189 protein-coding genes, 1 tRNA gene and 2 pseudogenes (2 of these 192 running past the window's edge) are annotated in these 230,686 nt (G+C 62.7%); 86 read left to right on the top strand and 106 right to left on the bottom strand.

Annotated features, from left to right (window positions below; translation table 11 throughout):
* The 4 genes from AC097L_RS01730 to AC097L_RS01715 all read left to right on the top strand — a co-directional run.
* Positions 1-977, top strand: partial view of a sugar ABC transporter ATP-binding protein gene (locus AC097L_RS01730; RefSeq protein WP_479584382.1) — the 3' portion only. The gene continues 523 nt to the left of window position 1, outside the view; 977 of the gene's 1,500 nt are visible here — the last part of the coding sequence; the start codon falls outside the window, past its left edge; the stop codon is at positions 975-977.
* Positions 958-1,953, top strand: coding sequence for an ABC transporter permease (locus AC097L_RS01725; RefSeq protein ID WP_479584381.1), 996 nt, complete (start codon positions 958-960; stop codon positions 1,951-1,953). Before AC097L_RS01730 ends, AC097L_RS01725 begins: the two co-directional genes overlap by 20 nt.
* Positions 1,954-2,008: 55 nt before the next feature.
* Entirely contained in the window at positions 2,009-2,971 is a 963-nt protein-coding gene (locus AC097L_RS01720; protein ID WP_479584380.1) for a substrate-binding domain-containing protein, read from the top strand.
* A 203-nt stretch (positions 2,972-3,174) separates the two neighbouring features.
* Positions 3,175-4,332: a Gfo/Idh/MocA family protein gene (locus AC097L_RS01715; RefSeq protein ID WP_479584379.1), complete on the top strand. Its 1,158-nt coding sequence runs from the start codon at positions 3,175-3,177 to the stop codon at positions 4,330-4,332.
* Positions 4,333-4,366: 34 nt separating this feature from the next.
* On the opposite strand, the gene AC097L_RS01710 is transcribed toward AC097L_RS01715, so the two are convergent.
* Complete coding sequence (locus tag AC097L_RS01710; protein ID WP_479584378.1) at positions 4,367-4,849, bottom strand: DUF2127 domain-containing protein; 483 nt, start codon at positions 4,847-4,849, stop codon at positions 4,367-4,369.
* The gene (locus AC097L_RS01705) at positions 4,849-6,084 is read right to left on the bottom strand and encodes a cystathionine gamma-synthase family protein (RefSeq protein WP_479584377.1); all 1,236 of its coding nucleotides are present in this window, start codon (positions 6,082-6,084) and stop codon (positions 4,849-4,851) included. Before AC097L_RS01705 ends, AC097L_RS01710 begins: the two co-directional genes overlap by 1 nt.
* Positions 6,085-6,227: 143 nt before the next feature.
* Between AC097L_RS01705 and AC097L_RS01700 the strand changes: the two genes are divergently transcribed.
* Positions 6,228-7,697, top strand: coding sequence for an aldehyde dehydrogenase (NADP(+)) (locus AC097L_RS01700; protein WP_479584376.1), 1,470 nt, complete (start codon positions 6,228-6,230; stop codon positions 7,695-7,697).
* Positions 7,698-7,993: 296 nt separating this feature from the next.
* On the opposite strand, the gene AC097L_RS01695 is transcribed toward AC097L_RS01700, so the two are convergent.
* The 7 genes from AC097L_RS01695 to AC097L_RS01665 are packed head-to-tail and all read right to left on the bottom strand — an operon-like array spanning position 7,994 to position 11,818.
* Complete coding sequence (locus AC097L_RS01695) at positions 7,994-8,506, bottom strand: DUF3299 domain-containing protein (RefSeq protein ID WP_479584375.1); 513 nt, start codon at positions 8,504-8,506, stop codon at positions 7,994-7,996.
* Positions 8,507-8,515: 9 nt separating this feature from the next.
* A complete protein-coding gene (locus tag AC097L_RS01690; RefSeq protein WP_479584374.1) occupies positions 8,516-8,911 on the bottom strand; it encodes a PIN domain-containing protein in 396 nt (131 codons plus the stop codon).
* Positions 8,908-9,150 carry an AbrB/MazE/SpoVT family DNA-binding domain-containing protein gene (locus tag AC097L_RS01685; protein WP_479584373.1) on the bottom strand — a complete coding sequence of 81 codons (243 nt, stop codon included), beginning with the start codon at positions 9,148-9,150 and terminating at the stop codon, positions 8,908-8,910. Before AC097L_RS01685 ends, AC097L_RS01690 begins: the two co-directional genes overlap by 4 nt.
* A 46-nt stretch (positions 9,151-9,196) precedes the next feature.
* Positions 9,197-9,439, bottom strand: a complete 243-nt coding sequence (locus AC097L_RS01680; RefSeq protein WP_479584372.1) for a hypothetical protein — start codon at positions 9,437-9,439, stop codon at positions 9,197-9,199.
* A gap of 14 nt (positions 9,440-9,453) precedes the next feature.
* Positions 9,454-10,656 (bottom strand): FtsX-like permease family protein, encoded by a 1,203-nt coding sequence (locus AC097L_RS01675; protein ID WP_479584371.1) that lies wholly within the window; start codon positions 10,654-10,656, stop codon positions 9,454-9,456.
* Positions 10,657-10,673: 17 nt separating this feature from the next.
* On the bottom strand, positions 10,674-11,321 hold the full coding sequence (locus AC097L_RS01670) for an ABC transporter ATP-binding protein (protein WP_479584370.1): 648 nt from the start codon (positions 11,319-11,321) through the stop codon (positions 10,674-10,676).
* Complete coding sequence (locus tag AC097L_RS01665) at positions 11,318-11,818, bottom strand: Fur family transcriptional regulator (RefSeq protein WP_479584369.1); 501 nt, start codon at positions 11,816-11,818, stop codon at positions 11,318-11,320. Before AC097L_RS01665 ends, AC097L_RS01670 begins: the two co-directional genes overlap by 4 nt.
* Before the next feature lie 202 nt (positions 11,819-12,020).
* Between AC097L_RS01665 and AC097L_RS01660 the strand changes: the two genes are divergently transcribed.
* The 3 genes from AC097L_RS01660 (at position 12,021) to AC097L_RS01650 (ending at position 14,691) form a co-directional block, all read left to right on the top strand.
* A complete protein-coding gene (locus tag AC097L_RS01660; protein WP_479584368.1) occupies positions 12,021-12,761 on the top strand; it encodes a metal ABC transporter ATP-binding protein in 741 nt (246 codons plus the stop codon).
* Positions 12,762-12,903: 142 nt separating this feature from the next.
* Complete coding sequence (locus AC097L_RS01655) at positions 12,904-13,779, top strand: metal ABC transporter permease (RefSeq protein WP_479584367.1); 876 nt, start codon at positions 12,904-12,906, stop codon at positions 13,777-13,779.
* A gap of 12 nt (positions 13,780-13,791) precedes the next feature.
* Positions 13,792-14,691, top strand: a complete 900-nt coding sequence (locus AC097L_RS01650) for a metal ABC transporter substrate-binding protein (RefSeq protein ID WP_479584366.1) — start codon at positions 13,792-13,794, stop codon at positions 14,689-14,691.
* On the opposite strand, the gene AC097L_RS01645 is transcribed toward AC097L_RS01650, so the two are convergent.
* Both AC097L_RS01645 and AC097L_RS01640 read right to left on the bottom strand, forming a co-directional pair.
* A complete protein-coding gene (locus AC097L_RS01645; RefSeq protein WP_479584365.1) occupies positions 14,657-15,277 on the bottom strand; it encodes a DUF938 domain-containing protein in 621 nt (206 codons plus the stop codon). The two genes, AC097L_RS01650 and AC097L_RS01645, sit on opposite strands and share 35 nt — an antisense overlap.
* A 4-nt stretch (positions 15,278-15,281) precedes the next feature.
* On the bottom strand, positions 15,282-15,584 hold the full coding sequence (locus tag AC097L_RS01640) for a DUF2007 domain-containing protein (RefSeq protein ID WP_479584458.1): 303 nt from the start codon (positions 15,582-15,584) through the stop codon (positions 15,282-15,284).
* 309 nt (positions 15,585-15,893) lie between these two features.
* Here AC097L_RS01640 and AC097L_RS01635 point away from each other — a divergent pair, with 309 nt between their 5' ends.
* The 7 genes from AC097L_RS01635 (at position 15,894) to AC097L_RS01605 (ending at position 42,013) form a co-directional block, all read left to right on the top strand.
* Positions 15,894-16,736, top strand: a complete 843-nt coding sequence (locus tag AC097L_RS01635) for an ABC transporter ATP-binding protein (RefSeq protein ID WP_479584364.1) — start codon at positions 15,894-15,896, stop codon at positions 16,734-16,736.
* Complete coding sequence (locus AC097L_RS01630) at positions 16,733-17,683, top strand: ABC transporter substrate-binding protein (RefSeq protein ID WP_479584363.1); 951 nt, start codon at positions 16,733-16,735, stop codon at positions 17,681-17,683. The genes AC097L_RS01635 and AC097L_RS01630 overlap by 4 nt, the downstream gene beginning before the upstream one ends.
* On the top strand, positions 17,680-18,705 hold the full coding sequence (locus AC097L_RS01625; protein WP_479584362.1) for a FecCD family ABC transporter permease: 1,026 nt from the start codon (positions 17,680-17,682) through the stop codon (positions 18,703-18,705). The genes AC097L_RS01630 and AC097L_RS01625 overlap by 4 nt, the downstream gene beginning before the upstream one ends.
* Positions 18,706-19,130: 425 nt before the next feature.
* Positions 19,131-37,622 carry a leukotoxin LktA family filamentous adhesin gene (locus AC097L_RS01620; protein ID WP_479584361.1) on the top strand — a complete coding sequence of 6,164 codons (18,492 nt, stop codon included), beginning with the start codon at positions 19,131-19,133 and terminating at the stop codon, positions 37,620-37,622.
* Positions 37,622-39,310 carry a ShlB/FhaC/HecB family hemolysin secretion/activation protein gene (locus AC097L_RS01615; protein WP_479584457.1) on the top strand — a complete coding sequence of 563 codons (1,689 nt, stop codon included), beginning with the start codon at positions 37,622-37,624 and terminating at the stop codon, positions 39,308-39,310. The genes AC097L_RS01620 and AC097L_RS01615 overlap by 1 nt, the downstream gene beginning before the upstream one ends.
* A gap of 103 nt (positions 39,311-39,413) precedes the next feature.
* Positions 39,414-40,097, top strand: a complete 684-nt coding sequence (locus AC097L_RS01610; protein ID WP_479584360.1) for a LuxR C-terminal-related transcriptional regulator — start codon at positions 39,414-39,416, stop codon at positions 40,095-40,097.
* Positions 40,097-42,013, top strand: coding sequence for a sensor histidine kinase (locus AC097L_RS01605; protein WP_479584456.1), 1,917 nt, complete (start codon positions 40,097-40,099; stop codon positions 42,011-42,013). The genes AC097L_RS01610 and AC097L_RS01605 overlap by 1 nt, the downstream gene beginning before the upstream one ends.
* A 3-nt stretch (positions 42,014-42,016) precedes the next feature.
* Here AC097L_RS01605 and msrA (AC097L_RS01600) read toward each other — a convergent pair whose 3' ends face one another.
* On the bottom strand, positions 42,017-42,616 hold the full coding sequence (msrA, locus tag AC097L_RS01600; protein ID WP_479584359.1) for a peptide-methionine (S)-S-oxide reductase MsrA: 600 nt from the start codon (positions 42,614-42,616) through the stop codon (positions 42,017-42,019).
* 151 nt (positions 42,617-42,767) lie between these two features.
* Here msrA (AC097L_RS01600) and AC097L_RS01595 point away from each other — a divergent pair, with 151 nt between their 5' ends.
* From AC097L_RS01595 to AC097L_RS01575, 5 genes are all read left to right on the top strand, one after another.
* Positions 42,768-43,547: a YdcF family protein gene (locus AC097L_RS01595; protein WP_479584358.1), complete on the top strand. Its 780-nt coding sequence runs from the start codon at positions 42,768-42,770 to the stop codon at positions 43,545-43,547.
* A 72-nt stretch (positions 43,548-43,619) separates the two neighbouring features.
* A complete protein-coding gene (locus AC097L_RS01590; RefSeq protein WP_479584357.1) occupies positions 43,620-44,282 on the top strand; it encodes a TetR/AcrR family transcriptional regulator in 663 nt (220 codons plus the stop codon).
* Positions 44,283-44,440: 158 nt separating this feature from the next.
* The gene (locus AC097L_RS01585; RefSeq protein WP_479584356.1) at positions 44,441-45,106 is read left to right on the top strand and encodes a protein-L-isoaspartate O-methyltransferase family protein; all 666 of its coding nucleotides are present in this window, start codon (positions 44,441-44,443) and stop codon (positions 45,104-45,106) included.
* A gap of 14 nt (positions 45,107-45,120) precedes the next feature.
* Positions 45,121-45,453: a rhodanese-like domain-containing protein gene (locus tag AC097L_RS01580; protein WP_479584355.1), complete on the top strand. Its 333-nt coding sequence runs from the start codon at positions 45,121-45,123 to the stop codon at positions 45,451-45,453.
* Positions 45,454-45,510: 57 nt separating this feature from the next.
* Positions 45,511-46,833 carry a TolC family outer membrane protein gene (locus AC097L_RS01575; protein WP_479584354.1) on the top strand — a complete coding sequence of 441 codons (1,323 nt, stop codon included), beginning with the start codon at positions 45,511-45,513 and terminating at the stop codon, positions 46,831-46,833.
* Positions 46,834-47,043: 210 nt separating this feature from the next.
* Here AC097L_RS01575 and AC097L_RS01570 read toward each other — a convergent pair whose 3' ends face one another.
* The 13 genes from AC097L_RS01570 to smc form a co-directional block, all read right to left on the bottom strand.
* On the bottom strand, positions 47,044-48,009 hold the full coding sequence (locus tag AC097L_RS01570) for a dipeptidase (RefSeq protein ID WP_479584353.1): 966 nt from the start codon (positions 48,007-48,009) through the stop codon (positions 47,044-47,046).
* The gene (locus AC097L_RS01565) at positions 48,006-48,794 is read right to left on the bottom strand and encodes an ABC transporter ATP-binding protein (RefSeq protein WP_479584352.1); all 789 of its coding nucleotides are present in this window, start codon (positions 48,792-48,794) and stop codon (positions 48,006-48,008) included. The genes AC097L_RS01570 and AC097L_RS01565 overlap by 4 nt, the downstream gene beginning before the upstream one ends.
* Positions 48,791-49,630, bottom strand: coding sequence for an ABC transporter ATP-binding protein (locus AC097L_RS01560; RefSeq protein ID WP_479584351.1), 840 nt, complete (start codon positions 49,628-49,630; stop codon positions 48,791-48,793). Before AC097L_RS01560 ends, AC097L_RS01565 begins: the two co-directional genes overlap by 4 nt.
* Entirely contained in the window at positions 49,627-50,535 is a 909-nt protein-coding gene (locus AC097L_RS01555) for an ABC transporter permease (protein ID WP_479584350.1), read from the bottom strand. Before AC097L_RS01555 ends, AC097L_RS01560 begins: the two co-directional genes overlap by 4 nt.
* 7 nt (positions 50,536-50,542) lie before the next feature.
* A complete protein-coding gene (locus AC097L_RS01550) occupies positions 50,543-51,574 on the bottom strand; it encodes an ABC transporter permease (RefSeq protein ID WP_479584349.1) in 1,032 nt (343 codons plus the stop codon).
* 5 nt (positions 51,575-51,579) lie between these two features.
* Complete coding sequence (locus tag AC097L_RS01545; RefSeq protein ID WP_479584348.1) at positions 51,580-53,193, bottom strand: ABC transporter substrate-binding protein; 1,614 nt, start codon at positions 53,191-53,193, stop codon at positions 51,580-51,582.
* Between the two features lie 91 nt (positions 53,194-53,284).
* Positions 53,285-55,198 carry a methyl-accepting chemotaxis protein gene (locus AC097L_RS01540; protein ID WP_479584347.1) on the bottom strand — a complete coding sequence of 638 codons (1,914 nt, stop codon included), beginning with the start codon at positions 55,196-55,198 and terminating at the stop codon, positions 53,285-53,287.
* A gap of 172 nt (positions 55,199-55,370) precedes the next feature.
* Positions 55,371-55,940 carry a D-alanyl-D-alanine dipeptidase gene (gene ddpX / locus AC097L_RS01535; RefSeq protein WP_479584346.1) on the bottom strand — a complete coding sequence of 190 codons (570 nt, stop codon included), beginning with the start codon at positions 55,938-55,940 and terminating at the stop codon, positions 55,371-55,373.
* An 86-nt stretch (positions 55,941-56,026) separates the two neighbouring features.
* Positions 56,027-56,503 carry a hypothetical protein gene (locus AC097L_RS01530; RefSeq protein ID WP_479584345.1) on the bottom strand — a complete coding sequence of 159 codons (477 nt, stop codon included), beginning with the start codon at positions 56,501-56,503 and terminating at the stop codon, positions 56,027-56,029.
* Positions 56,504-56,577: 74 nt separating this feature from the next.
* Entirely contained in the window at positions 56,578-57,117 is a 540-nt protein-coding gene (gene def, locus AC097L_RS01525) for a peptide deformylase (RefSeq protein WP_479584344.1), read from the bottom strand.
* Positions 57,114-59,204 carry an NAD-dependent DNA ligase LigA gene (gene ligA / locus AC097L_RS01520; RefSeq protein WP_479584343.1) on the bottom strand — a complete coding sequence of 697 codons (2,091 nt, stop codon included), beginning with the start codon at positions 59,202-59,204 and terminating at the stop codon, positions 57,114-57,116. The genes def and ligA overlap by 4 nt, the downstream gene beginning before the upstream one ends.
* A gap of 160 nt (positions 59,205-59,364) precedes the next feature.
* Positions 59,365-60,396 (bottom strand): cell division protein ZipA C-terminal FtsZ-binding domain-containing protein, encoded by a 1,032-nt coding sequence (locus AC097L_RS01515; RefSeq protein WP_479584342.1) that lies wholly within the window; start codon positions 60,394-60,396, stop codon positions 59,365-59,367.
* Positions 60,393-63,920 (bottom strand): chromosome segregation protein SMC, encoded by a 3,528-nt coding sequence (smc, locus tag AC097L_RS01510; protein WP_479584341.1) that lies wholly within the window; start codon positions 63,918-63,920, stop codon positions 60,393-60,395. The genes AC097L_RS01515 and smc overlap by 4 nt, the downstream gene beginning before the upstream one ends.
* Positions 63,921-64,210: 290 nt before the next feature.
* On the opposite strand from smc, the gene AC097L_RS01505 reads away from it, so the two are divergent.
* A complete protein-coding gene (locus AC097L_RS01505) occupies positions 64,211-65,365 on the top strand; it encodes a P-loop NTPase family protein (RefSeq protein WP_479584340.1) in 1,155 nt (384 codons plus the stop codon).
* A 78-nt stretch (positions 65,366-65,443) separates the two neighbouring features.
* Here the strand turns inward: AC097L_RS01505 and AC097L_RS01500 are convergent, their stop codons facing one another.
* Genes AC097L_RS01500 through AC097L_RS01480 form a run of 5 tightly spaced genes read right to left on the bottom strand, consistent with a single transcriptional unit; the run spans position 65,444 to position 69,960 of the window.
* Entirely contained in the window at positions 65,444-66,169 is a 726-nt protein-coding gene (locus tag AC097L_RS01500; protein WP_479584339.1) for an ABC transporter ATP-binding protein, read from the bottom strand.
* Positions 66,162-66,926 (bottom strand): ABC transporter ATP-binding protein, encoded by a 765-nt coding sequence (locus tag AC097L_RS01495; RefSeq protein ID WP_479584338.1) that lies wholly within the window; start codon positions 66,924-66,926, stop codon positions 66,162-66,164. The genes AC097L_RS01500 and AC097L_RS01495 overlap by 8 nt, the downstream gene beginning before the upstream one ends.
* Positions 66,923-67,897 (bottom strand): branched-chain amino acid ABC transporter permease, encoded by a 975-nt coding sequence (locus AC097L_RS01490; RefSeq protein ID WP_479584337.1) that lies wholly within the window; start codon positions 67,895-67,897, stop codon positions 66,923-66,925. The genes AC097L_RS01495 and AC097L_RS01490 overlap by 4 nt, the downstream gene beginning before the upstream one ends.
* Positions 67,897-68,769 carry a branched-chain amino acid ABC transporter permease gene (locus tag AC097L_RS01485; RefSeq protein ID WP_479584336.1) on the bottom strand — a complete coding sequence of 291 codons (873 nt, stop codon included), beginning with the start codon at positions 68,767-68,769 and terminating at the stop codon, positions 67,897-67,899. Before AC097L_RS01485 ends, AC097L_RS01490 begins: the two co-directional genes overlap by 1 nt.
* 18 nt (positions 68,770-68,787) lie before the next feature.
* Entirely contained in the window at positions 68,788-69,960 is a 1,173-nt protein-coding gene (locus AC097L_RS01480) for an ABC transporter substrate-binding protein (protein WP_479584335.1), read from the bottom strand.
* 229 nt (positions 69,961-70,189) lie between these two features.
* Here AC097L_RS01480 and AC097L_RS01475 point away from each other — a divergent pair, with 229 nt between their 5' ends.
* The 5 genes from AC097L_RS01475 (at position 70,190) to AC097L_RS01455 (ending at position 75,341) form a co-directional block, all read left to right on the top strand.
* Positions 70,190-70,411 (top strand): glycine zipper 2TM domain-containing protein, encoded by a 222-nt coding sequence (locus AC097L_RS01475; RefSeq protein WP_479584334.1) that lies wholly within the window; start codon positions 70,190-70,192, stop codon positions 70,409-70,411.
* A gap of 245 nt (positions 70,412-70,656) precedes the next feature.
* Positions 70,657-71,673 (top strand): taurine ABC transporter substrate-binding protein, encoded by a 1,017-nt coding sequence (tauA, locus tag AC097L_RS01470; RefSeq protein WP_479584333.1) that lies wholly within the window; start codon positions 70,657-70,659, stop codon positions 71,671-71,673.
* 88 nt (positions 71,674-71,761) lie between these two features.
* Positions 71,762-72,568 (top strand): taurine ABC transporter ATP-binding protein, encoded by an 807-nt coding sequence (locus AC097L_RS01465; RefSeq protein WP_479584332.1) that lies wholly within the window; start codon positions 71,762-71,764, stop codon positions 72,566-72,568.
* An 80-nt stretch (positions 72,569-72,648) separates the two neighbouring features.
* Positions 72,649-73,434, top strand: coding sequence for an ABC transporter permease subunit (locus AC097L_RS01460; protein WP_479584455.1), 786 nt, complete (start codon positions 72,649-72,651; stop codon positions 73,432-73,434).
* 347 nt (positions 73,435-73,781) lie between these two features.
* Positions 73,782-75,341, top strand: a complete 1,560-nt coding sequence (locus tag AC097L_RS01455) for a methyl-accepting chemotaxis protein (protein WP_479584331.1) — start codon at positions 73,782-73,784, stop codon at positions 75,339-75,341.
* Between the two features lie 19 nt (positions 75,342-75,360).
* On the opposite strand, the gene purL is transcribed toward AC097L_RS01455, so the two are convergent.
* Positions 75,361-79,431, bottom strand: a complete 4,071-nt coding sequence (purL, locus tag AC097L_RS01450) for a phosphoribosylformylglycinamidine synthase (protein WP_479584330.1) — start codon at positions 79,429-79,431, stop codon at positions 75,361-75,363.
* 161 nt (positions 79,432-79,592) lie between these two features.
* On the opposite strand from purL, the gene map (AC097L_RS01445) reads away from it, so the two are divergent.
* On the top strand, positions 79,593-80,456 hold the full coding sequence (gene map / locus AC097L_RS01445) for a type I methionyl aminopeptidase (RefSeq protein ID WP_479584329.1): 864 nt from the start codon (positions 79,593-79,595) through the stop codon (positions 80,454-80,456).
* A gap of 17 nt (positions 80,457-80,473) precedes the next feature.
* On the top strand, positions 80,474-83,092 hold the full coding sequence (locus tag AC097L_RS01440; RefSeq protein WP_479584454.1) for a [protein-PII] uridylyltransferase: 2,619 nt from the start codon (positions 80,474-80,476) through the stop codon (positions 83,090-83,092).
* On the opposite strand, the gene AC097L_RS01435 is transcribed toward AC097L_RS01440, so the two are convergent.
* Together AC097L_RS01435 and AC097L_RS01430 are read right to left on the bottom strand one after the other, a co-directional pair.
* Positions 83,089-85,500 carry a DUF3772 domain-containing protein gene (locus AC097L_RS01435; RefSeq protein WP_479584328.1) on the bottom strand — a complete coding sequence of 804 codons (2,412 nt, stop codon included), beginning with the start codon at positions 85,498-85,500 and terminating at the stop codon, positions 83,089-83,091. The two genes, AC097L_RS01440 and AC097L_RS01435, sit on opposite strands and share 4 nt — an antisense overlap.
* A 139-nt stretch (positions 85,501-85,639) precedes the next feature.
* Positions 85,640-85,716, bottom strand: a tRNA-Pro gene (locus AC097L_RS01430).
* Positions 85,717-85,828: 112 nt separating this feature from the next.
* Between AC097L_RS01430 and AC097L_RS01425 the strand changes: the two genes are divergently transcribed.
* Positions 85,829-86,461 (top strand): LysE family translocator, encoded by a 633-nt coding sequence (locus AC097L_RS01425; protein WP_479584327.1) that lies wholly within the window; start codon positions 85,829-85,831, stop codon positions 86,459-86,461.
* Between the two features lie 49 nt (positions 86,462-86,510).
* Here the strand turns inward: AC097L_RS01425 and AC097L_RS01420 are convergent, their stop codons facing one another.
* The 3 genes from AC097L_RS01420 to dinG all read right to left on the bottom strand — a co-directional run bounded on the left by AC097L_RS01420 (position 86,511) and on the right by dinG (position 90,747).
* The gene (locus AC097L_RS01420; protein ID WP_479584326.1) at positions 86,511-87,581 is read right to left on the bottom strand and encodes a S1C family serine protease; all 1,071 of its coding nucleotides are present in this window, start codon (positions 87,579-87,581) and stop codon (positions 86,511-86,513) included.
* A gap of 96 nt (positions 87,582-87,677) precedes the next feature.
* Positions 87,678-88,553, bottom strand: coding sequence for a methylglyoxal synthase (locus tag AC097L_RS01415; protein ID WP_479584325.1), 876 nt, complete (start codon positions 88,551-88,553; stop codon positions 87,678-87,680).
* Between the two features lie 28 nt (positions 88,554-88,581).
* A complete protein-coding gene (gene dinG / locus AC097L_RS01410) occupies positions 88,582-90,747 on the bottom strand; it encodes an ATP-dependent DNA helicase DinG (RefSeq protein ID WP_479584324.1) in 2,166 nt (721 codons plus the stop codon).
* Positions 90,748-91,229: 482 nt separating this feature from the next.
* Between dinG and AC097L_RS01405 the strand changes: the two genes are divergently transcribed.
* On the top strand, positions 91,230-92,663 hold the full coding sequence (locus AC097L_RS01405; protein WP_479584323.1) for a hypothetical protein: 1,434 nt from the start codon (positions 91,230-91,232) through the stop codon (positions 92,661-92,663).
* Positions 92,664-92,740: 77 nt separating this feature from the next.
* On the opposite strand, the gene AC097L_RS01400 is transcribed toward AC097L_RS01405, so the two are convergent.
* On the bottom strand, positions 92,741-93,517 hold the full coding sequence (locus AC097L_RS01400) for an IclR family transcriptional regulator domain-containing protein (protein ID WP_479584322.1): 777 nt from the start codon (positions 93,515-93,517) through the stop codon (positions 92,741-92,743).
* A 257-nt stretch (positions 93,518-93,774) separates the two neighbouring features.
* Here AC097L_RS01400 and pobA point away from each other — a divergent pair, with 257 nt between their 5' ends.
* The 3 genes from pobA to AC097L_RS01385 all read left to right on the top strand — a co-directional run bounded on the left by pobA (position 93,775) and on the right by AC097L_RS01385 (position 96,843).
* Entirely contained in the window at positions 93,775-94,962 is a 1,188-nt protein-coding gene (gene pobA, locus AC097L_RS01395) for a 4-hydroxybenzoate 3-monooxygenase (protein ID WP_479584321.1), read from the top strand.
* A gap of 75 nt (positions 94,963-95,037) precedes the next feature.
* Positions 95,038-95,658 (top strand): DUF1294 domain-containing protein, encoded by a 621-nt coding sequence (locus AC097L_RS01390; RefSeq protein WP_479584320.1) that lies wholly within the window; start codon positions 95,038-95,040, stop codon positions 95,656-95,658.
* Positions 95,659-96,312: 654 nt separating this feature from the next.
* A complete protein-coding gene (locus AC097L_RS01385) occupies positions 96,313-96,843 on the top strand; it encodes a hypothetical protein (RefSeq protein WP_479584319.1) in 531 nt (176 codons plus the stop codon).
* A gap of 55 nt (positions 96,844-96,898) precedes the next feature.
* On the opposite strand, the gene AC097L_RS01380 is transcribed toward AC097L_RS01385, so the two are convergent.
* The 3 genes from AC097L_RS01380 to AC097L_RS01370 are packed head-to-tail and all read right to left on the bottom strand — an operon-like array spanning position 96,899 to position 101,942.
* A complete protein-coding gene (locus tag AC097L_RS01380; protein ID WP_479584318.1) occupies positions 96,899-100,132 on the bottom strand; it encodes a UvrD-helicase domain-containing protein in 3,234 nt (1,077 codons plus the stop codon).
* Positions 100,129-101,322, bottom strand: a complete 1,194-nt coding sequence (locus tag AC097L_RS01375) for an MFS transporter (protein ID WP_479584317.1) — start codon at positions 101,320-101,322, stop codon at positions 100,129-100,131. The genes AC097L_RS01380 and AC097L_RS01375 overlap by 4 nt, the downstream gene beginning before the upstream one ends.
* Entirely contained in the window at positions 101,319-101,942 is a 624-nt protein-coding gene (locus tag AC097L_RS01370) for an HAD family hydrolase (RefSeq protein ID WP_479584316.1), read from the bottom strand. The genes AC097L_RS01375 and AC097L_RS01370 overlap by 4 nt, the downstream gene beginning before the upstream one ends.
* Positions 101,943-102,137: 195 nt before the next feature.
* Between AC097L_RS01370 and AC097L_RS01365 the strand changes: the two genes are divergently transcribed.
* Both AC097L_RS01365 and AC097L_RS01360 read left to right on the top strand, forming a co-directional pair.
* On the top strand, positions 102,138-103,109 hold the full coding sequence (locus AC097L_RS01365) for a LysR family transcriptional regulator (RefSeq protein WP_479584315.1): 972 nt from the start codon (positions 102,138-102,140) through the stop codon (positions 103,107-103,109).
* 108 nt (positions 103,110-103,217) lie between these two features.
* The gene (locus AC097L_RS01360) at positions 103,218-103,700 is read left to right on the top strand and encodes a cupin domain-containing protein (RefSeq protein WP_479584314.1); all 483 of its coding nucleotides are present in this window, start codon (positions 103,218-103,220) and stop codon (positions 103,698-103,700) included.
* A gap of 27 nt (positions 103,701-103,727) precedes the next feature.
* On the opposite strand, the gene AC097L_RS01355 is transcribed toward AC097L_RS01360, so the two are convergent.
* Positions 103,728-106,262, bottom strand: coding sequence for a PD-(D/E)XK nuclease family protein (locus tag AC097L_RS01355; RefSeq protein WP_479584313.1), 2,535 nt, complete (start codon positions 106,260-106,262; stop codon positions 103,728-103,730).
* A gap of 140 nt (positions 106,263-106,402) precedes the next feature.
* Here AC097L_RS01355 and trxA point away from each other — a divergent pair, with 140 nt between their 5' ends.
* The 4 genes from trxA (at position 106,403) to AC097L_RS01335 (ending at position 110,444) form a co-directional block, all read left to right on the top strand.
* A complete protein-coding gene (gene trxA, locus AC097L_RS01350) occupies positions 106,403-106,735 on the top strand; it encodes a thioredoxin TrxA (protein WP_479584312.1) in 333 nt (110 codons plus the stop codon).
* A 187-nt stretch (positions 106,736-106,922) separates the two neighbouring features.
* A complete protein-coding gene (rho, locus tag AC097L_RS01345; RefSeq protein ID WP_479584311.1) occupies positions 106,923-108,185 on the top strand; it encodes a transcription termination factor Rho in 1,263 nt (420 codons plus the stop codon).
* Positions 108,186-108,319: 134 nt separating this feature from the next.
* Positions 108,320-108,604 carry a type B 50S ribosomal protein L31 gene (locus AC097L_RS01340; RefSeq protein ID WP_295960510.1) on the top strand — a complete coding sequence of 95 codons (285 nt, stop codon included), beginning with the start codon at positions 108,320-108,322 and terminating at the stop codon, positions 108,602-108,604.
* 109 nt (positions 108,605-108,713) lie between these two features.
* On the top strand, positions 108,714-110,444 hold the full coding sequence (locus tag AC097L_RS01335; protein WP_479584310.1) for a hypothetical protein: 1,731 nt from the start codon (positions 108,714-108,716) through the stop codon (positions 110,442-110,444).
* Between the two features lie 55 nt (positions 110,445-110,499).
* Here AC097L_RS01335 and phoR read toward each other — a convergent pair whose 3' ends face one another.
* From phoR to pstS, 7 genes are all read right to left on the bottom strand, one after another.
* On the bottom strand, positions 110,500-111,843 hold the full coding sequence (phoR, locus tag AC097L_RS01330; protein ID WP_479584309.1) for a phosphate regulon sensor histidine kinase PhoR: 1,344 nt from the start codon (positions 111,841-111,843) through the stop codon (positions 110,500-110,502).
* Between the two features lie 45 nt (positions 111,844-111,888).
* On the bottom strand, positions 111,889-112,620 hold the full coding sequence (phoB, locus tag AC097L_RS01325) for a phosphate regulon transcriptional regulator PhoB (RefSeq protein ID WP_479584308.1): 732 nt from the start codon (positions 112,618-112,620) through the stop codon (positions 111,889-111,891).
* Positions 112,617-113,318: a phosphate signaling complex protein PhoU gene (phoU, locus tag AC097L_RS01320; protein WP_479584307.1), complete on the bottom strand. Its 702-nt coding sequence runs from the start codon at positions 113,316-113,318 to the stop codon at positions 112,617-112,619. The genes phoB and phoU overlap by 4 nt, the downstream gene beginning before the upstream one ends.
* 141 nt (positions 113,319-113,459) lie before the next feature.
* On the bottom strand, positions 113,460-114,233 hold the full coding sequence (pstB, locus tag AC097L_RS01315; RefSeq protein WP_479584306.1) for a phosphate ABC transporter ATP-binding protein PstB: 774 nt from the start codon (positions 114,231-114,233) through the stop codon (positions 113,460-113,462).
* Positions 114,234-114,247: 14 nt separating this feature from the next.
* Positions 114,248-115,135 carry a phosphate ABC transporter permease PstA gene (gene pstA, locus AC097L_RS01310; RefSeq protein WP_479584305.1) on the bottom strand — a complete coding sequence of 296 codons (888 nt, stop codon included), beginning with the start codon at positions 115,133-115,135 and terminating at the stop codon, positions 114,248-114,250.
* Positions 115,132-116,097 carry a phosphate ABC transporter permease subunit PstC gene (gene pstC / locus AC097L_RS01305; RefSeq protein ID WP_479584304.1) on the bottom strand — a complete coding sequence of 322 codons (966 nt, stop codon included), beginning with the start codon at positions 116,095-116,097 and terminating at the stop codon, positions 115,132-115,134. The genes pstA and pstC overlap by 4 nt, the downstream gene beginning before the upstream one ends.
* A gap of 220 nt (positions 116,098-116,317) precedes the next feature.
* Positions 116,318-117,361, bottom strand: a complete 1,044-nt coding sequence (pstS, locus tag AC097L_RS01300) for a phosphate ABC transporter substrate-binding protein PstS (protein WP_479584303.1) — start codon at positions 117,359-117,361, stop codon at positions 116,318-116,320.
* Between the two features lie 168 nt (positions 117,362-117,529).
* On the opposite strand from pstS, the gene AC097L_RS01295 reads away from it, so the two are divergent.
* From AC097L_RS01295 to AC097L_RS01250, 10 genes are all read left to right on the top strand, one after another.
* On the top strand, positions 117,530-119,035 hold the full coding sequence (locus tag AC097L_RS01295; protein WP_479584302.1) for a Ppx/GppA phosphatase family protein: 1,506 nt from the start codon (positions 117,530-117,532) through the stop codon (positions 119,033-119,035).
* Positions 119,036-119,136: 101 nt separating this feature from the next.
* On the top strand, positions 119,137-119,886 hold the full coding sequence (locus AC097L_RS01290) for a PEP-CTERM/exosortase system-associated acyltransferase (RefSeq protein ID WP_479584301.1): 750 nt from the start codon (positions 119,137-119,139) through the stop codon (positions 119,884-119,886).
* 97 nt (positions 119,887-119,983) lie between these two features.
* Complete coding sequence (locus AC097L_RS01285; RefSeq protein WP_479584300.1) at positions 119,984-120,775, top strand: sulfite exporter TauE/SafE family protein; 792 nt, start codon at positions 119,984-119,986, stop codon at positions 120,773-120,775.
* Between the two features lie 35 nt (positions 120,776-120,810).
* Positions 120,811-122,589: a nitrite/sulfite reductase gene (locus tag AC097L_RS01280; RefSeq protein ID WP_479584299.1), complete on the top strand. Its 1,779-nt coding sequence runs from the start codon at positions 120,811-120,813 to the stop codon at positions 122,587-122,589.
* 12 nt (positions 122,590-122,601) lie between these two features.
* The gene (locus AC097L_RS01275; protein ID WP_479584298.1) at positions 122,602-123,030 is read left to right on the top strand and encodes a DUF934 domain-containing protein; all 429 of its coding nucleotides are present in this window, start codon (positions 122,602-122,604) and stop codon (positions 123,028-123,030) included.
* Positions 123,031-123,044: 14 nt separating this feature from the next.
* Positions 123,045-123,668 (top strand): phosphoadenosine phosphosulfate reductase domain-containing protein, encoded by a 624-nt coding sequence (locus tag AC097L_RS01270; protein WP_479584297.1) that lies wholly within the window; start codon positions 123,045-123,047, stop codon positions 123,666-123,668.
* 11 nt (positions 123,669-123,679) lie between these two features.
* A complete protein-coding gene (gene cysD, locus AC097L_RS01265; RefSeq protein ID WP_479584296.1) occupies positions 123,680-124,624 on the top strand; it encodes a sulfate adenylyltransferase subunit CysD in 945 nt (314 codons plus the stop codon).
* Positions 124,624-125,937 (top strand): sulfate adenylyltransferase subunit 1, encoded by a 1,314-nt coding sequence (locus tag AC097L_RS01260; protein WP_479584295.1) that lies wholly within the window; start codon positions 124,624-124,626, stop codon positions 125,935-125,937. Before cysD ends, AC097L_RS01260 begins: the two co-directional genes overlap by 1 nt.
* A gap of 43 nt (positions 125,938-125,980) precedes the next feature.
* The gene (gene fdxA / locus AC097L_RS01255) at positions 125,981-126,310 is read left to right on the top strand and encodes a ferredoxin FdxA (protein ID WP_315183348.1); all 330 of its coding nucleotides are present in this window, start codon (positions 125,981-125,983) and stop codon (positions 126,308-126,310) included.
* 19 nt (positions 126,311-126,329) lie between these two features.
* Positions 126,330-127,367: an NAD(P)/FAD-dependent oxidoreductase gene (locus AC097L_RS01250; protein ID WP_479584294.1), complete on the top strand. Its 1,038-nt coding sequence runs from the start codon at positions 126,330-126,332 to the stop codon at positions 127,365-127,367.
* A gap of 90 nt (positions 127,368-127,457) precedes the next feature.
* Here the strand turns inward: AC097L_RS01250 and dnaE are convergent, their stop codons facing one another.
* On the bottom strand, positions 127,458-130,988 hold the full coding sequence (gene dnaE / locus AC097L_RS01245; RefSeq protein WP_479584293.1) for a DNA polymerase III subunit alpha: 3,531 nt from the start codon (positions 130,986-130,988) through the stop codon (positions 127,458-127,460).
* A 41-nt stretch (positions 130,989-131,029) separates the two neighbouring features.
* On the opposite strand from dnaE, the gene AC097L_RS01240 reads away from it, so the two are divergent.
* Positions 131,030-131,794 (top strand): sulfurtransferase, encoded by a 765-nt coding sequence (locus AC097L_RS01240; protein ID WP_479584292.1) that lies wholly within the window; start codon positions 131,030-131,032, stop codon positions 131,792-131,794.
* Positions 131,795-131,832: 38 nt separating this feature from the next.
* On the opposite strand, the gene AC097L_RS01235 is transcribed toward AC097L_RS01240, so the two are convergent.
* From AC097L_RS01235 to glgC, 6 genes are all read right to left on the bottom strand, one after another.
* Positions 131,833-133,131, bottom strand: coding sequence for a 3-deoxy-D-manno-octulosonic acid transferase (locus AC097L_RS01235; RefSeq protein WP_479584453.1), 1,299 nt, complete (start codon positions 133,129-133,131; stop codon positions 131,833-131,835).
* Entirely contained in the window at positions 133,131-134,171 is a 1,041-nt protein-coding gene (waaC, locus tag AC097L_RS01230) for a lipopolysaccharide heptosyltransferase I (protein ID WP_479584291.1), read from the bottom strand. The genes AC097L_RS01235 and waaC (AC097L_RS01230) overlap by 1 nt, the downstream gene beginning before the upstream one ends.
* Positions 134,168-135,196: a lipopolysaccharide heptosyltransferase I gene (gene waaC / locus AC097L_RS01225; RefSeq protein ID WP_479584290.1), complete on the bottom strand. Its 1,029-nt coding sequence runs from the start codon at positions 135,194-135,196 to the stop codon at positions 134,168-134,170. Before waaC (AC097L_RS01225) ends, waaC (AC097L_RS01230) begins: the two co-directional genes overlap by 4 nt.
* Positions 135,193-136,590, bottom strand: coding sequence for a phosphomannomutase/phosphoglucomutase (locus AC097L_RS01220; RefSeq protein ID WP_479584289.1), 1,398 nt, complete (start codon positions 136,588-136,590; stop codon positions 135,193-135,195). Before AC097L_RS01220 ends, waaC (AC097L_RS01225) begins: the two co-directional genes overlap by 4 nt.
* Before the next feature lie 134 nt (positions 136,591-136,724).
* Positions 136,725-138,203, bottom strand: coding sequence for a glycogen synthase GlgA (glgA, locus tag AC097L_RS01215; protein WP_479584288.1), 1,479 nt, complete (start codon positions 138,201-138,203; stop codon positions 136,725-136,727).
* Positions 138,200-139,468, bottom strand: a complete 1,269-nt coding sequence (glgC, locus tag AC097L_RS01210) for a glucose-1-phosphate adenylyltransferase (protein ID WP_479584287.1) — start codon at positions 139,466-139,468, stop codon at positions 138,200-138,202. Before glgC ends, glgA begins: the two co-directional genes overlap by 4 nt.
* Before the next feature lie 280 nt (positions 139,469-139,748).
* Here glgC and AC097L_RS01205 point away from each other — a divergent pair, with 280 nt between their 5' ends.
* From AC097L_RS01205 to glgX, 3 genes are all read left to right on the top strand, one after another.
* Positions 139,749-142,190 carry a glycogen/starch/alpha-glucan phosphorylase gene (locus AC097L_RS01205; RefSeq protein ID WP_479584286.1) on the top strand — a complete coding sequence of 814 codons (2,442 nt, stop codon included), beginning with the start codon at positions 139,749-139,751 and terminating at the stop codon, positions 142,188-142,190.
* 80 nt (positions 142,191-142,270) lie between these two features.
* Positions 142,271-144,451: a 1,4-alpha-glucan branching protein GlgB gene (gene glgB / locus AC097L_RS01200; RefSeq protein ID WP_479584285.1), complete on the top strand. Its 2,181-nt coding sequence runs from the start codon at positions 142,271-142,273 to the stop codon at positions 144,449-144,451.
* Positions 144,439-146,613 carry a glycogen debranching protein GlgX gene (glgX, locus tag AC097L_RS01195; RefSeq protein WP_479584284.1) on the top strand — a complete coding sequence of 725 codons (2,175 nt, stop codon included), beginning with the start codon at positions 144,439-144,441 and terminating at the stop codon, positions 146,611-146,613. The genes glgB and glgX overlap by 13 nt, the downstream gene beginning before the upstream one ends.
* Here the strand turns inward: glgX and AC097L_RS01190 are convergent.
* On the bottom strand, positions 146,610-147,491 hold the full coding sequence (locus AC097L_RS01190; RefSeq protein ID WP_479584283.1) for a Kdo hydroxylase family protein: 882 nt from the start codon (positions 147,489-147,491) through the stop codon (positions 146,610-146,612). The genes glgX and AC097L_RS01190 overlap by 4 nt on opposite strands.
* A gap of 184 nt (positions 147,492-147,675) precedes the next feature.
* Between AC097L_RS01190 and AC097L_RS01185 the strand changes: the two genes are divergently transcribed.
* The 8 genes from AC097L_RS01185 to AC097L_RS01150 all read left to right on the top strand — a co-directional run bounded on the left by AC097L_RS01185 (position 147,676) and on the right by AC097L_RS01150 (position 158,251).
* On the top strand, positions 147,676-147,939 hold the full coding sequence (locus tag AC097L_RS01185; protein WP_479584282.1) for an SMI1/KNR4 family protein: 264 nt from the start codon (positions 147,676-147,678) through the stop codon (positions 147,937-147,939).
* Positions 147,936-150,941: an ATP-binding protein gene (locus tag AC097L_RS01180; protein ID WP_479584281.1), complete on the top strand. Its 3,006-nt coding sequence runs from the start codon at positions 147,936-147,938 to the stop codon at positions 150,939-150,941. Before AC097L_RS01185 ends, AC097L_RS01180 begins: the two co-directional genes overlap by 4 nt.
* Positions 150,942-151,204: 263 nt before the next feature.
* Positions 151,205-152,758 (top strand): DNA-3-methyladenine glycosylase 2 family protein, encoded by a 1,554-nt coding sequence (locus AC097L_RS01175; RefSeq protein WP_479584280.1) that lies wholly within the window; start codon positions 151,205-151,207, stop codon positions 152,756-152,758.
* A gap of 27 nt (positions 152,759-152,785) precedes the next feature.
* Positions 152,786-153,352 (top strand): methylated-DNA--[protein]-cysteine S-methyltransferase, encoded by a 567-nt coding sequence (locus AC097L_RS01170; protein ID WP_479584279.1) that lies wholly within the window; start codon positions 152,786-152,788, stop codon positions 153,350-153,352.
* A complete protein-coding gene (locus tag AC097L_RS01165) occupies positions 153,349-154,245 on the top strand; it encodes a DMT family transporter (protein ID WP_479584278.1) in 897 nt (298 codons plus the stop codon). The genes AC097L_RS01170 and AC097L_RS01165 overlap by 4 nt, the downstream gene beginning before the upstream one ends.
* Before the next feature lie 79 nt (positions 154,246-154,324).
* Positions 154,325-156,031 carry an alpha-amylase family glycosyl hydrolase gene (locus AC097L_RS01160; protein WP_479584277.1) on the top strand — a complete coding sequence of 569 codons (1,707 nt, stop codon included), beginning with the start codon at positions 154,325-154,327 and terminating at the stop codon, positions 156,029-156,031.
* Positions 156,032-156,060: 29 nt separating this feature from the next.
* A complete protein-coding gene (malQ, locus tag AC097L_RS01155; RefSeq protein WP_479584276.1) occupies positions 156,061-157,605 on the top strand; it encodes a 4-alpha-glucanotransferase in 1,545 nt (514 codons plus the stop codon).
* Positions 157,606-157,738: 133 nt separating this feature from the next.
* Positions 157,739-158,251, top strand: coding sequence for a hypothetical protein (locus AC097L_RS01150; protein ID WP_479584275.1), 513 nt, complete (start codon positions 157,739-157,741; stop codon positions 158,249-158,251).
* A gap of 7 nt (positions 158,252-158,258) precedes the next feature.
* On the opposite strand, the gene AC097L_RS01145 is transcribed toward AC097L_RS01150, so the two are convergent.
* The 11 genes from AC097L_RS01145 to AC097L_RS01095 form a co-directional block, all read right to left on the bottom strand.
* The gene (locus AC097L_RS01145) at positions 158,259-159,152 is read right to left on the bottom strand and encodes a DMT family transporter (protein ID WP_479584274.1); all 894 of its coding nucleotides are present in this window, start codon (positions 159,150-159,152) and stop codon (positions 158,259-158,261) included.
* Between the two features lie 191 nt (positions 159,153-159,343).
* Entirely contained in the window at positions 159,344-161,167 is a 1,824-nt protein-coding gene (gene typA, locus AC097L_RS01140; RefSeq protein ID WP_479584273.1) for a translational GTPase TypA, read from the bottom strand.
* A gap of 6 nt (positions 161,168-161,173) precedes the next feature.
* Positions 161,174-162,160 carry a tRNA pseudouridine(55) synthase TruB gene (gene truB, locus AC097L_RS01135; protein WP_479584272.1) on the bottom strand — a complete coding sequence of 329 codons (987 nt, stop codon included), beginning with the start codon at positions 162,158-162,160 and terminating at the stop codon, positions 161,174-161,176.
* 4 nt (positions 162,161-162,164) lie between these two features.
* Entirely contained in the window at positions 162,165-162,536 is a 372-nt protein-coding gene (gene rbfA / locus AC097L_RS01130) for a 30S ribosome-binding factor RbfA (RefSeq protein WP_367846233.1), read from the bottom strand.
* Positions 162,536-165,487 (bottom strand): translation initiation factor IF-2, encoded by a 2,952-nt coding sequence (gene infB, locus AC097L_RS01125; RefSeq protein WP_479584271.1) that lies wholly within the window; start codon positions 165,485-165,487, stop codon positions 162,536-162,538. The genes rbfA and infB overlap by 1 nt, the downstream gene beginning before the upstream one ends.
* Positions 165,488-165,511: 24 nt before the next feature.
* Positions 165,512-167,017, bottom strand: coding sequence for a transcription termination factor NusA (nusA, locus tag AC097L_RS01120; protein ID WP_479584270.1), 1,506 nt, complete (start codon positions 167,015-167,017; stop codon positions 165,512-165,514).
* Positions 167,018-167,077: 60 nt separating this feature from the next.
* Positions 167,078-167,668 (bottom strand): ribosome maturation factor RimP, encoded by a 591-nt coding sequence (gene rimP / locus AC097L_RS01115; protein WP_479584269.1) that lies wholly within the window; start codon positions 167,666-167,668, stop codon positions 167,078-167,080.
* Between the two features lie 330 nt (positions 167,669-167,998).
* Entirely contained in the window at positions 167,999-169,576 is a 1,578-nt protein-coding gene (locus AC097L_RS01110) for an ABC transporter ATP-binding protein (protein ID WP_479584268.1), read from the bottom strand.
* On the bottom strand, positions 169,573-170,640 hold the full coding sequence (locus AC097L_RS01105) for an ABC transporter permease (RefSeq protein ID WP_479584267.1): 1,068 nt from the start codon (positions 170,638-170,640) through the stop codon (positions 169,573-169,575). Before AC097L_RS01105 ends, AC097L_RS01110 begins: the two co-directional genes overlap by 4 nt.
* Positions 170,633-171,667: a microcin C ABC transporter permease YejB gene (locus tag AC097L_RS01100; protein WP_479584266.1), complete on the bottom strand. Its 1,035-nt coding sequence runs from the start codon at positions 171,665-171,667 to the stop codon at positions 170,633-170,635. The genes AC097L_RS01105 and AC097L_RS01100 overlap by 8 nt, the downstream gene beginning before the upstream one ends.
* A gap of 6 nt (positions 171,668-171,673) precedes the next feature.
* Positions 171,674-173,473, bottom strand: coding sequence for an extracellular solute-binding protein (locus AC097L_RS01095; RefSeq protein ID WP_479584265.1), 1,800 nt, complete (start codon positions 173,471-173,473; stop codon positions 171,674-171,676).
* Positions 173,474-173,554: 81 nt separating this feature from the next.
* Here AC097L_RS01095 and fabI point away from each other — a divergent pair, with 81 nt between their 5' ends.
* From fabI to AC097L_RS01075, 4 genes are all read left to right on the top strand, one after another.
* Positions 173,555-174,340 carry an enoyl-ACP reductase FabI gene (gene fabI, locus AC097L_RS01090; RefSeq protein WP_479584264.1) on the top strand — a complete coding sequence of 262 codons (786 nt, stop codon included), beginning with the start codon at positions 173,555-173,557 and terminating at the stop codon, positions 174,338-174,340.
* 78 nt (positions 174,341-174,418) lie between these two features.
* Entirely contained in the window at positions 174,419-174,874 is a 456-nt protein-coding gene (locus AC097L_RS01085; RefSeq protein WP_479584263.1) for a GNAT family N-acetyltransferase, read from the top strand.
* 15 nt (positions 174,875-174,889) lie between these two features.
* Positions 174,890-175,309: a GNAT family N-acetyltransferase gene (locus tag AC097L_RS01080; RefSeq protein WP_479584262.1), complete on the top strand. Its 420-nt coding sequence runs from the start codon at positions 174,890-174,892 to the stop codon at positions 175,307-175,309.
* 5 nt (positions 175,310-175,314) lie between these two features.
* Positions 175,315-175,893 carry a histidine phosphatase family protein gene (locus tag AC097L_RS01075; protein ID WP_479584261.1) on the top strand — a complete coding sequence of 193 codons (579 nt, stop codon included), beginning with the start codon at positions 175,315-175,317 and terminating at the stop codon, positions 175,891-175,893.
* 59 nt (positions 175,894-175,952) lie between these two features.
* On the opposite strand, the gene ggt is transcribed toward AC097L_RS01075, so the two are convergent.
* Positions 175,953-177,674 carry a gamma-glutamyltransferase gene (gene ggt, locus AC097L_RS01070; RefSeq protein ID WP_479584260.1) on the bottom strand — a complete coding sequence of 574 codons (1,722 nt, stop codon included), beginning with the start codon at positions 177,672-177,674 and terminating at the stop codon, positions 175,953-175,955.
* Between the two features lie 167 nt (positions 177,675-177,841).
* Between ggt and AC097L_RS01065 the strand changes: the two genes are divergently transcribed.
* Positions 177,842-178,702: a DNA ligase gene (locus tag AC097L_RS01065; protein ID WP_479584259.1), complete on the top strand. Its 861-nt coding sequence runs from the start codon at positions 177,842-177,844 to the stop codon at positions 178,700-178,702.
* 87 nt (positions 178,703-178,789) lie between these two features.
* On the opposite strand, the gene AC097L_RS01060 is transcribed toward AC097L_RS01065, so the two are convergent.
* The 4 genes from AC097L_RS01060 to AC097L_RS01045 form a co-directional block, all read right to left on the bottom strand.
* Positions 178,790-179,356 (bottom strand): fasciclin domain-containing protein, encoded by a 567-nt coding sequence (locus AC097L_RS01060; protein ID WP_479584258.1) that lies wholly within the window; start codon positions 179,354-179,356, stop codon positions 178,790-178,792.
* A 142-nt stretch (positions 179,357-179,498) separates the two neighbouring features.
* Positions 179,499-179,945: a MarR family winged helix-turn-helix transcriptional regulator gene (locus AC097L_RS01055; RefSeq protein ID WP_479584257.1), complete on the bottom strand. Its 447-nt coding sequence runs from the start codon at positions 179,943-179,945 to the stop codon at positions 179,499-179,501.
* Between the two features lie 3 nt (positions 179,946-179,948).
* Positions 179,949-180,917 carry a PDR/VanB family oxidoreductase gene (locus AC097L_RS01050; RefSeq protein ID WP_479584256.1) on the bottom strand — a complete coding sequence of 323 codons (969 nt, stop codon included), beginning with the start codon at positions 180,915-180,917 and terminating at the stop codon, positions 179,949-179,951.
* Positions 180,914-181,957, bottom strand: a complete 1,044-nt coding sequence (locus AC097L_RS01045) for an aromatic ring-hydroxylating dioxygenase subunit alpha (protein WP_479584255.1) — start codon at positions 181,955-181,957, stop codon at positions 180,914-180,916. Before AC097L_RS01045 ends, AC097L_RS01050 begins: the two co-directional genes overlap by 4 nt.
* Before the next feature lie 297 nt (positions 181,958-182,254).
* On the opposite strand from AC097L_RS01045, the gene AC097L_RS01040 reads away from it, so the two are divergent.
* The 6 genes from AC097L_RS01040 (at position 182,255) to AC097L_RS01015 (ending at position 186,412) form a co-directional block, all read left to right on the top strand.
* The gene (locus AC097L_RS01040) at positions 182,255-182,503 is read left to right on the top strand and encodes a PepSY domain-containing protein (protein WP_479584254.1); all 249 of its coding nucleotides are present in this window, start codon (positions 182,255-182,257) and stop codon (positions 182,501-182,503) included.
* Positions 182,504-182,507: 4 nt separating this feature from the next.
* Positions 182,508-183,044, top strand: a complete 537-nt coding sequence (locus AC097L_RS01035) for a cytochrome b/b6 domain-containing protein (RefSeq protein ID WP_479584253.1) — start codon at positions 182,508-182,510, stop codon at positions 183,042-183,044.
* A 32-nt stretch (positions 183,045-183,076) separates the two neighbouring features.
* A complete protein-coding gene (locus tag AC097L_RS01030) occupies positions 183,077-184,021 on the top strand; it encodes a cation diffusion facilitator family transporter (protein ID WP_479584252.1) in 945 nt (314 codons plus the stop codon).
* Between the two features lie 91 nt (positions 184,022-184,112).
* Positions 184,113-184,952: an alpha/beta fold hydrolase gene (locus tag AC097L_RS01025; RefSeq protein ID WP_479584251.1), complete on the top strand. Its 840-nt coding sequence runs from the start codon at positions 184,113-184,115 to the stop codon at positions 184,950-184,952.
* A 14-nt stretch (positions 184,953-184,966) separates the two neighbouring features.
* Positions 184,967-185,605, top strand: coding sequence for a TetR/AcrR family transcriptional regulator (locus AC097L_RS01020; RefSeq protein ID WP_479584250.1), 639 nt, complete (start codon positions 184,967-184,969; stop codon positions 185,603-185,605).
* A gap of 36 nt (positions 185,606-185,641) precedes the next feature.
* Positions 185,642-186,412: a carbon-nitrogen hydrolase family protein gene (locus AC097L_RS01015; RefSeq protein ID WP_479584249.1), complete on the top strand. Its 771-nt coding sequence runs from the start codon at positions 185,642-185,644 to the stop codon at positions 186,410-186,412.
* A gap of 71 nt (positions 186,413-186,483) precedes the next feature.
* On the opposite strand, the gene AC097L_RS01010 is transcribed toward AC097L_RS01015, so the two are convergent.
* The gene (locus AC097L_RS01010; RefSeq protein WP_479584248.1) at positions 186,484-187,098 is read right to left on the bottom strand and encodes a response regulator; all 615 of its coding nucleotides are present in this window, start codon (positions 187,096-187,098) and stop codon (positions 186,484-186,486) included.
* A 294-nt stretch (positions 187,099-187,392) separates the two neighbouring features.
* On the opposite strand from AC097L_RS01010, the gene AC097L_RS01005 reads away from it, so the two are divergent.
* From AC097L_RS01005 to AC097L_RS00990, 4 genes are all read left to right on the top strand, one after another.
* On the top strand, positions 187,393-187,881 hold the full coding sequence (locus tag AC097L_RS01005) for a GNAT family N-acetyltransferase (protein WP_479584247.1): 489 nt from the start codon (positions 187,393-187,395) through the stop codon (positions 187,879-187,881).
* 77 nt (positions 187,882-187,958) lie between these two features.
* The gene (locus AC097L_RS01000) at positions 187,959-188,162 is read left to right on the top strand and encodes a hypothetical protein (RefSeq protein ID WP_479584246.1); all 204 of its coding nucleotides are present in this window, start codon (positions 187,959-187,961) and stop codon (positions 188,160-188,162) included.
* Between the two features lie 28 nt (positions 188,163-188,190).
* On the top strand, positions 188,191-188,325 hold the full coding sequence (locus AC097L_RS00995) for a hypothetical protein (protein WP_479584245.1): 135 nt from the start codon (positions 188,191-188,193) through the stop codon (positions 188,323-188,325).
* A gap of 168 nt (positions 188,326-188,493) precedes the next feature.
* Positions 188,494-189,156, top strand: a complete 663-nt coding sequence (locus AC097L_RS00990) for a hypothetical protein (RefSeq protein WP_479584244.1) — start codon at positions 188,494-188,496, stop codon at positions 189,154-189,156.
* 149 nt (positions 189,157-189,305) lie between these two features.
* On the opposite strand, the gene AC097L_RS00985 is transcribed toward AC097L_RS00990, so the two are convergent.
* Positions 189,306-191,543, bottom strand: coding sequence for an NADP-dependent isocitrate dehydrogenase (locus AC097L_RS00985; protein WP_479584243.1), 2,238 nt, complete (start codon positions 191,541-191,543; stop codon positions 189,306-189,308).
* 542 nt (positions 191,544-192,085) lie between these two features.
* Between AC097L_RS00985 and AC097L_RS00980 the strand changes: the two genes are divergently transcribed.
* Positions 192,086-192,559 carry a hypothetical protein gene (locus AC097L_RS00980; protein ID WP_479584242.1) on the top strand — a complete coding sequence of 158 codons (474 nt, stop codon included), beginning with the start codon at positions 192,086-192,088 and terminating at the stop codon, positions 192,557-192,559.
* Between the two features lie 22 nt (positions 192,560-192,581).
* Here the strand turns inward: AC097L_RS00980 and AC097L_RS00975 are convergent, their stop codons facing one another.
* The 6 genes and pseudogenes from AC097L_RS00975 to AC097L_RS00950 form a co-directional block, all read right to left on the bottom strand.
* Positions 192,582-193,190, bottom strand: a complete 609-nt coding sequence (locus AC097L_RS00975; RefSeq protein ID WP_479584241.1) for a GNAT family N-acetyltransferase — start codon at positions 193,188-193,190, stop codon at positions 192,582-192,584.
* Positions 193,177-193,683 carry a peptide-methionine (S)-S-oxide reductase MsrA gene (msrA, locus tag AC097L_RS00970; RefSeq protein ID WP_479584240.1) on the bottom strand — a complete coding sequence of 169 codons (507 nt, stop codon included), beginning with the start codon at positions 193,681-193,683 and terminating at the stop codon, positions 193,177-193,179. Before msrA (AC097L_RS00970) ends, AC097L_RS00975 begins: the two co-directional genes overlap by 14 nt.
* A 227-nt stretch (positions 193,684-193,910) precedes the next feature.
* Positions 193,911-195,326 (bottom strand): annotated as a pseudogene (locus AC097L_RS00965) (efflux transporter outer membrane subunit).
* Between the two features lie 24 nt (positions 195,327-195,350).
* On the bottom strand, positions 195,351-198,602 hold the full coding sequence (locus AC097L_RS00960) for an efflux RND transporter permease subunit (protein WP_479584239.1): 3,252 nt from the start codon (positions 198,600-198,602) through the stop codon (positions 195,351-195,353).
* Between the two features lie 24 nt (positions 198,603-198,626).
* Complete coding sequence (locus AC097L_RS00955) at positions 198,627-199,850, bottom strand: efflux RND transporter periplasmic adaptor subunit (RefSeq protein WP_479584238.1); 1,224 nt, start codon at positions 199,848-199,850, stop codon at positions 198,627-198,629.
* A 115-nt stretch (positions 199,851-199,965) separates the two neighbouring features.
* Positions 199,966-200,853 carry an alpha/beta hydrolase gene (locus AC097L_RS00950; protein WP_479584237.1) on the bottom strand — a complete coding sequence of 296 codons (888 nt, stop codon included), beginning with the start codon at positions 200,851-200,853 and terminating at the stop codon, positions 199,966-199,968.
* A gap of 304 nt (positions 200,854-201,157) precedes the next feature.
* On the opposite strand from AC097L_RS00950, the gene AC097L_RS00945 reads away from it, so the two are divergent.
* The gene (locus AC097L_RS00945) at positions 201,158-202,066 is read left to right on the top strand and encodes a LysR family transcriptional regulator (protein WP_479584236.1); all 909 of its coding nucleotides are present in this window, start codon (positions 201,158-201,160) and stop codon (positions 202,064-202,066) included.
* 84 nt (positions 202,067-202,150) lie between these two features.
* Here the strand turns inward: AC097L_RS00945 and AC097L_RS00940 are convergent, their stop codons facing one another.
* From AC097L_RS00940 to AC097L_RS00925, 4 genes are all read right to left on the bottom strand, one after another.
* A complete protein-coding gene (locus AC097L_RS00940; protein WP_479584235.1) occupies positions 202,151-203,878 on the bottom strand; it encodes a diguanylate cyclase domain-containing protein in 1,728 nt (575 codons plus the stop codon).
* 30 nt (positions 203,879-203,908) lie between these two features.
* Positions 203,909-204,964 carry an extracellular solute-binding protein gene (locus AC097L_RS00935; RefSeq protein ID WP_479584234.1) on the bottom strand — a complete coding sequence of 352 codons (1,056 nt, stop codon included), beginning with the start codon at positions 204,962-204,964 and terminating at the stop codon, positions 203,909-203,911.
* 250 nt (positions 204,965-205,214) lie between these two features.
* Positions 205,215-205,856, bottom strand: coding sequence for a glutathione S-transferase family protein (locus tag AC097L_RS00930; RefSeq protein WP_479584233.1), 642 nt, complete (start codon positions 205,854-205,856; stop codon positions 205,215-205,217).
* A gap of 170 nt (positions 205,857-206,026) precedes the next feature.
* Positions 206,027-206,467, bottom strand: coding sequence for an N-acetyltransferase family protein (locus AC097L_RS00925; protein ID WP_479584232.1), 441 nt, complete (start codon positions 206,465-206,467; stop codon positions 206,027-206,029).
* Positions 206,468-206,634: 167 nt separating this feature from the next.
* On the opposite strand from AC097L_RS00925, the gene AC097L_RS00920 reads away from it, so the two are divergent.
* A complete protein-coding gene (locus AC097L_RS00920; protein WP_479584231.1) occupies positions 206,635-206,925 on the top strand; it encodes a hypothetical protein in 291 nt (96 codons plus the stop codon).
* On the opposite strand, the gene AC097L_RS00915 is transcribed toward AC097L_RS00920, so the two are convergent.
* The 9 genes from AC097L_RS00915 to AC097L_RS00875 form a co-directional block, all read right to left on the bottom strand.
* Positions 206,915-207,124 (bottom strand): hypothetical protein, encoded by a 210-nt coding sequence (locus AC097L_RS00915; RefSeq protein WP_479584230.1) that lies wholly within the window; start codon positions 207,122-207,124, stop codon positions 206,915-206,917. The two genes, AC097L_RS00920 and AC097L_RS00915, sit on opposite strands and share 11 nt — an antisense overlap.
* Positions 207,125-207,144: 20 nt before the next feature.
* Positions 207,145-207,558 (bottom strand): hypothetical protein, encoded by a 414-nt coding sequence (locus AC097L_RS00910; protein ID WP_479584229.1) that lies wholly within the window; start codon positions 207,556-207,558, stop codon positions 207,145-207,147.
* 142 nt (positions 207,559-207,700) lie between these two features.
* Positions 207,701-208,108 (bottom strand): YchJ family protein, encoded by a 408-nt coding sequence (locus AC097L_RS00905; RefSeq protein ID WP_479584228.1) that lies wholly within the window; start codon positions 208,106-208,108, stop codon positions 207,701-207,703.
* Positions 208,109-208,119: 11 nt separating this feature from the next.
* The gene (locus AC097L_RS00900) at positions 208,120-209,151 is read right to left on the bottom strand and encodes a DctP family TRAP transporter solute-binding subunit (protein WP_479584227.1); all 1,032 of its coding nucleotides are present in this window, start codon (positions 209,149-209,151) and stop codon (positions 208,120-208,122) included.
* 19 nt (positions 209,152-209,170) lie between these two features.
* The gene (locus tag AC097L_RS00895) at positions 209,171-210,469 is read right to left on the bottom strand and encodes a TRAP transporter large permease (RefSeq protein ID WP_479584226.1); all 1,299 of its coding nucleotides are present in this window, start codon (positions 210,467-210,469) and stop codon (positions 209,171-209,173) included.
* Positions 210,466-210,975, bottom strand: a complete 510-nt coding sequence (locus AC097L_RS00890; RefSeq protein WP_479584225.1) for a TRAP transporter small permease — start codon at positions 210,973-210,975, stop codon at positions 210,466-210,468. The genes AC097L_RS00895 and AC097L_RS00890 overlap by 4 nt, the downstream gene beginning before the upstream one ends.
* A 244-nt stretch (positions 210,976-211,219) precedes the next feature.
* Positions 211,220-211,462: a DUF2789 domain-containing protein gene (locus AC097L_RS00885; RefSeq protein WP_479584224.1), complete on the bottom strand. Its 243-nt coding sequence runs from the start codon at positions 211,460-211,462 to the stop codon at positions 211,220-211,222.
* Between the two features lie 8 nt (positions 211,463-211,470).
* Positions 211,471-212,292, bottom strand: coding sequence for a class II glutamine amidotransferase (locus AC097L_RS00880; RefSeq protein ID WP_479584223.1), 822 nt, complete (start codon positions 212,290-212,292; stop codon positions 211,471-211,473).
* Between the two features lie 15 nt (positions 212,293-212,307).
* Positions 212,308-212,763 carry a GFA family protein gene (locus tag AC097L_RS00875; protein ID WP_479584222.1) on the bottom strand — a complete coding sequence of 152 codons (456 nt, stop codon included), beginning with the start codon at positions 212,761-212,763 and terminating at the stop codon, positions 212,308-212,310.
* A 261-nt stretch (positions 212,764-213,024) separates the two neighbouring features.
* On the opposite strand from AC097L_RS00875, the gene AC097L_RS00870 reads away from it, so the two are divergent.
* Positions 213,025-213,498 (top strand): hypothetical protein, encoded by a 474-nt coding sequence (locus AC097L_RS00870; protein ID WP_479584221.1) that lies wholly within the window; start codon positions 213,025-213,027, stop codon positions 213,496-213,498.
* 183 nt (positions 213,499-213,681) lie between these two features.
* On the opposite strand, the gene map (AC097L_RS00865) is transcribed toward AC097L_RS00870, so the two are convergent.
* The 3 genes from map (AC097L_RS00865) to AC097L_RS00855 all read right to left on the bottom strand — a co-directional run bounded on the left by map (AC097L_RS00865) (position 213,682) and on the right by AC097L_RS00855 (position 216,171).
* Positions 213,682-214,476: a type I methionyl aminopeptidase gene (gene map, locus AC097L_RS00865; RefSeq protein WP_479584220.1), complete on the bottom strand. Its 795-nt coding sequence runs from the start codon at positions 214,474-214,476 to the stop codon at positions 213,682-213,684.
* Complete coding sequence (locus AC097L_RS00860) at positions 214,473-214,697, bottom strand: ParD-like family protein (protein WP_479584219.1); 225 nt, start codon at positions 214,695-214,697, stop codon at positions 214,473-214,475. The genes map (AC097L_RS00865) and AC097L_RS00860 overlap by 4 nt, the downstream gene beginning before the upstream one ends.
* Positions 214,698-214,899: 202 nt before the next feature.
* The gene (locus tag AC097L_RS00855) at positions 214,900-216,171 is read right to left on the bottom strand and encodes an MFS transporter (RefSeq protein ID WP_479584218.1); all 1,272 of its coding nucleotides are present in this window, start codon (positions 216,169-216,171) and stop codon (positions 214,900-214,902) included.
* 125 nt (positions 216,172-216,296) lie between these two features.
* Here AC097L_RS00855 and AC097L_RS00850 point away from each other — a divergent pair, with 125 nt between their 5' ends.
* Positions 216,297-216,722 carry a MarR family winged helix-turn-helix transcriptional regulator gene (locus tag AC097L_RS00850; RefSeq protein ID WP_479584217.1) on the top strand — a complete coding sequence of 142 codons (426 nt, stop codon included), beginning with the start codon at positions 216,297-216,299 and terminating at the stop codon, positions 216,720-216,722.
* A 3-nt stretch (positions 216,723-216,725) separates the two neighbouring features.
* On the opposite strand, the gene AC097L_RS00845 is transcribed toward AC097L_RS00850, so the two are convergent.
* Entirely contained in the window at positions 216,726-217,295 is a 570-nt protein-coding gene (locus AC097L_RS00845) for a cytochrome b (protein WP_479584216.1), read from the bottom strand.
* Between the two features lie 282 nt (positions 217,296-217,577).
* On the opposite strand from AC097L_RS00845, the gene AC097L_RS00840 reads away from it, so the two are divergent.
* Positions 217,578-219,695, top strand: coding sequence for a diguanylate cyclase domain-containing protein (locus tag AC097L_RS00840; RefSeq protein WP_479584215.1), 2,118 nt, complete (start codon positions 217,578-217,580; stop codon positions 219,693-219,695).
* A 170-nt stretch (positions 219,696-219,865) separates the two neighbouring features.
* On the opposite strand, the gene AC097L_RS00835 is transcribed toward AC097L_RS00840, so the two are convergent.
* Positions 219,866-220,717, bottom strand: a complete 852-nt coding sequence (locus tag AC097L_RS00835; protein WP_479584214.1) for a substrate-binding periplasmic protein — start codon at positions 220,715-220,717, stop codon at positions 219,866-219,868.
* Positions 220,714-221,469, bottom strand: coding sequence for a substrate-binding periplasmic protein (locus AC097L_RS00830; protein WP_479584213.1), 756 nt, complete (start codon positions 221,467-221,469; stop codon positions 220,714-220,716). Before AC097L_RS00830 ends, AC097L_RS00835 begins: the two co-directional genes overlap by 4 nt.
* Before the next feature lie 214 nt (positions 221,470-221,683).
* Here AC097L_RS00830 and AC097L_RS00825 point away from each other — a divergent pair, with 214 nt between their 5' ends.
* On the top strand, positions 221,684-223,234 hold the full coding sequence (locus AC097L_RS00825) for a sensor histidine kinase (RefSeq protein WP_479584212.1): 1,551 nt from the start codon (positions 221,684-221,686) through the stop codon (positions 223,232-223,234).
* A 61-nt stretch (positions 223,235-223,295) separates the two neighbouring features.
* Here the strand turns inward: AC097L_RS00825 and AC097L_RS00820 are convergent.
* The 7 genes and pseudogenes from AC097L_RS00820 to AC097L_RS00790 form a co-directional block, all read right to left on the bottom strand.
* A pseudogene (locus AC097L_RS00820) lies at positions 223,296-223,535 on the bottom strand (cyanase); the annotation flags it as partial.
* 206 nt (positions 223,536-223,741) lie between these two features.
* Positions 223,742-224,311 carry a cytochrome b gene (locus AC097L_RS00815; RefSeq protein ID WP_479584211.1) on the bottom strand — a complete coding sequence of 190 codons (570 nt, stop codon included), beginning with the start codon at positions 224,309-224,311 and terminating at the stop codon, positions 223,742-223,744.
* Between the two features lie 72 nt (positions 224,312-224,383).
* Positions 224,384-225,487 (bottom strand): WD40/YVTN/BNR-like repeat-containing protein, encoded by a 1,104-nt coding sequence (locus AC097L_RS00810; protein ID WP_479584210.1) that lies wholly within the window; start codon positions 225,485-225,487, stop codon positions 224,384-224,386.
* Positions 225,488-225,538: 51 nt separating this feature from the next.
* Complete coding sequence (locus tag AC097L_RS00805) at positions 225,539-225,808, bottom strand: MoaD/ThiS family protein (RefSeq protein WP_479584209.1); 270 nt, start codon at positions 225,806-225,808, stop codon at positions 225,539-225,541.
* A 128-nt stretch (positions 225,809-225,936) separates the two neighbouring features.
* Positions 225,937-226,380, bottom strand: coding sequence for a cyanase (gene cynS / locus AC097L_RS00800; RefSeq protein ID WP_479584208.1), 444 nt, complete (start codon positions 226,378-226,380; stop codon positions 225,937-225,939).
* 94 nt (positions 226,381-226,474) lie between these two features.
* Positions 226,475-226,942, bottom strand: coding sequence for a nuclear transport factor 2 family protein (locus AC097L_RS00795; protein WP_479584207.1), 468 nt, complete (start codon positions 226,940-226,942; stop codon positions 226,475-226,477).
* 14 nt (positions 226,943-226,956) lie between these two features.
* Positions 226,957-228,363, bottom strand: coding sequence for an aminotransferase-like domain-containing protein (locus AC097L_RS00790; protein ID WP_479584206.1), 1,407 nt, complete (start codon positions 228,361-228,363; stop codon positions 226,957-226,959).
* Positions 228,364-228,707: 344 nt separating this feature from the next.
* Between AC097L_RS00790 and AC097L_RS00785 the strand changes: the two genes are divergently transcribed.
* The 3 genes in view from AC097L_RS00785 to AC097L_RS00775 are tightly spaced (at most 4 nt apart) and all read left to right on the top strand, a layout consistent with a single transcriptional unit that may run on beyond the window.
* Entirely contained in the window at positions 228,708-229,190 is a 483-nt protein-coding gene (locus AC097L_RS00785; RefSeq protein WP_479584205.1) for an MSMEG_0572/Sll0783 family nitrogen starvation response protein, read from the top strand.
* Positions 229,191-230,198: a Nit6803 family nitrilase gene (locus AC097L_RS00780; RefSeq protein WP_479584204.1), complete on the top strand. Its 1,008-nt coding sequence runs from the start codon at positions 229,191-229,193 to the stop codon at positions 230,196-230,198. It abuts the gene before it with no gap.
* A gap of 4 nt (positions 230,199-230,202) precedes the next feature.
* Positions 230,203-230,686, top strand: the beginning of a protein-coding gene (locus AC097L_RS00775) for an MSMEG_0568 family radical SAM protein (RefSeq protein ID WP_479584452.1). Its footprint extends 587 nt past the window's final position; only the first 484 of its 1,071 coding nucleotides appear in the window; it begins with the start codon at positions 230,203-230,205; the stop codon falls past the right edge of the window.

The raw sequence follows: 230,686 nt of genomic DNA, 5'->3' as shown, positions 1-230,686 counted from the left end.
AAACCAAGCGCCTGTTTACGCTGATGGCACAGCTCAAGGCCGACGGCGTGACCCTGGTCTACATCTCGCACAAGCTCGACGAGGTGGAACTGGTGACCGACGAGGTGTTAGTGATGCGCGATGGCCGCTTTGTGGCCCGCGAGGAAACCAAGAACCTGACCCGCCAGCAAATGGCCAGCCTGATGGTGGGCCGCGAGCTGACCGACCTGTACCCGCCTAAGTTTCCAATTTTTGCCCCGCACGCGCCCGCCGCTTCGCCCATGCTCAAAGTCACCGGGTTGACGGTGCCCGGCTGGACCACCGATGTGAGCTTCGAGGTACGCCCCGGCGAGATCCTGGGCTTTGCCGGGCTGGTAGGCGCGGGCCGCACCGAGCTGTTTGAAGGCCTGCTGGGTCTGCGCCAGCGCACGGCGGGCCGCATCGAGCTGCAAGGCTGCGTCACCGACATCAAAAGCCCCCGTGCCGCCGCCCAGCAGGGCCTGACGTATCTCAGCGAAGACCGCAAGGGTAAAGGCCTGCACGTGCACTTTGGCCTGCGCGAGAACCTGACATTGATGGCGCTGGAGCGCTACACCCACCCATTTCTGGACCCGCAGGCCGAAATGGCCGCACTGAAAACGGCCGTGATTGATTACGGCATCCGCACCGGCGACCTGCAAAGCAAAGCCGCCAGCCTGTCAGGCGGCAACCAGCAAAAGCTGGCCCTGGCCAAGGTGCTGCACCCGCAGCCCAAGGTAGTCGTGCTGGACGAGCCCACGCGCGGCGTGGACGTGGGGGCCAAGCGCGACATCTACTTTCTGGTGCAGCGGCTGGCCCGCGAGGGGCTGGCCGTGGTGGTCATCTCCAGCGAGCTGATGGAGCTGATAGGGCTGTGCCACCGCGTGGCGGTGATGCGCGGCGGCCAGTTGCAAACCGTTTTAGAAGAACACCAGTTAACCGAACAGGAACTCATCCGCCATGCCACAGGAAGCCATTAAATCCCCCCGCACCGCCACCCACTGGATCGGCCGTCTGCACGGCATGGGCCCGGTCATCGGCCTCGTCCTGCTGCTCATCGCGGGCACGCTGCTGAACAGCAACTTCGCCACGCTGGACAACGCCATGAACGTGCTGACCCGCACCGCCTTCATCGGCATCATCGCGGTGGGTATGTGCTTTGTGATCGTCTCCGGCGGTATCGATTTGTCGGTGGGGTCGATGGCGGCGCTGATCGCGGGCAGCGTGATCATGTGCATGAACACCCTGGGGCCGATGCTGGCCTCACCCGTGCTGGTGGTGGTGCTGGGTATGGCCCTGGCGCTGGTGCTGGGGGCGCTGTTTGGCCTGGCGCACGGCCTGCTGATCACCAAAGGCCGCATCGAGCCCTTCATCGTGACGCTGGGCACGCTGGGCATCTTTCGCGCCTACCTGACCTACTTTGCCAACGGCGGCGCGATCACCCTGGACAACGATTTATCGGACGTGTACAGCCCCGTCTACTACGCCAGCCTGCTGGGCGTGCCGATTCCGGTGTGGGTGTTTTTGGTAGTGGCGCTGCTGGGCGGCGTGATCCTGAACCGTACCGCGTTTGGCCGCTACGTGCAGGCGATTGGCTCCAACGAGCAGGTGGCCCGCTACGCCGCAGTGGACGTAGACCGCATCAAAATTTTGACTTACGTGCTGCTGGGCGTGTGCGTGGGCATTGCCACCCTGCTGTACGTGCCGCGGCTGGGCTCGGCTTCGCCCACCACCGGCCTGCTGTGGGAGCTGGAAGCCATTGCCGCGGTGATCGTGGGCGGCACGGCGCTCAAGGGCGGCGCAGGCAGCATCACCGGCACGGTGGTGGGTGCCATTTTGCTGTCGGTCATCAGCAACATCCTGAACCTGACCAGCATCATCAGCGTGTACCTGAACGCTGCCGTGCAGGGCTTTGTGATCATTAGCGTGGCATTCATGCAGCGCTCTAAACGTTAGATTTCCAACCCGGTAGCCGCAAGCTACTTTTTATCCACCTGTAGGAGACAAAACCATGAAAAAAATGACCCGTAGACTCGCCCTCACCGCCGTGGCCCTGGCCGCCCTGGCCACCGTGCCCAGCTTCGCGCAGGAAAAAGTCGTGCTGGGCGTGGCCATCCCCGCCGCCACCCACGGCTTCACCGGCGGCATCGTGTTCTGGGCCAACCAGGCCAAGAAAGACCTGGAAAAGGCCCACCCCGGCCTGCAGGTCATCGTCAAGACGGCCTCTGGTGCGCCCGAGCAGGCCAACCAGTTGCAGGATTTGCAGACGGTGAACAAGATCAATGCCCTGGTCATCTTTCCGTTTGAATCGGCATCGCTAACCAAGCCGGTGGCGCAGGTGAAAAGCAAGGGCGTGTACGTCACCGTGGTGGACCGTGGCCTGACCGACACCAGCGCGCAAGATGCCTACATCTCGGGCGACAACACCGCCTTTGGCAAGATCCCCGGCGACTACCTGGTCAAGGCCATGGGCGGCAAGGGCAACATCGTCGTCATGCGCGGCATTGCCACCACCCTGGACAACGAGCGCATGGATGCCTTCAACGCCGCCATCAAGGCCAGCCCCGACATCAAGCTGCTCGATGCCAAGTACGCCAACTGGAACCGCGACGATGCCTTCAAGGTGATGCAAGACTACCTGACGCGCTTCAAACAGATCGACGCGGTGTGGGCCGCCGACGACGACATGGCCGTTGGCGTGCTCAAGGCCATCGACCAGGCCAAACGCACCGACATCAAAATCGTCTTCGGTGGCGCGGGTGCCAAGGGCATGATCAAAACCCTGATGGACGGCAAAGACCCGCGCATCCAGGCCAACGTGTCGTACTCGCCCAAGTTCATTTACGACGCGATCAAGCTGACGGCCGAAGCGCGGCTCAAGGGCGAAAAGCTGCCAGCCACCTACATCATCCCGTCGGTGCTGATCACCAAAGAGAACGCCAGCCAGTTCTACTTCCCTGATTCGCCGTTTTAAATTGGGCGCACCCCCAGGCTTGCCCACTTTGTGTGGCAGCGCCCACCCCCTTGCAGGGGGCGATACCAGCGGCCCGGCAAAGCCGGTTCCGCGGTATCCCTGGCAGGAAGCGGGTTGCCCGCAATCTGCTCGTAAAATTTAAGCAAAAAAGGGCTATAGCGCACACAAAACCTACGCTAGTAGCTATAAAAATCATAGTGAACATGACTTCTACCCGCAAACTCCGCTACGCCATGGTTGGCGGCGGGCGCGATGCCTTTATTGGCGCAGTGCACCGCAAAGCCGCCGCACTCGACGGCCAGATCGAACTGGTCGCAGGCGCACTCTCCGCCAACCCCGACAAAGCCCGCGCCTCGGGCCGCGACCTGTTTTTAGCCGACGACCGCAACCACGGCAGCTGGCAAGATTTATTGGCCGATGAGCTGCAGCGCCCGGCGCACGAACGCATTGACTTCGTCAGCATCGTCACCCCCAACCACCTGCACTTCCCCGTGGCCCAGGCCTTTGTGGAAGCAGGTTTCCATGTCGTCTGCGACAAACCCCTGGTGCACACCAGCACCCAGGCGCAGGCGCTGGTAGATGCCGTCAAGCGCCAGGGCACGGTGTTCGGTGTCACCCACAACTACACCGGTTACCCGCTGGTACGGCAGATGCGCGAGATGTTGCGCAGCGGCGTGATCGGCACCGTGCGCAAGGTCATCGTGGAATACCACCAGGGCTGGCTGGCCACCGCCGTGGAAGACACCGGCAACAAACAAGCCGCCTGGCGCATGGACCCCGCCCTCAGTGGCCTGGCCGGGGCCATGGGCGACATCGGCTCGCATGCCGAAAATCTGATGACCACCGTGACTGGGCTGGAGGTAGAAGCCATCTGCGCCGACCTGGCCGCCACCGGCGCGGGCCGCGCGCTGGACGACGATGCGCAAATGCTGCTGCGCCTGCAAGGCGGAGTGCGTGCAGCCTTGCTGGCATCGCAAATCTGCATCGGTAATGAAAACGACCTGCGCCTGCGCGTGTTCGGCAGCAGCGGCACGCTGGACTGGAGCCAGGAGAACCCGAACCGGCTGGTCCATATCCCGCTGAACGACACCCCCCGCACCTTGACCCGCGGCGGCTCCGGCCTGTGCGAAGCAGCCACTAAAGCTTCACGCCTGCCCAGCGGCCACCCCGAGGGCTTCATCGAAGCCTTCGCCAACATTTACCTGGGTGTGGCCGCCGACATCCGCGCCCGGTTAGCCGGTGGTGTGGCCAACCCCATGGATGCCGACTACCCCCGCGTGGAAGACGGCGCACGCGGCGTGCGGTTTATCGAGAAAGTGCTGGAGTCGTCGCGCAGCACCCAGAAATGGACGCTGCTGTAAAAAATCAGCGCAAGTGCCTGCGTTTGCGCTGGCTTCAGCTCTTAGCTTTACGCTGGTTCCAAAGCCGCAACACCAGGTACACCACCAGCAGCAGATTGCCGACAAACACCAATGCGGCCATGGCCGACGGGCGATGGAGCAGGTGCTTCAATTCAAACGGAATGTACAAGCCGCCCGACAGCGCGGCCAGCATTTCGCCCCAGGTTTTATCAAACCACAAGCCGTAGGCCTCCACCAGCCGCAACACCACGTAGCAGGAGCCGAGCAGCACCAGTGAGCGGATGTCGGCACCCGGCAGCAGGTCGGCGTAATGCAGCAGCAAGGACGGGTAGCGCCCCTCCGGATTCAGACCAAAGCGCCCCACCAGCTCAATGGCCAGCTGGCGTACATCGTGGTGCATCAGGTCCAGCACGCCCACCAGACCAGCCAGCGCGGCAAAGCCCTTCAAGGCTTCAAACACCGCAATCGCATGGAGCGCCTTGCGTGGCCCGGGGCCCGTCGTGTCCGCCACGGGCATCAGGCCGCCAGGGCCTGCGCGAAGTCGGCCAGCAGGTCAGCGGCATCTTCCAGGCCCACCGACAGGCGGATCAGGCCGTCGGCAATGCCCATTTGCGCCCGCACTTCGGCCCCGGCTTCCCAAAAGATGGTGGGGGCCACGGGGATGATCAGCGTGCGGGTGTCCGCCAGGCCGGTGGCCTTGATGGGGATTTGCAGGCGGTTGATGAAGGCCAGGCAGGCATCGGTATCGGCCAGTTCAAACGACAGCAGCCACGACCCGGCGCTGAAATGCGCCTTTGCTCGCGCGTGCTGGGGGTGCGACTCCAGCATCGGGTAATGCACCTTGACGACCGCCGGATGGGCTTGCAGAAACTGCGCCAGAGCCATGGCAGTGGCGCTGCTGTGCCCCACGCGCAGCGCCAGGGTTTCGGCGCCCAGGGCGATCTGGTGGGCGTGCTCGCTCATCAGCGACGCACCCATGTCGCGCAGGCCTTTTTTGCGGATCTGCTGCAGGCCCCACTGGCGCGGGTCGCCCTTGCGGTAGTTGGCAAAAATGGCCGGGTAGCTGCTCCAGTCGAACAAGCCGGTGTCGGTGACTGCGCCGCCCATCGCGCTGCCGTGGCCCGCGATGGTCTTGGTCAGCGCGTTTACCACAAGGCTGGCACCCACGCTCTTGGGTTGGAACAGCACCGGCGAGGTGATGGTGTTGTCCACCACATAGACCAGGCCGTGCAGCTTGCACACCGCGTCAATGCCTACCAAGTCGGGGATCTGCGTGCCGGGGTTGGCGATGGTTTCCACAAACACCATGCGCGTATTCGGCTGCACCGCATCGGCCACGGCGGCGGCATCGGTGGCGTCCACCGTGGTCACCTCGATGCCCAGGCCGCGCAGCGTACCAAAAATGCTGTTGGTGTTGCCAAACACGTAGCGGCTGGCCACCAGGTGGTCGCCCGCGCGCAGCAGGGTCAAGAAGATGCCGCAGATCGCGCCCATGCCGGTGGCAAAGCAGATGCTGCCCAGGCCGTCTTCCATTTTGGTGATTTTGGCCTCTAACGCAGCCGTGGTGGGCGTGCCCTGGCGGGCGTAGTTGTAGGCACCCTTGAGCGTGCCCTGGAACACGCCGATCAAATCTTCGACCTTGTCAAACCCGTACTGCACCGAGGTGTGCACGGGCATGTGCACCGCACCGTTTTCGACCCCAAAGGCCTTATCGCCGTGGACGATGGTGGTGGTAAATCCTTGCGTAGCCATACTCTTCACTCTTCCCTTGGTTAACTTTGGCCCCAATTAGAGCATTCCATGCACACAGCAATCCGTAACCCCGGGATGTTACGATTTAGTGCTACTTCCGGCCTAAGTCGGCCCGGCATCCCTTTTCTAACCTGAGACACCCCATGCTGCAATCTATCGAAGCCCGTACCGGCACCGCCGTCGGTACGCAATGGTCCGAATCCACCCAGGCCGACATTGACCAGGCGGTCGCCGCTGCGGCCGCTGCCGCCGATGCCTTCGCCGCCACCTCGGCCACCCAGCGCGCCACCCTGCTGCGCGCCCTGTCCACCGCCCTGGAGGCCGAGCGCGCCACCCTGGTGGCCCTGGCCGACCGTGAAACCGGTCTGGGCCTGCCGCGCCTGAACGGCGAACTCGACCGCACCACCTTCCAGCTGCGCGGCTTTGCCGACGTACTGGATGCCGGCACAGTGCACGCCACCATGGACGATGCGGCTGTGGCCGGTGCGCCTCCCGTGGGCCGCCCCCGCCTGAGCAAAGTGCGCGTGCCGGTGGGTCCGGTGGCCATGTTCTCGGCCAGCAACTTCCCGTTTGCCTTCTCGGTACTCGGCGGCGACACGGCTGCGGCGCTGGCCGCCGGTTGCCCGGTGGTCGTCAAAGGCCACCCTGCGCACCCTGAACTGTCGCGCGTCACGGCCGCCCTGGCCCAGCGCGTTGTCGCAGAACTGGGCCTGGATGCGGGTGTGTTCGGCTTTGTGCAAGGTGGCTCCATCGAAGTGGGCGTGCAACTGGTGCAGGCTCCGGCCATCGCCGCTGTGGCCTTTACCGGATCGTTCAAGGGCGGCACCGCGCTGGCCAAAATCGCTGGCGACCGCCCCCGCCCCATCCCGTTCTACGGCGAACTCGGCTCGGTGAATCCGCTGGTGGTGCTGCCCGCCGCGGCTGCCAAAAACGGCACCGAGCTAGCCGCCACGCTGGCCGGGTCGATCTGCGTCGGTGCAGGCCAGTTCTGCACCAGCCCCGGCATCATTCTGGTGCAAAAAGATGCCGCCTCTGATGCGTTCATCACCGCCTTCGCCGCAGCCCTGCAGGCCTTGCAGCCGCACGCCATGCTGTCGGCCGCCATCCGCTCCACCTTCGACAAGGGTGTGGCCCGCTGGCGCGCCGACCCGGCCCTGACGCCGCTGGTCGCCGATGTGTCCGAAGAGGTCACACCCCGCCCCTTCCTGGCCGAAGTGCAGGCCGCCGACTTCATCGCCAGCCATGCGCTGCACGAAGAGGTGTTTGGCTCTGCCGCCCTGGTGGTGCGTGTGGCATCGGTCGATGAAACCATCGCCGTGCTGCGCGCCATCGGCGGCACGCTGACCGTCACCCTGTGGGGTGCCGAGGTGGAAGACGCGTCCACCCGCAACCTGGTCCGCGCCGCCACCCAGGTCGCGGGCCGCGTGCTGTTTGCCGGCGTGCCCACCGGCGTGGCCGTCACCGGCGCACAGCACCACGGTGGCCCCTTCCCCGCCTCCACCGAACCTTTCACCACTTCGGTGGGGTATGCGGCGGTAGACCGTTTCCTGCGGCCTGTGGCCTTGCAGGACGCACCGGCCTGGTTGGTGGAACGCAAGGGCGTACCCTGCTGAGCTCGCTGCTATGCAATAGATAGCTGCTAGCGCAGGTGCGATATGCGCTAGCGGCCTAAAAAGCTCTCAGATTCAACTACAAAGTGCACTGAAGCCATGGAGGCCACCAACGCGGGTGGCCACCAACAGCCACTGCCCCTGTAGACCAGCTACAACGGCATTTGCGTGGTACATACTGGCCGATTCGTTCTTTGCGCAAGTGCACATCGCGCTGATCGCACTTTTCACCGTGGTGCTGAAGAGAAAGGTGCTACAGCACGCCTTCACCAGGCTGGCACCGTACTTGGCGGTGGTGCTTACTTCACGCTCACGGCATCCACCATACGGTAATACAGCCCGTACTGGTCATCGTTCAGCACCGCAAACGTGCCTTCTACAATAACCGGCTCCAGGCTGTACTTGACCGGGGTTTTGGTCTTTACCTCGACCATGCTTTCTGGTCCACCGGGCAGGCAGAAGGCGCAGGTCAGGGGTACCGAGGTAAGCAGAAAGTGCTTCTGCTTTTCACCCGCGTCCAGCGGCACCATGAAGCCCTGGATGCGTTGGGTTTTCTGGTGCAGCGCGAGTTGAGGCAGGCCGAAATTGGGCAGGATGCGGTTCTTGATGGCCTTGGTTTTGACCGCCGTCAGCACCGACCATGGCACCACGTCGGCCCGCTCGGAAAGCGGTGCGAACGGGCTGTTCGGGCTGTGGAATCCGGGGCCGGAACCTGCGGGCAGGTCGATAGGCAGCGACTGGTTGGATTGGGCACAGGCCGCGCCAGTGGCAACTGCCAGACTGAGGAGCAAAAATTTCAATCGCATGGTCATCGCTTTCAATCAAGTCACCAGTGTCATACCGGCATGTTTGGCGGCACCCACATCGAAGGTCATGGTGCGCAGGCAACCCGCTTGGGCGGCGGAGCGTTCAATCAGGCAATCGGCAAAATCAGCCTTCCCGGTTTTGAAGACCCGCAATGCGCGCACCACTTGGTCGGCGGCTTCAATTTTAAGTTGTTTGGTGCGCACGAGCGCATCCAGGGCGGTGGACACCTGGGCACGGCTGAGGTCGTAGCTGAACGACAAAACCCAGACCAGCTCGACGATGGACACCAGCGTGATAAAGCCCGTGTCGGCAGCATCCAGTGCGTCGATCAGTGCGCTGGCTTTGGCCGACTGTTTGGGGTCGTCCTGCATGATGTAGCGCACCAGCACATTGGTATCGAGTCCAATCACCGGGCAGACGCTCCACGGGCCGCAATAGCCTGGTTCATCTCTTCAATCGACACAGTTTTGACGGCTTTGCCGAACATGCCCTTCAATTGGGTTACGGACCGGGTTGCCGCCACAAATTCATAACGCCCCGGCTCCAGTTCCACAAACTCCACCCGGTCACCGGTGTCGACCTGCATGGCTTGGCGCACATTGGCCGGGATGGTGATCTGGCCTTTGGACGAAATGGTGGCGGTGGTCATGTGGATCTCCTTATTCCTTACTCCATTGTAAGGCGACTAGCTGTTTTCAGTGCTCGTGCTTCATCCCGCAGTATTTGCCGATGGCAATGCCCTTGCAAGCGGCTTGCAGGGCTTTCAGGCAGATTTCTTCGTCTTTACCGGCTTCGCGGCATTTGGCGGCATCTTCGTGGGCGGCGGCGATGGCGCGGTGGCGGGCGACATCTTCTTTGGTATCCTGGGCGCTCTCGGCAGCGATGGCGCTGGCGGCGAACAGGCTGGAGAGGAGCAAGGCGGCGAGGGTTTTGGTCATCAAAAAAACTCCAGTTAACGGTGGTTGAGCAAGGTGGTTACGTCCAGGCGGTAGGCCTCCCAGGCGGGCAGCGCGGCGGCCAGGGTGGCGACTGCCGCGCCCAGCAGCAGCACCCACCATTCAGAGGGCAGCCAGATCCAGCCGGTCAGCGGCAGCGAGCGTTCGGCTTGCAGCCAACTGCCCACCAACTGCGCTAACAGATGGCCGCCCAGCAGGCCCAGGGCGGTGGCCATGGCGGCCAGCAGCAGGGCCTCCACCAGCACCAGCCCGGCTACTTTGAGGGGCGGCGCGCCCAGCATGCGCAGCATGGCCAGGTCGGCGCGGCGCTCGCGCACGGCATTCCACAGGGCGATGAAGACGCTCAGGGCTGCCGTGAGCAGCAGCACCGCGCCAAAGCCGCGCAGCACGTCGGTGCCCACGCCCACCATGCGCAGCAGGCGGGTGATCTCGACGGCGGGCGCGGCGGCCTGCATCTCGGTCGTGGTGTTGATGAAGCGCGGGAAAGTGACGGCGGCCAGCGGGCTTGTGTAGGTGATCAACGCCAGGGTGATTTCGCGCTCCTGCTCCAGGATTTTTTGGTCTTCTTCGTCCAGCGCGGTGGCTCTTTCGTGCACCTTCCAGACCGATTCGGTGGCGGTGAGCACCAGCCGGTCGAGCACGCAACCGCAGGGGGCCAGCACGCCGGTGACGGTGTAGGGAAAATCGCCGTGGATATGGCCGGTGCCGCCCAGGCCGTGCGAGCCGTAGAAGGTGTTGCCCACGGCCAGGCCGGTTTTTTTGGCCACCTGCGCGCCCACCAAGGTCTGCATGGCTTGGGTCCATAGCGCACCTTGGGCCAAGGTGGCACCGTAATGCGCAGCGTAGGCCGGGCTGGTGCCCACGATGCGAAAGCCCCTAAAGGTATCGCCCAGGCTGATGGGGATGAGCTGGGCCACGCGCGGGTCCTTTTGCAGCTCTTGCACGGCGGCCAAGGGGATGTTGCCCGGCGGCACGTCGATATGGAAAACGCCCGCCAGAATCAGCTGCATGGGGCTGCCTTTGGCACCCACCACCGCGTCGATACCGGCCAGGTCACGCTCAAAAGCCCGGTCCATCTGTTCGCTGGTGATCCACACAAAGGTGATGCTGGCCAGGCCCAACGCCAGGAGCAACACATTCAGCGCTGCAGCCAGCGGACGCGACCAGAGGTAGCGAAAAGCGATTGCTATTATTTTCATAGCTATATGCGTATGATTTATATACGCTGCATGCCGATTTGGCATGTAAATGCATTGGGCAGGGCTGCTGCCACCCGGGCATCGTGGGTGGCGATGACCAGCGTGGCGTTGCAGCGCTGGGCACTGGCTTGGAGCAGGGCCAGGGCGGATTGGGCCGTCTCGTCGTCCAGGCTGGCCGTGGGTTCGTCGGCCAGGATCACTTGGGGCTGCAGCAGTACGGCCCGGGCCAGGGCCACGCGCTGGGCCTGGCCGCCAGAGAGTTGGCGCGGCTTGCGCCCGGCGAGGTCTGCCAGACCCAGAGCTTCCAATGTGCGGCGCACCGCCAGCGGATCGTCGGGCACGCCCGCGGCCCACTGCGCCATGGCCAGGTTACCGGCCACGGTAAGCGCCTCGCTCAGATGGAGTTTTTGGGGCAAAAATCCGATGGCACTGGCACGCCATGCATCGGTAGCTATTTTTTGGATAGCAGACAGGTCTTGGCCCGCCACCGTAATCTGCCCGCTGGCGGGCCGGAGCAAACCCGCTGCCAGCGCCAGCCAGGTGGATTTACCCGCGCCCGACGGGCCGCGCAGCAGCAGCACGCCGCCTTGGGGAATGTCGGTATCGGGGAAGCCCAGCGGCGCGGCGCCCGGGTAGCGGTAAGCGAGTTGCGTGGTGCGGATCAACGCTGAAATCCCTTAGCCGGAGCGCAATCGCCGCAGATGCCGCGCAGGGCCAAGTCCACGCTGACGTGTTGCTGGCCCAGGGTTTTCAGGGCCTGGATGGCGGCAATGGCGGCTTGCGCCAGCTCGGCGTTGGTTTTGTCCATCTGGCCCGCCAAAGGCAGGTCACGGTGGCAGTTGTTGCACTCGAAATGCGGTGCGGCAGATACGTCTTCGATGATGGCCTGGTAGTGGCGCACACGCTCCGCATCCACCTTGCAGCGCAGCAGGCCGACTTCAGACAGGCGGTCCAGCAGGCGGTAGAGCGTGACGCGGTCCAGGGTGATGTTGGATTCACGGGCCAGGGCTTCTTGCAGCTGGGCGTGGGTCCAGCGGGTGTCGGCATGGGCGCGCAGCCAGTCCACCACCAAGCGGGCGGCATTGGTGCGGCGCAGACCGTGGGCGACCAGCAGGTCGTCGGAAGAGGTTGCCGATGAAGAGGAAGGTAAAGATGCAGCCATAAGGTTCTCGCAGCCATTTAACGCAACACTGTTGCGATATACTTTGATGCAATTGGGTTGCATTATCGCGCCAATTTTGCAACTGATACCGACTTTACCCAGGCCTTATGACTGTCCGTTCCCGTCCCCACCCCCATCCTAGATTCCTCGCCTTGTCCGCAGGGTCCCGATTGCTGCGCGTCGTCCCTGCCCTGCTGCTGCTATGGCTGGCCGTGGCCTGGGCATCCGGGCCATGGTGACGCTGGACGGCTTGACCGTCACCTACCGCGACCGCCCTACCCTGCACGGGGTCAGCGGCAGCTTTGCACCCGGCTCGCTAACGGCGGTGGTGGGACCCAACGGCGCGGGCAAAAGCACACTGCTGAAAAGCATTTTGTCGCTGCTGCCCATCGCCCAGGGCAGCCTGCAGGTGCACACCCCGCGCTCGCGCATCGCCTATTTGCCGCAGCAGTCGGCCATTGACCGCAGCTTTCCCATCACCGTGCATGACTGCGTGCTGCTGGGGGCCTGGCAGGCGGCGGGCGCACTGGGTGGCCTGGACAGTGCCGTGCTGGACGCAGCAGATGCCGCCTTGCACACCGTGGGCCTGTGCGGGTTTGCCGAGAGGCCCATCAGCGCCTTGTCGGCCGGGCAGTTCCAGCGGGTGCTGTTTGCGCGGCTGCTGCTGCAAGACGCAGATTTGATCCTGCTGGACGAGCCCTTCAACGCCATCGACAGCAAAACCACCGCCGAGTTGCTGGCCCTGGTGGCCGACTGGCATGCCCGCCAGCGCACGGTGATTGCCGTGCTGCACGACCATAGCCAGGTGCACCAGCACTTTCCACAGACCCTGCTGCTGGCGCGCGGGGTGGTGGCCTGGGGCGACACGGCCGAGGTCTTGACTCCGCAACACTTGGGACAAGCCCGGTTGCTGGGCGAAAGTTGGGACGACCATGCGCACTGACGCTCACCCCCAGGCTGCGCTGCGCTACGCCAACCCCATTGCAGGGGGCGAACCCAGTGGCCTGGCAAAGCCAGTTCCACGGGTCCTCTGCCGGTGCGACGCTCTAGTTGAAGCAGCCGTTAGCCAATGTTGAATGGAATACATGCACTTTCACGACCTGTACGACTTGGCGATCGGCCCCTTCGCCGACTTTCTGTTCATGCGCCGCGCCCTGGTCTCTGCCCTGGCGCTGGCCCTGGGCGCAGCCCCGCTGGGGGTGTTGCTCACACTGCGCCGCATGAGCCTGTTCGGCGAGGCACTCAGCCACGCCATCCTGCCCGGTGTGGCGCTGGGCTTCCTGTTTTTCGGCCTGTCGGCCATTGCCATGACGCTGGGCGGGCTGCTGGCGGGCATGCTGGTGGCGGCGGTGTCGGGCCTGGTGAGCCGCGCCACGGTGCTGCGCGAGGACGCGAGCCTGGCGGCGCTGTACCTGGTGTCGCTGGCACTGGGGGTGATGCTGGTGTCGCGCCGCGGCTCGCAGCTGGATCTGCTGCACATTTTATTTGGCAGCGCGTTGGGCGTGGATGCCAGTGGGCTGACGCTGGTGGCCGGTGTGGCCACGCTCACCGTGGGCGCTCTGGCGCTGTTTTACCGGGCATTTTTGCTGGAGAGTTTTGACCCGGCTTACCTGCAAAGCGCCAGTGGCCGCAAAGCCGCGGTGGTGCAGCAGGGCTTTTTGCTGCTGGTGGTGTTGAACCTGGTGGCGGGCTTTCAGACCCTGGGCACGCTGATGGCCGTCGGCATCATGATGCTGCCCGCCGTGTCGGCGCGCCTGTGGCACGACACCCTGCCCGCGCAGATGCTCAATGCCGTGGCGCAGGCAGCGGTGGCCAGCTATGTCGGCCTGCTGTTGTCCTACCACCTGGACACCGCCAGCGGCCCCACCGTGATCGTTTGCGCCGGGAGTCTGTACGCCCTATCGCTGCTGTGTGCGCCACGGGGCTGGCTGCCCAGTGTGCGCAAAACCCGATTTTCTTAAAGGAGTATTTCCATGTTGTTCAAACGCCTATCCCTCGTATTAGCAACGCTGGCAGTGGCCGCGTCGTTCGGGGCTTCGGCCCAGACCCCCATGCCCATCCCGGTCACCACCAGTTTCAGCATCCTGGGCGACTTGGTGCAGGTGGTGGGCGGCGACCGGGTGGCCGTGACGGCCCTGGTTGGCCCCAACGAAGATGCCCATGTGTTCGAGCCCAAACCGGCAGATGCCAAAGCCATCCTGCAGTCCAAGCTGGTGGTAGTTAACGGGCTGGGCTTTGAGCCCTGGATGGGCAAGCTGGTGAAATCCGCTGGCTACAAGGGTGCCAGCGTGATTGCCTCCACCGGCGTGCAGCCACGCAAGATGGAAGACGATGGCCGTGTCATCACCGACCCCCATGCCTGGCAAAACCCCGCCAACGTGGTGTTCTACGTCAACAATATCCGCAAGGCACTGGAACAGCTCGACCCCGCCGGAGCCGCCACTTACCAGGCCAACACCAGTGCCTATGTGGCCGAGCTGCAAGCACTGGATGCCTGGGCCGTAACCCAGTTTGCCGCCGTGCCCGCCGACAAGCGCAAGGTGATCACCTCGCACGACGCGTTTGGCTACTTTGCCGCCCACTACCAGCTGAAGTTTCTGGCCCCGCAAGGCGTGTCTACCGACGGTGAAGCCAGCGCCAAGCAGGTGGCCGGCCTGATCCGCCAGATCCAGCGCGAGAAGATCAAGGCGGTGTTCCTGGAGAACATGGCCAACCCCAAGCTGCTGGCGCAGTTGTCCAAAGAGGCCAACGTGGTGCCCGGTGACACCTTGTACGCCGACGCGCTGTCAGCCCCCGACCAGCCCGGTGCCAGCTATTTGCAGATGGCACGCCACAACATCACGGCGCTGGTGGCGGGTTTGCAGAAAAACTGAACACCAACAGCAGGTTGTTGGTGGGCATCGCCACCCGCTCCCGCAACGCCAAGCCCACCAGCGCCGCCTGCTGCACCACGTCATCTAGCTGGCGGATGCCCCAGGTGGGGTCGCGCTGGCGCAGGTCGACATCGAAATCGAGGTTGCCCGGTGACGTAGGCACACCGCGCTCCAAGTAGGGGCCGTAGGTGATGAGCACACCTTGCGGTGCCAGATGCTCGGCGGCACCTTGCATCAACGCCGCGCAGGTCGTCCAGGGAGAGATATGCAGCATGTTGGCGCAGTAGATGGCATCGAATTTGCCCACTGGGGGCCACGGAGCCAGTACATCCAGCTGCTGGGGCGGCAGCACATTGGCCACCGCAGCTTGCGCACACCAGGAGGCAATCGACCCGAAGCCATCGTCCTGCGCATCGCTGGGCTGCCAGGTCCAGCCGGGCAGGCCCTGGGCAAAACCGGCGACGTGCTGGCCGGTGCCGCTGGCGATTTCCAACGCTGTGCCATGGGCGGGCAAAACACGCTGCAAGACACTGAGGATAGGCGGCAGGTTGCGTTCGGCGGCGGGGCTGTGTTGGGGGGTGTTCATGGGTTCAAGCAGGCATCCAGGCCGCACAGTGCCAGCACTGTTCAAACCCACCCTCCACCAGCTCCCCGCAGGCGCACACCCAGCGGTACTGGGGCAGGTTTTGCAGGTGGTGCAAGAGGGTACGGGCGCGGACTTCCTGGTGGGGGTGGCGTATCCAGACTTCGGGCAGGCACTGGTCGGGCGGCAAATCTCCGGCGATACCGGCCAGGTACTGGCGCTGCACGCTGGCGGCAATGCCTTCAAACTGCAGCGCATCGACCCACAGCGTGGCGATGGCGAGGTTGGGGGCTTGGGTCAGGCGCAGCATGCGGTAGAGCATACGCGGCATCGGTCGCGTGCAGGGCCTACATGCTATTAAATACATAGCTATAGGCGCATTTAGAACATGCGCAATAAGCACTTTTTACACTAAAGTTTGGCAGATTGCTCTCGGAAGGCGGCCGGGCGCCACGCAGCGCACACAATAGGTGCAGCATGTTGAAATAGTGTCAATTTAAACGTTACTATTGCAACCAGATTGCATTAATACACCTTTTACCGTGGATAACTGTCTCCCCATTTCCGTTTTGTCTGGCTTTTTGCGCGCAGCTAACAGCACGGCCAAAGCCCGGCCTGCATGAGTGCGCCTGTCGCACTGGCCGTGCAGGCCGTGGGTTACCGCACCCCCCAGGGCCAAACGCTGCTGCAGCCCATGTCATGGCAGCTGGATGCGGGCCAGCACCTGGCCATCGTCGGCCCCAACGGGGCGGGCAAATCCACCTTGCTGCGCATGCTGGCGGGCAGCTTGTCGCCCACTACCGGGCAGGTCTGTTACGACGGCAAACCCCTGGCGCAGTACACGCCCCTGGAGCGCGCCCGGCTGGTCGCCTTGCTAGGCCAGTCCGACCAAGCCGATATGCGGCTGAAGGTGCTGGACTACGTGCGCCTGGGCTGCCTGCCGCACCGCCGGTCGGCCAGCCCCGCGCATCTGGAGGCGGTGGTAGCCGAGGCGCTGGAGCGCTGCAATCTGCCGCATTTGCGCGGCCGCAGCCTGGGCAGCCTGTCGGGCGGCGAACGCCAGCGTGCCCACCTGGCCCGCGCCCTGGCCCAGCAGCCCCGCCTGCTGCTGCTGGACGAGCCCACCAACCACCTCGACCCGCGTGCCACGCTGGACCTGCTGCAAGGCATCGCCAGCCTGGGCATTACCGTGGTGGCCGTGCTGCACGACCTGGCTTTAGTGCCGCAGTGGGCGCACCGCGTGGCGGTACTGCAAACCGGGGCACTGCAGGCCTTTGGCACGCCCGCCCAGGCGCTCACACCCCGAGTGGTACACCAGGTATTTGCCATGCATGCGTTTTACCTGCCGCACCCCACCACCGCCGAGCCGATGCTGGTGATGGACACCAGCCCGGTGCCCGCAAAAGCACCCAGAAAAAGTTTCTTCACCACTTACACCACTCACACCACTACTGCAACATGAAAAAATTATGGGCAACCCTGGGTTTGTCTTTGCTGGGCGCGGTCTGCGCGGCCCAAAGCTTTCCGGTCACGGTCGATAACTGCAGCGAGCCGCTGACCATTGCCGCGCCCCCCAAACGCGCCGTCATCCACGACTTGAACATGACCGAGATGGCGCTGGCCTTGCAGCTGCAAGACCGCATGGTCGGTGTGACCGGCATCACCGGCTGGTACAAAACCACACCTGCGTTCAAAGCTGCACTGGGCAACATCCCGGAGCTGGCCCCCAAATACCCCACGCTGGAGAACCTGCTGGCCGCCAATCCCGACTTCTTTTTTGCCGGCTGGAACTACGGCATGAAACCCGGCGGTGAAGTCACTCCAGCCACCCTGGCGCCGTACCACATCCAGACCCTGGTGTTGTCCGAAAGCTGCATCCACCTGCACAAGACGCGTCCCGCTGCGTCCATGGAGCTGCTGTACGGCGACTTCCGCAAGCTGGGCGCCATTTTTGGCAAGACCCGAGAAGCCAACGCCCTGGTGGCGCAGTGGAAGGCCCGCCTGGCCAAGCTCAACACCGCCGGTACGCCCAAAGACACCCGGGTGTTTTTATACGACTCGGGCGAAGACAAGCCGTTTACCGCCGGTAAATACGCCATCCCCACCGCCATGATTGAAGCCGCCGGGGGGCACAACACCATGGCCGACATGGAAACCAGCTGGGGCACCACCGACTGGGAAACCGTGGCCGCCCGCAACCCGCAGTTTTTGATTCTGCTGGACTACCAGGACGGCAACGGCACCACCAAGCTGATGCGTTTTCTGCAAGCCCACCCGGCCATGAAAGAAACCGATGTCGTCAAGCAAGGCCGCTTTGTCGCCCTGCGCTATGCCGAGCTGACCCCCGGCCCGGCCAATATCGAGGCGATTGAGAAAATCGCTGCGGCCCTGCACACCCTGCCGCCATGATGACGCAGCGCGCGTACCTGGGCCTGCTGCTCGGCGGGGTGCTGCTGGTGCTGGCTTTGGCGCTGGCTTCGGTGGCCAAAGGCAGCACGCCGCTGCCCATGCGCAGCGTGGTGTCGGCCGTAGCCGGGCCCCTGGCCCCGCGGCTGGGGCTGCCTGCGATAGCGCCTACTTTGCGCAGCATCGTGGTGGATTTGCGGCTGCCGCGCGTGCTGCTGGCCATGCTGGTGGGCGCGGGCCTGGCCATGGTAGGGGCGATGCTGCAAACTGCAACCCGCAACGACCTGGCCGACCCGTTTTTGTTTGGCCTGTCGTCCGGTGCCAGCGCCGGGGCTGTAGCGGTCATCACCACCACCGGCGACGTGCTGGGCCTGTGGACCCTGCCGCTGGCCGCCTTGGCGGGCGGGCTGCTGGCTGCTGCGGTGGTGCTGGCCCTGGTGCACAAAAGCCAGAGCAGCGGGCCCGAAAAACTGGTGCTGGCCGGGCTAGCGGCATCGTTTTTGTTCGGCGCCATCACGCACTACCTGGTGTTTGCGGGTGACCAGCGCGCGGTGCATTCGGTGCTGTTTTGGACACTGGGTGGGCTGGGGCTGGCACGCTGGGACAACCTGGGCCTGGCGCTGCTGGGTTTTGGGCTGCTGGCAGCCTTTGCGGTGTCGCGCCGCCATGCGCTGGACGGCTTGCTGGCGGGCGATGAAACCGCCAACAGCCTGGGCTTGTCGCCGTACCGCCTGCGGGCTGAAATATTTACCGTGTCGGCGCTGGCAACCGCCTGCTTTGTGGCGCTGACCGGGGTGATTGGCTTTGTTGGGCTGATGGTGCCGCACCTGGCGCGGGCACTGTGCGGGGCGCTGCATGGCCGCCTGCTGGTCACTTCAGGCGTACTGGGCGCAGTGCTGATGCTGGCCAGCGACATGGTGTGCCGCACCCTGCTGGCCCCGCAAGAGCTGCCGATTGGCATCGTCACGGCGGCGCTGGGGGCGGGTTTTGTGATCTTTATGGTGCTGCGCCAACCCAGGCACTGACTGCTGGGAACAGAAACATCGGCAAGCGCTGGATGCGGTAGTGACCCTGGTCGATGCCGTGAAGCGCCCAGCGGCAGACTACTGTTTTTTGTTACCAATTAGCCAACCAAGTCACTTCTCCGTGCAGTAAGAACGGGCTGGGCTGGGGCTGGTAGCGCAGGCAATGCTACAGCCTGCGCCGCCTATCTACTCCATTTTTCATAGCACTTTGGGCAATAGGAATATGCGCTAGAGGCTAAACAATACATCCATTTCTTGCACAGATGCCTCACGACATCGGGCTGCTCTGTATGTCCCTAAAACTGGGGACATACAAATTTACAAATTTTACTTAGTATACAAAATTATCTAAAAATCGCCCTACCTGCGCCGTCGCACCAGACCAGGTGCGCATGGCATCTGTGTGCCCCCAAGGAGTAAGCCCCATGACCCAAAATTCACGATTGCACGTTGGTGCCCATTGGCGTTGGGACGGTTCGCTGGCATTTTCGCTCGGCCTGGTCGTGGTGATGGTGCCCACCATGGTGGTGGCGCAGGCGATTCGCCCGGATGGGCGCACGGCCACCAGTGTCAGCGTGGCGGGGGCCGTCACGGATGTGCGCACCACCACCCTGCAGGGGGGCAATGCGTTCAACTCCTTTTCCACCTTCAATGTGCCAACGGCCAACACCACCAACCTGCATGTACCCACCGGGGCAACGTACCTGATCAACATGGTGCGGGACGAGCGCTCCAGCATTGACGGGGTGCTCAACGCGGTGAAGGACGGACGCATCGGCGGCAATGTCTGGTTTGTGAATCCACATGGGCTGATGGTGGGTGCGGGTGGCACGGTCAACGTGGGTAGCCTGAACGTGGTCACGCCGACGCAGAAGTTTGCCGACAACTTCTTCTTGTCGCCGGGCAGCGTCAACCCGGCATCGGTCAGCAGCCTGTTGTCGGGCACCGCGCCGATCAACCCGGCGGCGGAGGTGTCCATCCAGGGCACGGTCAACGCGGTGAACGGCATTGCTTTGGCGGCCGGCATGGTCAATGTGGGCGGCACGCTGTTCTCTGGAGCCCGGTTTCTGGGCACGGCCCCCAACTTCACCGATGTGGTGAACGCCAACGGCATCCACTCCGCAGACAACGTGCTGGTAGAAGCTGGCCGCATCCGTATCGTGGCCGAGGGCGATGTCAGCATCGGCGGCACGCTCGCCACGCCGGGAGCGGCTGGCACCCAGGCAGGCGACATCAGCATCCACGCGGGCGGCAACGTCACGCTACAGGCGGGTGCGCAATTGCTGGCCCAGGGCAACGGTGCCCATTCGGCGGGCGGCAGCATTAACAGTTGGGCAGATAACAACGCTGTGAACCGTGCGGGCTCGCTGCTGGATGCCAGCGCAGGCACCTCGGGCGACGGGGGGGCGGTGGAGTTCAGCGCCAAGCACACGGTCGAGCTGGCGGGCGGCGCGTTGCGTGCCGACGGCACCGGGGGCGGCGCGGCCGGAACCGTGCTGATCGACCCGGCGAACATCAACGTCACAGCCAATATATTACGGGGCGCATCAAGCTACACGACGGCGGGCGGCGTGACGGTCAGCGGGGCGAATCTGACGCTCAAGGCCGACGCATCCATCGACGTTGCCAGCAACATCGTCATCTCCAGCCGTTCGGTTGCCACGCCGACCGATGTGGCATCCCACCGGAGCGGAAATTCCACGGCCAACTCGGGCAATATCACGCTAGAGGCCCCCAGCATCGTCTTGCACAGCGGCAGCGCGCTGCTGGCACAGGCCACCAATGGTTTCACCGCTGGCGACATTACGCTGACGGCAGAGCAGCACGCCAGCTCCAACCTGATGGGCATCAAAGAGGCCACGACCAACATCCAGATTGGCGACACGGCAGGCGGTGCAACGCTGCGAGGCCGCAACGTCAAAGCGACGGCATCCACCACGGTGGACACCAAGTTCTACTACACCGGCGACGCACCGGTGGAAGGCAATATCGACCTCGGGGTTACCAGCCTTGACCAGACGGCGCTGGCCACCCAGGCCGTCGGTTTTGGCCTCAGCCTGCTGGGTATCAACGTGGTGCACTCCCAGTCCAAGGGCAGCTCCACCATCGTGGTCCAGGGCACGGCCGGCAGCAACAGCGTGATCGAGGGCACAGGGGCCGTCTCGCTGCTGGCGACCAACAACGTCACGTCCGGGGTCACCACTGCGGCGTCCATCACACCCGGTACACAGGTGGCCACCCCGCTGGGCTTGGGCGCGCTTTATGCCAGCACGGATGCGACGGCCAAGGTAGATGTGCAAAGCACCGCCACCATCAAGGGTGGCGACTTTTCTGCCGTAGCGCACAACGACGCGTTTGTGGAGGGCACGATCAAGGCGGGTACCACCAACAGCAGCAGCAACCAGCTCTCCATCGCCTTTGGCTACACCTCGGCCACCGTGGATGCCAACGCCACCATCGCCCGGGGTGCAAGCATCCAATCCACCGGCACGGTGAACCTGGACGCCACCAACTACAGCAAGCTCAGCAACACGGTCGAGTCCGTCACCGGCCCCAACGGCCAGGCCTCGGCAGCCGTTGCCTGGTCGAACCACAACACCAGCGCCAATGCCAGCCTGCTGGCCGATATAGCCGATGCCAAGCAAGTGCATGTGATCGCCGTGGACCACGTTCTGGCCGACCAGACCAGCGCCACTGCATCGGCAGGCGTGAGCGGCACCGGCCAAATCACCAACGCGATCAAACAGCAAACGGTGCAGGGCCTGGAGGACTTTTTCTGGAAACGCTTTGGCATGGAGACCCAGAAGATTGACCAAAATGCCAGCCCCTTGTCCGCGCCATTCCGCATTGGCGGGGCCATTGCCTACGTAGACAGCGTGCACAGTGCCACAGCACTGATTGGCGACGACGCAAAAATCCACGCCAGCGACACTGGCAACAGTGGTGCGGTGCTGGTGGCAGCCCGCACCATTGGCGAGAACACGGTGATTTCCGCAACGACCAGCACCTCGTCGCCTTCGGTCAAAGCTGCCGCCACCCCGTCTTCGGGCAGCCAGTCGCGCATCGGCGTTGCGGCAGGCCTGGCGATCGGCAATTACACCCACAAGGCCAGCGCCGTCGTCGGCAAAAACGCCGAGATTACGGCCGACAAAATCGCGGTCACCTCCGATGTGCATTTGCCCATCCGCCCTAGCCTCTTGTTCGGCAATGCGGAATGGAATTTCGACCGCTGGGACGGGCTGAGCACCCTGAGCGAGGCGGCTAATACGCTGAATTTTCTGGACGTGATGAACGGCAAGTCGTCGGCCAGCGTGTCGGGGAGTGCGGCGGCCGATTCCCTGGGTTTCTCGGGTTCGGCCAACATCCTGAATTTCACCCACACCAGCCAGGCCGAGGTGCGCGAGGGAGCCAAGCTGAATGTTCGCAGCGGTGCCACCGGGGGCTTCTCGTATGCGTTCACCCTGCGCGATGCGGCCGCTGATTACAGCAAGCTGGGTGTCCTGCTGCTGCGCGGCGCGGCGGCGGACGTGCAGTCGTGGACACTGGCCGCGCCCGTGACGGTGCAGGCCAGTACCGATGCGACGCTGCTCTTCCAAGCCGGTGCGCCCGCACTCGCCACCAATGGCAGCAACAAGGCGATTGGCTTTGCACTCAACCAGATCCACGTCACCAACACCAACGAAACACTGGTGCGCGAGAACGTAGCCATTCGCGGTGTAACCGACAGCGCCACAACGGACGCCGGCGGCCTGCGCAGCTGGGCTTTATCAGCCACCGATGGGATAGTGGACGATGTGCGCATCACCGCAACCAGCGCGGAGAAGGTGTTTTCCTTCGGTGCCAACGCCGGTAAGGCCGCCGAAGGGGGTAACTCCATTGCCATCAACGGCATTATTTCCCGGGTGGAGGTGGACAACCGGACCACGGCTTCGGTGGACAACGAGGCCAGCATCGCCGCCCGTAACCTCTCCATCAACAGCAGCGACGGCACGGTGGCATGGTCGATTGCGGGCGCGTTCAACCTCTCAAGCTCGACGGCGGTGGGCATTGGCCTAGCCATCAACGACATCACGACAGATACGCGGGCCGAAATAGCCGACAACGATAGCTACGCCCTCTCCGACACCGCGCGGGCCAGCCAAGGCAGCTACACCGGGGCCATCAAGGCCAGTGACCTGGATGTACAGGCGCGCACCAGCGGACGGGTGGAGGCCATCGGCATTGTCGGCGCAGTCTCGAACTCCGCGGACCCCGCATCGGGCCCAGGTTTCTTCGACAAAGCCGGCGCGGTCTACCGGACAGCCGTTGCGGACCTGAACGCCAACATACTGGGGCTGTCGCCCCAACAGCCGACGCGCAACCGCTCCAACGCCACGACCACCAAGCCAGCCGCACCCACGCCACCAACGTTCGGACTCTCGGGCGCAGGCAGCGGCGCAGTCAACCTGACCCACATGAACACCACCGCGCGCATTGAGGCCAGCGCGGTGGACATGGCGACCACCGCTGGCACGGCACATGCGCTGACCGTGCGGGCGGTATCAGATTCCGACATCACCACCGCCAGTGGGTCTGCGGCCCTGACCCGCGCCAATAACCCAAGCCAGAACCGGGCCGTGGGCATGTCGGGGGCAGTCGCAGTGAACATGGTCGGCAACGGTACCGAGGCTCTGATCAAGAATTCAAACATTACCGGAGCCAAAGATGTGAGCGTGCAGGCGCTCACCGGTGGCGAGCAGCTTTCGGTGGCGATTGCGGCGGCAGTGACCATGACACCCGTCACGCAGCCATCCCAGTCATCGCTGGCGGTGGCCGGGTCGGTGTCGATCACCCTGTCGCAGGTAGACGGCAATGGCGATACCCAAAATTTCGCCAAGGCGCGGATCGAGAACTCCAGCGTGTCTGGCGACAGCGCTACCGATGCCGACCTGCACGTGACGGCCTACAACCGCACGTTCATCGGTACCGGCGGCGGCTCGCTCTCAGCAGGGGGCAAGTCGGGTGTGGGGGCGGCAGTTACCTACTCTGACGTGCGCAGCAATGTGGATGCGACGATCACCGGATCAACCATCAACCAATTTCAAACCGCCACGGTAGAAGCCTACAACGCGACCGAAATCGGCGCGGGCGGTGCCACGCTCGGGTACTCAGACCGGCAGGATGCACAGGCGCTGGCAGGCGCGTTTGTGCTGACGCGGGTCCAGAACCAGACCACAGCGGCCATTACCGGCAACTCATCCGTCACCACAGCGGGGCAAATCGACGTGCTGGCCAAGGATTCGGGGGGGGACAACGCGCTAGAGACGCTGATCGACCCCAGCAATAAGCGCAGCAATGTTGCGCCCGGTTTGGACTATTGCGGCAGGCAGGCCGGCATCGGTGCCTCGCCCAGCGGCAGTTGCATTACCTCGGTGGCCGGGGTGGTGCAGGTGAATACCGGCGGCGGGTCTTCGAATGTGGGCATCTCGTTTGTGCAGAACCTGATTGGCAACACGCTGAGCGCCAAGGTCGAAAATTCGGTGCTCAACGCCACAGGCGCGGCCAGCACGGTGAATGTTGCGGCCGACTCGTCCACCCACATGCTAGGCCTGGCATTGGGGGCAGCCAGCGCCGACAAGTTCTCGGGTGCGGGCTCGGTGGTGGTGAGCCAAACAGAAAACAGTGCCAGTGCCAGCGTAACCGCCCCGGCGGCGGACGTTGGGCACCGCAGCATCACGGCTAACACCATCCACATCACGGCCCAGGACGGCTCCAGCATCGAGTCGGTGGCGGGCCAGGTGGTCAACAGCGCCGAGCAAACAGCGATTGGCGCGGCCATTACCTACAACGACATCAACAACCAAGTTGCCGCCAAAGCAGACGGCGTGGCGCTCAATGCCGCAAGTGCCTTGTTGATCGAGGCCGCAGAGAACAATGCCAGCATCCGCACGCTAGCGGTGGCGGGGGCGCTGGCAGGTGGGCAAGCGGCCGTAACGGCCTCTATTGCAGTAAACCAAATCACCAACCAAACCGAGGCCAGCTTGGTCAACGCCACCACCGCCGACGGAGCGGGAGGCACGAACACGGTTAAAGTCTGGGCGCACGATGACTCCACCATCCAGGCGCTGGCAGGCAGCGTGGCAGTCGGCAAGAAGGCGGGGGCCGGTGCGGCTTTTGCCTACAACGCGATCGACAACGAGACACTCAGCCAGGTCAGTGCCGCGCAGGTGACCGAAGCCTCCGCGCTGGACGTATGGGCCACCCAGAACGCAAGCATCCAGGCGCTGACGGCCGCCGTCGGCGGCAGTGGCAGTGGCAGTGCGCTGGCAGGATCGGTGTCGGTGAACCTCATCAGGAACCACACCACGGCCGAGCTGCTCTCGACCGGTATCACTGGCTCCACGGCAGATGTAACGGTAAAAGGCCATGACACCTCGACGATCAACGCCTTCTCTGGCGGTGCGGCGCTGGCGGGCGGCAGCGTGGGGGTGGGCGTTGCGGCTTCGATCAGCCGGATCGCGAACACCGCCGATGCCCATGTCTCCGACACGGCGGATGCCGATGTCCTCAGTCTGCTGGTGGATGCCAAGTCCGACGCCACCATCGACACGATAGCGGTAGCGCTGGGCGCGGGCGCTGACGTAGGGGTGGGGGGCTCCAACGCCACCAACCTGATGAACAACGCCACCCGCGCCTACATCGCAGGCGGCGCACACGTGCTGGCCGATAACAATGTGGGCGTTTTTGCCCAAAATGACGACCGGGTGAAGGTGATTGCCGGGGCGCTGGGGGCCAGCCCTGGCGCAGTCGGCGTGGGGGTGTCCGTGGTGGTGAACATGCTGGACGGCAGCACCGACGCGCACATCGATGGTGCCAGCACCCAGGTGGATGCCAAGGGGAGCGGTGCGGCTATCTTGACAGCCAACAGTGGCGAACTCGCCAACCCCGTGAACGTGAACGCGGTGCTCACACCAACCTACAACCATGCCAACCTGGCAGAAACCACGCTCACGCTCAAGGGGCTGGCGGTTACAGCCACCTCGCACCAATCGGTCATCACCAATGCCGCAACATTGGGAGTAGGCAGCACCGCAGGGATTAGCCTGACCCCGGTGGTGAACATCTTGGGCGGCACCACCGTGAGCCGCATCGAGAATGCGCAGATTGGCACGCGGCTCACAAGCTTCTACAGCCCCGAGGTCTACGTTAATGCCTCCAGCCATACTTACACCGGTGCTTTCGTTTTAGGCGCAGCCGGTGGAACCCTGGGTGCCACAGGTGCTGCGGCAACCAACTTGCTGGACCGCAAGACCTACGCCTTTATTACCAATGCGACCACCGGCAGCTTGGCGGTCAAGGAGCAGGTCAGCAGCGAAAGCCAGCGCGAACAAACTGTATCCACCGGAGTGGATGGGCAGCTCGGGGACTCCTCCACACCGGTGTTCAACGATACGACCACCACCACCCGGACCAAAACGCTGGCCCCCACCCTGGGTAAGGTGCGGGTCCAGGCCACTGCATCCCAGAGCGCGGCCAACGTGGTTGCCGGTTTTGCGGTGGGTGCCGGTGCGGTTGCAGGCACGGGGGTCGTGAACCGTTTCAGTGCGGATACGCAGGCCCATGTGGATGGTGGCAGCGTGTCTGCAAGCGGCCTGGCCGTGCAGGCCCAGACCACCAGTGGTTACAACGCGGTAGCTGGGGCCGGGGCGGTGGGTATTTTGGGTGGCGTTGCGGCCAGCTTTGTGGTGGGTATTGCCAATAACAGCACCAAGGCATGGGTGGGTAACCCCACCGCACAAAGCAACACCACGCTATTGAACCTGACCGGTAACCTGGACATTGCCGCCAACACCAGTAGCACGATGAACAGCCTGGTCGTCAGCGGCGCGGGCGGTGGCGTCGCAGGGGTCGCCGGTATGGCCGATGTCACTTTGTTAAACAACACCACCGTAGCGGGTCTGTACCGCACCACAGCGGGCGACACAGCAGCGGTTGCCCCCGTAGAAAGCCAAAATACCACCACCGCAGCCAACAGCACGGGCGGCACCACAACCACGACAACGTTGCTGCGCGACCGCACCGGCAGCGGCAAGCCCAGTGATGCGATGGGGGCGGTGTCCGTGCTTGCCACAGAAAACGTAGACATTGATGCCAAGGCCGGGGCACTTGCCGGGGGCGGGGCCACGGGTGCGGGCGCAGGTGCCAACATCGTCATCGTCAAGAGCCAGGTCACCGCCGAGGTGAAAAACAGCAGCATCAGCACACCCGATGCGGTGAGCGTGTCTGCGGGTTCATTGAAGGATATCGACATGCTGACTGCTGCGGCAGCGGCAGGCGGCACGACCGGCATAGGCGGTGCTGTGGGCCTGCTGCTGCTGGGCGACGGCACCGCCGCTGCGGCCAGCAGCGAGACCGACAATGGCGGCACGGGTACGGTCAGCAAGGTGAATGATTACAGCAGTAATACGCCCAACTTGGGTACCGGTACGGGCCTATCGGTATCCGAGACCGCTCGGCTTGGCAACACGCGCTACAACGTCGCCAGCGCAGTGGGCAGCGGTGCCAAAGATGCGGTTACCGCCAAGGTAGATGCATCCACTATCTATGCGGGCACGGTGAACATCAACGCGTCAGGCGCTATCAGCACCAGCAACACAGTGGGCGCAGGCGGGGCGGGTACGGTCGGCATTGGCAGTGCCGTGGGCTATACGCGGGTCTACGACAACATCATTGCGGCTGCCACCAACTCAACGCTGAATGCGCAGAAGGTCACGGTCAGTGCATTGGTGCATGACAACACCGATGCAGCCGTCCAGGTGAAGGCATATGTGGGTTCGGCTGGGATGTTCGGGGTGGGCGCGGGCGTAGCCGACGGCATCATCAACAACACCGTGATGGCCACCTTGGGCGGAACGGTGACCGGTGGCGCGGGTGCTGACAACAGCGTTACCGTCAGCGCACAGGATCTGAGCAGTGCCTCGGTCGAAGGCGTGGGCGCGTCTGTGGGTGCAGCCGCTGTCGGCGTGGTGGTGGCTATTGCAGATAAGTCCAGCAGTGTGAGCGCGCAAACGGCGGCCGGGGCCAATGTGACGCAGTACAAGACCGCGTCCATCATTGCGGCGGAAAGCGGTGCGGTGAGCAGCAAGGCGATTGCGGCTGCAGGTGGGCTGATTTCGGGTACCGGAGCGGGGGCAACGGCCTATGACCGTGCCAGCGTTATCGCCCAGGTCAACGGCACGCTGGCGGCCAGCAGCGCCGTCAACATTTCAGCAAAGGCCACGCCGACCGTGCGCGCCAGCGCCTTGGGCGTGTCTGTGGGCGGTTTTAGCGTGGGGGCCTCGGTGGCATTGGCCAAGTCGGCGGCTACAGTGACCGCCTCGGTGGGCAACGCTGCGGTGGTCAACGGCACGGGCTCGCTGACTGTTACGGCAGCGGTGCTGGTGCCGTCTGGCGACAACAGCGTTTATGCCGCATCGGTGGCAGGTGCGGGCGGCACACTGGTGGGCGCTAATGCCACGGTGTCCACCGCCAGCAGCGATGCCACGGTGCAGGCATCTGTGGGCGACGGTGCCACCCTGCCGGGCGGCGATTTGATGGTATCGGCCATCAACAACACCACGCAGTTCGCTACCACCACGGGTGTGGGCGTAGGCTACTTTGCGGTGGGTGCCAACGTGGCCGAAAGCACGTCCAGCGGCAGCACCCAGGCATGGCTGGGCTCTGGGGTAGTGATGGCCAGTACCCGCACGGGCGCGGTGTCGGTCATTGCCAGTGGCGTGGACGACAACACGGCCGAGGCCGTCTCGGGTGCAGGAGGCATGGTTGCGGGCAACGCGGCCACAGCCACCACTACGGACCACGCAAACACCAAGGCGTGGATTGCAGGCAGCAGCACCCGCAGCTCCCTGTACGGGAGCGATTTCGTGGTCAACGCATCGCACCAAGACCGCTCTGGCCGATCGGCCACGGCGGTAAATGCCTCAGCAATAGGTGCCAGCGGAGCCGTGGCGCTGCACACGGGCGACTCCACGGTGGAAACAAGTCTGGGCGATACCCTGCAGATAAAAGCGACCGGTGTGGTGGAAGTAGAGGCCCGCAATACCTTTACCGAAGACCGTGCGGGGGATACAGCGACGGGCGCAGCCGGTGGTGCGATCAGCGGCGCTGCGGTGATCAGCCGGTCTACCTTGACGGGTGCGACGTCGAGCAAGTTCGGCAATAACGTTATCGTCAGTTCGGGCACGGACCCGATGAACAACACCGGGGGCATCACGGTGACGGCATCCACCTGGGCCACGGCCAAAGACCAGGTGTCACTTGCCACGGGTGGCGCGATTACCGGTGCGGGTGTGGAGTCGACTTACACCGCCAACTTCGGCAACGATGTGGCGTTTGGCACGGGCAACCAGCTCACAAGCCAGGGCAACATCGGCGCGGGAACCTGGGTGGTGGGCAGCGTCGGCACATCGGCACAGGTCAGCACCTGGGGCTTGGCAGCGGTGGGTGCAGCCAGCGCCACAACCGACATTGCCGCCACCCAGCATGTAGACATTGGTGCGGGCACCAGCATGGCGGCTTTTGGCAACATCAACGTCACGGCAGGCAAGGACCCTCTTGGGTCATATGACACTGCCATGACCGGCGACTCCAATGCACAGGGCTATGTGCAGGGCCTTATCGCCGTGCCCGTTGCCAATGCCAGAACGCGTCTGGCCAACGATGCGTCGGTCTATGTTGCCTCTGGGGCGGCACTCGAAAGTGGGCAAAATGTGAGCCTGGGTGCCTACAACGGCACGCCTATGGCTACGTCGCAGGCCAAGGGCCGAGGCTACGAGTTGTACTTTATTCCGGTCACTTCGGGCAGTGGCAGCACCAGCACGCCCACCAGTTCTACCGTGGACTTCAATGGCACGATCACCGCAGGCGTGTACCACAAGCTCGACATTCGCATCGACGGCAACACACTAACGGCTAACCCGGATGCGGCACCGTTCCTGTATGCCTACGACAGCAATTTCAACGCGCCGGACTATATTGCGACCCACTTCAGCGGCACGCAGGCGCAGCTACTCAATAGCGGCGTTTCACAAACCAATGTGGGCGCTTTTACGCTGGGTACGCTGTATGCATCGGGTGGCACAGCGACCCTCAATGCCGACACGCTGTCGGGCCACGGCACGGTGACCTCGTATGGCGCACCGACCATCTCGGTGGTCAACAACAGTGAAAACTACCTGCTGCTGAACTCCGTCTATATCCCGGACTTGCCGGGGGGCAAGGTGATCTTTACCGGGGCGGCGGGCCGCACGCAGGCGCAGGCTGCGGGCCTGGCGATCAACGAGATTGGTGGCACCGGTTCGCCAGACATCAAAGTCACCAACACGTATGCCGGTATGGTAGGGGACGGCAGCAACGGCCCGGCCATGCTGTTGCTGGGCGCAATCGAAAACCTGGGAGGCGGCGTACTGGTGAACAATACCTCTGGTTCGCTAGGCCAGACGGGCACCATCTACGGCCAGCAGGTCAACGTCACCGTGCCCAACGGGGTCGCGGTGATTTCCCCCGCCAACGGCATGTTTTACGCCGGTAGCAACCCGTATTCGGAATGGCAAAACTTCATGCTCTGGCCCGGTGGTAATCCGGCACTCGGTGTGCCAAACGCAACGGAGGCGATGAACTACGTCATCAATGCGATTTACAACAGCAGTGGGCAGTACACCACGGCAGACGCACTCACCCAAGCTCTGATCGGACATGCAGGCACCACCAGCAACATCAGCACGGTGTATTTCGGCAACTGCGCTGCGTTCGCCATCGGAGACTGTAGCGGTGGCACGGCAGACCGGCTGAGTTCCCTGGGGCAGCATTACGACATTTCGGGCAGCGGCGGCTCGTATGCCAAGGTTCCTGTACGCAAGCTGAAAACTACCGGCAGCTATGCGCAGGCCGCTCTGAGTGGCAGCGCCAGCAGCAGCCAAATTTACGGTGGCCAAGTCAGCATTGTGGCCAATACGATTGATGTCAATGGCAAGATATCGGCAGGCCGTCCTACACAATGGTCGCTAGACCTGCCCGCCAGTCTGATGGCACCGGCGGTGTACGGGCCTGTCACGGTAGGCTACACGGTGAAGTACACGGGATGGTTTCCGAGCTTGGTTCCCGTGGTGGAGCAGCGCGTTATTGGTGGCGGCATACTGGCTCAGTACAAATACAAATACGACACCGGCCAGGTCAGTAATCCGATATTTACCATCCCTGGCGGAATTACCAGGGCAGGCGACTCAGCGATTGCAGCCACTTACAACGCGCAGACCAATGAAATTTCGGTCGAAGATGTGCGGGCCTCTTCAGGCGGCGGCTATGTGGGGCTCACGGGCCACATCATCAGCACCAATACCCTTGGCAACATCCATGTGAACGGTGGCCTGGGCGATGTGCAAATAACCAACAACACCGGCCTGGCGATCAATCTCAACAAGATCAATACCGGCAACACGGCGCTGGCCTCCGCGTTGGTCAGTGAAGTGGAGATCATTGACACCAACCGAGCCGCCTCTGCGAACCACTGGCTGTATTCGTATACGCCGGGAACCGGCATGCGCACCTACCAGGGCGCACAGTCGCAATCCAAGCAGGACTTACTCACCGCTGTTACCCCGATTGCGAGTAGCAGTGCGACCACTACCTTCGCCCCCGTTGCAGGCATGCGTTGGGAGTGGGCGCAAACCGCCAGCCTCAGCAGGCCGTTCAGCGGCGACCAATCCAATTGGACATACGGCAACTGGACCTTTACTGGCGACCAGAACAACCCGTGGCTGTACACCGACCAATATGGCAGCAATAAAACGACTACGCCGCAGGGCTATCTGCTCATGAACCAAACTGAGACCGCAGACTTCAGCCAGCGCATTACCGGGACCTCCCGTGTGGGATACAACCTTACCGTCCACTACCACGGCTGCGGGTCAGACTGCCACTACGGGTTCCATCAGGGCGCGACGCCATACGTCTCTCCGTATGCCGATTCCGATGCATTCGCGGCCTGGCTTTACAAATTTCCAACCGAGGCCACATTGAAAGTGACCAGTTCGGTGAAGGCAAGCAATCCCTTCGGTATCGACTTCTCTGGCAACGCGCAGGGGTCGGTTATGGTGCGCTCCAACGCAGCGGTAGTGATCAACAACGCCGTGGTCAATCCGAACGGCACAACCACCATTGCCACCACCAGCGGGGGGATCAAGGAATCGGCGACGGGCTCTGTGCTGACCAACGGCTTGAATTTGACTGCCCAGGCCGGCATTGGCAGCGCCGACCGCGCACTGGCGGCCACGTTGACCCCTAACGGGGAGCTGAGCGCCATCGGCGGCAGCCAGGGTATTTACCTCGACCTCAATTCCGCAGCCAACTTCAAAACTATCCGATCACAAACCGGATTGACCTATGGCGACGTGGTCATTACGGCGGCCAATTCCTTGCTACCCGTGGCCAATGGCTCGGCCAACATCACGGGCAAAAACATCACTCTACACAGCGCCCTGGGTAGCGTGGGCAGCGAAGCAGCGCCGATGCGGCTGAACGCACAGGCAAGCGCACTTGGTAACGGCCTGGTCAACGGCGGTGTGGTGAACGTATCGGCACTGAACGACATCGGCATCACACAGATCAGTGGCAACCTTTTGGTGGGCAGCATCGCTTCCACGGCGGGCGGCAATGTCTACGTCAACGTGCCCAACGGCACAATCTACGGCGCGGCAGGACAAACAGCGGCACAGGCTCTGTCAGACGACCAGGTGCAAAGCATCCGGCAGAACCTGCGGCTGACAGCTGCCTACGGGGCTGAGACCGGCTTGGCGACAGATGCCTCGGTGGTCCGGTTCCAGAACCAGGTCAACAGCAACTACCAGCAGTACTGGCGCTTGCTGGGCAATGGCTCGGCTAGCGGCGCTAGTTTCACCCTGGCAGCGGCCAGCCTGTCTCTGTACCGACCGCTAGCGGCAGCGGCACTGGGCATCAGCAATCCTAGCGATGCGCAAGTACAAAGCTATGTGAACGCCCAGTACCAGACGGTCACCGGCGCCCTCAGCGACCTGTTGGGGGCCAACAACTGGGCAAGCGCAATGGGCAGCGCCAAGGTGGCCAACTATGCTTATACAGCGACTCAGTCGCAGATAACGGCGCTCACGGCACGGGCGGTTTGGACAGAATCTGAGCTCAATGCGTCGATCAACGGCAGCGCCCTGCAGCCAGGCACGCCAGTGGGCATAGGTTCGCCGAATATCTCGGGGCGCGATATCAAGCTGGTGACCTCGGGAGCCATTGGTAAGCTCGCCCCCCCAGTAACCATCACTCTGGTCGACCTGAAGTCAGGCAACCTCACCCAGACCCAGGCTGCGGCGCTGGCATTGGCCACTACGCCAGGCACGGTCACGCCAGTGGATGCCAATGGTGTATCTGTTGGTAATGGCGTGGAGCCCTACGCGTTCCAGATCCAGCAAACCGCACCAGTGTTCATCAACGCGGCGGGTAAGTTCAGCTCTACCTCTGGCGGCTTGACCTTTGTGCAAAGTACAGCGCAAAACATTACGCTTGACCAGATCACAGCGGGTGGCAATGTCAGCGTGACGGCACCACAGAGCATTCTGAATGCAGGTACCTCAGCCACGCAGATCGTCACACCAGGCAACGTGACGCTGCTGGCGGGAAGCGGCAGCATTGGCAGCGCAAATACGCCACTGTCCATCCAGGCAGCTAGCCTGCTGGCAGCTTCGGCCGGGCAAGATGCTTACGTCAAGGGGGTGGGTGGTGACTTGGTGATTGGCCGGGTGGCGGCAGGCGGCAGGGCTTCACTCAATGCCGCTACGGGCAGCTTGGTGTCGTACCTGGATGGCGTGACCGTGAACGGCGGCAACATCACACTGGATGCGCTCAACAATGTGGGGACATCTTCGCGCTATTTCCGTGTGAATGTTGGTTCTGCAGGTACGGTTGACGGGAGCGCCGGTGGTGCCGCCTATATCGAGGGGCCGACTGCCTCGGACGCCTTGCATATGGGGACCTACGCAGCGGATGCTGGCCTCCATATCGTGGCGGCAGGAGACTTGACCGCGCAGCAACTGCAATCCTCCCATGGCACGGTCAGCGCATCCGCAGGCGGGAGCGCCAGCATTGACCATGTGAATACGGGCATTTCCACCGCCAACAGCGGTGATGTGAGCTTGACCACAGTGGGCGACCTGACAGTGGGAACCGTGGCCAATAGCAGCAGCACCATCACGCTGTTGGCGGGCAATGCCGTGGTGGTCAACGGATCGGTTTCTACGGGCGGCGGAGCCATTAGCGCCAGCGGGGCTACGGTCGATATCGCCATGGGCGGGGAACTGGTGAGTGATACCGGCAGCATTGGTGTCAGCGCTACGGGTAATGTGTATGTCAACCGCATCTCCAGCGGCAAGGTGAATGGTCAGGCCATCACAGTGACGAGTAATGCTGGACGAATTGTCGAAGCAGGCAACGATGCCGATGCCGACATTGTGGCCAATGGCACTGGCGCACGGGTCACCCTGAATGCCCGCGACGGCATCGGCGATGCCACGCGAACTGGCAACTCGACCACTGACACGACAACGCCCAACGCACTGGAGATCCAGGTTGCGAGTCTGGAGGCCACCAGTGCCCAGGGTGCCGTCCATCTCCATGAGGCAGATGACCTTGCCATAAGCAACATCACGGCGCACGGGACACTGGAGCTGGCAGTCGGTGGAACCCTGAACGGCACGCTGGTGCAGAGCGTGGCAGACAGCGTCCGTCTCAGCGCGACCACGGTGAATGTCTTGGCCGTATCGGCCGCCATGTCGGCCAACATCACGTCGACGATTGGGAACCTACAAGTTGGAAGCGCCAGCGCAGGTGGGCTGCTGAATCTGCGGGGCCAAACCGGCATCGCGGCAACGTCCCTAGCCGCATCTGGTTCAGGCGGCATCATTGCCACTGCAGTAACCGGAGACCTGCAACTCAGTTCAACCACATCAGCAAACGGCATCACGCTAACAGCCACCACTGGCAACGTGAATGTAGACACCGTGCAAGGTCAAGCTACTGTAAGCATCACGGCTGCGCACAACATCCTGGGCCGCAGCGCTGGCCGCTATGACCGCATCCAAAGTCAGTCCGGCTCGGTGAACTTGCTGGCGCAAGGCGGTGACATCGTAGGTAACAGCACATTAGGTGCAGGTGATGTGCAACTGACAGCCAGCCGAAACATCGATTTGACGACGCTGCAATCGACTGGCGGGTTGGTACAGGCGACTGCCCAGACGGGCAACATGGCGATAAGTACGGCCAGTGCGCAGGATGGCCTGGTGCTGACGGCGCAAACAGGGCTGGCAGCCAATGCATTGGTCACTACGGCGGGCAACCTGCAAGCCATAACGGCTACCGGTGACTTGCAACTCGGCTCAACCACGTCGGCAAATAAAGTCGCACTACTGGCGATCACTGGCAATGTCTTGGTGGATTCAGTTGACAGCCAAAGCGATGTGAATATAACGGCAGCGCAAAGCATCCTGGGCCGCAGCGCTGGCCGCTATGACCGCATCCAGAGCCAGTCCGGCTCGGTGAACTTGCTGGCGCAAGGCGGTGACATCGTAGGTAACAGCACATTAGGTGCAGGTGATGTGCAACTGACAGCCAGCCGGAATATCGACTTGACGACGGTGCAATCGACTGGCGGGTTACTGCAAGCGACTGCCCAGACAGGCAACATGGCGATAGGTACGGCCAGTGCGCAGGATGGCATGGTGCTGACTGCTAAAACAGGGCTGGCAGTAGATACATTGACCACTACGGTGGGCAACCTGCAAGCCGTAACGGCTACCGGTGACCTGCAACTCGGTTCTGCCACATCAGCAAACGGCATCACGCTAACAGCCACCGCTGGCAACGTGAATGTGGATACCGTCCAAGGCCAAGCTGCTGTAAGCATTACCGCAGCGCAAAGCATCCTGGGGCGGAACATCGGGCGTTACGACCGCATCCAAAGCCAGTCCGGCTCAGTGAACTTGCTGGCGCTAGGCGGCGATATCGTAGGTAACAACACATTAGGTGCAGGTGATGTGCAACTGACAGCTAGCCGAAACATCGATTTGACGACGCTGCAATCTACTGGCAGGTTGGTACAGGCGACTACTCAAGCAGGCAACATGGCGATAGGTACGGCCAGTGCGCAGGATAGCCTAGCGCTGACGGCGCAAGCAGGGCTGACGGCGAATGCATTGGTCACCACGGTAGGCGGTATCACCGCCACTGCTGTAATGGGTGACTTGCAAATCGGTTCGGCCACTTCTGGGAACGGCATCACGCTAACGGTCACCGCTGGCAATGTGCGGGCCGACTCCATTGAAGGCCAAGGCGATGTGAATATAACGGCAGCCCAAAGCATCCTGGGCCGCAGCGCTGGCCGCTATGACCGCATCCAGAGCCAGTCCGGCTCGGTGAACTTGCTGGCCCAAGGCGGCGATATTGTGGGTAACAGCACTTTGGCAGCAGGTGATGTGCAACTGACAGCCAGCCGGAATATCAACTTGACGACGCTGCAATCTACTGGCGGGTTAGTACAGGCAACTGCGCAGACAGGCAACATGGCGATAGGTACGGCCAGTGCGCAAGATGGCATGGCGCTGACGGCGCAAACAGGGCTAACGGCGGATGCATTGACCACTACGGTGGGCGGCATCACTGCCACAGCCTTAACAGGGGATCTGCAACTCGGTTCAACCATATCAGCAAACGGCATCACGCTAACAGCCACTGCTGGCAACGTGAATGTGGACACCGTCGAAGGTCAAGCTGCTGTAAGCATCACGGCTGCGCACAACATCCAGGGGCGCAGTACCGGGCGTTACGACCGCATCCAAAGCCAGTCCAGCTCGGTGAACTTACTCGCGCAAGGCGGTGACATCACGGGTAACCGCACTTTTGCAGCAGGTGATGTGCAACTGACGGCAAGCGGCATAGATGTCACCCTGCTATCAAGTACGGGCGGCAGCGTATCAGCGACCGCTACAACGGCTGATGTACGGATAGCGACGACGAACGCAAAGGTAAATGCCGATCTGCGCTCCGAGGGGTCAATCACTGTGGGCGATGTCGTGGCCGTTAGCGGCAACGCCGGCCTGAACGCCAAGGGCGACATCATGGGCAGCCTGTTGAGCGCGTTGGCGGGCGATGCCACGGCCGACTCCACAGGGGGACAAATCCACATCAACCATATCGAGGGCGACGGGGCCTTGCTATATGCCAATGACATGATCATCGGGGAGCAATTTAAAGTTGGGCGGCGCTTGGTGCTGGTCAGCAATAGCGTCGATGCGGCGGTGCAGCACACCAACAGCGCGTCTGTGCTGCAAGTCACCCTGACCGGTAGGAGCCAGCCGGTGATGGACCACGCAAACCTGACGTTAAACAGCCCGGTAGGCGTACGTTTTGGTCGGCTGTGGACCATGGATGCCAACTTGGATGTGCAAACCGGTACGCTGGAGTTGGCGGATGGCTACATCGGTAACCGCATGCGCATCACCAATCCACAGACCACTCTGCTGATGGATAACAATTCTCCACGTGTACAGAAACCGTTTGACTTGCAGCTATTCAGTAGAACCAAGGCATTCGATCTGCAATTGGATCGCAATATATTCAGTACGCATACGGCGGACATCATCCACCGTGACACGCTCAACCACACCGTACTGAGCGCGTCCACCGGACTGGATTCCAGCGTGGCAGAGCAAGCGATTCTCGAAAGCGTCCGTTCACTCCGACCCATGCAACCAAGCACGCCGCCGCCTATGCGTACGACCAACCAGTTGCTGAACTTTGGTAACAACCCCGTGCTGCTGAACGATACGGTACCGACCTCCAACGATGACCAGGAAGCCAATTGATGCGCGAGCTCTGTGCCTTATTACGCTGCCTGCCTCGGCTGCCAGCTTCTTTGCTCTTGGCCGGGGCTAGTTTCCAGCTGCATGCCCAGCTGCAAATTCCACCAGCGGCGGACCCTGGAGCCATACAGAATCGTGAATTCGAGCGGGAACAGCGCCAGCGCAAAGACGAGCAACGGCAAGAACGCGTCGACCAGCCCTTGAGGTCGGCCGTGCCACTGCCCGCACCAACGTCGCCACTGGGTAGCGATGGGGTGGAGTTTCTGGTCCGAGAGATCCGCTTCGAGCCGCGCCCAGAGCTACTCACAGCCGCCGAACTGGAGGTACTTTCAGCGAACTTACTTGGCAGAACGCTGAAGCTGTCGCAGCTACGCGAACTGGTTGCGCGCATCAATGCGCTATACCAGGCCAAGGGGGTGGTGACATCCCAAGCCAGCCTGCCTGCTCAGGATGTCACAGCCGGCATCATCCGCATCCGAATTATCGAGGGCCGAGTTGGCCGCATCGAGATCGATGGTGGTGCCTCAACCCGCGAAACCTATATCACCGACCGGCTGACGCTCCAGCCTGGCTCTCTAGTAGATTTATCTACCCTGGAAGCCGACTTGCGCAGCTTCAATCACAGTAACGATGCACAGCTGCGTGCCGACCTGAAGCCCGGCACAGAGCTTGGGCGAACCGACATCGGCATCACCGTCACCGAGCCCAACCGCGACGACTTTCGGCTATTCAGTGACAACGCTGGCTCCAGCGCGACGGGTATCGAGCGCTTGGGTGCGTCCTATACGCGCCGCAGCCTGACGGGCCGACGCGACGATCTCTACTTTTCCCTCGTGCGCTCCAAGGGAAACTCGGGGACATCCATCACCTACAGTCTGCCGGTTAGCCGAAGTGGCACGCGCGTCATTTTGGGATACTTCAACGACACCACCAAGATCATTGCCGGTCCCATCGCCGCGCTGGACATCACCGGCAAAGCAACGGCCTGGTCGCTGGGGATCCGCCAACCTCTGAAGGTATCGGCCAGCCTCCAAGTCGATGGGCTTGCCACCTGGAAGCAGCGCCGCACCATCAACTGGATTGAGTCCACCGAGCTAACGGCGGCTGCGCTCCAGGTTGGCTCCGTGGGGCTGGATGCGCAGCTCTTCGATGCCAAAGGGTTTTGGAACATCACCGGTGAAATCGGCACCGGAACCAATCGTCCGAATGACGGCGATGCAAGCAGTTACACAGTTGCACGCGGCACGGCCCTGCGCAGCTATGCCCTGGATCCGGAGTTCACACTCAACGGTTCATTCAATTGGCAATACGCGAAATTGCAACTACTAGCGGCGAGCGAGCAAATCCAGCTTGGCGGCGAGGGGTCGATACGCGGCTACAAACCGGGTATTTTTGCCGGTGACAAAGGCTGGCTGGTGAACCTGGAGTTACAGCGTCGGCTCAAGTTCTCGGACGACTCGGGCTGGACGGGTTCCTTGCTGGCCTTCATAGACCACGGCGAGGTACAGCCCTACCGTCCACCGAATAACACCCAAGGCATTGATCAACTGACTTCGACCGGTCTGGGGGCTAGCTTCGCATGGCGTGACAAGTTCCAGGCACGTGTTGTCGTTGGCAAACCCATCAAGCCGCCGCCAGAGGTATCTGCGGGCTCCCAGGTGCACATCCGTCTGGTCTGGCCGTTACTCTGAGAGTGCGCACACCTCCCGCCTCTATCTACAGGTGGTTGGATTGCATGGGTACAACCGTATGCTGATAGAGGTCGCCCATAATCCTTCCAATCTATCGAATGCTATGCCCGCCAATAAACTCTCTACCATGATCAAAGTGGCGCTTGTCGAGGATGACGTGGAGGTACAGAACACCATTGCTGCAGCCATCCGCTCCGCGCCGGATGTGTACATGGCGTGCATTGCCAGCACCCGTGCTGCCGGTTTGCTGGCGCTACAACAGCCACCCGCGAATGTGCTGCTGGTAGACCTTGGACTACCCGATGGCTCGGGGATTGATGTGATTCGGGCTGCCAGCGCCTTGTGGCCCAGTTGCGCGGTGATGGTGTGCACCACGTTTGCGGATGAAGCACATGTATTGCAGTCGATTGAGGCAGGTGCGTCGGGCTATTTGCTCAAAGACGGCGCAGCGGGCGACATGCTGAATGAAATCCGCAGTCTGCACGGCGGCGGCAGCCCGATCAGCCCGCTGATTGCCCGGCAGATTCTGACGCGCTTTCGCGCTGCCCCCACGGTTGTACCTGACGCGGTAGCGGCGCGCCACGGTGATGCCCCCGCAACCTTGTCGGCCCGCGAAAAACAGGTTTTAGAACTCATCACCAAAGGATTTACGGCGGATGAAATTGCCAAATTAATGCTGGTGTCGCAGCACACGGTGCAAACCTATGTGCGTCGCATCTACAGCAAGCTCAAAGTCAGTTCCAAGGCCGAAGCTATTTTTGAGGCCAGAAACCAGGGTTTGCTGTGATGCAGCGGAACTGCTGGCACAGTTGCTGGCAATTTTTAGGGCTTTGGCTGCTACTTTTTGCGGGCTGCGCGCAGGTACCGGACGGCGATGTGGCGGTGCATCTGCAAGACGCGCAGTTGCTGTCTTTGGTGGGCAGTGGCTACACCCCCCCACCGGGCCATGCGGATGCCACATCGCTGCCGCACCCTGGCTGGCACACCGTCACGCTACCCCATATTGCCGAGCGCGAATTAGTACCCCATGCGCAGGGGGAGGTGCGTACTGTCACAGACTGGTATCGGCTGGATCTGCATGGCCTGCCCAGCACCGCTGCCCCCCGCTACCTGTACATGCCCCGCTGGAAAACCATCGGCCAGATAGCGGTCTATGCAGACGGCCAGTTGCTATATGCCTCCGAAGGCAGTAAGACGCACAACGGCTACAACCACCCGCTGCTACTGCGACTCAATCCGGGGGCGGGTGCAATGTCTCCGTCCACGGTGCTGCTGCGCATTGACCGTTTGCAAAGCAGCGGCAGTGCGCTGTCAACAGTATGGGTGGGGGCCGCACAGCCGCTGGTGTGGCGCTACCAAGTGCGCCAGCTGTTGCAGACACAGCTGCCTTTTATTGGCGGAGCGGCCTTTTTATCGGTGGGATTTTTCTCCCTGGCAGTATGGATACGGTTGCGGCGCGATTCACTGTATTTGCTGTTTTTTGCAGCCTCTGCCATGTCGTTTTTGCGCATGCTGCATTACCACGTGGGTGGCAGCTATCTGCCCATAGATGACCAGTGGTTTGAATGGATCACCGTGGCATCGTTGATGTGGCTTGTAGCGCTGTGCCACTGCTTTATGGAACGACTGCACGAGCACCCGATGCGGGGGCTGACACCGTTGCTGATCGGTGTCACCGTACTGTGCAATCTGGTGAGCATGCCTGGCGCCGTGGTGTTGCTGCCCAGCCTGACATTGTGGACACCGTTGTTGTACGTGCTAATGCTACCGTTCGCCATACTGATTTTTTTCGATGCCTTGCGCAATGGATTTCGCACCCAGTCGCGGGAGGTGTGGTTAATGGCGGGCTGGCTCTTCGCCACCACGCTGTTCTGTATTTACGACCTGGCTTTGCAAAACAACTGGGTTGGCCCCGAGGGCATTTACACCAACCCTCTCACCATCATTGGGCTATTCGTGATGTTTGTGTACATCATGTTTCGCCGCTATGTAGGGGCCGTGGCTGAGGTTGAGCGGGCCAACAGCCACCTAGCACAGCGCTTACAGATACGCGAGCTGGAGCTAGCGACCAGCTACGCACGTTTAAGTGAGGCAGAGCACCACCAAACATTGACCGATGAGCGCCTGCGTCTGACGCAAGACATGCACGATGGGCTGGGCTCGTCGCTGGTGACGGCGCTGCGCGTGGTGGAGAGTGGGCGCATGACGGATGGCGCGCTGGGCGAGATTTTGAAGGGCTGCATCGACGACCTGAAGCTGACAATTGACTCGATGGAGCCGATAGAAGCCGACTTGCTGCTACTACTGGCCACGCTGCGCTTTCGGCTCGGGCCACGACTCAAGGCAGCCGGTGTACGCCTGCTCTGGGAAGTGCAGGACTTACCCAAGCTGGACTGGCTGAATCCCCGCACCGCACTGCATATTTTGCGGATTTTTCAAGAAGCCTTTGCCAACATTCTGAAGCACACCCGGGCCACCGAAATCCGTGTGCGTACCGCTGTGCAAGGCGATGGCGTCGAGGTCACCATTGAAGACAACGGCCAGGGCTTTGACCTCGATGTAACGCTGCTCCAGCCGATGGGGCAGGGGCTTAACAACCAGCAACGCCGGGCGCAGGCGATGGCAGGCAGCGTCCACTGGACATCCGGGAGCGCAGGAACCTGCTTTGCGCTGTGGTTACCGCTCCGCCCACAGCAGGAGTGAGCCTTATGTGAGGTGCACTGGCCGGGTTGATGGATGTTTGACCAAATTGGCAAACGTCTTGCGAAACTTCTCTACCTTGGGTGCGGCCACCATCAGGCAGTAGCCCTGGTGGGGATGCTTCTCAAAATAGTCCTGGTGGTGGGCCTCGGCGGGCCAATAATTGGCCAATGGCAGCACCTCGGTGACCACCGGCTTGCGGTAGCTGCCACTGACCGCAATCTCGGCCAGCACAGTGTCGATCACCGGCAACTGCTCGGGCGTGCTGGTGTAGATACCGCTGCGGTACTGTGTGCCCACGTCATGGCCTTGCTGGTTCAGCGTGGTCGGGTCGTGGACCACAAAGAAGACTTCCAGAATCTCGCGCAGGCTGATTTGCGCCGGGTCAAACTCTAGCCGCACAACTTCGTTATGTCCGGTCTCGCCGCTGCATACCTCTTCGTAGCTGGGATTCTGGGCTTGGCCGTTGCAGTAGCCGCTTTCTACGTCGGTAATCCCCAGCACCTTCACAAATACCGCTTCGGTGCACCAAAAACAGCCGCCGCCTAGGGTAATTACTTGACGTGGGATGGACGAAGTGGGAGTAAAGGGAGGCTGGTTTTGCATAGCTTGCTTTGTACTCCTATTTAAGGAGCATGGACTTGTACACTCCCTTTGGCGGTAACTTTACTTGCGACACCAAACCCTTTAAATTTTAAGCAAAAAGCGGCTCTAGCGCATATAACCTCTACACACTTAGCTATTAAAAAGTGAGCTTATGGTTTTTGGTGAATTCAAACCTTTATTGACGGCACTGGTGTTGCCGCCCGCCGCCCCCTTGCTGATGGCATTTTTGGGGCTGTTATTGGTACGGCGTAAAAAAGTGTGGGGTGGCGTGCTCTGCGTAGCAGCACTGGGCGGGCTGTGGCTGCTGAGTTGCCACGCGGTAGCCGTCTGGCTGGCACTGCACATCCTGCCGCAAGTACCCGCCCTGCCGTCGGCCACGGCCGCTGCCGTCTTGCAAGCACGCCAAGTACAGGCGGTGGTGGTGCTGGGCGGCGGCGTACAAACGTTTGCACCCGAATACGGTGTGGCCCAACCCAGCGCAGATACTGCAAGCCGGCTGCGCTACGGTGTGCGGCTAGCCCGCCAGTCCCAATTGCCGCTGGCCTTTTCCGGTGGCGTGGGCTGGGCCAACAGCGGTACCTCCGCGCCATCTGAAGGTGCCGTGGCCCGCGCCATGGTGGCCCAAGATTACGGCTTGGCCCTGCGTTGGGTAGACGACCAGTCGCGCGACACGGCAGAAAACGCCACCCAATTGCACGCCCTGCTGGAGCGCGACGGCGTGCAGCGCATCGCCCTGGTTACCCATGCCTGGCATATGCCGCGAGCGCAGCAGGCGTTCGAGCGGGCCGGTTTTACCGTCACCCCCGCACCCACCGGCTTTACCTTGCAGCAACAACGCAGCCTGCTGGAATGGATGCCTACCGCCAGCGGCCTGCAATCTTCGCGCGAGATATTGCGCGAGTGGCTGGGCTTGCGGGTGGCAAAGCCATGACCGGCCCATACCCCCATATTGACGCGGCCCCAGCGCACGGGCTATATTAATAACCCGCCAGTCAGTAACCTTATGCCTAACCCGTCTTCCTCCACCCCGGCAGAACCCCCGGCCAAACGTGCGCGGCGCAAGCAAGCGCGGCCGGGCGAGCTATTGGCGGCGGCACTGGACCTGTTTGTAGAAAAAGGTTTTGCCGCCACCCGGGTGGAAGAAGTGGCCCAGCGGGCCGGCGTGTCCAAAGGCACCCTGTTCTTGTACTTTCCCAGCAAGCAAGAGCTGTTCAAAGCCGTGGTGCGGCAAAGCCTGTCGGGCCGCCTGCATGAGTGGCACGCAGAGGTCGAGAGCTTTGTCGGCAGCAGCGCCGACCTGCTGCGCCACGGCATGCTGAGCTGGTGGGAGCGGGTGGGTGACACCCAGGCATCGGGTATGACCAAACTGATGCTGACCGAGGCGCACAACTTTCCCGAAATGGCGGCGTTCTACCAGACCGAGGTCGTGCAGCCTTACCAAAGCCTGGTGCGGCGCATCTTGCAACGCGGCGTGGACAGTGGTGAATTTGCCGTTCTGGACATCGACCTGGCCAGTTACAGCGTCACCGGTCCGCTGATGTTTATGGCCCTGTGGAAACACGCCATGGGCCTCCCTTGCGCCCCCACCACGCTGGACCCGCTGCGCTACATCGAATCCCAGCTCCACATCCTGCTCCATGGACTGCGTGCACGGCCCTGCGCATGAGACCCTCTATGCAGTGCGCCTCCATGGCCGAAAGCGCGGCAAGCTTGGCAAACTTGGAAATTGGGCTGCCAGGTAAATGGGGCGCAAAACGCCCGGTCATGCCGCTTTCCCCCCCTAAAATCTAACGTTAACCTCGCACACAGATCCAAAGACCCACCATGACCACCACCGCCCAGCTTGAACAGACCCGCTTCAACATGATCGAACAGCAAATCCGCCCCTGGGATGTGCTGGAGCCTTCGGTGCTGGAGCTGCTTAACACCGTTAAACGCGAGAAGTTTTTGCCTACTGAGAGCCAGGCTTTTGCCTTTGTGGACATGGAAGCTCCGCTGCCCGGCGACCAGTGCATGCTGTCACCCAAGGTGGAAGCCCGCGCGCTGCAAGACCTGAAGATCCAAAAGCATGAAAAAGTGCTGGAAATCGGCACCGGCTCGGGCTACATGGCCGCTCTGCTCGCCGCCAGCGCCCACAGCGTGCTGTCGCTCGAAATACTGCCCGAGCTGGCCACCCTCGCGCGCAGCAACCTGCGCAATGCCGGTGTGCGAAACGTCGAAGTCCGCCAGGCCGACGGTGCCCTGGGCGCTGCGGCCGACGGTCCGTTTGATGTCATCGTGCTCAGCGGCTCGGTGGCGGCAGTGCCTGAAGCCATCAAGGCCCAGCTCAAGGTGGGTGGCCGCCTGTTTGCCGTGGTTGGCCAGGAGCCCATGATGCGCGCCAATTTCGTCACCCGCACCGGCGACACCAGCTATGCCACCACCCAACCCTGGGACACCGTGGCCCCGCGCCTGGTGCACTTTGCCGAGCCTTCCAAGTTCTCGTTTTAATCCACTCCTCATCCATGATTTCCCAAATCACCCCGACCGACCTGCCCCGGTGGCTGCAAAGCCAAGCCGCCCCCGTGGTGCTGGATGTGCGCGAACCCGGTGAATGGCAGGCCGCCAGCGTGCAGGCCGAGGGCTTTACCTTGGTGCAGCTCTCCATGGGCGACATCCCCGCCCGCCTGGCCGAACTGGACCCACACCAGCCTATCGCCTGCCTGTGCCACCATGGCGCCCGCAGCCAGCGCGTGGCGCAGTTTTTGGTGCAAAACGGTTTTGAGAATGTGGTCAATATCGCTGGTGGCATCGATGCCTGGTCGCTGCAACGCGATGCCAGCGTGCCCCGGTATTGAATACCTGAAATGAATGCCTGAAGTGAACGCCTGAAATTGGAAATGACAAGGATGACCATGCACCGCTTCCCGCTCGCCACCTGCTCTTTGGCCCTGTTGGCCGCTTTCTCTGGCACTGCCCACGCGCAAAGCCTGGTGGAGCTGTTTGATGCGGCACGGGCCACCGACGCAACCTACCAGTCGGCCAAAGCACAATATGACGCGAATCTGGCCAAGGCCGACCAGGCCAAGGCCTACATCCTGCCCACCGTCGGTGCGTCTGCGGGACTCACCCGCAGCATGGTGGACGGTAGCAACCCTAGCGTAGACAGCCACTACACCACCCAGACTGCCTCTCTCAGTGCCTCCCAGCCCCTGTACCGCCCGGCCAACCGCATCAACTACCAACAAGGCCTGAAGCTGGTCGATGTGGCCCAAGCGCAGCTGACTGCGGCCGAACAGGACCTGGTGGTGCGCGTCGCCCAGGCCTATTTCGACGTGTTAGGCGCGGGCGACAGCCTGGCCTTTGTGCGGGCGCAAAAAACCGCCGTGGCCGAGCAACTGGCCTCGGCCAAGCGCAACTTTGAAGTCGGCACCGCCACCATCACCGACACCCGCGAAGCCCAGGCCCGGTTTGACTTGGTACTAGCCCAAGAAATTGCCGCTGAAAACGACTTGCTGGTGAAAAAACTGGCGCTGGACACCCTGGTCAGCAAGGTCAACGCCCAGCCGACCCCGCTGGCGCTGCCGGTGGTCTTGCCGTCCGTGCAAGCTGCGGACATTGGCACCTGGGTACAGCAAGCCGAAAGCCTGCAGCCCAACGTGGTGCAAGCCGTGGTGGCCTTGGACGTGGCTCGGCTAGAAACCCTAAAAGCCAAGGCCGGCAACCTGCCCACGCTGGACCTGACTGCGGGCTACAACGTCAACCGCTACCCCAACGGCACCACCAGCCTGCCCAACAATTCGCGCAACAACGGTGCCAGCGTCGGCCTGAGCCTGAATATCCCGCTGTTTGCAGGCTTCTCCATCCAGAACCGCATCCGCGAAACCCTGTCGCTGGAAGACCAAGCACAGGCGGACCTGGATGCCGCCCGCCGCGCCGTTACCCAGGCCACCCGTGCCGCGTTTTATGGCGTGCTGTCGGGCGTGGGCCAGGTCAGCGCACTGGAAGCCGCCGAAGCCTCCAGCCAGATTGCGCTGGATGCCAACAAGCTGGGCTACCAGGTCGGTGTGCGCATCAATATCGACGTGCTGAATTCGCAAAGCCAGTTGTTCCAGACCAAGCGCGACCTGGCCCAGGCCCGCTACAACGTGCTGCTAGGCGGACTCAAGCTGCGCCAGGCGAGCGGAAGTTTAAAGCCCGAAGACCTGCAGGCGGTGAACGCGCTGCTGGTGCGTTGATTGCTATTTAAATAATAGCTAGTAGCGAATATGGAATATACGCTAAAGGCTTTTTTTATTAGAAAACAGTAACGACTCAGCTCCCTCTTAAGGTAATGAACAAGCATTCCAGAAACACCGCAGAACTGGCTTTGCCAGGCTGCTGGTGTTGCCCCCTGCAAGGGGGTTGGCGCAAAGCGCTTGCGCTGTAGCCTGGGGGTGAACTCTACATCAGCCCCACACCTTTTGTGCCACCCGCAGCATGTTGCCGCCCATCACCTGCGTAGCATCTTCGGCGATCATCCCTACATCCTGCAAAGCCTGGCCCAACACCTGCCAGGTTTCTACCGGGGTATAGGTGGCCCGCGCAATGGCTCCGTTGTAGCCCACCGACGCAGGCCACCAGTAACCGGGGTCATAGTCCCCCGGCGGGTTGTCATTCAGCTCCGGCTGGCGGAAGCTGATATCCAGCCCAATGCCCACATGCTGCACGCCCACCAAGTCGGCCACGTACGCCACATGGCGGGCGACATCAGCAGCGGTGGGAGCAGCATTGCCCAAAAAGAACGACACGCCCGACACGCACACCACCCCGCCGGTGGCAGCGCAGGCGCGGATTTGTGCGTCGGTGATGTTGCGGCCATGGTCCACCAGCGCCAACGGATTGGCGTGGCTGAAGATTACAGGGGCGGTGGATGCGGCCATGATGTCCAGGCTGCACTTTCGCCCGGTGTGCGAGCAGTCCATCAACATGCCTGCGGCGTTCACCGCCTGCACCATGCGCACACCCAGCGGGGTCAGGCCGCGCTCGGTGTCATGGCAGCCGTCGGCCACGCTGTTGTTGCGGTTGTAGGCAAAGTGGATCTGGCGCACGCCTAAAGCCGCGTACAACGCCACCATCTCGGGCTGCTCCAGCAGCGGGATGGCTCCTTCCAGGTCAAAGCCGATAGCGATCTGGCCACCTGCTTTGGCCAGCGCAATATCGGCCACGCTGCTCGCCAGCCGGTAGCGGTCGGGGTGGGCGGCAATGGTGGCGCGGAACCCGGCGATCACGGCCATCACCTGCTGCACTGGGTTCATGTCCATACCGACGTTGATCGACACGTAGTCCACCCCGGCGGCATGCAGCCGGTCTATCGGTGCGAAGCTGGCCTGCGGGTGCAGCGGCAGGCAGGCGTGGGATTCCCAGTGGATCATGGCAAGGCTTCTTTTCTACGGAAGCCGACAGCGGCTTCCATCAATTGGCGGGTGTAGGGCTGGGTGACGCGGCTGGCGGCCAGGTCGGCGGAGGCCAGCATTTCCACTGTCTGGCCGCGCTGCATGACCATCAGGCGCTGGCACAGGTGCGTGACCACGGCCAAATCATGGCTGACCATGATGAAGGTCAGGCCGCGGCGGGCGCGCAGGGTTTCCAGCAGGTTCAACACCTCGGCCTGCACCGAAGCATCCAGGGCCGAGGTGGGCTCGTCCAGCAGCAGTATCTGCGGCTCCAGAATCAGGGCACGGGCGATGGCGATACGCTGGCGCTGCCCGCCCGAGAGCTGGTGCGGGTATCGAAAGCGAAAGCCCAGGCCCAGGCCCACCTCGTCCAGCGCGCGTTCGATGCGCTCTTGCTCTTCTCCCAGGCCGTGGATGGCTAGCGGCTCGGCCAGCAGGCGGTCCACCGTGTGGCGCGGATGCAGCGAGCCGTAAGGATCCTGGAACACCATTTGCACCAATCTACGAAATGGTTTGCTACCGGGGGATGGCAAAGGCTCGCTGCGCGGCGTGGGCTGCCGTGCCGGTAAGAGTTGCACGGTGCCGGATTCACGTTTCGCCAGCCCGCAGATGGCACGCAGCACGGTGGATTTGCCCGAACCCGATTCGCCCACAATACCAAAGCTTTCGCCCGCTTGAACGGTGAAAGATGTGTCGGCCACGGCCACAAAGCCGTCGAAGCTGACACGCAGGTTTTGCACGTCCAGACCCACAGACCCGTTCATAGCGCCCACTCCGGCTGCCGGTTGAGTGTGGGCAGCGGGTGCCGGTTGTCGCCGAGCTGCGGCAAGCAGTTCAGCAGACCCAGGGTGTAAGGATGCTTGGCCTGCGCCAGCCCGCCCGCAGGCAGCTCTTCCACCACCCGCCCGGCGTACATCACAAGAATGCGGTCGCAAAAGGTGGAGACCAGGCGCAGGTCGTGCGATACAAAAATCAGGCCCATGCCGCGCTGCACCACCAGCGCGTCCAGAATCGCCAGCACCTGGAGCTGTACGGTCACGTCCAGGGCCGAGGTGGGCTCATCGGCAATCAGCAAATCCGGGTTGGCGATCAGCATCATGGCGATCATGGCGCGCTGGCCCATGCCGCCCGACACCTCGTGCGGGTAAAGCTTGTACACGCGGGCCGGGTCGTCAATCTGCACCTGCTCCAGCGCCGACAGGGCCTGCTTTTTAGCCTGGGCGTTCGACACTTTGCTGTGCGCCTGCAGCGTCTCGACGATCTGGTCGCCGATGCGCATCACCGGGTTCAGCGAAAACTTCGGGTCTTGCAGCACCATGGCGATGCGGCCACCGCGCAAGGCACGCCGCTCCTGCGGGCCGCAGTGCAGTAGATCGGTGCCCTTGAACGCCAGGCGCTTGGCGGTGACCCGGCCCTCGGGGGCCGTCAGGCCCAGAATCGCCCGGCCCGTCTGCGACTTGCCCGAACCCGATTCACCCACGATGCCCAGGCGCTCTTTGCCCAGCGTGAACGACACGCCGCGCACCACTTCCACCCAACCACCGTCGCGGTTGGGAAAGGCGACCCGCAGGTCATCGACCACCAACAGAGGTTCCGTCATTTCACGCCTTTCGGGTCCAAGGCATCGCGCAAGCCATCACCCACCAGATTGAAGGCCAGGCTGACCAGGAAAATCGCCGCCCCCGGTGCCGCCGCCACCCACCACTGGTCCAGCACATACTGGCGGCCATTGGCGATCATGGCGCCCCATTCGGGTGTAGGTGGCTGCGCGCCCAGGCCTAGAAAGCCCAGCCCGGCAGCCGTCAGAATAATGCCCGCCATGTCCAGTGTGACCCGCACGATCACGGACGAGAGGCATAGCGGCATGATGTGGTGCAGCACGATGCGCCAGGGCGACGCGCCGATGAGCTGCACGGCGGCAATGTAATCGGTCTGGCGGATGGTCAGCGTCTCGGCCCGGGCCATGCGTGCATACGGCGGCCAGGCGGTGATGGCAATCGCGATCACGGCGTTTTCAATGCCCGGACCCAGCGCGGCCACAAAAGCCAACGCCAAAATCAGCCGGGGAAAAGCCAGAAAAATATCGGTGATGCGCATCAGCGCCGCATCCACCATTCCACCCGCATAACCCGCCACGGTGCCCACCAGCAGCCCGATGGGCGCGGCCAGCACAGCCACCAGCACGACGACCATCAGGGTGATGCGCGAACCATGGATGAGGCGAGACAGGATGTCCCGGCCCTGGTCGTCCGTGCCCAGCCAGAAAAGGTGCGAGGGCGGCAGCAGGCGCGTGGTGCGCAAATCGCCCACGGTGGGCGAGTATGGGGCGATCCACGGCGCCAGCAAGGCCACCAGCACCAGCGCCAGCACGATGCCCAGGCCCAGCACCGCCAGCCGGTTGCGCAGAAAGATGCGCCACGCGCCATAGGCCCGGCCCCAGGCGGCTTGGCGGCGCGAGGCGGGCCGGTCGCTCATCAGCCAGTCGTGCAAGTTAGTTGTGCTCATCGTGAAGTTATCGGGTCCTGGTACGGGGGTCCAGCGTCTTGTAAAGCAAGTCCGACAGCAGATTCAGGCCAATGAAGATCGAGCCCACCACGATCGTGCCGCCCAGCACCGCATTCATGTCGGCGTTTTGCAGCGAATTGGTGATGTAAAGGCCCAGGCCTGGCCAGGCGAATACGGTTTCAGTCAACACCGAGCCCTCGAGCAGACCGGCGTACGACAGGCTGATCACGGTGACCAGCGGCACCATGGCATTGCGCAGTGCGTGCCGCCAGATGATGCGCGCCTCGCTCAGGCCCTTGGCCCGCGCGGCCACGATATATTCCTGTGCCAGTTCGTTGAGCATGAAAGAGCGCGTCATGCGGCTGATGTAGGCCAACGAAAAATAGCCCAGCAGAGACGCGGGCAGGATCAGGTGCGACAGCACATTGCCGAACGCATCCCACTGCCCGGCCATGGCCGCGTCCAGCAGAAGCAGACCGGTCACGGGGGCCAGGGTGTACTCGTAGACCACGTCCATTCGCCCTGGCCCACCGACCCAGCCCAGCTTGGCGTAGAACAGCACCAAGCCCATCAGCCCGAGCCAGAAGATGGGTACCGAATAGCCCACCAGCCCCATCACCCGCACGATCTGGTCCACCACGCCGCCCCGGCGCACGGCAGCCCACACACCCAGCGGCACACCCAAGCCCACGCCAATCAGGATGCCTAGCGTGGCCAGCTCGAAAGTGGCGGGAAATGCACGGCGGATATCGTCCATTACCGGGTGCGAGCTCAGCACCGAGGTGCCAAAGTCGCCGCGCAACACCTTGCCGATGTAGATGTAAAACTGCTCCCACAGCGGCTTGTTGAAGCCCATTTCTTCGCGCACCCTGGCAACCAGTTCACCCGAAGCCCGGTCGCCCACGATGGCCAGCACCGGGTCGATGGGCATCACCCGGCCAATGAAGAAGGTGACGGCCAGCAGGCCCAGGTAGGTCAGGACAATAACGACCGCAAACCGGCCCACGGCCTTCAGCCTACGCATCCAGCGAACCCGCATCCGGTTTATTTCTTACTGGCGGTGAACATATAGTCCGAGCCGAACGTGGGGCCGAGCTTGAAGCCGTCCACATTGCTGCGCACGGCCGCCACTTCCACCTGCTGGTACAGCATGATGAAGGGGCTGGTCTTGCGGAATTCGGCCTGCATATCTTCGTAGATCTTCTTGCGCTTGCCGGTGTCACGCTCCAGCACGGCGGCATCGGCCATTTTGTCAAGTTCGGGGGCTACCCAGGCATTGCGCCAAGCCAAGGGTTTGGCCTTGGCATCGTCGCTGTTGTCAGGGTTTTGCACAAAGGTGGCATTGCTGTGCGGGTCCCAGTAGTCGGCGCCCCATTGGCCGATATACATGTCGTGGGTGCGGGCGCGGAACTTGGTCAGCACCTGCTTGCCGTCGCCAGGGATGATTTCGATGTCGATGCCCGCGCGCTTGGCGGTTTGCTGGAAGGCCTCGGTGATGCCCTGCACTGGCTGGATGGTGCGCATGTCGATGGTCACTTTGAAGCCGTTGGGAAGCCCGGCCTTGACCAGCAGGGCCTTGGCCTTGTCCACGTCCAGCTTATAGGGGTTGACTGTGCTGGCTCCCAGCAGGCCGACGGGCAGAAAGTTTTGGTCTACCGTGCCGATGTTCTTGATCAGCGTGTCGCCGATGGCAGCATAGTCCACCAACCATTTCAGGGCTTCGCGCACCTCGGGCTTGGCCAGGTTGGGGTTCTTCTGGTTCAGGCTGATGTAGTAGACCGTGCCTTTGGGAGCCGATTCGATCTTGATGTCTTTGTTGTTGGCCATGGCGGCCAGGTCTTGCGGGGCCAGGTTACGGGCCATGTCGATGTCGCCCTTTTCCAGCAGCAGGCGCTGGGTGCTGGACTCCTTGATGTGGCGGTACAACACGCGGGCTAGCGGGGCTTTTTTGCCGTAGTAGCTGTCGTTGCGCTCCAGCGCCACCACTTCGTTGGCCCGCCATTCGCGCAGCTTCAAGGGGCCGGAACCGGCGTAGTGGGTTTTAAGCCAGGCATAGCCCAGATCGCCCGCCACCTCGTTAGCCAGCACCAGCTTCTTGTCCACCACCGCGCCCACGTCGGCGGTCAGGCAGTTCATGACGAACGACGGGGCATAGGCCTTGTCGGTTTCCAGCGTCATGGTCAGCGCTCCGGTGGCCTTGATCTTGTCTTTGACGTTGGTTTTGCTGAACCCGAACTGGGTGAGGATGAAAGCCGGAGATTTATCGAGCAGCACCGCACGCTGCAGCGAGAAAGCCACGTCATCGGCTGTGAGCGGGTTGCCGGAGGCAAACTTCAGGCCGGGCTTGAGCTCGAAGCTGAAGGTCTTGCCGTCGGCCGACACGGTCCAGGACTTGGCGATGTCGTTGACGAGTTTGGACGGGTCGCTGACATCCAGCCGCACCAGCCGGTCGTAAGTATTGCCCATCACCTCGCTGGCCGAGATTTCAAACACCTCGGCCGGGTCCATGGTGATGATGTCGTCAAACGCAAACGCCACCACCAGCGTGTCTTTGGGCGTGGCGGCCATGGCGGGGTGGATACCCGCAGCCCATACAAGGGTGGACGCAACCGCCACGACCAGCGCACGACGGTTCAACACAGGGCTCGGATAAGGCATGAAAGAAATCCTTTGGTTGTAAAGTGTTCAATAGCTTGCAAGAACCATGCTCAAACAGACGGCATGGTCCTGGTTGCCCAGCGCTCAGCCCTTAAACCTTGAAGGCGCCCACCACTTCGCGCAGCAGAGCGGTCTGGTCGTGCATCGAGCGGGCAGCAGCCGACACCTCTTCCACCAGCGCGGCATTCTGCTGGGTGGTGGTGTCGAGTTGCGCAATCGCTTGGTTGACGTCTTCGATGCCACGGCTTTGCTCGACGCTGGCCGACATGATCTCCGACATGATCGTGGCCACACTGGTGTTGCCGGTGATGATCTCGTTCATGGTAGAGCCCGCCTGCGCCACCAGCGCACTGCCTGATTCGACCTTGGTGACCGAGTCGGCGATCAGGCCCTTGATGTCTTTTGCCGCAGCGGCGGAGCGCTGCGCCAGGCTGCGCACCTCGCTGGCCACCACCGCAAAGCCGCGGCCCTGCTCGCCGGCGCGGGCCGCTTCCACCGCGGCGTTCAGCGCCAGGATGTTGGTCTGGAAGGCGATGCCGTCGATCACGCCGATGATGTCCACAATCTTCTTGGACGAATCGCTGATCGAGTTCATGGTGTCCACCACGTCGCCGATCACCTTGCCGCCTTTGGACGCGACCTGGAAGGCGTCGGTGGCCAGGCGGTTGGCCTGGTTGGCGTTGTCCACGTTCTGTTTCACGGTGGCGGTGATCTGCCCCATGGAAACCGCGGTTTGCTGCAAGAACGCGGCCTGCTCTTCGGTACGAACCGACAGGTCTTCGTTGCCACTGGAGATTTCGCTAGAGGCGGCGGCAATCGAGGAGGAACCCGTCACCACCTGGTGCACCACACCTTGCAGGCGGGCAATGAAGGCATTAAAGCTGCGCGACACCTCGCTGAACTCCTTGCCGCCAGTCTCCGGCAGGCGCCGGGTCAGGTCGGCCTCGCCAGCGGACAACGCATCGATGTTTTCCTGCAGGCCGGTCAGCCGCTTCATGAACATGCGGATACCGCTGACCATCAGTACCAGCAGCACGATGGCCATGGGGATCTGCACAGAGGCCAGCTTGGTCAGGATGCGGTTGCTGTTGCTGGCCAGTAAAGCGGTCGGAATACCCGTGGCGATAAACCAGGGGCTGCCCGGAATAGGCTTGAGGAACAGCATTTGCGCACCCTTGTCGCTGGTGTAGGCGCCTTCTGTCGCTGTGCCGTCCTGCGCCTTCGGCAACAGGCGCTGGATCTCGGCCGCCATCGGTGAAGTCTGGGCCAGGTCGGACACATTCTTCAGCACGATATTGCCCTGGATCCGGGTGCTGTTGCTGACGATTTTGCCGTCGCCTTCGACGATCAGGATCTGGCCCTGGACCTTGTCTTCCATGTCGGCCACCAGGCGGTTGAAGAAGCCCAGCGTCACGTCGATGGTAGACACGCCGTACAGTTCGTCACCCTTGTAGATCGGCATGGCGCAGTTGGTGCGCGGCTGCGGACTGGCATCGTCCTGATAGGCCTTGGCCCATTTGCAACGGCCTTTAGCCGCGGTCTTGCCGTTTTCGTACCAGGGTTGCTCCCAATACTTCAGCGATGCCTCAGAGTTCCAGTGGGTATTGACAACCAGCTTGTTGGATGCGTCGCGGGCGAAAAAGGTGCTGAACTTGTCGCGGCCCTGTTCGCGTTTGTTGGGCAAGGGCCAGATGCCGCCGCCGAAGACGTTGGGGTCACCGTTCTGGTCGACCAGGCCGGGTTGCAGCTTGTCGATCTGGTCGCTTTCGAGCAGCGCCACGGTTTGGGTGATGCTGCGCGATTGCGCCTCCACCTGCCGCAGCTGTTCGCTAATGCGCACCGAAATCTGGTCCACATTGGCACCCACCACCTTGCCCTCCAGAGTGGCCAAATCCGGCGTAACGGACAGCCGTATCACGGCAAAGGTTCCGATCAGCAGCAATGCAAAAAATGCGCAAATCAGAACGGTGAACCGTGTTTGCGTTGAGGTGGTGGATGCTTTCATTTTGTAACTTGGGTAAGTTGATCGACGGCCAAGGGCGGATGGTTCCGGGACGGGATTGAATGATAGTACTTGAAACATTTCGCAACAATCTGTTTTTTTCAAGGTGCCACGCCCAGCACGTTTCAGAACCTGTCCATGCTCTTGGAACGTCCATACGTTCTTACACAAGCGTCTAGGCCAATCGCATCGGGCTCAGGTCGCCAAGCAAGCTGCTGTCAATCAGTGGATAGGTGGCATGCTCGGGCAAGGCGTAATGCCACCACTCATGCGGCAGGTGCTCAAACCCCGCATCTTCCATCACAGTCAGCAGCAGCAGGCGATTGGCCAGGGCTTCGGGCCCTACCTGCCCACTGAAATGGTGCGAGGCTGCGGTCATGTCATCGAAACCGGTACCCATGTCCAGCTCGGTACCCTGCGCGTCCACCAGGGTCAGGTCCACCGCCGTGCCGCGCGTGTGGTTGGAGCCGACGGCGGGGTCGGCCACGTAGGCTTGGTCGGGTGCGGTTTGCCACAGCAGCACCTGCGCCTCTTGGGGGCGGAACGCATCAAATATCTTCAGCCGCAATCCCGACTGTGCCGCCAGCAGCACGGCCTTGCGCAAGCAGGCTTCGGCATCGCGGTGCAGCAGGCAGTGGGCGCGGTCGTAAATGGGGCGGCCCGCAATATTGTTGGCCGTGGCGTAGGCCAGATCAAGCACGATGCCATGGGTTTCCGGATGGACCTGGACAAGAGGATGGGGCATGTGAATCGGTAATTTATAAAAAATAGGGCTAAAGCGCAGGTTTACCCTGCGCTTGTAGCTACCAATTTTATAGCCCCGGCCGTTTTTTAAAGCGCGGCGCTGGCGGCAGGCTGGGCTGGCACCGGCATGGCCACGGGTGCATCGGCCATGGCGGGCGCTACCGGCAGCCGCAGGTAGGCAGCGGCGTTGGCAGCCGACATGCCCCAGGCTACAGCCGACACACCATGGGCGCTGCTGCCGTAGCCAAAGCCGCTGGTGTCGCTGGTGGTTCGAAAGTCCAGCGCTGCCTCCATGCCGCCCCTGCAGCGCAGCACCAGAACACCGGCAGCGGTGGCGGTGTAGCGCAGCTCGCCAATGCACACCTGGCCGGGTGATTGGCCTGAACTAAGCTGCACCGTACCCGTGCGGTCAGTAAACAGAGTGGCCGTGCCCTCAAACAGCACGCCATCCACCGCAGCGTATGCAGGCACCTTGCTGGACAGCCAACTGCGGGTCTGGACATCCATCTTGGCGCAGCCCACCAAGGCCAGGGCAAACGCAGCAGCAGATAAAAGAGCTTTCATAAAGGTATCGTAGTGCGGCCTGCCAGAAGGCATAAGGGTATTAAAGCCGCGAAATACCCTCTTTTAACCGCCTTTTAATCGTCATCCGCCGGGTCCAGCGCGGGAAACAGCACCTCGGTGTAGCCCAGTTGCGTCAGGTCCCGCATGCGCGTGGGGTACAACCTGCCGATCAGGTGGTCGCACTCGTGCTGCACCACCCGGGCATGGAAGCCGTCTACCGTGCGGTCGATGGCATCGCCGTACTGGTCGAAACCGGTGTAGCGGATGCGCGACCAGCGCGGCACCAGTCCACGCAGACCCGGTACCGACAGGCAACCTTCCCAATCGTTTTCTTCCGCATCGCCGATAGGCGTGATCACCGGATTGATCAGCACCGTGGGCGGCACAATAGGCCGGTCCGGGTAGCGCGGATTCACGTCCGCCGTGCCAAACACTACCAGCTGCACATCCACCCCGATCTGCGGAGCCGCCAGCCCCGCGCCGTTGACCGAGCGCATGGTGTCCAGCATGTCGGAGATCAAGAGGTGGAGCGCGTCGGTGTCGAATTCAGTCATCGGCTGGGCCGTGCGCAGCAGGCGCGGGTCGCCCATTTTGAGAATGGTGTGGAGGGTCATGTGTCTGCTTTCGGTGATAACAACGCCAACATCCCCGCCTCGTCCAGCACCGCAATGCCCAGCGCCTGGGCTTTGTCCAGCTTGCTGCCCGCCTCCTCGCCCGCAACCACGTAACTGGTTTTCTTGCTCACCGAACCGGCGACTTTGGCTCCGGCGGCTTCGAGCAGGTCTTTGGCTTCGTCGCGGCTGAGGGTGGGGAATGTGCCGGTGAGGACGAAGGTTTGGCCTGCCAATGGCTTGGAGGCTTGCGGGGCGGGCTCGCCCTCCTCCCAGTGGATACCGCAGGCGCGCAGTTGCTCGACCACTTCGCGGTTGTGGGGTTGGTCAAAGAAGGTGCGGATAGCCAGGGCGACGATGGGGCCGACATCGGCAACTTCCAGCAATTGCTCAGGCGTGGCATCCATCACGGCATCGAGCTTGCCGAAATGCCGGGCCAGCGCCTTGGCCGTGGCCTCGCCCACGTGGCGGATGCCTAGACCGAACAGAAAGCGCGGCAAGGTGGTGTTTTTGGACTTTTCCAGTGCGTCCAGGATGTTCTGCGCCGACTTGTCGGCCATGCGGTCCAGGGCGTACAAGGCGGTAAAGCCCAGCTTGTACAGGTCGGGCAAGGTGCGGATCACGCCGGTGTCTACCAGTTGCTCTACCAGCTTGTCGCCCAGGCCTTCCACCTCCACCGCACGGCGGTGGGCGAAGTGCAGGATGGCCTCTTTGCGCTGCGCGGGGCAGAACAGGCCGCCGCTGCAGCGGTGGTTCATCTCGGTCTTTTCGCGCACCACCTTGCTTCCGCAAATGGGGCAAGCACGCGGCATGCGGAAGTTGGGCACGTACTGGACACGCGGCTTGGCGATGATGCCCACCACCTCGGGAATTACATCGCCCGCCCGCCGCACGATGGCGGTGTCGCCCACCCGCACACGCTTGCGGCGCAGCTCGAACAGGTTGTGCAGCGTGGCGTTGGTCACCGTGACACCGCCCACAAAGATGGGGGCCAGCCGCGCCACGGGCGTGAGCTTGCCGGTGCGGCCCACCTGCACGTCGATGGCGGTGATGGTGGTGAGCTGCTCTTGCGCCGGGTATTTGTGCGCCACGGCCCAGCGCGGCTCGCGCGACACAAAGCCCAGCTGGCGCTGCAGGGCCAAGGCATTGAGCTTGTAGACCACACCGTCGATGTCATACGGCAGGCTGTCGCGGGCCGCACCTATGCGCTGGTGGTACGCTACTAATTCCGCAGCACCATGCGCAATCGCTACCTGGGCCGCGACCGGAAAACCCCATGATTTCAGGGTTTGCAGCAGGGCGTAGTGCGTCTCGAACACCGGGCCGCCCTGCTCCGGCGCAGTCACCTCGCCCAGGCCGTAGGCGAAGAAGCTCAGAGGGCGCTGGGCGGCGATACCGGGGTCGAGCTGGCGCACGGCTCCGGCAGCGGCGTTGCGCGGATTGACAAAGGTTTTGTCACCCTTTTCGCGCTGGCGCTCGTTGAGCGCATCGAAGTCAGCCCGGCGCATGTAGACCTCGCCGCGCACTTCCAGCACCGGCGGGGCATCCCCGATCAAACGCAGCGGGATCTGCCGCATCGTGCGGATGTTTTGCGTCACGTCTTCGCCGTACTCGCCGTCGCCCCGGGTGGCAGCCTGCACCAGCACGCCGTGCTCGAAGCGCAGGCTCATGGCCAGGCCGTCGAATTTGGGTTCGGCCACGTATTCGACCGGCGGGTCGGTCTCCAGCAGCGCCAGCTCCTTGCGGATACGGATGTCGAAATTTTGTGCGCCACTGGGCTCGGTGTCGGTCTCGGTGCGGATGCTGAGCATGGGCACGGCGTGGCGCACCGAGGTGAACTCGGGCAGCGGCTTGCCGCCGACACGCTGGGTGGGCGAATCTGCGGTCAACAGTGTGGGGTGGGCGGCTTCCAGCGCTTGCAAGGCGCGGAACACGCGGTCGTATTCGGCATCCGGCACGGTGGGCACATCCAGCACGTAGTAGCTGTGGCCCCAGGCATTCAGCTGGGTGCGCAGCGCTTCTATTTCTATAGCATCCTGCGTAGGTGGAATCTGCGCTGGAGGGCTAAAAAGGTCAAAATTTTCAGGCATGTCTTAGATCCAATGGGCGTCCAAACACCTGCAACCGATGAGACGAGGCGAGTCAAGAATACCGCGGAACCGGCTTTGCCGGGCCGCTGGTATTGCCCCCTGCAAGGGGGTTGGCGCTGCGACACGAAGTGCGCAAGCCTGGGGGTGAGCTTTTTTTAGCTCAACTGAACAACCTTCGCGCCAAAACAGAGCCCGCCGCCAGCTCGCGCGAGTCCAGCGTGTCGTACAACTGCTCCAGCGAGGCTCCGATGCCGTCCAGCGCATCCCGCTGCAGCGGGTAGCCCCGGTCGTCGGTGAGGCTGCCGTCCATGGCTTCGGCCAGGGCGGCGGCGGTGTCGCGCAGGCGCACAAAAGGCTGCTCGGCGCGGTCTACCTGCGGCACATCCAGGCTCAGGGTGACTTCGCGCAGGGCCGACTGGTCGGGGTCTTCGGCCAGGGCGGCTTGCGTGTCGAAGGCCAGGCCCAGGATGGGTGGCATGCCGGGCGTACTGCTGGGCAACAGCATGCGGCCGGGGATCAGGCTGGGCACGAAGCCTAAGCGGGCCGCGTGCTGCTGCACGTAGCCGGGGCTCCAGGCGGCGTGCACGGCGCGCAGGGTGAAGCCGAGCTGGGCATCGTGGTCGTTGGCGAACTGGTCTAGCTCGCGGCCCCGGGCCACTTCTTCGCGCATCTCGGGAAATTCGGGCAGGCCGCTTACGGTGTCGGCGTAGGCCTGGGTTTTGATGACGAATTCAGAATATTCGATCTCATTGAGCGCCCCTGTGCGGTTGGCCAATTGCACGCCAGCCTGCAATTGGCTGTAGCGCTGGCCGGCCACCGGGGTTTCCCACTGCTGGCTGCCGATGTTCAGGCCTTCGATGGCAAAGGGTTTGCTGCCGACACGACGGGTCGGCGGCATCGCCGCCAGGGCGGCATCGCCCGACACCGGGTGCTCCAGCGCGATGGGTGCCAGCACATCGATCAGCGCGTCCATGCCGGGCTTGCGCTCGGGCGTGGGCAGCGGGGGTAGATCGCCGCCGTCGAAAGCAGGGTCGCGGCGCTCGCCCTCGTCTTCGGTCTGCAAGGTGCTGGGGGGCGGAGGGTCGGGCTGCTTGGGGGCGTTTTTACGGGCCGACCAGGTGTTATAAGCGACGACGGTGACGAGCACAAGCCCGCCGCCGATGGCCAGGCCGAGTTGTAGGGTGGTGGTCATGTTGTTTCGGCCATGGATAAGGCCGACTCCATATCGACTGCCACGATGCGTGAAACGCCCTGCTCCTGCATGGTCACACCAATCAGTTGCTGGGCCATTTCCATGGCGATCTTGTTGTGGCTGATGAAAAGAAACTGGGTTTCGCGACCCATGCTGGCCACCAGTTTGGCATAGCGCTCGGTGTTGGCGTCGTCCAGCGGCGCGTCCACTTCGTCGAGCAGGCAAAACGGTGCCGGGTTCAGCATGAAAATTGCGAACACCAGGGCGATGGCGGTCAGGGCTTTTTCTCCGCCCGACAGCAGGTGGATGGTCTGGTTCTTCTTGCCTGGCGGTTGGGCGATCACCTGCACGCCGGAGTCCAGAATTTCGTCCCCGGTGATGACCAGGCGCGCATTGCCGCCGCCAAACAGCTCGGGGAACATCTTGCCGAAATGGCCATTGACGATGTTGAAGGTGCCCGACAACAGCTCGCGGGTTTCGCCGTCGATCTTCTTGATGGCATCTTCCAACGTGGTCATGGCTTCGACCAGGTCGGCGGTCTGGGCATCCAGGAATTGCTTGCGCTCGCGGGCCACACTCAGTTCGTCCAGCGCGGCCAGATTCACGGCTCCCAGGGCGGTGATTTCGCGGTTCAGGCGGTCGATTTCGCTCTGCATGCCGGGGATGCGCACATTGCCCTGGACTATGGACGTGGCGATGGCTTCCAGGTCGGCGTTGGCTTCGTTGAGCAACTGGCTGAACTGCTCGGAGCCCAGGCGTGCCGCCTGTTCCTTGAGCTGGAATTCGGTAATGCGCTGGCGCAGCGGGTCCAGGGCACGCTCGTTCTGCATGCGGGCCTCGTCGCTGGCGCGCAGGCGGGCGGTCAGGTCGTCGTACTGGCTGCGCTGGGCGGCCATTTCGGCCTCGCGCTCCAGCTTCTGCGCCAAGGCGGTTTGCAGGCCGCCCTGGGCGGCAGCGTCGTTCAGGCGGGCCAACTCGTCTACCGCGCGCTGCTGCTCATTCATCAGGGCCACGGTTTGCTGCTGCGCCATGTCCAGCGAACGGGTCAGTTCTGCCCGACGCGCGCCCAGGCTGCGCTGGGCGAAAGTGGCTTCTTGCGCTTGCCGCTCCAGGCTGCGCTGCTGCTCGCGGCATTCGGCCAGCTTACGCTGCACTTCGATAACGCGCTCGTCCAGCTGGGCGTGGCGCTCCTGGCTATCGGCGAGCTGCATGTCCAGTTCTTCAAACCGACCCTCGGCGTTGACGCGGCGCTCTTGCAGCTCGTCCAGCTGGGCTTCGACCTCGGCCAGATCGCCTTCCAGCTGCTGGCTGCGCACCCGGGCCTGCTCGGCCAACTGGCCCAGTCTCAGGGTTTCGACCTGCAGGGCGTGGGCCTGGGTTTGCGCCTCGGTGGCTTCGCGCCGGGCGCTGACCAAGCGGCTGGAGGACTCGTTGTAGGCGGCTTCGGCCCGCACCAGGGCGTAGCGGGTTTCCTCATTGATGAGGCTCTGGGCGCGCAATTGTTTTTCTAAATTCTCAATCTCTTGCGCCCGCGCCAGCAGCCCGGCCTGCTCGGAATCGGGCGCGTAGAACGACACGCTGTGCAGGCCCACGGCGTGGCCGCTTTGCACGTAGATGACCTCGCCCGGCTGCAGCTGGCTGCGCTGGTGCAGGGCATCTTCAAAACTGGGCGCGGTGTAGCAGCCGTGCAGCCAATCGGCCAGCAAGGCAGCCAACCCGGCATCGTTGAGGCGCAGCAGATCGGCCAAGCGAGGCAGGCTGTTGGATGGCAGCGACGGGCCAGCGGGCGGCGGGCTGTAGAAGGCCAGCTTGGCGGGCGGCACATCCCGGCCATCCAGCCCGGCAAAGGCGCGCACCATCTCCAGCCGCGACACGGCCAGTGCGCCCATGCGTTCGCGCAGCGCGCCTTCCAGCGCGTTTTCCCAGCCCTGCTCGATATGCAGCTGGGTCCAGATGCCTTGCAGGCCGTCCAGGCCGTGGCGGGTCAGCCAGGGCTTGAGCTTGCCGTCGGTTTTGACCTTTTCCTGCAGCGCCTTCAGGGCTTCCATGCGCGCCGACACATCGGCCTGGCGGGCGGATTCGGTATTGACGGCGGCCTGTTTGGCACGGCGGTCTTCATCCAGTTGGGGCAGAAATTCTTGCAGGTCGTGCAGCCGTGCGTCGGCGACGCTGGCGGCTTCAGTGGCCTCCTCCAACTGGGCTTGCAGCTGCGATAAGCGCGCTTCGTCAGGGGCCGCCAGGGCTTTTTTGTCGGCCAGTAGGCGCTCGCGGCGCTGGTCGAACTGGCGGCTTTGCTCTTCGATGCTGCGCTGGTCGGCGGCCAGCACCTGGATCTGCTGCTGCACCTGCACCACGCCCGTGCGCTGCTCGTTGGCGGCGCGGCTGGCCGACTGCAGGGCGTCTTCCAGGTCGGGGATTTGCCCGGCCTGCTCTTCCACCTGGGCGGCCAGCAGCTCGGCTTTTTCTTCGGCCTCGATGCCGGTGGCCTCTAAATTTTCCAGCTCGTACTGCGCGTCTTCCTGGCGCGTGGCCCACTGCTGGATTTGCTCTTTCAGGGTGGCCATGCGCAGCTCGACGCGCTGGCGGCCTTCCACCACGAAACGGATTTCTCCTTCCAGCCGCCCGACTTCGGCGCTGGCCTCGTAGAGCTTGCCCTGGGCGCGGTTGACGGCATCGCCCGCGTCGTAGTGCGCCTGGCGGATGGTTTCCAGCTCGGCTTCCACGTGGCGCAGGTCGGCGATGCGCGACTCCAGGTCGTTCAGCGCCTGGGCGGCATCGGCTTGGACCTTGCTTTGGTCGGATTCGCTATCGACCTTCTTTAGAAACCACAGCTGGTGCTGCTTGAGCGTGGCGCTGGCGTGCAAGGTGTTGTACTTGTGCGCCACCTCGGCCTGCTTTTCCAGCCGCTCCAGGTTCGCGTTGAGCTCGCGCAGGATGTCTTCCACCCGGGTCAGGTTCTCGCGGGTGTCGCTGAGGCGGTTTTCGGTTTCGCGGCGACGCTCCTTGTATTTGGAGACCCCGGCGGCTTCTTCGAGGAACAGGCGCAGCTCTTCCGGGCGCGACTCGATGATGCGGCTGATGGTGCCCTGGCCAATGATGGCGTAGGCACGCGGTCCCAGGCCGGTGCCCAGGAACACATCCTGCACGTCGCGGCGGCGTACCGGCTGGTTGTTGATGTAATAGCTGCTGGTGCCATCGCGGGTGAGCACCCGCTTGACGGCGATTTCGGCAAACTGGCCCCACTGGCCACCTGCGCGGTGGTCGTTGTTCTCGAACACCAGCTCCACGCTGGCGCGGCTGGCCGGTTTGCGGGTGGTGGTGCCGTTGAAGATCACGTCCTGCATGGACTCACCGCGCAGCTCGCTGGCCTTGCTCTCGCCCAGCACCCAGCGCACCGCGTCCATGATGTTGGACTTGCCGCAGCCGTTCGGCCCCACCACGCCGACCAACTGCCCGGGCAGGTGAAAGGTGGTGGGTTCGGCAAAGGACTTGAAGCCCGCGAGCTTAATGGATTGGAGGCGCACCGGTAAGTGGGGCTTTTGGCGTGGTCTGGAAGTGGGTTTACGTGCGCCCGCAGGCGACACAAAGAAAAGTCAGTTTACCCGAGGCCTCCTAGGCACTGGCGCTGGCCTGGGGAAAACAGCTATATTTTACGTAGCTGCGCGCATTGGTTTTATAAGCACAAGACACCTATTTTATGCACCATCTTGACCACCAACTCTACCCGGCGGTTACGGCTTTTATGGTTTTATTATTTCGACAGGCATAAAATTACTCCATCACGGATAATTTATCCCTAAAACCCGGGATCCCCATGGCCAACATCTTCACCTACCGCCGTACCGCCCTGGCCGCCAGCTACTGCGATGCGCTGGAAGGTCGCGGCATTCTGGACGCGACTTCGGGCCTGTTTCTGGCCGCGCCCCGGCGCACTGGCAAGTCCACCTTCTTGCGCGAAGACATGGTGCCCGAAATGCGCGCGCGCGGATGGCAAACCCTGTATGTCGATTTATGGTCTGACCGCAGCCGGGACCCGGCAGAGCTGATCATCGCCGTGGTGCGCGACACCCTGGCCCAGCTGGACGGCCCGGTGCTCAAGGCGGCCAAAAGCGTGGGCCTGGACAAGCTCAACGTGCTGGGCGCGCTGAGCCTGGACCTGTCCAAAATCGGCCAGCCTGGTGGTGCCACCCTGTCCGACGCGCTGGAGCGGCTGCACACCAAAAGCGGCAAACCGCTGGTACTGCTAGTGGACGAAGCCCAGCACGCCCTGTCTACCGAGGCGGGCACACAGGCCATGTTTGCGCTCAAGGCGGCACGCGACCGGCTCAACCAGGGCCGGACTGTCCGCGGCCTGCACCTGGTGATGACCGGCTCCAACCGCGACAAACTCACCCACCTGGTGCTGCGCCGCAGCGAGCCGTTTTACGGTGCGGGGGTGACGCGCTTTCCGCTGCTGGACCGAGGCTTTGTGGAGGCCTACGCCGAATGGCTGCGGCCCCAGTTTGCCGATGGCAAGGCCTTCAGCGCCGACACGCTGGAGCGGGCTTTCACCCTGGTGGGACGCCGCCCCGAAATGCTCAAGCGCGTGGTGGGCGAGGCCGTGGCCGACTGGGGCGGAGCGCAGGCGCTGGACGCGCTGATCGAGCGCAATGCCCAACTGATACAGCACCGGGCCTGGCAGGAATTTGCCTCGACCTACAACGCCCTGCCCGACGCGCAAAAAGCCGTGCTGGACGCGATTGCCCGCCTGTCGCCCGACTACACCCCGTTTGCCGAAGCCGCGCTGGCCGCCTACCAGGCGGTGGTGGGCAAGCCACTAAACAACTCGGCTATCCAGGGCGCGCTGGATGCCTTGCGCGACAAGGAGCTGATTTGGCGTGCGGGACGCGGCGACTACGCATTTGAAGACGATGGCCTGCGCGCTTGGTACCTGGAGCAGCACCCGCAGCCGCAGCTGCTGGGGGCTTGAGCGGCACGGGTTTGCTATTGATTCAGTAGCTGCCTGCGCAGGTAGTATCTGCGCAAGCGGCTCTTTTTCTTTAAATTTTTACCGCGCCACGCCCAGCAGCCTGTCCAGCAGCTCCGGCTGCTCTTGCAGGCTGCGCGCCGTGCCGGTGTAGACCACGGTGCCGCGGTCCAGCACGGCAGCGGTGTCAGAGATGGCCAGAATCGCCTGCGGATGCTGCTCCACCAAAATGGCCGACAGGCCTTCTTCGCGGGTGATGCGGCGGATGGCGCGAAGCAGTTCTTGCACGATGATGGGGGCCAGGCCCTCGCAGGGTTCGTCCAGCAGCAGCAGCGTGGGGTTGAGCACCAGGGCGCGGCCCATGGCCAGCATCTGCTGCTCGCCGCCCGAGAGCTGGGTGCCCAGGTTGGTCTTGCGCTCGGCCAGCCGGGGAAACAGGCTGTAGACCCGATCCGGTGTCCAGGGGCTGGCGCTGCGCCCGGCGCGCGCGGGCCGGGCCACAGCCGTCAGGTTCTCGTGCACCGTCAGCGACTTGAAGATGTTGCGCTCTTGCGGCACCCAGCCAATGCCGGCGGCGGCGCGCTCGTGCGAGGGCAGGCGGTGCAGCGCCACCCCGCCTAGAACAATGCTGCCCGCGTGCTGGCGTGTGGCCCCGGCCAGGGTGTTGATGAGCGTAGTCTTGCCGGTGCCGTTGCGGCCCAGCAAGGCCAGGGTCTGGCCGGCCTGCAGGGTCAGAGACACGCCGTGCAGCACCACCGCCTCGCCGTACCCAGCGCTCAGGCCTTCAATGTTCAATAGTTCAGCCATGGGCATCCTCACTGTGTCCCAGATACACCGCCTTGACCTGTGGGTCGTTGGCGATGGTCTGCGGATCACCCTCGGTTAGCACCGTGCCGTTGACCAGCACCGTCATGCGCTTGGCAAAGCTGAACACCAGGTCCATATCGTGCTCAATCAGCAGAATCGACACCTCCGGCGGCAGCGCGGCCACGGTGTGCAGCAGTTCTTCACGCTCGCCTGCGGGCACACCGGCCACCGGCTCGTCCAGCAGCAGCACCCGGGGTTCGCAGGCCAGGGCGATGGCGATTTCCAGCAGGCGGCGCTTACCGTAAGCCAGCACCCGGGTTTCCTGGGCCATCACGGCGGTCAGGTGGAATTGCTCCAGCAGTTGCTCGCAGCGCAGGGTGACATCCCGGCGCGCCCCCAGCGCCTGCCACCAGGAGCCGCCCAGGCCCCGGTGCTGCGACACCACCATGGCCAGGGTTTCCAGCGGGGTCAGGGAGTCAAACAACTGGTTGATCTGGAAGGTGCGGACCAGGCCACGGCGCACGCGCTGGTGCGGCGGCAACTGGGTGATGTCCTGCCCTTCGAGCACGATGCGGCCCGCCGTGGGCTGCAGCACGCCGGTCAGCAGGTTGATCAGCGTGGTCTTGCCCGCACCGTTGGGGCCAATCAGCGCGTGGCGCGCGCCCTGCTGCAGGTCCAGCGTGACGTTGTTGGTGGCGGTGATGCCGCCAAACTGCATCACCAGGCCTTGGGCCGAAAGTACGGTGTTGGCAGTCATGGCGCGCTCCGATGCTTGCGCGGCAAGCGCCAGGTCCAGGGACGCAGCAGGCGCTCGCGGCCCACCAGCACCAGCACCACCAGGAACAGGCCGATCCAGAAGGTCCAGTACTGCGGCGTGATGCTGGACAGCGCGTCTTGCATCAGCTTGAACACAATTGCGCCCAGCACGCCGCCGTACAGCCAGCCCACACCGCCCACCACCAAAATCAGCATCACATCGGCCGAGCGGTGGAACTCAAAAAGGTCCAGCGAGGCAAAGCCCGAGGTCTGCGCCAGCAAGGCCCCCGCCGCGCCCGCCATGCCTGCTGCCAGGGTGTACACCACCACCAGGCGGCGGTACACCGGGATGCCGATGGCCATGGCCCGCAGGCGGTTGTCGCGAATAGCCTTGAGCGTGGCCCCAAACGGCGAGTGCACCAGTCGCCGCGCCAGCACAAACAGCACTAGCAACACCGCCAGCGAATAGCAGGCAGCCGTCTGCCCGGCCAGATCAAATTCAAACCGGCCCAGCACCGGCCCCAGCACCACGCCTTGCAGGCCGTCGGCACCGCCGGTCAGCCAGTCCAGCTTATTGGCCAGCTCCATCAGGATGAGGCCCACGCCCAGGGTGACCATCAGCCGCGTCAGGTCGGTGCCACGCAAAATCGTCACACTGCAGGCAGCGCCCAGCAGCGTGGCCGTGGCGATACCCACCGCCAAACCGACCAGCGGGTCGGGCATGACCAGCTTGGCAAACAGCGCGGCCGAATAGGCCCCCATGCCAAAAAACGCCGCGTGCCCCAGCGAGACGATGCCGGTGTAGCCCAGAATTAAATCCAGCGACAAGGCAAACAGCGCCACGATGGCGATCTCGTTGACGATCAGCGCATGCCGCGGCAGCACCCAGGGCGCGGCCAGGGCCAGCAGCCACAGGGCGAACTCCCAAGACTTCCAACGGCCCGCTTTGAGCAACAGGTTTTGCGTCTCCATCACTTACCCCCCTGGCGCACAAACAGGCCCTGGGGCCGCCAGATCAGAATCGCGATCATCAGGCTGTAGACGATGAAAGCACCCAGCTTGGGGATGTAATACTTGCCCGCCACGTCGGCAATGCCCAGCAGCAGGGCCGCCAGCAACGGCCCGGTGATGCTGGAGGTGCCGCCCACGGCCACCACAATCAAAAAGTACACCATGAACTTGAGCGGAAAGGTCGGGTCCAGGCCCAGCACCTCGGCCCCCAGCGCGCCGCCCAGCCCGGCCAGGCCGGAGCCCACGGCAAAGGTGCCCAAAAACACCACGTTTACATTGATGCCTAGGCCCGCCGCCACCCGCTGGTCGTCCACCGAGGCACGCAAACGCGTACCAAACCGGGTGCGGGCCAGCACGTACTGCAAGGCCACCGTCAGTGCCGCGCATACCGCGATGATGAACAAACGGTAGTGCCCCATACCGAGCATGAAAGCGCCCTCGCCCAGCTCGGTGCGGCCCTTGAGCCAGGCGGGCAACTGGATGATTTGCGGGCTGGAGCCGATAAAGTAATCGGCACTGGCCACGGCCATGAAGGTCAGGCCGATGGAAAACAGCACCTGGTCCAGGTGCGGCTTGCGGTACAGCGGCCGGTACAGCGTGCGCTCCAGCACTGCGCCCAGCAGGGCCGAAATGGCAAATGCCAGCGGCAGGCACAGCAGAAACGGCACGTTTGCGCGCTGCATCAGCAGCACCGTGGCGTAGCCGCCCACCATGGCAAACGCGCCATGGGCCAGGTTGATGAAGTTCATCAGCCCCATGGTCACGGCCAAGCCCACGGCCAGGATAAACAGCAGCATGCCGTAGGCGATGCCATCAAAAAGAATCGTCAACATGCGCTGTCGCCTTGGGGGTTACTTAGTCTTGCCTGGGTCTTTGACGTCTTTGATAACGGCGAATTCCACGTTGTAGAGCTGGCCGTTCTTGCGCTCCACCTTGCGCAGGTAGATGTTTTGCACAATGTCCCGGGTTTGCGCGTCGATAAAGATTGGACCGCGCGGACTCTCGAAAATCTGGCCCTTCATGGCCGCCAGCAGTGCATCACCGCCGCCCTGCCCTTTGCTGACCCGCAGCGCTTCGTAAATCACCCGCATACCGTCATAACCGCCCACGGCCATGAAATTGGGGCGCAGGCCCTTGTTAGCCTTGCCGAAGGCCTCGACAAATTTGGTGTTCAGCGGCGACGGGTGGTCCGCCGAATAGTGGTGCGAGGTGACCACGCCCAAAGCGCCGTCGCCCATGTCGTTGAGCTGGTCGTCGTCGGTCACGTCGCCAGTGCCGATGAGCTTGATGCCGGCCTTGTCCATGCCGCGCTCCAAGAACTGCTTCATTACCGCCGCGCCCGCGCCCGAAGGCACAAACACAAACAGCGCGTCGGGCTTCATATCGCGCACTTTCTGCAGAAACGGCGCAAAGTCCGGGCCGCGCAAGGGCACGCGCAACGACTCGGGAACTTGGCCACCGTTGAACAAAAAGCGCTCACGGAAATACTTTTCTGCATCCAGGCCAGGGCCGTAGTCGCTGACCAGGGTGACCACGGTTTTGATGCCGTTCTTGGGCGCCCAGTCGGCCATGCTGACCGCCACCTGCGGCAGCGTGAAACTGGTGCGCACGACGTAAGGTGATGCCTGGGTGATGCTGCTGGTAGCGGCAGCCATCACCACCAAAGGGGTTTTGGACTGGGTGGCAATGGGCGCGGTGGCCAGGGCCGAAGGCGTGATGCCAAAGCCTGCCAGCACGTTCACCTTGTCGTTGACCACCAGCTCCTGGGCCAGGCGCTTGGTCACGTCGGGCACGCTGGTGTCGTCTTTCACGATCAGCTGGATTTTCTTGCCCGCCACGGTGTCGCCGTTTTGCGCCATGTACAGCCGGGCCGCTGCCTCAATCTGCCTCCCGGTCGAGGCCTGCTGGCCGGTCATGGGCAGAATCAGACCAATTTTGAAAGTGTTGTCTTGCGCTATGGAATAAGTAGCTACTAACGCAGTAACGGCAAGCGCAGAAGCCCGTAGAAAGTATCTTTTTTGCATGTTTTGTCTCCAGGTTTAATTATGGCGTTGGCCTGCCCAAGCACCACACTGCCGCAGACCATAGCCACTTATTTACACAAGTGTAAGTCGATGAAACAGCTAGCTGTTAGTGCAAAAAACCATACCGCACGTAGGACGGCAACTACATGCAGTTGCGGCCTCGTCTGCTAGGTGTTGCGCAGCGCGTTTTCCATACTAAGGGCACTCGTCACACCACAAGGAAACCACCATGAACTCCCTTCGCCACTATGCAAGTACTGCAACCATTGCCACCATTGCTGCTGCCGTGCTCACCCTCAGCGGCTGCGCTGGCATGACTCGCCAAGAAAAAGGCACCGCCACCGGTGCGGTGATCGGCGGCGTTGCCGGCAATGTCCTGGGCGGCGGCGTGCTGGGCACCGCCGCCGGTGCTGCCGTAGGCGGTGTCATCGGCCACGAAAGCACCAAGTAAGTTTGCCACCCTGCGGCCAAGCCTCTGGTCTTGTCCGCAGGGATTTGCTGCTTTTTCCATAGCTACAAGCGCAGCGTGCGCATGCGCTAACTGCTCATTTCGATGGCTTTCCGAAAAGCTAACAAAGCCGCATTATTCGAATATCGTATGTTGGTATCGTTCTATATTCACATACCCATCTAACTCTAAGATTCCGTTCAAGGTCGCCAGTTGCTGCGGCCGAACTGTTTCAAGGAGTTGGATACATGGTTTTCGTTAAGAAATTACTTATCACCGCAGCGGTCGGCGCGATGGCTTTGGCTGCCGCCAGCATCGGCTATGCAGCTGACAAAAAGGTGGTGGTGGGTTACCAGACAGATGCACTGCCCTCGTCGGTTGGCATCGCCAATGGCGACTATGCCCGCGCCACAGGTTTTGAGATCGACTTTCGCCGCTTCAACTCAGGCGCCGACATCTTTGCAGCCATCGCTTCGGGTGACGTGCAGATCGGCTACGTGGGCTCCAGCCCCTACGCTGCCGCTACTTCGCGGGGGCTGGACGTGAAAGCCTTTTACGTGGCCACCATCTCCGGCACCGACGAGGCACTGGTGGTGCGCAATGGCTCGGGTATTAATAGCTTAGCGGACCTGAAAGGCAAAAAGCTGGCCGCAGCGCCCGTGTCGACCGACCACTACCAGTTGCTGGCCTTGATCAAAAGCCAGGGCCTGACCGAAAAAGACGTGCAGGTCTTCGCCATTCCGCAGCCCGAAATTGTGGCGGCATTCAACCGGGGCGATATCGACGGCGGCTTTGTCTGGGACCCCGCGTTGACCGAGCTGAAAAAGACCGGCAAGGTGCTGGTCACTTCCAAGGACGTGGCCGACAAGGGCGCACCGACCTTCTCCGCCTGGGTAGCCACCGCTGCGTTTGCCAAGGACCACCCTGAATTCCTCAAGTCCTTCTCGGGTGTGATCGACAAGTACTCCAGCTCGTTTGCCAACAACAAGGCGGCCTGGACGGCGGACAGCGACAACACCAAGGTGTTAGCCAAACTGCTGGGCGGCACCTCGTCCGACCAGGCGGCTGCGCTACAAAACTTGTCGCTCCTGAGCCTGAACACCCAGGCATCCGACGCCTGGCTGGGCGGTGGCGAAAAATCCGGCGTGGCCCGCATCCTGAAGGAAACCTCGGTGTTTCTAAAGGAGCAAAAGAAGATCTCCGAAGTGCTGCCCAGCTACGCATCCTTTGTGACCCCCACGGCCGTGGTTGCGCTGAAGAAATAAGCCACACGCCCCTTCACACCCTAGCAAAGCCGTGCCAACCGGGACACCCGGTGGCGCGGCATCGCTGTATCCCGATAGAAAGCTTTCCATGCTGCGAGTTGACAATGCCAGCGTATTTTTTGCAGCCCGCGATGGCCGGGCCGTGCAGGCCCTGGACCGCGTTTCGCTGGATATTCCCCAAGGTGGTTTTGTTGTGGCGCTGGGCACGTCCGGCTGCGGCAAGTCCACGTTATTGAACGCCATGGCCGGTTTTTTGCCAGTGTCCAGCGGCTCCATCACCCTGGACGGCCGCCCGGTGGAAGGTCCCGGTGCCGACCGCGGCGTGGTGTTCCAGAAAGATACCTTGCTGCCCTGGAAGTCGGTAATCGACAACGTGGCCCTGGGCCTGAAATTTGCGGGCATAGGCCGCAGCGAACGACGCGAACGCGCCCAGGAGCTGCTGCGCCTGGTGGGCCTGCAGAACTTTGCCGATGCCGCACCTTACGAGCTGTCGGGCGGTATGCGCCAGCGCGTGGGTCTGGCCCGGGCACTGGCACCTGACCCCGATATTTTGCTGATGGACGAGCCTTTTGGCGCGCTCGACAGCATGACCCGCGAGCAGATGCAGGAGCTGCTGGTGTCGGTGTGGTCGCGCACCGGCAAGCGGGTGTTTTTCATCACCCATTCGATCGAAGAGGCGCTGTTTTTGGGCACCGAGCTGATCGTGATGTCGCCCCGGCCCGGCCGCATCGTCGCCCGCTTCGACCTGGACTTTGTGCGCACCTATGCCGGCGATGGCGATGCGCGGGCCATCAAGACATCCCCCAGATTTGCGCACCTGCGCGAAGAGATCCGCGCCATCGTGCACCAATCTGAAACGCTGGAAGAAGCCACCCTGGAAAACAGCACCGCATGACTGAACTCACCGCCTCTTCCCTTGGCGCTACGCCACAGACCACAGCCCCACCGCATCCAGCTGCGCCACGCCTGGTGCACATGCGCAGCTTCGGCCTCGGCACGCATTCCACCGTGCCCACCAGCCTGGCTACCGGTGCCGTAATTCTGCTGCTGTGGTGGGCGGTGGCACAGACCGGCGTAGTGCCACACCTGTTCCTGCCCACCCCGGCCGAGGTACTGTCGGTGGCGCAGTCCATCTGGGCCGACGGCTATGCCAACGCCACGCTGTGGGAGCATGTGTCGGCCAGCCTGCTGCGCATTTTGTCGGCGGCGGCCATCGCGGTGGTGCTGGGCATCCCCACCGGGCTGGCCATGGGGCTGAACCGCTGGGCCAAGGGCATTCTGGACACGCCCATCGAGTTCTACTGGCCGTTGCCGCCGCTGGCTTACCTGCCGCTGATGGTGATCTGGCTGGGGATTGGCGAAACCTCGAAGATCGTGCTGCTGACGCTGGCCATGTTTGCGCCCATCGTGCTGTCGGCCCAGGCGGGTGTGCGGGCGCTGCCGCAGGAGCGGGTGAATGCCGCGCTATCACTGGGTGCCAGCCGATGGCAATTGTTCAGCGAAGTCGTGCTGCCGTCGGCCCTGCCCGAGATTTTGACCGGCATCCGCATTGCGCTGGGCGTGGGCTGGGGCACGCTGGTGGCCGCCGAGCTGATCGCCTCGACGCGCGGCATTGGCTTCATGGTGATGTCGGCTTCGCATTTCTTGGCGACCGATGCGGTGTTTGTCGGTATTGCCGTTATCGCCGCCTGCGCCTTCGGGTTCTCGATCGCCATGCGCCTGCTGGAGGGCTGGCTGGTGCCCTGGAAGGGCAAACACTGAGACCGGTAAGCTCTCTGTATTTGCTATTAAAAAAATAGCTAACACCGCATATATGACATGCGCTAAAGGCCTTTTTCTTTTAAAAATTACACCGCCCCGCGCCACGGCGGTGTGCACCATCCCCTGCCAGTAGTAGCGCAGGGGATGTCCGGCGCATTCTTCTAATACTGCATCAAAATGTAACCATTGCTACCCATTCGGGAGAGCGTGAGGGCTATAACCTGCCAGGGAAAATATTTACCCTACCGTGTGAAGATTCCCACAGATTGGCACGGTTATTGTTATGGTTGCTTACTGAAAAGCCTGAGCCTTTGCCCTTTGACCTCTCGTGTAACCAAGACCCCCTTATGAACCCGCTCAACCGCTTCTCGATCCGCTTTCGCTTGTATTTCAGCACTGCATTTTCATTGCTGTTGCTGGTCACTATTGGTCTTTTGGGCTACTGGGCGCTGGACTCCACCCGGGGCACGGTGAAGGTGCTGGTCGAGCAGAAGGTGCAGACCCTGACCGACATGAACGAGCTGCGCATCACCCTGGCCCAGGTGCGCCGTAATGAAAAAGACATCATCATCAGCTTCAACAATGCCGTGGAAGTGGCCGTATTGCGCGAATCCTGGCAAAAGTCGCTGCAAAAATTTGGCAAGGGGCTGGTCGATTTACGCACCAGCCAGGGCAGCGACACCACTTACCTGAAGCTGCTTGACACCTCGCAGGCCGAAATCAAGGCCTACACCGAGGGTATGTCCCCGGTACTGGCGCAGATCGAAGCGGCGCAGATCGACGGCTCGGTCGGCGGGGCCTATGCCGAAAAGCAAAAATCCCACGTGGATGCCATCGACAGCTTGCTGCAGCAGGCCGCCACTACCTCGCGTGAAGACATGCAGGCATCGCAGGCCGGCATTGACCACCGCGCCCTGGTGTTGTCTGGCATCCAGCTGGGCATTCTGGTGCTGGCCTTGCTGGTGCTGATTCCGCTCACCTTTTTCAGCGTGCGCAGCCTGACCCGGTCGCTGGCCCAGGCTTGCAATATCGCCGAAGAAATCGCCCAGGGCCATTTGTTTGTGCCGGTACAGGCACAGCAGAACGACGAAATTGGCCAACTGGTCAATGCCATGGGACGCATGCAGGTGTTTTTGCGTGAACTGGTGTCGCAGGTACAACTGGCGGCCCGCACCATCCACGCGTCCAGCACCGAAATCGCTGCAGGCAACCAGGACCTGAGCCACCGCACCGAGCACACCGCCGCCAACCTGGAAGAAACCGTAGCCGCCATGGCAGAACTCACCGGCAATGTCCAAGAGAGCGCCAGCGCCGCCGCCCAGGCCAACCAGATGGCCCAGTCGGCCGCCGAAGTGGCCACGCGCGGTGGCGAAGTGGTGTCGCAGGTGGTGGTGACCATGCGAGAGATTAACGCCAGCTCCAAAAAGATCGCCGACATCACCAGCGTGATCGACAGCATCGCCTTCCAGACCAACATTCTGGCGCTGAACGCCGCCGTGGAAGCCGCCCGCGCAGGCGAGCAAGGCCGTGGTTTTGCCGTGGTGGCCAGCGAGGTGCGCCTGCTGGCCCAGCGCTCCGCCCAGGCGGCCAAGGAGATCAGCACCCTGATCGGCACCTCGGTCGCCAAGGCCGACGAAGGCGCCAAGCTGGTGGCCCGCGCAGGCACCACCATGGACGACATCGTGGGCAGCGTGCAGCAGGTCACCACCATCATCCGCACCCTGTCCAGCCAGGCCAGCGGCCAAAGCAGCAGCATCGCCCAGATCAGCGAGTCGGTCGGCCAGGTGGACCAGGTGACGCAGCAAAACTCTGCTTTAGTGGAAGAATCCGCCGCCGCGTCGGAGTCTTTGCGCGAGCAGGCCGATGCACTGACCGAGGCAGTGAGCCGGTTCCGGCTGGAGGCCTGAGCCGGCTAGGTTGGGCGTTTTAGCCCAACCAGCGCCGCGCGTTGTGCCAGAGTTGCATCCAGGGGCTGAAGTCGCTCTGGTCGCCGCTGGTCCAGCTCATTTGAATGTTGCGGAACACGCGCTCGGGGTGGGGCATCATGGCGGTAAAACGACCGTCTGCCGTGGTCACGGCGGTCAGGCCACCGGCGCTGCCGTTCGGGTTGAAGGGATAGGCCTCGGTGGCGGCACCGAAGTTGTCTACGAAGCGCATGGCAGCGATCGCTTTGGAGGCATCGCCGCGGTAGGCGAAGTTGGCAAAGCCCTCGCCGTGCGCCACGGCGATCGGCAGGCGGCTACCGGCCATGCCTTGCAGGAACACGCTGGGGGAATCCAGCACTTCCACCATCGACAAGCGGGCTTCAAAGCGTTCGCTGCGGTTGGTGGTGAAGCGCGGCCAGGCCTGTGCGCCGGGGATGATGTCGGCCAGCTCGGCAAACATCTGGCAGCCGTTGCACACGCCCAGGGCCAGGGTGTCTTGGCGGGCGAAGAAGGCTTTGAACTGCGCCGCCAGCACCGGGTTGAAAGTGATGCTGCGCGCCCAGCCTATGCCTGCGCCCAGGGTGTCGCCGTAGCTGAAACCGCCGCAGGCCACCACGGCCTGGAAGTCTTGCAGCTGGGCGCGGCCGGTTTGCAGGTCGGTCATGTGCACGTCAAAAGCATCGAAACCCGCCAGACCGAAGGCATAGGCCATCTCGGTGTGGGAGTTCACGCCCTGCTCGCGCAGCACGGCCACTTTGGGACGGGTCAACAGCAAGGCAGGTGCCGCTACGGTATTAATAGCTGACTGCCCAGGCACTACCTGCGCCAGAGCACTATTTGGCGCTAAGAACACATGCATGCCCGGATCGGCAGGTGCCCCGGCGGCGGCGTGCTCGGCATCGGCACCGGCGGGGTTGTCGCGCTGCTGGCAGATCTTCCAGCTCACGCTGTCCCACACCTGGTGCAGGTCGGCAAGCTTGGCACTGAACACGGCCTTGGCATCGCGCCAGACCTGCACTTCGCCCACGCCTGCGCTGATGGCGCTACTGGCAGGACGGGTTTTGCCGACGATATGGCTGTGCTTGGCCAGGCCGTGCGTGCGCAGGGTCTGGATGGCGGCATCGCGGTCAGCAGTGCGCACTTGCAGCAGCACGCCCAACTCCTCGGTGAACAGGGCTTTGAGCGTCAGCTCTTCACGGCGCGGGCCGACCTGGCCTGCCCAATTTTTGCTGTCGCCCACGTCCATGCGGCTGTCGCTGATACCGTCGCCCTCGGTAACCAGCAGGTCCACATTCAGCGCCACGCCAACGTGGCCCGCAAAGGCCATTTCGCAGGCCGCCGCGAACAGGCCGCCGTCGCTGCGGTCATGGTAGGCCAGCAGCTTGGGGCGCAGTGCGTTGACGGCATTGACCAGGTTCACCAAATCTTGCGGGTCGTCCAGGTCGGGCACGGTATCGCCCACCTGGTTCAGGGTTTGCGCCAGGATGCTGCCGCCCATGCGGTTCTGGCCCTTGCCCAGGTCGACCAGAATCAGCGTGGTGTCTTCGGTGGCGTTGAGCTGCGGGGTCAGCGTGCCGCGCACATCGGCCAGGGTGGCGAAGGCGGTGACGATCAGGCTGACAGGGGATGTGACCTTCTTTTTGTCGTCTGCACTACCGGAGGGATTTGCCGTTTCCGTCCACTGCGTGCGCATGGACAGGCTGTCTTTGCCCACAGGGATGGAGATACCCAGCGCCGGGCACAGCTCCATGCCGACGGCCTTCACCGTGGCGTACAGGGCGGCATCTTCGCCGGGCTCGCCGCAGGCGGCCATCCAGTTGGCGGAGAGCTTGACGCGGGGCAGATCAAACGGTGCGGCCAGCAGGTTGGTGATGGCCTCGGCCACCGCCATGCGGCCGGACGCGGGGGCGTTGACTGCGGCCAGTGGCGTACGTTCGCCCAGGGCCATGGCTTCACCGGCAAAGCCCTTGTAGTCGGCCAGGGTCACGGCACAGTCTGCCACCGGCACTTGCCAGGGGCCAACCATCTGGTCGCGGTGGCTCATGCCGCCGACGGTGCGGTCGCCGATGGTGATCAGGAAGCGCTTGCTGGCTACCGTGGGGTGGGCCAGCACATCGATAGTGGCTTTTTGCAGGCTCACGCCGGTCAAGTCCACGGGGGCGAACTGGCGGGCCACCGTCTTCACGTCACGGTGCATCTTGGGCGGTTTGCCCAACAGCACGTTCATGGGCATATCGACCGGGCTTTGAGCCTCTGCATCCGCCACGATGAGCTGGCGTTCTTCGGTAGCCACACCCACCACCGAGAACGGGCAGCGCTCCCGCTCGCACAGCGCGGTAAACGCTGCCAGCGACTCGGGCGCGATCGCCATCACGTAGCGTTCCTGGCTCTCGTTGCACCAGATTTCCTTCGGGCTCATGCCGCTCTCTTCCAGCGGCACGGCGCGCAGGTCGAAGCGCGCGCCCCGGCCTGCGTCGTTTGTCAGCTCGGGGAAGGCATTGCTCAGGCCGCCAGCGCCCACGTCGTGGATGGCCAGGATGGGGTTGGCCGCGCCTTGCATCCAGCACTGGTTGATGACTTCCTGCGCCCGGCGCTCGATCTCGGGGTTGCCGCGCTGCACCGAATCAAAGTCCAGCGAGGCCGCGTTGGCACCCGTGGCCATGGAGCTGGCCGCACTGCCGCCCATGCCGATACGCATGCCGGGGCCGCCGAGCTGGATTAGCAGCGAACCGGCGGGGAATTCGATCTTGTGCGTTTGCGTGGCATCGATGGTGCCCAGGCCACCGGCCAGCATGATGGGCTTGTGGTAGCCGCGGCGGATGCTGTCCACGTCGGAAGTGACGGTTTGCTCGTATTCGCGGAAGTAGCCCAGCAGGTTGGGCCGGCCAAATTCATTGTTGAAGGCCGCGCCGCCCAGCGGGCCCTCGGTCATGATGCTCAGCGGGCTGGCAATGTGCTCGGGCTTGCCGATAGACACATCGCCCTCTTGCGGCCAAAGCTTGGACACCGTGAAACCGGTCAGACCCGCCTTGGGCTTGGAGCCACGACCGGTAGCACCCTCGTCGCGGATTTCGCCGCCCGCGCCGGTGGACGCGCCGGGGAATGGCGAGATGGCGGTGGGGTGGTTGTGGGTTTCGACCTTCATCAGCACGTGGTGCAAGGCGCTACTTTTTTCATAGCTGCTTGCGCTTATTTTGTCTACGCTAGATGCCGATTTGGCTAAAAATCGCTCGATTTCAACGCCTTCCATGACAGAAGCGTTGTCCGAGTACGCCACCACGCTGTGCTGCGGCGCCAGCTGGTGGGTGTTGCGGATCATGCCGAACAGGCTCTTGCTTTGGGCTACGCCGTCGATGGTGAAATAGGCGTTAAAAATTTTGTGGCGGCAGTGCTCGCTGTTGGCCTGGGCGAACATCATCAGTTCCACGTCGCTGGGGTTGCGATTCAGCGTGGTGAAGGCGTTGACCAGGTAGTCGATCTCATCCTCGGCCAGGGCCAGGCCGAATTCGGTGTTGGCGGCCAGCAGTGCGGCGCGCCCACCACCCAATACGTCCACCTGGGCCAGGGGCCCGGCTTCCAGTGCGGTGAACAGCTCTTGGGCCTGGCTGCGGTCCAGCATGGCGCTCTCGGTCATGCGGTCATGCAGCAAATCGGCCACCTGGGCCAGTTGCGCGGCGGTTAATACGGTTTTGCCCAGCAGCGGCTGCAATAACGGTTGCTTCAGGGTCAAACGGTATTCGACGAAACGCTCCACCCGGCGCACGGCCAGTCCGCAGTTGTGGGCAATGTCAGTAGCTTTGGAGGCCCAGGGCGAAACGGTGCCGAAACGCGGCGTGACCACCAGCAGCGGGCCTTCGGTGGGGCCTGCATACGGGTCGCCATAGGTGAGCAATCCCGCCAGTTGCGCGCGCGCAGCATCCGCAGGCGCGGCATCGCTGGCCACCAGGTGCACAAAGCGTGCAGCCACACCGGTAATCTTGTCATGGATGGCTTGCAGCCGGGGCAGGAGTTGCTGAACGCGGAAATCGCTAAGGGCGTTACCGCCTTCAAACAGAGAGATGTGCAAGGTCACGGTGGCGGCCTGGTTGGGGAAAAATGGGGACTGGGTGGCCCGGTAGCCCAGCCTGCAGACGGCTGGTACGGGCAAACCCTAGAGCGCAGAATTTTAACGGCTGTGCGGGCGGCGGCGGCGGGCGCTGCAACCCGGCGCGGCATCTAGGATAATTAGGAGCTATGACCATCACCTACAAAGACGCAGACGGCATCGCAGGCATGCGCGTCGCGGGCCGCCTGGCTTCCGAAGTGCTTGACTACCTGACCCCCCACGTGGTGCCCGGCGTAACCACTAACCAGCTCGACCGGCTGGCACACGACTACATCACCCAGGTGCAAGGTGGCATTCCGGCCCCGCTAAATTACACCGGCGGTGGCAATGTGCCCTACCCCAAGTCGATTTGCACCTCGGTCAACCACCAGGTCTGCCACGGCATTCCCAACGACAAGCCGCTGAAAAAGGGCGACAGCGTCAACATCGACGTGACTGTCATCAAAGACGGCTGGCACGGCGACACCAGCCGCATGTTCATTGCGGGCGAAGGCAGCATTCTGGCCAAACGGCTGGCGGCATTGACCTACGACGCGATGTGGCACGGCATCAAGATGGTTAAGCCCGGCATCCACCTGGGCGATATCGGCCACGCCATCCAGCGCTTTGCCGAGAGCAACGGCTTCAGCGTGGTGCGCGAGTTTTGTGGACACGGCATCGGCCGCATCTTCCACGAAGAGCCGCAGGTGCTGCACTATGGCCGCCCTGGCACATTGGAGAAGCTGAAACCCGGCATGACCTTCACCATCGAGCCGATGATCAATGCGGGTAAAAAAGACATCAAGGAAGGCCCCGAAAAAGACGGCTGGACCATCGTCACCAAGGACCATTCGCTGTCGGCCCAGTGGGAGCACACGGTGCTGGTCACGGAAACCGGCTACGAAGTGCTGACGCTGTCCGCGGGTAGCCCTCCCACGCCCGCCTTTGTGCCGGTCCAAGTGGCGGTTCAAGTGCCCGTGCAAGTGCTTGCACCAGCCACTGCCTCCGCGTGAAGCGCGACCCGGGCCTGATGACCGATGTCCCCGCACTGCGGGCCCACTACCTGCATGAGAAGTCGCTGCTGATCGAAGCGGTGCGCGACAGCGGTGCCAGCACCCGGGGTGTGCGCAGCACGCTGCAAAACCTCTCGACGCTGACCGACGACATCTTGCGCGGCCTGTGGGCGATTGCCGGTTTTACGCCCTCGTTTGCGCTGGTGGCGGTAGGCGGATTTGGCCGCGGCGAGCTGTTCCCCAGTTCCGACATTGACGTGTTGATACTGATGCCCGAAGGCGTGTCGCCCGAGGCCGACCCCGCGCTCAAGGCCCGCATTGAAAGCTTTATCGGCAGCTGCTGGGACACGCGGCTGGAAATCGGCTCCAGTGTGCGCACGGTTGCCGACTGCTTGGCCGAAGCCAGCAAAGATGTCACGGTACAAACCTCTTTGCTCGAATCGCGCCTGGTTACTGGCGACACCAAGCTGTTCAACCAGTTTCGCAAGCGCCTGTCGGACGCGCTAGACCCGCGCGCATTTTTCGTGGCCAAAACCCTGGAAATGCGCCAGCGGCACAACAAGTTTGAAAACACGCCGTTTTCGCTTGAGCCCAACTGTAAAGAGTCACCCGGTGGCCTGCGCGACCTGCAAACCATTTTGTGGGTGGCCAAGGCCGCCAAGCTGGGCAAGACCTGGGACGAGTTGGTGCGCAGTGGCATTGCCACCCCACACGAGGCCAAACAGCTCAAACGCAACGAAGGCCTGCTGTGCCTGATCCGTGCGCGCCTGCACCTGACAGCCGGCCGCCGCGAAGACCGGCTGGTCTTCGACCTGCAGACCGCCGTGGCCGAATCGTTTGGCTACACCACGGTGTCGGACGACGATACCGGCCTGCCGGTGCGCTCCAGCGAAGCGCTGATGCGCCGCTACTACTGGACCGCCAAGGCCGTGAGCCAGTTGAACCAGATCGTGCTGCTGAACATCGAGGAACGGCTCAACCCGTCCACCCACGCCTTGCGCCCCATCAACGAACGATTTTTTGAAAAAGCCGGGATGATCGAGGTAGCCAGTGACGACCTGTACACCCGCCATCCGCACGCCATTCTGGAAACCTTTTTGCTGTACGAGACGGCGGTGGGCATCCACGGCCTGTCGGCCCGCACGCTGCGGGCGCTGTACAACGCCCGTGGCCTGATGACCGCCAAGTTCCGCAGCGACCCGGTGAACCGGGCCACGTTTCTGGCGATTTTGCAAGCCCCTTCGGGGATTACCCACGCCCTGCGGCTGATGAACGACACCTCGGTGCTGGGCCGCTACCTGTGGGTGTTCCGGCGCATAGTCGGGCAGATGCAGCACGACCTGTTCCACGTCTACACGGTTGACCAGCACATCATGATGGTGCTGCGCAATGTGCGCCGCTTCTTCATGGCCGAGCATGCGCACGAATACCCGGCCTGCTCGCAGCTGGGCGCAGGCTGGGACAAACCCTGGATTTTGTACGTGGCGGCACTGTTCCACGACATTGCCAAAGGCCGGGGTGGCGACCATTCCGACCTGGGTGCCATTGAGGCACGGCGTTTTTGCACCCAACACAACATAGCCGCCGAAGACAGCCAGTTGATCGAATTTTTGGTCACCGAGCACCTGACCATGAGCCGCGTAGCCCAAAAGGCCGACCTGAGCGACCCCGACGTGATTGCCGCGTTTGCCAAGCGCATGGGCAACGAACGCTATTTAACCGCTCTGTACCTGCTGACGGTGGCCGACATCCGCGGCACCAGCCCCAAGGTCTGGAACGCCTGGAAAGGCAAGCTGCTGGAAGACCTGTTCCGCTACACCATCCGGGTGCTAGGGGGCCGCGCGCCCGACCCGGATGCCGAAATTGAAGCCCGCAAACGCGAGGCGTTGGTGATGCTGGCCCTGCACGCCCAGCCCTTCGAATCGCACAAGGTGCTGTGGGAGACGCTGGACGTGGGCTATTTCATGCGCCACGACGCGGCCGACATCGCCTGGCACACCCGCCAGCTGTCACGCCACATCGCCAAAACCCCGGCGGCGCTGGATGGGGCCGACAAAGCCATCGTCCGGGCCCGCCTGTCACCGGTGGGCGAAGGCCTGCAGGTGATGGTCTACACACCCGACCAGCCCGATCTGTTCGCCCGCATCTGCGGCTTTTTTGACCAGGCTGGGTTCAGCATCGTCGATGCCAAGGTGCACACCGCCCGCAACGGCTACGCGCTGGACACCTTCCAGGTGGTCACCGCCATGCTGCCCGAGCACTACCGCGAACTCACCAGCATGGTGGAGAACGACCTGGACATGACGCTGACCCGCCAGGGCCCGCTGCCCCCGCCCAGCAAGGGCGGCCGGGTGTCGCGCCGGGTCAAGAGCTTCCCCATCGCGCCGCGCGTGGAACTGCGACCCGATGAAAAAGCCCAGCGCTGGCTGCTGTTCATCTCGGCCAGCGACCGCGCCGGTTTGCTCTACCTGGTGGCCCGCGTGCTGGCCAAGCACAACCTCAGCGTGCAACTGGCCAAGGTGTCCACCCTGGGCGAGCGGGTGGAAGACAGCTTTTTGATCCAGGGCCCGGAGCTGCAATACAACCGTAACCAGATCGAGATCGAAACCGAGCTACTGCAGGCCCTAGCGGCCTAGGGATTGGCCGCAGAGATAGCGGAGATCGGCGTTTTCGGCTCTGCCACGGCTTCCACCATCGGCACCACTTCGCGCAGCACCATGGTGGACGGGTTGGACAGCGGCAGCTTGGCCTCGCCCAGGCGTTTGAGCACCTCGAACAGCACATCGCTGCGCACGCCGTACGACATGCGCGGCGAGCCGACGTAGGCGGTGGCATTAAACACCAGCTTGCCGCCGTCAATGCCGTCCAGCGCCACGCTGGGCGCGGGGTTGGCTTGCACCTCGGCGTGGTCCTGGAAGGCAGACAGCATCAAGGCCCGCACCTGCTCCACATCGGTGTCTAGCGGCATCGGCAGCTTGATCTGCACCAGGCCCAAAGGGCTGGCGTGGGTGATGTTGCGCACGGTTTTGGTGATGAACTCGGAGTTGGGCACGATCACGGTGGAGCGGTCACTCATCTGGATCTCGGTGGCGCGCACGTTGATGCGGCGGATATCCCCCTCTACCGTGCCTAGCACCACCCAGTCGCCCACCTTCACCGGCCGCTCGGCCAGCAGGATCAGACCAGATACAAAATTCTGCACCACCGCCTGCAGGCCAAAGCCGATACCCACCGACAAAGCGCTGGCCACCCATGCCACCCGCTCCAGCCCAATCCCCACGGCAGACAAGGCCAGTGCCACCACCAGCACCCCTCCCGCGTAACCAAACAGTGAGCTGGTGGACATTTGCATGCCCGCGTCCAGGTTGGTGGTGGGCAGCAACTGGTTTACCAGCCAACGCTTGAGCACACGCACCAATGACAGTCCCACCACCAGCACCACAATCGCCAGCAGCACCGCCGTGGGCTTGACCTGCACCTCGCCAATCGCCAGGCCATCGCTGAACTGGGTGGCGCGGTTCAGCAACTCAGGCGGGCCATCACCAAATGGCGACAGCACCGAAGTTAGCGCCACCAAGGCCACCAGGGCACGGCCCACACCCGACACCAGCACAGCGGCCTGGTCGCGCATGCGCCAGACACCGGCAGGCATGCTGTCCGGATTGTTGGTGGCCAGCCAGCCCATGCACACGTCATCGATCAGCACCAGCAGCAAATAGGTGGTGCTGGCGACAATTCCGGTCCATGCCAGTTGGCGCACCATGAAGCCGCCCAGCGCCACATAGCCCAGCAACAGCGCCACCACGCTTCCCACCAACACCAGCCACACCAAAGCCGCCAGCACGGCGAGCCACAAGGGGCGCGGCGGTACCCGGTCGGCATCCGGTCCCCGGTCCAGCAGACGGCGCAAACGCTCGCCCCGGCCCACGGCAATCACCATGCTGATGCCCAGCAGCAGGGCCAAAATGCAGTTCAAGGCCACGGTAGTCGCCAGGCTGGCGTTGACCAGCGCGCACAGGCGCTCCACCAGCCAGCCCGCCGTGGTGACGACCGCAAACACCAGCGGAAACCAGGCCAGGCCCGTGGCCACCGCGTCGGGCAAAGCCGACAAACGCCAGGTGTGCCTGTCGGCCGCCAGCAGCGCACGCCCCAGGCCCACCACATAGCCACCAAAGCAAGCCAATCCCAAGCTGCGCACCAGCAAGGCGTGCGGCAAAGCGGACAACTCGCCACGCCATTCCAGCCCGCTGCGCACAATCACCGCCACCAGGCCCCAGGCCAGCACCGACAACACAATGCGCACCACGGCAAACAGCGAACGCCGCAAACGGCCATGCGGTATGCGGGTGGTGGCGACATGCAGCAACAGGGCTTCGGCTTTGCGGCGCAACAGCACCAGCAGCACCAAAGCGGCAGCCATGCCGACCCACACCCCCACCGATGCCGTGCGCAGTGCCTGCAGCAGTTCCCCGACCAGGGCACCCAACCGGCCTGCATCGGCTGCGTAGTTGTCGCGCAATTCACTCCAGAACGCCGAAGCCAGAATCGAAGCCGTGCGGTGGCCCAGCTCGGTCTGGAACTGTGCACGGCGTTGCACCGATATCTGGTCGGCCAGTTGCCCGGCCTCTACCGCTACCAGGCCCGCCAGCTTGACCTGGGCATCCAGCGCATTGCTGCTTTTGTCGAGCTGGCTGCGCAGGGTGGCGATGTCGGGGGTTTCTTTTTTATCGGTAGGTGGTTTGCCCAGTTCGGCCAGGCGGGCCTGCACACTGGTGCGCTTGGGCTCCAGATCGTCGGCCATCTTTTGGGCCTGCGTCTGCGCCGCCAGGGCACTGCTGCGCCAAGCCAGTAAATCCGCCTCCGGGTCAGGGTTGGCCAGAGCCTTTTGCATGGTCTCGACCTGCTGGCGCAACTGGTCCAGCGTGACCTCCGGGTCTGGTGCCTGCGCCCACACCGGCAATGCCCACACCAGCACCACTGAAATAAATAAGCCAAATAGGCCTCTGGCGCATGTATTACCTACGCGTGCAGCTATCAATTGCATAGTGTTTCATTCCTTACTAACTTGCCTGGACCTGGGTGCAGAGCAGCCAAGCCCAGGCAAGTTTCTTCACGTTAGGGACGAAAAAAAGCCACCATGAGATACCTCTTGGTGGCTTCTTTGTGACTTTCGATTCATTCAATGGTCGGGGCGAAAGGATTCGAACCTTCGACCCTCTGGTCCCAAACCAGATGCGCTACCAGGCTGCGCTACGCCCCGACAAGCCTCGTATTCTACAACGAGTTTTCAGGGGTTCTGGCCACGGCGTTGATTAAATCGCAAATAGCCTGGATTACCATGTGGCTCCACTTCTTACTACGCCACACTGCCCATGACACTGTCTACCTACCTTCTGTATCTGGCCGCCGTATCCGTGCTGGTGCTGTCGCCCGGCCCCACCATGCTGATGTGCATCACCCGCGCCTTGCAGCACGGCTGGGCGCGCGGCATTGTGTCGGGCTTGGGCAGCGTGACGGCGGCGCTGGGCATCATGCTGCTGTCGGCCCTGGGCCTGGGCGCAGTACTCGCGGCATCCGAGACAGCGTTTACCGTGCTCAAGGTGGTGGGTGCGGCGTACCTGATCTACCTGGGCATCAAGACCTGGCGCAGCCCGGCAGTGGCCTTCAACCCCGCCAGCGGCGATGCTAGCGCCCTGCCGTCACTGCGTGCCTGCTATGGCCAGGGCCTAATGGTAGGAGCCAGCAACCCCAAGGCCTTGCTGTTTTTTGCCGCGTTCTTCCCGCAGTTTCTGGACCCGGCCGCCGCCTGGGGCCCGCAAATGGCGATTTTGGCCGCCACCTTCATGGCGATGGAAATGTCGGTGCTGACGCTGTGCTCATTGGGCACGGCACGCATCGCACCGTTTTTGGCGTCCAGCGCGCACGTGCGCTGGATCAACCGGGTCTGCGGCGGCCTGTTTGCAGCCATGGGCGGCATCCTACTGACAGTTCGCCGACACGCATAAACTACCAATTTGATAGCTACTTGCGTAGACTCTACCTGAGCCAGAGGCCTTAAATGCCTGTAGGTTTGCGCATAGTGCTCATGCGGTCCACGGCTTTGAGCACGATAGTCTTGATGTCGGCACCCTGCAGCACGGTGAGCTCGATATCCACCTCGGCCTGGGCGTGGTCCCAGAGTTTTTTGTAAAAGCCCTCTAGCGTGCTGACCTTGGCGCCGTCCACGGCCAGCACCACGTCACCGGGCTCCAGGCCCGCCTGCGCAGCCGGGCTTTCTTTGCCGACCCGCAGAATCTGCACCCGCCCGGCCTGCTCGCTGGAGGTCAAGCCCACCCAGGGCCGGTGGCTTTGCTGGCTGCTGCCGGTTTTTTGCAACTCGGCCAGGATGGGTTTGAGCAGATCCACCGGCACAAACATATTGCCCGCCAGGCGCGGGCTGCTGCCCAGAGCATCGCCCACCAGCAAGCTGCCAATACCCATCAACTCACCGCGCTGGTTGAACACCGCCGCGCCCGAATGGTTACCGACGGGTGGGCTGGTGAAGATGGCACTGTCGATGTGGTATTCCCAATAGCCAGAAAATGGCCGCTGGCTGACCACCTGGACCATGTTCACATCGGCATCCTCGCCGCCAAGTTGCGGGCCGGTGGAGGCCATCAGCGGTTCGCCGGTCCGCAACTCCTGCAGGCTGCCCAATTGCACCGGCTGGATACCACGCAGCGGCAGAATCGGCCGGATCAAACCAAAACCGGTCGCCAGGTCATAGGCTACAGCCTGTGCGGGCAAGGTTTTGTGGTCTTGGGTGACGATCTCGATGGTCTGCGCCTCCACCATCAGATAGCCGATGGTCAGGATCAGGCCGTCCGGGCCGATCACCACGCCCGAGCCGCTGCGCCGCTGGCCCAGGGTTTCGGCGGATAGCGCCCCCTCTTCCACGTTCACCCGCACACCCACCACGGCAGCGTTGGCTTTGGACAAGGCATCGATGGTGGCCTGGGGCGCAGCTGCGGGGGCCACTGCCGCCGAGGCGGTACAGGCAAAACCCCAGAGGGCCAATAGGGTCCATAAAGCCCATGAGCCCACGCCCATAGAACGCAAACTGCAACGAGATATTCCTGGATGCATGGTGAACTCCTGGGGCGCAACAGATGCCCGCCCATCAAGAATGCGCCTAATTCAAACCGTACACAAGAGCGGGGACATTCGCGAATATTCGCGCGTTCAGACCGCCACACGCCCCAAGGCTTCGGCCCAGCGCCAGGCCATCGCCGGGGAGTTCATGCAGGTGGTGCGCTCGCTGGCGCTGCAGACGGCGCGCTCCATCAGTTGGATGTCGGCCTCGTGCTGGCGGGCCACGTGCGGGTCTTCAAAAAAGATCACCTTGTGGCAGCTGCCGTCCAGCACGCGCTCGGCAATTTGCGCGTCGCCGCCCAGCGGACCGCTGCGGTAGGGTGTGACCCAGGGCGTGCCTGCCGGCCAGCCCCGGCTCCAGGCCATTTCATTGAGCAAGCCGCCGGTAGTGCCGGTGGCCACCCGCTCGGCAAAGCGCGAGAGCAAGTCAAACTGCGTGCCTGCAAACTCCACCATCTGGGTCTTCAGGGCATCGTGGGCGATCAGCGCAACCACCTGCTCGGGCATGGCCTGTAGCAGCGCAGCCCCGGAGGCCTGGGCGGCATCCAGCCCGGCGTGCAGGCTTTCCACCTTCAGCCACTCCAGCGCGGCCGCTTCGGTAGCCAAAAACGGTTTCCCATGGATCACGCACTGGCGCTTCAAGGCCTGCGCCTCGGGAAACAGCGAAGACGGATCGACCGGGTCGATCAAAAAAATCACCCCGTCCAGCGCCTGCCCCGGCTGCACGCCACCCACGATGTGCGACACCAGCCTTGTCAAGCCACCCGAATGCCCGTTCGGGTAGCGCACCAGCCCCGGAAAGTTGTCCAGCAAGCCGTAGCGTTCCACCGCGTCATAGGTGCCGCCGACGGCGTGCAAGCCTAGATTCAGGGCACGCACTGCCGGTTCGGCGGCCTGCAGCCAGCGCAGCAAGCTGCTGTCCGAGCCCTGGCGGTGCAGGCGGTGGGCGATGAGTCCAAAACGCATAGTGTCTCCTCCGGTATTTTTTTGTAATTTACGCCAACACGCGCCCTTGTGCGTCTTTGCGCAGCCGGGCAAACGGCGGCAGGCCTTGCAGCAGGCGCTGGCCGTAGCTGGTGTCGCTCAAACGGCGGTCGTAGCAGTAAACAAAGGATTTGTCCGTCTCGGTGCGGATGGCGCGGCCCGCCCACTGGGCCAGTTTGATGGCGGTGGCGGGCACGACCAGCTCGCTGAACGGGTCGCGGCCTACGCCACGCAGCCATTCAGCGCGGGACTCGCCCACCGGGTCGTCGGGCGAGGCAAAGGGCAGCTTGGCGATAAACACGGTTTCACACAGCTGGCCGGGCAGATCCAGGCCTTCGCCAAAGCTTTGCATGCCGAAGATGATGGACACCTCGCCCGCGCCCACCCGTTCGCGGTGCTGCTGCATCAGGCGGATGCGCGGCAGGTCGCCCTGCACCAGCACCTTGGGGCGCAGCGCATCGGGCAGGGCCAGCACCGCCTGGCGCATCTGGTCGCGCGAGGTGAAAAGGCACAGCGCGCCGTGCTGCACCTCGGCCAGGTCGCGTACCAGTGCCAGCACCATCTCAGCCACAAAAGCGCTGGCGTTGCGCGGGTCGGCCAAGGTTTGCACGGTGACAAACTGGCCCTGGGTGGCGTAATCGAAGGGGCTGACCACTTCCAGCGTGGTGGTGGCCTCGTCGTCCATCAACCCGGTCTCTTTCAAGAAGAAATCGAACTCGCCACAGCTGGTGAGCGTGGCCGATGTCACCACCGCAGCCCGCACGTTGGACCAGAGCTGGTGGCGCAGGGTGGAGCCCGGTAGGATGGGGCTGGCGCAGGCCTTGATCTGCACCCGGCCGTCGGTCTCGGCCAGGGTGAACCATTTGGCCACCGGGGCCCTGGGCGGCTCGGATTCCTGCAGCAACAGTTGCGCCGTGGCGTGAACCGACTCCAGCCGGGGCGACAGCATGCCCAGTTGCGCATACAGCACCGACAGACGGCGCGCCTCGTTGGGCGCGTCCTTCATCTCGGTGCGCAGGGCTTTGGCAATGTCGTTGAGCACGCCCAAAAAGCTCTCGGCCATCACGCTGACCATGCCCAGCGGCTCCACCAGCTCGGGCGGCAGCTCGCCCTTGGGCAGACGCACCCGGGCCGGGCCGAAGGCACTGGGCGGCTCGCGCAGGGCATCGGCGTACAGCGTGGCCACAGTTTTGGCGATGTCTTCCAGGGTTTGCTTGAGCTGCGAGGCGTAGCGGCCCACGTCGGCCACCTCGGACACGCCCATCAGGCTGCCGATGCGCTTGGCGCGGCTGGCCAGGGTGTCGATCCAGCCCAGGCGGCTCAGGTCCATAGCGGTGGAGAACTTGTCCAGCGCCACGGCGGGCAGGTGGTGGCCTTCGTCCAGGATCAGCAGGCAGTTGTCCAGCTCGGGCAGGGTGCGCGTGCCCAGGGTGGACAGCAGCAGGTCGTGGTTGGCCACGATCACCTGCGCGCCGACCAGCTCTTTGCGCTTCTCAAAATAGGTGCAACCGTTGAAGGCCGGGCAGTGCTTGCCGGTGCAGCTGCTGGCTTCGGCGGCAATGGGCTGCCAGATGTCGGCATCGGGCTGCTGGGCCAGGTTGTCGCGGTCGCCGTCCCAGGCGGCGGACGACAAATCGCGGGCCAGGCTGGCGTACTGCAGCATGCGGGCTTCTTCGTCGTGGCGCACAAAGCTGGCGGCGGCCAGCTCGTCGGCAAACATGTCGTCGTCGTCCGTCCCACCCTCCCCGGCCAGGCGCGACAGCTTGAGCTTGCACACATAGCGCCCGCGCCCCTTGGCCAGGCCGAAGCGAAACGGCTCGTCCATCAGCGCGGCCAGCGCGGGCAGGTCTTTGGTGACCAGCTGCTCCTGCAAAGCCACGGTGGCGGTGGAGATCAGCACCCGCGTCTTGCGCGCCAGGGCCACGGCGATGGCCGGGGCGCAGTAGGCCAGTGATTTGCCAACCCCCGTGCCCGCCTGGATCACGGCGATGGAACGCAGCGGCTTGTTTTCTTCGCCGTCTTCGTTCTCCATCTTGCCCAGCGTGGCTTCGCTGAAGGTCTGGGCCACCCGCTGCGCCATCAACCGCTGGCCGGGGCGGCTGCGGAAGTCGCCCGCAGCGCTGACGACTTTGTCGAACGCGGCAAGGGCGGACTGGGCGGTGTGTTCGGGGGACATGGGTGGCTAGGACGCAATAGACTGGATGGGCTTACAGTTTAACGGACAGCCGAGATTTATGAAAAATAAGGCTCTAGCGCATATGGAATCTACGCTACCAGCTATTTAAATAGTAGCAGGCAGAAAAAAACCCGCCGGGGCGGGTTTTTTTCAAGCGGGCTTAAGAATTACTTCTTGGCGGGCTTTTTGCTGTGTTTTTTCTTGGTCATGGTGTTCTTTCGCGGGTGGAAAAATAAAACGTCTGGCATTCAATTCAAATTTACCTGCAGACACCTCTAGAACGTGGCGCTGTCGTTGGGGTTGACAGCTTTTTAAAACTTAACAATCCCAGCTAGCGCCGTCCCCTTCTATTGGATATAGATTCTACGGGAGACGCGCGGCGCTCCTGCAAGCACGGCTGTCTTTACAAAGCCCTTACAAACCGGCTAGGCCCCCACCATCCCCGCTAGGCAGTGGGTGGGCATGTACCATCGCCCTCCTCTATGCACCACCCCCATCCTGCCTACCGCCACCGCGACTTCCTGCGCTTTCTGCTCTGCCGCCCATTTTTCTGGATGCTGCTGTGCCTGGTGGCCGAGGCCGGGCTGGCGGCCGGCACCACCTGGCTGATCATCGAGGCCGGGCGCGACATGGTGGACAAGGTGTTTCTGGTATCCGACTTTGCCTGGATCGTGGGCGTGCAGTCGGCCTCGTACATCGTGGGTGCCAGCAGCTGGATATTTGCCGAGCGCGCCGGATTTGGGGCCTTTGGCCGCTACATGCTGCGCTTTTCTCGCGACAACCAGGGCCAGGCCGCGCTGCTGGGCGACAAAGACCAGCGCGAGCTGGCCGAGCCGTTTCTGACCAACGAAGCTTTCCACATCTTCTTTGAGCTAGTCTATGAGCTGGAGGCCGATCTGAAGCTTCTGTTTGGCCTGATGTTCAACGCCGTCGTGCTGGGGGTGGCCATCGACGCCGGCCTGCCCCTGGTCTACGCCGCCGTGTTTGCCGTGCTGCTACTGTTGCAATGGCTGGTGCGCAAGCCGGTAGCCGCCGCCTACCTGGCCCACCAGCGCAGCACCAACCGCATGACGGCCCACACCTACAGCGCCTGGGAAAACATCTTCAGCGGCAACCGCTACAACTTCCGCCTCTGGCACAGCGGCTTCAAAACCAGGCTGCGCGACGCGCTGGCGGCGCAAATCCGGGCGATTCTGGCCCGCGAAGGGCTAGCCACCGTCAACGGCATCGTTTCATTAGTGGCCTTGTTTGCCTACCTGGCCTGGGTGGCGGGCGAGAACGTGGGCAACACCAGCCTGCTGGTGGCCCTGGCCGCCACGCTGCCGCGGCAAATCTCCTTGTCTGGCGACATGCACGGCCTGGCCTCCGGCTGGAACGACCTGGCCGCCGTGTGGACGCGCATAGGCGGTGCCTGCAACGCCATGCGGCCCGCGCCGGATGCAGGTTTTGTGCAGCGCATTGGCTTTGACCACCTGCGTCTGCAGTGGAGCAGCGGCGAGGCGCAGGCCTGCAGCAGCCTGGATGCCGCCCTGGCCGTGCTAGCAGCCCGCCCCAGTGGCTGGCTACAGGTGCGCGGCGGCAACGGATCGGGTAAATCCACCCTGCTGGCCGCGCTGAAAACCCAGCTCGGCCAACAGGCGTTTTACTGGCCGACGCACGACAAGCTGGCGTTTGCCTTTGCCGCCGGGCTGCCTACCGACGATGAGGACGAAGATGCCCCCGCCGCCAGCGGCTTCTCGTCCGGCGAACGCCAACTGCGCGCGCTGCAGGAAATCACCCAGAAAACCCAGGCCCGTGTCTACCTGCTGGATGAATGGGATGCCAACCTGGATGCCCGCAACCGGGCGGCGGCCGAAGCTTTGGTGCAGCAACTGGCCGCACGGGCCGTGGTGGTGGAGATTTCGCACCGCAACTGACTACGGCAGTTGCTATGTTTTCCATAGCCACTCGCGCAGGTATTGACTTGGCCAGGGCCTCTTTCTATATAAATTCATCACAGTAACGGACGCAGCTCCCGCGCCGCCTCCAGCAGCAGCGGCAGCAGATCCCGGCGCAGCACCTCCTGCTCCAGCCGCTGCGGCGTGGTCACCACGTTCAGAGCGGCCACGGTCTTGCCTTGCAGGTTGCGCAGGGGGATGGCCAGGGCGTGCACGCCCAGTTCGTGCTCTTCACTGGCGACGCAAAAGTCGTCGGCCCGCACTTGGGCGACGGCGGCGCGGAAGGCTTTGGGGTCGGTGGTGGTGTGGGCCGTCAGGCGCGGCAGGCTGCGGTTTTTCATCCAGGCGTTGAAAGCCAGCTTGGTCTCGTTGGCCAGCAGCACCCGGCCGGTAGAGGTGGCGTGGGCTGGCAAGCGCGCACCCAGGTGCAGACCGTAGGCCAGCACGCGCAGTGGGCCGCCGCTGCGGTCGTTGCCGCTGCGGGCCACGATGACCACCTCGTCGCCGTCGCGCACCACCGCCGAAAATGACTCCAGCGTCTGCGCCGCCAGCCGGTTCAGGGTGGGCTGCAGCACCCGCGGCAACTGGGCCGATGCCAGGTAGCTGCCCGAAAACCGCAACACCTTGGCCGCCAGCCAGAAGTAGCTGCCGTCGGTGTCCAGGTAACCCAGGTGCGCCAACGTCAGCAGATGGCGGCGGGCTGCGGCGCGGGTCAGCCCGGCGCGCTGGGCGGCCAGGGTGGCGTTGAGGCGCTGGCGTTCGGTGTCGAAGCTCTCCAGCACCGCCATGCCCTTGGCCATGCCTTCGATGAGATCCCCTTTTTGAATGGTCATGGCTCTGACTTTCTGCGCGGTGATCGCACAACTAGACCGATCATCGCACAAAGACGTGGTGCGCTGCTGGCAACGGGCTGCGTTGCCACCTAACATGAATGCCCTATATGAGCCTCTCGTGCAGACAGAACGCACGCCCACCAAAAGCACCGCAGAACTGGCTATGCCAGGCTGCTGGTGCTGCCCCCTGCAAGGGGGTTGGCGAAAGATGCGAAGCACTGCAGCCTGGGGGTGAGCCATTATTTCGGGAGACTCAAATGCGTACCCAGGTTGCCATCATCGGTGCAGGCCCGTCCGGCTTGCTGCTCGGCCAGTTGCTGCACAAAGCTGGCATTGCCAACGTCATCATCGAGCGGCAAAGCCCCGACTATGTGCTGGGCCGCATACGGGCGGGCATCCTGGAGCAGACTACGGTAGACATGCTGCATGAGGCCGGCATAGGGGAGCGGGTGCAGTCCGAAGGTATCGTCCACCACAGCATCGACCTGGTGTTCTCGGGCGTACGCCATGCCATCGACGTGCATGGCTTAACCGGTGGCAAGGTAGTCACGGCCTACGGCCAGACCGAGGTGACGCGCGACCTGATGGATGCGCGCAGCGCCGCAGGCCTGACCACGGTGTACCAGGCCGCCCAGGTGAGCGTGCACGATTTCGACAGCGCCACACCGCGCGTGCGTTACCAGAAGGACGGGCAAAACTTGGAGTTGGAATGCGACTTCATCGCCGGCTGCGATGGCTTCCACGGTGTCTGCCGTGCTAGCGTGCCCGAGAGCGCGGTGACCGAATACGAAAAGGTCTACCCGTTTGGCTGGCTGGGCGTGCTGGCCGATGTACCACCCGTGTCGCCCCACTCCATCGTCTACGGCAACAGCGCGCGCGGGTTTTCGCTGTGCTCGATGCGCAGCCTGACGCGCAGCCGCTACTACGTGCAGTGCCCGCTGGACGACAAGGTCGAAGCCTGGAGCGACCAGCGTTTTTGGGACGAACTGCGCAGCCGCCTCGACCCTGCCCTGGCCGAGCGCATCGTCACCGGCCCCACGCTGGAGAAAAGCATCGCCCCGCTGCGCAGCTTTGTGGCCGAACCGATGCGCTTTGGCCGCATGTTTTTAGCAGGCGACGCCGCCCACATCGTGCCGCCCACCGGGGCCAAGGGCCTGAACCTGGCGGCCAGCGATGTAAAGTACCTCTCCAACGCGCTGATCGAGTTTTATGCGGAAAAAAGCGCAGCAGGCATCGATAGCTATTCACAGCGCGCCCTGGCCCGCATCTGGAAGGCCGAGCGCTTCTCGTGGTGGCTGACCTCGCTGATGCACAAGTTTCCCGACACCGGCGCGTTCGGCCAGCGCATGCAAGAAGCCGAGCTGGAATACCTGGTGCACTCCCCCGCGGCCTCTACTGTGCTGGCCGAAAACTACGTGGGATTGCCGCTGCAAACTGTGCGGTAACAATGCGTAAAAAACGCTGATATCCCCGCGTACAGGGTCAGAATTCCCAGCCGGTACACGCTGGGGGTAAGTGCGATGAAAAAACGAGGAAGAATCCACCGCTGGAACACCACCCGCGGCGTAGGTCTCATCCGCAGCCCCAACACCGGCTACGACATTTTTTTTCACATTAAAGACTACCTTGGCGCCGCATCGCCGCGCGAAGGCGAAACCGTGTGGTTTGATGAAGTCAGTGTCAGCGACAAAAGCGCGCGCGCCATATCGGTCAGCACGGCCAGCGCCAATGCCGATGTGCACTCCCACCGGCCCCGCCGTACCATCGGCCGAAAGTCCAGCGCTCGCACCTTTGTTTTGCTGCTCATCCTGTGGAGCTTTTTGGGGGCGTGGGGGGTGTGGGACCACCGCCTGTCGCTGTGGATGGTGGCCGCCATACTGGTGGTGAACGTACTCACCGTCACTGCCTACGCCCGCCCCTCTCAGACCACCCGCACCGCCACCTGGCGCACCCCAGAGACCACCCTGCACCTACTTAGCCTGGTGGGTGGTTGGCCCGGCGCAGGCATGGCCCAGGCCGTTTTGCGTTACAAATCCCGCAACCCCCACTTCAAAACCAGCTACTGGACCAGCGTGGTGGCGCATTTCGCAGCGCTACTGGGCTGGTTGTTTTGGCTGCAACCCAAAATGCTATTGAATTAGTAGCCACTAGCGAAGGCGGAGTATGCGCTGGAGCCAGTTTTTACTTGAATATTTTGAAAAAGTTTGTGGCGGATCTATGCCGTGTTGGGCACCACAGTCGCCGCTGGCCGGGTGGTGGTGAGGGTGGTTCGCGCCCTAGGCGCGATGGGGCGCTGTGCGCCCCCGATCCCGCTCCAGGGGTCCCCCTCTAGATGCGCCGAGGAGCGCAGCTTCAGGTGGAAAAGGGCTGGCGTTGTCTGAGCGCAGCGAGTTTAGCCGGACCCCACCTGAAGTGAGCACCGCAGGTTTCCGCAGCGCAGCGGAGGACGCAGGTAGTGGGGGTGGCCTTTCTTTTGGTGACTTTTCTTTGGCCAAGCAAAGAAAAGTTACTGCCCTGCCGGGGGCACATCCCGGCCAGCGGCGCTGGAAGCATGACCAACTTCAAAAACGAGAGCAGTCGCAAGGCAAGCTGCAAGGGATTGCCGGGATATAGTGCAACATCCCTCTGCTGCTTTTTCTGGAGTTGTTATGGCCTTCAACCGCTTGTCAAAAACTGAGAAAACCCAATCGTGGCAGAGGATTTGACCGCATTTGGTTGCCAAAGTTAAGGCGACAAATGCGATGTTAGGGAGACACTTTGGTGTCTCTGCATATTGAGTTAGCCAGAATCTGAATATGACGCTCGACCAAGAAATCCAAGTCTGGAACGTTGTTGGCACTTGGCTTGCCGGGATCGCCACGTTTTTGGCTGTTTTGGTATCGCTGTACCTATCTCGAAAGGCCGAGGTAGTCAATATCAAGGCAACGGTGGGTGTCCGTCTTGTGTTTGAGGGAGACGGAACGCCAGCGGAGGAACACGTAGGGTTCGGAGTCGTAAATATCGGAGATCGCCCGGTCAACATAGTCTCGGTGGGGTGGTCTGTCGGCAAGCGCAAGAACAAACGATTCTGCATTCAACCCGTTGCTGGGCAATACACGCACCAATACCCAAAGCAACTCGCACACGGAGAGCAGGCATCGTTCCTCGTGTCCTTTAAAGCGGCTCCAAATTGGTCAAAAGAGTTCGCTTCCGGCTTCGTTCAAGACATAAGCGAATCGAATCTAAAAACTCTCCGGGCTCTCGTAAATACGTCAGTCGGAAAGGCCATCGAGGTTGTTCCAGAGAAGAATCTTCTGGAGAGGCTCCGTGCGACGAATGCGAGCTAACGTCTCTTTCCACGGGACTGCCTATGGCAGCCCTTGAAGTGAGGCGATACTCCCCTCAAACCACCACAAGCCCCCCCGCCCCCGTCAAAAACGCCGCCTCCACCTCCGCCCCCGGATACAGCACCCGCAGCGCTGCCCGGTACGTCTCCAACTGCTGCACCAACCCCGCATCGCGCTGCGGCTGATTTTTGGATTTGTGGTCCAGCACCCACCAGGCACCCGTGTCCTTGCGGCGCACCAGGCGGTCTAGCCGCAAGGTCTTGCCCTGGTAGTTCAGAGCCACCTCGTTGCCCGCCCAATCCACCACCTCGGCATCCCAGGCCCAGGCACCCTCGCCCGCACGGATGGCGGCGGCCATGGTGGCTGCCTTCTGGGACTGCTCGGCATCCAAACCAAACTCACGCGCTGCGGCTTGCTGCTGGGTGATATCGGCGGTGCCCCACTCCAGCAGCCGGTGCATCGCCTGCCCAATGCGCGACTCAGTGGCATCAGCCTCCGGCTCCGGGCGCGGTGGGGCGACTTGCAGGCCGATGTCCGGCACCACCAGCAGAGTGAAATCGGCATCGGCAGCGGCGGCCTCTAGCGGGTCGGCTTCGGCTAAGGCTTCAACCCTCTCAGCCAGGGGCTGCAAACGCTGCCACCACGAGCCGTCCACCGCCTTGTGCGGCACCACGGACGACAGCACCAGTTGGCTGCGGGCGCGGGTCATGGCGACGTAGAGGCCGTTCAGCTCCTCACGCTGGCGCGCGGCCTGCTCGATGGCCAGTACGTCGACCACGCAGGCGGGCGGGTTGGATTCGCTGGCCAAAAAGACCAGGCGCACGGGGGCTTCGGCCTCGCCGGGCCAGTCCACCAGCACGCCCATGGTCTCGGCCTTGCCGGGCGGGGAATCGGTGTCGAGCAGCAGCACCAGCGCGGCCTCCAGGCCTTTTGCGCCGTGCACGGTAAGCAGGCGCACGGCATCCGGGGCGCTGGTGACCGGGGCTTTGACACCACCTGCCTTGAGGGCGCGCACCAGGGCGTAGGGCGTGGCGAAGCGGCCTTCGTTGAGCTGTAAGGCTGTGCCCAGCACCGCGCGCAGATTGGCCAGCACCGAGGGGCGCAGAGCAGCCGGCGCGGCGGCGGCGAAGCGGGCCAGCAAGTCGCCGTGGGCGTAGATGGCATCCAGCGCGTCGTGCGGGGGCAGTGCGTCCAGCCACTGCTTCCATTGCACCAAAACCGGCGCTAGCGTAGATAGCGCCTGCGGGAGCTGCTCTGTATTGTGTAGCAGACTCCACCAGCTACTGTCGGCGGTGTTGTCGACATCGGCGCGGGCGGCGCGCTGCAGCTGGGCCAAGTGCACCAGGTCCGTGTCGTTTACGCCAAACAGCGGGGATTTCAGCGCCTGCGCCAGCGACAGGTCGTGGTGGGTGGACACCAGCGCGTCCAGCAGGGCTGCTATGTCTTGCACCTCGGGCGCGTCGGCCAGGTCGGCTTTTTCGGGCTGCTGGGTGGGGATGTGCAGGGCGCGCAGGGCATCGCGCATGTGGCCCAGGCGCTCGCGGCGGCGCGACAGCACCATCACATCCTTGGGCGCCAAGCCGTCGGCCAGTTGCCCGGCCAGCCACTGGGCGGCCTGGCGGCTTTCCAGGGTGCGCAAGCTGTCTTCGGGCTCTTCGCGCGGCGTGCCCAGGCTGTCGCGCCAGCCATCTTGGGCAGCCTGCGCGGCGGAGGCATTGGCATCACGGGGAATGGCGGACAGATAGCGCAGGGCCCCCAGGGCGGTGGATTCGGTGGTGTGGTCCCGGAAACCGTCGTACGCACCGGCGGCTTGCGCGGCGGACATGACGGCGTTGACGGCGGCCATCACCGGCGGTGCGTTGCGGCGGGTGTGGTCGCAGCTGAGCAAATCACCGCCCAGCCCGTCCACCACAAAGGCCTGGGCAGCGCGGAATACCTGCGGCTCGGCGCGGCGGAAGCGGTAAATGCTTTGCTTCGGGTCGCCCACAATGAAGACGCTGGGCGCGCCCGCCGCGCCTGCATAGCCGCTGAGCCAGGCGTGCAAGGCCTGCCACTGCAGCGGGCTGGTGTCCTGGAATTCGTCGATCAGCAGGTGCTTGACCTTGGCATCCAGCCGCTCCTGCACCCAGCCGCTGAGCACAGGGTCCGACAGCATGACGGACGCGGCACGCTCCACATCGTTCATATCGACCCAGCCGCGCTCGTATTTTAGGGCTGCCAGCTCGGCGATCAGCACGCGGGTGAGGCGGGCCATGCGCTGCTGGTGCGCCCAGGCTGCGTTTTGGAGTTGGGCCTGGGCCACCTGCAACACCAGATCTTGCGCGGCGCGCACAGTGGCGATGCCGACGATCTTTTCGCCGAACTTGCGGGCTGTGCCTTTTTGCGTGAGCAAGGCCGCGAGCACGGCATCTGCATCGTGGGCGGTCAAAGCCTGCTCCAGCGCGCTGCCTGCCGCCGAGAAGGTCACGGCGCTGGCGCGGCCCAGGTTGCCGGCGGCTTCTTGCAGCAACGGGCGCTGGGCCCAGAGTAAATCTTCAGGTGCGGCCAGCCCGGCGAAGGCAGGGAACTGCGCGTCGAACGACGGTACCGACGCATCCACCACGCCCTGCGCGTCGGCCAGCACAAATTCCACCCGCTTGTTCAAGGCAGCAGCCAGCGCCTTGTGCGCCTGGAAGCGGCCATGCACGGCCACCAGGGCTTCGAAGTCGGCGCGGGCGCTGGGGCTGTCCACCACGGTGGCGTAAAAGCGCGGCCACACGGCGGTGACGGCTTCCAGGTCGTCTTCCAGCAGGCTGTAGTTGGCGGGCAGGCCCAGGTCTTGCAAAACGGCCAGGGGTGCGGTGCGCAACAGGGCGGCAAACCAGCTGTGGAAAGTGCGGATCTGCACCGGGCGGGCGCTGGAGAGAAGCTGGGGGTAGAGGTTTTTAAGGGCCGGGGCTTGCAGGGCAATTTGCGCGGGAGGCACACCACGGGCCAGCAGCTCTTCGGCCAGCTTCTCGGGCGTGGCCTGGGCGAATTCGACCAGCCATTCGTTGAGGCGCTGGCGCATTTCACCGGCGGCCTTTTTGGTGAAGGTGATGGCCAGGATTTCGTGGGCGGCAGTGCCATGCCCGTCCTTGGCCAGGCTGCCCTCCAGCAGGGCCCGCAGGATGCGCGACACCAGCATCCAGGTTTTGCCCGCGCCCGCGCAGGCCTCTACCGCAATGCTGCGCCGGGGGTCGCAGGCGATGGCGTAGAAGGCGGCGCGCTCGACCGGGTGGCCGTTGTGTTCGTAGGCGGCCTGGGTCACTTCTTTTTACCCAGGGCTCGCACTGCGACCAGGCTTAGCAGCACAAACGGCAGGCAGGCGGCGTACAGGTTGCGGATGCCAAAGTGCTCGGCCACCTGGCCCAGCAAGGGCGGGCCCAGCAAAAACACCACAAACGAGATTTGTGCCAGCGCCGCCACGTTGACGGCGGCGGGCCGGTCGGTGCGCTGCGCCGCTGCCGACATGGCCAGCGGAAAGATGCCACTGGTGCCCACGCCCATCAACCCCAGGCCCAGCAGCGCCAGCGCGGGCAAGGGGGCCAACACCACCAGCAGCGCGCCACAGCCCAGCACCACCAGCAGGCTGCGGGCAAACACCACGGGGCTGAAGCGCTCGACCAGGCCGTCGGCAAAAAACCGCATCACCGCCTGGGTGAACGCGCCCGCGGCCACCGCCAGCCCGCAGACCAGCGGCGAGGCGGCAAACACGTCGCGCATGTAGATGGCCGACCAATCTGCGCCCGCGCCTTCGAGCAGCATGGCCGAGAGCGTGACGCAGACCAGCGCCATGATGGCCCAGGTGGGCCGGGCGAAGTGCGGGGCTTCTTCGGTAGTGGCTTCGCGCAGCGGCGCGGGGCTGAAGCGCCCCAGCAAAAGCCATGTGGCGGCCAGCGACACGGGCACCATCATCGCCAGATGCAACTGCGGGCTGATGCCGAGTTGCGCAATGCCCGCGCCCGCTAGCCCGGCGGCAAAAAAGCCAAAGCTCCAGAAGGCGTGGGCGCGGTTCATGATGCGGCGGCCCAGCTGGTGCTCGACCCGGTCGGCCTCTACATTCACCACCACCTCCACCACACCCACGCACAGGCCCGCAGGCACCAGGCACAAAAACAGCACCAGCGGCCCGCTGGCCCAGCTGGCGATGGCAAAAAACAGCGCAATCATCGGCGTGAGCAGCAGCAGCGCCCGGCGGTAGCCAATGCGCTCCAGCAGGCGGCTGGCCAGGGTGAGCGACACCAGGGTGCCCGCTGCGGTGCCGATCAGCGCCAGGCCCAAAGCGCCCTCGCCCACGCCCATGCCACGCTGGATTTCGCCCAGCCGAGGAAAGATGCCGCCCAGGCCAAACGAGTACATGAAGAAGGCCGCAAACACCCGCCATTCGGCGGACAGGTGCAGGCCGAAGCGGTGGTCGGTGTCTATCGTGGTGGGGAACAGGCTTGCACCGGTTTTCATGCCAGCCACCCGGTGTGCGCCAGATCCCGCTCGCACTGCGCCGCGTCCAGAAACTGGATCGCCTGCCAGCCCCGGGCACGCGCCGTGGCCACGTTGTGTGCGTTGTCGTCGATAAACACGGTGTCGGCGGGGGTCAGGCCAAACTGGCTTTCGGCCAGCGCGTAGATGCCGTGCTCGGGTTTGATCAGGCCCACGTGAGCCGAGAAAATGCCGTCTTCAAAGTGGTCGAAGAAATCGCGGTCGCGCAAACGGTCGGCGTACGAGGTGGGCATGTTCGACAAATACACCAGCCGGTGCCCCTGCGCCTTCAGGCGGGGCAGCAGCGCGGCAGTGTCCTGCTTGGTGGGCAGGTGGTTGGGAATGGCGTGGATGAAGCGCAGCATATCTGCCGCGTCCACCCCGCTCTGCGCGGCCAGCAAGGCGGCCAATGGCGCGGGCTCGACCGTGCCGCGGTCGAATTCGGCCCAGGGAGTCCAAAAGTTCGCGCACAGCGCCTGCGCGGCTGCCGCGTTAGGTGCGTACCGGGGCAGCTCGTGCTGGACTATCTCGGCGGGTTGCCAGTGCAAAAGTACAGCACCCAGGTCGAATACAACGGTTTTGGGGGGAGATGGGGGTAGCAAGGGAAGTTTCCTTATCGGGCAGACAGCTAGGGTAAAGCATTTGTGTGGCCCCTCAGGATGCCAGGTTCTGGTCACAGCAAACGGCCACCAGCAACTAGCTACGAATGAGCTAAATTACTGATTAGACGGTGCACACAATGGCGCTATGCTAGTGGTAATTGCGCTGCATAACCATCGAGAAATTTCGCCAAACCCATGAATTCATCTCATGCCAAAACCACGGCACGCCGCCTGCCACCCCTGAGCATGCTGCGCGCTTTCGAGGCTGCGGCCCGGCTGGAGAGCGTGACCCTGGCTGCACAAGAGCTGCATGTGACCCAAAGTGCGGTCAGCCACCAGATCAAGGCACTGGAAACATGGCTGGGCGTTCCACTGGTGCAGCGCAGTGGCCGGGGCCTGGGGCTCACCGCCGAGGGTGCCGCCTACCTGCCCAGCCTGCGTAGCGCCTTCGACCAGATGGCCAGCGCCACGGCCCGGCTGCAGCTCCCGCTGCGTGGCAATACCCTGTCGGTCAATTCCATGGCCTCACTCTCCGCCCAGTGGCTGATCCCGCAACTGGCGAGCTTTTGCGCCGAGGTAGCAGGCGTGGACGTGCAACTGGCCACCACCGTCAGCTCCACCGGCTTCGACCCGGCGGCCTACGACGTGTCGATCCGCTGCTTTACCGATGCCGAGCTAGCCGCCCTGCGCCAGCGCCCACCCTGGCGCGACGTTGTGCTGGGGGCCTTCCTGCCCAACACATTGACCCCCGTGTGCAGCCCGCAAGTGCTGGCCGCCCAGCCACCCTTGTCGGCCCCGGCCGACGTGCTGTCGCGCACCCTGTTGCACAGCCGCTCCACCCCACTGGTCTGGCAGGACTGGCTGGCCCTGGCCGGGCTACCCGCGCAGCAACCGCGCCACCTCGTCACCTTCGACCACGCCCACCTAGCCGTGCAGGCCGCGGTGCAGGGCATGGGCATCGCCCTGGGCAACCCGCTGCAACTGCGCGACGAACTGGCCAGCGGCCTGCTACACACGCCCTTCCCCGCCCTGAGTCTGTGCGACCGCACCAACTACTGGATCATGGCCCCGCAGGCGACGCAGAACCCGCACGCGGTGGCGTTTTGCGCTTGGCTGGAACGCAATGGGAGCTTGCAAGCTTTTTATGCCTCCAGCGCGTATCCTTAGGTCGCAAGAAGCTACTTTTTATATAGCATCTAATTATGCTTAGCGGCGGGCTTGCAGCGGCATGGAAACCCGCCAAAATGGCGCTGTCACCCACTAACTTGTGCACCTATGCCCCTCGACAATCCGCCCATTGCCGTCACCGCAGCCCACACCCCTGCCCGCACCAAACCTTCGGTGTACCCGGCCCCCTTCGCAGCAATGATGGCGGGCCGTGAAAAGCACCCCCTGGGCGACCTGTTTGGCCTGAAGAACTTCGGTGTCAACTGGACGCGTTTGCCACCCCATGCCTTGTCGGCCCTGCGGCACGCGCACACCCAGCAAGACGAGTTCATCTACATCCTGCAAGGCCACCCCACGCTGTACACCGACCTAGGTGCCACCGTACTGGGTCCCGGCATGTGCGCGGGCTTTCCCGCAGGCACCGGCAATGCCCACCGCCTGGCCAACGAAAGCGCTGAAGAGGTGATTTACCTGGAGGTGGGCGACAGAACCCCGGGCGATGCCGCCACCTACCCCGACGACGACCTGCAAGCCGCGCTGGTCGACGGCGCATGGAAGTTCTTCCACAAGGACGGGCTGCCGTACGTGTGAGACTCCACTCCGGGAGCGGATCCGGCCTTACACCGTCCACCAGTCCTTGCGGCACAGGCCCCGTGCGGCGCAGAACGTGCAGGCTGCGCCCTCACCCAGCGCGGCCAGCGTCGCCCCATCGGCAATGCGCTGCATGTCGTCGAGGATGCCGTGGATCAATGCGTCGCGGGCCTCGACCACTTCGGTCTGCTCAAACAACTGGCTGCCGTCTTTTTCACCCACGTTGAGGTAGGCGGCGCGCAATGTGTCGTGCGGCAACAGGGCGGCGTAGAAGGCCAACTGGGTGTCTTCCAGCGGCTGCTGGATGCGTTTGCCGGTGGCCTGGGCATTTTCGGTTTTGTAGTCGATGACCAGGGCGGTGCTGCGGCCATCGGCGTGCACCTGGTCTACCCGATCGATGGTGCCGACCAGGGTGATGGAGCCCAGCGGCAGCTCCAGCGCGCTTTCGGCCTGCTCGAACTGGCCGCCTGCGGCTTCGTGCGGGGCAAGCCAGTCCAGGTAGCCGTCGCGCACCCGGGGCCAGGCAGAGGCGAAGGGCAGGAACTCGCCCGGCTCCAGATGCATGTCTTGCGTGACCTGCTCGGACGCTATGTTAATCATAGCTACCCGCGCAGGTAATGATTGCGCTGGAGCACGATTTAATGCTTCATGGAAGGTTTTCAGCACCGCATGCAGCCAGGTGCCGAAGTCGCGCTTGTCCACCTCGCCGGTGAGCTCTTGCGGTTCTTGCAGGCCCAGTTGGCGCAGGCCGAAGAAGCGGTACGGGCAGCGGCGCAAATCCTCGTAGGCGCTGGCCGACAGGCGGGTGATCGGCAGCGCGGCACCCACGGGCAAAGGCCGCTCGGTGGGCAGCAGCGTAAGGCTACGGGGGATGCGCGGGTCGGCAGCCAGCGGCAGCGCTTCTGTGATCCGCAGCGCCTGCACCAGCGGGCTGGCCAGCAGAGTTTCGCCGGAAGCATCGCTTTGCCGCCACAGCACATCGGTATGCGGGGTTTGCAGGGCGTTGGCCCAGGCGGCGCGGGCGGCGGCCTCCAGCAAGGCGCGGGACGGCAGGCCCAGGGCTTCGCGCTGCGCGGCGGTCCAGGCACCGGGCGGCTCGGGCGACACGGCCAGGCGCACCTCGTCGCAGCCGGGCAGCACCAGCGCGGCAAATGGGCGGGCCAGCAGCTGGCTCAGCGGCAGCACCACGACTTGCTCGTCCTGCGGGTGGTCGGGCACATAGCTGGCCGCCTCCAACGCATCGCCCACCCAGGTGCTGAACTCGGCCAGGCGCAGGCGGCGGGTGGCCTGGGGGAAGTCGGCAAACTCGGCCTCGGCACCCTCGGTGAGGCGAAGGGCCGACAGCAGTTTGGACCCGGCGGCATCCACCTCCAGCGCGGCCCACTGGCCACTGGCCTGCAGCAAGGCGCGCACGCCAGCCAGCCAGGCCACCAGCGGGCGGGCGGCTTGCAGGCTGGCGCGCAGGCTGTTGGCCAGTCGCACGGCATCGGACACAACGGGCTGGTTCGGCGTGGCCTCGGGGCTCCAAGCGGACCAGCTTTGCACCGAGGCTTTGCGCAGCGCTTTCTCCAGGGATTGCACGGTGCGCGGGCGGAACGCGGGGGCGTTTTTCAGCCAGTCCAGCACCGCATCGCTGCCGGCATCCCAGCGGGCGGCCCGCAGCGTGACCACCAGCTGCGCCGCGGCCCGGGTCGTGGACAGCTTCCAGCCGGTTTCGTCGCGGATGCGCACGTTTTGCGCGGCCAGCATGGCGCGAATGCGGCGGGTCAGTAGCCGGTCGGTAGCGACCAAGGCGACCGGCGTGCGACCGGCCTCGATGTGGCGCAGCACGCAGGCGGCGGCGCGCTGGGCCTCATCTTCGGAATCACTGGCCTCGTGCAGGGCGGGCATGGGCGGGGGCGGTGGTGTGGGGCACACCAGGCGCGTGACCTTGTCGCCCCAGGCGGCGCACAGGGCGTGGATCAGTGGATCGGTCTGGAAGCCGTCGAGCACCACGATGCAGTCCAGCGCGGCGGGCACGGAATCAAACCAAAGCACGTCGGTGGCGTAGCTGGAGGCGGCGGCCCATTCCAGCGCGATGCGGGCCACCACGCATTCCAGCGCCAGCACCGGGGCTTCCATGCCCAGGCCCACGGCCTCGCGCGCATGGGCGGCCCAGTCGGCACGCCGCGGCGGCGGCACTGCGGCCACCAACGGGGCCAGTTGATGGGCGGCTTCGACCAGGCGGGCCGCCAAGGCTTCGCGCTGTGCGCCCAGGCCGGCACGCTCCAGCAGATCGGGGGCTTGCAGCATGTCCATGGCGGTGTCAAAACGCAGATCGTGCGGCCCCAGGGCTGCGCCGCCCAGGCCGTGCGACCAATTCAGCGTGGACTCGAAACGCGGGGCAAAACCATCGGGCCGGGCCTGCGCCCAAAAGCGATTGGCCAGCGGCATGAGCTGCGCGTACGGCAGCAAGACCACGGTGCGCGCAGGGTGGGCCTGGCGCTGCTCCATGGCGTGCTGTATCTGGACCAGCAAGCCGGTGACGGGGGCAAACCACAGGGGGTCGAAAGGATTAGACATATTTGACGCGGTGGTGCTGGTGGGCCAATGGGGTTTCGCTATGTCTGTGATAGCACGAACGTGGCCGACAGGCACTCTTGGTTTCTGTCACAATGCCGCAACTTTAGTCGTCTCGGCACTCTGCTTTAAGGAACATTTCCATGGCCAACGAACTCATCAAACATGTCTCGGACGCAACTTTCGATGCGGACGTTTTAAAGTCCACCACACCGGTGTTGGTCGATTACTGGGCCGAATGGTGCGGTCCTTGCAAAATGATTGCCCCCATTTTGGACGAAGTGGCCACCGGCTACGCAGGCAAGCTGCAAATCGCCAAGATGAACGTGGACGAGAACCGCGACATTCCCGCCAAGTTCGGTATCCGCGGCATTCCCACCTTGATGATTTTCAAGGATGGCGAGCTGGCAGCCACCAAAGTGGGCGCCATGAGCAAGTCGCAGCTGACCGCTTTTATCGACCAGCAACTGGCCTGAGCCTTTCGCACCTAGCCACCCTCGCGGTGGCTTCGTTTTTCTTGGCCATTATTCCTGTCATAATCTACGCATTCACCCATTTGCCCCCCGAGCAAGTTGGTTCGAGTTCCCGGTTTGTGAGGCCCTTCTAGCCTCCTCAAAACCTCCCCCCTTTTTTCCTCTCAGAACTCCGCCCAGGAGTCAATCCATGCACTTAAACGAACTCAAGGCACTGCACGTGTCTGAAGTCCTCAAACAAGCCGAAGAACTTGAAATTGAGAACACCGGCCGTATGCGCAAGCAAGAGCTGATGTTTGCCATCATCAAAAAGCGCGCCCGCACCGGCGAGCAGATCATTGCCGATGGCGTGCTGGAAATCTTGCCCGACGGCTTCGGCTTCCTGCGCAGCCCCGACACCAGTTACACCGCCAGCACCGACGACATCTACATCAGCCCCAGCCAGGTGCGCCGCTTCAACCTGCACACCGGTGACATGATCGAAGGTGAAGTGCGCACGCCCAAAGACGGCGAACGCTACTTTGCGCTGAACAAGCTCGACAAAGTCAACGGCGGCGGCCCCGAAGAAAACAAGCACAAGGTCATGTTCGAGAACTTGACCCCGCTGTTTCCCAAAGAGCAAATGAAGCTGGAACGCGACATCAAGGGTGAAGAAAACATCACCGGCCGCATCATCGACATCGTTGCCCCCATCGGCAAAGGCCAACGCGCCCTGCTGGTCGCCCCGCCCAAGAGCGGCAAGACGGTGATGATGCAGCACATGGCCCACGCCATTGCCGCCAACTACCCGAACAGCCACATGATGGTGTTGCTGGTGGATGAGCGTCCCGAAGAAGTGACCGAAATGCAGCGCTCCGTCAAGGGCGAGGTGATTGCCTCCACCTTCGACGAACCCGCCGCCCGCCACGTGCACGTGGCCGAAATGGTGATCGAGCGCGCCAAGCGCCTGGTCGAGCTGAAAAAAGACGTGGTGATCCTGCTGGACTCGATCACCCGCCTGGCCCGGGCTTACAACAACGTCGTGCCCTCAAGCGGCAAGGTGCTGACCGGCGGCGTGGACTCCAACGCCCTGCAGCGCCCCAAGCGCTTCCTGGGTGCTGCCCGCAACGTGGAAGAAGGCGGCTCGCTGACCATTATCGCCACCGCACTGATCGATACCGGCAGCCGCATGGACGAAGTGATCTTTGAAGAATTCAAGGGCACCGGCAACTGCGAAATCCACCTGGACCGCCGCCTCTATGAGAAGCGCGTGTTCCCGTCGATCCAGCTCAACCGTAGCGGCACCCGCCGCGAAGAGCTGCTGCTGTCGCCCGAGATTCTGCAAAAGAGCCGCATCCTGCGCCAGTTCATGTACAACATGGACGAAATCGAGTCGATGGAACTGATGTTGAAAAACATGAAGTCCACCAAGAACAACGTCGAGTTCTTCGACATGATGCGCCGGGGCGGTTGAAACCGAAGATTTGTATTTTCGGGATATAATCGAAGGCTAATCGCGAAAAGTACCGGGCTTTCAAATTGGGCAAACTATTGTCCCAAGGGTCCCAATGCACCGGGCGGCTAACGCAATTGAACAAGGAAGAAATAATGAAAGCTGGCATTCACCCCAACTACCGTGACGTGTGCTTCATGGACTTGTCGAACAACTTCAAGTTTGTAACCCGTTCGTGCGTTAACGCCAAGGAAATGATCAAGATGGAAGACGGCCGCGAACTGCCGCTGTACAAGCTGGACACCTCCAGCGAATCCCATCCTTTCTACACCGGTACGCAAAAATCCGTGGACAACATGGGTGGCCGCGTGGAGCGCTTCCGCAACCGCTTCGGCAAGACCACCGCCGCTGTCGCTGCACCTGTCGCCGCCGCAGAATAAGTTTTTCTGCAACCTCTAAGGGGCAGCCCGGTTTATCCGCGCTGCCTTTTTTTGTTAGGACTTACGCAGCGTAAGTCCTGTGCAATATTGGCCGTACTATTCCCCCTCTGTGAACCAAACCACCCCTGCCATCGTTGCGCAAAGCGCCGTCCGCCGCCTGCCGCGCATTGCGTTGTGGCTGCTATGCCTGGCCTATGTACTGCCCGGCTTTGTCGGCCGTGCGCCCTGGCGCAACAACGACATGACCACGTTTGGCTACATCGCCGAACTGGCGCGGGGCCATGCAGCGTGGCTGCAACCCACCTTGCAAGGCCAGCCGCCCGAGATTGAAGCCTTGGTGCCCTACTGGCTGGGTGCCTGGGCGGTGCAACTGGCACCCCAGAGCTGGCCCGCTGATTTCGCGGCCCGCATCCCCTTCATGCTGCTGCTGGCGATGGCGCTGGCCACCACCTGGTACGCGGTCTACTACCTGGCCCGCAGCCCACGCGCCCAGCCGGTAGCGTTTGCTTTTGGCGGCGAGGCCAAACCGGCCGACTACGCCCGGGCCATGGCCGACGGCGGTTTGCTGGCCATGATTGCCTGCCTGGGCATGGCGCAGTTGTCGCACGAAACCACCCCGGCACTGGCGCAGCTGGCGTTTACCGCCTTGAGCTTTTTCGCGCTGGCCGCTGTGCCTTACCGCACCTGGATACCGGCCATCGGCGTGGTGCTGGGTCTGGCCGGGTTGGCGCTGTCGGGCGCACCGACCATGGCCGTGCTGTTGGGCCTGGGCGGCGCACTGGTGTGCTTTCTGGACCGCCATGCCCAAGAACCCGGCGAGCTCGGCAACGCACCGCGCAGCCTGCGCTGGAGTCTGGCGGTATTGCTGATAACGGTGGCGGTAGCGACGCTGGCCTGGGCTTTGGAGCAGTGGCGCTGGCGCATTGATCTGCCTGAAACCGACTGGACCAGTCTGCGCAACCTGGCCCGGCTGCTGCTTTGGTTTACCTGGCCCGTATGGCCGCTGGCGGTGTGGACGCTGTGGCGCTGGCGGCGCCAGCTCACCAGCGGCAACTTTGGCCGCCACCTTGCACTGCCGCTTTGGTTTGTGGCAGTCGCACTGGCTGCGACGTTTACCACCGATGCCGCCGACCGCTCGCTCATGCTGGCCCTGCCCGCCATGGCCACACTGGCAGCATTCGCCCTGCCCACCCTGAGCCGCACCGTCAGTGCACTGGTGGACTGGTTCACGCTGCTGTTTTTTACCATCTTCGCGCTGATCATCTGGGTCATCTGGGTGGCGGCGCAAACCGGCGTGCCCAAGCAGCCGGCGGCTAATCTGGCCCGCCTGCTGCCCGGCTTCATGCCGAGCTTCGAATGGTTGCCGTTCGCGGTGGCATTAGGAGCATCGCTGGTGTGGGTTTGGCTGGTGAAATGGCGCGTAGGCCGCCACCGCTCGGCCATCTGGAAGAGTCTGGTGCTGCCCGCGGGTGGCACCGCCCTTTGCTGGCTGCTGCTGATGACGTTGGGCATGCCTGCCGTGAACTTTGGCCGCAGCTACCTGCCCCTGGTGCGCAATGTAGACCGTGCCATCCGCACCCAAACTCCGGGACGCGCGCTGCCCGAGTGCGTAGAGTTCGACAACCTGACCCGAGGGCAGATTGCTGCGTTCCAGTTCCATGGCAATTTGGTGCTCAAGCCCCGCGGTTCCGCCCAGTGCGCCTGGTTGCTGGTCGACACCACTACGGCCCGGCTACCGCCGCAAGCCATAGACAAGAGCGTCTGGGTACTCAAAATAGGGGTGCGGCGGCGCGCCGACAACGGTGAAGCCGTACAGCTCTACCAGCGAATCCAGCGGTAATTTACAAGGTTTTTAGGCCTCTGGCGTAGATTTCACCTGCGCAGGCAGCTATCAATTAGATAGCATTTACAACCTGTACCACGGTACCGCGCAAGCGGCTGGCCGGGAACACAATGGCAAAGCGCGAACCCTGGCCCTGCGTGCTTTCGATGCGCAACTCGGCACCGTGGCGTTGCACCACGTGCTTGACGATAGCCAGGCCCAGGCCGGTACCACCGGTTTCGCGTGAGCGGCTGGGGTCTACGCGGTAGAAACGCTCGGTCAGGCGCGACAAGTGCTCTGCCGCGATGCCAGGCCCGGTGTCTTTTACCGAGAACTCCGCCCGGCCATCGGGCAAAGGCTGCCAGCGCACGTCGATACGGCCCCCAGCGGGCGTGTAGCGCACGGCATTGCTGACCAGATTGGACAAGGCGCTGAGCAACTCACTCGATGCACCGGCGATAGAACCCTCGGGCATGGGGCCAAACCGCAGGGCATGCACCTTGGTGTGCCCGGCGGTCACCATGCCCGACAAAGCCTCGGCCTCACGGGCACATTGGGCCAGCAGGTCGCGCAGCACAATCCACTCGCTGTTGCTCGGCGCAGGGCTGCCTTCGATGCTGGACAGGGTGAGCAAATCACTCACCAGGGTTTGCATACGCTGGGCCTGCTGGGCCATGAAACCCAGGTAACGCTCGCGCTGGCCTTCGTCCAGTGGCAGGTTCTGCATGGTTTCCACAAAGCCCGACATCACGGTCAGCGGCGTGCGGATCTCGTGCGAGACATTGGCCACAAAGTCGCGGCGCATCGCCTCGGCCTGCTCCAGCGCCGTGACATCGCGGGATAACAGCAGCCGACGGCCATCGCCATACGGATGCAGATGCACCGACAAACGCACCGGACGGCTGGCCGTGCCGCCGCGCCCATGCATGAAGGTGCCGCGCGAAAAGTCGGCATCGGCGTAGTACGCGGCAAATGCCGGGTCGCGCACCAGGTTGCCGATCTGCTGCTGCAGGTCGCGCTGGGCATCAAAACCAAAATGCTCTGCTGCGATGTGGTTGCACCACTCGATACGCCCTTGCGCATCTAGTAGCACCACGCCATTGGGCGAGGCCTGGATGGCGGCCAGAAACTCTTGCAGCCGGGTTTCGGCATCCAGCATTTTTTGCTGCGTCTGGCGCAGCCAGCGGCGGGTGCGGTCGGTGATTTCACCCCACCAGCCTTGCATGTGGGGGGCTTGCGTGGCCTCTCCCGTGCGCAACCAGCGCATAACGCGCAAGCCGCGCACGGCATCCAGCAGCATCCAGAACATGCCCGCCAGCACCACACCAACCAACGCGCCCAAGTAGGCGGCCCACTCCCAGCCCAGCAGGCCCGCGCCCAGCTGGAGGCCTAAAAAGCTTAAAAATCGAAACCACATAGGGTGAAAAAGGGAATACGGGTAGTGGTTCAACCACCCTGGGAATCAGGCTGCAGAGGCTGCATTGGAGATGGTGGGAGTAGCCGCCACAGGCTGCGCCGTGATGCGGTAGCCCGCGCCGCGCACGGTCTCCACCATGGCTCCGCCGGCGCCCAGGGACTCGCGTAGGCGCTTGACGTGCACGTCCACCGTACGTTCTTCGATAAACACGTGGTCGCCCCAGACCCGGTCAAGCAGTTGCGAGCGCGAATGCACGCGTTCGGAGTTCTTCATCAGGTACTGCAACAACTTGAATTCGGTCGGGCCGATTTTAACCGCCTGCTCCTGGAAAGTGACCCGGTAGGTGGCGGCATCCAGCGCCAGGGCACCGATGCGGATGGTGCCACTCTCTTGCTCGGGTGCGCGGCGGCGCAACACGGCGCGGATGCGGGCCAGCATTTCCTTGGTCGAAAACGGCTTGGAAATGTAGTCGTCGGCTCCGGCATCCAGGCCGGCCACGCGGTCATTCTCGTCGCTGCGGGCGGTCAGCAGGATGATGGGGACACCCTTGGTACGCGGGTTGGCACGCCATTTCTTGGCAAGCGACAAACCGCTTTCGCCCGGCAGCATCCAATCCAACAAGATCACATCGGGCAGCATGGCATCCAGCTCACACTGTGCCGTGACGCTGTCCATCGCCCAGGTCGGCTGAAAACCGCTGTGGCGCAGGTTGACCGCAATCAGCTCGGCAATCGCGGGCTCGTCTTCGACGATCAGGACCCGGGGCATGGTTTTCATTGCAGTGCCGACTCCACTTGCGCGACGGTGGCGTGGCGCACGTCTTCGCCTTTGACGATGTAGATGATGAACTCGGCAATATTCTTGGCGTGGTCACCGATGCGCTCGATGGCTTTGGCGATGAACAGCAGGTCCAGGCTGGCGGTGATGGTGCGAGGATCTTCCATCATGTAGGTAATGAGCTTGCGCACAAAGCCGTCGAATTCCTGGTCGATCAGATCGTCTTCTTTCAGAATGTCCAGCGCGGCGCTGGTGTCCAGCCGGGCAAACGCGTCCAACGCCTTTCGCAGCAGGCCGGAAGCCATGTCGGCCGAGACGCGCAGATCCAGCGTCGGCAGGGAGCGGGGCGAGCTGCTCTTGGCAATCGACTTGGCCATGCGGGCAATTTTGTTGGCCTCATCGCCCACGCGCTCCAGATTGGCCGTGGTTTTGGAGATGGCAATCAGCAAACGCAGATCCCGCGCCGTGGGCTGGCGGCGGGCGATGATGCTGGACAGTTCGCGGTCGATCTCGATTTCCATGCCATTCACACGGATTTCGGTTTCTGCCACCTGGTCGGCCACTTCAACGCTGAACTGCGACAGCGCATAGACTGCCTGGCGAATCTGCGATTCCACCAGACCGCCCAGCTCCATCACGCGGCTGGAAACGCCATTGAGTTCGCTGTCGAACTGGCTGGAAAGATGTTTATCGGGCATGAGAGTCTCCAATACAAAGAGGGGCCATAAACGGCGAGCCTGAATTTTTCAAGAACACCGCAGGACCGGCTTCGCCGGGCTGCCAGTGTTGCCCCCTGCAAGGGGGTTGGCGGAAACACAAAGTGTGTAGCCTGGGGGTGTTCAACCGAATCTTCCGGTGATGTAGTCTTCAGTTTCCTTGCGCTTGGGCTTGAAGAAGATGTCTTCGGTGGCTCCAAACTCCATCAGGTCACCCAGATACATGTAAGCCGTGTAGTCGCTGCAACGCGCAGCCTGCTGCATGTTGTGGGTGACGATGACCACGGTGTAGTCGTTCTTCAGCTCGGTGATCAGCTCTTCCACCTTAGAGGTAGAGATCGGATCCAGCGCAGAGCAAGGTTCATCCAAAAGCAGTACTTCGGGCTTGATAGCAATGCCGCGGGCAATGCACAGGCGCTGCTGCTGGCCACCGGACAGGCTGGACCCGCTTTGGTTGAGCTTGTCTTTCACTTCGGTCCACAAGGCCGCCTTGCGCAGGGCCCATTCGACACGTTCTTCCATGTCGGTGGTGTTCAGGTCTTCAAACAACTTTACGCCAAACGTAATGTTGTCGTAGATCGACATCGGGAACGGCGTGGGCTTTTGGAACACCATGCCGACTTTGGCGCGCAGCAGGGCCACGTCTTTTTTGCTGGTCAGCAGGTTCTCGCCGTCCAAGATGATCTGGCCTTCGGCGCGCTGCTCGGGGTAGAGCTCGAACATGCGGTTAAAGATACGCAGCAGCGTGGACTTACCGCAGCCCGACGGGCCAATGAAGGCGGTGACCTTCTTTTCGGGGATTTCCATGTTGATGCCCTTGAGCGCATGGAACTTACCGTAGTAGAAATTCAGATCTTTGACCGAAATTTTCGAGGGGCTTGCAACAGTGGTTTGCATGGTGAAGACCTAAGTTAGTTCTTGTTGGAGCCAGCCCACAGGCGGGCCAAAATATTCAAGCCCAGCACGGCCATGGTGATCAAAAAGACCCCGGCCCAGGCCAGCTTCTGCCAGTTTTCGTACGGGCTCATCGCAAATTTGAAAATCGTGACCGGCAGGCTGGCCATCGGCTGGCTCAGGCTGGACGTCCAGAACTGGTTGCTCAAGGCGGTGAACAGCAGCGGTGCGGTTTCCCCGGCAATCCGGGCAACAGCCAGCATCACACCGGTAATCACTCCAGCCCGGGCAGCTTTCAGGGTGATGCTCAAAATCACCTTCCACTTGGGCGCACCCAAGGCGTAAGCCGCTTCGCGCAGACCGGGCGGCACCAGTTGCAGCATGTTCTCGGTGGTGCGGATGACCACCGGGATCACGATCAGTGCCAAGGCCACCACGCCAGCCCAGCCCGAGAACGACTTGAAGCGCGACACCACCACGGCGTAGACGAACAGGCCAATCACGATGCTTGGGGCCGACAACAAAATATCGTTCACAAACCGCGTGGTCGAAGCCAGCCAGCTCTTGGTGTCGTACTCGGCCAGATAGATACCGGCCATGATGCCGATGGGTGCGCCCACACAGGTTGCCAGTGTCACCATCAGAAACGAGCCGTAAATCGCGTTGGCCAAGCCGCCTTCGTCGTTGGGCGGTGGGGTCATCTGGGTCAGTGTCGCGATGGTGAGACCTTCAATGCCCAGACGCACAGTTTCAAACAGAATCCAGAACAACCAAAACAGGCCGAAAGCCATGGCGCCCAAGGCCAGCAGCAGGGCAATCTTATTGACGCGCTTGCGTTTGGCGTATTTGACGCTGCGGGTCTGTTCCAGCGCAGCAGCTTTGAGCAACATTTCGCCCGTGGTCATGATTTGGCTCCTTCATTTTTCCGCAGTTGCGACAGCAACAGTTTGGACAGGGAAAGAATGACGAAAGTGATAAAGAACAGCACCAGGCCCAAGTACATCAGAGCACCTTGGTGCAGTCCTTCGCCCGCCTCGGCAAACTCGTTGGCCAGGGCGGAGGTAATGCTGTTGGCCGCCTGGAACAGGCTGAGCGAATCTAATTGGTTGAAATTACCAATCACAAAAGTTACTGCCATGGTTTCGCCAATGGCCCGACCCAAACCCAGCATGATGCCGCCCACAACACCCGACTTGGTGTAGGGCAACACCACCTTGGAGACGACTTCCCAGGTGGTGGCACCTAAGCCGTACGCCGACTCTTTTAACAAAGTAGGGGTGACCTCAAACACATCCCGCATCACCGCCGCAATGAACGGGATGATCATGATGGCCAGGATGATGCCTGCCGACAAAATACCGATACCCACCGGTGCGCCAGAAAACAAGGTACCCAGAAATGGCACATCGCCAAACGCCGCTTGCAAGGGCTGTTGCACGTAGGTGGACAGCACCGGACTGAACACCAATAAACCCCACATACCGTAGACGATGGAAGGAACAGCGGCTAGCAATTCGATAGCAGTCCCCAGCGGGCGCTTGAGCCAAGCTGGCGACAACTCGGTCAAAAACAGTGCAATGCCAAAACTCACCGGTACCGCAATCAGCAAGGCAATGAACGAAGTCATCACCGTGCCGTAAATCATCACCAGCCCGCCAAAGTCTTCTTTGACCGGGTCCCAGGTGGTGCTGGTCAAAAAGCCCAAACCGTACTTGGCAATTGCGGGCCAGGCACTAACAGTCAGCGATGCCAAGATGGCGACCAGCATGACCAGGGTGAAAATGGCCGAACCCTTGGCCAGCCAGGCAAAGATACGGTCGAAAACCGGCCCGGAGCGGGCCGCTTTGGGGCGGGGAGGAGTGATCATCGCGTGTCCGGAAGACTTACCAGATGGATTTAACAGGTTTTCGGTCGCCGGGAGTGTAGATGACACGTATGCTCCTTGGTTGATTTCGAGAACACCACGCCAAAGCGAGAACGCACACCCGCCAGAAACACCGCAGAACCGGCTCTGCCGGGCTGCTGGTGTTGCCCCCTGCAAGGGGGTTGGCGAAAAGCGCTTACGCTGTAGCCTGGGGGTGAGTCAATTACTTGATGGCGACGGGTTTACCAGCAGCATCGGTCACCTGGCCCCAGGCCTTCTCAATCGAGGCGACCACGGGTGCAGGCAAGGGAACGTAGTCCAGCTCGTCGGCAATCTTGGCACCATTTTTGTAGGCCCAGCTGAAGAACTTGAACACTTCGGTGGCGTTTGCAGGCTTGTCTTGCTTGGTGTGCATCAAGATGAAGGTGGCGGTGGAGATAGGCCATGCTTCCTTGCCGGGTTGGTCGGTAATCAGTTGGTAAAACGACTTGCTCCATTCGGCACCCGCAGCCGCAGCGGCAAAGGCAGTGTCGCTGGGCGCGACAAACACGCCATCACGGTTCTTCAGCAGGGCGTAGGTCATCTTGCTTTGCTTGACGTAGGCGTATTCCACGTAGCCAATCGAGTTAGGCAGGCGGTTCACAAACGTGGCCACGCCTTCATTGCCTTTGCCACCTGAGCCCGATGGCCAGTTCACGGCTGTGCCCTCGCCCACTTTTTCTTTCCACTCGGGGTGGACGCGGCTCAGGTAGTTGGTGAAGTTGAAGGTGGTACCCGAACCATCGGCACGGTGTACGGTGGTAATGGCCGCATCAGGCAGTGGCACACCTGGGTTCAGTGCCACCAGAGCAGCATCGTTCCACTTGGTGATCTTGCCCAGGAAGATGTCGCCCAGCACAGCGCCGGTCAGCTTCAGTTGGCCGGGTGCGATGCCCTTGATATTGACCACAGGTACCGTGCCACCGATGACGGCGGGAAACTGCATCTGGCCTTTGGACTTCAGCACGTCGTCAGTTTGGGGCATGTCGGAAGCACCAAAATCTACCGTTTTGGAGTCGATCTGCTTGATGCCGGCACCGGAGCCGACGGATTGGTAGTTGATCTTGACACCAGTGACCTTGTTGTACTCGGCCGCCCATTTGGAATACACGGGTGCGGGGAAAGTAGCACCGGCACCGGTAATTTCTTGGGCACTGGCGAAACCGGCAAAAGACAAGGCGACCGAACCAGCCAAGCTGGCCATGGCGATTTTGAAACGTACTTGCATCAGAAAACCCTTTGGGTAAGTGGAATCGGGACTGCGGTTTACCGTGTGGGTGAACCGTAGCGATGGGCGTACTTTAAGAAGGTTATGTGACATCTATGTGACAAAAATAACGCCGTACTGCCCGCGCCGTGGGTGCTATGCTGCGCCCACGAAAAAAGCGGCTACACCATGCAAAACGGAACTCTCATCGCCGCCCTGGACCTGGGCTCCAACAGCTTTCGCCTCGAAATTGGTCGTCTCGACCACGGGCAAATCCACCGCACTGAATACCTGAAAGAAACCGTCCGCCAGGGCAACGGCCTGGACGAAAACCGCAACTTGAGCCTGGAGGCCATGCAGCGCGGCTGGGACTGCCTAGCCCGCTTTGGCGAACGCCTGGCCGGCTTCGAGCGCCACCAAGTGCGCGCCGTGGCAACCCAAACCCTGCGCGAGGCCCGCAACCGCGATGAATTCCTGGCCAAAGCGCACGAGGTACTGGGCTTTCCCATCGACGTGATTCCGGGCCGCGAAGAAGCCCGGCTGATCTACCAGGGCGTGGCCCGGCTGCTGCCGCAATCGGACGAGCGGCGGCTGGTGGTGGACATCGGCGGACGCTCCACCGAAATGATCTTGGGCCAGGCCTATGACGCCACGGTGATGGAATCCTTTCGGGTGGGCAGCGTGGCCTGGTCGATGAAGTACTTTCCCAATGGCCAATTCACCCGTGATGCCTTCCGGATTGCCGAAATTGCCGCCAAAGCCGTGCTCGACGAAGCCCTGAACGCCTACCGCCGCGACACCTGGGATGTGGCCTACGGCTCCTCTGGCACCGTGGGCGCGGTGGGCGACATCCTGCATGCCGCAGGTTGGCCGCTGAACCTCATCACCCGCGAGGGTCTGGACTGGATCAGCGACCGCCTGCTGAAGGCCCAAAGCGTCGACAAGCTGCGCATCGACGGCATGAAGGACGACCGCAAACTGGTCATTGGTGGCGGCATCAGCGTGCTGCGCGCCGTATTTGATCTGCTGGGCATCGACGAGATGCACGCTGCCGACGGTGCGCTGCGCCACGGTGTGCTATACGATCTGGTCGCACGTGGCCAGGAGGAAACCGACCTGCGCGCCGTCTCGGTACAGCGCATGGCCAGCCGCTTTGGCGTGGACACCCAGCAGGCCCAGCGCGTTGCCAAGCTTGCCTGCAAGCTTTACAGCCAACTGCAAACCGGCAGCGGTGTGGCCGCCACTGAAATCGTCCGCCAGCAGCGCAAGCTCAACTGGGCTAGCCAATTGCATGAAATTGGCTGCCAAATCTCACACCAAGACCACCACAAACACGGTGCTTACATTTTGGAGCACGCTGACGCACCCGGCTTTGCCCTGCTGGAGTTGCACCGCCTTGGCCAGATGGTATTGGGCCACCGGGGCAAATTGCGCAAACTGGAACTGGACTTTGGCGACGCAACTTTCATGCAGCAATTGCTGGCTTTGCGGCTGGCAACCATGCTCTGCCACGCCCGGCGCGACCCGGACACCTCGGGTCTGGAGCTGCGCTTGGACCCAGTACGCCCCAGCGTTTTTTTGCTCTCGACCCGTTCCGGTTGGGCGCAAGCCTATCCGCAGTCAGCCCATCTGCTGCGCGAAGAAGTCCAAGCCTGGCAAAAAACGCCTTGGTCTCTGGACATTTCTGAAGCCTGAAAATGGCAGCAGGCCGATAATATAAAAAAATATTTTGGTAACACATCGGTAAAGTGTGTACGGTTACATGCTGAGACACTCCAACACCTTGCAAGGCCCGTATGTCAGACCTTCCACGCGCCAACCTAGGCGACGGCTACAAGCAATACTTTGAAATTGCCCCGGCGCTGGACGAGGCGCGCATCAACGATGTTTTTTTTATCCGCCACGATGTCTATGCGCGCGAACTGGGTTTTGAGCCCGTGCGCGAAGACCAGCGCGAAACCGATAAATACGACTACCGATCCCAGCACTGCCTGGTGCGTAGTGCCGATGGCCGCCGATTGGCAGGTTGTGCCCGGCTGGTGCTTACGGACCCAGCCCACCCTGAAGCGCCATTGCCATTTGAGGTGACCTGCAAAAACACGCTGGACCGCAGCATCATCGACCCCGCCCTGCAACCGCGCGGGCGCATAGCCGAGGTGTCCCGGCTGGCAGTGATGTCTGAATTCCGACGCCGTAAAGGCGAGCAACAAACCGAAGCGCCGATTTCAGACCAGGATTTCGGTGACCAGAAGCAGCCCCGCTTCCCCTACCTTCCTGTCAGCCTGTACATGGGTGCCGTGCTGATGGCCAAACGCCAGGGCATTGATACCTTGTTCACTCTCACTGAACCGCGCTTGGCAGAACACTTTGGCAAACTTGGGGTCAACATTATTCCTATCGGCGGCCCGGTAGAGCACCGCGGCCAGCGCGTGCCGTCGATGCTGCGCGTTGACGAGGTGTACCAAGGTTTGCGGCTCATGGTGCGTCCCTTGTGGCACACCATCCATGAACAAATCAGTACAGCCTACGCCAAACACACAGGTTAAACAGCCAGTTTCGTTATTTCTAAATATGCTTATTTGCATATTGGTAGAACAATAAAGTAGTTTGGAATAGGGTGGCAGGCTTTTATAGTCGCGCTCTATGCAAGATTTAGCGTTTGTTTTTGCCGGGTTTTTCGTCGGCTTTGTTGTTGGTTTGACCGGGGTAGGCGGCGGCTCGCTCATGACCCCTATCCTGATTTTCTTTTTCGGCATGAAGCCCTACCTGGCTATCGGCACCGACCTGCTGTTTGCCTGCTTCACCAAAGCCGGTGGCACGCTGAAGATGGCCCGCTCGGGCATGGTCAACTGGCGCATCGTTGCCACGCTGTGCGCAGGCAGCATCCCAGCCTCGCTGATCACCTTGTGGGTGCTACATATGCTCGGCCCGGCCGATGCCCAGGTGCAAAAAGCCATGACCACCACTTTGGGCGCGGCTTTGCTGCTGACTGCTGCGGCTACTCTCTACAAAAGCATCCGGGGCAGATCGGCACCGCGCAGCGTCAGCGCAGAACACATGCCAGCAGCCGAGCGCCCTCGCCACTGGAGTCTGCCGCTGCTGTTTGGCGCATTTATCGGCACGCTGGTCACTCTGACCTCGGTAGGTGCCGGTGCCATTGGTGTTACGGTGCTGATGCTGCTGTACCCGCTGCTGCCGCTGCAGCGCATCGTCGCCGCCGACATCGCCTACGCCGTGCCCTTGACCCTGGTGGCAGGCCTGGGCCACGCCGGGTTGGGTTCGGTCGATTGGCCACTGCTGGCCAAGCTGCTGGCAGGCTCGCTTCCCGGCATCTGGCTGGGTTCGCACCTGATGCTCAAAACTTCGGACCGCGTGATCCGGGGTCTGTTGTCCTTGCTGCTAGCGTATGCAGGCACCAAACTCCTGGCACTTTAAACTCGCAGGCTGCCCTGCCCCACGATAGATAAAAAATGTACCAATACACCGAATTTGACAAGCAGTTCGTCAAACTGCGCGCCGCCCAATTCCGCGACCAGCTGGAACGCTGGCAAGGCGGCACCCTGGCCGAAGAAGAGTTTCGCCCCCTGCGCCTGCAAAACGGCTGGTACGTACAGCGTTTTGCGCCCATGCTGCGCGTGGCCGTGCCATACGGCGAACTGTCCAGCGCCCAGCTGCGCGTGCTGGCCACCATCGCCCGCGACTATGACAAAAAGGACGCGCACGACCTCACCAAGGCCAACCCGGGCCTCAGCGACCTGCACAGCCTGCCCAGCGCCTGCGCCCACTTCACCACCCGCCAGAACGTCCAGTTCAACTGGATTCCGCTCATTAAATCCGCCGACGTGATGGACCTGCTGGCCAGCGTGCACTTGCACGGCATCCAGACCAGCGGCAACTGCATCCGCAACACCACCAGCGACGAGCGCGCCGGCATTGCCGAAGATGAAATCGCCGACCCGCGCCCATTGGCTGAAATCATCCGCCAGTGGAGCACGCTGCACCCCGAGTTCGCGTTTTTGCCGCGCAAATTCAAGATCGCCATCGTCGGTGCTACCGATGACCGCGCCGCTACCGCCTGGCACGACATAGGCCTACACGTTTTGAAGAACGAAGCTGGTGAAGTCGGCCTGCGCGTGATGGTGGGTGGCGGCATGGGCCGCACCCCGGTGCTGGGCACCGTGATCCGCAGCTTCCTGCCTTGGGACCAGATACTCAACTACCTGGAAGCCGTGGTCCGCGTGTACAACCGCTGGGGCCGCCGCGACAACATCTACAAGGCGCGCATCAAGATTTTGGTCAAGGCCGAAGGCCAGCGCTATATCGACGAGGTGGAAGCCGAATACCAGCAGATACTGACGGTGGACGGCGCGCCGCACACCATCGCCCAGTCGGAGCTGGACCGCGTGACCGCCTGCTTTGTGCCCCCGGCCAGCCGCGTCGGCACCCTGCCCGCCCTGGTCCACCCGGTTGCTGCCCCGGTGGACGACAAGGACTACACCCGCTGGCTCCAGCAAAACGTAGCCGCGCACCAAAACCCGCTGCTGCGTTCTGTGACGCTGTCGTTCAAGCGCCTGGGCTATTCGCCGGGCGATGCCACTGGCGACCAGCTTGACCTGTCGGCCGACTTGGCCGACCGCTACAGCGCCGGTGAAACCCGCGTCACCCACGACCAGAATCTGGTGCTTCCCTGGGTGCGCGCCGACGAGCTGCCTGCGCTCTACGCCGAAGCCAAAGCCGCCGGCCTGGCCCGCGCCAACATCCGTTTGCTGACAGACATGATCGTCTGCCCCGGCGGTGATTTCTGTTCGTTGGCCAACGCCCGTTCGCTGCCGATTTCCGAAGCCATCAGCCAGCGCTACCAGGACATGGACGAGCTGCACGACATTGGTGAAGTGGATGTGCACATGAGCGGCTGCATCAACTCCTGCGGCCACCACCACAGTGCCCATATCGGCATTCTGGGCGTGGACAAAGACGGCCAGGAGTGGTACCAGGTCACGCTGGCAGGTTCGGACGGCTCCAAGCTCAGCGGTCCCGCAGCTATTGGCAAAGTGGTAGGCCCATCGTTTAGCGCCGCCGAAGTGCCCGAAGTCATCGAAGCCGTGCTGGACACCTACCGTGCTACCCGCACCAGCGGAGAAGCCTTTATCGACACGCTGCGCCGCGTCGGCCAGGACCCGTTCAAGCTGGCCGCCAACGCCGCCCGTACCAGCACCGCCCGTGCGCCCAGAGCCGCGGCCGAAGCTTAAAAGGTAATTACTATGAAAATAATAGCTGCTACCGCACACACTGCCTGCGCTGAAGGCCAGAAAGACCAAATATCCTTGGCCAACGATGCCGACCCGCGCGCACTGTCGCTCGACGGCGTGGCGCGCATTGATCTGCACTTCCCCAAGTTCACCGATGGCCGCGCCTACAGCCAGGCTTTCCTGCTGCGCCGCCGCCTGGGTTACACCGGCGAAATCCGCGCCACTGGCGATGTACTGATCGACCAACTGGTGCAGATGCAACGCAGCGGCTTCAGCGTGGCCGTGCTGCGTGAGGGCGTGGATGCCAGCGCCGCCCAGCGCCAGATCGACCGCTTTCAGGGTTTCTACCAAGGCGATGCGGTGCATGTGGAGCCGCACTTTGCCGAGACCGAAAACTCCGCCGCCTACGGCGCAGAGCTGGCCCGGCAAGACTCGTACTGATTGGAGCCGACACCATGAGCACTCTCGATCTTGCACGGATCAACGCCGACTTTGGTCGCAACGCCCCCGCACTGGTGGAATGGGCGCTGGCCTTGGGCCAGCCCGCCATCGTCACCACCAACTTCCGCCCCTTCGAGGCGGTCATCCTGCACATGGTCACCAACGCCCGCCCCGATGTGCCTGTGGTCTGGATGGACAACGGCCTGAACACCGAGGCCACCTACCGCTTTGTCGATGAAGTCACCCAGCGGCTCAAGCTGAACCTGCACATCTACCTGCCGCGCCGCTCGTGTGCGCACCGCGAGGCCGTGGACGGCCCCACGCCCGCGTTAGACGACCCGCGCCACGCGGCATTCACCGAAGAAGTGAAGCTGGAGCCTTTTGCCCGCGCCCTGCGCGAAACTGCACCCAAGGTCTGGTTCACCGCCCTGCGGGCCACCGACACCGCCGTGCGCGCCCAGATGGACCCGGTGAGCATCAACCCCGACGGCCTGATCAAGGTTGCCCCGCTGCTGCACTGGTCGTCCAAAGAGCTCTACCAATACTGCGAAACCCACGGCCTACCCAACAACTTCGACTACGTGGACCCCACCAAGGGCGACGACAACCGCGAGTGCGGCTTGCACCTTGCCCACTGAAACCTGCCCCCATGAACTCCCAAGCTAACCCACACCACCTGAGCAACACCCACCTCGACGCGCTGGAAGAAGAAACCATATTCATCCTGCGCGAAGTGGCCGCCGTGTTTGAGCGCCCCACCCTGCTGTTTTCGGGCGGCAAAGACTCGCTGGTGCTGCTGAAATGCGCCGAAAAAGCCTTTGGTGCCAAGAATGTTTCCACTGGCAGCGGCGGCATCCCCTACCCGCTGTTGATGATCGACACCGGCCACAACTTCCACGAGGTCACCGACTTCCGCGACTTCCGCGCCCAGGAGCTGGGTGCCGAGCTGATCGTGCGCAACGTCGAAGACTCGATGCAGCGCGGCACCGTGCGCCTGGCCCATCCTGGCGAGTCGCGCAACGTGCACCAGTCGGTCACGTTGTTAGAGGCCATCGAAGAATTCCGGTTTGATGCGCTGATCGGCGGTGCCCGCCGCGACGAAGAAAAGGCCCGCGCCAAGGAACGCATCTTTTCGCACCGCGACAGCTTCGGCCAGTGGCAGCCCAAGGCCCAGCGCCCCGAGCTGTGGACCCTGTTCAACACCCGCCTGCAGCCCGGCGAGCACTTCCGCGTGTTTCCCATCAGCAACTGGACCGAGCTGGACGTGTGGCAGTACATTGAACGCGAAAAAATCGCCCTGCCGTCGCTGTACTACACGCACAAACGCGAAGTGGTGGAGCGCAAGGGCCTGCTGGTGCCGGTGACCGAGCTCACCCCGCTGAAGGCTGGTGAAACTTCGGAGCAGCGCGACGTGCGTTTCCGCACCGTGGGCGACATCACCTGCACCTGCCCGGTGGACAGTTTGGCCGCCACCGCCGCCGACATCGTGATCGAAACCCTGGCCGCCGACGTGAGCGAACGCGGCGCGACCCGCATGGATGACAAGACATCAGAGGCTTCGATGGAGAAGCGCAAGAAAGACGGATATTTCTAATGAACGCTACAACATTAATAGCTACTCCCGCAGGTATTGCAAGCGCTACAGCCCTTTCAGCCTTAAAATTCATCACCTGCGGTTCGGTCGATGACGGCAAGAGCACCTTGATCGGTCGCCTGCTGGTCGACACCAAGGCCGTGCTGCAAGACCACCTGGCGGGCGTGCAGCGCCAGGGCGAAACCGATCTGGCCCTGCTGACCGACGGTCTGAGCGCCGAGCGCGAGCAAGGCATCACCATCGACGTGGCCTACCGCTACTTCAACACCGAGACCCGCAAGTTCATCATCGGCGACGCGCCCGGCCACGAGCAATACACCCGCAACATGGTCACCGCCGCCAGCAGCGCCGATGCCGCCGTGGTGCTGGTCGATGCCACCAAGCTGGACTGGAAAAACCCCGCCCTGGAACTGCTGCCGCAAACCCGCCGCCACTCGCTGCTGTGCCATTTGCTGCGCGTGCCCAGCATCGTGTTTGCCATCAACAAGCTGGACGCGGTGGAAGATTCCTGCCTGGCGTTTGCCCACATCAGCGCCGCGCTGAACAGCTTTGCCGCTGCCGCCGATATTCCCGTCAAGGCCATCGTGCCGATTTCGGCTCTCAAGGGCTGGAACGTGGTCGAAGCGGGTCATACCGAAACTCCTGACTGGTGCAATTACACCGGCCCTACCCTGCTACAGATTCTGGAGCAGCTGCCCAGCACACCGGCCGAAGTGGACCAGCCCTTTGCCTTCCCGGTGCAGTGGGTGGAAAAGTTTTCTTCGAGTGCCGACACCAGCCAGGGCCGCCGCGTGTTCTGGGGCCGCGTGGCCACCGGCCAAGTAGCTGTGGGCCAAGAAATCCGCATCCTGCCCAGCGGCCAGACCGCCACCGTCGCCCAGGTGCTGGACCATGCCCGCAACCCGAAAAGCGTGTTGGCAGGCAACAGCGCCGGCATCACGCTGGACCGCGAAGTCGATGTGTCGCGTGGCGACTGGTTGCTGGCCCCCGGCCAGTTTGAAGCCAGCCGCGAGATCTCGGCCACTGTGGCCTGGATGGACGACGAACCGCTGGTCGCTGGCCGCGTCTACTGGGCGCTGCACGGCCACCGCTGGGTGAAGGCCAAAGTCAAGCGCATCGTGCACAAGCTGGACATCAACACCCTGGCCGAGGAAGACGCCACCGAGCTGCCGCCCAACGCCATCGGCCATGTCGAACTGGCGCTGCAGGAAGCGATTGCCACCCGGCCCTACACGCAATCGCGTTCCTTGGGTGCCTTGGTGCTGGTCGATACGGCATCGCACAAGACCTCCGGCGCGGTACTGGTCCGCTAACCCTTAAAATCGAGGGTTACCCCTCGCACATGAAAATACCGATATGACCCACGTTGTCTCCGAATCCTGCATCAAATGCAAATACACCGACTGTGTGGACGTGTGCCCCGTGGACTGCTTCCGCGAAGGCCCGAACATGCTGGTCATCGACCCCGATGAATGCATAGACTGCGCGGTCTGCATCCCCGAGTGCCCGGCCAACGCCATCTACGCCGAAGAAGACATGCCCGCCGACCAGTTGGCCTTCATCCAGCTCAACGTCGAACTGGCCCGCGCACAGGGCTGGAAGAGCATCACCAAGCGCAAACCTGCGCTGGCCGATGCCGACGACTGGAAAGATGTGATGCCCAAGATCCAGTTGCTGGAGCGTTAATTTGACCTTGCCCGGGCCTTTGACTTTGCCCTTGGAAACCGGGGCCGTCGTCATCGGCGCGGGCCCGGTAGGCCTGTTCCAAGTGTTCCAGCTCGGCCTGCTGGAAGTTCCCACCCATGTCATCGACGCGCTGCCCCATGCGGGCGGCCAGTGCATGGAGCTGTACCCCGACAAGCCCATCTACGACATCCCCGGGACGCCTGCCACCTCTGGGCGGGCGCTGGCGGCTTCGCTGTTGCAGCAAATCCAGCCGTTCCAAACACCTTTTCACCTAAGCCAACAGGTCAGCCACATTGAAAAGCAGGCCGATGGCCGCTTTCTGGTGCAGACCGACCAGGGCAGGCAATTTTTGGCATCGGTGGTCATCATCGCCGCCGGTGTCGGCGCGTTCCAGCCCCGGCGCTTGAAGCTGGACGGCATCGAAGCCTTTGAAGGCCAGCAACTGCGCTACCACGCGGCACCCGTCGATGTGGCAGGGCAGGATGTAGTGGTGGTCGGTGGCGATGAGGCCGCCCTGCACTGCGCGCTGGCACTGGCTGATTCCGATGCCAAAAGTGTCACGCTGCTGCACCGCCGCGATGTGCTGCAAGCGTCCATGGCCGATATCGCCGAGATGCAAATGCTGATGGCGGCCGGGCGCATGCGCTTCATGGTCGGGCAAATCACGGGATTTGGCGCGGTAGAGGGCCGCCTGGCCAGCCTGGAGGTCAGCGATGTGGACGCAGCGCTGCACCAGTTGCCGGTCGATGCCCTCAGCGTCTTCCTGGGCCTGTCGCCCAAGCTGGGGCCGGTGGCCGACTGGGGTTTGGCCATGGAGCGCAAGCAGTTACAGGTGGACACAGCCCGGTTTGAAACCAGCGTGCCTGGCATCTTTGCTGTGGGCGACATCAATACCTACCCCGGCAAGCAAAAGCTCATCGTCTGCGGTTTCCACGAAGCCACGCTGGCCGCCTACGCCGCGGCGCCGCTGGTGTTTCCGGGCAAGAAAATTCCGTTCCAGTACACCACCACCTCACCGCGGCTGCACCAGTTGCTAGGGGTGGCTACGGTGGTTTAGATACACATGCCAGAAATATGCACTAAATAAGCTTCCAGCGCATATTCCGCATACGCCAGTAGCTATCAACTTAATAGCAAACTTTTCCGGCTAATCCTCGTACGCCACGACTGCTTGGGCGGCTTGCGCCAGACAGTACGCCAGAGCCGCGTCGGTCGGGTAAAACCGGGCTTGCTCGCCCAACTGCAACATGGCCACGGCGCTGCCTTGGGCGGTTTGGCGCTGCACCGATAGGCGCACTGGCAGGCCGTGCACCACATCGCCCTGCTCGGTGGTTTCGCGCTGGGGCGGGAAGTCTTTCACCAGTTGGGCGATATCCAACCCCGAGCCTGTAGCATTCGGCGGGAGTTGCAGGCGCAGGAACTTGGCGTAGCGGCAGCGCGCGGTGGCCAGGTCCCAGGCTTCGGTGATGTTCATCTGCAGGCCGCCACCGCCAAAGCGGTCGGTTTGCACCCGGCCCATGGCGATGATGAGTTCGTCGTCCTTGAACAGGTTTTTGTGCGCCTGCATCAGCGCGTCACTGACCCGCGCATCGACCATGCCGGTGCCGTCGTCCAGCCGGAACAGGCCCATCTTGCCGCGCTGGCCGTTGATCACGCGCAGGTCGCTAACGATGCCTGCAAACATCACCGTGTCGCGGCTGTCCACCGCGTCGGCCAGGTCGCGCTTGGCAAAGCGGCGCACTTCCTTGCGCACCTCGTCGAACAAATGGCCCGACAAATAAAAGCCCACCGCGGTTTTCTCCAGCGTCAGGCGTTCCTTGATGCCCCACATGGGGGTTTCGACCAACTCCGGCTCTTGGGTGCTGGAGCCATGGCTGTCGTCCATGTCGAACAGGCCGCCCTGGTTGGCATTGGCCAGTGCGGCGGCGGCAAAAGCGAAGGCGCGGTCGACCGAGGCGATCAGCGCAGCGCGGTTGATCTCGATGGCATCAAACGCCCCGGCCTTGATCAGCGCCTCGACGGTACGTTTGTTCAGTTTGGACTTGTCCACCCGCACGCAGAAGTCAAACAGGCTGGTGAACGGCCCACCGGCTTCGCGCGCCGCCACGATGGCCTCGATGGCCTGCTGGCCCGTGCCTTTGACGGCACCCAGGCCGTAGCGAATGATTTTGTCGGTGACCGGCTCAAACCGGTGGCGGCCCAGGTTGACGTTGGGCGGCTCAAACGTCAGGCCCATCTTGCCTGCATCTTCAAACAGCAGTTTGAGCTTGTCGGTGTCGTCCATTTCCACCGTCAAGTTGGCGCAGAAGAATTCGGCGCAGTAATGCACCTTCAGCCAGCCGGTGTGGTACGCCAGCAGCGAGTAGGCGGCGGCGTGCGACTTGTTGAAACCGTAGCCTGCAAACTTCTCCATCAGGTCGAAGATTTCGTCGGCCTTGGCCTCATTGATGTCGTTTTTGGCGGCACCGTCGCGGAAGATCTGGCGGTGCTCGGCCATTTCTTCCAGTTTCTTTTTACCCATGGCGCGGCGCAGCATGTCGGCACCGCCCAGCGAGTAGCCGCCCAGGATCTGCGCGGTCTGCATCACCTGCTCCTGGTAGACCATGATGCCGTAGGTCTCAGAGAGCATCTCGGCCACCAGCGGGTGCGGGTACTCCACCACCTCGCGGCCATGTTTGCGCGCTACGAAGCTGGGGATCAGGTCCATCGGGCCGGGGCGGTACAGCGCGTTCAGGGCGATCAGGTCTTCCAGCCGGGTGGGTTTGGCGTCTTTCAGCATGCGCTGCATGCCGGTACTTTCAAACTGGAACACGGCCTCGGTCTTGCCCTCGGAAAACAGGCGGTAGGTTTTTACATCGTCCAGCGCGATGTTTTCGAACGCAAAGTTCTCCTGGCCCTTGTGGCGGGCGACGATGAAGTCCTTGGCAATCTCCAGAATGGTCAGCGTGGCCAGGCCCAAAAAGTCGAACTTCACCAGGCCGATGGCCTCCACATCGTCCTTGTCAAACTGGCTCACCGCCGACTCGCTACCAGGCTGCTGGTACAGCGGGCAAAAGTCGGTTAGCTTGCCCGGCGCAATCAGCACGCCCCCGGCGTGCATGCCGACGTTGCGGGTCATGCCCTCGAGTTTTTGCGCCATCTCGATCAGGGTGCGCACGTCTTCCTCGGCCTCGATGCGGGCGGCTAGCACCGGCTCCATTTCGATGGCGTAGTTGTTCTTGTCGCCGTCTTTCTTGGTGGCGGGCGGATACTGCAGCGTGACCGACATGCCGGGTTTATTGGGAATCAGCTTGCTGATGCCGTCGCAGAAGTTGTAGCTCAGGTCCAGCACCCGACCGACGTCGCGGATGGCCGCGCGGGCGGCCATGGTGCCGAAGGTGACGATCTGGCTGACGGCGTTTTTGCCGTACTTTTCTTTCACGTAATCGATCACCCGGTCGCGGTTGCCCTGGCAAAAGTCGATGTCGAAGTCGGGCATGGACACCCGCTCGGGGTTCAAAAACCGCTCGAACAGCAGCTTGTACTGCAGTGGGTCCAAATCGGTAATCTTCAGCGCATAGGCCACCAACGAACCCGCACCGGAACCCCGGCCCGGCCCCACCGGGCAGCCGTTCTTTTTGGCCCAGTTGATGAAGTCACCCACGATCAGAAAGTAGCCGGGGAAGCCCATCTTCAAAATGGTGGTGATCTCAAACTCCAGCCGCTCGATGTAGCCAGGGCGCACTTCTTCGCGCTTGGCTTCATTGGGGTACAGGTGCAGCAGGCGCTCTTTCAGGCCCTCGTGCGAGGCGTAGCGGAAGTAGTCGTCGGGTGTCATGCGCACGCCGTCCACCTCGGGCGTGGGAAAGTCGGGCAACTGCGGCTTACCGAGCACCAAGGTCAGGTTGCAGCGCCGGGCAATCTCAATGGTGTTGGCGATGGCCGAGGGTATATCGGCAAACAAGGCCAGCATCTGCGCGCTGGACTTGAAATACTGCTCGCGGGTGAAGCGGCGCACACGCCGCTGGTTGCCCAGAATTTCGCCGTCGGAGATGCAGACGCGGGCCTCATGCGCCTCGTAGTCCGTTTCTTCGGTGAACTGCACCGGGTGCGTGGCCACCACCGGCAACTGCAGGCGGGCCGCGAGTTGCACGGCGGCCACCACATGGGCCTCGTCGTCCGGGCGGCCTGCGCGCTGCAGCTCGATGTAGAAGCGCTGCGGGAATACCTCCGCCAATTGGCGGGCCATGGCATCGGCCCGCACCGTGTCGCCCTGCACCAGCGCCTGGCCCACCGGCCCGGCCTGGGCACCGGCCAGGCAAATCAGACCCGCGTTGAGCTCCTGTAGCCAGGCCAACCTGATGACGGCCTGGTTTTTGACAATATTCTGGGTATAGCCACGGGCCAGCAGCTCGGACAAATTCAGGTAGCCCTGCTTGTTCTGCACCAGCACGATGACGCGCGACAAGGCAGTGGTGTCCAGGCCCTGCCCTTCCATGAAGATTTCGGCGCCGATGACCGGTTTGACGCCTTTGCCACGCGCTTCCTTGTAGAACTTGAGCGTGCCAAACAGGTTGCTCAGGTCGGTGATGGCCAGCGCGGGCTGCTGGTCTTTGGCTGCGACTTTGACGGTGTCGTCGATGCGGTTGGTGCCGTCAACGACAGAAAATTCGGTGTGGAGGCGGAGATGAACAAACATCAGCCCATTTTAGGTGGCGGGATGACTCTTAAAATTGTGGGGTGAACTCCATCCTCAACATCTCCGCCTACAAATTCGTCCCCCTGCCCGATGCCCCTGCCCTGCGCGACTTGCTACACGGCTGGGCCACCGCGCTAGAGCTCAAAGGCACCATCCTGCTGGCCGGTGAAGGCATCAATCTGTTTCTGGCGGCCCCCGAGGCGGCCGTGCGCGGCTTCATCACCCGCCTGCACGCCGACCCGCGCTTTGCCGACATTGCGCCCAAAGAGAGCTGGTCGGCCAGCCAGCCGTTCAAAAAAATGCTGGTCAAGGTGAAAAATGAAATCATCCGCATGGACCATCCGGCCATCCAACCCAATTTCACCGATCCTTTGGGCCGAGCACCTGCGGTAGATTCCGCCACAGTGAAGCGCTGGCTGGACCAGGGCGTGGACGACGAGGGCCGCCCCGTGGTCACGCTGGACACCCGCAACGCCTTTGAGGTGGACCACGGCAGCTTCACCGGAGCCATCGACTGGCGCATCGACAAATTCAGCCAGTTCCCCCAGGCCCTGCGCGAGCACAAAGCCGAGCTGCAAGGCAAAACCGTAGTCAGCTTCTGCACCGGCGGTATCCGTTGCGAGAAAGCCGCGATTCTGATGCGCGAGGAAGGGCTGGACCACGTCTACCAGCTAGAAGGAGGCATCCTCAAATACTTCGAAGAAACCGACGGCGCGCACTACCAAGGCAGTTGCTTCGTGTTCGACGAGCGCCGTACGCTGGAAGCCGATCTTTCGGCCAGTGCGACGGATGCTATTAAAAAGTGAGCTACTTGCACAGGTATCGCATGCGCTAGAGGCACTTTCTATACTAAAAATTTTTTGATCGCCAAAGCAGTTTTCAGCGCCGCTCCCTGGTGGGTTCCGGCGAACTGCGGTCCGGCGGCGGCGGCGCGGGCCAGGGTCTCGGGCGCATTCAGCCAGGCCAGTGCCTGGGCCACGGCGGCGGGCATATCGGCGACGCGGCAGGCAGCGGCGGCGGCGATGGCCAGCTCCGCCGCCTCGGCGAAGTTGAAGGTCGATGGCCCCACCACCACCGGGCAGCCGCAGGCAGCGGCTTCGATCAGGTTTTGCCCGCCCAGCGGGGCGAAGCTACCGCCCAGCAAAGCCACATCGGCCAGGCCGTAGTACAGCGCCATTTCGCCCAGCGAGTTGCCCAACCACACGTCGGCGGGCTGAGGGCTATCGGCCCACTGGCTGCGGCGGGACAGGCTGAAACCCTGCTCCGCCACCAGGGCCGCCACCGCATCGAAGCGCTGCGGGTGGCGCGGCACGATGAGCCACTGCACGTCCGTCACTCCTAATTGTGTAGCTACTAGCCCATTCGGCATATGCGCTAGAGGCCAAAAAGACTGTAAATATTGCAATAGCATCAGTTCTTCGCCTTCGCGGGCGCTGGCCAGCAGCACCACCGGTCGCCCTGCCCTGCGCCATGCCTGGCCTGCAGCGCGCTGTTCGGCGTTGGGCGTGGCATCAAACTTCAGATTGCCCAGCACCAATGGTGTCGGTGCCCCGGCCTCGGCCAGCCGCTGCGCGTCGGCTGCAGTTTGGGCCCACGCGGCCGCCAGCGCGCTGTAAGCGGGCCTGGACAAGGCCGACAAGCGCCGGGCCTGGCGCAGCGATTTGGCACTGAGCCGGGCGTTGGCCAGCACCACCGGAATGCCCGCGGCTTGGCAGGCGGCCAGCAGATTCGGCCAGATTTCAGTCTCCATCAGGATGCCGATGCGAGGCCGAAAATGCCGCACAAAGCGCCGCACCGCACCCGGGCTGTCCCAAGGCTGCCACACCTGCACATCGCCCGGCTGCAGCAGTGCCTGCCCCTCTGCCCGCCCGGTGGCCGTGCCATGCGTCAGCAGCAGGCGCATACCCGGCATCTCGCGGCGCAAGGCGGTCAGCAGTATGGCCGCGGCGCGGGCTTCGCCCAGCGATACGGCGTGCAGCCACACAAAGCCCTGGCCAGGTGGCTGGGTGTAGTGGCCAAAGCGCTCGGGTACGGCAACGCCATAACCCGGTTCGGCCAGGGCACGGCGGCGCAGTTTGCGGCGCAGCAACGGGCTGGCCAGCCAGACCAGCAGGGAATACAAGGCCCGAATCAACGCACGGATCAATGCGCCGAATCCCGCAGCGAGGCCAGGGCGGAGGCCTGCATCCAGGCGCTCCACACCGCATCCACGCTAGGGGTGGGTTCGGCAAAAACGCTGAACTGGTGGTGGCCGTCTTGCGGGCCGGTGCGCCATACCGTGTCGAAGTTGTAGATTTTGACCAGTGGCAGGTCTAACGCGGCGGCGATCTGGCTGGGGCCACTGTCTACACCGATAGCCCCCAGACATTCGCCCAACGCGTCAGTCAGTGCGCCGATAGGCATGCGGGGCCAGACGATGGACTGGTTCAGGCGGTTGGCCAGGCTTTCGCTGCGCCACTGCTCTTCATCATTGCCATGGGCAAACGCCACGGTGTAACCCAGGTCGTTCAGGCGGTGGCCTAAGTCCAGCCAATGGGCTTCTGGCCAGCTTTTGTCGGAACGTGCACTGCCGTGCAGAAAAGCCACGATGGGGGTGGCTTCAACCTGGCCCACATCAAAAAATTGATTTACTATACTTTTGGTAGCACGTTGCGCTTTATCCGCATGCGCCAGCAGCCCAAAAGACATTATTTCTGGCAAGGCGTAAACAAGTGCCCGTGCACACATCACCCGCGCCCGGTCTACCGCGTGGATGTGCGACTCCACCGGCACAGCCACATCGGCAACCCAGCGCGTAGGTGCCTGGAATGCAGCTCCCTCGGTCTGGTTGGCCAGCGTGTAACGCAGACCGTCGGTACCCAGGCGCGCCATTTTGGCCACCAGGGCCGACTTGCTCACACCTTGCAGGTCCAGTACCGCGTCGTAGCATTCGTACTGCAGGTCGGACGAGAAAGCCCTCCAAGCATTGCGGGTGTCGGCGGTAAACACGGTTTCGCGCCAGCGCTTCAAATCGCACTCAATGACCCGATGCAGACCGGCGCAGCGGCGTACCAGAGGGGCAAATTCGGGTTCGACCACCCAGTCCACCTGTGCGCCGGGAAAGGCGTGCAAGATGTCTTGCACCGCGGGCATGGCGTGCACCACATCCCCCAGGGAAGAGAGTTTGACGATCAGAACATTCATGCAGGAACAGCTTGGGGGTTATGGAACAGGCTCCACACAGCTTGCCATGCTTGCCACACGGTGTCTACATCGGGAGCCCTAGCCCCGCCCACGGCCACCTGGTAAGGGTTGCCCAACGGCCCAGCCCGCCAGATGCGCGGCTGGCTGAAGATTTGCACATGCGGCAGCTTCAGCGCCACGGCCAGGTGGCTCAGGCCCGAATCCACCCCCACCACGCCCACACAGCCTGCCATTTGCGCGGCCAGCGCGGCCAAACCCATGCGCGGCAGCATGCGGGCCTGCGGGCCAATCGCCTGGCACAGCTGCTGGGCAAATGCTTCCTCGTAGGCATTCGCCTGGGGTACGCTGACGGGCAGGCCCTGGGCCACCAGGTGCTGGCCGATTTGTACCCAGTGGGCCAGCGGCCATTCGTTCTCGACCCGGGTGGTGCCGTGGACCAGCATCACGCTGCCATCGGGCTGTACCGGGGTGACCTGCAACTCGTCGTAGGCAATGCCGTCTTCACGGGGCGGATAGCCCAGCGCCAGCGCGGCCAGGCGGCGATAACGCTGCAGGGAGTGGATGCGCAGCGGCATGGGCTGGGGGCGCTGCACCATGAAGCGCACCGGCCATTCAAAACCGCAGTCTTCGCTGCCGTTGCCGTAGGTGGCGCGCCAGCCACTGGGGGTCAGCCTGGCCTGGCGGGCGATCAGGGCGGATTTGATCAGGCCCTGGAAGTCGATCACCACGTCGTAGGCTTGCGTCCGCAGGGTCTGGGTGAAGGCGGCTTTTTCGGCCCGCACGCTGGCGCTGAACGGTGTTTTGCGCCAACGCCGTTGCGCCAGCGGAATCACCCGGCCCAGGCACGGCACATGGGCGTGGAGCAGCGGGGCAAAGGCTTCTTCGACCACCCAATCAAACGTGGCCAGTGGCAAGGCCTGGCGCATGTCGTGCAGGGTGGGCAGGGTCTGGACCACGTCACCAAAAGACGACAGCTTGACGATCAGCACCCGCATGCCCTGCCCTGGCCCGGCGGCAGTGATCAATGTGCGCTGGCCGCCAGGGTGGCATCAGGCTTGGCACGGCGCAGCAGGGCCAGCATGTCGTGCTGGATGCGCTCCAGAGCTTCGGGCGTGTGACCTTCAAAGCGCAGCACCAGCACTGGCGTGGTGTTGCTGGCGCGGACCAGACCAAAGCCATCGGGCCAATCGACCCGCAGGCCGTCGATGGTGCTGACCACCGCAGGCGCGGCAAAGTCCACCATCGCCAGGGCCTTGGCTACCACCACCGGCGGCTCGCCTTCGGCACAGGCCACATTCAGCTCGGGGGTGGAGAAACTGGTCGGCAAGCCGTTGAGCACTACATTGGCATCGGGCGACTGGCTGACGATTTCCAGCAGGCGGCAGCCCGCGTAGGTGCCATCGTCAAAACCAAACCAGCGCTCTTTGAAGAAGATGTGGCCGCTCATTTCGCCACCCAACGGGGCCTGTCCGCCCGCCGCTTCGATTTCTTTCATCTTGGCTTTGATCAGCGAGTGGCCGGTTTTGAACATCAGCGGGTGACCACCGGCGGCGGCAATGGCCGGGGCCAGGCGCTGCGAGCATTTCACGTCGAACAAAATCGTGCCGCCGGGGACGCGGCGCAGCACGTCTTCGGCAAACAGCTGCATCTGGCGGTCGGGGTAGATATTGTTGCCGTCCTGGGTGACGATGCCCAGACGGTCGCCGTCGCCATCAAAAGCCAAGCCCAGCTCGGCACCACTGGTTTTCAGGGCGGCGATCAGGTCCAGCAGGTTTTCGGGCTTGCTGGGGTCGGGGTGGTGGTTGGGGAAGTTGCCGTCCACCTCGCTGAACAGCTCGATCACTTCGCAGCCGATGGCGCGCAGGATGTCGGGGGCCGAAGCGCCTGCAATGCCGTTGCCGGAGTCGACCACGATCTTCATCGGGCGGGCTAATTTAATGTCGGAGACGATGCGGGCGGTGTAGGCGGGCAGCACATCCGCGCTGCGTACCGAGCCACCGGCCTGGGGCACCCAGGTCTCGGCTTCCATCATGCGGCGCAGGGCCTGGATTTCATCGCCATGGATGGACCGGCCGCCCATGACCATCTTGAAGCCGTTGTAGTCCTTGGGGTTGTGGCTGCCGGTGACCTGGATGCCGCTGCGGCACAGGGTGTTGGCCGCAAAGTACAGCAAGGGCGTGGTGACGGTGCCCACGTCGATAACGTCAATACCTACTGCCACCAGACCCCGTATTAGCGCGGCTACCAGCGATGGGCCGCTCAGACGGCCATCACGACCCACCGCCACCGTGGTTTCGCCTTCTGCCAGCGCGATCGTCCCAAAGGCCTTGCCGATGCCCTCGGCAACCGCTTCGGTCACCGTAGTGGGAACAATGCCGCGGATATCGTAGGCCTTGAAGATGGAGCTGGCGATGTGCATGGTGTGAGGGGAGTAAATAAATCAAAAAGTCGGCCACCCCTGTGGGGATGACCGGATGGACTGCCAGAATTGTAGTCACGCCGTGCGTGTATCCCTGACAGCCCATCACCGGTCAATTGCCCGGCGCTTTTTAGCTACTTTTTAGCCTTGGTCAGGGTTTTAGCTGGCGTGCAGAGCGTCTTGTACAGGGCCAGATACTGCGTAGCCGCTGCAGCCCAGGAGAAGTTTTGCGCCATGCCACGCTGCTGCAACTGCGCCCATACGGCCGGTTGGCCAAAGGCGTGTACAGCGCGGTGCACTGCCAGGGCCAAGGCCTCTTTGCTGGCCGGGCCGAACATGAAGCCTGTGGCGGTGTCTGCTTGCAAGCTGGCATCGCTGGTGTCCACCACCGTGTCGATCAGCCCACCCACGCGCCGCACCACCGGCACCGTGCCGTAACGCAGGGCGTAGAGCTGGGTCAACCCGCAGGGTTCGAACCGCGAAGGCACCAGCATGGCATCGGCTCCGGCAATCATCTGGTGGGCAAACGGCTCGTCGTAACCCAGGCGCACCACGACCTGCCCGGGATGCGCTACGGCGGCCTCGGTAAAGGCTTTTTCCAGCAGCGCATCACCACTGCCTTGCACCGCCAGTTGCGCACCAGCAGCCAGCATTTCGGGAATCGCGGCCAGCACCAGGTCCAGGCCTTTTTGCGGGGTCAGGCGGCTCACCAGGGTGAACAAGGGCCGCTTGGCATCCACCTGCAAACCGAGTTCCTTTTGCAAGGCTGCTTTGCAAGCGGCTTTACCCGCCAGTTTGGCGGCGGAATACGGTGCGGTGATGTCTTTATCGGCCGCCGGGTTCCATACTGCGTCGTCCACACCGTTCAAAATGCCGGACACGTCCGCACCCCGCGAACGCACCACGCCGTCCAGACCGCAGCCAAACTCGTTGGTGGCAATCTCCCCGGCGTAGCTGGGGCTGACGGTGGTGACGCGCTGGGCATGGGTCAACCCGGCTTTCATGAACGAGAATTTGCCGTGGTATTCCAGCCGGGTGGGGTCCATGAAGCGCACCGGCAAGCCCAGCAGATGGAAGTCCTTGGCATCAAACAGGCCCTGGTAGGCCAGGTTGTGCACCGTGTAGACAGTGGCTACCGTGGCCGCCTGGTTAGAAGCCAGGTAGGCGCAGGCCATGCCGGCATGCCAGTCGTGGGCGTGCAGTACGTCCGGGGTCCAGGCAGGGTCCAGCCCACCCGCCGCCACGTGCGCCGCCACCCAACCCAGTAAGGCAAAGCGCTGGGCATTGTCTGGCCATTCGAGTCCATCGGCACCCAGGTACGGGTTGCCCGTGCGCTGGTAATAGTAAGGGGCATCGACCACATAGGCCGAAATGCCACTGGCGGCGATGGTGCCCCGCACCAGACGCACGCGGGCCGCGCCAAAAGCTGCGCCAATCTCGCAAACAACGACCGACTTTTGCAAGCCCGCCAGAATCGCGGGAAAGCCCGGCAGCAGCAGGCGTACATCGGCACCTGCTGCCACCAGCGCCTGGGGCAAGGCCCCCAGCACGTCGGCCAAGCCGCCGGTTTTGACCAGAGGAAAAACCTCGGCCCCTACTTGCAGAACTTTCATCCCGCCAGCTTTTTGAGCATCGAAGGCGTGACCAGCGTGATGCCGTTTTCACTGCGGTGGAAACGCTCGGCATCCTGGGCGGCATCTTCACCGATCACCATGCCGTCGGGAATCACGCAGCCGCGGTCGATCACCGCACGGTTGATGCGTGCACCGCGGCCAATCTGTACATCGGGCAAGAGCACGGACCATTTGACCTCTGAATACGAATGCACCCGCACGCTGGAAAACAGCACCGAGCGGTGCACGCTGCCCGAGACGATGCAGCCGCCGGACACCATGGACTCGATCGCCATCCCACGCCGGTCGTCGGTGTTGTGGACAAACTTGGCCGGTGGCAATTGGGCCTGGTAGGTCCAGATGGGCCAGTGGGTGTCGTACAGGTTGAGCTTGGGCTCGGTGGCGGTCAGGTCGATGTTGGCATCCCAGTAGGCATCGATCGTGCCGACATCGCGCCAATACGGTTCGTCCTCGGCCGCATCGGGCACGCAGCTCATGGAGAACGGGTGGGCGGTGGCCAGGCCATTGCGCACAGCGCGCGGAATGATGTCCTTGCCAAAGTCGTGGCTAGACGTGGGGTCGGCCATGTCGCGTTCCAGTTCGGCATACAAGAAGGCGGCGTTGAAAATATAAATGCCCATGCTGGCCAGCGACATGTCAGGGTTGCCGGGCATGGACGGTGGATCGGCGGGTTTTTCCAAAAACTCGGTGATCAATCGGTTGTCGTCGATGGCCATCACGCCAAAAGCCGATGCTTCGGCGCGTGGCACGGCGATGCAGCCCACGGTGCATTCACGCCCTTGGGCCACGTGGTCGGCCAGCATCAGCGCGTAGTTCATCTTGTAGATATGGTCGCCCGCCAGCACCACGATGTAGTCGGCACCGTAGCTTTCCAGAATGTCGTGGTTTTGGTAGACCGCATCGGCCGTGCCCCGGTACCAGTTTTCGTTGTCGTTGCGCTGCTGTGCGGGCAACAGATCGACAAACTCGTTCATTTCGTTTTTCAAAAACGCCCAACCGCGCTGTAAATGGCGCAATAAGCTGTGCGATTTGTACTGGGTAATGACACCAATGCGGCGGATGCCAGAATTCAAACAGTTGGACAGTGCAAAGTCAACGATGCGGAACTTGCCACCAAAATACACCGCTGGCTTGGCACGGCGGTCTGTCAGGTTCATCAATCGGCTGCCGCGCCCACCGGCGAGCACCAGTGCAATTGCCCGTTTGGGCAGGTCCAGACCGAGCGCTAAGTTGTTTTGCTGCATTTTTTGTCTCCAGAAAAGGGATTAGGATTTACGGGTTAGCTCCTGTAGGCCTTCTGGGCGAACAGGGAAACTGGCGCAATTCCTGGGCTAATTGTTGACCGGGTTTTTGGTTAACGCCAGCATCTTAATCCGAGGATTTAAAAAACAGTTACCGCCAGGTTACCTCGTGCGAGAATTCTGGAAATAAGCGGTGTACCCGCATTCAAAGCGCTTAGACTAGAAAAATAGCCATCCGTACATCGGATTACGGCTTGTGCCAACCCACACAAAGGATGCCCCTGTGACCCAGCGTATTGCCCCTACAGCTACCTCCATCCAAGCCGGTATTGAACAGCATTTACTCGATACCGTGGGTGTCAGCCCCGCAGAGGCCACCCCGAACGATTTGATGCTGGCCGTGTCGCAAGTTGCGCGCCAGCAGCTGTCTCAGCGCTGGGTGCAAACCCAGGCCCGAGACCATGCAGCCAAAGCCCGCCGTGTGGTGTATTTATCGATGGAGTTTTTGATGGGCCGTACCCTGTCCAATGCGCTGGGCGCGCTGGACATCCGCGGTGAAGCCGCCACCGGCCTGCAAAAATTTGCCCAGACTCTGGAGACCGTAGCCGACCGCGAGCCCGATGCCGCCCTGGGCAACGGGGGCCTGGGCCGTCTTGCCGCCTGTTTCCTGGATTCCATGGCCACTGTCGGCTTGCCGTCTTTTGGCTACGGCATCCGTTACGAGTACGGCATGTTTGCGCAAGACATTCAGAACGGTGCGCAAATGGAATACCCCGATCCCTGGCTGGAAAACGGCACACCTTGGGAATTCCCCCGTGCCGATATCAGCTACCCGGTGCGTTTTGGCGGCTGGGTGGAGCAGGTCAACGGCGCACCCGTGTGGCGCAACGCCGGTGAAGTCGCGGCCAAAGCCTACGACATGGTAGTGCCCGGCCACGGCACCGACAAGGTCAGCACCTTGCGCCTATGGAAAGCCGTAGCGCCCGCCCACATCGACCTGAATGCTTTCAACACCGGCGACTACGCCCGTGCGGCGAGCATGAAAAACGAATACGAGAACATCTCGTGGGTGCTCTACCCCAACGACAGCACGCCCGCCGGGCGCGAACTGCGCCTGAAGCAAGAGTATTTCTTTGTGTCCGCATCGGTGCAAGACCTGGTGGTACGCCACCTGCGCGAACACCCCTCACTGGACAACCTGGCCGAGCATGTGGCCATCCATTTGAATGACACCCACCCTGCCATTGGTGTGGCCGAACTGGTGCGGGTGCTGTGCGACGAGCACGGCATGCCCTGGGACAAAGCCTGGGCTATCTGCTGCAAAACTTTCTCGTACACCAACCACACCCTGATGCCCGAGGCGCTGGAAACCTGGCCCGTGGGCCTGATGCAGCACGTGCTGCCGCGCCACCTGGAAATCATCTTCCGCATCAACAAAGAGTTTCTGGAAATGGCGGCCCAGTTCCGCCCCGGCGACAACGCCTTCCTGGCGCGCCTGTCGCTGATCGACGAGCAAGGCGAGCGCCGTGTGCGCATGGCCAACCTGTCCATTGTCGGCAGCCACAAGGTCAATGGCGTGTCGGCCCTGCACTCCGAGCTACTGGTACAAACCATTTTTGCCGACTTCGCCGCTATATGGCCCGACCGTTTCACCAACATGACCAACGGCGTGACCCCGCGCCGCTGGCTGGCCCAGGCCAACCCTGGCCTGTCAAATTTGCTGGATAGCACGCTGGGCAAGGGCTGGCGCCTGGACCTGGACCAACTGCAAAAGCTCAAGGCCAAAAAGGACGACGCGGCGTTTCAAAAGTCGTTCATGGAAGTCAAACGGGCCAACAAGGTACGCCTAGCCAACGCCATTGAAAAAAGCACCGGCATCCAGGTCAGCCCCGACAGCCTGTTTGACGTGCAGGTCAAGCGCATCCACGAGTACAAGCGCCAGTTGCTGAATGTGCTGCACGTGGTTACCCGCTACCAGGCCATTTTGGCCAACCCGACCGCCAACTGGGTGCCGCGCACCGTGATCTTCGCGGGCAAGGCAGCTTCCAGTTACGTCACCGCCAAGTCCATCATCCGCCTGATCCACGACGTGGGCAGCGTGATCAACAACGACCCGCGTATTGGCGACAAGCTCAAGCTGGTGTTCATGCCCAACTACGGCGTGTCGGTAGCCGAGATCATCATGCCGGGCGCAGACTTGTCCGAGCAGATTTCCACCGCAGGCACCGAAGCCTCGGGCACCGGCAACATGAAGCTGGCGCTGAACGGCGCGCTGACCATCGGTACCGACGACGGTGCCAACATCGAAATCCGCCAGAACGTGGGCGACGACAACATCTTCATCTTCGGCCTCAAAACCCCCGAAGTGCAGGCCCTGAAGCAAAGCGGCTACCAGCCCATGCGCTACTACGAAAGCACGCCAGCCCTCAAAGCCGTGCTGGACGCGATCTCTGGCGGCCAGTTCTCGCCCGACGAGCCCGGCCGCTACCGCGCGCTGGTGGATTCGCTGCTGTGGGGCGGCGACCATTACCTGCTGCTGGCCGACTACGCCTCTTATGTGGCTACGCAATCCCTGGTAGACGACCTATACCGCCAGCCTTCCGCCTGGTGTGCCAAGGCCATTACCAATGTGGCAGGTATGGGGGTGTTCTCTTCCGACCGCACCATCCGCGAATACGCCCAGCAGATCTGGCACATTGCGGCAGACGCCCCGAAGGCGCTGTAAGAAAAATGCGGTGACAGACAACAGCGCTATTACGCGATTACGCGATTCACTCCATGTAAACCCACTCTAGATCGGTTCTTATGCTGCACGCCCATGATGTTGAGATGATTGGTGGCGCACGCCACGGAGACCCTTTTGCGGTACTTGGCCCGCACGCGCTGGCCACCGGCACCACGTCGGTACGCTGCTTCCTCCCCGGCGCACACAGCGTGGTGGTGGAGTCGGCCAAGGGCATGGTGCTGGGGCCACTGGCCTTGCAGGACGAAGCCGGTTTTTTTGAGGGCAAAATCACATTGGCCCCGGGCGCTGCCTACCGCCTGCGGGTGGTCTGGACCGATGGCCACAGCGGCACCATCGACGACCCCTACCGCTTCCCCACCGTATTGGGCGAAATGGACGTGTGGCTACTGGGCGAAGGCACGCATCTGCGCCCTTACGAGGTGTTGGGTGCACAGCCTACCGTGATGGAAGGCGTGGCGGGTACCCGCTTCGCCGTGTGGGCACCCAATGCCAGCCGCGTCAGCGTGGTGGGCGACTTCAACTTCTGGGACGGCCGCTGCCACCCCATGCGCCTGCGGCGCGAATGCGGCGTGTGGGAATTGTTTCTGCCGGGCGTACAAGTGGGTGCCAAATACAAATACGAGATCCGTACCCAGAATGGCGAGGTGCTGCCCGCGCGCTCCGACCCCTACGCCCTGCAGGCCGAATTGCGCCCGGCCACGGCCAGCGTGGTGGCGAATCTGCCTCCATTTGTGCCGCCGTCCACGGCGCGCAATCAGGCCAATGCGCTAGATGCGCCCATCAGTATTTACGAGGTGCATCTGGGCTCGTGGCGGCGCAATACCGATGAGGGCAACCGCTGGCTGGACTGGGATGAACTGGCCGACACCCTGGTGCCCTATTCCCGCGACATGGGTTTTACCCACCTGGAGCTGATGCCCATCAGCGAGCACCCGTTTGACGGTTCCTGGGGCTACCAGCCCGTGGGCATGTACGCGCCCACCGCCCGCTTTGGCGACCCGGCAGGCTTTGCGCGCTTTGTGGCACGCTGCCACGCCGAAGGACTGGGTTTGATTCTGGACTGGGTGCCCGCCCACTTCCCCACCGACGCGCATGGCCTTGGCAACTTTGACGGCACGCACCTGTACGAGTACGCCGACCCGCGCGAAGGCTTCCACAACGACTGGAACACCCTGATCTACAACCTGGGCCGCACCGAGGTCAGCAACTTCCTGGTGGGCAATGGCTTGTACTGGCTGGAGCGCTTTGGCGTGGACGGCCTGCGTGTGGATGCGGTGGCCTCTATGCTGTACCGCGACTACAGCCGCAAGGCGGGGGAATGGATTCCCAACGCGCACGGTGGTCGCGAAAATTTAGAAACCATCGCCTTTTTGAAACGCATGAACGAGGTGGTGGGTGGCGAACGTCCGCAGGCTATTACCTTGGCCGAAGAGTCCACCGCATTCCCCAGCGTATCGCGTCCGACCTACGCCGGTGGCCTGGGTTTCCACTACAAATGGAACATGGGCTGGATGCACGACACCCTGGCCTACATGGAGCGCGACCCGATCTACCGCAAGCACCACCAGGGCGAGATCAGCTTCAGCCTGGTGTATGCGTTCACCGAAAACTTCGTACTGCCGATCTCGCACGACGAAGTGGTGCATGGCAAGGGCTCGCTACTGAACAAAATGCCCGGCGACCGCTGGCAACAATTTGCCAACCTGCGCGCCTTCATGGGCTACATGTTTGGCCACCCCGGCAAAAAACTGCTGTTCATGGGCTGTGAGTTTGCGCAAGACCGCGAATGGAACTTCGAGCAAAGCCTGGACTGGCATCTGCTGGACCAGGCCCCCCACGCCGGCATGCAGCAACTGGTGCGTGACCTGAACCATCTCTACCGCAGCACCCCGGCGCTGTACCAGCAGGACTTTGAACCCGCCGGGTTTGAATGGATCGAGCACAACGATGCCGAGCGCTCGGTACTGAGCTTCATCCGCCGGGGGATGGACGATAGCAGCTTCATCGTGGTGGTATGCAACTTCACCCCCAACGTCTGGAATGGCTACCGGCTCGGTGTACCGCAAGCAGGTACCTACTACGAAAAGCTCAATACCGACTCGGCGCACTACGGTGGCAGCAACGTCGGCACACCACTTGGCACGGCTTCTGCTGAGGCGGTGTCCATGCACGGTAAACCGTATTCCGTTGTACTCAACCTGCCTCCCCTGGCCACAGTGATGCTTGAATGGAAAGTCTGACAACTGCCCCTGCCCCCACCGCGGTCCTAACCGGCCGCCCCGCCCTACCCGAAGCTGCCCTACCCGAAGTACAGGCTGGGCAGCCCTGGCCGCTGGGTGCCAGCTTTGACGGCACTGGCATCAACTTCGCGGTGTTTTCCGCCCATGCCCAGGCCATGGAGGTGTGCATCTTCGACCCCAGCGGCCAGCACGAGACCGCCCGGTTCCGGCTGCCCACCCACACCAGCGATGTGTGGCACGGCTACCTGCCGGGTGCCCAGCCCGGTTTGGTGTACGGTTTGCGGGCACACGGCCCCTGGCGGCCCGACCGAGGGCACCGTTTTGATGCATCCAAGCTGCTGCTCGACCCCTACGCCCGCGACATCCTGGGCCAATTTGCATGGCGCGACGAGCATTTTGCGGGCGACCGGCTGCACCCGCGCCACATGGACACGCGCGATAACGCCCCGCTGGCGCTCAAGGCCCGCGTAACCTTCGACCATTTCGACTGGGCCGGTGACCAGGCCCCCCGTGTGCCGCTGGCGGACTCGGTGTTCTACGAATGCCACGTCAAAGGCTTCTCCAAGCTGAACGAAAACATCCCGCCCGCCCTGCGCGGCAGCTTCGCCGGGCTGGCCCACCCCGCCTCGGTCAACCACCTGAAACAGCTCGGCATCACTGCGGTGAGCCTGCTACCCGTGCAGTATTCGCTGAGCGAAGAGCGCTTGAGCGGCATGGGCTTGAGCAACTATTGGGGCTACAACACCCTGGGCTTTTTCAGTGTGGACCCGCGGCTGTCCAGCGGCGTGGACGGTGTATCTCCCCGCGACGAGTTCCGCGCCATGGTCAAAACCCTGCACGCCGCCGGGCTGGAGGTGTTGCTGGACGTGGTCTACAACCACACGGCCGAAGCCGGTGACGGCGGCCCGACCATCAGCTTTCGCGGCCTGGACAACGCCAGCTACTACCGCCTGCCGCCCGAGGCCCCGGCCCACTACGACAATTATTCCGGCTGCGGCAACACCATCGACATACGCCAGCCGCGCGTGCTGCAAATGGTGCTGGACAGCCTGCGCTACTGGGTGGGCGAGATGCATGTGGACGGCTTCCGGTTTGATCTGGCCCCGGTGCTGGGCCGCACCGACACCGGTTTTGACCGCAACAGCGCCTTCTTCACCGCCGTGGCCCAAGACCCGGTGCTGTCGCGCGTGAAAATGGTCGCCGAGCCCTGGGATATCGGGCCCGGCGGCTACCAGACCGGCGGTTTTCCGCGTGGCTGGCTGGAATGGAACGACCATTTCCGCGACAGCATGCGCGGCTTCTGGATACAAACCGCCGCCGCTTCCGGTGCGCCGGTGGCCGACAACACCCGTGCCGACATGGCCCAGCGCCTGTGCGGCTCCAGCGACATGTACCAACCGCGCCAACGCGCCCCCGGCGAGTCGGTGAACTACGTGGTATCGCACGACGGCTTCACCCTGCGCGATCTGGTGAGCTACAACCAGCGCCACAACCTGGCCAACCTGGAAGACAACCGCGACGGCCACGGCCACAACCTCAATTTCAACTGTGGTGCCGAAGGCCCTAGCGATGATCCGGCCGTCACCACCTTGCGCGGCAACCTGCAACGCGCCCTTCTTGCTACTACTTTGCTAGCACAAGGCACACCGCTGATATGCGCTGGCGATGAATTAGGCCATACACAAGGTGGCAACAATAACCCGTACTGCCAGGACAACCCCACCACCTGGATCGACTGGGCCGCCGCCGACGAAGATCTCCTCGCTTTCACCCGCCGCGTCATCGCCCTGCGCCACCAGGCCCTGCCTTTTGCCAATCACTGGTACAGCGGCGTGGCCGACGTGCTGGGCCTGCCCGATCTGTCGTGGCTGCGTGGCAGCGGTGTGCCCCTGGAAGGCGATGCCTGGCGCGACCCGCAGCACCGGGTGCTGGGCTGCCTGATCGGCAAACCCGGCAAGGCCCGTGCCCCGCTGCTGCTGCTGGTCAATGCAGGCAACACCATTGACCCCTTCCTGCTGCCCGCCGGTGCCTGGCAGGTGGTGCTGGACAGCACCCAACCACGCGGCCTGGGCGGCTGGGTGGGCCAGGGCAAAGACATCTTTCCACTGCCCGCCAACAGCCTGGTATTGCTGGCCGCCAAAGGCGCAGGACTGTCGATTTAAAGAGGTGCGCCCTGCAAGGGGTGCCCGGCCAACCGGGTCAGTATTCCCAACGGGCTCTGGTCGGGCCGGTACTGGTGCTGGGGCGGCATGAAAAATGTCTGCTCCATCATGTACTGGCCGCCGTGCACCGCGTGCAGGGTTTGGTCGGAAAAACATACCCAGGTGCTGCCCGCAGCAAACTCGACCACAGTTTGCGGCGCGTTCTTTTGGTAGTTCGCGTCGCGCTTCAAGTGGTCGTGCAGTTGCAGCATCATGTGGTCGTACTCGCTGCGCAGCGACTTGGTGATGCCCAGGCCGCGCAGCAAGTGCGCCTCCCAGGCCCGATAACCGGGAATCAAGGGCAAAAACTGCTGGGCCATGGCCTCGAACGGCTCGCCCACTCGCCACACCCGGGGCTTGTGCTGCGGGTTGATGTTGCTGAACACCCGCAGAATTCGCTCGCCCCGGTTCGGCCGCGACGGGAACGCATCTACGTGCAGGCGCTTGTCGTCGGCCCGCCACGACTGGGTGCGCGTGGCCACCTCGGTCGGGCGGTAGCTGGTGGGCTCCAGCCGCAAATGGGCGCTGTAACGGGGAAACAGGCCGTGCACCAGCTGCACCGCTTGGCGGCGAAAGCGCTGCATCATGTCGCTCAGGGCGGCCATTTCTTCTGGCGAACCCACGGCCCCCTTGACGACACCGTGCGCAGGCTGGCTGATGTTGCGCGATTTGGGAGCCCGTACGCCGGGGCGTAGCAGCGGTAGTTCGTCTGGCGTCAGCGTAAACGCCAGCGCCGGAAAATACAGCACGCCGCCGTTTTCCAGCGTGTCGGTCAGCGCTTCGACCGGATGGCGCCCCCCCCAATCGGACCCCGTGACTTCCATGATTTGATGTGACATGCCCTGATTTTCCCCGAGAACGGTGCCGCCTATTGACGAGCGTAAATAAAGTTCGTCGGAGAAAAATAAAGTCTGTTGGGATACCGGGTTAAGGCAGATTCAACATCACTTTTGGGCTGTTACGATGTCTGCTTTCGGCCAGCAGCGGACATTCAGACAGCAATAAGAGGATTGACATTAACCCATGCCGTTTAACGTTGAAGATCACTTTATAGAGGCAGCTGAGGCAGAGCTTCAGACCCGGTTCCCGTCTTCGTATCGGGCAGCCATGAGCCAGTCGAATGGTGAAACGCTATCCACTGCTGCCGATGATTGGGAGATTCACCCCTTCGCTGATACATCAGATAGAAAACGAATCTCCCGCACGCTGAACAGCGTTGTCAAAGAGACACAAGGCATTCGAATTCTCCACCCTAATCGCCAAGGTGCGCTACATGGTGTCAAATGACCGGTGAAACATCCTCCACCGCGCAGTCGCGCGAAGACGAGCTCGAGCGCTTCGTCAGACTCTTCTCACAGGCTCCCAGCTTCATGGCCTATTTTCGCGGCCCATCCCATGTCATTGAGTTCGCCAACCCCAACTATTTGAAATTGGTCGGCGACCGCCCAGTGCTAGGCAAGGAGATGGCCGCTGCGCTCCCGGAAGTGGCCGAGCAGGGGTATGTGGAGCTGCTCGGCCAAGTGTTCGCATCGGGCATCCCCTACTCCGTGGAGAGCGCTAAATACCTGATGAAAGCTGGCGAAGCCGAGCCCGTCGTTGAGCTGTTCGTCGATTTCGTCCTCCAACCCGTCCGGGACTCGGACGGTTCGGTCGAGGGAATTTTTCTCCAAGGCTTGGACGCCACCGATCGGGTAGCCATGAGGACGCGCAGTGAGGCGTTGGCGGAGCTCACCGAGAAGGTCGCAGCCGCCGGGTCGACGGAAGAGATCAGCTTTTTGGCGTCGGAAATGCTTGGCAAGTCCTTGTCGGTCAGCCGCGTCGGATTTGGCGCGGTCGACCACTTCAAGGAGACGTCGACCGTCGAGCGGGACTGGCGCGCGCCCGGAGTCGAAAGCCTTGCCGGGTCGATCCATCTTCGCGACTACGGATCGTTCATCGACAGCTTGAAGCGAAACGAATTCATCGCGATCAACGACGTGCGAGAGGACCCGAGAACCAACTCGGCGGCAGCCTCGCTCGAGGCCAAGGCAGCGCGCTCGTTTGTGAACGTCCCCGTGCTCGAGGCGGGCATTTTGGTTGGCGTGTTCTTCGTGAATTTCAAGGACGAGCGGCGGTGGACCGCGGGCGAATTGGCGTTCACCAAAGAGGTCGGCCAACGCGTCGTCAACTGGCTCGAGCGGTTCAAGAAGACCCGGGCGTTGGAGAAAAGCGAGGCCCGGCTTCTCTCGGCCACCGAGGCCGCGCGCCTGGGCGTGTGGGATTTGAACTTGGCCACGTTTTCCCTCGAAGCGTCGACGCACTGCAAAGAAAACTTCGGGCGCCGACTCGACGAGGTATTCACCTACGCACAGCTTCTCGATGCGGTGCATCCTGACGACCAGGCAAGAATGCGCGACGCGGTGGCGCGGTCGCTCTCCACGCGCGAAACCTACGACATCGAATACCGGATCGTTCGACCGGACGGGAGGTTGATATGGGTGCGCGTGACGGGCGAGGTCAAGTGCGGAATCGACGGCGTGCCAAGCTCCATGGCGGGTATATCCCAAGACATCACCGAAGTGGTGCTGTCGCGGCGCCGCGCCGAGCTGCTTGAATACCTCGACCGGGACGTCTTCGGCGGCCCGCTGGATGCCGACGAGGTGGCCTACCGCGCCGCTGAGGCTTTGGGCCGCGTGCTGGACGTGAGCCGAGTAGGTTACGGCACCATCGACATGGCGCGCGAGTCAATTGCGATCGCTCGCAATTGGAACGCTCCGGGCACCAAAGAGCTTTCGGGCACGTTTCAATTCAGGGATTTCGGCACTTTCATCGAGGACTTAAAGCGGGGCGAGACCGTGGTGTTCGCCGATGCGCGGTTGGACCCTCGGACGCGCCACACGGCCAACGCCCTGATCGAAGTCGGTGTGCGCGCCATGGTCAACATGCCGGTGAGCGAAGGTGGCGATTTCGTGGCGATGCTTTTTCTCAACAACGCAACCGTAAGGCCCTGGACGGCCGATGAACTGGTGCTCATCAAGGAAGTCGCGCACCGAACCCGCCAAGCTGTCGAGCGACGCCGCGCCGAGGAGGAGCTCCAGGAACTGGCCTTCACCCTTGAGCAACAGGTCCAAGAGCGCACCGCGAAGCTGATGAAGGCGGAAGCTGCGCTGCGCCAATCCCAGAAGATGGAGGCGGTGGGCCAGCTCACTGGAGGCCTGGCCCACGACTTCAATAACTTGCTCGCCGTCATGTCGAACAGCTACGAGTTGTTGCGCCGCAAGCTGCAGGGAGGCCCGGATTTGGAGCGATACCTCGACATCGGGCAGAGGGCAGTCAAGCGCGCGGCATCCTTGACCCACAGGCTGCTCGCGTTCTCGCGCCAACAGACCCTGGAGCCCAAAGTGTTCAACGTCAACGCGTTGATCGGGGGCTTCGAAGACTTGATCCGGCGCACGATCGGCCCAGAAATCGTGTTGGAGGTCGTCGGCGGCATTGGGCTCTGGTCCGTCAATGCAGACCCCAGCCAGTTGGAGAACGCGCTGCTGAACCTGTGCATCAATGCGCGCGACGCGATGCCCGCTGGCGGCCGTCTCGTGATCGAGTCGGCCAACCGGGCTCTGGACGAGCGCGCGGCGAGCGCGCTCGAAATGCTGCCCGGGCAATACATCTCGATTTGCGTGAGTGATGAGGGGACCGGCATGGCGCCAGACATCGTTGCCCGCGCGTTCGACCCATTCTTCACCACCAAGCCGATCGGTATGGGGACGGGGCTAGGCCTGTCCATGGTGTACGGCTTCGCCAGGCAATCGGGCGGGCACACGCGTATCTATTCGGAAGTGGGCTCGGGCACTAACGTCTGCATCTACCTTCCCAGACACGAGGGCGCACAAATCGACACCGAGGCCGAGAGAGCCGCGCCGCAGCCAACCCCCTCCGAATCTGGCGAGACGGTTCTCGTAGTCGACGACGAGGCGTCGCTGCGCATGCTGATGGCGGAGATGCTTGGCGAACTCGGCTACCGTGTGATCGAAGCGGGCGACGGCCCCAGCGCGTTGGAGTTGCTCCACACGAACCAATCCATCGCGATGCTCGTGACAGACGTCGGCCTGCCCGGCGGGATGAACGGCAGGCACTTGGCCGATGCCGCGCGCGTGGTCAAGCCCGAGCTCAAAGTGCTCTTCGTCACTGGCTACGCCGAGAACGCCGTGCTGAGCCACGGGCACCTGCCCGCCGGGATGCAAGTTCTCACCAAACCCTTCAACCTTGACGTTTTCGGACTTAAAGTTCAAACGTTAGTGAACTCCACGTAGCTTACTTGTTGAATTCCGTCTTGAACTGATCGTTCGGGGGCCCCTACGGACGCGCAATTTAAAGTTGTCAATCTTTTTGAGACTGACATTGTTTCGGGCGCAAAAGTGCACGCATGCAGTCAAGCACCTGGCGTACTTTGGCCCGATGAACTTTATTTGCCTTGTCACTATGCCGCTGGCGCATGAAAACAGCAACGCCAGCAGTGCCGCCCACAGGTCCGAAAACGGCTAATCTCCCCGCAGGCCTCGCGTACCATGCAGGCATGGCACCGACCGACCAACGCACCGATTTAAGCACCGACGATGCCGCCTGCTACCGGGCCCTGCAGACCCGCGATGCCCGGTTTGACGGTAGCTTTTTCACCGGCGTGACCTCCACCGGCATCTACTGCCGCCCGGTCTGCGCCGTCAAAACCCCCAAGCGCGAAAACTGCCGTTTCTTTGGCCACCCGGCGCAGGCCGAAAGCGCGGGTTTCCGGCCCTGCCTGCGCTGCCGCCCCGAGCTGGCACCGCATGCGTTGGTGTGGTCGATGCAGGATGCCACCAGCATTCTGGCCCACCAGGCCGCCCGCATGCTGGACGAGCCAGAAGCCTGGAGCGACGAGGGTGGCAGCGCCCTGCCCGCACTGGCCGCCCGCCTGGGTGTCAGCGACCGGCATTTGCGGCGTATTTTCGAAACCCACTTCAGCGTCTCGCCACTGCAGTACCTGCAAACCCGCCGCCTGCTCACCGCCAAGCAACTGCTGGCCGACACCCAACTGCCGGTGGCGCAAATCGCGCTGGTCAGCGGCTTTGCCAGCGTGCGGCGCTTCAACACCGTATTTGTGGAACGCTACGGGCTCAACCCCTCGCAAATGCGCCGCAGCGGCTCAGCTGCTGAACGGGCCCAAGGCCTGGCCATCAAACTTGGTTACCGCCCGCCTTTTGATGTGGCGGCCATGGGGGCATTTCTGGGCCGGCGCCAAGTAAATGCTATTGAATCAATAGCTACTAGCGCAGATGGAATATGCGCTAGCCGCACTTTTTCTATAAAAATAGCAGGGGTTACCCATACGGGCTGGCTGCGCGCAGAGTTCGTGCCCGAGCGGCACCAGGTGCTGCTGCACGTGGCCGACAGCCTGCATGGCGTGCTGCCGCTGTTGATACGCCGCGTGCGCGCCTGGCTGGACCTGGATGCCGACCCCCAGGCCATCCACCGCGTGCTGCAACACCGCTTCCCGAAGTGTGAAGGCCTGCGCGTGCCCGGTACGCTGGACGGCTTTGAGCTGGCGGTGCGCGCCGTGCTGGGCCAGCAGATTACCGTGGCCGCGGCCCGCACTCTGGCGCAGCGGCTGGTGGATGCCTTTGGCGAGCCCATCGCTACGCCTTTTCCCGAGCTAACCCGGCTGTTCCCCCGTGCCGCCGTACTGGCGCAACTGACCGGCGACGCGCTGGGCCAGCTCGGTATTGTCAAACAGCGGCAAAGCGCCATCCTGGCCCTGGCCCGCGCGGTGGACAGCGGCCAGCTCGCCCTGCACGGCGGTGTCCCGGTGCACGGCACCATAGCAGCCCTCAAAGCCCTGCCAGGCATCGGCGACTGGACGGCCCAGTACATCGCCATGCGCGCCCTGCGCTGGCCGGATGCATTTCCGGCGGGTGACGTGGCCCTGCACAAAGCCCTGGGCGTGCAGGATGCCCCGAACGTACGCCTGGCCAGCCTGGCGGCCGAGGCGGCATCCCAGGCCTGGAAACCCTGGCGCAGCTACGCCGTGCTGCGCGCCTGGGCCGAATTGCCCGCCAAAGCAACTGCTACTAAAAATATAGCTACTCACGAATGATCTACCTGCGCTAACTGCCATTTTTATATGAAATTTACCACCACCCCGGATTACGTCCGCTTTGCCAGCCCTCTCGGCCCCATGCTGGCCGCCGCCACCGACTTGGGCCTGTGCGGCCTGTGGTTTGACGGCCAGCGCCACCAGCCCGACATGGCCACCTGGCACTTGGCCCCCCAGCATCCGCTATTGCTGCAAACCACGGCTTTCATGGATGCCTACTTTGCCGGTGCCACGGCCCATGTCACCCTGCCGCTGGACCTGGTGGGTGGCACGCCCTTCCAGCAGGCCGTGTGGCAGGCGCTGCTGCAGATCCCGCGCGGTGCCACCACCAGCTACGGGGCGTTAAGCCAGTCCCTGGGCCGCCCCAGCGCGGTGCGGGCAGTGGCCGGTGCGGTGGGGCGCAACCCCGTTAGCGTGCTGGTGCCCTGCCACCGCGTGCTGGGCATGGATGGCTCACTTACCGGCTATGCCGGTGGACTGGAACGCAAAACCGCGCTGTTGCAATTGGAAATGGGCAAAACTTTCGCAAGTCCCTCTGTGCGCCCAAAAGGCGACACAGGGGGCGCTGCGAAAGTCCAAGGAGTTTTGGTTTGAAAGCAACGTCCAAGCCCTGGGTTTTTGATTTTGTGTTGCTCGCCGCCGTATGGGGTGCGTCGTTCATCTTTATGCGCACCGCCTCGATGGAGATGGGCGCGGTGCCCACGGCGGCGCTGCGGGTGGCGATTGCCGCGCTGGCCCTGCTGCCCGTATTGGCCTGGCAGGGGCAGATGCCAGGCCTACGCCAACACTGGAAGCCGGTGTTGCTGGTCGGCGTGCTGAATTCGGGTGTGCCATTTGCGCTGTTTTCGTTTGCGCTGCTGTCCATCACCACTGGTTTATCGTCAATTTTGAACGCCACCACGCCGCTGTTTGGCACGCTGATCGCATGGCTCTGGCTGCGCGACCGGCCCAACGCCTCGCGCAGCCTGGGGCTGGTGATCGGCTTTGTCGGCGTGGCCCTGCTGGCCTGGGACAAAGCCAGCTTCAAGCCCGACAGCCACGGCATCGCGCCCGGCTGGGCGGTGCTGGCCTGCCTGCTGGCGGCGGCTTGCTACGGCCTCACCGGCAGCTACACCAAGCGCTTTCTGGGCAACGTGCCGCCGCTGGTGATTGCCACCGGAAGCCAGATCGGTGCCGCCCTGGGCCTGGCCCTGCCCGCCTTCTGGTTGTGGCCTGCGCACTGGCCCAGCCTGCACGCCTGGGCCGCGCTGCTGGTGGTGGGCACGGTGTCTACCGCACTGGCTTACATCGTCTTTTTCCGGCTGATTGCCAACATCGGCCCGGCCAAAGCGCTGACCGTAACCTTTGTGGTGCCGGTGTTTGCCGTGCTGTACGGGGCGGTGTTTCTGGGCGAGGCCCTGACGCCGTGGATGCTGGGCTGCGGGCTGGTGGTGGTATGCGGCACGGCCCTGGCCACAGGCTTGTTGCGTTTGCCTGGCCGGCATTAGGTGCAACCCGTATTCCGCCCTGCGGTGGCACCCGTACAATCCGCAGCGCCGCGTTCTCAAAGCGCTTTGGAGAAATAAAATGACCAGCACCTTACCCGCCCAAATGCGCCAGCTCTGGCAGCAGCTCTACCAAGACCAGTACGCCGACAAGCTGGACACTTTCCTCGCCGAACTGCAGGCCGCCGCACAGTCTGCCGCCCCGCCACCGCCCGCCACCTGGTTCAAGGAAGTGGTGGTGTATTCGCTGTACGTCGACCTGTTCAACAAAGACTTCAAGGGCCTGACCCACCGCCTGGCCTACTTGCAAGACCTAGGCGTGACCTGCCTGTGGCTGCTGCCCATCCTGGACTCGCCCATGCGCGATGCGGGCTTTGACATCAGCGACTACACCAAGATCCGCAGCGAACTGGTGGGCGGCAGCGATGCGGCTGCCCAGGGCACGTTTGCCGAATTTTTAGCCGAGGCCCACCGCCGCAACATCCGCGTGATCTTCGACGTGGCCATGAACCACTGCTCCGACCAGCACATCTGGTTCAAAGAGGCCCGCAAAGGTACCGACAACCCCTACCGCGACTACTTCATCTGGAGCGACACCACCGAGCGCTACAAAGAAGCCCGCATCATCTTCAAAGGGATGATGCCGAGCAACTGGCATCCGTTGCCCAAAACCTCCGATGACGCACCGGACACCTACTTCTTCCACCGCTTCTTCGACTCGCAGCCCGACCTGAACTACCGCAACCCCGAGGTGCTGCTGGCCATGTGCCGCGTGCTGCTGTTCTGGGTGGCGCAGGGTGTGGACGGATTCCGCGCCGACGCGATTCCCTACCTGTGGAAGGAAGAAGGCACCATTTGCGAGAACCTGCCCGGCACCCACGCCATCGTCAAGTTCTTCCGGGCCATGCTGGACACCGTGCGCCCCGGCACTATTTTGCTGGCCGAGGCCTGCCAGCCGCCGGCCGAAGTGGTCACCTATTTTGGCGACAGCGATGAATGCCAGGCCGCCTACCATTTTCCGGTGATGCCACGCATCTATCTGGCGCTAGCGACCAACTCCGCCAAGCCGATTTTCGACACGCTATCCACCAGCTTCACGCCCGAGATTCCGGATGCCTGCGGCTGGTTCTCGTTCCTGCGCTGCCACGACGAGCTGACGCTGGAGATGGTGACCCCCGAAGAGCGCAAAACCATCCACGCCGCCTACTGCCACCAGCCCGAGTGGGATTTCCGCCAGGGCGAAGGCATTGCCTCGCGCCTGGTGGACCTGTTCAAAAGCGATGCAGCGGCGGTGCAACTGGCCTTCAGCATCAGCTTTACCCTGCTGGGCACGCCGGTGATCTTCTATGGCGACGAATTCGCCAAGCCCAACGACAACCAGTTCCAGGCCGACCAGGAAGCCCTGACCGGTTACCAAGATGCGCGCTACAAGGTGCGCGGTGCCGTGGACTGGGAGAGCGTAGACCGGCAACTGGCCGATGCCACCAGCCTGCCCGCCCGCATCCACGATGCCGTGCGCACCATGCTGGCCGTGCGCCGCGCCCACCCGGCCCTGGCCGCCGGTAACTTCCAACCGCTGACCACGCTGGACGACCGCATCCTGGCCTATGTGCGTGGCACGGCGGACCAGCAGGTGCTGGTGGTGCAAAACCTGTCCAACGACGCGGTGAACGTGACCCTGCCTGCTGCAATTGCCGGTGCCGGGTGGAAACGGATTTTCGGTGCCCAGGACCTGGCCCAGGGCGTGCTTGCTCTGGCCCCCAAAGGCTTCAGCTGGTTCGCAGCCTGATTTTTTAAACTTTGACTGGACCCCACACTATGGCTTCCGACCTGTTGAACCAACGCACCTCGGGCGTACTGCTGCACCCCACGTCCCTACCCGGCCCGCACGGCTGCGGCGACTTTGGGCCCAACGCCTTCTACTTTGTGGACTGGCTTCAAACCGCAGGACAGTCGCTGTGGCAAACCCTGCCGCTGGGCCCCATCGGCCCCGGCGATTCGCCCTACATGGGCAGCTCGGCTTTTGCGGGCAACCCGCTGCTGGTAGCGTTTGAGCCGCTGGTAGAAAAAGGCTGGATCGCCCAAGAAGCACTGGCCACGACCTTCAACGACGAGACCATCAGCTTCGGCCAGGTTGTGCCTTGGCGTCTGCAAAAGCTGCGCGAGGCATTTGCAGGCTTCCAGTCCGCGGCCAACCCGGACGACGACGCCGCGTTCCAGGCCTGGCTGCGCGCCGAACTCAGTTGGGTGGGCGACTACACCCTGTTCATGGCGCTGGACCAGGCCCATACCCCGGCCCTGTGGCCCGACTGGCCCAAGCCCCTGTCGCGCCGCGACCCGGCGGCCCTGGCGGCAGCCCGCATCCAGTACGCCGATGAAATCGGCTTCTGGGGCTTTGTGCAGTGGCAGTTTGACGTGCAGTGGAAGCGCCTGAAGGGCTACGCCAACGGCAAAAATATCCACCTGGTGGGCGATCTGCCGATTTTTATCGCCCACCACTCCAGCGACTGCTGGTCGCGCCCCGACCTGTACGAGCTGGACGCCGCAGGCCACCCGCTGGTCATCGCCGGGGTGCCCCCGGACTTCTTCTCGGAAACCGGCCAGCGCTGGGGCAACCCGCTGTACAACTGGTCGGCCATGAAGGCCGACGGCTACCGCTGGTGGATCGAACGCGTGAAGCGCCAGCTCAGCCTGGCCGACGTAGTGCGTATCGACCACTTCCGCGGCTTCGTAGGCTACTGGGAGATTCCGGCCAGCGAACCCACCGCCGTCAAGGGCCGCTGGATGCCCGGCCCCGACTACGACCTGTTTGCCGCCATCGAATCCGCCTTGGGCAAACTTCCCATCATTGCCGAAGACCTGGGCGTGATTACCGACGAGGTGAATGCGCTGCGCCTGCGAGCAGGCTTTCCGGGCATGCGGATTTTGCAGTTTGCGTTCTCCGACGACGCGGGCAACAACTTTTTGCCGCACAACTACGCGCGCGATACCGTGGTCTACAGCGGCACGCACGACAACGACACGGTGGTCGGCTGGTGGGCCGACTGCACCGACCGCGAACGCGCCTACGCTGGCGAGTACCTGCACACCGATGGCTCGGACGTGCACTGGGCCATGCTGCGCGCCTGCGCCCAATCGGTGGCCAACCATGCCCTGTGCCAGTTCCAGGACGTGCTGGGCCTGGACGGCCGACACCGCATGAACACCCCCGGAACCATTGGCTGCTGGACCTGGCGTTTCAAGTGGGATTGGGTGACCGGCGAGGCGACAGAAAAGATGGCCCGCATCACCGCCGCCAACGGCCGCACAAGATTTGACCGTTTGCCACTCCCGGCCTATCCCGAAGGTAAAAACAAACCCTGAGCAGGAGGCGTTAAGGCACAATAGTCGGGTTTACCTATTTTTATAGCAAGTAGTGCAGGCGGAATATGCGCTAGAGGCCGATTTCGCTTGTATTTCGCACGTATTTAGCTCGTATCCATCACGCAAGGTGTCCATGACCATTACCCAAATTTTCGCCGTTGTAGCGGTTGTCCTGTGTTTTACAGGCATGGTGCTGGCCGCCATGGCCGCCCTGATTGCACACCGCGCCGCCCGTGCCGCCGCTGCCGCCCACCAGGCTACAGCGCAATTGCTGCGGGAATTTGAAGTGCGTGAAGCCGTGTCGTCGGCAAGCGTGGTGTTGGCAGAAGCTACACGTGCGCAACAGCAGGCCAACGAACTCAGCCGCGCCTACGGCATGCTGGCCTTGTTCTCACGCAACTTCGGCGAAGCCGAGATGCAAAAGTCCCAGGAAATGGCCGACAACCAAGCCGATCTGGCGGGTGAAATTGCGTCCCAGGCCAAGGAATTTGTCGCCGCACACCGCGATGTAGGCGACCCCACCCCCGAAAACCTGGACAAAGCCGTCAACGACTTCCAAAAAGCCCTGGTCGCCGTGCGGACCATGCGGGCCGAAGTGGAACGCGAGCTCGAAGGCGTAGAAAGCCAGCGTGGCGAACTGCGCTAAAGAACGTTTAAAGAACCGCCCGGCGCTGCCACCACCCTAGCGCCTCGTTCGACACCAGCGCACCCAGCACCAGGGTGCCGCCCACCAGCACCACCAAGCCCGGGGCTTCATTGGCACCCAGCCAGGCCAGGGTAATGCCAAACAAAACCTCCAGCAACTGCAGCAGCGACACCTCCGGCGCTTTGAGCACCCGGGCGCACCAGACCGACAAAATGCAGGGAATCGCCAACTGCACCGAGCCCAGCATGGCCAGCAGGCCCAGGTCGTGCGGCGTGGCCTGCAGCGGCAAAGCTAGCGGCAGGGTCACCAACGACGACAGCACCGCACCGATCAGCACCGAGGGCACCAGATCCACGTCCTTGCCCTGGGCATGGCTGCGCTGCACCACGGTCCAGTTCACAGCGCTGGCCAGGGGCACACACAATGCGATCAAAGTGCCCACCAGTTGGCCCGGGCCACCCGCGGAGCTCAATTGTGTGCCGTACATGGTGGCGATACCCGCGCCCGCCACCGCAATGGCTACCCAGGTACGCACCGGCAGCCGGTGCCCAATGGCAAACCGCGCCAGCAAGGCGGTAAGCAGCGGAGCAATAGACATGGTGACCAGCACATTGGCCACCGGGCTGAGGCTCAGCGCCAGCATGTAAGCGGTAAACATCACGGCCCAGCACACGCCAGACAGCCACAGCGACGAGCTGCCCTGGCGGATCTTGGCAAACACCGCACGTCCCTGCAGCAGCGGCAGGATCACCAGCAACGACAGCACGGTGAAAAAGCTGCGCCAAAAAGTAATTTCAAAGCTGTGTGCCGACTCCAGATGCCGCGTAGTCACGCCGGCAATCGACCACATCAGCGTGACCAGAACCATCATCCAAACTGCGCGGGAATGGGAGAGCTTCATAAAGGAATGCACCAGTGGAATAGAAAAACCCCGGCACGTCGCAAAACGCCCAGGGTCGAATACAGCACGCCCGCCCACGCGGTAAGCGCAGCGCAGCCCTCTCAAAAACACCGTGGAACTGGCTTTGCCAGACCACTGGTGTTGCCCCCTGCAAGGGGGTTGGCGAAGCGCAGCGCAGCCTGGGGGTGTACTTACCGGCCTGCGCGCTTGCGTTCGCTTTCGGTCAGGTGGCGCTTGCGCAGACGGATCGACTTGGGCGTGATTTCGACCAATTCGTCGTCCTCGATGAATTCAACGCCGTATTCCAGCGTGCATTCGATCGGAGGCGTGATCTTGATCGCGTCTTCCTTGCCGGACACACGGAAGTTGGTCAGCTGCTTGGTACGCGTGGCGTTGACCACCAAGTCGTTGTCGCGGCTGTGGATGCCCACAATCATGCCTTCGTACACCGGGTCGTTGGCGCGCACAAACATGCGGCCACGGTCGTCCAGCTTGCCCAGGGCGTAGGTGAAGATTTCGCCTGCGTCCATGGAGATCAGCACACCGTTCTTGCGGCCGCCGATGTCGCCCTTGTGCGGCTCGTAGCAGTCGAAAATGTTGGCGATTAGGCCGGAGCCGCGCGTCAAATTCAAGAATTCATTGGTAAAACCAATCAGACCGCGGGCAGGAATACGGTATTCCAGACGCACACGGCCACGGCCATCCGGCTCCATGTTGACGAGCTCACCCTTGCGCTCGCCCAGGGCTTGCATCACGCCGCCCTGATGCTGGTCTTCGATGTCGGCGGTCACCAGCTCGATAGGTTCGTGCTTTTCGCCGTTGATTTCCTTCATCACCACGCGGGGCTTGGAAACCGCCAGCTCATAGCCTTCACGGCGCATGTTTTCCAGCAGAATGGTCAAGTGCAGTTCACCGCGGCCCATGACTTCAAAGATACCTTCTTCGTCGGTTTCCTTGACGCGCAACGCCACGTTGTGTTGCAGTTCCTTTTGCAGGCGGTCCCATATCTGGCGGCTGGTGACATACTTGCCTTCGCGACCGGCCAATGGGCTGGTGTTGACGCAGAAGTTCATCGTCAGCGTGGGTTCATCCACCTTCAGCATCGGCAGGGGCGCAGGATTGAGCGGGTCGGTGATGGTCACGCCGATACCGATGTCGGTCAGGCCATTGATCAGCACGATTTCGCCCGGTCCGGCTTCCAGAGCCTGCACGCGTTCCAGACCCTGGAACGTCAGCACCTGGTTGATGCGGCCTTTGACGGCTTTACCGTCCGGCCCTTCCATGACCACCACGTCCATCATCGGGCGCACGGTGCCCTGGCTGATACGGCCAACGCCAATCCGACCCACAAAAGTGGAGAAGTCGAGGGCCGAAATTTGCAGCTGCAAAGGCGCTGCCGGATCGCCGGTTTGGGCAGGCACATGCTGCAACACGGTGTTGAACAGGGCCGACATATCGGGACCCCACTGTTCGCCCTGCTCGCCTTCGACCAGCGAAGACCAGCCATTGATGCCGGATGCGTAGACCACGGGGAAGTCGAGCTGTTCGTCGGTAGCACCAAGCTTGTCGAACAGGTCAAACGCGGCGTTGACCACAAAGTCAGGGCGCGCACCGGGCTTGTCCACTTTGTTGACCACCAGAATAGGCTTCAGACCCAGGGCCAAGGCCTTCTTGGTCACGAAACGCGTCTGGGGCATAGGGCCTTCTTGGGCGTCGATCAACAGCACAACGCCATCGACCATGCTCAGCGCACGTTCCACTTCGCCGCCGAAGTCGGCGTGGCCGGGGGTGTCGACGATGTTGATATGCGTGCCTTCCCAGGTCACGGCGCAGTTTTTGGCCAGAATGGTAATGCCACGCTCTTTTTCAATTGCGTTGTTGTCCATCACGGTGTCCACGACTTTTTCGTGTTCGGCAAAGGTGCCGGACTGGCGCAGCAGTTGGTCGACCATGGTGGTCTTGCCATGATCGACGTGGGCGATGATGGCGATGTTACGAATTTGCTTAATGCTCATAGTTCTCTACTCCTGAATCAAAGGGTTCTCTGCTTTTTGCGCCTGGGCCTGATCCAAAATCTGGCCAATATCCAGCGGGCTTAGCAGTCGCCCTGGTATCAATTCACCGGCCTTGGCCTGGGCTACACCCAGCAAGGACGGCGGCTTATCTCCGTAAACCGCAACGCGGTCATCGTCGGGCCAGTCGCCCCGGCGGCGCACGCCGCTGAGGAACCGCCCTGCATTCTGTTCGTCCAGCGTGACACGGCGGTGTTGCGCCAGCAGCGCATCCACCGGCAGCAAGCACGCCAGCCGCTCGTCTTCGGTCATGGCTTCCAGCGCCGCCAGCGTGACACACTGGCCAATCGCAAAGTCGCCGGTGGCAATGCGGCGCAAAACCGTCAAATGCGCACCACAACCGAGTGCCTCACCAATGTCTTCACCCAGCGTGCGGATGTAGGTGCCTTTGGAGCACTTTGCTAATATTTCAATAGCAATAGGCGTAGATTCTGCCTTCGCCAGAGCTACTTTTAACTCAAAAATCTCTACATCCCGCGCAGGCCGCTCTATCTCAATGCCGGCCCGCGCATATTCGTACAAAGGCTTGCCGTCACGCTTCAAGGCGCTGTACATCGGCGGCACCTGCCGGATCGGCCCGGTAAAACGCGGCACGACAGCATCGATCTGCGCCTGCGTTACCGCCACGGGCCGGGTCTCAATCACATCGCCTTCGGCATCGCCGGTACTGGTCTTTACCCCCAACCGGGCCGTAGCCAAGTAGGTTTTATCGGCATCCAGGTGCAACTGGCTGAACTTGGTTGCGGCCCCAAAACACAGGGGCAACACACCGGTGGCCAGCGGATCCAGCGTGCCGGTGTGGCCCGCTTTTTCGCCGCGCAGCAGCCATTTGACTTTTTGCAGCGCGTCGTTGCTCGACAGGCCCAAAGGCTTGTCCAGCAGCAGCACCCCGTGTACGGGGCGCCTGGCAACCCGTACACGTGGCGTTGCGGTCATGCGCTTAGTCTTCCTGGGACCGAGAGGCCACGGCCCGCGCAATCAGCGCGTTCATGTCCGAGGCTTTCTCGGTGGTCCGGTCATAGTGGAAGTGCAAGGTCGGCACAGTGTGGATATGCAGACGCTTGAACAAACCCGAACGCAGAAAACCTGCGGCCTGGTTCAAACCTTCGGTGCATTCGTCCGGGTTGCCGGTGAGCACACTGAAAAACACCTTGGCGTGTGCGTAGTCGGGCGTGACTTCCACCCCCTGGATGGTCACCATGCCCACCCGCGGGTCTTTCAACTCGCGGGCGATCAACTCGGTCAGATCCCGCTGGATCTGGTCGGCGACTTTGAGGCTGCGGTTCGGCGCAGCGGCTTTGCGTTTCACCATTACAGGGTCCGTGCAATCTCTTTGATTTCAAAGAATTCCAACTGGTCGCCGACGGCGATGTCGTTGTAGTTCTTGAGCTTGATACCGCACTCGAAACCTTCGCGGACTTCGCGGACATCGTCCTTGACGCGCTTGAGCGAATCAATTTCACCGGTGTAGATGACGATGTTTTCGCGCAGCAAGCGGAAGCGTGCACTGCGGTTGACCGAGCCGGTGGTGACCATACAGCCGGCCACCGTACCAATTTTGGAGGCCACGAACACCGTGCGGATCTCGGCCATGCCGATGACTTCTTCGCGCTGCTCGGGAGCCAGCATGCCGGCCATCGCCGCCTTCAACTCATCAACCGCATCGTAAATGATGTTGTAGTACTTCAAATCGACGGCATTGTTCTCGGCCAGCTTGCGGGCACCGGCATCGGCACGCACGTTGAAGCCGATCACGATAGCCTTGGAAGCAATCGCCAAGTTGATGTCGGACTCGCTGATACCGCCCACTGCGGCGTAGACCATCTGCACCTTGACTTCGTCGGTCGAGAGCTTGAGCAGCGACTGGGCCAGCGCTTCTTGCGAACCCTGCACGTCGGCCTTGACGATGATCGGCAGCATCTTGACCTCGCCCGCCGTGATGTCGGTGAACATGGTTTCCAGCTTGGCAGCTTGCAGCTTGGCCAGCTTGGTGTTGCGGAACTTACCGGCACGGTAGGTGGCGATTTCACGGGCCCGGCGCTCGTCGGGCAAGACCATAAATTCATCACCGGCCTGGGGCACTTCGGTCAAGCCCTGGATTTCCACCGGGATCGACGGACCTGCGGACTTGGACGGCTTGCCGTTTTCGTCCAGCATGGCACGTACACGGCCATAGGTAGAGCCTGCCAGCACGATGTCGCCGGTCTTCAAGGTACCCGACTGCACCAACACGGTAGCCACGGGGCCCTTGCCCTTGTCCAGACGCGCTTCGATCACCAGGCCCTTGGCCATGGCATCGACCGGTGCCTTCAGTTCCAGAACTTCGGCCTGCAACAGCACTTGTTCCAGCAGCTCGTCGATACCAAAACCGGTTTTGGCCGAGACGGAAACGAAAGGCGAGCTGCCGCCGAAGTCTTCGGGGATCACGTCTTCGATCACCAGCTCGTTCTTGACGCGCTCGGGGTTGGAATCGGGCTTGTCGATCTTGTTGATCGCCACCACGATGGGCACACCCGCCGCCTTTGCGTGCTTGATGGCTTCCTTGGTTTGCGGCATCACGCCGTCGTCGGCCGCCACCACCAGAATCACAATGTCGGTGGCCTGGGCACCACGGGCACGCATGGCGGTAAACGCTTCGTGGCCCGGGGTATCCAGGAAGGACACCATGCCGCGCGGGGTTTCCACATGGTAGGCACCAATGTGCTGGGTAATGCCACCGGCTTCACCAGAAGCCACCTTGGCGCGGCGGATGTAATCCAGCAGCGAGGTTTTACCGTGGTCAACGTGGCCCATGACGGTAACCACTGGAGCGCGCGGCAGGGATTCAGACACCTGCTGCAGCACTTCTTCGGCGGTAAACGCTTCTGGATCATCCAGCGCAGCCACCACGGCTTTGTGGCCCATTTCTTCGACCAGAATCATGGCCGTGTCTTGGTCCAGCGGCTGGTTGATGGAAACCATCTGGCCCAACTTCATCAGGTGCTTGATCACCTCGGAGGCCTTCACCGCCATCTTGTGGGCGAGTTCGGCGACGGTGATGGTTTCGGGCACGTGCACTTCGATCGTGCGCGCTTCCACCGGTGCTTGCGACATGTTGTCGTCGCGCTGGTCGCGGTCATTGCTGCCGCGGCGGCCACGCGGGCCTCCGCGCCAGTTTCCACGGCCCACGCCACCGCTGGAGTCGCCACGGGTGGGCAGCGGTTTTTTCTTGGCCGGATCAGCCCAGCTGCTGGACAGCTTGGCGGATTTGACTTCTTTGCCAGCGCCCGGAGCCGCTGGTGCGCCCGCAGCGGGCTTGGCCGGTGCAGTTCCGGCAGCAGGCTTGTGCAGCGTGCCCTTCATGGCGGCAGCCTTGGCGGCATCGACCACGGGAGGCTTCACGACCGGCTTGGGTTCTTCCACCTTCTTGTGGGCGACCAGCACCTTCTTGGGCGTGGACATCATCAAGCGGATGGCGGCGGCTTCGGCTTCGGCCTTGCGGCGGCGGTCGCCTAAATCAACCACGCGGGCGGCTTCTTCGTCGGCACGGGCCTTGGACTCGGCAGCGACTTTGGCGCGGGCATCGTTTTGTGCCTGCACTTTGGCCTGGGCAGCGGCATCGGCGGCTGCGTTGATGTTTTGCCCCACAGCCGACAATCCGGGGGCGGGTGTCGCCGAAGTGGCGGGCGTAGAAGGGGCAGAGGGCTTTTGTTGCTGGGCCTGGGCTGCAGCAGCGGCCTTGGCAGCGGCTTCAGAGGCCGCTTGCTCGGCAACGGCGCGCTCGCTTGCATCGCGGGCTTCCTGCTCTTCGCGCAAACGGCGTTTTTCGATCAATTCCTCTTCCTGGCGGCGCATCAGTTCGGCCTGGCGGCGGGCTTCTTCTTCGCGGCGGGCCAACTCGGCTTCTTCGGCCGCATTGCTGACGGGCAGTTCAGCCTCTACCTCGGACTCGGCAGCGCCCTCGGGCACGCTGTCCATGCCATCTTCACGCTTGATGAAGGTGCGCTTCTTGCGCACTTCCACCTGGATGGTGCGGGCACGGCCGGTGGAATCGGCTTGTTTGATTTCGCTGGTGGATTTCTTCACCAAAGTGATCTTTTTACGTTCCAGGCTGGCAGTGCCGTGGCTGGCTTGCAAAAAGCCCAGCAGGCGCTGCTTGTCGGATTCGCTCAGGACATCGGACGTAGCGGCTTTCGGCACACCGGCCCCGCGGAGCTGTTCCAGCAGGGTTTCGGGCGATTTTTTGAGTTCAACGGCAAACTCGGCGACGGTAGTATTGGACATGTATTGTGTGACCTTTCATGACCATTACTCTTGAGAAGCGGCGTCATTGGCAAACCAATGTGCGCGCGCTTTCATGATCAAGGTCGTGGCCTCGTCCTCAGACTGGCCGGTAATTTCGGAGAGCTCATCACCGGCCAAGTCGGCCAGATCGTCGCGTGTGTGGATGCCGCCAGCTTGCAGCTTGGCGATCAATTCGGGGGTCAGGCCTTCGAGGTCGTTCAGGTCTTGCGAAACCGGTTCGGCCGCTTCGGCGTCTTCTTCCAAGGCAATTTCCATGGTCAGCAGCACGTCTTTGGCACGCGAACGCAGCTCATGCACGGTGTCTTCGTCGAAGCTTTCGATTTCCAACATTTCCTGCAGCGGCACGTAGGCGATTTCTTCCAGGCTGGTAAAGCCCTCGTGGATCAGGATGTCGGCCATTTCTTCGTCGACATCGAGCTTTTCCATGAATAGCTTGCGGCTGGAATCGGTCTCGGTGGCCTGCTTCTGGGCCGACTCGGCGGCGTCCATGATGTTGATCTTCCAGCCCGTCAGATCGGCAGCCAGGCGCACGTTTTGTCCGCCGCGGCCAATCGCAATCGCCAGATTTTCTTCATCTACCACCACATCCATGGCGTGGCGCTCTTCGTCCACCACGATGGAAGACACATTGGCCGGGGCCAAGGCACCAATCACGAACTGGGCGGGGTCTTCGCTCCACAGCACTATGTCCACGCGCTCACCCGCCAATTCGGTGGTGACACCATTCACACGGGTGCCACGCACGCCGACGCAGGTGCCGATGGGATCAACGCGCTTGTCGTGCGACAGCACAGCGATCTTGGCGCGCGAACCCGGGTCACGGGCGCAGGATTTGATCTCCAACAAGCCTTGCTCGATTTCGGGCACTTCCTGGCGGAACAACTCGATCATGTAGGCAGGCGAGCTGCGCGACAGGATGATGGGTGCGCCGCGCAAGGTCAGGTCCACTTCCATGATCATGGCGCGAACGCGGTCACCGGTACGCAGATTTTCCTTGGGGATCATCTCGCTGCGGCGCAGGCGGCCTTCGACGCGGCCACTTTCGACAATGATGTCGCCCTTGTCCATGCGCTTGACGGTGCCGACAAAAATCTTGTCGCCACGGCTCATGAAGTCGTTGAGCAGCATTTCACGCTCGGCATCGCGGATCTTTTGCAGAATGACCTGTTTGGCGGCCATCGCGCCAATCCGGCCAATCGGCAACGACTCGATCGGTTTCTCGATGTAGTCGCCTTCTTCGATGTCAGGAATATCGTCGCGCACGTCCGACACCAGCTCTTCTGCCTCGGGGTTTTGCAAACCGGCAGAGTCTGGCACCACCAGCCAGCGGCGGAAGGTTTCATAGTTGCCGCTGTCGCGGTCGAGGGCGACGCGGATATCCACTTCGCCCTGGTACAGCTTTTTGGTGGCCTGCGCCAAAGCCGACTCCACCGCGCCAAAAACCACATCCCGCTCCACGTTCTTCTCACGTGAAATGGCATCTACCAACATCAACATTTCGCGATTCATGTCACGAATCTCCTGAACACTAAAACCAAAAAAACCCCATCCGCAGCGAGCGGCGGAACATCATTCGGGCGCAACACCCGTGTCTTTTGCGTTGCGACCACTGAAACTAACGATAGGGGCCAGCCGGGCATCGCGGATCTCGTCCAGCGTGAAACCCATAGCCTGCAAAGGCGCGGGAACGCGCTTCTTGCTGACGCGCACCCCCGGCTTGGGCTCGGGCTCATCGCTCCAGACGATTTGCCAGCTGGAGGCAGCAGTGCCAACAGCCGAAACGGCTTCCAGCGTGCCGCGAAATTTTTTACGGTTGGCGTTGACCTTGCCTTCAGCGGCAACGCCAATGGCCGACTTGAGGTTGACGTCGATCACATAGCCGACGAAACGCTCAAAATCTGTGGTGTTGCGCAAGGGGCGGTCGATACCGGGCGAGGAGACCTCTAGCCGCTTGTATTCCGCGCCATCGACTTCCAGTGCAAACTGGAGCTGGCGGGTGACTTTTTCGCAGTCTTCGACGTTGATAAACTGCTCGGGCGCGCCAGCGACCCAGGGATGGTCGATCGTGATGCGCAGCAAACCACCGGCAGAGCGGTCGATCTCTACGAGGTCGTAGCCGAATCCGGTTACGGTTTGTTCAACGATTTCTTGTAACGCCACGTGTGATATGGATAGGTGCAATGAATGCATTTGCCCCAAAAAGCACTTGAAAAGTCTGCTTTTTGGAACCTGTTAAAAACAATCGACCAAAAAAAACGGGCGGTAATTACCCGCCCGTTTGGTCGTGAGCTCTTATTCTAGCCCAGAAACGGGCTAATTGCACTGCTTTGTAAGGGCTTTTACGGTTGCGGCCCCACTATTCGACACCGACCAGAGGCAGGGCATGTGCCTTCCAGAAACACCGCAGAACTGGCTCTGCCAGGCTGCTGGTGTTGCCCCCCGCAAGGGGGTTGGCGAAAGATGCGAAGCACTGCAGCCTGGGGGTATGAACTAGCCTGTTGCTGCAACCAAAGTTCGCGTGTAAGCGTGTTGCGGCGCGTCCAGCACCTGCGCCACCGGGCCCGATTCCACGATTTCACCGTTTTGCACCACCAGCACCTGGTGGGCCATGGCGCGGATCACATCCATGTCGTGGGTGATCAGCAGGTAGGCCAGACCGCGTTCGCGTTGCAGTCTTTGCAACAATTGCAGAACTTGCTGCTGGATGGTCACGTCCAGCGCGCTAGTGGGTTCGTCCAATACCAACAATTGCGGCTGCACGATCAGCGCCCGCGCAATCGCCAGCCGCTGGCGCTGCCCGCCGGAAAATGCATGCGGGTAGCGCTGCAACAGGCCGGGGAACTGCGCCTCGTCCATGCCCACGTCGGCCAGCGCCTGGAGGACCTGGCGCTGGCGCTCGGTGGCGTTGTGCTGCGGTGCGTGGACGCGCAGGCCCTCCCCCACGATTTCTTCGACCGTGAGGCGCGGCGACAGGGACGAAAACGGGTCCTGGAACACCACCTGGATCTGGGCGCGCAGCGCCTTGTTTTTGGCGGCTTCACGCCCCCAGGTCTTTCCGCCAATCTGCACCGCGCCGCCATAGTTCTGCAAACCCAGCACGGCCAGGGCCAGGGTGGATTTACCCGAACCGGACTCGCCCACCACGCCCAGCGTCTGGCCGGGGGGGATGGCAAAACTGGCATTCTGCAAGGCCACGAACTCGGACTTTTTGAACCAGCCCCGGATGCCCGGCAGTGCCGTGGGATAAGCCACCCGCAGCCCTTTCGCCTGCAGCAATGGGGCGGCGGAGGTTTCGGGCACCACATCGCGCACCGGCTTGCTGGCGATCAGCTTGCGGGTGTAGGCATGTTGCGGGTTCTCAAAAACAGCCGCCACGCCACCGGTTTCCACGATGTGGCCGCGTTCCATCACGGCCACGCGGTCGGCAAACTGGCGCACCAGGTGCAGGTCGTGGGTAATCAGCAGCACCGCCATGCCATATTGGCGCTGCAGGTCGGACAGCAGCGCCAGAATCTGGCCGCGCACTGTCACGTCCAGCGCGGTGGTGGGCTCATCCGCCAGCAGCAGCTTCGGCCTGCAGGCCAGGGCCATGGCGATCATGGCGCGCTGGCGTTGGCCGCCGCTGAGCTGGTGCGGGTAGCTGCCCACCCGGCGGGCAGGTTCGGTCACACCGGTACTTGCTAGTATTTCAATAGCTGCAAGCGCAGATTGTGCCTGCGTAAGACCCTGTTTTAGCTCAAAAACTTCGGCAATCTGGCGGCCAATGGTGAACAGCGGGTTCAGCGCCGTCATGGGCTCCTGGAAGATCATGGCGATGTCTTTACCGCGGATGCCGCGCAGCGTGTGCTCGGGCAGCACCAGCAGGTCTTGCCCGCCGAACTGGGCCTTGCCCGTGGTCTGCGCATCGGCCACCAGGCGCAGCAGGCTTAGGGCGGAGATGGTTTTGCCCGAGCCCGACTCGCCCACCAGCGCCAGCTTTTCACCGGGCTGGATCTGGAAGCTGATGCCGCTCACCACGGGTTTGCCGTCAAAGCTGACGGCTAAATCCTGCACGTCGAGCAAACTCATGCCTGGGCCTTCCGTGGATCAACAGGGAGTTGATCCACTTTGCGTGGATCAAGTGCATCCCGCAATGCATCCCCCATAAACGTCAGCAGCAGCAACGTGATTGCCAGCACCGCAAAGGTGGACAGCGAAATCCACCACGCGTCAATGTTGGCCTTGCCCTGGCTCAGCAACTCGCCCAGCGACGGTGTGCCCGGCGGCACGCCCAGGCCCAGAAAATCCAGTGAGGTGAGGGCCAGAATGGCGGCGCTCATGCGAAACGGCAAAAAGGTCACCACCGGCGTGAGGCTGTTGGGCAAGATGTGCCGCCAGATGATTTGCGCATTGCCCACGCCCAGGGCGCGCGCAGCCTTCACGTAGTCCATTTGCCGGTTGCGCAAAAATTCGGCGCGCACGTAGTCGCTCAGGCCCATCCAGCCAAACAGGCTCAACAAAACCAGCAGTAGGCTGATGCTAGGCGCAAAGATGGCGCTGAAAATGATCAGCAGGTACAGCTCGGGCATGGAGCCCCAGATCTCGATGAAACGCTGGAAGGCCAGGTCGGTTTTGCCGCCAAAAAACCCCTGCACCGCCCCCGTAACAATGCCCAGCACCGTGCCCGCCGCCGTCAACGCCAGCGCAAACAGCACGCTGACCCGAAAGCCGTAAATCAGCTGCGCCAGCAGGTCACGCCCCCGGTCGTCCGTGCCCAGCAGGTTGGCGCGCGACGGGGCCGAAGGGTTGGGAAACTGGGCGAAATAGTTCAGCGTCTTAGGGCCGTAAGGGTTGGGCGGGTAGACGGCCCAGTTGCCGTCCTTCGCCAGTTGCGCCTTGATGAACGGGTCTAGGTAGTCGGTGGGCGTGGGAAAGTTGCCGCCAAAGGTGATCTCGGCATAGTCTTTCACCAGCGGGAAATAGGTTTGGCTCTGGTAACGCAGCACCAGCGGGCGGTCGTTGCTCAGCACCTCGGCCAGCAGGCTCAAGACCACCAGCACGCAGAAGATCAACAGGCTCCAGTAGCCCAGGCGGTTGCGTTTGAAGCGCTGCCAGGCACGGCGGCCAGGGCTGGGCGAGACGGTATTAGTCAAATCGAACCCTGGGGTCTACCCACACGTAACATAAATCGGAAATCAGCTTGGTGACCAGGCCAATCAGCGTAAACAGGTACAGCGTGCCCAGTACCACGGGATAGTCGCGGCGGATCACGCTCTCATAGCTCAGCAGGCCCAGGCCGTCGAGCGAAAACAGGGTTTCGATCAGCAGCGAGCCGGTGAAAAACGCACCGATGAAGGCGGCCGGGAAGCCGGTGACGATAGGTATCAGTGCGTTGCGCAGCACATGCTTCCACAGCACCTGCCGCTCGCTCAAGCCTTTGGCGCGGGCCGTCAGCACGTACTGCTTGCGGATTTCTTCCAGAAACGCGTTCTTGGTCAGCATGGCCGTCACGGCAAAGCTGCCCAGCACCATGGCGGTAACCGGCAGCGCGATGTGCCACAGGTAGTCCACCACCTTCGCGCCCCATGACAGGCTTTCCCAGTTGCTGGAGGTCAGCCCGCGCAGCGGAAACCACTGCAACTGCCCGCCAAAAATCACCACCAACGCCACGCCCAGCACAAAGCCGGGGATGGCGTAGCCCACCAGAATCAGCAGCGTGGTCACAAAGTCAAACCGCGACCCGGCGCGCACCGCCTTGGCAATGCCCAGTGGCACGGCGACCAGGTAGCTCAGAAAAAAGGTCCACAAGCCCAGGCTGATGGACACCGGCAGCTTCTCTTTCACCAGCTGCCACACGTCCTTGTGCTGGTAGAAGCTCTGGCCCAGGTCGAACCGGGCGAACTGGCCCAGCATCTGCCAAAAGCGCTCGGGGGCGGGCTTGTCGAAGCCGTAGAGCTGGCGGATTTCTTCGATTTGCTTGGCGTCAATCCCCTGCCGCCCGCGGTAGCCCGCACCCGTTGCTGCCGCCCGCTCGCCGCCCGAATCGCGGCCTTGGAGTTGCGACACCATCTGCTCCACCGGCCCGCCAGGCACGAACTGCACCACGGCGAAGGTCACCAGCAGCACGCCCAAGAGCGTGGGCACCATCAGCAGAATGCGTTTAAGGATGTACGAGAACATGGCTATTTATTTGTTGGTGGGCGAAGCCCACCAGGTGCTGCTGGCCCAGGCGTCCGCCTGGTAGTACGGCGGCGTGGTGGCGGGCAGCACGAACAGGCCGGGCCGGTAGCCCACAAAGAAGGCGTTGCTGAACCACTGCGGGATGGAGTAATGGCCATGGGTCAGCACCCGGTCCAGCGCGCGCATGGCGGTGGCCAGCTCGGGCCGGGTGGTGGCGGTCACCACTTTTTGCAGCAGGGCATCCACAGCCGGGTCGGCAATGCCCCAGACGTTGTTGGAGCCGGGCGTGGCCGCCGCCTTGGAGCCAAACAGCTCCAGCAGCTCGCCGCCGGGCGCACTGCTGCCCAGCAGGCGCACGCTGGTCATCTCGAAATCAAACGCATCCATTTTTTGCTTGGACAGCGAGAAATCCACCACCCGCAACTGCAGCGCAATGCCCAGCTTTTCCAGCGACTTTTGCAGGGGTGCAATCACCCGCGCCAGGCTGGGCTGGTCGTTTAAAAACTCGATGGTGAAAGCTTCGCCCTTGGCGTTGCGCAGTGCACCAAAGGCATAGTCCCAGCCGGCCTCATGCAGCAGCTTTTGCGCCTGGCGCAGGTTGTCGCGCAGGCTGCGCGGGGGTGCGGTGCTGGGCGACAGGTAGGCGGGGCCGAACACCTCGGGGCGCAGCTTGGCGCGCAGGGGTTCTAGCAGGGCCAGCTCGTCCGCGCTGGGCAGGCCCTGGGCCTGGAATTCGCTGTTGGGAAAATAGCCGTTGACGCGCTGGTAGGCACCGTAGAAGAGCTGGCGGTTCAGCCACTCAAAGTCCATCGCCAGGCCCAGCGCCTCGCGCACCCGCACGTCTTTGAACTTGGGATTGCGCAGGTTGAGCACATAGCCCTGGAAGTCGCCGGGGTTGCGGTTCACAAAGGTAGCTTTTTTCAAAGTGCCGTTGTCAAACTGCTTGCCCACGTACTGCCGCGCCCAGTTGCGCGAGATGAATTCGCGCATGAAGTCGAATTCCCCGGCCCGCAGTCCCTCGAAACGCGAGGTTTCGTCCAGGTAGATTTTGTAGGTGATGCGGTCGAAGTTGAACTGGCCCTTGCGCACGCCCAGGTCGCGCGCCCAGTAGGCCGGGTCGCGGGTGTAGGTGATGTCGCGGCCCAGCTTGGGATCGATGATTTTGTACGGGCCGGAACCGATCGGCACCTGCTCCACGATCTGGTCAAACGGCACCCCCTTGCCCCAGGCACGGCTGAACACCGGCAGGCCGGTGCCCACCACCAGCGGCAGCTCGGGGTTGGGACTGGCAAAGTCAAAGCGCACGCTGCGCTCGCCCAGCACCACCACGCCCTTGACCTCGGCAAAGATGCTGCGGTACTGGGGCGCGGCCAGTTTGCCAATGAGGGTGTTGAAGGAATACGCCACGTCGGCGGCCAGCACCGGCGTGCCGTCATGGAAGCGGGCGGCGGGGTGAAGTTTGAAAGTGGCAGACAGCTTATCGCGGGCCACCTCCACGTCCTCGGCCAGCAGGCCGTAGGCGGTGGTGGGCTCTTCCATGTTGCCCACCAGCAGCGACTCCATCAGCATGCCGCCAATGCCAAAGGGTGCCGTGCCCTTCAAGGTGAACGGATTGAACTTGTCGAAGTTGGTGGGCCGGGTGGGCGGCACCATGCGGATCTCGCCGCCCTTGGGGGCATTGGGGTTGACATAGCTGAAATGGTCGAACCCGGCGGGGTATTTCACGTCGCCAAATTGCGCGTAGGCATGCGCGCCCCAGGCGGGCACGCAGCAGCACATCAAAAGTAAAACAGCCGTAACCCGCATGCGACAATTCTGCAATACTTTTTGACACAGGCCGGACCGCAGGGAATAGCCGGTGTCGCTTACTTTTTCAGGAGATAAAAAATGGGCTTTCTGGCTGGCAAAAAACTACTCATCACCGGTGTTCTGAGCAACCGCTCCATTGCCTACGGCATTGCCCGCGCCTGCCACCGCGAAGGCGCGGAGCTGGCCTTCAGCTACGTGGGCGAGCGCTTCAAGGACCGCATCACCGAATTCGCCGCCGACTTCGACTCCAAGCTGATTTTTGACTGCGACGTAGGCGATGACGCGCAGATCGACAAGCTGTTCACCGACCTGGCCCAGACTTGGCCCACGTTCGACGGCTTCGTGCACAGCATCGGCTTTGCGCCGCGCGAAGCCATCACCGGCGACTTTTTAGAAGGCCTGAGCCGCGAAAGCTTCCGGGTGGCCCACGACATCAGCGCCTACAGCTTCCCCGCCATGGCCAAGGCCGCCCTGCCCTACCTCAGCAACAAGTCGGCGCTACTCACGCTCACCTACCTGGGCAGCCTGCGCGTCTTGCCCAACTACAACACCATGGGCCTGGCCAAAGCCAGCCTGGAAGCCAGCGTGCGCTACCTGGCCGAGTCGGTCGGTCCCAAGGGTATCCGCGTCAACGGCATCAGCGCCGGCCCCATCAAAACCCTGGCCGCCAGCGGCATCAAAGACTTCGGCAAGATGCTCAAAGCCACCGCAGAGTGCCCCATCCGCCGTAACGTAACGATTGACGACGTGGGCAATGTGGCGGCCTTTTTGCTGAGCGATTTGGCCGCAGGCGTAAGCGCGGAGATCACCTACGTGGATGGCGGATTCAGCCAGGTCGTGGGTGGTATTGGCGAAGCGACTTAAAGTATAAAAAGTGCCTCCAGCGCATATACCACCTACGCTAGCAGCTATTAAAAACAGAGTTTTCTTTCTAAATACAGCATGCAGATAGAAATCGACGACCTCACGCGACCCGCCACCCAGGCCTTGCTGCAAGAGCACCTGGACAGCATGTACGCGCTGTCGCCACCCGAGAGCGTGCATGCTCTGGACATCGCCAAGCTGCGCGCCCCCGACATCACGTTCTGGACGGCATGGGATGGCCCCCTACTGCTGGGTTGCGGCGCGCTAAAGCAGCTCGATGCCCGGCACGGCGAGTTGAAATCCATGCGCACACCTGCTGCCCACCGGGGTCAAGGTGCCGGACGGGCGCTGCTGCTGCACATTCTGGAGGTGGCCAAAGCACGGGGCTATACCCGCCTGAGCCTGGAAACCGGTACGGTAGAAGCGTTCCAACCCGCGCAAAAACTCTACGCCAGCATGGGCTTTGTCACCTGCGGTCCGTTTGCCAGCTACCGAGAAGATCTGCACAGCCTGTTTATGGCGTTGGATTTGTAAATGCCGGGGTACACCATGGACAACAATCCCCTGCCCATCGACTACCGGCGCGACGCAGATGCCAGCGACGCAGAGCTCAACGCACTGTTTGCGCAGTCATGGCCCGACCACCAAAGCCACTCCTTCCAGCTGGTGCTGCGAACGGGCTTTACCAGCGTCTGCGCCTACAGCGGCGAGGCGTTGGTGGGCTTCGTGAACATTGCCTGGGATGGCCGGTCCCATGCCTTCGTGCTGGACCCCACCGTGGCCCCTGCCTTCAGAAGGCAAGGCATTGGTCGCCAACTGGTGCTGCACGGCATTGCCGCCGCTAAAGATGCAGGCCTGGACTGGATCCACGTGGATTTTGAACCCGCCCTGCGCGGGTTCTACCGGCAATGCGGCTTCCAACCGTCGGAGGCCGGGGTGATCCAATTGGTATCGTTTACCTCTGCATAAACCGCATGCAACTGCTGCTCGTCCGTCACGGACAAACGGATTTCAATGCCGAACACCGCTACCTGGGCGCTTTGGACCCAGAGCTCAACGCCCACGGCATAGCGCAGGCCGTCGCGCTCAACGACGTGCTGCCTGCTGATTTGGCGGCAGTGGTGTGTTCGCCGCTGCGCCGGGCGCGGCAAACGGCCGATCTAGTGTGCAAGCGCCGAGCGTGCAGTCCGGTGATGCGTGCCGCGTTTCGTGAACGGCATGTAGGCGTTTTCGAAGGACTAACTCAAGAGGAAGCCCGCCAGCAATTTCCAGCGCTGTGGGCCCAAAATGTCACCCGCACCTTGGATGCTGCGCCACCCGGAGGTGAAACGATTCTTGCAGTGGTGGAACGGGTCAGCCTGGGTTTGCGGGAACTATTTGCCGACTATGCGGGCCAGCAGATTGCCTTGGTGGCACACGGTTTTGTCGCCAAGGTGGTGCGCGCAGTCAGCCACGCCGGTTTTATAGATTTCTTTGACTGGCAGCTGGCCAATGGCGCTATATATGAGCTCACACTGGCAGGCACCCGCGATTTAAAGAAAATTGATCTCTAGCGCAGATAGAACCTACACCACCAGCTATAAATAATATAGCTAGTGGCATTTCTCCTCGGTTAGTACCCTTCGGCCAAACCGGTATTGCGGCGTGGGTCGTTCGCGCCATAGAAGCGGAAGTTACCGCGTGGCTTGCCGTCCAACGTGGGGGCGCCTACCAAAATCGCCGCCAAGTGGTTTGCGGGCTGGGGCACGCCCAGGTTGTGGCCCATGCCCTCCAAGATCTTGCGGGTGTCGGGGCTGATGCCGAAGGTGTCCACATTGGTCAAATCAGGCAGCCATTGCTGGTGAAAGCGCGGTGCGTCCACGGCTTCCTGCACGTTCATGCCGTAGTCGATCACGTTCAAAATGGTGTGCGTCACTGCCGTGATGATGCGGCTGCCACCGGGGGTGCCGACCACCATCACGGGCTTGCCGTCTTTGCTGACGATGGTGGGGCTCATGGAGCTCAGGGGGCGTTTGCCGGGCTCGATCTTGTTGGCTTCGCCCTGCACCAGGCCGTACATGTTCGGCACGCCCACTTTGGAGGTGAAGTCGTCCATCTCATTGTTGAGCAGCACACCGGTTTTAGCGGCGGTGACCTTGGCGCCGAACCAGTCGTTCAGCGTGTAGGTGACCGACACGGCGTTGCCCATGCTGTCGACGATGGAGTAATGGGTGGTGTTGCTGCCTTCGTGCGGCGCCACGCCGGGCTTCATGTCCTTGGAGACACCGGCCTTGTTGGGGTCGATGGCGGCGCGGATCTTGGCGGCGTAGGCTTTGTCGAGCAGGCGGTCCAGCGGGTTTTTCACGAAGTCGGGGTCGCCCAGGTAGCTGTTGCGGTCCAGGTAGGCGTGGCGCATGGCCTCGATCTGGTAGTGCACGGCCTGGGCCGAGCGAAAGCCCAGTTCCTTGAGCGGATAGCCTTCAACAATGTTCAAAATCTCGCAAATCACCACGCCGCCGGAGCTGGGGGGCGGGGCCGACACGATGTGGTAACCACGGTAGTCGCACTCCACCGGGGCCAGCTCGCGCACTTTGTACTGGTTCAGGTCTTCCTGGGTGATGATGCCCTTGCCGGCCTGGCTGGCGGCCACAATGTTGGCACCCACTACGCCCTTGTAGAAACCGTCCGGGCCCTTTTGGCTCACCAACTTCAGGGTTTTGGCTAGGTCTTTTTGCACCAGCTTCTGGCCGATCTGGAAGGGTTCGCCTTTATTCAAAAAGATGGCGGCAGACGGCGCGTCCTTTTTGAAGTCGGCAGTCGACGTTTTCAGCATGTCCACGTCGCCCTCTTGCAGCACAAAGCCGCGCTCGGCCAAGGTGATGGCCGGGGCCAGCAGCTTGGCGCGGGGCATGGTGCCGTACTTGGTGCGGGCCTCTTCAAAACCTGCCACCGAGCCGGGAATGCCCACGGCCAGGTAACCGTTGGTGCTGGCACCTTTCACGACGTTGCCGTCGGCATCCAGATACATATTGGCGGTGGCGGCCAGCGGGGCTTTCTCACGAAAATCCAAGAAGGTTTTGCGGCCATCGGCCAGTTGCACGGTCATAAAGCCGCCGCCGCCCAGGTTGCCCGCCGCCGGGTAGACCACGGCCAGCGCATAGCCCACGGCCACAGCGGCATCAATCGCGTTGCCGCCTCGCTTCAATACATCCACACCGACCTGGGTGGCCAGATGCTGGGCGGTAACGACCATGCCGTGCTCGGCGGCCACCGGGGCCACGGATGCCGCCTGGGCAGCGCAACACAGGGCGGCAGCAGTGGCGACCGAGGCGAGGCGGAAGGAAGAAATAGGCATGCGGTGGAGTCTCCGAGGGGTAGAGGAAAGGGTGAAAAAAGGGCGGGGAAAGAGGTGCGTATAAACAAAGCGCAAAGTACTGTAACAAAGTACAGCGCGGGCTTTGTAGGCTTTTTGTTTAAAAATGTAGTTGCCCCAAAACGCCCTGTTTGGCGTAAATTGGCAGGATGTCTGCACCCTCCATTCCCCGCCGAATCCTGTTGCAAAACCTGCTCCTCGCCGCCATGGCGGGTGTACCGCCATGGAGCCGCGCCAACAGCCCACCCGCACTGCAGCGGCCCACGGCCTACCGCAGCGGCACCGAGCTGGCGGGCTACTGGGTCAGCGAAAAAATGGATGGCGTGCGCGGCTATTGGGACGGCACGCAGCTGTGGACCCGCGGCGGCCAACGCATCAGCCCACCCGCCTGGTTTACCGCGGGCTGGCCATCTGCGGCACTGGACGGCGAGCTGTGGGCCGGGCACGGAGCCTTTGCCACCGCGGTATCCACGGTGCGGCAGGCGGATGCGGGCGATGCCGCCTGGCGGCAGATGTATTACCAAGTATTTGACTTGCCCGCGCACAGCGGACCGTTCGATGCGCGCCTGGCCGCCTTGCAACATCTTCCGCTGCCCGCCTGGGTACAACCGGTGGCGCAATCCCGCGTGGCCAACCACCTTGCCCTGCAGGCCCTGCTGCGCCAGACGGTGCAAGCGGGTGGTGAAGGCCTGGTGCTGCACCGGGGCGATGCCCTGCTGGCCAGCCCTGGGAAGGACGACTTGCTGAAATTAAAACCCTTTGACGATGCCGAAGCCCGCGTGGTGGGGCATGTGGCAGGCCAGGGCAAATATGCGGGCATGCTGGGCGCGCTGCAGGTGGAAACACCCGAGGGCCTGAAATTCAAACTGGGCACCGGTTTCAGCGATGCCCAGCGGCGCGATCCGCCTGCACTGGGAACCTGGGTGACCTACCGGTTCAGAGATGTCAACCCCAGCGGGATTCCGCGCTTTGCGAGCTTTTTGCGGGTGCGCGCAGACGCAGACCTGTAAACGCCGTTCGGGCCGGGCCTGTCAAAACAAGCCCAGCCCGAACGGCTAGGAAACAGATGCGAAGGGGGAACGCCCCCCCGTCCGACATTACTTAGGCAGCAGAACCTTGTCGACCACGTGGATCACGCCGTTCGACTGGTACACGTCGGCAATCGTCACATTGGCGGTGCCGCCCTTTTCATCGGTAACCATCACCTTGCCGCCGCTGGCCTTGGCGGTCAGTGTGCCGCCGCTGACCGTCTTCAGCGTGGCCATGCCCTTGCCGTCTGCAATCATCTTGCTGATGGCCGCTGCGTCAAACTTGCCGGCCACGACGTGGTAGGTCAGGATCGTGGTCAGCGTGCCCTTGTTTTCGGGCTTAAGCAGGGTGTCTACCGTGCCAGCAGGCAAGGCTGCAAAGGCGGCGTTGGTAGGCGCAAACACGGTGAACGGGCCAGGGCCCTTGAGGGTTTCGACCAGGCCTGCGGCCTTGACGGCGGCGACCAGGGTGGTGTGGTCTTTGGAATTGACGGCGTTGTCGATGATGTCCTTCGAGGCCAGCATCGGCGCACCGCCGACCATGACGTCAGCGGCCATTGCGGTGAAAGATGCGGCTGCCATCACGGCGGCCAAGCTAAAAGATGCCAATTTACGGGTGGTTTGAATCGAGACCATGGAAAGCTCCTAGTAGGTTGATAACAAGCCGAATGTTGCGGCTGAGACCAATACGGAGCAGTGCGGGACTTTGGATTCAAGTATTTGGATGGCACGCTGCAAGTGGGGTTATTGGACCGGTCAAACCGGCGGCCCTCCGCCTTCAGCGCCCCAGGCGTTTGTGCGCATCGGGCTCGGCAAACTTGCGCAGCAGGCGCAGCAGCTCGGCCTGCTCCGGCACGTCCAACCCGCCCAACAGCGTGGATTGCATCTGCGCCATACCGTCTACCAGCGATGCCAGCAGGGCCACGCCCTCGGGGGTCAATGACAGGCTGCGCTGGCCGCGGGCCAGCACCGCGCGGGTGATCCAGCCCTTGGCCTCCAGCCGCACGGCAATATCGGCGGTGGTGGAGGTGTCCAGCGCCACCGCCAGCGCCAGGGTGCTCTGGTCAATGCCGGGCTGGTCTTGCAGCGTGCGCATCAGCGCATATTGCACGGGGGTTACCTCGCGGCCCAGGTGGTCGTGGAAGCTGGCCACCGCAATCTGGTGGGCACGGCGGATCAGGTGGCCGGGTTGGTCTTGCAGGGCGATCAGGGTGGACAGAGGCATGCGTCAAAGATCCAACACTAAAAGCGCCGATTTTGACCGAGAGCAGCACGGTGTGAACTGGTCATTGGCAGCCTGCTCTTCCGGGGTCAGGTAAAAGTCCTTGTGGTCGGGCTCGCCTTCCAGCACCTTGGTCAGACAGGTGCCGCACACGCCTTGCTCGCACGACAGTGCAATGTCCACCCCGGCCAGGACCAGGGCCTGGGCGACGGTCTGGTTGGCGGCGATGCGCACCACCCGGCCCGAGCGGGCCAGCTTGACCTCGAAGCTTGCGTCATTGGCCGAAGGTGCCACGTTGGCCGAGAAGAATTCATAGTGCAACTGCGCCTCGGGCCAGCCGCTGGTGCGGGCCGTGGCCAGCACCGCGTCCATGAAGCCGGTGGGGCCGCACACATACAGGTGCACACCCGGCTGCGGCTCGGCCAGCAGGTCGGGCAAAGACAACTTTTGCATGCTGGAGCCATCGTCGAAATGCAGGTGCACGTCGCGGGCAAATGCGGAAGCCGCGATCTCGCTGCGAAAAGCCATGCGCTCCTCGGCCCGGGTGCAGTAGTGCATCTCCAGCGGTGCGCCCTGTTGGGCCAGGGTTTGCGCCATGGCCAGGATGGGCGTGATGCCGATACCGCCCGCCAGCAGCAGGCTGCGGGTAGCGTCTGGAGCCAGGGCAAAGTGGTTCTTGGGCGCGCTGATCTCCAGCACATCGCCCTCATGGACCGCCGTGTGCATGGCCTGGGAGCCGCCGCGCGAGGCCGGGTCGCGCAGCACGCCGATGCGGTAACGCTGCGTCTCGGTGGAGTCCGTAGGGTCATTACACAGGGAATACGGCCGCGTCAGGCCGCCGGGCAGGTGCACGTCGATATGCGACCCGGCGCTGAACGTGGGCAGCGGCGCGCCGTCCACGGCTACCAGTTCGAAGCTGCAAATGTCCAGCGCCTCAACGGTTTTGCGGGCCACCCGCACGCGTAACGTGTTCATGCGGCCACCTGCTGCGGTGCTTCAGCGGCTAGCAAACGGTCGATCACCTTGCGCGACTGCACGCCGCCGGAGTCGATGTTCAGCATCAGCAGCTTGCGCTCGGGGTGGGCCAGCAGATTGCGCTGTTGCAGTTCCAGCATCTGCAAGTCTTCGCTGAAGATGGTGTGCTGGCCGGCGCGGATGGTGGCGGTGAGCTCGGCATCTTCGGGTTTGAAGTTGCGCGCCATGCCCCAGAAGTACCAGATCGAGGTTTCGGTCTCGGGCGTGATGAAGTCCACCACGATGGACGATGCCTTGTGCTCGGCCGCTGCGTCATAGCCGCCCTTGCCCGCGTGGGCCACGCCGACCTCGATCATCACGTGGCTGGGTGGGGTGAAGCGGCAGATTTGCCAGCGGTCCACCGGCACGTCGTCGGACAGGCCGTTGCCGCGCAGCGCCATGCGCCAGAACGGCGGCGCGCCGATGTTTTCCATGTGGCGGCTGGTGACCACCTCGTCGCCATTCACCACAGTTCTGGTGGGTGTTTCGTCAATCTCTTTTTGGCCGATGCTGCTGGCATGCACATAGGTTTCGTGCGACAGGTCCATCAGGTTGTCGACCATCAGGCGGTAGTCGCAGCGGATGTGAAACAAGCCGCCGCCGTAGGCCCAGGCAGGGTTCTCGGCCCACTCCAGGTGGTGCAGTTTGGATGCATCGGCCAGGGCCGCGTCGCCGGGCCAAACCCAAATGAAGCCGTAGCGCTCGATGGCCGGGTAGGCGCGGATGGCCGGGAAGCCACGCACGCGCTGGCCGGACATGGCCACGGTCTTGCCGTCGCAGCCCATCTCCAGCCCGTGGTAGCCGCAGCTGAGTTTGCCGTTTTCCACCTTGCCCAGCGACAGGGGCGCGCCCCGGTGCGGGCAGAAGTCTTCCAGCGCGGTGGCCTGGCCTTCGGGTCCGCGGTACAGCACCAGGGATTCGCCGCAGATCTTGCGGCCCAGAGGCTTGTCGGTGATTTCGTCGGGGGTGCAGGCGACGTACCAGGCGTTTTTGGGGAACATGGTGGGTGTCCTTTTTATGGGCATGGGGGAAAATTGACGTTCAGCATACTTATCGTAGGCCTAGTGTATGGAGCCCACCAGGGCATGGGATGGGTATTTACCCTTGTTGCCACAGCAACAAAGGAAAGGATATTTTTAAACAAAAGAAGCCTTTAGCCCATGTTCCATGGGCACAAGCGACTCTTTTTTATGTAGCACGTAAAGGTCCACGGTTTGACTTAATAGAAGCTTAATCTGGCCTTTCAATAATGCGTGCACCAGTATTTTCTGGAGTTCCATTGACCGAAAGCCCTGCCCATGAAAGCCTTTTTCTTCTTGCCCGCCATCCTGGCCATTTCCACCGCCGTCCTGGCCGAACCCACCTGCACGGCGCCCAAAGATAGTTGGATGAAGCAGTCGGACTTCAAGCAAAGCATCGAAGCCCAGGGCTACAAGGTCAAGACGCTGAAGGTCACCAACGGCTGCTACGAAATCTACGGCCACGACAAGGCGGGCAAACGCGTCGAAATTTCCTTTGACCCCGCCACCGGTGCCGTTGCCAAATAAGCCCTTGGCCGACCGACCAGCCCCGGGCCCCGTGGCCGTGTGGGACCGCTTTGTGCGCGTCTTCCACTGGTTGCTGGTGATCTGCGTAATGCTCAACTACTTTGTGCTCGAAGGCGGCCAGACATTGCACCAGATAGCAGGCACCCTGGCCTTGGCGCTGGTGTTGGCACGCATCATCTGGGGCTTTGTAGGCACGCGCTACGCGCGCTTTGCCGACTTCTTCCCGACTCCGGCCCGCCTGCGCAGCCACCTGGCACACCTGCGCAGTGGCACACACAACCCGCACCCCGGCCATAACCCGTTAGGCGGCACCATGGTGTTGGCCCTGATCGCCGTGGTGCTGGCACTGGGCACCACCGGCTGGATGCAGTCGCTGGATGCCTTCTGGGGCGAAGAATGGCTGCAAGACCTGCACCGCACCATAGGCAACGTGTTGATCGGCATGGCCACCCTGCACGCCGTCGCGGCCCTTGTGATGGGCCGCCTGGAACGTACCCGGCTGGTCAAGGCCATGCTGACCGGCACTAAAGAGCGCTGGTGATCCAGCCTACTTCCCAACCACTTCCTTTCCCTATGTACAACCTGAACGATTTGAACGACGACAGCGAAGATACCGAACACACCCCGGCCCAGCGGGCCGACGCCGCATCGCGCAGCACCTGGGTCAGCGTAGCCGTCAACCTGGGGCTGACCGTATTGCAGATCGCAGCGGGCATCTTCTCCAAATCCCAGGGCCTGATCGCCGACGGCGTGCACTCCCTGTCCGACCTGGTAGCTGACTTCGTGGTGTTGCTGGCCAGCCACCACAGCAAAAAAGACGCCGACATAGACCACCCCTACGGCCACCAGCGCTATGAAACCGCCGCTTCGCTGGTGCTGGGCCTGTTGCTGCTGGCCGTGGGCGTGGGCATGCTGTGGTCGGCCGCCAGCAAGCTGGAAGCCCCCGAAGCCATCGCCCAGGTGCATGTGCTGGCCCTGTGGGTGGCCGGTGGCGCACTGGTGGCCAAGGAGCTGCTGTTTCGCTACATGATGGCCGTGGCCAAGCGGGTCAAATCCAGCATGTTGGTGGCCAATGCCTGGCATGCCCGCTCGGACGCGGCATCGTCCCTGGTGGTGGGTATTGGCATCACCGGTAACCTGGCGGGCTACCCCCTGCTGGACCCGATTGCCGCGCTGATCGTGGGCTTCATGGTGTCCAGAATGGGCTGGGGCTTCGCCTGGGATGCCCTGCACGACCTGATGGACCGGGCGGTCGATGAGACCGAGGTGGAAGCCATCCGCCAGACCCTGCAAGCCACGCCCGGCGTGCTGGGGGTACACGACCTGCACACCCGCAAAATGGGCGACATGGTGGTGGCCGACGCGCACATCGAGGTCGATGCCACGCTGAGCGTGGAGGCAGGGCACGAGATTGCTGTGTCGGCGCGCCAGCGCGTGCTGCAGCGGCACCGGGTGCTGAATCTGGTGACGCACATTGACCCCTGGCATCGGCCCGACCGGGACCACGCCACCCCCTGAACGGCGCCGGGTGGTGCTGCCGAAGCACGCATAAAATAGGCTGCTCGTGCTGATTTAGAGTGCATGAGGAGCTCTTATTTGCATAGCATCCATGCCCACTACCGACATCGCCCGCCTGCACGCCCGCGCCACCCAGCACACCACCCCCTGCGGCGACGGCCACACCGTCTGGCACGTTTGGGGACAGCCCGGCAGCCAGCCGCCGGTGCTCCTGCTGCACGGCGGCAGTGGAAGCTGGACGCACTGGATACGCAACATCCAAAGCCTGGTCGATGCCGGGCGACAGGTGTGGGTGCCCGACCTGCCCGGCTTTGGTGACTCCGACCTGCCCAACGACGGCAGCGATGCCGACGCCCTGCCCGCGCCATTGCAGGCAGGGCTGCAGCTACTGCTGGGCGACGCCGCGGTGGATGTGGTGGGCTTTTCGTTCGGCGGCATGGTGGGCGGCTTTCTGGCCCAGGCCTACCCCGCGCGTGTAGCCCGCCTGGTGCTGGTCGGCGCGCCCGCCCTGGGCATGGTGGAGCGCAACACGGTGCGCCTCCAAGCCTGGCGGCACCTCACAGATCCCGCCGCGCAAGAGGCCCGGCACCACCACAACCTCACCGCGCTGATGTTGTTCGACCCCGCCGGTGTGGATACCGACACCCTGGCCTTGCACATCGCCAATGTGCTGCGCGACCGCATTCCCGGCCGCCGCCTGTCGTACACCGATGTGCTGTCTCGGGCTCTGCAGCAGGTGCGCTGCCCGGTGTGGGCCATTTACGGCCGTGAGGACGCGCTGTACCTGGGTCGTCTGGACGCGCTGGCCGCCGCGCTGCAGGCCGCGCCCACCTTCCAGTCACTGCAACTGGTGGATGCGGCGGGCCACTGGGTGCAATACGAACGCGCCGAAGCCTTCAACGCGGCATTGCAGCGCGTACTGGCGGCCTGACTACACTCCTGGGCATGCCTGCCCCCAAGCCAGAATCCCGCACCAACGACCCCGAACGCACCCGGGCCGACATCCTCAGCGTCGCAACCCACGAGTTCTCTGAAAAAGGCTTTGCCGGGGCCCGCATCGATCGGGTTGCCGAAGCCACGCGCACCAGCAAGCGCATGATTTACTACTACTTTGGCAGCAAGGAAGGCTTGTACCTGGCGGTGCTGGAAGATGCTTACAGCCGCATCCGCCAGATCGAAAGCGCGCTGCACCTGGAGGACCTGGAGCCCATAGCGGCCCTGCGTACCCTGGTCGGCTTTACCGTGGACTACGAGCGCGCCAACCCCGACTTCATCCGCCTGGTGATGAATGAAAACATCCAGCGCGGTGCCACCCTGGCCCGCAGCACCACCATCCAGCAGCGCAACGCCACCGCCATCGACGCCGTCACCCAGGTCTACCAGCGCGGCGTGGCCAGCGGTGTGTTCCGCCCCGGGCTGGACCCGGTGGACCTGCACATGTCCATCAGCGCTTTGAGTTTTTTCAATGTGTCCAACCGCCACACCTTCGCCCTGATCTTCAAGCGCGACCTGGACACCCCCGAAGCCGTGACCCAGCGCCGCGAGAACGTGGTGGACATGCTGTTGCGCTACGTCAAGCTCTAGGCTTTTTAGATACCCATTTCGCAACCCCCACGCGCCATGCCCCAGCTTCCCCGCCTTTGTATCGCCGCCGCCCAGTCCCACTCCGTCCCCGGCGACATCGCAGCCAACCTGGAAGTGCACAGGCAGTTCATTGCGGTGGCGCACCGCGCCGGGGCAGATGTACTGGTCTTCCCGGAACTGTCTTTGAGCGGCTACGAGCCCGCGCTGCTGCCGGGCTGCGTATTACACCCTGGCGACCCGCGGCTGGCGCCCCTGCAAGACCTGGCCCGGCACACGCAAATGGTCATCGTGGTTGGGGCACCCATCGCCGCCCCTGGCGCACGCAAGCCATTTATCGGCGCTATCAGCTTCTTCCCCGACGGCCGCAGCTCGGTGTACTGCAAAAAGCACTTGCACCCCGGTGAAGACAGCTTTGCCACACCCGGCGAACCAGACGGCCACAACCATTTTCCCTTGCACGGCACGCCGCTGGCCCTGGCCATCTGCGCCGATGCCATGCACCCACCCCATGCCGAGCGCGCCGCCGCCGATGGCGCAGCGCTGTACATCGCCAGCTCCGTCGTGTCGGTCGGTGGCTATGCAGCCGAGGCCCGCCAGCTCCAGCATTACGCCAGCACACTCGGCATGGGCGTGCTGCTGGCCAACCACGCGGGCAGCACCGGTGGTTACGTCTGCGCAGGCCAAAGCGGGTTTTGGGCACCGGGCGGGCGCTTGGTCGTGGCGGCTCCCAGTGCAGACAATGTGCTGGTGCTGGCATCTTGCGATGCGCAGGGGTGGAGCGGCACGCTGCATGCGGTAGACGCTTAGAACGTGTATTGAGCCGCACCCACAAAAAAAGCCGCATCGCTGCGGCTTTTGGGGGGCAAGAAAGAGTCCGGTCAGACCACGGTTTTTTGCCGCATCTGTACCAAGGTGGCCACGCGCTTGAGCAGCTCGCGGTCGTTCCAGGGTTTCTTGAAGATGCCGTACAGGCCCTGGCAGTCGTGCACGCGGGCCTGCATTTCGTCATGGCCGGTGATGGCGACGATGGGCATGTCTTCGGTGTCCATGTTGCCCTGCACGGCGGCAATCAGCTCAAAGCCGTTCATGTTGGGCATTTCCAGGTCGGTAATCAGCACCGAAAAGCTGCCGGTGGCCAGCAGCTCCAACGCATCCGCGCCGTCGTTGGCCAGCGCGACGCTGTAGCCCGCGCCTTCTAGCAGCTTGCGCAGCTTGGCCCGGGCCACAGCCGAGTCATCGACCACCAGCAGGTCTTTGTGCGCCAGGCCCGGGGTTACGGATACCGGTAGCGGTGCCAGCACAACCGGTGCGGTCGGTGCAACCGGCACTGCCGCCATCTTGGCCGTAGGCTGCAAGGCTGCGAACTCGGAAGCCGTCTCCAGCGTGTGGTCTTGCTTGCCCAGGCCACGCAGCAGCATGTACAGGCCCACCATGGCAATACCGATCGCAACCGGTACAAGGTAGAGGTGAAACAGGTCTAAAAAAGAGTTCATCAAAATGTCCCTGGAATGCCTGCTCTGAACGCCACAGAATCGACACATTTTTCCGGATGGAGCAGGCTGGTGGGGGTTCGCTGCCTGCGTAGTGTGTTGTCAGCTATGCATTATGCGATTTTTGTGTCTGGATGTTGCGGCTGATTGCTACCCAGCATAAAACGGGCCATCCGCAGTGCGTCATCCTTGAACTGCCTGGGCTGTGGGACAGCAGATGGCAACGGCTAAAGCAGGCGAAACATCCGGTCTAGACTATGGACTGGCACTTTCACCACCCCCCTCCCCCCACCTACGATGGCACCCACGATCCATACCGGCTACCTCCCAGGCGCGATTGGCCGCGTCGCCGAGCTCCATGCCCGTTATTACCACCCACTTGTCGGTTTCGGCCTGCCATTTGAAGCCAAGGTTGCCCGCGAACTGGCCGACTTTTGCGAACGCTGGGACAGCCAGCGCGACGGCCTGTGGTTCGCCGTGCAAGACGGCGTGGTGCACGGCTCGATTGCCATTGACGGTGCCCATGCCGCCCAGGACGGCGCCCACCTGCGCTGGTTTATTACCTCCGATGCCGTGCGCGGCAGTGGCATCGGCAGCCAGTTGCTGTCCACCGCCATGGCTTTCTGCCAAGCCCAGGGCTACACGCGCGTCTACCTGTGGACCTTCGAAGGCCTGGGCGCGGCGCGGCACTTGTACGAGAAGCACGGCTTTGGGCTGGTGCACCAGCAAACCGGTACCCAATGGGGTGCGCAGGTGCGCGAACAGCGGTTTGAACGGCAGCTGTGAAGCCCAGCTTAATTTATACAAAATAGGCCTCTAGCGCATATTAAGCATACGCCTGAAGCTACATATTTAATAGCACCATGTTTCATATCGCCTGGCTTGCACAGTCCGCCGCGCCCACCGGGCTGGACTTCTGGTCCGTCCGCCATGTGGTCGAATCCGCCGAGCGCCTGGTGGTGCGCAACGGCGTGGCCCAAGCCCCCAGCCGCCTGGTCACACTGGCAGAAGCCACCGCAGACGGCGTAGCCGCGCGCTTCCAGTCCAAATGGCTTCACCAAGCCTGACAAGCTAGCACTGGTGCGCGCAGGCCAAATGGCAGCAAGCCTTACCGCCCCTCGCAGCGCGGTGAAATTGATGTGGTTCGACGACTCCCTCCTGCACATGTTCGGCCCGCGGCTGGTGGCGCTGACGGATATAGCTGCGCTAGTACCGGCAGAGGGGGCGTAAGGGGCGCGGCAACTACAGAGCGTGAGCGCGCCGGGGGCGGTGTTAAATGGGTTTGTGCTGGCCTTGTAAGGCACCCACTTCGATACGCTCCACCACGCCATGTGAATGGCCTGGCCCATGCCCTGGACAGAGCAAAATACACAGCAAGTTCCATCCCCACCCACCCCCATGTTCGCCTTCCTCAAAAAACTCTTCCGTACCGCGCCATCGCCCGGCAACACGCCCGCAGCCTCCCCCAGCCAGCGCATGGACCTGGAAGAGCGCAAGGCTTACCGCCGGGAATGCCTGTACCAGTCGATCCGGGAGACGTTTTTGTCGATGGAGGTGGTATCCAACATGTACCGCTTCAAGGTGATGCCGGTGGACGAGCGGCACCACCGGTTTATTGCCATGGTGGACGTAGCGAAGTCGTTTGTGGCGGGCGCGCAGGCCCGCACCAAGAGCTTTGCAGCCATGGAGCACAGCATTCGCACGGCGGCTTACCAGCGCTACGGGGTGGTGGTGGATGGCATTTACTGGCGGGTGAGCGAGACCGAGGAGCCGTTTGAACGCCGCGCCCGCGCCAGCGACCCGGCGCGCAGTGGCGCATTCGAGGCTACTGCGCAGCGCGCGCCCGTGGCTACCGCGGCAGACGGGCAAAAACCCGCCACAGCCCTGTCACGCCAACGCTACCAACCGGTTTCTGACGACGAGCGCGCCGCCTTTATGGCTGCCCTGCAGCGCGGCAAGGCACCGCCGCTGGTGCGCGTGGGGGAGCAGGAATACCTGTCCGACCTGATGCCACTGGAAGGCGGCGACAAAACGGGTGGCACGCAGTACGGGAGGCTGTAGACCCCCGCACCCCCCAGGCCAAAAAAATGGCTGCTTCCCGTGCAGGAAGCAGCCATTTTTAAATTCAGCATGAAATATGCTTCTTGTGCATATTCCACCTACGCAAGCAGCTATTTTTTACATAGCAACCTGCGCCCAGCCTATCCGCCTTAAACGCTGGCCGCCTGCAGCGCGGCGTTCAAGGTGGCGCTCGGGCGCATCACGGCCTCGGTCTTGGCCTGGTCGGGCAGGTAATAGCCGCCAATGTCGGCAGGCTGGCCTTGGACGGCTTTGAGTTCGGCGACGATTTGCGCTTCGCCTGCGGCCAGGGCTTTGGCCAGGGGGGCGAAGTGGGCTTGCAGCGCGGTGTCTTCGGTCTGGGCGGCCAGGGCCTGGGCCCAGTACAGGGCCAGGTAGAAGTGGCTGCCGCGGTTGTCAAGCTCGCCGGTGCGGCTGGACGGGCCTTTGTTGGTGTCCAGCAGTTGGCCGGTGGCGGCATCCAGGGTTTTGGCCAGCAGCTTGGCTTTGGCGTTGCCGGTTTTGATGCCAAGGTCTTCCAGCGATACGGCCAGGGCCAGGAACTCGCCCAATGAGTCCCAGCGCAGGTGGTTTTCTTCGACCAGTTGCTGCACGTGCTTGGGTGCGGAGCCGCCGGCACCGGTTTCGTACATGCCGCCACCGGCCATCAGCGGCACGATGGACAACATCTTGGCGCTGGTGCCGAGTTCCATGATGGGGAACAAGTCGGTCAGGTAGTCGCGCAGGATGTTGCCGGTGACCGAGATGGTGTCCAGGCCGCGGGCCACGCGTTCCAGCGTGAAGCGCATGGCGCGCACCTGCGACATGATCTCAATGTGCAGGCCGCTGGTGTCGTGCTCTTTCAGGTAAATCTGGACCTTTTTGATAACTTCGTTTTCGTGCGGGCGGTACGGGTCGAGCCAGAACACTGCGGGCATGCCGGAGTTGCGGGCGCGCGTGACGGCCAGCTTGACCCAGTCGCGGATGGCGGCATCCTTGACCTGGCACATGCGCCAGATGTCACCTTCTTCGACGTTTTGCGTCAGCAGCACTTCGCCGGTGGCCAGGTCGACAATGTTGGCCACGCCGTCTTCGCTGATTTCAAACGTCTTGTCGTGGGAGCCGTATTCTTCGGCCTGCTGGGCCATCAGGCCGACATTGGGCACCGTGCCCATGGTCTTGGGGTCAAACGCACCGTGCCATTTGCAGAAGTTGATGATCTCCTGGTAGATACGGGCGAAGGTGGATTCAGGCATCACGGCCTTCACGTCTTTCAGGCGGCCGTCGGCACCCCACATCTTGCCGCCGTTGCGGATCATGGCGGGCATGGAGGCGTCCACGATGATGTCGTTGGGCGAATGGAAGTTGGTGATGCCCTTGGCCGAATCCACCATGGCCAGCTCGGGGCGGTGGGCGTGGCAGGCATGCAGGTCTTTCAGCACCTCTTCGCGCTTGGCGGTGGGCAGCGTGGCCACCTTATCAAACAGGTTGGCCATGCCGTTGTTCACATTCACACCCAGCTCTTCAAACAGCTTGCCGTGCTTGGCAAAAGCGTCCTTGTAGAAAATCTTTACGCAATGGCCAAAGACGATGGGGTGCGAGACCTTCATCATGGTGGCCTTGACGTGCAGCGAGAACATCACGCCGGTGGCGTAGGCATCGTCGATTTCCTTTTCGTAGAACTCGACCAGCGCCTGCTTGCTCATGAACATGCTGTCGATGATCTCGCCGTCTTTCAAGGAGACCTTGGGCTTGAGCACCACGGTTTTGCCGCTTTGGGTGGTCAGCTCCATCTTCACGTCGCGGGCCTTGTCCAGGGTGAGGGACTTTTCGCCGTGGTAGAAATCACCGCTGTGCATGTGCGAGACGTGGCTGCGCGAAGCCTGGCTCCAGGGGGCCATGGAATGGGGGTTCTTGCGGGCGTATTCCTTGACAGCCTTGGGTGCGCGGCGGTCGGAGTTGCCTTCGCGCAGCACCGGGTTCACCGCGCTGCCGGTGCACTTGGAATAGCGGCTGCGGATGGCTTTGTCTGCGTCGGTCTTCGGATCTTCGGGGAAGTCGGGCAGTGCGTAGCCCTTGCCTTGCAATTCCTTGATGCAGGCCTGCAATTGCCCCACCGAGGCGCTGATATTGGGCAGCTTGATGATGTTGGTGTCGGGCAGCAGGGTCAGGCGGCCCAGCTCGGCCAAGGTGGCGGGCACTTTCTGCGCGTCGGTCAAAAACTCGGGAAACTCGGACAGCACGCGGGCCGCGACCGAAATGTCGGCACTGGCCACATCAATCCCGGCCTGGCTGGTGAAGGTCTTGATGATGGGCAGCAAGGAATGGGTCGCCAGCATGGGCGCTTCGTCCGTGAGCGTGTAGATGATTTTTGATGTACCGGCAGCCATGGTGGACCTCTTGAACGTTAAACAATGGTGTGCGCCGCGCAGGGCGGCTAAACGGAGTCGCTTGCACGACCTCCACTTTGGAAGAGTCTACTTTAGGGAACTCCCAAAACGCAGCGTGCAGCATAAAGCACATGCCGTGCCGCCCAGGTCAGGCATGTTAGCGGGCAGGGGGACAAGCCATACGCGCTGCTAAAAATATACAAGAAAAGTGCTTCTAGCGCATATCTAATATGCACTAGCTGCTATTTTTTATAGAGCAGTTAAGAACCACCGTGGGTCCGTCCGGCGGTTTTCATGGTGTCGACCAGACCCCTGCCGTCAACACCCCGCTCGCGGAACAACTGCACTGACACGCCCAGCATCCTTTCACGCATCTCAATAGCTGGCTCGCGTGTGATTGCACAGGCGTGTCCACTGCAGCTGAAACTCCCACTTAAGCGGGGCCTAAGTTTGCGGGCGAAGAATCAAAGCGTGCCACAACAATGCCCCGGTGCGGCGTGCGGCACTTGCCGCACCTTTTCATTTTGGATTGGAGAGCCCCCATGAACCCCCGCATTCCCCCCGCAGTGCAGCGCATCCGGCGCACCGCCGTAGCCGCCGCCTTGGTCGCATTGGCCCTGGGCGTGCTCCAAGCGCACGCCGATAGCGCCCTGCCCCCCATCCAGCACAGTGGGCCAGTGCAATACCTGAGCGGCGGCATTGGTGCAGCAGAATCCAGCGCCATCCAGGATGCCAACAAACAGTGGCCACTGACCCTGGAGTTCGCCATCAAAACCCCACCCGGTGCCGAATACGCGGCAGACGTCAGCGTCCAAGTGAAAGATGCGCAAGGCCACACCGCGCTGGACACCCAGGCCCAGGGCCCGTTCCTGCTGGTCAGGCTGCCCCCCGGGTCTTACAACGTGGACGCGACCCTGGGTGGCAAAACCCTGCACGCGCATGTGGTGGTACAGCCCGGCCAGCACACCAAAGCCGTCATGGTGTGGCCCGCCGGGACCGACAAAACGCCGGCCTAGGTCAGTAGAGTCAACGGCGCAGTCAGCGACCGCTGGCCTCCAGCCGCAAGGCCAGCCGCTGCTGCACACCGGGCCACTCGGTGTCAATGATGCTGAAACGCACCGAATTGCGCTTGCGGCCATTGGGCATGATGCGTTCGTTGCGCACCGTGCCCTCCTCTTGCGCACCTAGCCGCAGAATGGCCGCACGCGACTTTAGGTTTATCTCGTCGGTGGTGAACTGCACGCGCACGCAGGCCAGGTCTTCAAACGCGTAGCGCAGCATCAAGGCCTTGGCCTCGGTGTTGGCAAAAGTTTTTTGCCAGCGGGCCGCCAACCAGGTGCTGCCGATCTCCAGCTTGCGGTTCTTGCGGTCCATCTTCCAAAAACGGGTCGAGCCGATCACTTGGTTCGACTCCCGCAGCACCGTCACAAACGGCATCACCGTACCCGCCGCTGCGCCCTCCAGCGCCAGGCGGATGTAATCCCCCACCGTATCGGCCGAGGGGACCACCGTGAACGGCAGATTCCACAGTTCGCCGTCGCTGGCTGCGGCAACCAGGGCGGCGGCATCGCTGGCTTGCAAAGGGCGCAGCTGCAGCCGGGGCCCCGTCAGGGCTTGAAGCTGCAGCCCCGCATCACGTGGCTGCACGCTGGGGCAGCTTCCAGCCTGGGCGGACAAAGTGGCAGGTATAACCGTTGGGGCGGTGCACCAGGTAGTCCTGGTGCTCGGGCTCGGCATCCCAGAAGGTGGGCGCGGGCACGACTTCGGTCACCACCTTGCCCGGCCACAGGCCAGAGGCTTCCACGTCCTGGATGGTGTCGTGGGCCACGGCCTTTTGGCTGTCGCTGGTGGTAAAAATGGCCGACCGGTAGCTGCTGCCCACGTCGTTGCCCTGCCGGTTCACGGTACTGGGGTCGTGGATCTGGAAGAAAAATTCCAGAATCGCGCGGTAGCTGGTGACGGTGTTGTCGAACTCGATGGCCACGCCCTCGGCATGGCCGGGGTGGTTGCGGTAATTGGGGTGCTCGTTGCTGCCGCCCACATAGCCCACGCGGGTGGAGACGACTCCGGGCAGCTTGCGGATCAAATCCTGCATGCCCCAGAAACAGCCTCCGGCCAAAACTGCGGTTTCCTTGCCCATGGTGTTGCCTTTCTTGCGTCTGTACGCGGTGTGGATTTTGCGATAAACCTGGGCGATAAACCTTGCCACACAAGGCCGCCAAAGTCCGCAAGTTACCAGGGTGGTGGCAGCCCGCTTGTTTTCAAGCACTTTATCGGCCCACGGTGTTGCAGAACGCGACCGGCCACAGTTGCTATAAATTAAATAGCTACTAGCGCAGGCATAACCTGCGCTAGAGCCCATTTTTCCTATAAATTCACGCCATCCCACCCACCCCCCAGCGCCCGCACCAGCATCACCGTGGCCTGGTACTGCGCCGAGCGCACGTTCAGGGCCTGGCGGCGGTTGTTGAGTTCGCTGCGGCGGGCATCCAGCAGGTCGAGCTGGCTGACGCGGCCATTGCGGTAGCGGGCATCGGACAGCACGGTGGCGCGGCTGGCGGAGGCGACGGCGCGGTCCTGGGCCTGGGCTTGCTGCTCCAGCAGGCGCAGTGCCGACAGCTGGTCTTCCACCTCCTGAAAAGCCGCCAGCACCTGACCCCTGTACTGGGCGGTGGCACCGTCGAGCTGGGCGCTGGCGGCCTGCACACCGGCTTCGCGGCGGCCACCGTCCAGCAAAGGTAAGGACAGCAGCGCGCCTATGCCCCAGGCGCGGGCCGACCACTTGAACACGTCACCCAGGTCTGGCGAGGCAAAGCCCCCGGCGGCGGTGAGCGACACGCTGGGGAACCAGGCAGTTTGGGCCACGCCGACGCGCGCCTGGGCGGCCAGCAGGCTGCTTTGGGCAGCGGCCACATCGGGGCGGCGAGTGAGCACGGTGGCGGGCACACCGGACGGAATCACCGGCAACGCGGTGTTCCAGTCAGCCGTATCCAGTGCAGCGAGGCTGAAGCTGGATGCGGTGTCGCCCACCAGCACGGCCAGCGCGTGCTCCAGCGTGGCACGGCGGCGGTCCAGGGCCAGGGCTTCGGATTCGGTGGCGGCCACTTCGGTCTGCACCCGCACGACATCCAGCTCGGCCACGTCCCCGGCGCGGAAGCGGCTTTGGGTCAGCGCCACGGTGCCGCGGTAGGCCTCCAGGGTGGCGCGAACCAGGGCCCGCTCGGCATCCAGCGCACGCAGGGCCAGGTAGGTTTGCGCCACGTCGGCCTACACCAGCAAACGCGTGCTTTGCAGCAGGGCGGCGCGGGCTTGCGCGTCCAGCCCGGCGGCATCGGTGGCGCGGGCCAGCTTGCCAAACAGATCCAGTTCGTACGACAGGTTCAGGTTGGCATTCAGCAAGGTGCTGGGCGTGCTGCCATTGGCGGTGCCTGCGCCCGCCTGGCGGGCGGCACCGGCACCGATGCCTGCTTGCAGCCCGCGGTCGGATTCGCTGCTGCGCAACAGGGCACGGGCCTGGGCCAGGCGGGCCGCTGCCTCGGCGATGCTGGTGTTGTGCTGGGTGGCACGGTCTACCAGCGCGTCCAGCGCGGGGTCGGCAAAGGCGCGCCACCAGGTGCCGCGGTCGCGGGCTTCGGCCGGGGTAGCCTGGGTCCACTGGGCGTTTTCCTTGAAGGCCACCGGGGTGGCGACCAGGGTGGCCGTGTCGATGGCCGGGGCGGTGGCGCAACCGGCCAGCACCAGGGCGGCCAGCAGCGGGGCCAGGGAATGGGATAGGAGCTTCATGGTGGTTCTCGGTTCTTGTCTAGGTCAGTCCAGCGGCAGCACGGGGGCGGCCAGCACCGGGCGGGCCGAAGCACCGCCGTGCGGAGCGTGTACGGGGACGATGGGCGCTTCCACCGCATCCGGCACCGCGCCGTGCAGCTTCAGTGGCCTGTTGCCCGCCACGCGGCGCATCACCACGTAGAACACAGGGGTCAGAAACAGGCCAAACGCGGTCACGCCAATCATTCCGGCGAACACCGCCACGCCCATGGCGGAACGCATTTCGGCCCCCGCGCCGGTGGACAGCACCAGGGGCAGCACACCCATGATGAAGGCCAGCGAGGTCATCAAAATCGGCCGCAGGCGCAGGCGGCTGGCTTCGATAGCGGCCTGCACCGGGGTGCGGCCCGCCATCTCCAGCTCTCGGGCAAATTCGACGATCAGGATGGCGTTCTTGGCGCTCAGGCCCACCAGCACAATCAGGCCGATCTGGGTGAAAACGTTGTTGTCGCCGCCGTGCAGCCACACGCCGGTCATCGCGGCCAGCAGACCCATGGGCACGATCAGGATGATGGCCACCGGCAGCGTCAGGCTTTCGTACTGCGCGGCCAGCACCAGGAACACCAGCAAAATGGCCAGCGGGAACACCAGCATGGCCGAGTTGCCCGCCAAAATCTCCTGGTAGGTCAGTTCGGTCCATTCAAAGGCCATGCCCTTGGGCAAGGTCTCGGCCGCGATGCGGTTGATGGCATCCTGCGCCTGACCACTGGAATAGCCCGGGGCCGGGCCACCGTTCACGTCCGCCGCCAGGTAGCCGTTGTAGCGCATGGCGCGCTCGGGGCCAAAGCTGGCGTTGACCTTCATCAGCGCCGACAGCGGCACCATCTCGCCGGTGGTGGAGCGCACCTTCAGCAGGCCCACGTCTTCGGCCCGGGCGCGGTACGGCGCATCGGCCTGCACCCGCACGCTGTAGGTACGGCCAAATTTGTTGAAGTCGTTGGCGTACAGGCTGCCCAGGTAGATCTGCATGGTGTCGAAAATGTCGGTCACCGGCACGCCCAATTGGCGCGCCTTGGTGCGGTCGATGTCGGCGTACAGCTGCGGCACGTTGACCTGCCAGCTGGTGAACATACCGGCCAGCTCGGGCGTTTGGTAGGCCTTGGCCATAAAGGCTTTCACGGCCTTGTCCATTTCGTCGTAGCCCAGCGAGCCACGGTCTTCCAGTTGCAGCTTGAAGCCGCCGGTGGTGCCCAAACCGGCCACGGGCGGCGGCGGGAACATCACGATGAAGGCATCCTGGATGCTGCCAAAGGCCTGGTTCAGCTGGCCTGCGATGGCACCGCCGCTCTGGTCGGCACGCTTGCGCTGGTCAAACGGCTTAAGGGTGACAAACACCACGCCCGAGTTGGAGCTGTTGGTAAAGCCGTTGATCGACAGGCCGGGAAAGGCAATGGCGTCCTCCACGTTCGGGTTCTGCTTGACCAGCTCGCCCATGCGGTGCACCACGTCTTCGGTGCGGTCCAGCGTGGCACCGTCGGGCAACTGGGCAAAGCCGATCAGGTACTGCTTGTCCTGGGCAGGCACAAAGCCGCTGGGCACGGCCTTGAACAGGCCAAAGGTCACGCCCACCAGCACCAGGTAGACCACCAACATCAGCGTCTTGCGGCCAATCACGGCCTTCACGCCGCCGCTGTAGGCCTCGGAGCCGCGCTGGAAAAAGCGGTTGAAACCGCGAAACAACCAGCCAAAGGCCTTGTCCATGCCACGGGTCAACGCGTCCTTGGGGGCATCGTGGCCGCGCAGCAGCAAGGCGGCCAACGCGGGCGACAGGGTCAGCGAGTTGATGGCCGAGATCACGGTAGAGATGGCAATCGTCACCGCAAACTGCTTGTAGAACTGCCCGGTCAGCCCGCTGATGAAGGCCAGCGGCACAAACACCGCCACCAGCACCAGGGCAATGGCGATGATGGGGCCGGACACCTCGCGCATGGCGCGGTCGGTGGCTTCGCGCGGGGTCAGGCCCGCTTCGATGTTGCGCTCCACGTTTTCCACCACCACGATGGCGTCGTCCACCACGATGCCGATGGCCAGCACCAGGCCAAACAGGCTCAGGGCGTTGATCGAGAAGCCCAGGATGTGCAGCACCGCAAACGTGCCTACCACCGACACCGGCACGGCCAGCAGCGGAATGATGGAGGCGCGCCAGGTCTGCAGAAACAAAATCACCACCAACACCACCAGCAGCACGGCTTCCAGCAGGGTGTGCACCACCGACTCGATGGAGGCGCGCACAAACTGCGTGGGGTCGTAGGCGATGCGGAACTCCACGCCCTCGGGCATGTTCTTTTGCAGCTCGTCCATGGTCTTGCGCACATTGGCCGAGATGTCCAGCGCATTCGAGCCCGGGGCCTGGAACACACCCATGCCCACGGCGGGGTCGTTGTTCAGCAGCGAGCGCAGCGAATAGTCGGCCGCGCCCATTTCCAGGCGGCCAATGTCGCGCAAGCGTGTAATGGCCCCGTCGCTACCGGTCTTGACAATGATGTCGCCAAACTCTTCCTCGCTCTGCAAACGCCCCTGGGCGTTGATGGACAGCTGCATGTCCACACCGGCCAGACCGGGCGATGCGCCCACCACACCCGCCGCCGCCTGCACGTTTTGCCCGCGGATGGCGGTCACCACGTCGCTGGCCGACAGGCCGCGCTGCGCCACCTTTTGCGGGTCCAGCCAGACGCGCATCGAATAGTCGCCACCGCCAAAAATCTGCACCTGGCCGACGCCCTGGATGCGCGCCAGCCGGTCCTTCACGTTCAGCACCGCGTAGTTGCGCAGGTAGTTCATGTCGTAGCGCTTGTTCGGCGACGTCAGGTGCACCACCATGGTCAGATCCGGTGCACTCTTGACGGTCGTCACGCCGAGCCGGCGCACTTCTTCCGGCAAGCGTGGCTCGGCTTGCGAGACACGGTTTTGCACCAGTTGCTGGGCCTTGTCGGGGTCGGTGCCGAGCTTGAAGGTGACGGTCAGCGTCATCACGCCATCGGTCGTAGCCTGGCTGCCCATGTAGAGCATGCCTTCCACGCCGTTGATGCTTTCCTCCAGCGGCGTGGCCACGGTTTCGGCGATCACCTTGGGGTTGGCGCCCGGGTACTGGGCGCGCACCACCACGGACGGTGGCGCGACCTCGGGGTATTCCGAAATCGGCAGGCTGCGCAGCGCGATCAGCCCGGCGATCAGCATCAGCAGCGACAGCACACCGGCAAAGATCGGCCGGTCGATAAAAAATTTGGATAGATTCATTTGGTTGTTCTCACAAAGTCCGGATCAGGACTGCGCCGCGCCTTCGCGCTTGGCCTGGGCTTCAGGTTTGCCATCCATCGGCACCAACTCGGGGGCCACCAGGGCACCGGGGCGCACGCGCTGCAGGCCGTTGACCACGAGCGTCTCCCCGGCCACCAGGCCTTTGCTGACCACCCGCAGGCCGTTGACCGACGCGCCCAAAGTCACCTCGCGGTAGGCCACGGTGTTGTCTTTGCCGACCACCAACACAAACTTCTTGTCCTGGTCGGTGCCCACCGCGCGCTCGTTGACCAGCAGGGCCGTTTGCGCCTGGGTCTGGCCCATGCGCAGGCGGGCAAACTGGCCGGGCATCAGGCTGCCGTCGGCGTTGTCGAACACGGCGCGGGCGCGCACCGTGCCGCTCTTGGCATCTACCTGGTTGTCCACCAGCTGCAGATGGCCCTTGAACGGCGTGTCGTTGCTGGCGGCGGTGCCCATTTGCACCGGAATGCCGTCCAGGCCCTTGACGCTGTCCTTGCCGTGCAGACCTTTCAAGGCGCGGGCGATGACCTGCTCGTCGGCATCAAAGCTGGCGTAGATGGGGCTGATGGAGACCAGTGTGGTCAGCACCTGCGCGCCGGGGCCCGCGGCCACCAGGTTGCCCACCGTCACTTCCAGCTTGCCGACGCGGCCCGCCACCGGGGCCCGCACCTGGGTGTAGCCCAGGCTCAGGCGGGTGGTTTGCAGGGCGGCCTGGGCGGCGCGCAGATTGGCCTCGGCTTCGCGCAGGGTGTTCAGGCTTTCGTCCAGCTCGCGCTGGGCAATGGCGTGCTCGTCCCACAGGCGGCGCGAGCGCTCGTGCTCGCTGGTGGAATGGGAGACGCGGGCCTGGGCCGCTGCCACCTGGGCTTCGCTGCGGTCCACCTCGGCGGCGTAGGGCGCGGGGTCGATGCTGATGAGCAGGTCGCCCTGCTTGACCAGCGCCCCCTCGCGGAAGTGCACAGCCTGCACGGCACCGGCCACGCGGGAGCGGATGTCTACGCGCTGCACGGCTTCCAGGCGGCCCGAGAACTCGTCCCAGGCGTTGACCTGGCTCTCGGCCACCGTGGCCACCGACACGGGCGTGGCCTGCGGTGCCACCGGGCCAGGGCCCGCCTCGGCCGGGCTTTGCAGGCCAAACACGATAGTGGCGGCGGCCGCCACGGCGGCTAGCGAAGCGGCAGCGGTCCAAATGGCGCTGCGGTAGGCAAAGGAAGGGATACGGGTCATGGTGGTCTTTCAGAAAGCAAAAAAATAAAAAGGCAATGCAGCGGCCCAGCCGGTTGCTATAGCAGCCGGAAAAGCGGTGAATCAGGAAGGGTTAAAAAGAACTATTGGCTGTGGATCAACAACTGCCCGCGCCGTCCGCAGCGGGCTTCAGCACCGGGCGGGTGGCATCAAAAAATGCGCGGAACTGCTGTTGCACGGCGCTGGCGCAGGCGCATTCGCTGTTGGCCGGGAGCAGCAGCGCATCCGGCCAACCCTGGGCGGTGGGCAACACGTGGTAGGTCACGGCCACACCGGCGCTGCGCAGGCGCTCGGCGTAGGCGCGGGCCTCGTCGCGCAGCGGATCGTCGGCCCCGCTGAGCACCAGAGTCGGTGCCAGGCCCACCAGACGGCGCGAGATGCCGGGCACGGCGTACGGGTGCTCGGCGTCCATCGGGCAGCGCAGGTACTGGTGCCAGCCGTCAGCAAATTTGCAGGCATTGGCATCGGTGCAGCCGGTGGCCAGGCGCTCGGCGGCGGCGGCGCGCAACGAGGCCGTGCCCACACAGGGGTCAAGCATGGGCGATAGCAAAATCTGCCCGGCCAGCGGCGGGTGGGCCCGGTCGCGCGACATCACGGCCACGGCGGCGGCCAGGTTGCCCCCAGCCTCTTCACCCGCCAAAAACACCCGTGCGCCCTGCCCGGCCAGCCGCACCCGGTGCTTGTGCACCCAGGCCAGCACGTCGTACCCGGCCTCTACGCCTTCGGGGAACGGGTGCGCCGGTGCCAGCGGATAGGCCAGCGACACCACCACCGCGCCCGCACCGGCCAGCAGCCGGGCCACGGTGGAGCCGTTGTCCAGCCCGCCTGCCACAAAGGCGCCGCCGTGGAAATGCACCACCAGCGGTGCCGCGCCGCCCGGCACACGCTTGCCGTACATGCGCACGTCCACCGCCGCGCGCTGGGGCAGCGCAATGCAGGTGTTGGTTTCTTCGATGGCAGAGGTGGCAGCAGAACGGGGCGACATAGGGGGAACCTGTAGAAGGTGCGGGAATGTAATGGAATGTAGTACCTTGCCCACCATGGATAAAGAGGGGGTATTGCGAGTTCTCTGTTTCCAAATCACCAACAATGGCTCTTCTTTTGCGTGCGAAGATCCGGCACCGCGCCAGACTGGAAGAAAGCCGGGGCGCAAACCATGCGCCTGCAGATCGCAAAGCACCGTGGAACCGGCTCCGCCGGGCCACTGGTGCGGCCCCCTGCAAGAGGGCGGGTGCAAGGCGCGAAGCGCTGCAGCCTGGGGGTATGCCAACCGAACGAAGTGAGGAACTATGGATCAGATACTGACCATGCGCGTGTTTGCAAGGGTGGTGGAAGCAGGCACGTTTACCAAGGCCGCCGATTCACTGGCGCTGCCCAAAGCCACCGTCACCAAGCAAATCCAGCACCTGGAAGCACGCCTGCGCGTCAAATTGCTGAACCGCACCACCCGCCGCGTGACGGTGACCGCCGACGGTGCCGCTTATTACGAGCGCACCGCCCGCCTGCTGGCCGACCTGGACGAGCTGGAAGCCAGCATGGGCAATGCCCAGACCAACCCGCAGGGCCGCTTACGGGTGGACGTGGGCTCGTCCATGGCCAGCCTGCTGATCATCCCGGCCCTGTCCACCTTTTTCGACCGCTACCCCGACATCCAGCTGGACCTGGGCGTGAGCGACCGGCCGGTGGACTTGATCGGCGACAACGTGGACTGCGTGATCCGCGGCGGCGAGCTGACCGACCAGTCGCTGGTGGCGCGGCGCATCGGCAACCTGCCGCTCATCACCGTGGCCTCGCCCAGCTACCTGCGCCGCTTTGGCACGCCGCCCGACCCGCAGGCCCTGGAGCACAACCACCGCATGGTGAACTTCTTTTCGCCGCGCACGGGGCGCATGTTTACCAACGAGTTTGCCAAAGACGGTGTAGCGCTCGCCCTGGACAGCAGCTACCGCATCGCCGTGAACGACAGCAATGCCTACATGGCCGCCGCGCTGGCCGGCTTGGGTATCTCGCAGATGACCACCTTTATGGCCGCGCCGCACCTGGCAGATGGCACCCTGGTGCAGCTCTTGCCCGACTGGGCCATACCGTCCATCCCCATCTATGTGGTGTACCCGCCGAACCGGCACCTGAGCGCCAAGGTGCGCTCGTTTGTAGACTGGGCGGCGGATTTGTTCACCCGGCACGCGCATCTGCAGTGAGGCGGCGTAGACTAGAAAATAACTATCTTTTAGGCCTTTAGCGCATATTTAATCTACGCGAGTAGCTATTAAAAGCAGAGCAAATTAATCTTCCGAGGCGGAAAAGAAGCGGTAGCCATCGCGCCCGGCCAGTTTGGCGCTGTACATGGCCTGGTCGGCAGTGGCCAGGATCTCGGTGGCGGTCTGGCCGTCTTGCGGGTAGCGGCTGATGCCGATACTGGCGCTAAGCTGCAGAATCTTGGCTTGCACTGGAATGGGCTCCTTGGTGGAGGCGAGCAGCTTGCAGGCAATGGCCGCCAGGTCGCTGTGCGATACCGACGCGCCCAGCAGCACCACAAACTCGTCGCCGCCCAGGCGGGCCACGGTATCCACCTCGCGCACCATGTGCTGCATGCGCAAGGCCACGGTTTTGAGCACTTCGTCGCCTGCATCGTGGCCGTATTCGTCGTTGATGGCTTTGAAGGCATCCAGGTCGATGAACAGCAGGCAGACCTGTTCGCCGTAGCGGCGGGCATGGGCCAGGGCCTGCTCCAACCGCTCCTGGAACAGGCGGCGGTTGGGCAGACCGGTCAGCATGTCGTGCTGGGCCAGGTGCTCCAGCTCCTCCTGGTTGTCGTGCAGGTCGGCCAGTTGCTGGGTGATCTGCCGGTGCATCTGCTGAAAGCTGCGCGCCAGGCTGCCAATTTCATCCTGCCGCAGCAGCGGCAGATCGCCGGGTGGCAGGCCGTTGGCGAAGCGCTGGGCGGCGGTGGTCACGGCGTTGATCGGCCGGGTCAGAGCGCGGGCCAGCAGCACGGCCAGCAGCAGACACAGCAAGGACAGGCCCACGACGATCTGCACAATGGTGCTACCCAGTTGCTGCGACTGGGCCAGCACCTCGTCCAGCGGCTGTGCCAGACCCAGAATCAGGCGGCTTTCGCTGCTGGACATCTGGATCTTGGGCGCGATGAAGGCCGCCACCACCTGCGTATCGGCATATCCATCGGCCTGGGCCTCGAACACCGCACGGTCTTGTCTGCCTTCGACCAGCCCGCGCAGGGGCTCGAATTCGTCTTGCACCAGCACACGCCGGCCTTTGTCGAAGCCAAAGGTTTTGCTGCTGTCCGGGTGGATCAGGATGTCGCCTTCTGCATTTGCCAGAAACAGCTTGAAGGCGGGCGGCAAGTCGGCCGCCAGCAGGGCAAACATGCCGTTCAGATCCAGGTTCACCACCACCACGCCGATGGCCGTGTTCTGGGCATCCATCACCGGCATCGCCAGTTGCAGCATGGGCTGCTCCAGGCCGGCCAGAGAGCCGCCTTCATGGTTGATGGTGATGCGCGACATATAGGTCGTGCGGGCCGGTAATTTCAGGGTATCGAACACGTAGGGGTAATGGCCTTTTTCCTGCAGATCATCGCCCTGTATGCGCAGTGTGGACGGCCCGACGCGGTCTACCCGCACGCGCTCCGATCCGTAGTCACTGGCAGAGATCAGACGCAACTGCAGATATCCGGGGTTGGCCTCGATCAGCAGGCCGAACAGCTTGGCCAATTGTTCGCTGTCGTCCCCATTTTTAGCGGAGTTTGCATGCTGCAGCACGGAGATGGTGATCGGCATGCCCGCCAGCACCTGCAGATTGCGCGAAACCTCTTCACGGGTCAGGGTGATACGCCGGGCCAATACCTGGGTGGAGGTGAGCAGCTTGTTTTTGGCCGAATCCACCAGCAGGCTGCGGCTGGCCTGGTAGGCATAGAAGCCGGTCAGACCAGCGGCCAAAAACCCCACCGAGGCCAGCAGCAGGACCAGCTTGGCGACGATGCCCCACCTCATGGAATGCCTATGCCCATGGAATGCCCCGCTTCATGGGGCCAGGACCTTGCTGGCACGGTCACCCGACACGATGCGGCTCCACAGCAGGTTGCGGCGCTCTTCGCTTTCCACCGGCTCCAGCCAGACTAAGCGGTCTTCGGCGCGGTATTCGGGCAAGGCCATGGTCGTATTGGCTAGGCCTTGGCGGCTCGCCAGCACCTGGCCAGGCGCAGGCTCCAGCAGGTAGTTGATCCAGGCTGCAGCCAGGGCCAGGTTGCGCACCCCGCGGGTGATCGCCCAGCAGTCTAGCCAGGCCAGCGCGCCCTCTTTGGGGATGGCGTAGCCCACGTCCAGCCCGGCCGCGCGGAACATCACCTCCTGCTGGCGGCCATAGTTGGCAAACAGCAGCGCGGCCTGGCGGCTTTTGAACAGGGCCAGCGACTCCTCCGGCTGGGTGTAGAAACCGCCCGCGTTGCGGCGCAGGGCAATCAGCCGGTCCACCGCCTGCGGCCACTGGCTGTCGGCCAGGCGAAATGGCGACTTCAGGCCCAGCGACAGGGCCGCCAACGCAAAGTTGTGCGTGCCCGCGTTGTAGGCAATGACCTTGCCCTGGTAGCGGGTGTCCCACAGGGCCGCGATGGAGTTGGGCGGCTGCTTGATTTGCTGGCGGTCGTAGACCAGACCCATCTCGGCATAGGTGTAGGGAATGGCGTAGGTGCTACCTGCATGCACCAGGCCAGGAATGGCCGCCCGGTTTTGAAACCGTGGCAGCTGACGGGACAGGTTGGGCACGGTGGCCAGGTCAATCGGCTGCACCAAACTGTCACGGATGTAGCGCTGCAACTCGGCGGTATTAACCGCAAACACATCAAAATCCTGCGCCTGGCGCTCGCTGATTTTTTGCCACAGGTCCACGTCGGAATCGATCACCGTCAGCTCAACCTGGCACGCCATGCGCTGCTCAAAGGTTTTAACGATATCGGCATCCGCATACCCCGGCCAGGCCAGCACACGCAAAACCTCGGGTGCCGCCGCACGCGCCTGCACTGCGGCGGCCAAAGGCAGAGACGCCGCAGCGGCCAGCGCAAACTGCCGTCTATTCAGCAAGGGGCACGGTATGCAAAGAGGTGTGGGGTGGCGCATCAATTTCACTCTAGCCAGACTCCATTACAACAGCCTCACCCCCAGGGTGAAAGCTCTGGTTAATGGCTATTGACGGTTGGAAGGACTGTGCAGGCGATCACCGGTGAAGCAAATAATTGTAGGACACGTAAAAGCATCCAAAACAAGTCCAAGCTCAGATGCGCAATACACAAGAAGCTGCTGTGTCCATGGCCATTGGCATACGCCTGGGCTGTCAGTCCAGCATGGGCTCCATGCCCGGGTCGCCCTTGTGCATGGCGCTGCGGTAGGCCGCACGGGCACCGATGCGCTGCAAGTAGGCGCGGATATGCGGGTACGGGGCCAGGTCAAACGGCATGAAGATACGCATGGTGGTGAGCGAGAACACGGTCATGATGTCGGCCGCGGTAAACACTGGCCCGGCCAGGTAGTCGGCCTCGCCCAGCCGCGCCTCCACCAAGTCAAGCACACGGTCCAGACGGCCCTGGGTGGCCAGCAGAGTGGCATCGTCCGCCGCCAGCTTGAGCCGCCGCAAAACCATGTTGCGCCCCAGGTTGGGCTGCAGATTGCCATTGGCAAAGTGCAGCCAGTACAGGTACTGCGCAAAGTCTGGATGGTCTGGAGCCAATACCAGGCGGCCACCGCCGTATTTGGCCAGGATGTAGTCCACGATGGCCCCAGATTCGGCCAGCAGCAGATCGCCATCGACGATCACCGGTGCCGCGCCCAGCGGGTGCAAGGCCTTCAGTGCGGGCGGCGACAGCATGGTCACCGCGTCGCGGGTGTGGTGCTGCAGCGTGAACGGCAGACCCAGCTCTTCGCACAGCCAAACAATGCGCTCCGACTGCGATTTACCGAGATGGTGGATGGTCAACATGGGGGCAATCTCGCTTGGGTAGATGGGTGAGGCCGTCAGTGGCTGCGCGCAGATTCTGCCAGCAAGGACCGTACCCGTGTGCGCAAGGGTTTTGTGCCATTTTGGGCATAAAAACAGGCTCTAGCGCATGTTCTACCTAAACTATCCGCTACATAAAAGATAGTCCCCGTTCAGACTATCATTTTGCGGTACTGCACAAATCCGCTCTTGTCGGCGATGCGGTCGTAGAGCTGCATCGCGTCCAGATTGCTCTCGTGCGTCAGCCACCACACGCGGGCGGCGGCCTTATGGGCGGCGCTGGCGTACACATGCTCGATCAAGGCGCGCCCTACCCCCTTGCCGCGCAGGTTGGACAGGGTAAACAAGTCCTGCAGGTACACATAGTCGCCCGCCGTCCAGCAGCTGCGGTGGTAGATGTAATGCACCATGCCCACCAGCGCACCGTCGATCTCGGCCACCGCGCAGTGCATGGGCTCGGCCGGGTCCAGAAAGCGCTGCCAGGTCAGCGCGGTGACCGACTCGGGGATGGCGGTCTTGTAAAACGTCTGGTAGCCCTGCCACAGCGGCAACCACTGGGCGAAGTCGGTGTCTTTAGCGAGTCGAATCTGCATGCGTGTGCTCCTGTTGAAACACTCCAGCTTAGCTCCGACGTGGCACCCTGGAGAGTGCCAAGCAGAGACAAAAACAGGGCTCCACGAAGTAAAAAGCTTTTTAGACATTTAGGGCTTATGGAATGAGCGTGAGAAGCTATATTTTTTGCATCACCCTACTCCGCCCCGTGCATCTGCCCGTCGATGTAAAACCAGCGCCCGTCCTGCCGTACAAACCGGCTGGTTGCGTGCATGTGCTGGCTGAGAAGATTGTGGGGCTGGGTTGGCTGGAAAGCACATACCAAAAGTACCTCCAGCGCTTACGTAATTTGCACAGGATGCTACATATTTTGCGGAAAAAATCTGTAGCGTTTGGCGGAGTTCGGCCCCACTCTCTTAGCCAAGCCAAATGGCAAGCTTGGGCTGAACCTATGGGTCAAGTGCGCTTTTCAAAAGACGGCTTACTCCTCAATCCTTGAGACCCACACCTAGGGCATCCAGCTTCTTTGCATACGAGTCCCTGCGTTTTGCCGCCTTTGCAGCTGCGTCAACGGCTGCCTGGATGGCCTTGGGTCCCTTTTTGGCAGCAGCTTTGATCAATTCGAACTTGTGGGCAGCATCTGACTCCGCCCGCTTGAAAGTGGCGATGATTTCGGCATGGGTATCAGATGGTTTCACAGGTTTCCTTGAACACGTTCTTAAAGCTTTATGTGAGTGCGAAGCAACGCTGTTCTTAATTCGCGGTTAGCGGGTTGTGAAACATCTACGCCTTGAACCGCCAGGTCGAACGATGAGCCAGGTTTGATGCTGGTGGGGAGTATTTTTTTGACGGGATTCGTAGCGGGGTACTTGCCATCCGCAGCGCACATGCGAACGGAAAACCCGAATTCGTCGAGTACACCTTTCGCGTACAACTCCGCCAAATGCTGAAACGACACGAATGTCGAACATTTCACTTCTTTAACCTCTGGCTCGCGGATGCTGCGAACGATCTCAAATTTACCAAAGGTATCCCGTTGTGTATTCGTAAAGGGATGCACCAAAAACGTCGCACGAAGTCCTCCCTTTTGGGACGCCAGCGTATGCTCGACGGCGATATCAGTTAACAGCATGTTGTTTTCCTTGTGATTCCATAAGCTAGGACTGGACGCAGCGCCCCTGTATCGCCCTTCGGGCTTACAGGGGGAACTTGCGTAAGTCCTGTAATCCACAGCGGGTCCAGCCACATTGGCCTACATCACACCCCGAAGTTCCTTACTCCGCCCCGTGCATCTGCCCGTCGATGTAGTACCAGCGCCCGTCCTGCCGCACAAACCGGCTGGTTTCGTGCATGCGCTGGGCTTTGCCGCTGTCGCGGCAGCGGGCGACGAATTCGACGATGCCGGCGTCACCCGCTTCTACCGCGCTACGCACTTCCAGGCCCAGCCATTTCACCGGAGCCAGCTCCAGATCGCCCGGCGCAGTGGACGGGTGCCAGGTGAACAGCAGGTAGTCCAGCAGGCCCAGCACGTAGCCGCTGTAGCGCGAACGCATCAGGGCCTCGGGCGTGGGGGCGTAGATGCCTGCATCCATGCCTTTGTGCCACGGGCCGCAGCAGTCGGCATAAGTCTGGCCGCTGTCACAGGGGCACGGGGCGTGGGGGGGATGCAGGTTTTTCTTCATGCTGGAATGGCTTACTTTTTACGGGCAGCGATAGATTTCTCGGCGGTGGCGACCAGGTCGGTGCCGATCGTCTTTTTCCACTTTTCGAACACCGGGCGGGTGGCGGCAACAAACGCGGCGCGCTCTTCGGGGGTGAGCTTGGTGACGGTAGTGCCCAAGGCGGCCAGGTCTTTCAGCAAGGGCTGGTCGGCCTCGACCAGGCCCTTGCGGGAGATGGCGATTTGCTCGCGGGCGGCATCCTGGGCGGCTTGTTGGACGATGGCGCGGTCGGCTTCTGTCCAGCTGGCCCAGATCTCCTTGTTGACCACAAACACCAGCGGATCGGCCACGTAGCCCCACAGGGTGATGTATTTTTGCGCCACGTTGTGCAGCTTGGCGGCGGTGTAAATGGACAGCGGGTTTTCCTGCCCGTCCACCGCGCCGGTGGCCAGGGCGGGCTGCGCATCGGCCCAGCTCATTTGCGTGGGATTCGCGCCCAGGGCGGTGAAGGTGTCCTGGAACAGCGGCGAGCCGACGACGCGGATTTTCATGCCCTTGAGGTCGGCGGGGCTGTGGATGGCGCGCTTGGAATTGCTGATTTCGCGGTAGCCGTTTTCACCAAAAGCCAGGGGTTGCACCCCGGCTTTGTCGATGATCTTGAAGATGTCTTTGCCCACCTGGCCCTGGGTGAGCGAGTCGATGGCGGCGTAGTCGGGCATCAAGAACGGCAGCGAGAACAGGTTCAGCTCTTTCACCTGTGGCGACCAGTTGATGGTGGAGCCGATGGCCAGGTCGATCACGCCCTGGCGCAGGGCCGAGAACTCGCGCGTCTGGTCGCCCTGGATCAGCGACACGCCTGGGTACAGCTTGATGTTGATGCGGCCCTGGGTGCGCTCGCGGACCATATTGGCCCAGATCTCGCCGCCCTTGCCCCAGGGGAAGGCGGTGCCCAGCACCAGCGACATCTTGTATTCGGGCTTGTAAGCGGCTTGGGCGATGCTGCCGGTGGTGGCCAGCATGGCGGCAGTGGCAACCGCCAAAGCGAGGAACGAGCGAACTTTCATTTGTTGTCTCCTGAAAAAATCAATAACCCAGATAGTGCGGCAGCCACAGAGCCAACTGCGGGAACGCAATCACCAGCACCATCACGCAGAACATCGAAAACAGCATCCAGCCGACCCACGGCACGGTTTCTTCCATGCGCACCTTGGCAATCCGGCACGACACCATCAAATTCACGGCCAGCGGCGGCGTGAACTGGCCCAGCGCCACCTTGAGCGTCAAGATCACGCCGAACCACACCAGGTCCCAGTGGTAAAAATTGGCAATCGGCAGCAGCAGCGGCACAAAGATCAAAAAGATCGACACACCGTCGAGAAACATGCCCACGGTGACCAGCATCACGATCAGCAGGGCCAGCACGCCGTACTCGCCCAGGCCAGAGTTGACGATGGCGTGGGTGATGGGGTCAATCACACCCAAGGTGGACAGCGAATAGGCAAAAATGCCCGCCAGCGACACCACGATCAAGATCACGGCAGACAACTCACCCGACTCGCGCAGGATGGGGAACAGGTCGCGCACGGTCATGGTGCGGTGGATGAACATGCCCACAAACAGGCCGTAGAACACCGCCACCACGGCCGCCTCGGTGGGCGTGAACCAGCCCGCGCGCATGCCGCCCAGAATCAGCACCGGCGCGGCCAGGCCCCAGACGGCACCGCGCAGGCTGGCCCAAAACGGAGGCCTTGGCAGCGTAGATTCCAGCGCGCCCATCTTGTGTTTGCGCGACAGCCACACCGCGGGCACGATCAGCGCCAGCCCGGCCAGTACGCCGGGAACCATCCCCGCCGCAAACAGCGCAGGCACCGACGCGCCGGGCACCAGGATGGAATAGACGATGAAGGCAATCGACGGTGGAATCAAAATGTCGGTGGCCGCCGCAGCGCCTACCACGCTGGCCGAAAACGCAGGAGGGTAACCCGCCTTGTTCATGGCGCTGATCATCACCGCGCCCACCGCCGCCGCGCAGGCCGGGCCGGAGCCGGAGATACCGCCCAAAAACATGGCCACCGCAATCGCCACCAGCGGCAGCATGCCGGGGCCGCGCCCCACCACCGCCACCGCAAAGTTCACCAGCCGCGCGGCCACACCCGAGCGGTCAAAGATCGAGCCCACCAGCACAAACATGGGGATGGCCAGCAGCGGGTACTTGCCCAGCCCGGCGTAGAAGTTTTGCGGCACGGCCAGCAGGCCAAACCACTGGCTGCTGCTATTGGCAACGGCAATCGCCGCCGCGCCCGCCAGGCCCAGGGCCACGCCGATCGGCACGCCCATCAGCATCATCACGATGAAGGTCAAAAACAGCAGGGTCGTGATCATGCTTCGCGCCCCCGGCGGATGAACAGGCCCACGGCGCGCAGCGCGATCCCTAACGACAAGATGGGCAGCCACATCGAGTACCACCAAGCCGGAACCCCAATGCCCGGCGTGGTTTCGTCAAACCGAAAGTCGTCCCACACCATGCGGATGCTCAAAGTGCCGATCAGCGTGAACAGAATCGCCACCATCACCGCGCCAAAGCGCGACAAGCCCTTACGCCGCGCCATGCTGCCACTGTCTGAGAAGTATTCGATGCGGATGTGCCGGTCGCGTGCCACGGCGGCCGAGGCGGCCACCAGGGTCAGCGCAATCATCAGGAACACCGAGATTTCTTCGGTCCAGGCAAAGGACTCGTTGGTGAAATAGCGCGCCAGCACGTTGGCAAAGGTGATCAACGCCAGCGCGCCCATCACCAGCACAGTGAGCCAGTCTTCGATCTTCAGCGGGACTTTGGTGGCGGGATCGGCTTCGGAAGCCTCTGAATCGGGTTGGAGGTCGGTGGACATACGGATAGCAAAATGGGCGGGGGTTGCCAAAGGCGGCAAAGGGGGCGAAGGGGGCTAAATCAGCGCGCATCATAGCTGCGCCCAACGCAGGGTTTGCCCCACATCAGACAACAGACCAGCCCATATATCTGCTCGTAAAGTCGGTGCGCGGGGCAGCAATACGCCCCTCTTTTTTGCTATTTATTCAATAGCTACCAGCCTAATCACTGTATCCGCTAGAGGCTGATTTCTTATAAATTTCAACTCAGGCCTTGGGGGCCCGCAAGGCTTGGCTCAGCTGGTCCACCGGCTCGGCCCAGTCGGAATCCTGCTGCAGGGCTTCGCGCAAAAACGTGGCCTGTGCGGGCGACCAGAACGGCGCGTCTGGCAGCAGCACATTGCCCGGCAGCGGTGCGTTCATAGCCAGAAAATAGGCGATGTCCGGTGCGTCCGAGGGCAGGCCCAGCTGGGCGAACAGGGCGTGGAAGGGGTGTGAAGGTGTGTCCATGCCCCACCTTACCGCATTTGCCGGGCCAGCAGCTTGCCCTGCCGCACGGCGACCAGCTCGCCCTCGGCCAGGGGCCGCCAGGCCTCGTCGGTCAGCGCTACGCTGGCGATCAGCAGGGCATCGTGCTCCTCAGCCTCGGCTTCAATCGCCACACCGTCCTGGTGCGCGGGCGGTGGTGCGGCCGACACGCACACCCGCTCCAGCAGCCATAGCCCGGGCGGCTCGGCGGGTTCGCCGTCGGCGTGGATGCGCCGGTGGCCGTGGGCAAACAGGGTGTCGCCGTCGGAATACAAAAAGTTGGCCGGGCCCAGCGCCCGCATGTCGGCGGCAAATGCCACCAGCACGGCCATGCGCGCCTCTAGCGGGGGCGGGCTGGAAGCACCGTTCCACAGCGTGTGCAGGCGGGCTAGCAGTGCGCAAAACGCATGCTCCGAATCGGTCTGCCCCACCGGGCGGTACGCACCCAGCGCCATGCTGGGGCTGGTGTGGAAGTTGACCAGCGTGCCGTTATGGGCGAACACATGGGTATGGCCGCCCAGCTCGCGCATGAAGGGCTGGGTGTTGACAAACTGCACCTCGCCCAGGGTGGCGTGGCGGATGTGCGAGATGCCCAGGGTGGTGCTGGGGCCCTCGGTTTCGAGGTAGCGCACCAGCGCACTGTCGCCCGCCGCCCGAGGCTCCCGGAACAGCGCCACATCCACCCCCTGGTAAAAAGCCACGCCCCAGCCATCGTGCACCCCGCCCTGGGCGCTGCCGCGCGAAGCCAGGGTCTGCAGCGAAAACGTGAGTTGCGCAGGCTCGGAGGTCGACAGGGCTAGAAGTTCGCACATGGTGGGCCTGCGTGCTCAGTGGTCTGATGCTTGTGGATTGGCCTCGTACCGCAGCCAGCCCGCCACCACTTCCCGCCCTCCAGGGCGGTCCTTGGGGTGCAGGCGGCCCTCAGACACCGGCACCTCGGCAAAATCAAAGGGCCCCATGCCTTCTATGCAGGCCACATTGACACCGTACTGGTGTGGCGAAGAACGGCGTTGGTGAAAGGTGTAGATGCCGCAGCGGGCACAAAAGTAGTGCTTGGCCTGGCCGGTGTTGAACTGGTAGAGCGTCAGCGCGTGTTGGCCTTGCAGCACCTGCAGGTCGGCTAGGTTGACCGACACCGTGACCGCCCCCCGCATGCTGCAAAACGAGCAATTGCAACGGTGGGCTTGGGGCAGACCGTCGGCCCACTGCAACGCAAAACGGACCGTTCCACAGTGGCAGGCGGCCTGGCACACCGTCACTGGGTCTAGATGGTTAGCTGTCATAGTGAGCCCTTTTCAGGATGTCCACAGGTCATGGATCGCAGTTTAGCGGCCGTTGCCGCACCGATCTAATTATAGAAGAATGAGTCACTTTTTATAGCATCTTAGGCCTATGAAATAAGCACAGGCTGCCGATTCTTCCTCCTAAAAATATCCATAAATTCATAGCAACCCACACCAACCTGTCCAGCGGGCGCAAGATCGCGGCTATAGCATGCCATCCAGTACACCCACCCTACAGCTCTGTCTTAAAGGAAACCCACCATGCGTCTCTTTATCCAAGCCCTGTTGTCCGCTCTGCTCTTCGCGCTGGCGGGTTGCACCACCGTCGCGCCTGGCATGAGTCGCGAAGAAGTACTGTCGTCCCTAGGCCGCCCCACGGCAGAGCTGGAGCGTGGCAGCGTACACAGGCTGCAGTATTCGCGCCAACCGTTGGGTCGGTCGGTGGTGATGGTGGACCTGGATGCCAGCGGCCGCGTCGTGCAGTCGGGCGAGGTGATGAACCCCGCCAACTTCTACAAGATCGACGTGTCTGGCACCACCACCCAGGCCGACATTCTCTGGGCCTTCGGCCCGCCCGCAACGGTAGACGGCGTGATGGCCTGGAACGGCGACATCTGGGCTTACCGCTGGCGTGACGTGCAGGACATGTGGTTCTGGGTGTACTTCGATCCCGCAGGCGTGGTGCGGCGCATCCAGCAGGGGCCGGATGTGCCGTTTTTTCGGTTAATGCGTTGATCCTGACGGGCAGGGGAAGAGTTTGGCCACTGGAGCAGTGCGCAGCGATGCGTCAAGCCTATCCCCGACGCTCACCACGCCAGGTATGGCTGTACCGGGCAGTTGCTTCGAAGCAGTGAATGGCCATTCCAGCCTGCATTTCAAGTCCTAAAAACGGTCCAAGCCATTGCCTATTTGTGGCATTCAGCCAATAGCGCTGTAAGTGCCGGTACCCTCCGGCCAAGGTGTGAGGATTTCGAACCCGGTTTCGGTTACGGCGACCATGTGCTCCCACTGGGCGGACAGCGAATGGTCTTTGGTGACGACGGTCCAGCCATCGGGGAGTTCCTTGGTGTCTCGCTTGCCGGCGTTGACCATGGGTTCGATGGTGAAAATCATGCCGACCTCCAACCGCAGCCCTTCGCCGCGTTGTCCGTAATGCAAGACCTGGGGCGTATCGTGGTAAATCTGGCCAATGCCATGTCCGCAGTATTCCCGCACCACACTGAAATGCGCACGGTGCGCCACGCTTTGGATGGCATGGCCCACGTCGCCCAAGGTGGCACCGGGCTTGACCTGCAAAATGCCCGCGCGCATGGCCTCGTACGTGGTCTCGACCAGGCGCTTGGCCAGAGGACTGGGTTCGCCCACAAAGTACATCCGGCTGCAGTCGCCAAACCAGCCGTCCTTGATGATGGCCACGTCGATGTTCAGGATATCGCCCCGCTTGAGCACTTTGGCCGACGGGATGCCGTGGCAAATGACGTGGTTGACCGAGGTGCACACCGTCTTGGGGTAGCCGTGGTAGCCGATATTGGCGGGCACCGCATCCAGCACATCGACGATGTAGTCGTGGCATATCTGGTCCAGCGCCTCGGTGGTGATGCCCGCCACCACGTGCGGGGTGATCATGTGCAGCACGTCGGCCGCCAGATGTCCGGCGCGGCGGGCAAACGCCACTTCCGCGGGCGTGCGAATGGTCACCGTTTCGCCGGTCATGCCCGCACCTTCTGCGGGAGTTCGGTGACTTGCGCCTCGGCACGGATTTCATCGTGGATCAGCAGGCGGCAAAGTTCGCCGTACTGGAGCTCCGGGTTCAATTCGCACATCATGCCAATGCGCAGCCAGTGCTCGGCTTGCGCGTTGATAGACCTGTTTAATGCACCACTGGCGACACGCAGGTTGTCATGCATCGGTTCTGAAATTTTGACGAGGCCCAAGGCAGCTCCTATATACAAAACGTATATGTTGCGTATATAGCGATATCCTTGTGGCACGTGGGTCTTTTCAAGCGCTGTGCCGACTGCAGGGGCAAAAATAGCCACTTTTCAATAGCACCTTGTGCAGCTAGCCATTGCGCTATTGGCCCATTAAGCCACTGAAAATCTATCCTAAATCCATAGCAGCCATTCCGTACGGCTTTCACGCCAACGCAGGCCGGCCCAGCGCCGCCGCCGAGTGCAGCTGTACGCCCCGGTTCACCCGCCAAGCCATCACTGCTGCCACCAGCGTAGACGCAGCCACCACATAGCCCACCACGGGAAAGTGCAGCAGTTTGCCGTCGGCTCCGAGCGAGACGATATGGCCTGCCACCAGCGAGGCGATTCCGCCCGACAGCTGCTGGGTGGCGGCGCTGATGGCATTGAACGATCCGCGTTGCGTGGGATCGGGCACCGAAGTCACCAGCGCCTGGAACGGAATCATGCGGGAGAAAATACCAACGAACATCACCACGTTGACCACCACCACGGTGGCAAACGGCACAGTGTCCAGGTGCGTATAGACCAGCACCATGACGATGGTGAGCGCACTGCCCGCCATGAAGACCGGCAGCTTGCCCCAGGCATCGGCCGCCTTGCCCACCAGCGGGCCGACAAAGATGGTGCACAGGCCGGTGATCAGGTAGATGGTGGGCAGCCGCTCCAGCGCCACGCCCAGGTTGTGCACGGTAAAGGCGCTGCCAAAGGGCATCAGCATGAAGCCACCGGTGGTCAGCAAGGCCGTGGTGGCAAAGGCTGTGAGGTAGCGCGGCTCGGTCACGGTGTGCAGCAGGTGCATGAAGGCGCTTTTTTCCTGCTTGATCCGCAGATGGTCGGCCACCGGCTGCATGCGCCAGGCAATCACCAGCCCGCCCACGGCCCCGAAGATGGCCATGGCGATAAACGGGGCATGCCAGTTCCAGTGGTTCGACAGGTATAAGCCCATGGGCAAGCCCAGCACCTGGCTGGCGGCAAAGGCAGTTTGGATCACGCCCATCACCCGCCCGCGCAGCTGGGGCGCAAACAAATCGGTGGCAATGGCCAGTACTACCGAGCCAATCACCCCACCAAAAATGCCGGTGACCACCCGGGCCAGCAGCAGCATCTCAAAGGTCGGCGCCAGGCCGCACCACAGCGTGGCCAGCACAAAGCCGGCATAGAAAAACAGCAACAGTTTCTTGCGGTCGAAACGGTCTGCGAAGCCCGCCGTGAGCAGGCCAGACAGGCCCGCACTGAAGGCGTAGGCCGAGACGATCAGGCCGAACTGGCGCGGCGTGATCTGCAGCGCGGGCATGATCAGCGCGCCCAAAGGCGACATGATCATGAAGTCCAGGATGACGGCAAACTGCAAAAACGCCAGCAGCCCGGCCACAAAGGCCTGGTAGCGGGTGAACTTGGCTGGAGGGGTGCCGGCGCTGGGGGGAGTGGTTTGCATGGTGCGAAGGTAAAGAGGGAAACAGTGGCAAGGCCCAGGCTTTAACATAGGCTCCTATTGATATTAATATAGCATCCTATGTATAGTCAAGCCCTGTGCACGATCCCCACCAGCCTCCCCACCCCATGAAACTCATGGGCCGCGCCATGCGGGGGTTTGGCCGCATCGCCGACGCGGCCCTACGCGACCTGGGTTTTGCCACCGGGCAGTTGCCGGTGTTAGTAAGCCTGAAACACAGCCAAGCGCTGTCGCAGGCCGAACTGGCCCGCATCGCCCAGGTGGAGCAGCCCAGCATGGCGCAACTGCTGAACCGCATGGAGCGCGACGGCCTGGTCCAGCGCGTGGCCGACCCGGCCGACAAGCGCAGCCGCCTGATCTCGCTCACCCCCGACGCGGGCCAGCGCATGCCCCAGGCGCGGGCAGTGATGGAGTCGCTCACAGAGCAGGCGCTGGCGGGCTTTACACCCGAAGAAGTGGCGCAACTGACAGCGCTAGTGGGCCGACTGAACGAGAACATAGACCGCATGGGGGATGCGGCCGATAGCCCTTGACTTTCAGCGGCGGTCCACCTGCGGCAACATCGACGCGAGAACGCCGTCTTTCAGCACCACCTGGTGGAAGATGGCCGCGGCCGCGTGCAAACCGGCTAGCCACATGATGGCATCGCCCAGCAGTTGGTGCACGTCGCCCCAGTCGGCCAGCGGCGCGATAGCGGAGTTGGCGATAAAGGGCATCTGGTCAACACGCACACCGCCCAGCAAGGTCAGCGGGTGGCCTTCGCTGCCCAGGGCCAAGAGCGCGGTGGTGGGCAGCGCCAGCAGCAGTACCCACAGCACACCGTGCGCCAGCTTGGATGCCATGTGCATCCAGCCCGCCATGGCAATTTGGGGCGCAGCCGGGCGAAATGCCAGCCAGACCAGGCGCAGCACGGTCAACACAAAAACCAAGATGCCCAAAGACTCGTGCCACACGATGTCGCTATGGGTCGCCGGGTCCACGCCCTGCCGCATCAGCCGACCAAAGCCTCCTGGGCCGAGAATGAAGGCGATGGTGACGGCGATGGCGGTCAGCCAATGGAAAACCCGGCTCAAGACATCGTAGTGGGCGGTGGAGTGCGGGTTCATCGGGTGTCCTGAAAAAAGAAATGGATTCTGCAAGCCTGTGATGAACGGAACATTAAGACACCGCCACTGCACCGGCGGCAAGGGATTGGTTGCGGGCGAACGGCGCAAACGTGTATTGCGCGCAAAACGCAAGAACCCAAGTACCTGTTTATGGTTGATGGGTATGCGTGCCATGCCCACAACGGAGTACCCTAATAAGCGCGCAGTCACCATAGAAGCCATTCCGCAAACCTATCGACAATGACCCAACCTGCACCACTTGCCGCCAATGAATCGGACCGTTTGGCAGCATTGCGAGCGCTGCTGGTATTGGACAGCGGCCCTGAGCCCGTCTTCGACAGTATTGCCAGCATGGCCTCGCAGATCTGTGGCACACCCATTGCCCTGATGAGCCTGGTCGATGAAGAGCGCCAATGGTTCAAAGCTAAGTTCGGGCTGCACGGTGTCAGCCAAACCCCGCGGGATATCGCCTTCTGCGCGCACGCGATCCTCCACGACTCCGTCTTCGAGGTGCCCGATGCCACCCTGGACAGCCGCTTCGCGGACAACCCTCTGGTAACGTCCAGCCCCGACATCCGTTTCTACGCGGGGGCACCAATGGTGCTCTCCGGCGGCGAGCGTGTGGGCACCCTGTGCGTCATCGACCAGCAAACCCGCAAGCTGACCGACTTGCAACTGCAGATGCTCCACTCGCTGGCCGCCGTCGCAAGCGATGCGCTGGCCATGCGGCGCGACCTGATCCACAAGTCGCTGTCAGTGCGCAGCGAATACGAACGCGCACTCAGCCACAGCGAATCCCATTACCGGGCCATCGTCGAAGACCAGGCCGAGCTGATTTCGCTGGCCAGACCCAACGGCGAACTGACCTACGTCAACCCGGCCTATGCAAAGCACTTCGGCAAGCGCCCCAGCGACATGGTGGGCCAAAGCCTTTTCGACTTTGTAAAACCCGCAGACCACAGCTTCGTCCACCAACTGCTGGAACAAGTGGTGCGCACGGGGCACAGCGTCTCCAGCGAGAACCGCATGCTCGCCGCCGACGGGACCGACCGGTGGGTCGCATGGACCAACGGGATACAACGGGACACGCATGGCGATGTGCTGCTGCACTCCGTAGGCCGCGACATCAGCGAGCGCAAGCGGGCAGAAGAAGATTTGCGCGCAAGCCAATCCTTCCTGTACCGCACCGGCCGCGCGGCCGGTGTTGGCGGCTGGGAGGTGGACCTGGCCAGCGGCAAGGTGACCTGGTCTGACGAGACCCGGCGCATCCATGGGGTGGCTCCGGATTACCAGCCCACGCTCGACAGCGCCATCACTTTCTATGCGCCCGATGCACGCACCGCTATTGAAGCTGCGGTCGCGACCGCGATGGAACGTGGTGTTCCGTGGGACCTGGAGCTGCCACTGGTAACCGCTGCAGGCAAAAACATCTGGGTGCGGGCCATTGGCGTGGTCGAGTACACCGCGGACAAGCCAGTTCGGTTGATCGGCGCGCTGCAAGATATCACGCAACGCAAGCAGCTGGAGCACAGCGTTGCAGCCCAGACCACCACTCTGCGCTTGGTCACCGAGGCCATTCCCGCGACGGTGGCCGTGGTGGGCCTGGACGGCCGCTACCGTTTTGTGAACAGCGCATTCGAGCGCTCCTGCGGCCGCACGCGCGACCGTATCGTCGGTCTCACGGCGCGCGAGGTGTTGGGCGACCTGGAGTTTCAGCGCCGCTGGCCATGGGTGCAACGGGTTTTTGCGGGGGAGTCGGTGGTGTTTGAGCTTGAATACTCTGGTATCGACAGCCCCAGGCATGTGTCGATCAGCTACGTGCCGCTGCAGCTGGACACGGCTGCTTTGGACGGGTTTGTGGTGGTGACCCAAGACGTGACACAGCAAAAAAGTGAGGTGTCGCGGCTGCGCGAGCTGTCGCAGCACGACCCGCTGACCGGACTGCTGAACCGGGCTGGTTTTGAGCAGTATCTGGAGCAGCACCTGCACGACGGAGGCGGAGCCGCGTTGGCGCTGCTGTACATCGACCTTGACGGATTCAAGTCTGTCAATGACCAGCATGGCCACGCCACCGGGGATGGCGTTCTGAAGGCATTTGCAGAACGGCTGCTGCATCTGGTCCGTCCAATGGATGCCGTTGCCCGCCTGGGCGGAGATGAATTTGCGATTGTGCTTGCGGGCGTGCGGGAGCTGGCCCACGCGGGCACGGTTGCCGATAAGGTGGTCAACGCGGCCAAAACTCCGTTTAAAGTCAACGGCATCGTGGTGGATATCGGTGCCAGTGTGGGCGTTTCGTTCAGCGCGGACCCTGCCAGCGGTTGGGCAGACCTTGTCGAACGCGCGGATGCCAAACTGCTGGATGCCAAGGCCGCCGGCAAAGGGCAGCAATTGGGAGGGTGACGGCTATCCAGGCCGGGAGCTTGCAGGCCCTGTCTCACCAGGGCCTGCAAGCTCCCGTGGTGCCAACCCATACCACTTGAGCAACGCCCGCTCCACACTATGCACTGCCTTGATACCTCTTGAACGGCAAGAACTCGCCTGACAACACCACGCAGCAGCCCACGGCTACCCTATTTCTCGACCACCGTCGGGTGGGCCTTCCAATGTGCAAAGCTCTGCTTGACCAGCCCGTCAAGCACACCGGATTTGGCCAACTGGGCAAGCTTGCCATTAATGGCTTCGAGTTTGTCGCTGCAATTGCCTTTTTGGGTGAGCGCGAGGTAGTTGGGCGTGTCCACCACATAAGGCGACATGGCAGTAAAACGTTGCTCCTCGCCACGTTTGATCAGGTAGGCCATGCCAACGTAGTAGCCGGTGATGAAGTAGTCGATGCGCCCCAGCTTCAGTTTGCTGAAATTGTTTTCCGGGTTGTCTGCGGGCTCCACATTGAGCTTGGTGTTGAGAAAATTGTCAAAGTCATCGCCAAACATATTGCCGCGGGTGATGCCGCCTTTGCGGCCCACCAGGTCACCCCGACCTTGAAAGGAAAAAGGGTGCTCGCGCGACTGGAAAACCGCCACCGGATTGGACAATGCAGGCAGCTTGGTATACAGCAGAAACTTTTCGCGCTCCGGTGTTTTTTTAAGGGTGGCAACCATATCAACCTCGCCGCGCTCGGCGAGTTTGATGAGCCGCGCGAAAGGGCCGACATACCGCACTTCGTAAGGTATTTTCAATTCGCCCAGGACCCGTTTGGCAATTTCTATGCTGGCACCTTGCAGCTGCTCGCCGTCGTACCAATGCATGGGCGGATAGGCAGGATCGGCCGTGACGATCAGCTTGCTGCAGCTGGCCTCCACTGCCGCGGCATGGCACAGCAGCAAGAAGGCTAGCCCGCTACAGCGGGAGAACAAGCTGCTCATTTTGGTGACCTTGTTTTTTCGATAGATGTTCGATCGACAGACATGGACAAACCCTTTCAATTTGTACCACCGTAGCTGCGATAGATGCGGTCCAGGGTGCCATTTTTTTTGAGTTTGGCCAACACGGTATCCAGCTTTTGAAACACAGCAGGATCCACCTGCCTACCCACCCACAGGTAGCTTTGGGTTCGACCCATCACGACCGGTAGCAGATAGAGTTTGTCCCCCAGATCTTCGGCCTTGATGTAGTAGACGGCCGTGAGTTCATTGGCGTAGAAATAGCGAACCCGCTGCCTGACAATATTGTGCAAAGCCACGGCGCTGCTGGTTTCGTCCACCTTGACCTGGTGCTCTCGCAACTTGTCGGCATAGCTGGCACCGGTCTGGGTTGCCACCAAGCCTCCCGAGCGGGCAAGATCGTCAAATCCGAAGATGGTCTGCCCATCGCTGCGTAAACCGACCAGGCGTTCACGCAGGGTAAATAAAGGGGTGGACACCCGCCGGGCAATCTCATTACGGGTTGGGGAGTCGAGCAACGCACACATGATGTCAAGCGTCCCCGCTCGGATCTCTTTTTCAATCCGTTTGATCGGCATGGCGCTGGGAGAAATTACGAAACGCAAGTCTGGATCGGCCATTTCGATCGCACGCAAAATATCGGGGCAATGCCCGGTTGCGGCTCTATTCGACACCATAAATTTGGGGGCCGATCCCTCTTGGGCTGCGGTACGCAAAACCCAGGGTGCGCACTCGCCTGCGATGCTGGCGGCAAAAATAGCCAGCGAAAAAAAATGCTTCTGGTAGGTATTCATGCAGCTATCCCATTAAAACTACCAATATCAAAGGATATTCCAAAGCCCGCTTTTATTGAACGCGTGGGTCGGCGTTTTGGCAAGGCAGGATAAACCAGTATTCCAATTGACCCCGGCTTGCGGGTGCCTGACAATTTGCCTATGCACCCAAACCAGAATCCGACGACTGTTAAAAATATGGTTAAAAGCATCCGCACCGAGTGCGGCTGCTGACATGGGCTTGACACCGCCGTTCGTGGTAGCCAGCACGCCCACCAGCAGCCTTCGGCGCGATTTGTTGATCGTCCTGCTGCTGGCCTTGGTGATTCCAGGTGTGATTGCCATCCTGGTTTTATTGACTCTCAATTGGCAAAAAGCCATTGACATAGATGCACGGGCCAAGGCGGAGAAGTTTGCCGATCTTTTGCAAGCGGGCCTGGTATTGCCGCTTTGGAATGTGGCGCTGGATACCGCGCATCCTTTGCTGCAGGCCGTGGTCGCTGATACCTCGGTGAGTTGGGTGGAAGTGCATGACACCACGGGCGCGATGCTGCTGGAGTTTCATAGACCGCAGAACGCCAGCACCACCACCATCAAAGTCAGCCGGCAGGTTGCCAAAGAGGGTACGCCGCTGGGCGAAGTCAGCCTCGCCTATGCCACCGATTCGGCCCAAAGCGAGGCACTCTATTCTTCCTGGTTGCTGGCGGCTGTAGTGGGGTGTCAATTTGCGGCATCGCTGTTGCTGATCAGCGTATGGTTGAACCGGCGGGTTCACCAGCCGCTGAACCTACTGCGCTCCAGTGCCGCATCGATTTCCACAGGCGACCTCAAAACCGCGGTACCCGTACTGCGCCAGGACGAGTTCGGGGTACTGAGCTACCAACTCGACTGCATGCGCGTGGCGCTGGCGCAGTCGGTAGACGCACTGGAAGAACGGGTGCTTCAGCGCACCACCGAAGTACGCCTGGCCAACACCCATTTGGAGGAAGCCCTGCAACATTTGAAACAGGCCCAAGATCGCCTGATCCAGTCCGAGAAGCTGGCATCCCTGGGCTCGTTGGTGGCCGGCGTGGCCCATGAACTGAACACCCCCATCGGCAATGGCTTGCTGGTGATGAGCACTATCGCGGCGCAAACCCAGGAGTTTCGTGCAAGCATGGCGCAGGGCATCACCAAAACCCAGCTTAACCAGTACCTGGAACAGGTGGCGCAAGGCGCCGAAATTGCAGTCCACAGCCTCAGCCGGGCGGCAAGTCTGATCCAGGACTTCAAGCAAATTGCAGTAGACCAGACCAGCCTACGCCGTCGGCGCTTCGACCTGAAGGAAGTGATCCGAGAAACTTTGGCATCCGTGTCGGTAATCCGAAAATACGCGTCGGTACAACTCCATATGGATGTACCCGAAGGTATCGAGATGGAAAGCTACCCCGGTGCGGTGAGACAGATCATCAGCAATTTGTTTGACAACGCCGTGCTGCATGCTTTCTCTGAACACCATGCCGGTACCGTGCGCATCAGCGCGGCGCAGGCCGACGGGCATATCTTGCTGACCGTATCGGATGACGGCGCGGGCATCGCGCCCGAAAACGTATCCCGGATTTTTGACCCGTTCTACACCACCCGCATGGGTGCCGGAGGGTCGGGCCTGGGGCTGAGTATTGTGTTTAGCCTGCTGTCCGGCCTTTTGGGGGGCACCGTTGATGTGCAATCCAACCTGGGGCAAGGCACCGTCTTCAAGCTGCGGATGCCCAGGGTGGCGGCGTACCGTGGCCCCGCATCTGCTTAGCGGGGCCAGAAGCCGGTCATATCCATACCCAATAAGCCAGGCCCAATACGTCTTGTACGGCAGGAACTTGCCCGACAACACTACCTTGATCTACCACTTGCCGCCACTTTTGCTCGTCGCTGGTCAGGCCGAAGATCTTGCCGATAGCCTTGGCCTGGGCGGCACCGCAGGTTATCTGGCCCAGGCAGGCGGCCGAGGTCCACTCTTTGGGTTAGCTGACTTTCTTGGCCGCGTCGGCCCACTGGATGCCTTTGGCGACTTTGGCAGCGATGATGTTTTCGGTGATTTCATTGCAGTTCATTTCAAGCTCCTCGGGTTAAAAATAAATAGTCAGTGCGCAGCATTTGACAGGGCTTTGCCCACCAGAAAATCAACGCTGTGGTTGCGTAGCGGGTAGTAGCCGCCCAGGTGGAGCAGCCCAGCATGGCGCAGCTGCTGAACGCGCTGGTAGGCCGACTAAACGAGAACATAGACCGCATGGGGGATGCGGCCGATAGCCCTTGACTTTCAGCGGCGGTCCACCTGCGGCAACATCGACGCGAGAACGCCGTCTTTCAGCACCACCTGGTGGAAGATGGCCGCGGCCGCGTGCAAACCGGCTAGCCACATGATGGCATCGCCCAGCAGTTGGTGCACGTCGCCCCAGTCGGCCAGCGGCGCGATAGCGGAGTTGGCGATAAAGGGCATCTGGTCAACACGCACACCGCCCAGCAAGGTCAGCGGATGGCCTTCGCTGCCCAGGGCCAAGAGCGCGGTGGTGGGCAGCGCCAGCAGCAGCACCCACAGCACACCGTGCGCCAGCTTGGATGCCATGTGCATCCAGCCCGCCATGGCAATTTGGGGCGCAGCCGGGCGAAATGCCAGCCAAACCAGGCGCAGCACGGTCAACACAAAAACCAAGATGCCCAAAGACTCGTGCCACACGATGTCGCTATGGGTCGCCGGGTCCACGCCCTGCCGCATCAGCCGACCAAAGCCTCCTGGGCCGAGAATGAAGGCGATGGTGACGGCGATGGCGGTCATCCAATGGAAAGCCCGGCTCAAGACATCGTAGTGGGCGGTGGAATGCGGGTTCATCGGGTGTCCTGAAAAAAGAAATGGATTCTGCAAGCCTGTGATGAACGGAACATTAAGACACCGCGCCAACCATCACGCAAACCGCACCACTGCCACCGGCGGCAAATCGTTTGACAAGCCCACCCAGCGCTCGCCCGCATCGCTGCTGACCCACAGCCCGCCAGTGGTGGAGGCCATGGCCAGAGTCTGGCCATCGGCGCTGATGTCCAGGCCGTGGCGGTAGACCAGGTGGTAGGCGTGGGCGTTGGGCAAACCCTGGCCAAAGCTGTGGAAGGTCTGGCCGCCGTCGTCGGTGCGGTTGACCAGCATCTGGCCGTCCACCGGGATGCGGCAGCCGTCGCTGTGCGCGGGCACGAACCAGGCGCGCAGTGGGTTGTGCGGGTCGCAGGCCACGGGGAAACCGAAGTCGCTGGGTGCGGGCGCGGCGATGGTGTGCCACTGCTGGCCGCCGTCCACCGAGCGGTACATGCCGCCGTGGTGCTGCACCCACAGCGCGTCGGGCTGGGCGGCGCACTGCACCAGGCAATGCGGGTCTTGCACATTACCGTCTTCCTGCAGGCCCTCGGGCATGTAACGGGCCAGCATGCCGCGCGAGGTGAGTTGCCAGCTCTCGCCGCCGTCTCCGCTTTGCCACACGCCGCCGCTGGACACCGCCAGTGTGATGTGCTGCGCATCGCGCGGATCGACCAGGATGGAGTGGATGCCCGCGTGGTCGTAACCGCCGCCGCCCCAGCTCTTGCGCGGCGGCTGGTTCCACAGCGCGGTGTTCAGCGCCCAGCTCTGGCCGCCGTCGTCTGAGCGAAACAGCCCCGCGGGCAGGCAGCCCGCCCACACGGTGCCGGGCTGGTCGGCGCCGCCCGCCGTCAGGCACCACACCATGTCCACGCTCCAGGGCGTGGGATCGTCGGCGTCTGGGCCATTTACGTCGCTCGTGGGTTTGGGAGGAAAAGCAGGTGCAGCCACTTCGACCCAGTTCGCGCCCTTGTCAACGCTTTTGCGCAGTTTCACCCCGAAATGCCCCATGCGCAGCGCCGCCAGCCAGCTACCGTCGCGCGGGTCGGCCAGCACCTGGGTGACGGGCTCGCCCGCAAAATGGTGGGCGGCGATATGCCAGTCGGCCCCCTGCCCTTGCACGGTGAACAGGCCCTTGCGGGTACCAACAAGGAGTGTGTGCATAACGCGCTTTCTATAAGGTATTTAGCCGCTCTTAACCGCCCCTAACCGCCCTTAACCGCCGGACAGAGCCTGAACCACCAGCACCTTGTCCCCCGCCGCCACCGCACGGTCCAGCCGCACGCGGTCATGCACCAGGGTTTGGTTGACGAACACCGCCACATGCTTGCGCACCGCGTGCTGGTCGTCAAACACGTAATGCGCCAGGGCCGGGGTGGCCAGCAAAGCCGCCTGCAGCACCTGCCGCAACGGACCGGCGGGCACCTGCTGGAGGGGCACGTCGATGTGGCGGCGCAGGCTGGGGGCGAATTCGACGGTAACCATGGGGGCATTGTGCGAACCGGAGGGTCGCTGCGTCAATGGAGGGGAATCCCGCAGGAACTGCGAAACTCCATTCCGACAGCTACTTCTGCAGGCGAAACAGGCGCCAGCAGCCTAAAACCTTGCACTCGTCAATATGTCTTGTACGGCAAAAATTTCCCCGACAGCACCACCTTGACCCGGTCGCCCTTGGGGTCGGGCTGGCGCTCGATGTCCATGCTGAAGTCGATGGCGCTCATGATGCCGTCGCCAAACTCTTCGTGGATCAGCTCTTTGATGGTCGTGCCGTAGACGTTGACCATTTCGTACCAGCGGTAGATCAGCGGGTCGGTAGGCACGGCGGTGGGCAGCGAGCCTTTGTAGGGCACCACCTGCAGCCACTTTTGCTCGTCGCTGGTCAGGCCGAAAATCTTGCCGATGGCCTTGGCCTGCACGGCATCGCAGGTCATCTGGCCCAGACAGGCTGCCGTGGTCCATTCCTTGGACTGGCCGACCTTCTTGGCCACGTCAGCCCACTGGATGCCTTTGGAGACTTTCACGGTGATGATTTTTTCGGTGATCTCTAAACGGTTCATACAAACTCCTTTTTTTGAAAAAACGGTATCTTTTTTATAGCTTCTAGCGTAGATAGCATCTTCGCTAGAAGCCAAAAAACTCCTTGAAATTTCTCTATAAATCCATAGCACTTAACGATGGGTGCTCGTCTGGGCGGCGGCCCAGCGGCCAGTGGAATTTACGCTCGGCTTCGGTAATGGCCAGGTCGTTGATGCTGGCAAAGCGCCAGGCCATCAGGCCGTGCTCGGTAAATTCCCAGTTCTCGTTGCCGTAGCTGCGGAACCACTGGCCAGCCGCGTCGTGCCACTCGTAGGCAAAGCGCACGGCGATGCGGTTGCCCGCGTGCGCCCACAGCTCCTTGATCAGGCGGTAGTCCAGCTCTTTGGCCCATTTGCGGGTCAGGAACTGGTGCACTTCGGCTCGGCCCACAGGGAAGTCGGCGCGGTTGCGCCAGCGCGTGTCCTCTGTGTAGACCTGCACCACGCGGTCGGGGTCGCGGCTGTTCCAGGCATCTTCGGCCATGCGGACTTTTTGGGTGGCCGATTCAAATGTGAACGGCGGCAGCGGGGGTTTGGTTTCCATGGTGTCTCCTCGGGTTATAGATTGGTAGCGTGGTGGTGAACCGGGTGCAAAAGCGTATCGGCAACCAGGTGCATGCCACGCTCGCATTCGTCCAGGGTGGTGGGGCCGCCCAGGCAGATGCGCACGGCATCGGGCGGGTCGCCGTCGGTGGAAAACGCAGCGCTGGCCACCACGCCCACGCCCTGGCTGCGCAGGTGGGCGGCCAGTTCCACGGGGCTCCAGCCCTCATTCACAGGCAGCCACAGGTGGAAGGCCTCGGGCTGGCCCAACATGCCGTACGGCGCGAGATAGCGCTCGGCAATAGCCTGGCGGGCAGCGCATTCGCTGCGGATGGCCTGCAGCATCGCGTCGACCGTGCCGTCTTCGACCCAGAAGGTGGCGAGTGCGTTGGTGAACGGCGAGGCCATCACTGTGGTGGCGCGCAGGGCTCCGGCCAGCCGCTGCGATTGCCGGTCGCCGGGCGAGCACACATAGGCATTGCGCAGTCCCGCACCAAAGCATTTGGAGAAGCCGGTGATGTAGTAGGTGAGGCCCGGTGCCAGCGTGGCCATCGCGGGCGGCATCGGGGATGACGGGGTTGCACGGGACAACATCGCATACGCATCGTCTTCAATGATCGGAATCGCGTAGCGTAAGGCGACATCGGCCAGGGCTTCGCGGCGGGAGCGGCTGACGGTGGCGGTGGTGGGGTTGAGCAGCGTGGGGTTGCAGTACAGCGCCTTGGGGTGCAGGGTTTTGCAAGCGTGCTCGAAGGCCTCGGCGCTGGGGCCGTCGTCGTCCAGCGGCAGCGCGTGCAGCTGGATGCCGAGCTGAGCCGCAATCGCTTTCACGCCGGGGTAGGTCAGCGCTTCTACGCAGACCAACTCGCCGGGGCGCGCCAGCTGCGAGAACAGCGCCGTCAGCACGCTGTGGATGCCTGGGCAGACCAGCACCTGCTCCACCCGGCAGGTGGGCACGCGGCGGCGCAGCCACTGGGCGGCCACCTCGCGGTCGTGCAGGGTGCCGCCAAAGTCCTGGTAGCGCAGCAGGGCGTACAGGTCGGCGCTGGCCATCACACCGGCGGCGGTTTCGTGCATATGGGCCAGCAGGGCCGGGTCTTGCGGCTCGGGCGGCAGGTTCATGGTCATCTCGGCCGCGCTGCCGCCGCGCAGGGGCAGGCTGGGGCTAGAGCCGCGGATGTAGGTACCCATGCCCGCATGGCTGTCGATCAGGCCACGTTTGCGCGCCTCGCTGTAGCCGCGCGCCACGGTGGTGTAGTTGAGCTGCAGGTCCTCGGCCAGCTCGCGCAGCGTGGGCAGGCGGTCGCGGGCCACCAATCTGCCGGTGCGCACGTCGTCGGCAATCAGGTCGGCCATCAAGAGGTAGGCCGGTTTGTCGCTCTTGTGCAGCTTCTTGATCCAGTGGGCGGGGGTTTTGTTCATAGGATGACCGGGTCGTTCAACTTGATCGCATGACTTGATTGCATAGACATCCAATCATTGATGCAAGTTCCAAGCCCGCTACACACGCAGATTGTGCATCCTGCTGGTGCACAAAAACGCTTTATCGGGTGCATTGATCGCATGAGAAATGCATTAAACCTGTGCGGAAAAACCATCGTCACCAGGTGGTTTCAGGGTCTGAAAAAAAGTTTTTAAACCGCTGGGGCACGTCCGGCGGGTTTGATGGCAACTTGATCGCATGGTAGGGTCGTTTCCGTGGCATGGAGCGTGCGGAATGGTGAAGGCGCTTTCCTTCATTCATCCACCTCTACCGGAGATTCCCCATGCCAAAAGTTACCAAGCCCGCCAACGCCAAAGGCGACTACCTTGTCGATTACGAAGAAAAAGTGTTTGAGGACGTGAAGGCCGAACCGGGCGAGAAAGCCCTGGTCACCTTCCACACCGTGGCCTTTGAGGGCTCGATTGGCTTTGTGAACCTGCTGCAAGCCACCCGTATCCAGCGCAAAGGTTTCGAAACCTCCATCTTGCTCTATGGCCCGGGGGTCACGCTGGGCGTGCAGCGCGGCTTCCCCACACTGGGCGACGAGGCCTTTCCCGGCCACCAGAACTTCAACAACCAGATCGTCAAGTTCATGGCCGAGGGTGGCAAGGTGTACTGCTGCCGCTTTGCCCTGCAAGCGCTGTACGGCCACGGCGAAGGCTCGCTGATACCCGGCATCATCCCCATCAGCCCGTTAGATGTGCTGGACATTGTGCTGATCCACCGAAAGGCAAACGCCTTCATTTTGGACACCTGGACTTTGTAAATGGCAGCCACACCCACCACAGTACGTGCAGCGGCGGTGCAGATCGCCCCGGACTTCGACCGCCCCGAGGGCACGCTGGAGCGGGTGTGCGCGGCAATAGCCGAAGGTGCTAGCAAGGGCGTGCAGATCATGGTCTTCCCGGAGACCTTTCTGCCCTACTACCCTTACTTTTCGTTTGTGTTGCCGCCAGTGCTGCAGGGCGCGCCGCACCTCAAGCTGTACGAGCGGGCGGTGGTGGTGCCCGGCCCGGTAACGGCGGCGGTGGCCGAGCAGGCCCGCGCCCACGGTATGGTGGTGGTGCTGGGCGTGAACGAGCGCGACCATGGCAGCCTGTACAACACCCAGCTGGTGTTCGATGCCGACGGCAGCCTGGCGCTGAAGCGCCGCAAAATCACCCCCACTTACCACGAGCGCATGGTCTGGGGCATGGGGGATGGCGCCGGTCTCAAGGTGGTGGACACGGCGGTCGGCCGCGTCGGCGCGCTGGCCTGCTGGGAGCACTACAACCCGCTGGCCCGCTACAGCCTGATGGCGCAGCACGAGCAAATCCACTGCGCCCAGTTCCCAGGCTCGCTGGTCGGGCCGATTTTTGCCGAGCAGATGGAAGTCACCATCCGCCACCACGCGCTGGAATCCGGCTGCTTCGTCATCAACGCCACCGGCTGGCTAACGGATACGCAAATCCAGGCCATCACGCCCGACGCCAGCCTGCAAAAAGCCCTGCGCGGCGGCTGCCACACCGCGATCATTTCGCCCGAAGGCAAGCACCTGGCGCCGCCGCTCACCGAGGGCGAAGGCATGGTGATTGCCGACCTGGACATGGCGCTCATCACCAAGCGCAAACGCATGATGGATTCGGTGGGCCACTACGCCCGCCCCGAGCTGCTGGGCCTGGTGCTGAACGACCGCCCCGCCGTGCCCCTGCAGCGCATGGCCGCCACCCCTTCCCCTTCTGAAAGCCTGTATGAACCCCAGCCTCCAGCCCCCATCGCAGCCAATCAACCGTGAGTTGATGACCGAACTGCAGTCCTTCGGGCTGCGGCTGGTGGACCCCAGCGCCGGTGTCGCCAGCCGCAAGGGCGGCGCGGGCCCCAGCGACCATAAGGCGGTGACGGTAGACGGCCACACCATCATGGTGCCGGTGCACACCTCCACCGCCTGGAACTCGCCGTACACCGCGCTGGCCCCCGATGCCCAAGGCCGCAGCGTGGTGACACGCGGCAGCATCCCGATCGCCAGCATCAGCTTTCCCAAGCAGCCACGCTTTTATGCAATGCAAACGATGGACGGCGTGCCCTACTCGCACATCGCCACGCTGCACGGCGCGGATGTGCTGGCCACCACGGTGCTGCAAACCTGCATACGCTACGAGAGCCGCAAAAAGACCTGCAAGTTCTGCGCAATCGGCCAGTCGCTCGCGGCAGGCCGCACCATTGCCCACAAGACCCCGCAGCAACTGGCCGAAGTGGCCCGCGCCGCCGTGCTGCTGGACGGTG

It is taken from the genome of Rhodoferax sp. RT5P35 (genome assembly GCF_056521385.1).
Note: the sequence above shows the minus strand (reverse complement) of the source record. Positions and strands in the feature narration are given on the sequence as shown.

Bases quoted from the DNA above. Each gene is read 5' to 3' on its own strand.
- AC097L_RS00890 (WP_479584225.1), bottom strand. From the start codon at position 210,975: ATGTCCACCGACCTCCAACCCGATTCAGAGGCTTCCGAAGCCGATCCC.
- AC097L_RS01675 (WP_479584371.1), bottom strand. From the start codon at position 10,656: ATGAAAATAATAGCAATCGCTTTTCGCTACCTCTGGTCGCGTCCGCTG.
- AC097L_RS01025 (WP_479584251.1), top strand. From the start codon at position 184,113: ATGCCCACTACCGACATCGCCCGCCTGCACGCCCGCGCCACCCAGCAC.
- AC097L_RS00955 (WP_479584238.1), bottom strand. From the start codon at position 199,850: ATGACCCGTATCCCTTCCTTTGCCTACCGCAGCGCCATTTGGACCGCT.
- AC097L_RS01435 (WP_479584328.1), bottom strand. From the start codon at position 85,500: ATGCAATTGATAGCTGCACGCGTAGGTAATACATGCGCCAGAGGCCTA.
- AC097L_RS01385 (WP_479584319.1), top strand. From the start codon at position 96,313: ATGACGCTCGACCAAGAAATCCAAGTCTGGAACGTTGTTGGCACTTGG.
- AC097L_RS01375 (WP_479584317.1), bottom strand. From the start codon at position 101,322: ATGAAAACCGGTGCAAGCCTGTTCCCCACCACGATAGACACCGACCAC.
- nusA (WP_479584270.1), bottom strand. From the start codon at position 167,017: ATGAATCGCGAAATGTTGATGTTGGTAGATGCCATTTCACGTGAGAAG.
- AC097L_RS01560 (WP_479584351.1), bottom strand. From the start codon at position 49,630: ATGACGGAACCTCTGTTGGTGGTCGATGACCTGCGGGTCGCCTTTCCC.
- cysD (WP_479584296.1), top strand. From the start codon at position 123,680: ATGAACTCCCAAGCTAACCCACACCACCTGAGCAACACCCACCTCGAC.
- AC097L_RS01695 (WP_479584375.1), bottom strand. From the start codon at position 8,506: ATGACCATGCGATTGAAATTTTTGCTCCTCAGTCTGGCAGTTGCCACT.
- AC097L_RS00785 (WP_479584205.1), top strand. From the start codon at position 228,708: ATGCCAAAAGTTACCAAGCCCGCCAACGCCAAAGGCGACTACCTTGTC.
- AC097L_RS00910 (WP_479584229.1), bottom strand. From the start codon at position 207,558: ATGCTGTTAACTGATATCGCCGTCGAGCATACGCTGGCGTCCCAAAAG.
- AC097L_RS01505 (WP_479584340.1), top strand. From the start codon at position 64,211: ATGGCCAACATCTTCACCTACCGCCGTACCGCCCTGGCCGCCAGCTAC.
- AC097L_RS01005 (WP_479584247.1), top strand. From the start codon at position 187,393: ATGGCACCCACGATCCATACCGGCTACCTCCCAGGCGCGATTGGCCGC.
- AC097L_RS01565 (WP_479584352.1), bottom strand. From the start codon at position 48,794: ATGAACGGGTCTGTGGGTCTGGACGTGCAAAACCTGCGTGTCAGCTTC.
- AC097L_RS00845 (WP_479584216.1), bottom strand. From the start codon at position 217,295: ATGAACCCGCACTCCACCGCCCACTACGATGTCTTGAGCCGGGTTTTC.
- AC097L_RS01550 (WP_479584349.1), bottom strand. From the start codon at position 51,574: ATGCGGGTTCGCTGGATGCGTAGGCTGAAGGCCGTGGGCCGGTTTGCG.
- AC097L_RS01390 (WP_479584320.1), top strand. From the start codon at position 95,038: ATGAAAAAACGAGGAAGAATCCACCGCTGGAACACCACCCGCGGCGTA.
- AC097L_RS01590 (WP_479584357.1), top strand. From the start codon at position 43,620: ATGCCTAACCCGTCTTCCTCCACCCCGGCAGAACCCCCGGCCAAACGT.
- AC097L_RS00945 (WP_479584236.1), top strand. From the start codon at position 201,158: ATGGATCAGATACTGACCATGCGCGTGTTTGCAAGGGTGGTGGAAGCA.
- AC097L_RS01440 (WP_479584454.1), top strand. From the start codon at position 80,474: ATGACCGATGTCCCCGCACTGCGGGCCCACTACCTGCATGAGAAGTCG.
- AC097L_RS00830 (WP_479584213.1), bottom strand. From the start codon at position 221,469: ATGAATACCTACCAGAAGCATTTTTTTTCGCTGGCTATTTTTGCCGCC.
- AC097L_RS01145 (WP_479584274.1), bottom strand. From the start codon at position 159,152: ATGAAGCTCTCCCATTCCCGCGCAGTTTGGATGATGGTTCTGGTCACG.
- AC097L_RS01610 (WP_479584360.1), top strand. From the start codon at position 39,414: ATGCCCGCCAATAAACTCTCTACCATGATCAAAGTGGCGCTTGTCGAG.
- cynS (WP_479584208.1), bottom strand. From the start codon at position 226,380: ATGAACCGTTTAGAGATCACCGAAAAAATCATCACCGTGAAAGTCTCC.
- AC097L_RS00940 (WP_479584235.1), bottom strand. From the start codon at position 203,878: ATGAGGTGGGGCATCGTCGCCAAGCTGGTCCTGCTGCTGGCCTCGGTG.
- AC097L_RS01110 (WP_479584268.1), bottom strand. From the start codon at position 169,576: ATGAGTTTGCTCGACGTGCAGGATTTAGCCGTCAGCTTTGACGGCAAA.
- AC097L_RS01530 (WP_479584345.1), bottom strand. From the start codon at position 56,503: ATGAAAGCTCTTTTATCTGCTGCTGCGTTTGCCCTGGCCTTGGTGGGC.
- AC097L_RS00815 (WP_479584211.1), bottom strand. From the start codon at position 224,311: ATGAACCCGCATTCCACCGCCCACTACGATGTCTTGAGCCGGGCTTTC.
- AC097L_RS01280 (WP_479584299.1), top strand. From the start codon at position 120,811: ATGTACCAATACACCGAATTTGACAAGCAGTTCGTCAAACTGCGCGCC.
- AC097L_RS01295 (WP_479584302.1), top strand. From the start codon at position 117,530: ATGCAAAACGGAACTCTCATCGCCGCCCTGGACCTGGGCTCCAACAGC.
- AC097L_RS00925 (WP_479584232.1), bottom strand. From the start codon at position 206,467: ATGCAGATTCGACTCGCTAAAGACACCGACTTCGCCCAGTGGTTGCCG.
- AC097L_RS01540 (WP_479584347.1), bottom strand. From the start codon at position 55,198: ATGAAAGCATCCACCACCTCAACGCAAACACGGTTCACCGTTCTGATT.
- AC097L_RS01595 (WP_479584358.1), top strand. From the start codon at position 42,768: ATGGTTTTTGGTGAATTCAAACCTTTATTGACGGCACTGGTGTTGCCG.
- AC097L_RS00980 (WP_479584242.1), top strand. From the start codon at position 192,086: ATGAACCCCCGCATTCCCCCCGCAGTGCAGCGCATCCGGCGCACCGCC.
- AC097L_RS01455 (WP_479584331.1), top strand. From the start codon at position 73,782: ATGAACCCGCTCAACCGCTTCTCGATCCGCTTTCGCTTGTATTTCAGC.
- AC097L_RS00805 (WP_479584209.1), bottom strand. From the start codon at position 225,808: ATGGTTACCGTCGAATTCGCCCCCAGCCTGCGCCGCCACATCGACGTG.
- AC097L_RS01365 (WP_479584315.1), top strand. From the start codon at position 102,138: ATGAATTCATCTCATGCCAAAACCACGGCACGCCGCCTGCCACCCCTG.
- AC097L_RS00855 (WP_479584218.1), bottom strand. From the start codon at position 216,171: ATGCAAACCACTCCCCCCAGCGCCGGCACCCCTCCAGCCAAGTTCACC.
- pstB (WP_479584306.1), bottom strand. From the start codon at position 114,233: ATGCAAACCACTGTTGCAAGCCCCTCGAAAATTTCGGTCAAAGATCTG.
- AC097L_RS01715 (WP_479584379.1), top strand. From the start codon at position 3,175: ATGACTTCTACCCGCAAACTCCGCTACGCCATGGTTGGCGGCGGGCGC.
- AC097L_RS01170 (WP_479584279.1), top strand. From the start codon at position 152,786: ATGAAATTTACCACCACCCCGGATTACGTCCGCTTTGCCAGCCCTCTC.
- AC097L_RS01260 (WP_479584295.1), top strand. From the start codon at position 124,624: ATGAACGCTACAACATTAATAGCTACTCCCGCAGGTATTGCAAGCGCT.
- AC097L_RS01700 (WP_479584376.1), top strand. From the start codon at position 6,228: ATGCTGCAATCTATCGAAGCCCGTACCGGCACCGCCGTCGGTACGCAA.
- pstC (WP_479584304.1), bottom strand. From the start codon at position 116,097: ATGATCACTCCTCCCCGCCCCAAAGCGGCCCGCTCCGGGCCGGTTTTC.
- AC097L_RS01615 (WP_479584457.1), top strand. From the start codon at position 37,622: ATGCGCGAGCTCTGTGCCTTATTACGCTGCCTGCCTCGGCTGCCAGCT.
- fdxA (WP_315183348.1), top strand. From the start codon at position 125,981: ATGACCCACGTTGTCTCCGAATCCTGCATCAAATGCAAATACACCGAC.
- fabI (WP_479584264.1), top strand. From the start codon at position 173,555: ATGGGCTTTCTGGCTGGCAAAAAACTACTCATCACCGGTGTTCTGAGC.
- AC097L_RS01150 (WP_479584275.1), top strand. From the start codon at position 157,739: ATGACCATTACCCAAATTTTCGCCGTTGTAGCGGTTGTCCTGTGTTTT.
- AC097L_RS00825 (WP_479584212.1), top strand. From the start codon at position 221,684: ATGGGCTTGACACCGCCGTTCGTGGTAGCCAGCACGCCCACCAGCAGC.
- pstS (WP_479584303.1), bottom strand. From the start codon at position 117,361: ATGCAAGTACGTTTCAAAATCGCCATGGCCAGCTTGGCTGGTTCGGTC.
- AC097L_RS01465 (WP_479584332.1), top strand. From the start codon at position 71,762: ATGCTGCGAGTTGACAATGCCAGCGTATTTTTTGCAGCCCGCGATGGC.
- AC097L_RS01475 (WP_479584334.1), top strand. From the start codon at position 70,190: ATGAACTCCCTTCGCCACTATGCAAGTACTGCAACCATTGCCACCATT.
- AC097L_RS01060 (WP_479584258.1), bottom strand. From the start codon at position 179,356: ATGGTCTCGATTCAAACCACCCGTAAATTGGCATCTTTTAGCTTGGCC.
- AC097L_RS01500 (WP_479584339.1), bottom strand. From the start codon at position 66,169: ATGGCTGAACTATTGAACATTGAAGGCCTGAGCGCTGGGTACGGCGAG.
- AC097L_RS00880 (WP_479584223.1), bottom strand. From the start codon at position 212,292: ATGTGCGAACTTCTAGCCCTGTCGACCTCCGAGCCTGCGCAACTCACG.
- AC097L_RS01030 (WP_479584252.1), top strand. From the start codon at position 183,077: ATGTACAACCTGAACGATTTGAACGACGACAGCGAAGATACCGAACAC.
- AC097L_RS01095 (WP_479584265.1), bottom strand. From the start codon at position 173,473: ATGCGGGTTACGGCTGTTTTACTTTTGATGTGCTGCTGCGTGCCCGCC.
- AC097L_RS00850 (WP_479584217.1), top strand. From the start codon at position 216,297: ATGAAACTCATGGGCCGCGCCATGCGGGGGTTTGGCCGCATCGCCGAC.
- AC097L_RS01015 (WP_479584249.1), top strand. From the start codon at position 185,642: ATGCCCCAGCTTCCCCGCCTTTGTATCGCCGCCGCCCAGTCCCACTCC.
- phoU (WP_479584307.1), bottom strand. From the start codon at position 113,318: ATGCCCGATAAACATCTTTCCAGCCAGTTCGACAGCGAACTCAATGGC.
- AC097L_RS01185 (WP_479584282.1), top strand. From the start codon at position 147,676: ATGCCGTTTAACGTTGAAGATCACTTTATAGAGGCAGCTGAGGCAGAG.
- AC097L_RS01160 (WP_479584277.1), top strand. From the start codon at position 154,325: ATGACCAGCACCTTACCCGCCCAAATGCGCCAGCTCTGGCAGCAGCTC.
- ligA (WP_479584343.1), bottom strand. From the start codon at position 59,204: ATGCCTGAAAATTTTGACCTTTTTAGCCCTCCAGCGCAGATTCCACCT.
- AC097L_RS01710 (WP_479584378.1), bottom strand. From the start codon at position 4,849: ATGCCCGTGGCGGACACGACGGGCCCCGGGCCACGCAAGGCGCTCCAT.
- AC097L_RS00995 (WP_479584245.1), top strand. From the start codon at position 188,191: ATGGCAGCAAGCCTTACCGCCCCTCGCAGCGCGGTGAAATTGATGTGG.
- map (WP_479584329.1), top strand. From the start codon at position 79,593: ATGACCATCACCTACAAAGACGCAGACGGCATCGCAGGCATGCGCGTC.
- msrA (WP_479584240.1), bottom strand. From the start codon at position 193,683: ATGGGCAAGGAAACCGCAGTTTTGGCCGGAGGCTGTTTCTGGGGCATG.
- AC097L_RS01340 (WP_295960510.1), top strand. From the start codon at position 108,320: ATGAAAGCTGGCATTCACCCCAACTACCGTGACGTGTGCTTCATGGAC.
- AC097L_RS01420 (WP_479584326.1), bottom strand. From the start codon at position 87,581: ATGCATCCAGGAATATCTCGTTGCAGTTTGCGTTCTATGGGCGTGGGC.
- trxA (WP_479584312.1), top strand. From the start codon at position 106,403: ATGGCCAACGAACTCATCAAACATGTCTCGGACGCAACTTTCGATGCG.
- AC097L_RS01720 (WP_479584380.1), top strand. From the start codon at position 2,009: ATGAAAAAAATGACCCGTAGACTCGCCCTCACCGCCGTGGCCCTGGCC.
- infB (WP_479584271.1), bottom strand. From the start codon at position 165,487: ATGTCCAATACTACCGTCGCCGAGTTTGCCGTTGAACTCAAAAAATCG.
- AC097L_RS01625 (WP_479584362.1), top strand. From the start codon at position 17,680: ATGATGACGCAGCGCGCGTACCTGGGCCTGCTGCTCGGCGGGGTGCTG.
- AC097L_RS01175 (WP_479584280.1), top strand. From the start codon at position 151,205: ATGGCACCGACCGACCAACGCACCGATTTAAGCACCGACGATGCCGCC.
- AC097L_RS01580 (WP_479584355.1), top strand. From the start codon at position 45,121: ATGATTTCCCAAATCACCCCGACCGACCTGCCCCGGTGGCTGCAAAGC.
- AC097L_RS01285 (WP_479584300.1), top strand. From the start codon at position 119,984: ATGCAAGATTTAGCGTTTGTTTTTGCCGGGTTTTTCGTCGGCTTTGTT.
- AC097L_RS01405 (WP_479584323.1), top strand. From the start codon at position 91,230: ATGCACCACCCCCATCCTGCCTACCGCCACCGCGACTTCCTGCGCTTT.
- AC097L_RS00900 (WP_479584227.1), bottom strand. From the start codon at position 209,151: ATGAAAGTTCGCTCGTTCCTCGCTTTGGCGGTTGCCACTGCCGCCATG.
- phoR (WP_479584309.1), bottom strand. From the start codon at position 111,843: ATGTGGTTTCGATTTTTAAGCTTTTTAGGCCTCCAGCTGGGCGCGGGC.
- AC097L_RS01605 (WP_479584456.1), top strand. From the start codon at position 40,097: ATGCAGCGGAACTGCTGGCACAGTTGCTGGCAATTTTTAGGGCTTTGG.
- AC097L_RS01515 (WP_479584342.1), bottom strand. From the start codon at position 60,396: ATGACCACCACCCTACAACTCGGCCTGGCCATCGGCGGCGGGCTTGTG.
- AC097L_RS01190 (WP_479584283.1), bottom strand. From the start codon at position 147,491: ATGTCACATCAAATCATGGAAGTCACGGGGTCCGATTGGGGGGGGCGC.
- AC097L_RS00870 (WP_479584221.1), top strand. From the start codon at position 213,025: ATGCGTCTCTTTATCCAAGCCCTGTTGTCCGCTCTGCTCTTCGCGCTG.
- AC097L_RS01355 (WP_479584313.1), bottom strand. From the start codon at position 106,262: ATGTCTAATCCTTTCGACCCCCTGTGGTTTGCCCCCGTCACCGGCTTG.
- AC097L_RS00875 (WP_479584222.1), bottom strand. From the start codon at position 212,763: ATGACAGCTAACCATCTAGACCCAGTGACGGTGTGCCAGGCCGCCTGC.
- AC097L_RS01065 (WP_479584259.1), top strand. From the start codon at position 177,842: ATGTCTGCACCCTCCATTCCCCGCCGAATCCTGTTGCAAAACCTGCTC.
- AC097L_RS01045 (WP_479584255.1), bottom strand. From the start codon at position 181,957: ATGTTCCCCAAAAACGCCTGGTACGTCGCCTGCACCCCCGACGAAATC.
- AC097L_RS01640 (WP_479584458.1), bottom strand. From the start codon at position 15,584: ATGCTGCGCCTGACCCAAGCCCCCAACCTCGCCATCGCCACGCTGTGG.
- AC097L_RS01705 (WP_479584377.1), bottom strand. From the start codon at position 6,084: ATGGCTACGCAAGGATTTACCACCACCATCGTCCACGGCGATAAGGCC.
- AC097L_RS01650 (WP_479584366.1), top strand. From the start codon at position 13,792: ATGTTGTTCAAACGCCTATCCCTCGTATTAGCAACGCTGGCAGTGGCC.
- map (WP_479584220.1), bottom strand. From the start codon at position 214,476: ATGACCGGCGAAACGGTGACCATTCGCACGCCCGCGGAAGTGGCGTTT.
- AC097L_RS01490 (WP_479584337.1), bottom strand. From the start codon at position 67,897: ATGGAGACGCAAAACCTGTTGCTCAAAGCGGGCCGTTGGAAGTCTTGG.
- AC097L_RS01000 (WP_479584246.1), top strand. From the start codon at position 187,959: ATGTTTCATATCGCCTGGCTTGCACAGTCCGCCGCGCCCACCGGGCTG.
- AC097L_RS01290 (WP_479584301.1), top strand. From the start codon at position 119,137: ATGTCAGACCTTCCACGCGCCAACCTAGGCGACGGCTACAAGCAATAC.
- AC097L_RS01620 (WP_479584361.1), top strand. From the start codon at position 19,131: ATGACCCAAAATTCACGATTGCACGTTGGTGCCCATTGGCGTTGGGAC.
- AC097L_RS00780 (WP_479584204.1), top strand. From the start codon at position 229,191: ATGGCAGCCACACCCACCACAGTACGTGCAGCGGCGGTGCAGATCGCC.
- AC097L_RS01665 (WP_479584369.1), bottom strand. From the start codon at position 11,818: ATGGCTGCATCTTTACCTTCCTCTTCATCGGCAACCTCTTCCGACGAC.
- AC097L_RS01685 (WP_479584373.1), bottom strand. From the start codon at position 9,150: ATGACCACCGCCACCATTTCGTCCAAAGGCCAGATCACCATCCCGGCC.
- malQ (WP_479584276.1), top strand. From the start codon at position 156,061: ATGGCTTCCGACCTGTTGAACCAACGCACCTCGGGCGTACTGCTGCAC.
- AC097L_RS00960 (WP_479584239.1), bottom strand. From the start codon at position 198,602: ATGAATCTATCCAAATTTTTTATCGACCGGCCGATCTTTGCCGGTGTG.
- tauA (WP_479584333.1), top strand. From the start codon at position 70,657: ATGGTTTTCGTTAAGAAATTACTTATCACCGCAGCGGTCGGCGCGATG.
- AC097L_RS01485 (WP_479584336.1), bottom strand. From the start codon at position 68,769: ATGTTGACGATTCTTTTTGATGGCATCGCCTACGGCATGCTGCTGTTT.
- glgB (WP_479584285.1), top strand. From the start codon at position 142,271: ATGCTGCACGCCCATGATGTTGAGATGATTGGTGGCGCACGCCACGGA.
- dinG (WP_479584324.1), bottom strand. From the start codon at position 90,747: ATGTCCCCCGAACACACCGCCCAGTCCGCCCTTGCCGCGTTCGACAAA.
- AC097L_RS01050 (WP_479584256.1), bottom strand. From the start codon at position 180,917: ATGAACACGTTACGCGTGCGGGTGGCCCGCAAAACCGTTGAGGCGCTG.
- def (WP_479584344.1), bottom strand. From the start codon at position 57,117: ATGACCCTCCACACCATTCTCAAAATGGGCGACCCGCGCCTGCTGCGC.
- AC097L_RS01645 (WP_479584365.1), bottom strand. From the start codon at position 15,277: ATGAACACCCCCCAACACAGCCCCGCCGCCGAACGCAACCTGCCGCCT.
- AC097L_RS01055 (WP_479584257.1), bottom strand. From the start codon at position 179,945: ATGCCTCTGTCCACCCTGATCGCCCTGCAAGACCAACCCGGCCACCTG.
- AC097L_RS01040 (WP_479584254.1), top strand. From the start codon at position 182,255: ATGAAAGCCTTTTTCTTCTTGCCCGCCATCCTGGCCATTTCCACCGCC.
- pobA (WP_479584321.1), top strand. From the start codon at position 93,775: ATGCGTACCCAGGTTGCCATCATCGGTGCAGGCCCGTCCGGCTTGCTG.
- AC097L_RS01270 (WP_479584297.1), top strand. From the start codon at position 123,045: ATGAGCACTCTCGATCTTGCACGGATCAACGCCGACTTTGGTCGCAAC.
- AC097L_RS01275 (WP_479584298.1), top strand. From the start codon at position 122,602: ATGAAAATAATAGCTGCTACCGCACACACTGCCTGCGCTGAAGGCCAG.
- AC097L_RS01555 (WP_479584350.1), bottom strand. From the start codon at position 50,535: ATGAGCACAACTAACTTGCACGACTGGCTGATGAGCGACCGGCCCGCC.
- AC097L_RS01570 (WP_479584353.1), bottom strand. From the start codon at position 48,009: ATGATCCACTGGGAATCCCACGCCTGCCTGCCGCTGCACCCGCAGGCC.
- AC097L_RS00930 (WP_479584233.1), bottom strand. From the start codon at position 205,856: ATGTTGACCATCCACCATCTCGGTAAATCGCAGTCGGAGCGCATTGTT.
- AC097L_RS01415 (WP_479584325.1), bottom strand. From the start codon at position 88,553: ATGCGTTTTGGACTCATCGCCCACCGCCTGCACCGCCAGGGCTCGGAC.
- AC097L_RS01575 (WP_479584354.1), top strand. From the start codon at position 45,511: ATGCACCGCTTCCCGCTCGCCACCTGCTCTTTGGCCCTGTTGGCCGCT.
- glgA (WP_479584288.1), bottom strand. From the start codon at position 138,203: ATGAAAGTTCTGCAAGTAGGGGCCGAGGTTTTTCCTCTGGTCAAAACC.
- dnaE (WP_479584293.1), bottom strand. From the start codon at position 130,988: ATGTTTGTTCATCTCCGCCTCCACACCGAATTTTCTGTCGTTGACGGC.
- AC097L_RS00795 (WP_479584207.1), bottom strand. From the start codon at position 226,942: ATGGAAACCAAACCCCCGCTGCCGCCGTTCACATTTGAATCGGCCACC.
- AC097L_RS00985 (WP_479584243.1), bottom strand. From the start codon at position 191,543: ATGGCTGCCGGTACATCAAAAATCATCTACACGCTCACGGACGAAGCG.
- msrA (WP_479584359.1), bottom strand. From the start codon at position 42,616: ATGCAAAACCAGCCTCCCTTTACTCCCACTTCGTCCATCCCACGTCAA.
- AC097L_RS01180 (WP_479584281.1), top strand. From the start codon at position 147,936: ATGACCGGTGAAACATCCTCCACCGCGCAGTCGCGCGAAGACGAGCTC.
- AC097L_RS00895 (WP_479584226.1), bottom strand. From the start codon at position 210,469: ATGATCACGACCCTGCTGTTTTTGACCTTCATCGTGATGATGCTGATG.
- AC097L_RS01545 (WP_479584348.1), bottom strand. From the start codon at position 53,193: ATGCCTTATCCGAGCCCTGTGTTGAACCGTCGTGCGCTGGTCGTGGCG.
- ddpX (WP_479584346.1), bottom strand. From the start codon at position 55,940: ATGCCCCATCCTCTTGTCCAGGTCCATCCGGAAACCCATGGCATCGTG.
- AC097L_RS00810 (WP_479584210.1), bottom strand. From the start codon at position 225,487: ATGCACACACTCCTTGTTGGTACCCGCAAGGGCCTGTTCACCGTGCAA.
- AC097L_RS00950 (WP_479584237.1), bottom strand. From the start codon at position 200,853: ATGTCGCCCCGTTCTGCTGCCACCTCTGCCATCGAAGAAACCAACACC.
- typA (WP_479584273.1), bottom strand. From the start codon at position 161,167: ATGAGCATTAAGCAAATTCGTAACATCGCCATCATCGCCCACGTCGAT.
- AC097L_RS01725 (WP_479584381.1), top strand. From the start codon at position 958: ATGCCACAGGAAGCCATTAAATCCCCCCGCACCGCCACCCACTGGATC.
- pstA (WP_479584305.1), bottom strand. From the start codon at position 115,135: ATGACCACGGGCGAAATGTTGCTCAAAGCTGCTGCGCTGGAACAGACC.
- ggt (WP_479584260.1), bottom strand. From the start codon at position 177,674: ATGCCTATTTCTTCCTTCCGCCTCGCCTCGGTCGCCACTGCTGCCGCC.
- rbfA (WP_367846233.1), bottom strand. From the start codon at position 162,536: ATGGTGAAACGCAAAGCCGCTGCGCCGAACCGCAGCCTCAAAGTCGCC.
- AC097L_RS01010 (WP_479584248.1), bottom strand. From the start codon at position 187,098: ATGAACTCTTTTTTAGACCTGTTTCACCTCTACCTTGTACCGGTTGCG.
- AC097L_RS00905 (WP_479584228.1), bottom strand. From the start codon at position 208,108: ATGAAGAAAAACCTGCATCCCCCCCACGCCCCGTGCCCCTGTGACAGC.
- AC097L_RS01020 (WP_479584250.1), top strand. From the start codon at position 184,967: ATGCCTGCCCCCAAGCCAGAATCCCGCACCAACGACCCCGAACGCACC.
- AC097L_RS01085 (WP_479584263.1), top strand. From the start codon at position 174,419: ATGCAGATAGAAATCGACGACCTCACGCGACCCGCCACCCAGGCCTTG.
- AC097L_RS01080 (WP_479584262.1), top strand. From the start codon at position 174,890: ATGGACAACAATCCCCTGCCCATCGACTACCGGCGCGACGCAGATGCC.
- AC097L_RS01495 (WP_479584338.1), bottom strand. From the start codon at position 66,926: ATGACTGCCAACACCGTACTTTCGGCCCAAGGCCTGGTGATGCAGTTT.
- AC097L_RS01100 (WP_479584266.1), bottom strand. From the start codon at position 171,667: ATGTTCTCGTACATCCTTAAACGCATTCTGCTGATGGTGCCCACGCTC.
- AC097L_RS01425 (WP_479584327.1), top strand. From the start codon at position 85,829: ATGACACTGTCTACCTACCTTCTGTATCTGGCCGCCGTATCCGTGCTG.
- AC097L_RS01075 (WP_479584261.1), top strand. From the start codon at position 175,315: ATGCAACTGCTGCTCGTCCGTCACGGACAAACGGATTTCAATGCCGAA.
- AC097L_RS01660 (WP_479584368.1), top strand. From the start codon at position 12,021: ATGGCTGGCCGTGGCCTGGGCATCCGGGCCATGGTGACGCTGGACGGC.
- AC097L_RS01630 (WP_479584363.1), top strand. From the start codon at position 16,733: ATGAAAAAATTATGGGCAACCCTGGGTTTGTCTTTGCTGGGCGCGGTC.
- truB (WP_479584272.1), bottom strand. From the start codon at position 162,160: ATGACCGCAACGCCACGTGTACGGGTTGCCAGGCGCCCCGTACACGGG.
- AC097L_RS01460 (WP_479584455.1), top strand. From the start codon at position 72,649: ATGCGCAGCTTCGGCCTCGGCACGCATTCCACCGTGCCCACCAGCCTG.
- AC097L_RS01360 (WP_479584314.1), top strand. From the start codon at position 103,218: ATGCCCCTCGACAATCCGCCCATTGCCGTCACCGCAGCCCACACCCCT.
- AC097L_RS00990 (WP_479584244.1), top strand. From the start codon at position 188,494: ATGTTCGCCTTCCTCAAAAAACTCTTCCGTACCGCGCCATCGCCCGGC.
- AC097L_RS01680 (WP_479584372.1), bottom strand. From the start codon at position 9,439: ATGACCAAAACCCTCGCCGCCTTGCTCCTCTCCAGCCTGTTCGCCGCC.
- AC097L_RS01635 (WP_479584364.1), top strand. From the start codon at position 15,894: ATGAGTGCGCCTGTCGCACTGGCCGTGCAGGCCGTGGGTTACCGCACC.
- AC097L_RS01655 (WP_479584367.1), top strand. From the start codon at position 12,904: ATGCACTTTCACGACCTGTACGACTTGGCGATCGGCCCCTTCGCCGAC.
- glgX (WP_479584284.1), top strand. From the start codon at position 144,439: ATGGAAAGTCTGACAACTGCCCCTGCCCCCACCGCGGTCCTAACCGGC.
- waaC (WP_479584291.1), bottom strand. From the start codon at position 134,171: ATGAATGTTCTGATCGTCAAACTCTCTTCCCTGGGGGATGTGGTGCAC.
- AC097L_RS00790 (WP_479584206.1), bottom strand. From the start codon at position 228,363: ATGAACAAAACCCCCGCCCACTGGATCAAGAAGCTGCACAAGAGCGAC.
- AC097L_RS01585 (WP_479584356.1), top strand. From the start codon at position 44,441: ATGACCACCACCGCCCAGCTTGAACAGACCCGCTTCAACATGATCGAA.
- AC097L_RS01400 (WP_479584322.1), bottom strand. From the start codon at position 93,517: ATGACCATTCAAAAAGGGGATCTCATCGAAGGCATGGCCAAGGGCATG.
- phoB (WP_479584308.1), bottom strand. From the start codon at position 112,620: ATGAAAACCATGCCCCGGGTCCTGATCGTCGAAGACGAGCCCGCGATT.
- AC097L_RS01220 (WP_479584289.1), bottom strand. From the start codon at position 136,590: ATGCACATCGCCAGCTCCATCTTCAAGGCCTACGATATCCGCGGCATT.
- glgC (WP_479584287.1), bottom strand. From the start codon at position 139,468: ATGCAGCAAAACAACTTAGCGCTCGGTCTGGACCTGCCCAAACGGGCA.
- AC097L_RS01480 (WP_479584335.1), bottom strand. From the start codon at position 69,960: ATGCAAAAAAGATACTTTCTACGGGCTTCTGCGCTTGCCGTTACTGCG.
- AC097L_RS00885 (WP_479584224.1), bottom strand. From the start codon at position 211,462: ATGGACACACCTTCACACCCCTTCCACGCCCTGTTCGCCCAGCTGGGC.
- rho (WP_479584311.1), top strand. From the start codon at position 106,923: ATGCACTTAAACGAACTCAAGGCACTGCACGTGTCTGAAGTCCTCAAA.